207 protein-coding genes, 9 tRNA genes, 3 pseudogenes and 1 riboswitch (1 of these 220 cut by a window edge) are annotated in these 230,686 nt (G+C 54.7%); of the genes and pseudogenes, 115 read left to right on the forward strand and 104 right to left on the reverse strand.

The features are described from left to right. The 3 genes from EDC52_RS07360 to folD all read right to left on the reverse strand — a co-directional run. Nucleotides 1–299, reverse strand: a 299-nt coding sequence (locus EDC52_RS07360; RefSeq protein WP_165911676.1) for a transposase, incomplete at its 3' end; no start/stop codon positions are given. A gap of 66 nt (nucleotides 300–365) precedes the next feature. Next, entirely contained in the window at nucleotides 366–578 is a 213-nt protein-coding gene (gene ybcJ, locus EDC52_RS07365) for a ribosome-associated protein YbcJ (RefSeq protein ID WP_131864704.1), read from the reverse strand. 12 nt (nucleotides 579–590) lie between these two features. Further along, a complete protein-coding gene (gene folD, locus EDC52_RS07370) occupies nucleotides 591–1,454 on the reverse strand; it encodes a bifunctional methylenetetrahydrofolate dehydrogenase/methenyltetrahydrofolate cyclohydrolase FolD (RefSeq protein WP_131864705.1) in 864 nt (287 codons plus the stop codon). A 186-nt stretch (nucleotides 1,455–1,640) separates the two neighbouring features. Here folD and EDC52_RS07375 point away from each other — a divergent pair. Beyond that, a tRNA-Arg gene (locus tag EDC52_RS07375) sits at nucleotides 1,641–1,717 on the forward strand. A 15-nt stretch (nucleotides 1,718–1,732) separates the two neighbouring features. Here the strand turns inward: EDC52_RS07375 and EDC52_RS07380 are convergent. After that, nucleotides 1,733–2,395 (reverse strand): annotated as a pseudogene (locus tag EDC52_RS07380) (tyrosine-type recombinase/integrase). 203 nt (nucleotides 2,396–2,598) lie between these two features. On the opposite strand from EDC52_RS07380, the gene EDC52_RS07385 reads away from it, so the two are divergent. Together EDC52_RS07385 and EDC52_RS07390 are read left to right on the forward strand one after the other, a co-directional pair. Next, nucleotides 2,599–3,678 (forward strand): acyltransferase family protein, encoded by a 1,080-nt coding sequence (locus tag EDC52_RS07385; RefSeq protein WP_131864706.1) that lies wholly within the window; start codon nucleotides 2,599–2,601, stop codon nucleotides 3,676–3,678. A gap of 97 nt (nucleotides 3,679–3,775) precedes the next feature. Further along, nucleotides 3,776–4,165, forward strand: a complete 390-nt coding sequence (locus EDC52_RS07390; RefSeq protein ID WP_131864707.1) for a HumD family translesion DNA polymerase — start codon at nucleotides 3,776–3,778, stop codon at nucleotides 4,163–4,165. Between the two features lie 127 nt (nucleotides 4,166–4,292). Here the strand turns inward: EDC52_RS07390 and EDC52_RS07395 are convergent. Together EDC52_RS07395 and EDC52_RS07400 are read right to left on the reverse strand one after the other, a co-directional pair. Next, nucleotides 4,293–4,586 (reverse strand): annotated as a pseudogene (locus EDC52_RS07395) (tyrosine-type recombinase/integrase); the annotation flags it as partial. 243 nt (nucleotides 4,587–4,829) lie between these two features. After that, a complete protein-coding gene (locus EDC52_RS07400) occupies nucleotides 4,830–5,276 on the reverse strand; it encodes a hypothetical protein (protein WP_131864708.1) in 447 nt (148 codons plus the stop codon). A gap of 322 nt (nucleotides 5,277–5,598) precedes the next feature. Between EDC52_RS07400 and EDC52_RS07405 the strand changes: the two are divergent. Both EDC52_RS07405 and EDC52_RS07410 read left to right on the forward strand, forming a co-directional pair. Beyond that, nucleotides 5,599–6,189, forward strand: a pseudogene (locus tag EDC52_RS07405) (transposase); the annotation flags it as partial. 13 nt (nucleotides 6,190–6,202) lie between these two features. Continuing rightward, on the forward strand, nucleotides 6,203–6,625 hold the full coding sequence (locus EDC52_RS07410) for a hypothetical protein (RefSeq protein ID WP_230467978.1): 423 nt from the start codon (nucleotides 6,203–6,205) through the stop codon (nucleotides 6,623–6,625). Between the two features lie 405 nt (nucleotides 6,626–7,030). Here the strand turns inward: EDC52_RS07410 and EDC52_RS07415 are convergent, their stop codons facing one another. The 5 genes from EDC52_RS07415 to EDC52_RS07435 all read right to left on the reverse strand — a co-directional run bounded on the left by EDC52_RS07415 (nucleotide 7,031) and on the right by EDC52_RS07435 (nucleotide 12,987). Then, complete coding sequence (locus EDC52_RS07415) at nucleotides 7,031–7,327, reverse strand: hypothetical protein (protein ID WP_131864709.1); 297 nt, start codon at nucleotides 7,325–7,327, stop codon at nucleotides 7,031–7,033. 428 nt (nucleotides 7,328–7,755) lie between these two features. After that, entirely contained in the window at nucleotides 7,756–8,847 is a 1,092-nt protein-coding gene (locus EDC52_RS07420) for an ABC transporter ATP-binding protein (RefSeq protein WP_131865134.1), read from the reverse strand. Nucleotides 8,848–8,915: 68 nt separating this feature from the next. Further along, nucleotides 8,916–10,286 (reverse strand): Xaa-Pro aminopeptidase, encoded by a 1,371-nt coding sequence (locus EDC52_RS07425; RefSeq protein WP_131864710.1) that lies wholly within the window; start codon nucleotides 10,284–10,286, stop codon nucleotides 8,916–8,918. Next, a complete protein-coding gene (locus tag EDC52_RS07430; RefSeq protein ID WP_131864711.1) occupies nucleotides 10,279–11,790 on the reverse strand; it encodes a M81 family metallopeptidase in 1,512 nt (503 codons plus the stop codon). The genes EDC52_RS07425 and EDC52_RS07430 overlap by 8 nt, the downstream gene beginning before the upstream one ends. 33 nt (nucleotides 11,791–11,823) lie before the next feature. Next, complete coding sequence (locus tag EDC52_RS07435) at nucleotides 11,824–12,987, reverse strand: ROK family transcriptional regulator (RefSeq protein ID WP_131864712.1); 1,164 nt, start codon at nucleotides 12,985–12,987, stop codon at nucleotides 11,824–11,826. A gap of 342 nt (nucleotides 12,988–13,329) precedes the next feature. Here EDC52_RS07435 and EDC52_RS07440 point away from each other — a divergent pair, with 342 nt between their 5' ends. The 3 genes from EDC52_RS07440 to EDC52_RS07450 all read left to right on the forward strand — a co-directional run bounded on the left by EDC52_RS07440 (nucleotide 13,330) and on the right by EDC52_RS07450 (nucleotide 16,439). Further along, nucleotides 13,330–14,619, forward strand: coding sequence for an ABC transporter substrate-binding protein (locus tag EDC52_RS07440; protein ID WP_131864713.1), 1,290 nt, complete (start codon nucleotides 13,330–13,332; stop codon nucleotides 14,617–14,619). An 87-nt stretch (nucleotides 14,620–14,706) separates the two neighbouring features. After that, nucleotides 14,707–15,615 carry a carbohydrate ABC transporter permease gene (locus tag EDC52_RS07445; protein ID WP_131864714.1) on the forward strand — a complete coding sequence of 303 codons (909 nt, stop codon included), beginning with the start codon at nucleotides 14,707–14,709 and terminating at the stop codon, nucleotides 15,613–15,615. Next, nucleotides 15,612–16,439 (forward strand): carbohydrate ABC transporter permease, encoded by an 828-nt coding sequence (locus EDC52_RS07450; RefSeq protein ID WP_131864715.1) that lies wholly within the window; start codon nucleotides 15,612–15,614, stop codon nucleotides 16,437–16,439. Before EDC52_RS07445 ends, EDC52_RS07450 begins: the two co-directional genes overlap by 4 nt. Nucleotides 16,440–16,697: 258 nt before the next feature. On the opposite strand, the gene EDC52_RS07455 is transcribed toward EDC52_RS07450, so the two are convergent. Beyond that, complete coding sequence (locus tag EDC52_RS07455) at nucleotides 16,698–17,495, reverse strand: DeoR family transcriptional regulator (RefSeq protein ID WP_131864716.1); 798 nt, start codon at nucleotides 17,493–17,495, stop codon at nucleotides 16,698–16,700. A gap of 381 nt (nucleotides 17,496–17,876) precedes the next feature. Here EDC52_RS07455 and EDC52_RS07460 point away from each other — a divergent pair, with 381 nt between their 5' ends. From EDC52_RS07460 to tatE, 14 genes are all read left to right on the forward strand, one after another. Next, entirely contained in the window at nucleotides 17,877–19,154 is a 1,278-nt protein-coding gene (locus EDC52_RS07460) for a D-tagatose-bisphosphate aldolase, class II, non-catalytic subunit (protein WP_131864717.1), read from the forward strand. Nucleotides 19,155–19,177: 23 nt separating this feature from the next. Next, nucleotides 19,178–20,341: an SIS domain-containing protein gene (locus EDC52_RS07465; RefSeq protein ID WP_131864718.1), complete on the forward strand. Its 1,164-nt coding sequence runs from the start codon at nucleotides 19,178–19,180 to the stop codon at nucleotides 20,339–20,341. A 2-nt stretch (nucleotides 20,342–20,343) separates the two neighbouring features. Then, nucleotides 20,344–21,216: a tagatose bisphosphate family class II aldolase gene (locus EDC52_RS07470; RefSeq protein ID WP_131864719.1), complete on the forward strand. Its 873-nt coding sequence runs from the start codon at nucleotides 20,344–20,346 to the stop codon at nucleotides 21,214–21,216. After that, nucleotides 21,213–22,193, forward strand: a complete 981-nt coding sequence (locus EDC52_RS07475) for an N-acetylglucosamine kinase (RefSeq protein WP_131864720.1) — start codon at nucleotides 21,213–21,215, stop codon at nucleotides 22,191–22,193. The genes EDC52_RS07470 and EDC52_RS07475 overlap by 4 nt, the downstream gene beginning before the upstream one ends. Next, nucleotides 22,183–23,088 (forward strand): DMT family transporter, encoded by a 906-nt coding sequence (locus EDC52_RS07480; RefSeq protein ID WP_131864721.1) that lies wholly within the window; start codon nucleotides 22,183–22,185, stop codon nucleotides 23,086–23,088. Before EDC52_RS07475 ends, EDC52_RS07480 begins: the two co-directional genes overlap by 11 nt. An 87-nt stretch (nucleotides 23,089–23,175) precedes the next feature. Next, entirely contained in the window at nucleotides 23,176–24,444 is a 1,269-nt protein-coding gene (locus EDC52_RS07485; protein WP_131864722.1) for a glycoside hydrolase family 27 protein, read from the forward strand. Between the two features lie 240 nt (nucleotides 24,445–24,684). Continuing rightward, a complete protein-coding gene (locus EDC52_RS07490) occupies nucleotides 24,685–25,542 on the forward strand; it encodes an N-acetylmuramoyl-L-alanine amidase (protein ID WP_131864723.1) in 858 nt (285 codons plus the stop codon). 245 nt (nucleotides 25,543–25,787) lie between these two features. Further along, nucleotides 25,788–26,087 carry a hypothetical protein gene (locus EDC52_RS07495; RefSeq protein WP_131864724.1) on the forward strand — a complete coding sequence of 100 codons (300 nt, stop codon included), beginning with the start codon at nucleotides 25,788–25,790 and terminating at the stop codon, nucleotides 26,085–26,087. Between the two features lie 518 nt (nucleotides 26,088–26,605). Continuing rightward, the gene (cspE, locus tag EDC52_RS07500; protein WP_131864725.1) at nucleotides 26,606–26,818 is read left to right on the forward strand and encodes a transcription antiterminator/RNA stability regulator CspE; all 213 of its coding nucleotides are present in this window, start codon (nucleotides 26,606–26,608) and stop codon (nucleotides 26,816–26,818) included. 372 nt (nucleotides 26,819–27,190) lie between these two features. Next, nucleotides 27,191–27,670 carry a hypothetical protein gene (locus tag EDC52_RS07505; protein ID WP_131864726.1) on the forward strand — a complete coding sequence of 160 codons (480 nt, stop codon included), beginning with the start codon at nucleotides 27,191–27,193 and terminating at the stop codon, nucleotides 27,668–27,670. Nucleotides 27,671–28,320: 650 nt separating this feature from the next. Next, complete coding sequence (lpxP, locus tag EDC52_RS07510) at nucleotides 28,321–29,244, forward strand: kdo(2)-lipid IV(A) palmitoleoyltransferase (protein WP_131864727.1); 924 nt, start codon at nucleotides 28,321–28,323, stop codon at nucleotides 29,242–29,244. Between the two features lie 472 nt (nucleotides 29,245–29,716). Next, on the forward strand, nucleotides 29,717–30,481 hold the full coding sequence (locus EDC52_RS07515) for a DUF481 domain-containing protein (RefSeq protein WP_131864728.1): 765 nt from the start codon (nucleotides 29,717–29,719) through the stop codon (nucleotides 30,479–30,481). 341 nt (nucleotides 30,482–30,822) lie between these two features. Beyond that, a complete protein-coding gene (gene cspE, locus EDC52_RS07520) occupies nucleotides 30,823–31,032 on the forward strand; it encodes a transcription antiterminator/RNA stability regulator CspE (RefSeq protein WP_025244663.1) in 210 nt (69 codons plus the stop codon). Between the two features lie 258 nt (nucleotides 31,033–31,290). After that, nucleotides 31,291–31,497, forward strand: a complete 207-nt coding sequence (tatE, locus tag EDC52_RS07525) for a twin-arginine translocase subunit TatE (RefSeq protein ID WP_131864729.1) — start codon at nucleotides 31,291–31,293, stop codon at nucleotides 31,495–31,497. 186 nt (nucleotides 31,498–31,683) lie between these two features. Here the strand turns inward: tatE and lipA are convergent, their stop codons facing one another. From lipA to leuS, 13 genes are all read right to left on the reverse strand, one after another. Further along, entirely contained in the window at nucleotides 31,684–32,649 is a 966-nt protein-coding gene (lipA, locus tag EDC52_RS07530; RefSeq protein ID WP_131864730.1) for a lipoyl synthase, read from the reverse strand. A 165-nt stretch (nucleotides 32,650–32,814) separates the two neighbouring features. Next, nucleotides 32,815–33,411: a lipoyl(octanoyl) transferase LipB gene (lipB, locus tag EDC52_RS07535; protein ID WP_230467999.1), complete on the reverse strand. Its 597-nt coding sequence runs from the start codon at nucleotides 33,409–33,411 to the stop codon at nucleotides 32,815–32,817. Nucleotides 33,412–33,486: 75 nt separating this feature from the next. Next, complete coding sequence (gene ybeD, locus EDC52_RS07540) at nucleotides 33,487–33,750, reverse strand: DUF493 family protein YbeD (RefSeq protein ID WP_131864732.1); 264 nt, start codon at nucleotides 33,748–33,750, stop codon at nucleotides 33,487–33,489. 125 nt (nucleotides 33,751–33,875) lie between these two features. After that, nucleotides 33,876–35,087 (reverse strand): D-alanyl-D-alanine carboxypeptidase DacA, encoded by a 1,212-nt coding sequence (gene dacA, locus EDC52_RS07545; RefSeq protein WP_131864733.1) that lies wholly within the window; start codon nucleotides 35,085–35,087, stop codon nucleotides 33,876–33,878. Between the two features lie 225 nt (nucleotides 35,088–35,312). Then, complete coding sequence (gene rlpA, locus EDC52_RS07550; protein WP_131864734.1) at nucleotides 35,313–36,431, reverse strand: endolytic peptidoglycan transglycosylase RlpA; 1,119 nt, start codon at nucleotides 36,429–36,431, stop codon at nucleotides 35,313–35,315. 9 nt (nucleotides 36,432–36,440) lie between these two features. Beyond that, entirely contained in the window at nucleotides 36,441–37,562 is a 1,122-nt protein-coding gene (gene mrdB / locus EDC52_RS07555; RefSeq protein ID WP_131864735.1) for a peptidoglycan glycosyltransferase MrdB, read from the reverse strand. A gap of 6 nt (nucleotides 37,563–37,568) precedes the next feature. Continuing rightward, nucleotides 37,569–39,473 carry a peptidoglycan DD-transpeptidase MrdA gene (gene mrdA / locus EDC52_RS07560; RefSeq protein WP_131864736.1) on the reverse strand — a complete coding sequence of 635 codons (1,905 nt, stop codon included), beginning with the start codon at nucleotides 39,471–39,473 and terminating at the stop codon, nucleotides 37,569–37,571. A gap of 37 nt (nucleotides 39,474–39,510) precedes the next feature. Next, complete coding sequence (gene rlmH, locus EDC52_RS07565) at nucleotides 39,511–39,981, reverse strand: 23S rRNA (pseudouridine(1915)-N(3))-methyltransferase RlmH (RefSeq protein ID WP_131864737.1); 471 nt, start codon at nucleotides 39,979–39,981, stop codon at nucleotides 39,511–39,513. A 3-nt stretch (nucleotides 39,982–39,984) separates the two neighbouring features. Next, complete coding sequence (gene rsfS, locus EDC52_RS07570; RefSeq protein ID WP_131864738.1) at nucleotides 39,985–40,302, reverse strand: ribosome silencing factor; 318 nt, start codon at nucleotides 40,300–40,302, stop codon at nucleotides 39,985–39,987. A gap of 149 nt (nucleotides 40,303–40,451) precedes the next feature. Beyond that, the gene (gene nadD / locus EDC52_RS07575) at nucleotides 40,452–41,123 is read right to left on the reverse strand and encodes a nicotinate-nucleotide adenylyltransferase (protein WP_131864739.1); all 672 of its coding nucleotides are present in this window, start codon (nucleotides 41,121–41,123) and stop codon (nucleotides 40,452–40,454) included. Continuing rightward, nucleotides 41,116–42,147, reverse strand: coding sequence for a DNA polymerase III subunit delta (gene holA, locus EDC52_RS07580; RefSeq protein ID WP_131864740.1), 1,032 nt, complete (start codon nucleotides 42,145–42,147; stop codon nucleotides 41,116–41,118). Before holA ends, nadD begins: the two co-directional genes overlap by 8 nt. Further along, nucleotides 42,144–42,710 carry an LPS assembly lipoprotein LptE gene (gene lptE / locus EDC52_RS07585; RefSeq protein ID WP_131864741.1) on the reverse strand — a complete coding sequence of 189 codons (567 nt, stop codon included), beginning with the start codon at nucleotides 42,708–42,710 and terminating at the stop codon, nucleotides 42,144–42,146. The genes holA and lptE overlap by 4 nt, the downstream gene beginning before the upstream one ends. A 14-nt stretch (nucleotides 42,711–42,724) precedes the next feature. Further along, nucleotides 42,725–45,307, reverse strand: a complete 2,583-nt coding sequence (gene leuS, locus EDC52_RS07590) for a leucine--tRNA ligase (RefSeq protein ID WP_131864742.1) — start codon at nucleotides 45,305–45,307, stop codon at nucleotides 42,725–42,727. 286 nt (nucleotides 45,308–45,593) lie between these two features. Here leuS and EDC52_RS07595 point away from each other — a divergent pair, with 286 nt between their 5' ends. Further along, complete coding sequence (locus EDC52_RS07595; RefSeq protein ID WP_131864743.1) at nucleotides 45,594–46,076, forward strand: zinc ribbon-containing protein; 483 nt, start codon at nucleotides 45,594–45,596, stop codon at nucleotides 46,074–46,076. A gap of 295 nt (nucleotides 46,077–46,371) precedes the next feature. On the opposite strand, the gene EDC52_RS07600 is transcribed toward EDC52_RS07595, so the two are convergent. The 10 genes from EDC52_RS07600 to miaB form a co-directional block, all read right to left on the reverse strand. Then, complete coding sequence (locus tag EDC52_RS07600) at nucleotides 46,372–47,097, reverse strand: amino acid ABC transporter ATP-binding protein (protein WP_131864744.1); 726 nt, start codon at nucleotides 47,095–47,097, stop codon at nucleotides 46,372–46,374. Next, nucleotides 47,097–47,771: a glutamate/aspartate ABC transporter permease GltK gene (gltK, locus tag EDC52_RS07605; protein ID WP_131864745.1), complete on the reverse strand. Its 675-nt coding sequence runs from the start codon at nucleotides 47,769–47,771 to the stop codon at nucleotides 47,097–47,099. Before gltK ends, EDC52_RS07600 begins: the two co-directional genes overlap by 1 nt. Next, nucleotides 47,771–48,511 carry an amino acid ABC transporter permease gene (locus tag EDC52_RS07610; RefSeq protein WP_131864746.1) on the reverse strand — a complete coding sequence of 247 codons (741 nt, stop codon included), beginning with the start codon at nucleotides 48,509–48,511 and terminating at the stop codon, nucleotides 47,771–47,773. The genes gltK and EDC52_RS07610 overlap by 1 nt, the downstream gene beginning before the upstream one ends. A gap of 154 nt (nucleotides 48,512–48,665) precedes the next feature. Continuing rightward, on the reverse strand, nucleotides 48,666–49,562 hold the full coding sequence (locus EDC52_RS07615; RefSeq protein WP_131864747.1) for a glutamate/aspartate ABC transporter substrate-binding protein: 897 nt from the start codon (nucleotides 49,560–49,562) through the stop codon (nucleotides 48,666–48,668). A gap of 353 nt (nucleotides 49,563–49,915) precedes the next feature. Continuing rightward, nucleotides 49,916–50,506 (reverse strand): MSMEG_1061 family FMN-dependent PPOX-type flavoprotein, encoded by a 591-nt coding sequence (locus EDC52_RS07620; RefSeq protein ID WP_131864748.1) that lies wholly within the window; start codon nucleotides 50,504–50,506, stop codon nucleotides 49,916–49,918. A 36-nt stretch (nucleotides 50,507–50,542) separates the two neighbouring features. Further along, nucleotides 50,543–52,072 (reverse strand): apolipoprotein N-acyltransferase, encoded by a 1,530-nt coding sequence (gene lnt / locus EDC52_RS07625; protein WP_131864749.1) that lies wholly within the window; start codon nucleotides 52,070–52,072, stop codon nucleotides 50,543–50,545. 7 nt (nucleotides 52,073–52,079) lie between these two features. Further along, complete coding sequence (corC, locus tag EDC52_RS07630) at nucleotides 52,080–52,958, reverse strand: CNNM family magnesium/cobalt transport protein CorC (protein ID WP_131864750.1); 879 nt, start codon at nucleotides 52,956–52,958, stop codon at nucleotides 52,080–52,082. A gap of 69 nt (nucleotides 52,959–53,027) precedes the next feature. Next, nucleotides 53,028–53,498, reverse strand: a complete 471-nt coding sequence (gene ybeY, locus EDC52_RS07635) for an rRNA maturation RNase YbeY (protein WP_131864751.1) — start codon at nucleotides 53,496–53,498, stop codon at nucleotides 53,028–53,030. Beyond that, on the reverse strand, nucleotides 53,491–54,597 hold the full coding sequence (locus EDC52_RS07640) for a PhoH family protein (RefSeq protein WP_165911677.1): 1,107 nt from the start codon (nucleotides 54,595–54,597) through the stop codon (nucleotides 53,491–53,493). Before EDC52_RS07640 ends, ybeY begins: the two co-directional genes overlap by 8 nt. A 276-nt stretch (nucleotides 54,598–54,873) precedes the next feature. Continuing rightward, a complete protein-coding gene (gene miaB / locus EDC52_RS07645; protein WP_131864753.1) occupies nucleotides 54,874–56,298 on the reverse strand; it encodes a tRNA (N6-isopentenyl adenosine(37)-C2)-methylthiotransferase MiaB in 1,425 nt (474 codons plus the stop codon). Nucleotides 56,299–56,473: 175 nt separating this feature from the next. Here miaB and ubiF point away from each other — a divergent pair, with 175 nt between their 5' ends. Then, nucleotides 56,474–57,655, forward strand: coding sequence for a 3-demethoxyubiquinol 3-hydroxylase (gene ubiF / locus EDC52_RS07650; RefSeq protein WP_131864754.1), 1,182 nt, complete (start codon nucleotides 56,474–56,476; stop codon nucleotides 57,653–57,655). 154 nt (nucleotides 57,656–57,809) lie between these two features. Here ubiF and EDC52_RS07655 read toward each other — a convergent pair. The 10 genes from EDC52_RS07655 to nagB all read right to left on the reverse strand — a co-directional run bounded on the left by EDC52_RS07655 (nucleotide 57,810) and on the right by nagB (nucleotide 63,811). Next, nucleotides 57,810–57,883: transfer RNA gene (locus EDC52_RS07655), tRNA-Gln, on the reverse strand. Between the two features lie 6 nt (nucleotides 57,884–57,889). After that, nucleotides 57,890–57,966 (reverse strand) — tRNA-Met (locus EDC52_RS07660). Nucleotides 57,967–58,016: 50 nt separating this feature from the next. Continuing rightward, nucleotides 58,017–58,091 (reverse strand) — tRNA-Gln (locus tag EDC52_RS07665). A gap of 57 nt (nucleotides 58,092–58,148) precedes the next feature. Further along, nucleotides 58,149–58,223: transfer RNA gene (locus EDC52_RS07670), tRNA-Gln, on the reverse strand. Between the two features lie 18 nt (nucleotides 58,224–58,241). Beyond that, nucleotides 58,242–58,326: transfer RNA gene (locus EDC52_RS07675), tRNA-Leu, on the reverse strand. Between the two features lie 6 nt (nucleotides 58,327–58,332). Next, nucleotides 58,333–58,409, reverse strand: a tRNA-Met gene (locus EDC52_RS07680). A 220-nt stretch (nucleotides 58,410–58,629) separates the two neighbouring features. Beyond that, the gene (gene asnB / locus EDC52_RS07685) at nucleotides 58,630–60,291 is read right to left on the reverse strand and encodes an asparagine synthase B (RefSeq protein ID WP_131864755.1); all 1,662 of its coding nucleotides are present in this window, start codon (nucleotides 60,289–60,291) and stop codon (nucleotides 58,630–58,632) included. A gap of 311 nt (nucleotides 60,292–60,602) precedes the next feature. Beyond that, entirely contained in the window at nucleotides 60,603–61,826 is a 1,224-nt protein-coding gene (nagC, locus tag EDC52_RS07690) for a DNA-binding transcriptional regulator NagC (RefSeq protein WP_131864756.1), read from the reverse strand. 21 nt (nucleotides 61,827–61,847) lie between these two features. Beyond that, complete coding sequence (gene nagA / locus EDC52_RS07695) at nucleotides 61,848–62,993, reverse strand: N-acetylglucosamine-6-phosphate deacetylase (protein WP_131864757.1); 1,146 nt, start codon at nucleotides 62,991–62,993, stop codon at nucleotides 61,848–61,850. 17 nt (nucleotides 62,994–63,010) lie between these two features. Next, nucleotides 63,011–63,811, reverse strand: a complete 801-nt coding sequence (gene nagB / locus EDC52_RS07700) for a glucosamine-6-phosphate deaminase (protein ID WP_131864758.1) — start codon at nucleotides 63,809–63,811, stop codon at nucleotides 63,011–63,013. Nucleotides 63,812–64,145: 334 nt separating this feature from the next. On the opposite strand from nagB, the gene nagE reads away from it, so the two are divergent. Continuing rightward, nucleotides 64,146–66,194 (forward strand): N-acetylglucosamine-specific PTS transporter subunit IIBC, encoded by a 2,049-nt coding sequence (gene nagE, locus EDC52_RS07705; protein ID WP_131864759.1) that lies wholly within the window; start codon nucleotides 64,146–64,148, stop codon nucleotides 66,192–66,194. 189 nt (nucleotides 66,195–66,383) lie between these two features. Beyond that, nucleotides 66,384–68,057 (forward strand): glutamine--tRNA ligase, encoded by a 1,674-nt coding sequence (glnS, locus tag EDC52_RS07710; RefSeq protein ID WP_131864760.1) that lies wholly within the window; start codon nucleotides 66,384–66,386, stop codon nucleotides 68,055–68,057. A 108-nt stretch (nucleotides 68,058–68,165) separates the two neighbouring features. Here glnS and fur read toward each other — a convergent pair whose 3' ends face one another. From fur to EDC52_RS07730, 4 genes are all read right to left on the reverse strand, one after another. Continuing rightward, nucleotides 68,166–68,639, reverse strand: coding sequence for a ferric iron uptake transcriptional regulator (gene fur / locus EDC52_RS07715; protein ID WP_131864761.1), 474 nt, complete (start codon nucleotides 68,637–68,639; stop codon nucleotides 68,166–68,168). A gap of 321 nt (nucleotides 68,640–68,960) precedes the next feature. Then, nucleotides 68,961–69,488 carry a flavodoxin FldA gene (gene fldA / locus EDC52_RS07720; protein WP_131864762.1) on the reverse strand — a complete coding sequence of 176 codons (528 nt, stop codon included), beginning with the start codon at nucleotides 69,486–69,488 and terminating at the stop codon, nucleotides 68,961–68,963. A gap of 157 nt (nucleotides 69,489–69,645) precedes the next feature. Then, nucleotides 69,646–69,933, reverse strand: a complete 288-nt coding sequence (gene ybfE, locus EDC52_RS07725; protein ID WP_131864763.1) for a LexA regulated protein — start codon at nucleotides 69,931–69,933, stop codon at nucleotides 69,646–69,648. A 386-nt stretch (nucleotides 69,934–70,319) separates the two neighbouring features. After that, on the reverse strand, nucleotides 70,320–71,084 hold the full coding sequence (locus tag EDC52_RS07730) for an alpha/beta fold hydrolase (RefSeq protein ID WP_131865135.1): 765 nt from the start codon (nucleotides 71,082–71,084) through the stop codon (nucleotides 70,320–70,322). 204 nt (nucleotides 71,085–71,288) lie between these two features. Between EDC52_RS07730 and seqA the strand changes: the two genes are divergently transcribed. After that, nucleotides 71,289–71,822: a replication initiation negative regulator SeqA gene (gene seqA / locus EDC52_RS07735; protein ID WP_131864764.1), complete on the forward strand. Its 534-nt coding sequence runs from the start codon at nucleotides 71,289–71,291 to the stop codon at nucleotides 71,820–71,822. Nucleotides 71,823–71,846: 24 nt separating this feature from the next. Beyond that, the gene (gene pgm / locus EDC52_RS07740) at nucleotides 71,847–73,487 is read left to right on the forward strand and encodes a phosphoglucomutase (alpha-D-glucose-1,6-bisphosphate-dependent) (protein ID WP_131864765.1); all 1,641 of its coding nucleotides are present in this window, start codon (nucleotides 71,847–71,849) and stop codon (nucleotides 73,485–73,487) included. A gap of 139 nt (nucleotides 73,488–73,626) precedes the next feature. On the opposite strand, the gene kdpE is transcribed toward pgm, so the two are convergent. From kdpE to kdpF, 6 genes are all read right to left on the reverse strand, one after another. Then, complete coding sequence (gene kdpE, locus EDC52_RS07745; RefSeq protein ID WP_131864766.1) at nucleotides 73,627–74,316, reverse strand: two-component system response regulator KdpE; 690 nt, start codon at nucleotides 74,314–74,316, stop codon at nucleotides 73,627–73,629. After that, entirely contained in the window at nucleotides 74,313–77,000 is a 2,688-nt protein-coding gene (gene kdpD, locus EDC52_RS07750) for a two-component system sensor histidine kinase KdpD (protein ID WP_131864767.1), read from the reverse strand. The genes kdpE and kdpD overlap by 4 nt, the downstream gene beginning before the upstream one ends. 16 nt (nucleotides 77,001–77,016) lie before the next feature. Beyond that, nucleotides 77,017–77,592, reverse strand: coding sequence for a potassium-transporting ATPase subunit KdpC (kdpC, locus tag EDC52_RS07755; protein ID WP_131864768.1), 576 nt, complete (start codon nucleotides 77,590–77,592; stop codon nucleotides 77,017–77,019). A gap of 65 nt (nucleotides 77,593–77,657) precedes the next feature. Then, nucleotides 77,658–79,724, reverse strand: coding sequence for a potassium-transporting ATPase subunit KdpB (gene kdpB, locus EDC52_RS07760; RefSeq protein WP_131864769.1), 2,067 nt, complete (start codon nucleotides 79,722–79,724; stop codon nucleotides 77,658–77,660). A gap of 1 nt (nucleotide 79,725) precedes the next feature. Then, nucleotides 79,726–81,429, reverse strand: coding sequence for a potassium-transporting ATPase subunit KdpA (gene kdpA / locus EDC52_RS07765; protein ID WP_131864770.1), 1,704 nt, complete (start codon nucleotides 81,427–81,429; stop codon nucleotides 79,726–79,728). Further along, nucleotides 81,429–81,521: a K(+)-transporting ATPase subunit F gene (gene kdpF, locus EDC52_RS07770; protein WP_196237751.1), complete on the reverse strand. Its 93-nt coding sequence runs from the start codon at nucleotides 81,519–81,521 to the stop codon at nucleotides 81,429–81,431. The genes kdpA and kdpF overlap by 1 nt, the downstream gene beginning before the upstream one ends. A 200-nt stretch (nucleotides 81,522–81,721) precedes the next feature. On the opposite strand from kdpF, the gene EDC52_RS07775 reads away from it, so the two are divergent. The 7 genes from EDC52_RS07775 to pcp all read left to right on the forward strand — a co-directional run bounded on the left by EDC52_RS07775 (nucleotide 81,722) and on the right by pcp (nucleotide 88,129). Continuing rightward, nucleotides 81,722–82,675, forward strand: a complete 954-nt coding sequence (locus tag EDC52_RS07775) for a YbgA family protein (RefSeq protein ID WP_131864771.1) — start codon at nucleotides 81,722–81,724, stop codon at nucleotides 82,673–82,675. 15 nt (nucleotides 82,676–82,690) lie between these two features. Then, a complete protein-coding gene (gene phrB, locus EDC52_RS07780) occupies nucleotides 82,691–84,118 on the forward strand; it encodes a deoxyribodipyrimidine photo-lyase (protein WP_131864772.1) in 1,428 nt (475 codons plus the stop codon). Between the two features lie 13 nt (nucleotides 84,119–84,131). Then, complete coding sequence (locus EDC52_RS07785) at nucleotides 84,132–84,875, forward strand: type 2 GTP cyclohydrolase I (RefSeq protein ID WP_131864773.1); 744 nt, start codon at nucleotides 84,132–84,134, stop codon at nucleotides 84,873–84,875. Between the two features lie 105 nt (nucleotides 84,876–84,980). Beyond that, entirely contained in the window at nucleotides 84,981–85,637 is a 657-nt protein-coding gene (gene pxpB / locus EDC52_RS07790; RefSeq protein ID WP_131864774.1) for a 5-oxoprolinase subunit PxpB, read from the forward strand. Then, complete coding sequence (gene pxpC, locus EDC52_RS07795; RefSeq protein ID WP_131864775.1) at nucleotides 85,631–86,560, forward strand: 5-oxoprolinase subunit PxpC; 930 nt, start codon at nucleotides 85,631–85,633, stop codon at nucleotides 86,558–86,560. Before pxpB ends, pxpC begins: the two co-directional genes overlap by 7 nt. 54 nt (nucleotides 86,561–86,614) lie before the next feature. Beyond that, a complete protein-coding gene (gene pxpA, locus EDC52_RS07800) occupies nucleotides 86,615–87,352 on the forward strand; it encodes a 5-oxoprolinase subunit PxpA (RefSeq protein ID WP_131864776.1) in 738 nt (245 codons plus the stop codon). A 129-nt stretch (nucleotides 87,353–87,481) separates the two neighbouring features. Beyond that, nucleotides 87,482–88,129 (forward strand): pyroglutamyl-peptidase I, encoded by a 648-nt coding sequence (gene pcp / locus EDC52_RS07805; protein WP_131864777.1) that lies wholly within the window; start codon nucleotides 87,482–87,484, stop codon nucleotides 88,127–88,129. A gap of 73 nt (nucleotides 88,130–88,202) precedes the next feature. Here pcp and EDC52_RS07810 read toward each other — a convergent pair whose 3' ends face one another. Next, nucleotides 88,203–89,483 (reverse strand): citrate synthase, encoded by a 1,281-nt coding sequence (locus EDC52_RS07810; RefSeq protein ID WP_131864778.1) that lies wholly within the window; start codon nucleotides 89,481–89,483, stop codon nucleotides 88,203–88,205. A 631-nt stretch (nucleotides 89,484–90,114) separates the two neighbouring features. Between EDC52_RS07810 and sdhC the strand changes: the two genes are divergently transcribed. The 22 genes from sdhC to nadA all read left to right on the forward strand — a co-directional run bounded on the left by sdhC (nucleotide 90,115) and on the right by nadA (nucleotide 111,401). Then, nucleotides 90,115–90,504 (forward strand): succinate dehydrogenase cytochrome b556 subunit, encoded by a 390-nt coding sequence (gene sdhC, locus EDC52_RS07815; protein ID WP_131864779.1) that lies wholly within the window; start codon nucleotides 90,115–90,117, stop codon nucleotides 90,502–90,504. Beyond that, nucleotides 90,498–90,845: a succinate dehydrogenase membrane anchor subunit gene (gene sdhD / locus EDC52_RS07820; protein ID WP_131864780.1), complete on the forward strand. Its 348-nt coding sequence runs from the start codon at nucleotides 90,498–90,500 to the stop codon at nucleotides 90,843–90,845. Before sdhC ends, sdhD begins: the two co-directional genes overlap by 7 nt. Further along, on the forward strand, nucleotides 90,846–92,612 hold the full coding sequence (sdhA, locus tag EDC52_RS07825; RefSeq protein ID WP_131864781.1) for a succinate dehydrogenase flavoprotein subunit: 1,767 nt from the start codon (nucleotides 90,846–90,848) through the stop codon (nucleotides 92,610–92,612). Between the two features lie 20 nt (nucleotides 92,613–92,632). Next, nucleotides 92,633–93,349 carry a succinate dehydrogenase iron-sulfur subunit gene (locus tag EDC52_RS07830; protein WP_131864782.1) on the forward strand — a complete coding sequence of 239 codons (717 nt, stop codon included), beginning with the start codon at nucleotides 92,633–92,635 and terminating at the stop codon, nucleotides 93,347–93,349. Between the two features lie 226 nt (nucleotides 93,350–93,575). Further along, nucleotides 93,576–96,383, forward strand: coding sequence for a 2-oxoglutarate dehydrogenase E1 component (gene sucA / locus EDC52_RS07835; protein WP_131864783.1), 2,808 nt, complete (start codon nucleotides 93,576–93,578; stop codon nucleotides 96,381–96,383). Between the two features lie 15 nt (nucleotides 96,384–96,398). Further along, on the forward strand, nucleotides 96,399–97,628 hold the full coding sequence (gene odhB, locus EDC52_RS07840) for a 2-oxoglutarate dehydrogenase complex dihydrolipoyllysine-residue succinyltransferase (RefSeq protein WP_131865137.1): 1,230 nt from the start codon (nucleotides 96,399–96,401) through the stop codon (nucleotides 97,626–97,628). Nucleotides 97,629–97,745: 117 nt separating this feature from the next. Further along, a complete protein-coding gene (gene sucC, locus EDC52_RS07845) occupies nucleotides 97,746–98,912 on the forward strand; it encodes an ADP-forming succinate--CoA ligase subunit beta (RefSeq protein ID WP_131864784.1) in 1,167 nt (388 codons plus the stop codon). Beyond that, nucleotides 98,912–99,784 (forward strand): succinate--CoA ligase subunit alpha, encoded by an 873-nt coding sequence (gene sucD / locus EDC52_RS07850; RefSeq protein ID WP_131864785.1) that lies wholly within the window; start codon nucleotides 98,912–98,914, stop codon nucleotides 99,782–99,784. The genes sucC and sucD overlap by 1 nt, the downstream gene beginning before the upstream one ends. Nucleotides 99,785–100,576: 792 nt before the next feature. Next, complete coding sequence (gene cydA / locus EDC52_RS07855; protein WP_131864786.1) at nucleotides 100,577–102,145, forward strand: cytochrome ubiquinol oxidase subunit I; 1,569 nt, start codon at nucleotides 100,577–100,579, stop codon at nucleotides 102,143–102,145. A 15-nt stretch (nucleotides 102,146–102,160) separates the two neighbouring features. Then, the gene (gene cydB, locus EDC52_RS07860; RefSeq protein WP_131864787.1) at nucleotides 102,161–103,300 is read left to right on the forward strand and encodes a cytochrome d ubiquinol oxidase subunit II; all 1,140 of its coding nucleotides are present in this window, start codon (nucleotides 102,161–102,163) and stop codon (nucleotides 103,298–103,300) included. A gap of 16 nt (nucleotides 103,301–103,316) precedes the next feature. Then, nucleotides 103,317–103,430: a cytochrome bd-I oxidase subunit CydX gene (gene cydX / locus EDC52_RS07865; RefSeq protein ID WP_131864788.1), complete on the forward strand. Its 114-nt coding sequence runs from the start codon at nucleotides 103,317–103,319 to the stop codon at nucleotides 103,428–103,430. Continuing rightward, a complete protein-coding gene (gene ybgE, locus EDC52_RS07870; RefSeq protein ID WP_131864789.1) occupies nucleotides 103,430–103,723 on the forward strand; it encodes a cyd operon protein YbgE in 294 nt (97 codons plus the stop codon). The genes cydX and ybgE overlap by 1 nt, the downstream gene beginning before the upstream one ends. A gap of 168 nt (nucleotides 103,724–103,891) precedes the next feature. After that, nucleotides 103,892–104,296, forward strand: a complete 405-nt coding sequence (gene ybgC, locus EDC52_RS07875; protein ID WP_131864790.1) for a tol-pal system-associated acyl-CoA thioesterase — start codon at nucleotides 103,892–103,894, stop codon at nucleotides 104,294–104,296. Next, nucleotides 104,293–104,979, forward strand: coding sequence for a Tol-Pal system protein TolQ (gene tolQ / locus EDC52_RS07880; protein WP_131864791.1), 687 nt, complete (start codon nucleotides 104,293–104,295; stop codon nucleotides 104,977–104,979). The genes ybgC and tolQ overlap by 4 nt, the downstream gene beginning before the upstream one ends. A 15-nt stretch (nucleotides 104,980–104,994) precedes the next feature. Further along, nucleotides 104,995–105,417, forward strand: coding sequence for a colicin uptake protein TolR (gene tolR, locus EDC52_RS07885; protein ID WP_131864792.1), 423 nt, complete (start codon nucleotides 104,995–104,997; stop codon nucleotides 105,415–105,417). Nucleotides 105,418–105,471: 54 nt separating this feature from the next. Continuing rightward, nucleotides 105,472–106,755, forward strand: a complete 1,284-nt coding sequence (gene tolA / locus EDC52_RS07890; protein WP_131864793.1) for a cell envelope integrity protein TolA — start codon at nucleotides 105,472–105,474, stop codon at nucleotides 106,753–106,755. 156 nt (nucleotides 106,756–106,911) lie between these two features. Further along, nucleotides 106,912–108,204, forward strand: coding sequence for a Tol-Pal system beta propeller repeat protein TolB (gene tolB / locus EDC52_RS07895; protein WP_131864794.1), 1,293 nt, complete (start codon nucleotides 106,912–106,914; stop codon nucleotides 108,202–108,204). Between the two features lie 44 nt (nucleotides 108,205–108,248). Further along, nucleotides 108,249–108,767 carry a peptidoglycan-associated lipoprotein Pal gene (gene pal / locus EDC52_RS07900; protein WP_131864795.1) on the forward strand — a complete coding sequence of 173 codons (519 nt, stop codon included), beginning with the start codon at nucleotides 108,249–108,251 and terminating at the stop codon, nucleotides 108,765–108,767. Nucleotides 108,768–108,776: 9 nt separating this feature from the next. Next, on the forward strand, nucleotides 108,777–109,568 hold the full coding sequence (cpoB, locus tag EDC52_RS07905; RefSeq protein ID WP_131864796.1) for a cell division protein CpoB: 792 nt from the start codon (nucleotides 108,777–108,779) through the stop codon (nucleotides 109,566–109,568). A 181-nt stretch (nucleotides 109,569–109,749) separates the two neighbouring features. Then, a tRNA-Lys gene (locus tag EDC52_RS07910) sits at nucleotides 109,750–109,825 on the forward strand. A gap of 82 nt (nucleotides 109,826–109,907) precedes the next feature. Further along, a tRNA-Lys gene (locus EDC52_RS07915) sits at nucleotides 109,908–109,983 on the forward strand. 356 nt (nucleotides 109,984–110,339) lie between these two features. After that, complete coding sequence (nadA, locus tag EDC52_RS07920; protein ID WP_131864797.1) at nucleotides 110,340–111,401, forward strand: quinolinate synthase NadA; 1,062 nt, start codon at nucleotides 110,340–110,342, stop codon at nucleotides 111,399–111,401. 244 nt (nucleotides 111,402–111,645) lie between these two features. On the opposite strand, the gene zitB is transcribed toward nadA, so the two are convergent. Both zitB and EDC52_RS07930 read right to left on the reverse strand, forming a co-directional pair. Continuing rightward, nucleotides 111,646–112,635, reverse strand: a complete 990-nt coding sequence (zitB, locus tag EDC52_RS07925) for a CDF family zinc transporter ZitB (protein WP_131864798.1) — start codon at nucleotides 112,633–112,635, stop codon at nucleotides 111,646–111,648. Nucleotides 112,636–112,931: 296 nt separating this feature from the next. Then, nucleotides 112,932–113,276, reverse strand: coding sequence for a protein YbgS (locus EDC52_RS07930; protein WP_131864799.1), 345 nt, complete (start codon nucleotides 113,274–113,276; stop codon nucleotides 112,932–112,934). A gap of 294 nt (nucleotides 113,277–113,570) precedes the next feature. Here EDC52_RS07930 and aroG point away from each other — a divergent pair, with 294 nt between their 5' ends. Continuing rightward, the gene (gene aroG / locus EDC52_RS07935) at nucleotides 113,571–114,623 is read left to right on the forward strand and encodes a 3-deoxy-7-phosphoheptulonate synthase AroG (RefSeq protein WP_131864800.1); all 1,053 of its coding nucleotides are present in this window, start codon (nucleotides 113,571–113,573) and stop codon (nucleotides 114,621–114,623) included. Nucleotides 114,624–114,685: 62 nt separating this feature from the next. Here aroG and gpmA (EDC52_RS07940) read toward each other — a convergent pair whose 3' ends face one another. From gpmA (EDC52_RS07940) to modE, 6 genes are all read right to left on the reverse strand, one after another. Beyond that, on the reverse strand, nucleotides 114,686–115,438 hold the full coding sequence (gene gpmA / locus EDC52_RS07940; RefSeq protein ID WP_131864801.1) for a 2,3-diphosphoglycerate-dependent phosphoglycerate mutase: 753 nt from the start codon (nucleotides 115,436–115,438) through the stop codon (nucleotides 114,686–114,688). Nucleotides 115,439–115,558: 120 nt separating this feature from the next. Beyond that, on the reverse strand, nucleotides 115,559–116,605 hold the full coding sequence (galM, locus tag EDC52_RS07945; protein WP_131864802.1) for a galactose-1-epimerase: 1,047 nt from the start codon (nucleotides 116,603–116,605) through the stop codon (nucleotides 115,559–115,561). Further along, nucleotides 116,599–117,750, reverse strand: coding sequence for a galactokinase (galK, locus tag EDC52_RS07950; RefSeq protein WP_165911686.1), 1,152 nt, complete (start codon nucleotides 117,748–117,750; stop codon nucleotides 116,599–116,601). Before galK ends, galM begins: the two co-directional genes overlap by 7 nt. After that, entirely contained in the window at nucleotides 117,750–118,796 is a 1,047-nt protein-coding gene (gene galT / locus EDC52_RS07955; protein ID WP_131865138.1) for a galactose-1-phosphate uridylyltransferase, read from the reverse strand. The genes galK and galT overlap by 1 nt, the downstream gene beginning before the upstream one ends. 326 nt (nucleotides 118,797–119,122) lie before the next feature. Further along, nucleotides 119,123–120,601: a molybdate ABC transporter ATP-binding protein ModF gene (gene modF / locus EDC52_RS07960; RefSeq protein WP_131864804.1), complete on the reverse strand. Its 1,479-nt coding sequence runs from the start codon at nucleotides 120,599–120,601 to the stop codon at nucleotides 119,123–119,125. 74 nt (nucleotides 120,602–120,675) lie between these two features. Beyond that, nucleotides 120,676–121,467, reverse strand: coding sequence for a molybdenum-dependent transcriptional regulator (gene modE, locus EDC52_RS07965; protein WP_131864805.1), 792 nt, complete (start codon nucleotides 121,465–121,467; stop codon nucleotides 120,676–120,678). A 187-nt stretch (nucleotides 121,468–121,654) separates the two neighbouring features. Between modE and EDC52_RS07970 the strand changes: the two genes are divergently transcribed. From EDC52_RS07970 to modC, 5 genes are all read left to right on the forward strand, one after another. Next, on the forward strand, nucleotides 121,655–121,828 hold the full coding sequence (locus EDC52_RS07970) for an AcrZ family multidrug efflux pump-associated protein (protein ID WP_131864806.1): 174 nt from the start codon (nucleotides 121,655–121,657) through the stop codon (nucleotides 121,826–121,828). 177 nt (nucleotides 121,829–122,005) lie between these two features. After that, entirely contained in the window at nucleotides 122,006–123,115 is a 1,110-nt protein-coding gene (gene ddlA / locus EDC52_RS07975) for a D-alanine--D-alanine ligase (RefSeq protein WP_131864807.1), read from the forward strand. A gap of 110 nt (nucleotides 123,116–123,225) precedes the next feature. Next, the gene (gene modA / locus EDC52_RS07980) at nucleotides 123,226–123,999 is read left to right on the forward strand and encodes a molybdate ABC transporter substrate-binding protein (RefSeq protein WP_131864808.1); all 774 of its coding nucleotides are present in this window, start codon (nucleotides 123,226–123,228) and stop codon (nucleotides 123,997–123,999) included. Continuing rightward, a complete protein-coding gene (modB, locus tag EDC52_RS07985; RefSeq protein ID WP_131864809.1) occupies nucleotides 123,999–124,688 on the forward strand; it encodes a molybdate ABC transporter permease subunit in 690 nt (229 codons plus the stop codon). The genes modA and modB overlap by 1 nt, the downstream gene beginning before the upstream one ends. Further along, entirely contained in the window at nucleotides 124,688–125,746 is a 1,059-nt protein-coding gene (gene modC, locus EDC52_RS07990) for a molybdenum ABC transporter ATP-binding protein ModC (protein ID WP_131865139.1), read from the forward strand. The genes modB and modC overlap by 1 nt, the downstream gene beginning before the upstream one ends. 207 nt (nucleotides 125,747–125,953) lie before the next feature. Here modC and EDC52_RS07995 read toward each other — a convergent pair whose 3' ends face one another. Further along, a complete protein-coding gene (locus EDC52_RS07995) occupies nucleotides 125,954–126,775 on the reverse strand; it encodes a pyridoxal phosphatase (RefSeq protein WP_131864810.1) in 822 nt (273 codons plus the stop codon). Nucleotides 126,776–126,949: 174 nt separating this feature from the next. Here EDC52_RS07995 and pgl point away from each other — a divergent pair, with 174 nt between their 5' ends. Further along, a complete protein-coding gene (gene pgl / locus EDC52_RS08000) occupies nucleotides 126,950–127,945 on the forward strand; it encodes a 6-phosphogluconolactonase (RefSeq protein WP_131864811.1) in 996 nt (331 codons plus the stop codon). Nucleotides 127,946–128,104: 159 nt separating this feature from the next. Here the strand turns inward: pgl and EDC52_RS08005 are convergent, their stop codons facing one another. The 3 genes from EDC52_RS08005 to bioA all read right to left on the reverse strand — a co-directional run bounded on the left by EDC52_RS08005 (nucleotide 128,105) and on the right by bioA (nucleotide 131,149). After that, a complete protein-coding gene (locus EDC52_RS08005) occupies nucleotides 128,105–128,587 on the reverse strand; it encodes a kinase inhibitor (RefSeq protein ID WP_131864812.1) in 483 nt (160 codons plus the stop codon). 24 nt (nucleotides 128,588–128,611) lie between these two features. Beyond that, the gene (locus EDC52_RS08010) at nucleotides 128,612–129,655 is read right to left on the reverse strand and encodes an NADP-dependent oxidoreductase (RefSeq protein ID WP_131864813.1); all 1,044 of its coding nucleotides are present in this window, start codon (nucleotides 129,653–129,655) and stop codon (nucleotides 128,612–128,614) included. A gap of 201 nt (nucleotides 129,656–129,856) precedes the next feature. Beyond that, on the reverse strand, nucleotides 129,857–131,149 hold the full coding sequence (gene bioA, locus EDC52_RS08015) for an adenosylmethionine--8-amino-7-oxononanoate transaminase (RefSeq protein ID WP_131864814.1): 1,293 nt from the start codon (nucleotides 131,147–131,149) through the stop codon (nucleotides 129,857–129,859). Nucleotides 131,150–131,253: 104 nt separating this feature from the next. On the opposite strand from bioA, the gene bioB reads away from it, so the two are divergent. Genes bioB through bioD form a run of 4 tightly spaced genes read left to right on the forward strand, consistent with a single transcriptional unit; the run spans nucleotide 131,254 to nucleotide 134,860 of the window. Next, the gene (gene bioB / locus EDC52_RS08020; protein WP_131864815.1) at nucleotides 131,254–132,291 is read left to right on the forward strand and encodes a biotin synthase BioB; all 1,038 of its coding nucleotides are present in this window, start codon (nucleotides 131,254–131,256) and stop codon (nucleotides 132,289–132,291) included. Continuing rightward, entirely contained in the window at nucleotides 132,291–133,448 is a 1,158-nt protein-coding gene (gene bioF, locus EDC52_RS08025; RefSeq protein WP_131864816.1) for an 8-amino-7-oxononanoate synthase, read from the forward strand. Before bioB ends, bioF begins: the two co-directional genes overlap by 1 nt. Beyond that, a complete protein-coding gene (bioC, locus tag EDC52_RS08030) occupies nucleotides 133,426–134,190 on the forward strand; it encodes a malonyl-ACP O-methyltransferase BioC (protein ID WP_131864817.1) in 765 nt (254 codons plus the stop codon). Before bioF ends, bioC begins: the two co-directional genes overlap by 23 nt. After that, a complete protein-coding gene (gene bioD / locus EDC52_RS08035; RefSeq protein ID WP_131864818.1) occupies nucleotides 134,183–134,860 on the forward strand; it encodes a dethiobiotin synthase in 678 nt (225 codons plus the stop codon). The genes bioC and bioD overlap by 8 nt, the downstream gene beginning before the upstream one ends. A gap of 129 nt (nucleotides 134,861–134,989) precedes the next feature. On the opposite strand, the gene EDC52_RS08040 is transcribed toward bioD, so the two are convergent. Continuing rightward, complete coding sequence (locus EDC52_RS08040) at nucleotides 134,990–135,700, reverse strand: ABC transporter ATP-binding protein (protein ID WP_131864819.1); 711 nt, start codon at nucleotides 135,698–135,700, stop codon at nucleotides 134,990–134,992. 877 nt (nucleotides 135,701–136,577) lie between these two features. Between EDC52_RS08040 and uvrB the strand changes: the two genes are divergently transcribed. Beyond that, a complete protein-coding gene (gene uvrB / locus EDC52_RS08045; protein ID WP_131864820.1) occupies nucleotides 136,578–138,587 on the forward strand; it encodes an excinuclease ABC subunit UvrB in 2,010 nt (669 codons plus the stop codon). A 37-nt stretch (nucleotides 138,588–138,624) separates the two neighbouring features. Here the strand turns inward: uvrB and EDC52_RS08050 are convergent, their stop codons facing one another. Continuing rightward, on the reverse strand, nucleotides 138,625–139,536 hold the full coding sequence (locus tag EDC52_RS08050; protein WP_131864821.1) for a gluconeogenesis factor YvcK family protein: 912 nt from the start codon (nucleotides 139,534–139,536) through the stop codon (nucleotides 138,625–138,627). A 251-nt stretch (nucleotides 139,537–139,787) separates the two neighbouring features. Continuing rightward, nucleotides 139,788–139,930, forward strand: a riboswitch (molybdenum cofactor riboswitch). On the opposite strand from EDC52_RS08050, the gene moaA reads away from it, so the two are divergent. The 8 genes from moaA (at nucleotide 139,921) to dusC (ending at nucleotide 146,644) form a co-directional block, all read left to right on the forward strand. Next, the gene (gene moaA / locus EDC52_RS08055; protein WP_131864822.1) at nucleotides 139,921–140,907 is read left to right on the forward strand and encodes a GTP 3',8-cyclase MoaA; all 987 of its coding nucleotides are present in this window, start codon (nucleotides 139,921–139,923) and stop codon (nucleotides 140,905–140,907) included. Its footprint overlaps the riboswitch before it by 10 nt. A 20-nt stretch (nucleotides 140,908–140,927) precedes the next feature. Continuing rightward, nucleotides 140,928–141,410, forward strand: coding sequence for a cyclic pyranopterin monophosphate synthase MoaC (gene moaC, locus EDC52_RS08060; RefSeq protein WP_131864823.1), 483 nt, complete (start codon nucleotides 140,928–140,930; stop codon nucleotides 141,408–141,410). Continuing rightward, nucleotides 141,407–141,655 (forward strand): molybdopterin synthase sulfur carrier subunit, encoded by a 249-nt coding sequence (gene moaD / locus EDC52_RS08065; protein WP_131864824.1) that lies wholly within the window; start codon nucleotides 141,407–141,409, stop codon nucleotides 141,653–141,655. Before moaC ends, moaD begins: the two co-directional genes overlap by 4 nt. Continuing rightward, entirely contained in the window at nucleotides 141,652–142,137 is a 486-nt protein-coding gene (moaE, locus tag EDC52_RS08070) for a molybdopterin synthase catalytic subunit MoaE (protein WP_131864825.1), read from the forward strand. Before moaD ends, moaE begins: the two co-directional genes overlap by 4 nt. Nucleotides 142,138–142,293: 156 nt before the next feature. After that, a complete protein-coding gene (locus tag EDC52_RS08075; protein ID WP_131864826.1) occupies nucleotides 142,294–143,004 on the forward strand; it encodes a Bax inhibitor-1/YccA family protein in 711 nt (236 codons plus the stop codon). Nucleotides 143,005–143,017: 13 nt separating this feature from the next. Then, nucleotides 143,018–143,770, forward strand: coding sequence for an L-cystine ABC transporter ATP-binding protein TcyN (gene tcyN, locus EDC52_RS08080; protein ID WP_131864827.1), 753 nt, complete (start codon nucleotides 143,018–143,020; stop codon nucleotides 143,768–143,770). Nucleotides 143,771–144,006: 236 nt separating this feature from the next. Further along, nucleotides 144,007–145,410: an ATP-dependent RNA helicase RhlE gene (rhlE, locus tag EDC52_RS08085; RefSeq protein ID WP_131864828.1), complete on the forward strand. Its 1,404-nt coding sequence runs from the start codon at nucleotides 144,007–144,009 to the stop codon at nucleotides 145,408–145,410. 301 nt (nucleotides 145,411–145,711) lie between these two features. Further along, nucleotides 145,712–146,644 carry a tRNA dihydrouridine(16) synthase DusC gene (dusC, locus tag EDC52_RS08090; RefSeq protein ID WP_131864829.1) on the forward strand — a complete coding sequence of 311 codons (933 nt, stop codon included), beginning with the start codon at nucleotides 145,712–145,714 and terminating at the stop codon, nucleotides 146,642–146,644. On the opposite strand, the gene gpmA (EDC52_RS08095) is transcribed toward dusC, so the two are convergent. From gpmA (EDC52_RS08095) to EDC52_RS08110, 4 genes are all read right to left on the reverse strand, one after another. Next, entirely contained in the window at nucleotides 146,638–147,393 is a 756-nt protein-coding gene (gpmA, locus tag EDC52_RS08095; protein WP_131864830.1) for a 2,3-diphosphoglycerate-dependent phosphoglycerate mutase, read from the reverse strand. The genes dusC and gpmA (EDC52_RS08095) overlap by 7 nt on opposite strands. Before the next feature lie 478 nt (nucleotides 147,394–147,871). Further along, nucleotides 147,872–149,368 (reverse strand): efflux transporter outer membrane subunit, encoded by a 1,497-nt coding sequence (locus tag EDC52_RS08100; protein WP_230468000.1) that lies wholly within the window; start codon nucleotides 149,366–149,368, stop codon nucleotides 147,872–147,874. 76 nt (nucleotides 149,369–149,444) lie between these two features. Continuing rightward, complete coding sequence (locus tag EDC52_RS08105; protein WP_131864832.1) at nucleotides 149,445–151,013, reverse strand: DHA2 family efflux MFS transporter permease subunit; 1,569 nt, start codon at nucleotides 151,011–151,013, stop codon at nucleotides 149,445–149,447. After that, complete coding sequence (locus EDC52_RS08110) at nucleotides 151,010–152,203, reverse strand: HlyD family secretion protein (protein WP_230467979.1); 1,194 nt, start codon at nucleotides 152,201–152,203, stop codon at nucleotides 151,010–151,012. The genes EDC52_RS08105 and EDC52_RS08110 overlap by 4 nt, the downstream gene beginning before the upstream one ends. Nucleotides 152,204–152,543: 340 nt before the next feature. Between EDC52_RS08110 and pbpG the strand changes: the two genes are divergently transcribed. Further along, nucleotides 152,544–153,461, forward strand: a complete 918-nt coding sequence (gene pbpG, locus EDC52_RS08115) for a D-alanyl-D-alanine endopeptidase (protein ID WP_131864834.1) — start codon at nucleotides 152,544–152,546, stop codon at nucleotides 153,459–153,461. A 69-nt stretch (nucleotides 153,462–153,530) separates the two neighbouring features. Here pbpG and EDC52_RS08120 read toward each other — a convergent pair whose 3' ends face one another. From EDC52_RS08120 to dld, 3 genes are all read right to left on the reverse strand, one after another. Further along, a complete protein-coding gene (locus tag EDC52_RS08120) occupies nucleotides 153,531–154,217 on the reverse strand; it encodes a glutathione S-transferase family protein (RefSeq protein WP_131865140.1) in 687 nt (228 codons plus the stop codon). Between the two features lie 23 nt (nucleotides 154,218–154,240). Then, a complete protein-coding gene (locus EDC52_RS08125; protein WP_131864835.1) occupies nucleotides 154,241–154,711 on the reverse strand; it encodes a GNAT family N-acetyltransferase in 471 nt (156 codons plus the stop codon). 182 nt (nucleotides 154,712–154,893) lie between these two features. Continuing rightward, entirely contained in the window at nucleotides 154,894–156,630 is a 1,737-nt protein-coding gene (gene dld / locus EDC52_RS08130) for a D-lactate dehydrogenase (RefSeq protein WP_131864836.1), read from the reverse strand. Nucleotides 156,631–156,876: 246 nt separating this feature from the next. Between dld and bglX the strand changes: the two genes are divergently transcribed. From bglX to EDC52_RS08160, 6 genes are all read left to right on the forward strand, one after another. Beyond that, nucleotides 156,877–159,168 carry a beta-glucosidase BglX gene (gene bglX / locus EDC52_RS08135; RefSeq protein WP_131864837.1) on the forward strand — a complete coding sequence of 764 codons (2,292 nt, stop codon included), beginning with the start codon at nucleotides 156,877–156,879 and terminating at the stop codon, nucleotides 159,166–159,168. 187 nt (nucleotides 159,169–159,355) lie between these two features. Beyond that, nucleotides 159,356–159,898: an isopentenyl-diphosphate Delta-isomerase gene (gene idi / locus EDC52_RS08140; protein WP_131864838.1), complete on the forward strand. Its 543-nt coding sequence runs from the start codon at nucleotides 159,356–159,358 to the stop codon at nucleotides 159,896–159,898. Between the two features lie 264 nt (nucleotides 159,899–160,162). Continuing rightward, nucleotides 160,163–161,044: a glycine betaine ABC transporter substrate-binding protein OsmF gene (gene osmF / locus EDC52_RS08145; RefSeq protein ID WP_230468001.1), complete on the forward strand. Its 882-nt coding sequence runs from the start codon at nucleotides 160,163–160,165 to the stop codon at nucleotides 161,042–161,044. 99 nt (nucleotides 161,045–161,143) lie between these two features. Then, complete coding sequence (locus EDC52_RS08150) at nucleotides 161,144–162,298, forward strand: ABC transporter permease (RefSeq protein ID WP_131864840.1); 1,155 nt, start codon at nucleotides 161,144–161,146, stop codon at nucleotides 162,296–162,298. Next, nucleotides 162,295–163,236, forward strand: a complete 942-nt coding sequence (locus EDC52_RS08155) for an ABC transporter ATP-binding protein (protein ID WP_131864841.1) — start codon at nucleotides 162,295–162,297, stop codon at nucleotides 163,234–163,236. The genes EDC52_RS08150 and EDC52_RS08155 overlap by 4 nt, the downstream gene beginning before the upstream one ends. Continuing rightward, nucleotides 163,237–163,980, forward strand: a complete 744-nt coding sequence (locus tag EDC52_RS08160; RefSeq protein ID WP_131864842.1) for an ABC transporter permease — start codon at nucleotides 163,237–163,239, stop codon at nucleotides 163,978–163,980. Nucleotides 163,981–164,027: 47 nt separating this feature from the next. Here EDC52_RS08160 and EDC52_RS20040 read toward each other — a convergent pair whose 3' ends face one another. After that, on the reverse strand, nucleotides 164,028–164,132 hold the full coding sequence (locus tag EDC52_RS20040; protein WP_230467980.1) for a hypothetical protein: 105 nt from the start codon (nucleotides 164,130–164,132) through the stop codon (nucleotides 164,028–164,030). A 184-nt stretch (nucleotides 164,133–164,316) separates the two neighbouring features. On the opposite strand from EDC52_RS20040, the gene dinG reads away from it, so the two are divergent. The 3 genes from dinG (at nucleotide 164,317) to EDC52_RS08175 (ending at nucleotide 169,452) form a co-directional block, all read left to right on the forward strand. After that, nucleotides 164,317–166,413, forward strand: coding sequence for an ATP-dependent DNA helicase DinG (gene dinG, locus EDC52_RS08165; protein WP_131864843.1), 2,097 nt, complete (start codon nucleotides 164,317–164,319; stop codon nucleotides 166,411–166,413). A 141-nt stretch (nucleotides 166,414–166,554) separates the two neighbouring features. After that, complete coding sequence (gene ybiB, locus EDC52_RS08170) at nucleotides 166,555–167,535, forward strand: DNA-binding protein YbiB (RefSeq protein ID WP_131864844.1); 981 nt, start codon at nucleotides 166,555–166,557, stop codon at nucleotides 167,533–167,535. A gap of 60 nt (nucleotides 167,536–167,595) precedes the next feature. Continuing rightward, complete coding sequence (locus tag EDC52_RS08175; RefSeq protein WP_131864845.1) at nucleotides 167,596–169,452, forward strand: M3 family metallopeptidase; 1,857 nt, start codon at nucleotides 167,596–167,598, stop codon at nucleotides 169,450–169,452. Between the two features lie 184 nt (nucleotides 169,453–169,636). Here EDC52_RS08175 and EDC52_RS08180 read toward each other — a convergent pair whose 3' ends face one another. The 5 genes from EDC52_RS08180 to dps form a co-directional block, all read right to left on the reverse strand. Continuing rightward, complete coding sequence (locus tag EDC52_RS08180; protein ID WP_131864846.1) at nucleotides 169,637–169,858, reverse strand: hypothetical protein; 222 nt, start codon at nucleotides 169,856–169,858, stop codon at nucleotides 169,637–169,639. 129 nt (nucleotides 169,859–169,987) lie between these two features. Beyond that, nucleotides 169,988–170,617, reverse strand: coding sequence for a flavin reductase family protein (locus EDC52_RS08185; RefSeq protein ID WP_131864847.1), 630 nt, complete (start codon nucleotides 170,615–170,617; stop codon nucleotides 169,988–169,990). 22 nt (nucleotides 170,618–170,639) lie between these two features. Continuing rightward, nucleotides 170,640–172,916, reverse strand: coding sequence for a mechanosensitive channel protein (ybiO, locus tag EDC52_RS08190; RefSeq protein WP_131865141.1), 2,277 nt, complete (start codon nucleotides 172,914–172,916; stop codon nucleotides 170,640–170,642). 229 nt (nucleotides 172,917–173,145) lie between these two features. Continuing rightward, the gene (locus EDC52_RS08195) at nucleotides 173,146–173,412 is read right to left on the reverse strand and encodes a DksA/TraR family C4-type zinc finger protein (RefSeq protein ID WP_131864848.1); all 267 of its coding nucleotides are present in this window, start codon (nucleotides 173,410–173,412) and stop codon (nucleotides 173,146–173,148) included. Between the two features lie 159 nt (nucleotides 173,413–173,571). After that, a complete protein-coding gene (gene dps, locus EDC52_RS08200; protein ID WP_131864849.1) occupies nucleotides 173,572–174,075 on the reverse strand; it encodes a DNA starvation/stationary phase protection protein Dps in 504 nt (167 codons plus the stop codon). Between the two features lie 707 nt (nucleotides 174,076–174,782). Here dps and ompX point away from each other — a divergent pair. Beyond that, the gene (gene ompX, locus EDC52_RS08205; protein ID WP_131865142.1) at nucleotides 174,783–175,301 is read left to right on the forward strand and encodes an outer membrane protein OmpX; all 519 of its coding nucleotides are present in this window, start codon (nucleotides 174,783–174,785) and stop codon (nucleotides 175,299–175,301) included. Between the two features lie 292 nt (nucleotides 175,302–175,593). Continuing rightward, nucleotides 175,594–177,189, forward strand: coding sequence for an ABC-F family ATPase (locus EDC52_RS08210; protein ID WP_131864850.1), 1,596 nt, complete (start codon nucleotides 175,594–175,596; stop codon nucleotides 177,187–177,189). A 129-nt stretch (nucleotides 177,190–177,318) separates the two neighbouring features. On the opposite strand, the gene moeB is transcribed toward EDC52_RS08210, so the two are convergent. Continuing rightward, nucleotides 177,319–178,092 carry a molybdopterin-synthase adenylyltransferase MoeB gene (gene moeB, locus EDC52_RS08215; RefSeq protein WP_407924207.1) on the reverse strand — a complete coding sequence of 258 codons (774 nt, stop codon included), beginning with the start codon at nucleotides 178,090–178,092 and terminating at the stop codon, nucleotides 177,319–177,321. Next, nucleotides 178,092–179,324, reverse strand: a complete 1,233-nt coding sequence (moeA, locus tag EDC52_RS08220; protein ID WP_131864851.1) for a molybdopterin molybdotransferase MoeA — start codon at nucleotides 179,322–179,324, stop codon at nucleotides 178,092–178,094. The genes moeB and moeA overlap by 1 nt, the downstream gene beginning before the upstream one ends. Before the next feature lie 331 nt (nucleotides 179,325–179,655). On the opposite strand from moeA, the gene EDC52_RS08225 reads away from it, so the two are divergent. The 5 genes from EDC52_RS08225 to gsiD are packed head-to-tail and all read left to right on the forward strand — an operon-like array spanning nucleotide 179,656 to nucleotide 186,025. Continuing rightward, complete coding sequence (locus EDC52_RS08225; RefSeq protein WP_131864852.1) at nucleotides 179,656–180,612, forward strand: isoaspartyl peptidase/L-asparaginase family protein; 957 nt, start codon at nucleotides 179,656–179,658, stop codon at nucleotides 180,610–180,612. Continuing rightward, nucleotides 180,612–182,609 (forward strand): dipeptide ABC transporter ATP-binding protein, encoded by a 1,998-nt coding sequence (locus EDC52_RS08230; RefSeq protein WP_131864853.1) that lies wholly within the window; start codon nucleotides 180,612–180,614, stop codon nucleotides 182,607–182,609. The genes EDC52_RS08225 and EDC52_RS08230 overlap by 1 nt, the downstream gene beginning before the upstream one ends. 30 nt (nucleotides 182,610–182,639) lie before the next feature. Further along, nucleotides 182,640–184,178 (forward strand): glutathione ABC transporter substrate-binding protein GsiB, encoded by a 1,539-nt coding sequence (gene gsiB / locus EDC52_RS08235; protein ID WP_196237754.1) that lies wholly within the window; start codon nucleotides 182,640–182,642, stop codon nucleotides 184,176–184,178. A gap of 11 nt (nucleotides 184,179–184,189) precedes the next feature. Next, nucleotides 184,190–185,110 (forward strand): glutathione ABC transporter permease GsiC, encoded by a 921-nt coding sequence (gene gsiC / locus EDC52_RS08240; protein WP_131864855.1) that lies wholly within the window; start codon nucleotides 184,190–184,192, stop codon nucleotides 185,108–185,110. Between the two features lie 9 nt (nucleotides 185,111–185,119). Further along, nucleotides 185,120–186,025 (forward strand): glutathione ABC transporter permease GsiD, encoded by a 906-nt coding sequence (gsiD, locus tag EDC52_RS08245; protein ID WP_131864856.1) that lies wholly within the window; start codon nucleotides 185,120–185,122, stop codon nucleotides 186,023–186,025. A gap of 52 nt (nucleotides 186,026–186,077) precedes the next feature. On the opposite strand, the gene EDC52_RS08250 is transcribed toward gsiD, so the two are convergent. Then, nucleotides 186,078–186,905, reverse strand: a complete 828-nt coding sequence (locus EDC52_RS08250; protein ID WP_131864857.1) for a 5'-nucleotidase, lipoprotein e(P4) family — start codon at nucleotides 186,903–186,905, stop codon at nucleotides 186,078–186,080. Nucleotides 186,906–187,167: 262 nt separating this feature from the next. Between EDC52_RS08250 and EDC52_RS08255 the strand changes: the two genes are divergently transcribed. Beyond that, the gene (locus EDC52_RS08255; protein ID WP_230468002.1) at nucleotides 187,168–188,280 is read left to right on the forward strand and encodes a PQQ-dependent sugar dehydrogenase; all 1,113 of its coding nucleotides are present in this window, start codon (nucleotides 187,168–187,170) and stop codon (nucleotides 188,278–188,280) included. A 52-nt stretch (nucleotides 188,281–188,332) separates the two neighbouring features. Here the strand turns inward: EDC52_RS08255 and EDC52_RS08260 are convergent, their stop codons facing one another. Then, entirely contained in the window at nucleotides 188,333–188,959 is a 627-nt protein-coding gene (locus EDC52_RS08260; protein WP_131864859.1) for a glutathione S-transferase family protein, read from the reverse strand. A gap of 230 nt (nucleotides 188,960–189,189) precedes the next feature. On the opposite strand from EDC52_RS08260, the gene EDC52_RS08265 reads away from it, so the two are divergent. The 4 genes from EDC52_RS08265 (at nucleotide 189,190) to EDC52_RS08280 (ending at nucleotide 193,188) form a co-directional block, all read left to right on the forward strand. Further along, nucleotides 189,190–190,035, forward strand: coding sequence for a MetQ/NlpA family ABC transporter substrate-binding protein (locus EDC52_RS08265; protein WP_131864860.1), 846 nt, complete (start codon nucleotides 189,190–189,192; stop codon nucleotides 190,033–190,035). Between the two features lie 63 nt (nucleotides 190,036–190,098). Continuing rightward, nucleotides 190,099–191,115, forward strand: a complete 1,017-nt coding sequence (locus EDC52_RS08270) for a methionine ABC transporter ATP-binding protein (protein WP_131864861.1) — start codon at nucleotides 190,099–190,101, stop codon at nucleotides 191,113–191,115. Further along, nucleotides 191,108–191,767 carry a methionine ABC transporter permease gene (locus EDC52_RS08275; protein ID WP_131864862.1) on the forward strand — a complete coding sequence of 220 codons (660 nt, stop codon included), beginning with the start codon at nucleotides 191,108–191,110 and terminating at the stop codon, nucleotides 191,765–191,767. Before EDC52_RS08270 ends, EDC52_RS08275 begins: the two co-directional genes overlap by 8 nt. A 218-nt stretch (nucleotides 191,768–191,985) precedes the next feature. Next, complete coding sequence (locus EDC52_RS08280; protein WP_131864863.1) at nucleotides 191,986–193,188, forward strand: serine hydrolase; 1,203 nt, start codon at nucleotides 191,986–191,988, stop codon at nucleotides 193,186–193,188. A gap of 36 nt (nucleotides 193,189–193,224) precedes the next feature. Here the strand turns inward: EDC52_RS08280 and EDC52_RS08285 are convergent, their stop codons facing one another. Continuing rightward, a complete protein-coding gene (locus EDC52_RS08285) occupies nucleotides 193,225–194,517 on the reverse strand; it encodes a serine/threonine transporter (protein ID WP_131864864.1) in 1,293 nt (430 codons plus the stop codon). Between the two features lie 1,517 nt (nucleotides 194,518–196,034). On the opposite strand from EDC52_RS08285, the gene ybjM reads away from it, so the two are divergent. After that, entirely contained in the window at nucleotides 196,035–196,403 is a 369-nt protein-coding gene (ybjM, locus tag EDC52_RS08290) for an inner membrane protein YbjM (protein ID WP_131864865.1), read from the forward strand. Between the two features lie 198 nt (nucleotides 196,404–196,601). Here ybjM and EDC52_RS08295 read toward each other — a convergent pair whose 3' ends face one another. Beyond that, entirely contained in the window at nucleotides 196,602–196,868 is a 267-nt protein-coding gene (locus tag EDC52_RS08295) for a GrxA family glutaredoxin (protein ID WP_131864866.1), read from the reverse strand. Nucleotides 196,869–197,128: 260 nt separating this feature from the next. Here EDC52_RS08295 and rimK point away from each other — a divergent pair, with 260 nt between their 5' ends. The 8 genes from rimK to rlmC all read left to right on the forward strand — a co-directional run bounded on the left by rimK (nucleotide 197,129) and on the right by rlmC (nucleotide 205,219). Next, nucleotides 197,129–198,025 (forward strand): 30S ribosomal protein S6--L-glutamate ligase, encoded by an 897-nt coding sequence (gene rimK / locus EDC52_RS08300; RefSeq protein WP_131864867.1) that lies wholly within the window; start codon nucleotides 197,129–197,131, stop codon nucleotides 198,023–198,025. A 361-nt stretch (nucleotides 198,026–198,386) separates the two neighbouring features. Further along, nucleotides 198,387–198,866 carry a type III secretion system chaperone family protein gene (locus EDC52_RS08305; RefSeq protein ID WP_131864868.1) on the forward strand — a complete coding sequence of 160 codons (480 nt, stop codon included), beginning with the start codon at nucleotides 198,387–198,389 and terminating at the stop codon, nucleotides 198,864–198,866. A 384-nt stretch (nucleotides 198,867–199,250) separates the two neighbouring features. Then, on the forward strand, nucleotides 199,251–200,360 hold the full coding sequence (gene potF / locus EDC52_RS08310; RefSeq protein ID WP_131864869.1) for a spermidine/putrescine ABC transporter substrate-binding protein PotF: 1,110 nt from the start codon (nucleotides 199,251–199,253) through the stop codon (nucleotides 200,358–200,360). 120 nt (nucleotides 200,361–200,480) lie between these two features. Further along, a complete protein-coding gene (potG, locus tag EDC52_RS08315) occupies nucleotides 200,481–201,614 on the forward strand; it encodes a putrescine ABC transporter ATP-binding subunit PotG (RefSeq protein ID WP_131864870.1) in 1,134 nt (377 codons plus the stop codon). A gap of 17 nt (nucleotides 201,615–201,631) precedes the next feature. After that, on the forward strand, nucleotides 201,632–202,594 hold the full coding sequence (potH, locus tag EDC52_RS08320; protein WP_268990345.1) for a putrescine ABC transporter permease PotH: 963 nt from the start codon (nucleotides 201,632–201,634) through the stop codon (nucleotides 202,592–202,594). Then, nucleotides 202,591–203,436 carry a putrescine ABC transporter permease PotI gene (gene potI, locus EDC52_RS08325; protein ID WP_131864871.1) on the forward strand — a complete coding sequence of 282 codons (846 nt, stop codon included), beginning with the start codon at nucleotides 202,591–202,593 and terminating at the stop codon, nucleotides 203,434–203,436. The genes potH and potI overlap by 4 nt, the downstream gene beginning before the upstream one ends. A 70-nt stretch (nucleotides 203,437–203,506) precedes the next feature. Next, the gene (locus EDC52_RS08330) at nucleotides 203,507–204,022 is read left to right on the forward strand and encodes a YbjO family protein (protein WP_131864872.1); all 516 of its coding nucleotides are present in this window, start codon (nucleotides 203,507–203,509) and stop codon (nucleotides 204,020–204,022) included. A gap of 63 nt (nucleotides 204,023–204,085) precedes the next feature. Continuing rightward, a complete protein-coding gene (gene rlmC, locus EDC52_RS08335) occupies nucleotides 204,086–205,219 on the forward strand; it encodes a 23S rRNA (uracil(747)-C(5))-methyltransferase RlmC (protein WP_131864873.1) in 1,134 nt (377 codons plus the stop codon). 35 nt (nucleotides 205,220–205,254) lie between these two features. Here rlmC and artM read toward each other — a convergent pair whose 3' ends face one another. The 5 genes from artM to EDC52_RS08360 all read right to left on the reverse strand — a co-directional run bounded on the left by artM (nucleotide 205,255) and on the right by EDC52_RS08360 (nucleotide 208,940). Continuing rightward, a complete protein-coding gene (gene artM, locus EDC52_RS08340) occupies nucleotides 205,255–205,923 on the reverse strand; it encodes an arginine ABC transporter permease ArtM (protein ID WP_131864874.1) in 669 nt (222 codons plus the stop codon). Next, nucleotides 205,924–206,640, reverse strand: coding sequence for an arginine ABC transporter permease ArtQ (gene artQ / locus EDC52_RS08345; RefSeq protein ID WP_131864875.1), 717 nt, complete (start codon nucleotides 206,638–206,640; stop codon nucleotides 205,924–205,926). 9 nt (nucleotides 206,641–206,649) lie between these two features. Further along, entirely contained in the window at nucleotides 206,650–207,381 is a 732-nt protein-coding gene (gene artJ / locus EDC52_RS08350; protein WP_131864876.1) for an arginine ABC transporter substrate-binding protein, read from the reverse strand. 18 nt (nucleotides 207,382–207,399) lie between these two features. Beyond that, nucleotides 207,400–208,128 carry an arginine ABC transporter ATP-binding protein ArtP gene (gene artP, locus EDC52_RS08355; protein ID WP_131864877.1) on the reverse strand — a complete coding sequence of 243 codons (729 nt, stop codon included), beginning with the start codon at nucleotides 208,126–208,128 and terminating at the stop codon, nucleotides 207,400–207,402. Between the two features lie 263 nt (nucleotides 208,129–208,391). Continuing rightward, nucleotides 208,392–208,940: a lipoprotein gene (locus EDC52_RS08360; RefSeq protein ID WP_131864878.1), complete on the reverse strand. Its 549-nt coding sequence runs from the start codon at nucleotides 208,938–208,940 to the stop codon at nucleotides 208,392–208,394. A 175-nt stretch (nucleotides 208,941–209,115) separates the two neighbouring features. On the opposite strand from EDC52_RS08360, the gene EDC52_RS08365 reads away from it, so the two are divergent. Next, nucleotides 209,116–209,931: an N-acetylmuramoyl-L-alanine amidase gene (locus EDC52_RS08365; protein WP_131865145.1), complete on the forward strand. Its 816-nt coding sequence runs from the start codon at nucleotides 209,116–209,118 to the stop codon at nucleotides 209,929–209,931. Here the strand turns inward: EDC52_RS08365 and ltaE are convergent. The 5 genes from ltaE to cspD all read right to left on the reverse strand — a co-directional run bounded on the left by ltaE (nucleotide 209,893) and on the right by cspD (nucleotide 215,462). Further along, entirely contained in the window at nucleotides 209,893–210,945 is a 1,053-nt protein-coding gene (gene ltaE, locus EDC52_RS08370) for a low-specificity L-threonine aldolase (RefSeq protein ID WP_131864879.1), read from the reverse strand. The genes EDC52_RS08365 and ltaE overlap by 39 nt on opposite strands. An 84-nt stretch (nucleotides 210,946–211,029) precedes the next feature. Next, nucleotides 211,030–212,751, reverse strand: a complete 1,722-nt coding sequence (gene poxB / locus EDC52_RS08375; RefSeq protein WP_131864880.1) for a ubiquinone-dependent pyruvate dehydrogenase — start codon at nucleotides 212,749–212,751, stop codon at nucleotides 211,030–211,032. A 135-nt stretch (nucleotides 212,752–212,886) separates the two neighbouring features. Beyond that, the gene (locus tag EDC52_RS08380) at nucleotides 212,887–213,786 is read right to left on the reverse strand and encodes a lysine exporter LysO family protein (protein ID WP_131864881.1); all 900 of its coding nucleotides are present in this window, start codon (nucleotides 213,784–213,786) and stop codon (nucleotides 212,887–212,889) included. Between the two features lie 129 nt (nucleotides 213,787–213,915). After that, on the reverse strand, nucleotides 213,916–214,884 hold the full coding sequence (locus EDC52_RS08385; RefSeq protein WP_131864882.1) for a VirK/YbjX family protein: 969 nt from the start codon (nucleotides 214,882–214,884) through the stop codon (nucleotides 213,916–213,918). A gap of 353 nt (nucleotides 214,885–215,237) precedes the next feature. Then, complete coding sequence (gene cspD, locus EDC52_RS08390) at nucleotides 215,238–215,462, reverse strand: cold shock-like protein CspD (protein WP_131864883.1); 225 nt, start codon at nucleotides 215,460–215,462, stop codon at nucleotides 215,238–215,240. Between the two features lie 348 nt (nucleotides 215,463–215,810). Between cspD and clpS the strand changes: the two genes are divergently transcribed. Beyond that, entirely contained in the window at nucleotides 215,811–216,131 is a 321-nt protein-coding gene (gene clpS / locus EDC52_RS08395; protein WP_131864884.1) for an ATP-dependent Clp protease adapter ClpS, read from the forward strand. A 26-nt stretch (nucleotides 216,132–216,157) separates the two neighbouring features. Further along, the gene (clpA, locus tag EDC52_RS08400) at nucleotides 216,158–218,428 is read left to right on the forward strand and encodes an ATP-dependent Clp protease ATP-binding subunit ClpA (protein ID WP_131864885.1); all 2,271 of its coding nucleotides are present in this window, start codon (nucleotides 216,158–216,160) and stop codon (nucleotides 218,426–218,428) included. A 201-nt stretch (nucleotides 218,429–218,629) separates the two neighbouring features. Here clpA and infA read toward each other — a convergent pair whose 3' ends face one another. The 5 genes from infA to trxB form a co-directional block, all read right to left on the reverse strand. Next, nucleotides 218,630–218,848, reverse strand: coding sequence for a translation initiation factor IF-1 (infA, locus tag EDC52_RS08405; protein ID WP_002211347.1), 219 nt, complete (start codon nucleotides 218,846–218,848; stop codon nucleotides 218,630–218,632). Between the two features lie 105 nt (nucleotides 218,849–218,953). Then, nucleotides 218,954–219,670, reverse strand: coding sequence for a leucyl/phenylalanyl-tRNA--protein transferase (gene aat, locus EDC52_RS08410; RefSeq protein ID WP_131864886.1), 717 nt, complete (start codon nucleotides 219,668–219,670; stop codon nucleotides 218,954–218,956). A gap of 5 nt (nucleotides 219,671–219,675) precedes the next feature. Further along, entirely contained in the window at nucleotides 219,676–221,403 is a 1,728-nt protein-coding gene (gene cydC, locus EDC52_RS08415) for a heme ABC transporter ATP-binding protein/permease CydC (RefSeq protein ID WP_131864887.1), read from the reverse strand. Between the two features lie 2 nt (nucleotides 221,404–221,405). Continuing rightward, nucleotides 221,406–223,169, reverse strand: a complete 1,764-nt coding sequence (gene cydD / locus EDC52_RS08420) for a heme ABC transporter permease/ATP-binding protein CydD (protein WP_131864888.1) — start codon at nucleotides 223,167–223,169, stop codon at nucleotides 221,406–221,408. 192 nt (nucleotides 223,170–223,361) lie between these two features. Further along, nucleotides 223,362–224,330: a thioredoxin-disulfide reductase gene (gene trxB / locus EDC52_RS08425; protein ID WP_131864889.1), complete on the reverse strand. Its 969-nt coding sequence runs from the start codon at nucleotides 224,328–224,330 to the stop codon at nucleotides 223,362–223,364. A 536-nt stretch (nucleotides 224,331–224,866) separates the two neighbouring features. On the opposite strand from trxB, the gene lrp reads away from it, so the two are divergent. The 4 genes from lrp to EDC52_RS08445 form a co-directional block, all read left to right on the forward strand. Beyond that, the gene (lrp, locus tag EDC52_RS08430) at nucleotides 224,867–225,361 is read left to right on the forward strand and encodes a leucine-responsive transcriptional regulator Lrp (RefSeq protein WP_005287608.1); all 495 of its coding nucleotides are present in this window, start codon (nucleotides 224,867–224,869) and stop codon (nucleotides 225,359–225,361) included. A gap of 124 nt (nucleotides 225,362–225,485) precedes the next feature. Further along, nucleotides 225,486–229,031 carry a DNA translocase FtsK 4TM domain-containing protein gene (locus EDC52_RS08435; RefSeq protein ID WP_131864890.1) on the forward strand — a complete coding sequence of 1,182 codons (3,546 nt, stop codon included), beginning with the start codon at nucleotides 225,486–225,488 and terminating at the stop codon, nucleotides 229,029–229,031. A gap of 184 nt (nucleotides 229,032–229,215) precedes the next feature. Further along, nucleotides 229,216–229,827, forward strand: coding sequence for an outer membrane lipoprotein chaperone LolA (gene lolA, locus EDC52_RS08440; protein WP_131864891.1), 612 nt, complete (start codon nucleotides 229,216–229,218; stop codon nucleotides 229,825–229,827). A 7-nt stretch (nucleotides 229,828–229,834) separates the two neighbouring features. Further along, nucleotides 229,835–230,686, forward strand: partial view of a replication-associated recombination protein A gene (locus EDC52_RS08445; RefSeq protein ID WP_131864892.1) — the 5' portion only. The gene runs 492 nt beyond the window's last position; the window shows 852 of its 1,344 coding nt (coding positions 1–852); the start codon lies at nucleotides 229,835–229,837; the stop codon falls past the right edge of the window.

Here is a 230,686-nt window from a genome sequence, read left to right on the forward strand (position 1 = left end):
TTCCATTGGGTGATCTGCTCTGGATACAGACCTTTTTTACGGCAGTACGCCGCAATGTCGGTCTCACTGAGTGTGGCGGTCTCGATAATCACCGCTAAGCGGGCTTGCGCCGGCCACTGTTCGCTGTTTTTGTCTGCACCCGGCACCGGTTTCCCCTCTGCTTTAGCCTGACTACGCCAATTATACAAAGTAGCTTCCGATATCCCTTCCATTTGTGCAACTGCGCTGACCGTCATGTTATACGGAGGAAGGAGTTTAGCCAGTGTGGCCGCCTTTCGCTCCGGTGAAATGCGCTTCATAAAATGTCCCCATCGCCCCATTAGGATTTATGATGGGGGTGACAAGTATCCTGACACTAGGGGAGATTACTCGACGATATTGACCGTCTGGCCCTGATACTCTATCCGCTGCGCCGCCACGATTTTACAGCGCTTACGGGTTTCCATTTCACCATCGACCCTAACCAAACCTTCGGCGACCGCAATCTTTGCTGCCGCGCCGCTGTCACACCATCCCTGAAACTTCAGCAAATCACAAAGAGCGATATGCGGGTGACCTTCTAATGAGAATGTTTCCATGTTAATCCGCCTTCAGGATTGCTTGTCGTGATAATCTTCGCAGGCCTGCAGCGTATTCTGCAGCAACGTTGCAACTGTCATCGGCCCTACGCCGCCCGGTACCGGGGTAATCCAGGATGCCCGTTCAGCCGCGACGCTGAATTCAACATCACCGATCAACTTGCCATTGTCCAGCCGATTGATACCTACATCCAGCACTACCGCGCCTGGCTTTATCCACTCTCCGGGAATAAAACCGGGTTTACCGACCGCCACCACCAGGATATCGGCGTTTTCAATATGCCGCTGCAGATCTTTGGTAAAGCGGTGGGTCACTGTTACCGTACAACCGGCAAGCAGCAGCTCCAGGCTCATCGGCCGACCGACGATATTCGATGCGCCGACGACCACGGCATTCTGGCCAAAGGTATCAATGCCGCACCGCTCCAGCAGAGTAATAATGCCCCGTGGGGTACAGGGGCGCAGCAAGGGCGCACGCTGGCACAGGCGGCCGACATTGTATGGGTGAAAGCCGTCCACATCCTTATCAGGCGCAATGCGTTCCAATACGTTGATATTGTCAATGCCGGCAGGCAAGGGAAGCTGGACCAGTATACCATCGATGGTTTCATCGGCGTTCAGGGTGTCGATAAGCTCAAGCAGTGCTGATTCTGAAACGGTATCCGGCAGATCATATGAGCGTGAAATAAAGCCTACGTCTTCACAGGCTTTTCTTTTACTGCCAACATAGATTTGTGAGGCCGGATTTGCTCCGACCAGCACCACCGCTAAGCCCGGAGCGCGCTTGCCGATACTCAGGCGTTTTTGCACCAGACCAGCCACTTCATTCCTGACCTGCTGCGCAATCGTTTTCCCATCTATAATTTTTGCAACCATCTGAATTGATAATCCATAGTTCATTCATGCTGTGATAGGCGCTATTTTGTCAGAAGCGCGGCCTGCTGTCAGGCACTGAATGCGATACAATTGCTTAGCAGCTGAGCAGTAAGAAGAAAAGCCATTGACTAGGCCCGCTCGCTACGTATAATCCAATCCGCATTATGCAGCAGCACTTGCCCCTGTGCGCCCTTAGCTCAGTTGGATAGAGCAACGGCCTTCTAAGCCGTAGGTCACTGGTTCGAATCCAGTAGGGCGTACCATTTAAACTCAATGAGTTACATGTCATTTGTTCCGATCTGCTTTTCACTGTGGGACAGATTTGGGACACGTTCGTTAAAAATAACGTCAATTTGCCTCGCGTGTTCAGTCAAATGATTCGGTGCCAGATGGGCATATCTGCGCACCATTTCTATACTCTCCCAACCTCCCATTTCCTGCAGCGCCGACAGCGGCACCCCGGATTGAATTAACCAACTCGCCCAGGGGTGTCTCAGATCGTGAAAACGAAATCGGTGATGCCTGCCCGTTTAAGTCCTGTTTTCCACGCGCTATTATCATCCACCCTCATTTTTCTCACTGCATCCGTCATTGAGCCATCTGATCGATGCCATGCTTTCGTGTGCACAAACGCAAAACGTGAAGATTGTGGCAATATCCCGCCCAGAAAAGTGCTCTAAGAAGAAAGAGATCTTCGGTTTGTCATCGTCCGGGCTGCGCTTGGTGTCCTTTTCATCCAGCCATCTGATACAGCACTCTTCAAAACTACGGACGGGTAGGTCACCTAATTGATCAACCCGCCACGCTTCCGATTTCAATCGGTCGTGCAACTTTTGTGCTTGCCGCTTGTCCGTTGTGCCAAGCGATTTCCTAACTCTTTTGCCTGTCGGTGTAAATAAATGACAATGCCAGACACCTCCCCTGAGGGTGATCGACCTGATGCTGCTCCTTTCGGTATGCAATCATCCCCGCTCGCTTTGCGAGTTTGGGGCGGATTGGCCAGGTAATTAATACAGGATTATTTCAGGATGAGATATTTCTGTGATGGCCGGGATAGTCGAGCGGTTGAGTAGGTAAGTTAAAATGTCATAAATTCTCCCTCTGATGTATGATCACTGCAATTTAGCATCCTCCAGAGGGGTATATGAAAGGGAAGATCAGAGTAGAGGCGTTAGATGGGTTAAGGTTTTTTGCGTTTTTGATGGTGATAATGTACCACTACATGTTTGCCTCACCACTGTCTGGACTTTTACCTAAAGAACTTGCAGTGAGATCATTTTTCTATGGTGATTTTGGTGTTGATTTGTTCTTCATCATTAGCGGAATCGTAATATCACTCTCGTCAGATGGAAGAAAGCCTTTCGACTTCATCAAGTCCAGGATAAACAGGATTTTGCCAACATTTTTTATATTTAGTGTTGTGGCTCTCATATTTAGCATTTCTCTTCCTATGGTTGAGTTTAAAGAGAGAGCCGAATCTCTAATTTATAGTCTAACTTTTTTCCCGCAAGCATTCGGCCATTCATTTTTCAGTGATGTATATTGGACAATACAAAAAGAAGTAACTTTCTACATTATCGTTTCCATAATGATGGTTTTTGGTGTCTGGGAAAGTAACAAAAGGAATTTCTGTTTTGCTTGGTTATTATTAGCATTTGCAAACCAATATGTTATTTCATCTTCTTTAATTGAGTATCTATTTATAACAGAATATGCAGGTCACTTTATAGTTGGAATTGCAATTTATAACATAAGCAAGGATAGGGTAAATCCTTTAGATATTGCCATAATCGCACTTGGCTCAATTCTTATTTATAGTCGCATGGTAGGATTCAACCAGCATTCTCAATCAAGCTTCGGGTACTCTGTGACAAATGCCTCTCTGCTACTTTCTTGCCTTGTGTTGATAACACTATCCTGGTGTGCATTCAACATAAAAGAAGTAGGGAAACATTATTCTACTGTAAAATTCTTAGGTGCAATGACGTACCCGCTTTATCTAATACATGCCGACATAGGATTTTGGTCTCATGCTATATTCGAGAGGCTTATATGGAACAAATACCCAATAACTCAATCATTAGTGGGTTACAAAACAACCATAGTAATAGCTGTTTTCACATCATTTGCAGTATGCGCAATTTACATAAAGTTCTTTGATAAATTAGTTATCAGTAAATTCAATAAGATATGGCTAATACTGCAAAGATCTAACAGGAAATAAAATTGATATATATTGCCCGAGTGGAGTGGGATGCAATTGACAAGAGATGATAAGCGATTAATTATACTGTATGTCCAAACAGTATCGAGGGCTTATCATGGGTTTCCCATCTCCGGCAAACGACGACATTGAAGACAGAATTTCGCTCGATCAGCTGTGCATTTTGCGGCCTTCATCCACGTATTTCATGAAAGCTGTGGATGGTTCGCCGCAACACGGTATATTGCCGGACTCGCTGTTAGTGGTAGACAGGGCCAGAACGCCTGTTGATGGATCTGTCGTCGTGGCTGATGTTGGCGGTGAGCATATGCTGTGCATGCTGCAGCTATACCCATCGCCTGCGCTCAAAAAACTGGACATGCAGAAAGCTGTGAGGCGGCTAACAGAGGATTCTATCTCTGATGAAGCGGCGGTGATTTTTGGCGTTGTGTCGTATTCAGCCAACAGCACGCCATGTTTCGAGTTCGAAGACAGGCCGTGCATGTGATCGTTAGCGTGGGACACTTTTGGCACACACAAAGGGTTGTAGTGTTTTACAAGCCTTTGCATGTTTTTGCATCGTGGGACGTGTGAGCGCGTATTGATGCGGTAAGTTACTGTGTTAAAAGGTAAATCTAGGAACTTCTAAGCCGTAGGTCACTGGTTCGAATCCTGTAGGGGTTAAAAATCACATCGATTTGCCTCGCGTGTTCAGTCAAATGATTCGCTGCAAGGTGGGCATACCTCCGCACCATTTCGATTGACTCCCAGCTGCCCATTTCCTGCAATACAGATTTTGGCACCCCGGACTGTATTAACCAGCTTGCCCAGGTATGCCTCAAGTCATGAAAACGAAAGTCAGTGATGCCAGCTCGGCGAAGGCTAGTTCGCCAGGCTGTGTTATCATCAATCCGCATCTTCCTCACTGACTGCGTCCTACTGCCGTCAGTGAGGAAGATGCGCTGAGATGCACAAAGACATAACGCAAATTACTGTCTATCTGATCTTTTAACACCTTAAGCGCAGTATCTTTCAAAGCTACACCTATCGCTTTGCCGGCCTTGGCATTCTCTGGGTGTAAATAAAAGCCCGCCGAAGCGGGCCAGAACAGGGATTAATCAATCAAGCTTGTCTCATAAGGAATGACTAACTTCCTGACTTGCTTTTTTCCATCACTCTATCTTTTTTGTATCAACTATCTTAAGCCCCTTGAAATTTAAATCGTCGGGGTTTGTTATTTTATTAATAACGTAGTTCTTCAAGTATTCATCAATTTTATTATCTATTTTTATATTTTTAGCTGTCATTATTCGTTGCGGTAAAGCCTTCTGGTTTGTATTTTTCACACGCCAGACATCAACCATTCCAGGCTTCACTTCGTCCAAATAGCACATTACGCCAGTCCCTGGCTTGCGACTCCAGGCGCTTCTTGTGCCGCACTGGCTCCCGTCTGCGGCCTTAATTTCAGGACAAGGGCAGGGGCCGGTGTAGGTGATATGTCTTTTCAAATACTCCCTAATGATTTCCGTTTTAACCTCATTGTCAGATAACATTGGATTTGCAATGGAGAAAGAAGATATTGATGTCATTGAAATAAATAAAAATAGTATTTTTAACATATAATTCCTTTTATGTTCAGAAGAAAAGCCCGGCATGGGCAAGCTGAATGTAAAAGGTTTCACTTAATATGTGAAGCTGCTTCAGGTTTAAATTTTAACTGCAGCTAAAAACGTGTTTCATGTTTAAAAATTGTTGGGATTGGATTAATGTAAGCATTGAATCCATGTTCTTCCTCCTCAGGGATTCGCCAACCGATTTTGCAAGCGCTAAAATACCTCTAACGTCGTGGGTCCCTGCGATTACTGCCGCCGTGCTGGCGTTTCTCAGCCCAATATCCGGTGTTGAGGTGGATTTCTCCACCCGTGCGCTAATAGCCCCTCAGAAAGAGTGCTGGATATGTGGTTTGTCGAAAACGGAGGCGCGAAGTTCTGGCTCAGTGTGCTGACAGAGCTCAAACCGCGGGGGCCTGCACATCCCTGATTGCCTGCGTGGACAGCCTGAATGGCTTCACGGATGCGATAAACAGCGTTTAGCCACAGACACCTATCCAGCTGCGCATCATTCATAGGGTGCGCAACAGCCTGGAATACCTGTCATGGAAGGACTACAAGGCCGTCACCGGCGGGTTAAAACGGTATAGCAGGCTCCGACGGAAGCAGCCGCGCTGATGGTGCTGGATGCGCTCGGGGACGTATGGGATGACAAATATCCGCAAGGCAATTTACACTACGAATGCCACCGAGTCGCTGAACAGTGTTAACCGGGCAGCCATCAACAAGCCAGCGGGGTTCCCGACAGACGACTCGGCGCGAAAAGTTATTTATCTGACGATCAAGGATGCGTCAAACAAATGGAGTATGCCGATCCAGAAGGCGGTTTGCCATGAGCCGTTTTTTTATCGAGTTCGGTGACCGCTTGAACTATCACTTTCAATACGGTGACAATAATACAGAGTTATTTGCAGGGTCATGATCTCAAAAAATGCATGGCTTTAACATGGGGGTATTTACAGAATTATAAAGTTAGTGGTAATATTTTCATACATAATGATTCATCATGGTTAAATTCTCTCATGAAGTTAACTGCCGCTTTAATATTAGGATTCGCATTTTCATTATCGGCGCAAGCTGCAGTGTATAAGTTGCATATCCCAACTGATATAAAGGCAGAATATACTGTGCTTGAGAAGGGAGGCAAAGGGAACTTCAAGGCGATAGTAACTAAAAGAGTTGGGCCTTCAGGCACCTCATTTTCTAAACGGCTATACGATTGTTCAAACCATACCGTCAAATATCTTGGTGAGGGTGACACCTTTGAAGAAATGCAGTCATCTTCCCCACATTCTGATATGGCGCCTATATTTGATGAATCAATTGCTGATTATGTTGGTAGGGAAGCATGTAAATAGCGCTGAATATCAAATGAATCCGCTGCGCCAGTTGCAAAGCGACAATTAACCGCTTACAACAATTTAGGCCTTCATCGCCATGGAAATGGACCGCGACAAAAAGTCGCGGTGAAGCCGAAGAAGGCCATAAGTGACAGCGCAGGGATGATTCATGGCACGGGTTCAATTCATCGGACAAAATGTCAGGCAGCAATTGACAGACCAAGGTTTGACGCCGACAGTCGCGCAGGGATAAATGAGGCCGTATGATGGCTAGCGCTGCTGTTCTTAAGCCAGCCAATAGGAGCAATGTTTGATGATCTGAGCAGCTTCCCTTAAGTCATCGAGATAGTAGATAAGAGTCGTTCTTTTATGGAGATAGCCATAAAAAAAACCGCTATAGGCGGCTCGATTAAGTCGATAAATTCAGATATGGTTTTCGCAATTAGGCAGAGTCTTGTCAATAATCAGATTACCCTCAGCACGGTAGCCAAAGGTACCGAAGATAAAGGCATGATTCAGTTGTGTAACGACTACGTCACTCAGTCCAACTGCGCACTTATCTTTTTCGATAGCCCCGTCCATCGCTGTTTTCATATTCGGAATGCCCAATGGGAAAAGCACAACCGGATACTTATCTTCACCAGTAACACGCGGTCCTTTCAAGAATTTTGCAGCATTAATGTTATAGTTCTTGGTACTACCTACCGTCGCCTTCATCATGGCATCGTCAGGATGAATAATAATGCAATTGTCCAGGCAGGGGTTTTCCGGCGAAACAGGTCGCCCAAGACATATACAACTGGAATGACGGTAGGAGTACTCTCATAAATGGGAAAGCGCAGTTGTACTCATCCCGATCAACATCCCCCTCGATGTGACAAATCTATTTATAAATGTAGATAAAGAAAATAACGATAAAAGCGCGAAAGCTCTTTGCCGCCAAAGATCAGCGATATTATGGGTAATTTGGCCATCGATACGTGTGATGCGGCTCATTTTTAACGGTCGCTTGAGAAATAACCGGATGGCGCCCGATTCTCGCCTGGCCAGCAGGCAGGTAACTTACGCGAATTATGGGCTTGAGTCATTTCAACATGCTGTTCACATGCGGGTCCATGTGAACAGATTTCTCAAAGGGCGGTTCAGGGTCAATCGATCAATAAACGCAGGCCGCTCTCTAGGTCAAATAGATGGATTTTATCCCGGCAGGGGTAGAGCTTTAGCGTCTCTCCCGGTGCGCCGTCAAAACTGGCGTCAAGCCGCACGCAATAGTCCTCGCCGCCGTGGCGGAAATAGACCAGCGTTTCCTGGCCCAAGGGTTCCACCACATCCACCGTCACTTGCAGACAGGCATTATCATCGCCGCTCAGTGTCCAGTGTTCCGGGCGAATACCTACCGTCAACGGTTTTCCGACCTGCAAGTCCGCCGGGAAATGCGCCGTCAGCAGCGGTAACCGGATATCACCGGCCAGCATAATGGTGGGGGTCCCTTCAGTGAGGGTCAAGGTAGCCGGAAAAAAGTTCATTGCGGGCGAGCCGATAAAGCCCGCGACAAAACGGGTATCGGGAGAATGGTACAATTGCTGCGGCGGGCCGTATTGTTCAATACGGCCGCCGTTCATCACGACGACAATATCTGCAAGGGTCATCGCCTCGGTTTGATCGTGAGTGACATAAATGGTGGTGGTGGGTACGGCCTGATGCAATCGCTTAATCTCAGTACGCATCCTGACGCGCAGGCTGGCGTCAAGATTGGACAACGGCTCGTCAAATAGAAATACCGCCGGACTACGCACCATGGCACGGCCCATTGCCACCCGCTGCCGTTGACCGCCAGACATGTTGCGAGGTTTGCGATCCAACAGGGTTTCTATATTCAGCAGCTTGGCGATATTGTCGATACGCCGGGCAATTTCCGCTGCGGGCAGGCGGCGCTGCTTCAGGCCGAAAGCAATATTCTGCCGCACTGTCATATGAGGATAAAGCGCATAATTCTGGAATACCATGGCGATATCCCGCTCCGCCGGTGGCAGTTGGTTCACTACCCGATCACCGATGCGAATTTCCCCCCGGCTTATATCCTCCAATCCGGCAATCATTCTGAGCGTGGTAGACTTACCGCAACCGGACGGTCCGACCAACACGACAAAAGCATTATCAGGAATATCCAGACTGATATCCTGCACGGCGTGATAATTATCATAAAACTTGGCTACCTGGTGCAGCGACACTTTCGACATAAAAACCGTTTCCGCATAGTGGTTTCGTTTCATTACGCCGGCCCCTAGGCGGACCGGCAGCGACAGGCTTATTCACATACCAAAAGTTTATCAGCCGCCAGCCAGCAAGGTGGCAGGCACAGCGGCGTGTTGGATAAGGGCAGCACTGATGGTCGTAGGGCGACGCCCAGTTCCTGCTGCACAAAACGACGTCGTCCCTCAATACGCATCCATACATCTGGGTAGGCCTGGCTAAGCGCCAAACGCAGATCAGCGTCGGCAAAGGTGACTGCATCCTCGCAGTTAAGCGCCCAGCCCGCTGTCATCGGAGTCGGAATCACATCCACCTGAAATGGCATGCCGGAACGGATACATTCAGTCGATCCCGGCCGCACCGGTGTGCTGACCCATTCATCATGGCCCACCAGATGTCCGGGGTTAAGGGCTGAACTGAGCCCGCCCAGCGCGAGAGCGTCATTGACTCGTCCGAATAGTTCGCCGCCGCTTACGCCGATATCCGCTGTTTCATACCAGGTCAGCAAACCCTGGAAGTAGGCCTTGGCAATGGCCGTAAAGCGCTCATTTTCGGTTGCCAGCAGGCCGGCGCGAGCAGAAAGACCGCCCCAGTAGCTCACTGCCGTGGTGACCCCATCGCCCTCAAGTAGCCGCCGCCCTCCAGGGCTCGCCAACCCCACAACCGGCCCTTCGCCGGGACGGCTGGAAGAGAACATCATGTGGGTGTTCATGACTTCGCCGGCGTAGCCCATGCGTGCGGCGGCAGCCATTTCACTCTCACCCAGTCGCGTGCCGCAAACGATGCGCCACACTGCGGCCGATGCCCTGGCCGCTCCCCATTCCTGGGCGGCAATCTGGTGCACATCCACCACCGCCCGCAGTCCAGTTTCGGGGTGCATCAACACAGGTGTGGCGTCACTCAACGCCCGAGGATCCTCCAGCACCGCTCGCAGCGCGTCTACGACCAGCGCAGAAGCATGGAACGAGGGCAACGCGCCATGCCACTCTTCCTCCTGCAGGCATTTCCAGCCCACCAGTCCGGCGCTTTGGCTCGGGGCCATGCCGGCCTGGCGCAGCACCGCAACCAGGTCCGATTGCCGGGTGCGATCCTGTCCTGACAGGCTCATGGTCTGGCTCAAGAGGATGTCGATCCCAGCCAGCCCGGCGCGAGGAACATAACTTAGACCTTCATTACCCGTAATAACGATGCGCTGGCCTGCCGGGCCGAGCAATAACAGTGCTTCTTCAAAACGCGGTTCAAAGCCGGAAAGAAAGGCAATATTAGCCAGATGCTCACGATCGGCATACACCACCAGCCAGTCACAACCTGCCGCCTGCCAGGCTCGCTGGCATCGCGATTCATAAATCTCTGGCGGGATTGGGGGGGCAGTTTCCGGCACACCGAAGTCAGGCAGAGTAACGGAACGCAGATTAAGTTTACGCATAGTCGGGACCTCCTGGTAGCGGGGTAGTGTAGGTGTTATCAGCGGCGGACCATTGCCCTTCCGGGTCAAGCGGCCAGCACGGTCGCGGCACCTGACTGAAGGACAATCGGCGCACATCCAGGTTGGCGGCACCGTCGCTCATCAGTAAAATATGCCGGGCAACGATGTCCTCCAACTGTGGATGCAGGTAGCCGAGCTTAACAACACAGACCTTGTGAACCAGGGGGTCTATGCCCATCATCGTGAAATGCGCTGGCGTAGTAATGCCGATGGATGCCGCATGGAACGTTGCCAGCACGTGGCCGATGCGCACCCGCGCCCAGGCAGCGCTTTCCCGTAGATATGGCTGAAAACCATCGGGGCGCAGCTCGTCGTCTACGGCTTCCACTACCGCTGTGACGTGCCTGGCTGTTGCCGGGGCCGAGCGGTGCTCCGCTCCCAGAATCAGCTGTACGGTGGCACCGACTCCCGCCTGGTGGCATTGCCTGACGATACCGGGAGCCGTGATGCCCGCCACGACGACATCAGTCAGTGCGGGCTCATCAAGCACAGCCTGTAATACAGTCGTCAAATCGCCATAGGCTCCGGCTGTAGTATTGTCACCGGAATCAGATAAAAACAGGGGGAACTGAGGGGCGACGGCGGCGATCTTCAATCCTTCCTCTATATTGGCCGTTTCCATCCGCAGTATAAAATCTCGTCGGCGTTCCCAGATATCATCGGCCAGTTGCTGCGCCAGCCGGGTAGCCAGCGCCAGATCATCTTGCGCCGTTACCCAGACGGTCATGCCTACCCAAGGACGGTCGTTCCAGGCAAATCCCACCAGAATATTGGCATCCATAATGCCCGGCAGAGCGTTGATTTCCGGCAAACGGGCATAGAGTTCCTTGCCGGGGCTGGCGGTGGTAACCGACTGTTCACCCGGAATCAGCATCGGGATACGCACGGCGGCAATTTTAGGCCGCTGGCCACTGTGAAGGATGTGCAATAACTGATGGGCTGCGCGATATCCGGTTTCCTGATCGTCGCGATGAGGGGCGGTGCGCAGGGCGCTGATGGCATCGACCACCTTCAGCATTTGCGGTGTAATATGGCCGTGCAGGTCCAGCGCCACAGTGATAACGGCACTGGCGCCGACCACTTCCCGCACCGCAGCCGCAAAATCGGTATCGGCATGGCAATCCAGCCCCTGCACTTCCATGGCCCCGTGGTTCGCCAGCACCACGCCGTCCAATGCACCCGCTTTGCTTAGTCCCTGTAGACATTCTGCTTTTACCTGTTGATAAATCTCAGCGGTAAATCCGCCGCCCGGTAATGCGGTCGCCCACATAATGGGGATGATTTCCACATCCTTTTCTTCGCGCAGGCGCTGTTCAATGCCGCGTACCAGCCACAGGCCGGCATCAAGCATTTCCGACCCGCGTTTAATCTCCATGGTGTCGGTCAGCACAGGTGAGCGCAACAACGCTTCGTAAGAGATACCCAGAACAGCAATGCGTTTCATGAATCATTTTTCCTTTTGGTAGACGTGACAGTGTTAGCCAAACAGCGTTTCTGAGGCGTCCAGACTGGTGAAACCCTCCAGCGCCAGTGCAACCCCACCTGATGGCACCGAAGCGGTGCTAAGGCGGGAAATAATGATATTGACCTGAGAAAGCATTGCCGGCAGAGCATTCTCATTGAGTGAACGCCGGACCCCTGGCTCCAGCCATGGCCACAGCTGCGCCAGCGTGCCGCTCAATACCACGGCCGGAGGGTTAAGCGCATTGATGAGGTTTGACAGAACCAGCCCCACATAACCGCCGGACTCATCCAACAGCCCCTGAATTTCGCGGTCACCCGCGTCAGCGGCCGCCTGCACATCCGCTAGCGAGGCGATACCTGGTGCGCAATACCCGGCGCGTTCTACCAGAACCCCCGGCGATAAATAGGCTGATAGACACCCCATCGCACCGCAATTGCAGGGCCGGCCATTGGCTATCACTTTCTGATGTCCCAGTTCGCCGGCAAAACCGGATTTACCGCGATAGACCCGGCCATCCATAAACAGACCGCCACCAACGCCCGACCCGCCCTGGATCAGCAGGAAATCGTCGATGCCGGCGCAATCGCCAAACAAATGTTCGGCCAGGGTGGCAGCATTAGTATCGTTATCCGCCTGGACCGGCACGGACAGATGGGGAGCCAAGAGTTCGGCCATGTTTACATCGCGCCAGTCCAGGTTTGGGGAATAGACCAGTCCTCCGCCCATCTTTACCAAGCCGGGCAGGCAGACGCCCACGCTGCGGATCTCAGCGGCCGGCTGCGGCTGTCCCTGCATCAGTGCCGCTATGCCCTCAGTTAACAGTGGACTCAATGCCGCAGGCTCGACTGGTAAAGGGCCCTGCCAGCTGTCCAGCGGTTGCCCATCAAGCGTCGCCAGCACCAATACCAATTGCTCAAATTCAAGATGCACACCCAGCAGGAAGCCACTGCTCATGGAAATGCGCAGACTCTCCTGGGGACGGCCCCTTGTGCCGCGCGGCTGCCCTTGTGTGCGTTCGACCAGCCCCATAGTTTCGAAGCGCTTGATGATTACCGATACCGTTGATTTATCGCACCCCGTCAGGACACCTAACTCCCGCTGGGAGATATTAGGGTGGGCGCGTAAGGCGTGGAATATCTGGGAAGCATGTATCTGACGAAGATAAGTTGGATTCATAAATTTGACGGCACGGTAATTAAATTGAATTTCAAACAAAATATGAAACCCTTGTCAGCAAGTCAATATCTTCAACAGTCACCCAGAGTTGTTAAATGCAGTAAATACTGCGTTTGCGATGAATATTAGTATTTAAATCTGTTTAAGTTGACTCTTTGCCGTGTCTTACACCTAGGTTGAGCAATAAAAAATCCACCAGTCCTGTATTTCCGGATATAAGCAAAGGGTATGTCGCCCTCAATTGACTCTCCGCGCAATGTTCAGCTACGTTATGTTTGTACCTAAGAATTATTACTCGGCGGCCTTCTTTCGATTCATTTATTCATTCAGGAGATCCACACAATGAAGCCTGGTATCACTCTGGCCGCGGCCACCCTGATTACCGTCTGTGCGTCTGGCATTGCTCAGGCGCAATCCGCTCCCACCAGCGAGGTCTGGACCTATTGGGGATCGGGTTCTGAGCTGGCGGCAATCAACGGGCTGATGGCGGTATCTAACAAAATGTATCCGGAAACGCCTATAAAACAGCGGTCGATTTCAGGAAGTACCACTGAGATGCGTCAGGCGTTGCAGGTGGGTTTTTTGGGTGGCAATATTCCGGCCGTCTGGCAAAGCGCGCTGGGGCAGGAACTGAAAAACTTCGTCGACAGTGGCCGGTTGGCACCGGTGGACGATATCTGGCAACAGGTAAAGGGTGACAGCCTGTTTCCTAAAGGGCTGGCGCGGGTGGTCACCTTTAACGGCAAGCATTATGGCATTCCCCTTAATATGCATACGGTCAGCAATATTTTTTACAACAAACAGATTTTCGACAAACTTCATCTGACGCCGCCTAAAAGCTGGGAAGAATATAGCGCCGTGAGCAAGGCCCTGAAAAACGCGGGTTATGAAGTGCTGGCTAACGCGGGCGGCAACAACTGGACCGCCTATAACCTGTACGCGCCACTGGTCTCGACATTGGGCTCCGACGGTTATTACCGGTTGGCCAGCGGCGACATGCCGTTTAACAGCCCAGAAGTCCGCAAAGCCTTTGTGTTGTTCACCGAAATGTATGCCAAAAACTACATGAAAGACTGGAGTGGATACACTTGGTCCAGCGCCGCTGATCGCCTGGTCCAGGGTAAGGTTGCGATGTACCAGATGGGCGACTGGGTTGCCGCCTATCTAAAGGAAAAGGGTATGCAGCCGGGAATAGACTTCAACTTTTTCCCGGCGCCGGGTCTTTCCGGGGCTACCGTGGTACAGGTAGACGTATTAGCGCGCGCTGAAACCGGCAACGCGATCAAAAACCAGGCCGGGAAAAACTTCCTGCTGGCCGCCGCCAGCGCTGAAGGCCAACGGGCGTTTAATGGTCCCAAAGGCTCGGTTACCGCCAATATGACGGTTGATGACAGCATCTACGATACCATCGGCAAAAAAACCTGGGGAGAGCTTCAGCAATCTAACCAGCTGCAAAAGGTACTGCCCAACTTCAAATTTTTGCTGCCGGTCGAATTGAGTGAGGAACTGGGCAACCAAATTGCCGCCTATGCGCAAAACCCAAGCCCGGAGGGGCTCGACGCTATGCTGAATTCGCTTGAGCAGCAGCGGCAAACGCTTAAGAAAGATGAAGGCGTGTTCGTTAAATGGTAACTGGAAACATTCTGTAAGGTCCGCCGCGCGTCTTCAGGTAATCACCCGAAACGCGTCGGACTAATTTATGAGGAGTTGCGTAACATCATGCCACTTTTGCCCACCCTTTCTGCCCGCAGACAGCGCAACCTGACTTATGGCTTGTTTTTACTGCTGCCAGTTATATTGTTTGTCGCCTCTTATCTGTACCCCATTTTTTATACCTTCAATCTGTCGTTGCATGACTGGGATGGCCTTTCGCCACGGCAACGTTTCGTGGGGCTGGATAACTACACCAGCTTGCTCTCACAACCGCGGTTTCATCATGCCGTTCTCAATAATATTGCCTGGTTGGCTTTCTGCCTGGTCGTGCCAAGCCTGGCGGGACTGGGGCTGGCACTTTTGGTGGATGGTAAGTTGCGCGGTGAAAGCCTGTTTAAGCTGGCCTTCTTTGTGCCCTATATTTTTATGCCGGTAGCGGTAGCAGCCATTTGGCGCTGGCTGTACCTGCCGGATGGCGGGCTGTTCAATACGGTAATAGCCAAACTGGGTTTTCCCGAGCAAATGCAGAACTGGCTGGGCGATCCGGCCATTGTCAACCTGTCGGTGATGCTCGCCGCACTCTGGTCCGGGACGGGTTTTGCCTTCATTGTTTTTCTGGCTGGCCTGCGCAACCTGCCTTACGAATATCTGGAGGCGGCCAGGGTAGATGGGGCGTCACGCTGGAGTATCTTCTGGCACATCATCATCCCGCAACTATGGCCTTCGACCATTCTGGTGGTAGGCATTTTTGGCATCGACGCCATGCGCTTGTTTGATATCGTCTGGTCAATGACTGGGGGAGGCCCCTCGCGTGCCTCTGAGGTGCTGGCCACCCAACTGTACGATGTGGCTTTTGGTCAGTTTAAAATGGGGATGGCCAGCGCGATTGGCATATGCCAGCTGTTGCTGGCGGCGCTGTTGATCCTGCCTTACATCATCTATATCACCCGACGCGTAGAGGAGTTGAGCGAATGAGCACGGTGACCTTGGCTGTCAAACCACTACGACTGTTACGTTACAGCGCAGCAACATTGCTGGCGCTGCTGTTTGTGCTGCCGCTGCTGCTGGCGCTGAGCGCATCGCTGAAAACGCCCGCGGAGCTGGTAAATACCCTGACTCTGCCAACTTCATGGTACAGCGGTAATTTCTCCACCGGCTGGCAGCAAATTGGCGTCAGCCTGCTGAACAGCATAGAAATCACCGTGCCAGCAGTGATACTGTCAGTGCTGATTGGCTGCATCGCGGCCTTTCCCTTGTCAATGCTGCCGGTAAAAAGCAGTCGGTGGATTTACCTTTTTTTGTTGAGCGGCATGTTTGTACCTTATCAAATTGTACAAATTCCCGTCTTTTTTATAATGCATCAACTTGGCCTGTACAACCATATCTCCGGGCTTTGGTTGGTACATGTGGCCTATGGTGTGCCGGTCTGTACGTTTTTTATGCGCAACTTCTTCGCTACCGTGCCGCGCGCCATTTTTGAAGCGGCACAGCTGGATGGCTGTCGGCCAACCGGTTATTTTTTCAAGATCCTCCTGCCGGCTTCGCTGTCGGGAATTGCCGCGCTGACCATAGTGCAAAGCCGATCTATCTGGAATGACCTGCTATTCGCTATGACGTTGACCAACAGTGACAGCACCATGCCTGTGACTGCCAAGCTGAATGGTTTTATCAGCGCTGTTCAGGTGGACTATGGCGCATTGATGGCATCAACGTTGATTTCAGTGCTGCCCATGCTGCTGGTCTTTCTCTGCTTCCAGAAGGCGTTCGTAAGGGGGTTGTTGGGAGGTAGCTCTAAATAACAGTCGGATCTGCCGGCCGGGTGGCAAAAATAGGGCAGCTGCTGCCCTTTACACCGCTTCCGGGTTTAACTTGGGTAGGTTGCCTAAAGAAGTGCTCGGGTAACATTTTTAGCTTATCTGTTGAACTGAACGCCACTCACGGCAAGGTGATGCAGTTATTGTCATATAAGTGTCATTATTACAGAGCATGCTATCTTCGCAAACACAAAAACAGAATCTTGCCTGTCATGCTTATTGCCCGCTTATGGCGGGCATTTTTTATGTATGATCAACCAGCAGCAATTCGACCCCTAAATCTTCCAGTCCTTTACGCATTTCGTCACTGATAGCCGTGTCGGTGATAAGAACATCGATACGGGCAGTGTCAATGATCCGATGTAAACCTACCCGATTGAATTTACTTGAATCAGCCACTGCAATGATGCGTTTGGATACCTCACACATACGACGATTCATACGCGCTTCGTTCTCGTGATGGGTGGTAACGCCCTGGGTCAGACTCAGTCCATCAACACCGAGAAACAGCATATCAAAATGATAATTATCTAATGACAGTTCTGCCTGGGAGCCGTAGAACGATTGGGAGCTGCGCCGCAGATGGCCACCGGTAAGCAACAATTCGACGGCAGAGGCATTCAGTAGTGCGTTAGCCACATTCATCCCGTTGGTCATCACAATGATATCCTGCTTGTCACCCAGTTGCAGTGCAATTTCGTAAGTGGTCGTGCCTGAGTCGAGAATGATCGTACTGCCGGCAGTGATCATTGAAGCTGCTTGCTGCGCTATGCGCTGTTTGACCAGCAGATGCTCAGTCTGCTTGGCCTCGATACTGCGTTCGCTGGCCATGGTCGGGGGTTGGCAAATCAATGCGCCGCCATAGGCGCGGGTAGCCATTCCGCGTTTTTCCAGGAAAGTCAAATCGCCACGAATAGTCACAGTGGAAACCTGGAAGCGGGCTGCCAAATCACTGACCTGTACCGCCCCTTGGCTTTTCAACAGCGAAATGATTTTTTCTCGCCTTTCACTGGTACTGCGTACACTTTTTTTCTCGATCATAGTCTTCGTAGGACGTGGTTAACGTGTTTGGGAAGTTGAACCGGGATTGCGTATGCCGCTGTATAACCCGACACCCGGACATTTTCAGTTGCGCAGGCTGCCCAACCTATTCTTTGTTACGAAGGCTATCATACTTACTGCTTATGGGCGAAGAATCCATTGCCTTTCCTTTTCTTGTGTTTCCTTCACTGCCTAACCGAAAGTTATCAAAGATAAAAGCGGCTTTCTCCTGACCTGGGAAATAAAACGCAGATCACACTATTTCGTTATGTTTGCCTTGATCGCAATATTCTTTGTTGATATTTCCATTTCCTTTCATTATGGTCTTTATTACCGTAATTTGAAGGTTAAGTGAAATGAAACGAAAGTTAAAGAGGCTACATGGCAACATTGACTGAATTAATCGCCAGGCATAAGCAGGGTGAGCATGTGGGCATCACTTCAGTATGTTCTGCCCATCCCTGGGTGCTGGAAGCCGCCATTCTGTTTGCTCGTGAGCAAGGTACCGAATTACTGGTTGAAGCGACATCCAACCAGGTTGATCAGGACGGTGGCTACACCGGCATGACGCCGCAGGATTTCAGTGATCATCTTCGGTCGCTGGCGCAAGCGCTGGATTTCTCGCCAGACCAGTTGATTTTGGGAGGAGATCATCTTGGCCCGAATCGCTGGCAGCATATGCCGGCGGAACAGGCGATGGCACGTGCCGAGGTTTTGGTTGAGCAGTACGTGGCGGCTGGGTTTCAGAAGATCCATCTTGACTGCAGCATGCCGTGCGCCGGTGACCCGCAGCCTTTGACCGATGCTATTGTTGCTGAACGCGCGGCGCGTCTGGCCCGTGTCTGCGAGCAAACCAGCCAGAGAGAATTTGGCGCATGCCAGGTGGTGTATGTCATTGGTACTGAGGTACCTGTGCCGGGAGGGGCAGCACACTCTCTGGATTCTCTGGCTGTCACATGCGTGGATGCCGCAGCACTGACGCTGTCGACGCACCGTCAGGCGTTTGAGCGGCTAGACCTTGGTCACATCTGGCCGCGGGTGATTGGCTTGGTAGTTCAGCCAGGCGTGGAATATTCCCATGACGGTGTCGTCGACTTCGAAGCCGAAAAGGCAGCATCTCTTAGCGAATGCGTCAATCACTACCCGCACCTGGTATTTGAAGCGCACTCCACCGATTACCAGCAGCCTGAAGCTTATCGGGCTTTGGTTAAAGGCCATTTTGCCATCCTCAAAGTGGGACCCGCACTGACCTTTGCCCTGCGCGAAGCGCTTTATTCCCTGGAAAATATCGAGCGTGAATGGGTGCCCGAGGGGCAACGCAGCGGCCTACGGGCCTGCCTGGAGCAAACCATGTTGGCAGCGCCCAGTGCCTGGCAGAAATATTACCGCGGCACCGAACAGCAGCAGCATTTTGCTCGTCATTTCAGCTACTCGGATCGCTTGCGTTATTACTGGCCGGATAAGCAGGTTCAGGCAGCCGTAGACCTTCTTTTGGAAAACCTCAATCGGCAGCCACTGTCACAGCCATTATTGAGCCAGTATCTGCCGATACAGTATCGCCGCGTTCGCAGTAAGCAGTTGCGTCCGGAGGCCCGAACCCTGGTGCTGGACGCCATCACCGATGTACTCCGTGAGTACGCCGCGGCCTGCCGCTGTTAACGAAGCTTAAGGGAAACACATTCATGCGTGAACAAAACACGGTTTCTTGCTGGACCGAGCAGGAGATTCGCCATCAGCCACAAATGTGGCTGGAAACCGCCAGCGCCATTGTGGCGATAAGAAAGCAGATAGATGCTTTTCTCACCCCCCTTCTGTCGAAATCCGGAATGAGGGTAATCCTTACCGGGGCGGGCTCTTCTGCTTTTATTGGCGATAGCCTGGCACCGATCCTGGCCCGCTTGCTGAAAGTGCCGGTGAGCTCGGTTTCAACCACTGATATTGTCAGCGATCCAGCCGGTTTCTTGCCTTCCTACTGCCCTTTACTGCTGGTGTCTTTTGCCCGCTCAGGCTCGAGCCCTGAAAGCATAGCCGCGCTGACAGTGGCGGACCAGCGCAATCCGGACTGTCACCATCTGCTGGTGACCTGCAATCCCAAAGGCGAACTTTATCAAAGGTATCAGGGCCGTCAGAACGTGCTGGCGCTGCCGCTGCCTGACAAAACCTGTGATCGGGGTTTTGCCATGACCAGCAGCATGACCAGTATGCTACTGGCCTGTTTGTCGGCATTCGGTGGGGAAGGGGGAAGCCTGCCTGCCATCCAGGCATTGGCGCAAAGTGTTTTCTCTTTAATAGACACTCAGCAGGATCTTACCCGTTCTCCGTTGCAACTGGGCGGTGTTAACCGGGTTATCTGGCTGGGAAGCGGCAGCCTGCAGGGCATTGCCCATGAATGCGCCTTGAAACTGCTGGAACTTACTGCCGGCAAGACGGCGGCGTTCTATGAATCGCCGGTCGGTTTTCGCCATGGCCCCAAATCTCTGGTCGATAAAAATACCCAGGTAGTGGTGCTTATCTCTAATGATCCCTATACCCGCCGTTATGATTTGGATTTGCTGGCGGAACTGCGTAAGGACGGCGTGGCGGCCAGCATCGTCGCTTTGGCTGGCGCCGCAGCGCCGGAAATAGAGCAAGGGGATCACTGTTATCTGCCTGCGGCAACGGATTTTTCCGACGGTCAGCTGGCCGTTGGCTTTCTGGTCTATGCGCAGATTTATGCCCTTTCGCAATCCCTGCTGCTGGGCATGACGCCCGATAATCCTTCGCCGGAAGGGCGGGTAAACCGGGTGGTTGAAGGTGTGAATATCTACCCCTGGAACGAAAGCAATAGCCCAGTCAGTGAGGAATAATCATGGCAATCATTTCAACTAAATATTTGCTCGACCGCGCCCGTAAGCAGGCCTGGGCGGTACCGGCGTTTAATATACATAACGCAGAAACCATTCAGGCAGTTCTTGAGGCCTGTCAGGAGCGGCGCTCGCCGGCAATTCTCGCCGGCACACCGGGCACCTACAAGCATATCGCCTGCGAGGAAATGCTGGCGCTGGGGGCGGCTTACTCCAGCAGCTTTGATATGCCGGTAGTTCTGCACCTGGATCATCATGAGTCCTTTGATGATATTGCCGCCAAGGTTCGGGCCGGTGTCCGCAGCGCCATGGTGGACGGTAGCCATCTGCCGTATGAACAGAACGTCGTCCTGGTACGCCAGGTGGTTGAATATTGCCATCGACACGACTGTAGCGTAGAGGCCGAACTCGGCAGGCTGGGGGGAATTGAAGACGATCAGCATGTTGACGAGGCCCATGCATTTTTAACCGATCCCGAGCAGGCGGTCAGTTTTGTCAAGCATACTGGCATCGACAGTCTGGCGGTGGCGATAGGCACGGCTCATGGGCTTTATGCCCACCGTCCCAAAATTGACTTTAGCCGACTGGATCAGATTGGCAGGCTGCTGGATATTCCTCTGGTACTGCATGGCGGAAGCGGTGTGCCAGATGAAGACGTGAGGCAGGCAATTCAATTAGGCATTGCCAAGGTCAACGTGGGTACTGAATTGAAAATTGCCTTTGCCGATGCGGTAAAAGCCTATTTTGGCCAGCATCCTGACGCCAGCGACCCGCGCTTTTATATGCGTGAAGGGATGGATGCGATGAAAACGGTCATCCACGAAAAAATTACCATCTGTGGTTCTGAAGGGCGTCTTGCCGAAGGGGGTCTCAAGTGATCTATCTGGGCGTGGACGGCGGTGGAACCAAGACTGCTTTCGTATTGATAAATGATACCGGCGAGGTGCTGGCACGCCATGAGTCCGCAACCTGCTACTACCTGAGCGTGGGGATAGAAGCCGCACGCAACGTGGTATTGAATGGGATAAGCGAAACCTGTCATCGGGCGGGAATCACCCCCGATGATATCAGTTTTACTTTTCTCGGGCTGCCGGCATATGGCGAAGTCTCTGCAGATATTCCGCGACTGGATGCCCTGCCGCAGCCTCTACTCAGTGCCGAACATTACCGGTGTCATAACGATATGATTTGCGGATGGGCGGCAAGTCTGGGTTGTCGGGACGGTATCAATGTCGTCTCTGGCACCGGTTCTATCGCTTACGGTGAACATCATGGCCGCAGCGCGCGTTGCGGCGGCTGGGGGGAACTTTTCAGCGATGAAGGCAGCGCATACTGGATCGGTTGCCAGGCGCTGAATTTATTTTCGCGCATGTCGGACGGTCGATTACAAAAAGATCTGTTCTACGACCTTATTCACGAAAAATACCCCTGCAGTAGCGATCTTGATATCTGCGATCTGGTTTTCAATCAATGGAAAGGTGACCGGGGGAAAATAGCATCACTGGCGCCCATAGCCTGTGAAGCTGCTGTTGCTGGTGATCGGCAGACGCGCGCTATTTTTTTCCAGGCGGCAAAAGAACTGGCGCTGATGGTCGACACACTGCGCGGCTTATTGGAATACGGCGCTGATGAAAGCGTGCGTGTTTCCTACACCGGCGGCGTATTCAAATGTGGCGATGTCATTCTTGAGGCCTTTGCTTATGAGCTCTCCAGATTCAATGGCAATTACCATATATCCCTGCCCGAATATCATCCCAGTCTCGGTGCGGCAATTTATGCCGCCAAATTAAACGGTCACCCGCTCTCTGAGCAGGCATTAGCAAAATTATCATTTGGGGGTTGTAATGAGCAATAAATCCTGGATTGTTTATACCTTTATGGTGGTCATCACTTGGGGGGTGTGGGGGGCGTTCAGCGCTTGGCCGACAACCCATTATGGTTACCCCGATCAGTGGATTTACATTATATGGTCCCTGACAATGTTGATCCCCTGCTGGTTTTCACTGCGTGGGCAACGCTTTGACACGTCAGGAACGGCTATCCTCTATGGCTGCTTGATCGGTTTTACCGGCGCGGGCGGCCAACTGCTGCTGTTCAAAACGCTCGCCATGGGAGCGCCTGCCTACCTGGTTTTCCCGATTATTTCCATTTCACCGGCCATTACCGTAATGATGTCGCTGGTAATGCTGAAAGAACGAGTGAATAAACTGGGAGCTCTCGGTGTGGTATTGGCGTTATTATCCATTCTGATGTTCAGCATCAGCAGCGGCAATAGTGATAAGGGCGAAGGATTGTTATGGCTGTTCTATTCGGTGATTATCTGCATCGCCTGGGGCGTGCAGGCTTTTTTCATGAAGAGAGCATCCAATCTTGGCGTTAAAGACAGTTCGGTGTTCGGTTATATGACTCTGACCGGTATTGTACTGGCGCCGGTTGCCTGGCTGATGCTGGCAGACAAAGGGGCCAGTTATCCGCTGATGGCCACACTTGCCACTGCGTTTATTCAGTTATTAAATGCCGTAGGTGCCTTATGCCTGGTCATGGCGTTATCCCGCGGCAAGGCGACGATAATCGCGCCCTGCACCAATGCCTTGGCGCCCGTATTGACCGCGGTCATCTCGTTGATTGTTTATCAGTCAATGCCGGGGGCATGGGCATTAGCCGGTATTGTGCTGGCGATTTCAGGGTCGACGATGATGGTGTATTCTGAAGAGAAACAAAACGCGATAAAATTAAGTACTGCTCTGTAAATTATTTCCATTCGTCATCGCCCGTTTTTATTATGTGTGAAACACAGGGGATGCCTGCGCTTATGATTTTACCGGAGTAATAGATTTATGAAATTTCCTTTGGCAGTAATGTGTATGGCTTTATTTAGCGGCAACCTCTTTGCTGAGACTATCAATAATTCAACGGTGACTTTTGATCATCAACCCATATTGACGACCCAGCTTGCAGCAACGCCGCCAATGGGCTGGTCAAGCTGGAATTATTATGGTGATAGAATAAATGAAAAAGTGATAATTGATACTATAGATAAAATGGTTTCAACAGGTCTGCGCGATGCGGGTTATATTTATGTCAATATTGATGATGGCTGGCAAAAATACAAAGGATCCCGAGTCGATAATCCACTGGCAATTGATGAAAATAAATTCCCTAAGGGAATAAAATATCTGGCGGATTATGCGCACAAGAAGGGAATGAAATTGGGAATTTACAGCGGGCCCGGTAATATGACGTGTGCGGGCTATACCGGATCGGAAGGGCATGAAAAAGAAGATGCTGCCCTGTTCGCCTCATGGGGTGTAGACCACTTGAAATATGATTCATGCTGTAGCCATCAGCAAGCAAGTCAGGCTGTGCTGAAAACGGCCTTCGGCAATATGTCAGAGGCACTGAAGGCAACCGGACGGCCGGTGGTCTATCACGCCTGCCATTGCGGCTGGCAGAACATCTGGCAGTGGGGAGCAAAAGTCGGTGCCAATCAGTGGCGCATCGGCCAGGATATCAGCGATGATTTTAACTATCCCGGCCACCGGGAAGATTACTACTTTGATGTGCTGGATATGATAGATCGCGGTGTTGGTCTGGAACAATACAGCGGCAAAGGCCACTGGAATGATTACGATATGCTGATTATCGGGCTGCACGGGCACTCAAAGGAACTGGTGGGAACCGGCGCTTCGGATACTGAATACCGTACGCATTTTAGCATGTGGTCGATACTGAGTTCGCCGCTGTTGATTGGCGCGAATCTGGATAATCTGACGGCCGAAGATCTGGCGACGCTGACCAATAAAGAAATCATTGCTCTGAACCAGGACCCCCTAGGGCTACAGGCAAAAAGAGTGGTCAGTAACGGCGATTTGCAAATATTCGCCAAACCGCTGGCAGATGGATCCTGGGCGGTCGCTTTACTGAACCGTTCGAGCCAGACCGCCATCATGAGCCTTAATATCCAACAGGACCTGGACCTGCCCTGGAAGAAAATGCTGGTGCGTGATATAGGGGCAAAACGCGATATGGGTGCATTCGAACAGCGCTATTCCACCGAAGTCCAGTCTCATGAAGCCAAGATGCTGGTTATTCGCAGTGGCTGGTAGCTACGCCAAAATAGACTTAAAAAAACCGTCTCGGCCGTCCCTTGCCCGCCTAGGTGGATACCACGGCATCAGCAGGTAAAAGGTCGGCCGGGGACTACGGTAGCCATTTTAAGACTTCTTTCTTTTTGAATTAATGGAGATTAAATATAATTTAGCGCGTGATAATAATGTAAAAACTCTTTGTTTAATTACTGTTTCAAGTTATCGGCGCAGGATGAGTTTTCTATCAGGGAGGATGTAATGAAACGGATCACGATTCCACTGTTGGCGCTCATTCTGGCCGGATGTACTCATGAAAAAAATGCCCTCATTGAGCAGGGCAATTATAAAATAGATCGCGGCAATTATACGGTAGACACTCGCATTACTTCCGCTAACGCCAATGAGCGCATTCGCTTTTTGGTGATGCATTATACCGCTGTGGATGACAAGGAATCCCTTCGCCTGCTGACCCAGCCTGATGGTGGGGCCAGCGCCCATTATCTGATTCCTTCCGTGCCTGCGGTTGACGGGGGAAAGCCGGTGGTTCTGGGACTGGTGCCGGAGAGAAGGCGCGCTTGGCACGCGGGGGTGAGTCACTGGGCGCAGCGTGATAATCTCAATGATACGTCCATTGGCATTGAAATCGTCAATCTTGGTTTTACCGAGGGGTTGACGGGCAAACATTGGTATCCTTATACACCGGAGCAAATCGAACTGGTCGCGCGGATGGCGCAAGATATCGCAACACGATATGGTATTTCGCCTGATAATATCCTGGCCCACAGTGACATTGCTCCTCAGCGAAAACATGATCCAGGCCCGTTATTCCCGTGGGAAATGCTGGCTAAGCGTGGCATAGGCGCATGGCCTTCAAAAGAGGCGGTAGTCAAATACCTGGCTGGCCGAGACCCCGCAGCAACCGCGTCAGTCAAGGTTATACAGACCGCCCTGGCCAAATATGGCTATCAAATCCCGCAGAATGGTGAGCTGGATGAGGAGACCAGAAAGGTGTTGATTGCCTTCCAGATGCATTTCCGGCCATCGGATATCTCCGGCTCAGCTGATGCGCAGACCGAAGCCCTGGCCTTGGCGCTGGTAGAAAAATACCGTCAGTAAGCAAGGCGCTTGGTGCCGGCGTCAACCGGAGGCTGATAGGCTTTGGCCCTATCAGCCTCCCGGGCTCCAAACAGGCCTATTCTGTGACAGCGCTCGGGTAAATGGCGATTTACATGTCGCCTTGGGACAGAAGATCGTGCTGAAATGAGCGAAACTTACGCAATTGTTAACACAAAGCCCGTGTAATAAGGTAAAATAATTTATCGTTACAGGCATAAAGTTAACATTACGGAGGTATTCCTGTCATGAATTCCAGCAGTCAGCACTTGAATGAAGGTTCCGCACAACCCATTACCACCACGTTGTCCGGTGTCATTACCAAATCTCCCAGCCGTATTAAAAGCACTACCGGTCGTCCCATGGTCAAGGCCACAATTCTGGCTGAAAGCGAAAAGCGCAGCTCTTATCCGCTGACCGTTGTGGGGTTTGATATCATGGCGCTCGAATTAATGGCCCATTTGCGGGGCCAGCGCCTCAAGATTACCGGCCGTATGGAATGGAATGGTGGGTATTCCATCGTTGCCGATCAGATTGTCGCCGTCTGACCACTGCGCTTTGACCAACATCCCGCGAGTCCCCTTGAACTGATTCCTGCTTAATCGCTTTTTTTAATATGTCTGATGCACGACTTCAATCGTCCATTATTTAATCAGTTATATGCACTTTTTGGGCATGGTTCGTCAGTTGAAACAGGCCGTTGGATCGCTGCGTTGTCACCGATGCACGAACAACGGTTATTTTCTTTTTTAGCATTTTATCAGCGAGTTATGGGCCATCGCTTCGAATTTGCATAGACCATGCATCGTTGCTTGTGAAGTATGATGAGTGAATAAATAATAATAAAAAAAACCTTGCTATCAGAATCTGCCTGTGTGTAAATAGCGTCATCGGTTTGTAGAACAGACCTATTTATGAATGTCATTTTAGTAAAGTTGTTCCGGTTTAAACGATGTCAAAATCGCTTCTCCGAGGAATTTCCTTCTCTAGTGCTCCCATAAGTAATTCCTGACAAACAGACCACAATCGCCTTATGGCGGCCCAACTACTATGAAGGATATATCCTATGTCTAATAAAATGACTGGTTCAGTAAAATGGTTTGACGCTGGTAAAGGTTTTGGCTTCATCACTCCTGCTGACGGCAGCAAAGATGTGTTCGTTCACTTCTCTGCCATCCAGAGCAATGATTTCAAAACCCTGGACGAAGGCCAGCAGGTCGAGTTCAACATCGAACAAGGCCAGAAAGGCCCGTCAGCAACTAACGTTGTTGCGCTGTAATTTACAGCCTGGCTACTTAAGCGCCTGACCTTGAGTCTTCTGCAGCTCTGACTGTGAATGACAAAACAGCGCTTTCGGCCTGAAAATTTTAGAACCTCGGCTTCGCCGGGGTTTTTTTTGATCTCGATTCCGCTGCCTTGTTCTGAGGCTTATAGTCCTTTCTTCGTTATTGTCATCTCCGCCATTACCAGCTTAACATTCTTTTATATGCTTAAATCTATTAAACTGTGCTAACGGAGACCGGCGGTCCTTGCCATGATGGCGTGATTGCTTTCTCTAGGGACGGAGTCCGCAAGCGGTTGTTCGCTGAAATCTTCCGCTGGGAACGTCTTACCTGCTTCAGCCATTCAAGACTTATCAAGGACATCAAGCATGAAGAAGATTTTTGTTGCGTTACTGCTGGCAACATCTGTTTCCGGATGCGCGGGAGCGCCGGAATATGCTGAAGTGATAACCACGCCAGCCCCGCAAGGTGTTGCAGGCGTGTGGCAAAGCGCAGGTCCTCAGAAGGCGCTGGTCAGCCCAGATGCCATGGCCAGTTTCCTGGTCAGCCCACAGGGTAAAACGGTAGACTGTCGGCAATGGGAACGTACGATTGCCAATCCTGGCAAGCTGATTATCTGGAAGGGCGAGCTCTATAATATCAATGCCAAGAATGAGTTATTCCCGATAAGCATTACCCAAGGCACGATGCATTACGGTAACCTTAACCTTGTCAAAGTGAAGGAGGCGACAGAAGAGTGCAGCGTCCAGGCCAACCCCGTGCAGGCGGTCAATCCGAAGCCACAATCTGCCCATTTGACGGAACGCCATACTCATAAAAAAGGTATCGGCATGTCAGATAAAGACTGATAGCCACCGGCATCGAGAGCGGCGACTTGACTCAGGCGGTTGCCGTTTTTTGGCGGCCTGACGCTGGTGAGAAAACCATCCTGACAAACACCCATACCCGCCAGCTATGGCTATCCACTGAGATTCGACAGCAGCCAACGCATCGGTATGACCGTCACCATTATCCGCCAGCTATGGCTATCCACTCAGATTCGGCAGCAGCCAACGCATCGGTATAACAGCCATCATGCTGCAGAAATGCGAGACAAAATGAGTAGTCTGCGGTGTCCCGACATTTAGCATGCGCTGCCTGGTCGGGGAAGATCCTGGTCTGCTGATGCGAATGTTTAAATTTTCTGCACTAAGCGCTTGCAGCTGGCTTTTATGATATAATACAACCAGACGTTATAGGGCCCTACCCCCGAGACTTACCTACCAATTTTCACGCTTTTGCCCCCGAGATCCGCAAGGCATAGGCGTGACGACCGATAAACCCGATGGATAGGCTAGCAACAGCGCTGTTCAGAGTTTTCCTGATTTTGGTAAATAAATTGAAAATTCTCACTTTTTTTGCCGATTATATCAGATAAAGGGTGTCAAACCATTCACAGCATCGTCAAACAATACTCTGTCCACGCTGCTGATACTCCATCGACTAAAGAATGAAGCTTATGCCGCACACACAAAAAATGTCCATCGCGCTCCTGCATCCCCGTTACTGGTTTACCTGGTTCGGGTTAGGGGTGTTGTTTCTACTGGTCCAGCTCCCCTATCCGGTTTTACGCCGGTTAGGGGGGGTGCTTGGCAGAGCTTCACGGCCTTTCCTGAAACGTCGGGTTGCCATCGCCCGCCGAAATTTGGAATTGTGCTTTCCACTGATGGATAAAACCAAACTGGAACAGACCATCACTGATAATTTCAGTTCTCTGGGCATGGGGCTAATGGAAACCGGTATGGCCTGGTTCTGGTCTGATGCTCGCGTCAAACGCTGGTTTGATGTTTCAGGGCTGCACAATCTGCAGCGCGCTAATCAGCATAACCAGGGTGTGATGGTGATTGGGATTCATTTTATGTCATTGGAGCTGGGCGGTAGGGCTATGGGACTTTGTCAGCCGATGATGGCGATGTATCGTCCCCATAACAATAAAGCTATGGAATGCGTCCAAACCTGGGGACGGATGCGTTCCAATAAGGCAATGCTTGATCGTAAAGATTTACGCAGCATGGTCAATGCGATGAAACAGGGTGAAACGGTATGGTTTGCCCCAGATCAGGATTACGGCCCCAGGGGCAGTATTTTCGCCCCGTTTTTTGCTGTTGACCAGGCGGCCACTACCCGCGGCACTTTTACCCTGGCCCGTCTGGCTAAACCCAAACTGGTGCCGGTCGTGCTTATCCGTAAACAGGATGGCAGTGGGTATCAACTGCTGATCCAACCGCAACTGGATGACTACCCCCTGGATGATGAAATGGCGGCGACGGTTTACATGAATAAAGTCGTCGAAAAAGAAATCATGCGTGCTCCTGAGCAATATCTTTGGCTGCATCGTCGGTTCAAAACCCGTCCGAGCGGTGAATTATCGCTATACCTCTGATGCTGTTGAGCATGAAAACGCCCTTCAGAGCCCCTGCTCAAACAGGATAGATTAGTCATGCCCATTTCGTATTGAATACGCTTTGGCTAAACACGGCGGCCAGTGTGGGCTATTTCTTGTCATTTATGAGAAATATGTTGTCTGTTGGCCAAAATATTTATAAAATCTCGCCGCCGAAAACAGGAATAAGAATAGTCTGTAATTCACTTTAATAATATTCATTATATTCAAATTAAACGGAATTTGATTAATTAATTCGGCGGCTTAAAATATCGTTAATGTATCTTCTTGAAAAGAAAGGTCATTTTCAGGGCGATAACGTTGTTTCTATTTTGAAATGCAGAAGACGGCAGTAATATTAAGATTTGTTACTAATCTTACAAAAAATTACCGCTACACCTTTGCCTCTAATTCGCTACACTAGCACACATTCCAAACTCTGATTCATCACACATATTTCGATAGGTAGATTATGTTACGCACAGGTCGTCTTCGCGCTATTTCATTGCTGACTGTCATGGGTTTGTCCCTGGCGAGTGTTTCAAGCTTTGCTTCAACTGATATATTTACCGCTTTGGATGATCCTTCCACTGCTAAGAAAAGCTTCGATGGCAACATTCAGGCGGGATACAATGCCCAGAGCGGCAACTCGCGAAATTCCTCGCTGTCTGCCAACACGACCATGACCTGGTTCCAGCCCTCGAATGCCTACAGTATTTGGGGTGAAGCGCTGAATAATTCCTCTGACGATCAGCGCTCAACCGAAAAGTATCAGGCGGGAGCCCGTGCGCGTCATAACCTGGATGACGATAATTTCCTGTTTAGCCAAGGCAGCTGGTTAAGCGACCGTTTTAATGGTTACCGTTCACGTTCAACCTTTACCGCCGGCTACGGCCGTCAGGTACTGAATGGCCCGATTCATACCTTGCGCCTGGAAGCGGGTCCTGGCGTTCGCCATGACGAGTTTCAGGGCGGTGGCAACACCACCAAGGCACTGGCCTATGGCGCAGCGTCTTATTCTTATCAGTTGACTGATAATACCAAGTTTATCCAGGGCGTATCGGTATTGGCCAATGATGATACCACTCTCAACTCTGAAACCGGTTTGAGCGTAGGTATCAACGATCATTTCGCCTTGAAAGTGACTTACAACGTGACGTATAACAATAACCCGCCGGACAGTGCGCCTAAGCATACCGATACCCGTACTGCGGTATCGCTGGTTTACGGTCTGTAAAGCCCAGGAAAGGCTGATTACCGCCGGTCGGTCAGGCGGCGACAAAAGCGCCCACGGGCGCTTTTAGTCTGTTCAACCCTTGAGGCCAATTTCACCAACGCGGGGGGTGTAAAAGTTAATCACTCTTTCAAAAGGACATTATTGGCGCCTGAACATCCTTAAAGCTTCCCCCCTCTGTGTTAGTGTTTCATGCGAGGAGGCGGTATTTTTCCGGGTTAAAATGTTATTTTAGTCTCATTCCTCACCTTAAAGCGATCTTGTACTGGACAAATTGCTTGTCAATTGATGTACTAGCCCACGACACAGAATTTGTGTCTATCATTTATTTAAAGGTAAGTTTGATGTCTAAGATTAAAGGTAACGTTAAGTGGTTTAATGAGTCCAAAGGATTCGGTTTCATTACTCCTGAAGATGGTAGCAAAGACGTGTTCGTACATTTCTCTGCCATCCAGAGCAATGGTTTCAAAACCCTGGCTGAAGGCCAACGCGTAGAGTTTGAAATCACCAATGGCGCCAAAGGCCCTTCGGCTGCTGACGTTACTGCTATTTAATAGCCAGTTTCTGAAAAACCCGCTCTGTGCGGGTTTTTTTATGCCTGAAATCGGGTTGAATCCCCAGTGGGGAATGTAGCGGGTTATTCCTCCGCCTCTCCTTAGCTCTTGGTGCTGTAGTCTGGCTTGTTTCTTGAGTGGCCGGCATGACGTAAACTGTTACAGATAACGCTTGTGCTGCCATTTTATTAGCGGTAAAACGAGCGGAAGACGTATTCTGGCTTGAATTTCCTGCCCCCATTTATCAAGAAGGTTTTTATGGAAGGTATCAGCATTACCAAGCTGTTAGTTATAGGCGCTTTAATCGTTTTACTGTTCGGCACCAATAAGCTGCGCAGTCTGGGGGGCGATCTGGGTGCGGCCATCAAGGGCTTCAAGAAAGCCATGAGCGATGATGGCGCCGCTCAGAAGACCCAGGCTGATGACGCAGCCATTACGCCACAGGCCGTTGACCGGAAAGATTGAGCAAGACTGCCTCAGCTCTCATGTTGCAGATCCTGGCCGGGGGTAATGCGAAATTAACCCGGCATCAGCCTGCTGTAAAAAAGGATGGACTGAGTCCATCCTTTTTTGTTTTCTTGGCAAACACACCGGCTAAACGCGGTGCGGACCGGATTTACGCTGAGTCAAAGGGTAACAGGATATGTCCTGTTATTTGACTTCCATCCCCTTGGCCTGAAGATCGGCATGGTAAGAGGAGCGTACAAACGGTCCGCAGGCCGCATGGGTAAAGCCCATGGCCAGCGCTTCCTCTTTCATTTCATCGAACTCTTGGGGACTGACATAGCGTTTGACCGCCAGGTGATGGCGGCTGGGCTGAAGGTATTGACCCAGAGTCAGCATGGTTACACCATGACGACGTAGATCGCGCATGACATCGACGATTTCGGCGTTGGTTTCGCCCAGTCCAACCATCAGGCCTGACTTGGTCGGCAGGTCCGGGTTAGCTTCTTTGAAGCGTTCAAGCAGCTTAAGCGACCAGTTGTAATCAGCCCCGGGGCGAACCTGACGATACAGGCGCGGCACATTTTCCAGGTTATGGTTGAATACATCCGGCGGCGAGGCGTTGATAATATCGAGCGCTTTATCCATACGGCCACGGAAGTCCGGCACCAGCGTTTCAATTTTGATGGTCGGGCTCTTGCGGCGAATGGCACTGATGCAATCGGCAAAATGCTGGGCGCCACCGTCGCGCAGGTCGTCCCGGTCCACCGATGTAACCACGACATAGCGCAGTGCCATATCGGCAATGGTCTGGGCCAGCTTCTCTGGTTCATTGGCGTCAGGTGTCACCGGGCGACCGTGTGCCACATCGCAGAATGGACAGCGGCGGGTACAAATCGCGCCCAGGATCATAAAGGTTGCGGTACCGTGATTAAAACATTCAGCCAGATTCGGGCAGGACGCTTCTTCGCAAACTGAGTGCAGGCCGTTTTTACGCATGGCGGCCTTGATACCTTGGATGCGCGAAGAATCGGCAGGCAGTTTGATTTTCATCCATGCCGGCTTACGCAAGATCTCTTCACGCTCGACGGCGACGGTTTTTATCGGGATTAATGCCATTTTATCGGCATCGCGGTATTTAACGCCGCGTTCCATCTGAATCGGTTTGCTCATAATAATGGGGGTCCAGGCCCGAATTTGACGGTGAGAATACATGCTTTAGGGCATGTTATTCATTTGTTCAAATATATTTGAGAAATCTTTAAAAATTATAACATGGATTGCTGGTCACTTTGAATGCAAATCCACCGTGGGCGATAAAATGCAAGTTACTGACAATCAATAGATTACCTGTCGCCCGTTTTCCTGGAGGGTCACCGGTTGCTCCACCTTCAACAACGTCAGGCAGGACGCAATTAGCAATGGGGCGACATCCCGCGTCTGGATGCCCGCTACAAAGTGGCTTACCTGGGTCATCTCCAGCCCCGCATAGCCACAGGGGTTGATGCGCAGGAAGGGAGACAGGTCCATCGCAACATTCAGCGCCAGGCCATGAAATGAGCAGCCATGGCGGATGCGCAGACCCAGGGAGCAGATCTTTTTTTGATCGACGTAGACGCCCGGCGCATCTGCTCGGGCATAAGCATTGATATCCAGTTGAGCCAGGGTATCGACGACCGTCTGTTCCAGCACGGTGACTAACTGCCTGACGCCCACTTTGCGACGCTTGAGGTCAATCAGCACATACAGGATCTGCTGTCCAGGCCCATGAAAGGTTACCTGTCCACCGCGATCGCTCTGTATCACCGGAATATCCCCGGGCATCAGCAAGTGTTCCGCCTTGCCGGCCTGGCCCTGGGTAAACACCTGCGGGTGCTCAACCAGCCACAGTTCATCCGGAGTACGCGCATCGCGGCGGTCGGTAAAATCATGCATCGCCTGGGAAATAAGCTGATAGGGCTGCAAGCCAAGTTGGCGAACAATCAAGGATTCTGCCACGGGAACTCCTGGTTACAGCACCATGCGAACGATATCAATACTGCCCAGTTCTTCGTACAGCGTTTCGACCTGTTCGATATGCGTGGCGGTGATAGTAATAGAAACTGAGTGATAGTTGCCCTTGCTGCTGGGTTTCACCTGCGGACTGTAATCACCAGGCGCGTGACGCTGAACCACCTCAAGCACTTTACCCACCAGTTCAGGCTGGGCCGAGCCCATCACTTTGTAGGTAAAAGCGCAGGGGAATTCGAGCAGTTCATTTAATTTGGTTTTCATTGGTACTCCAGGTAACGATTATGGCCATTTTGCAGTAGCCATAATGAACACTCCCGCTGATGCGGGAGTGTAAAAGATAACCTATTATATGGGGACTTGTTTACCGATGACAAGGTGCGGCGTAATTAACCGAACCAGCGATGGAACATCAGTTTGATATAATCGATCATTTTGCCGAAGATATTCCCTTCTTTGACTTCGTTCAGCACCACTAACGGACGCTGTTCGATGGTCTTTCCATCCAGCTGGAAGTTGATGGTGCCCACCTGCTGGTTTTTGGCCAGCGGCGCGTGCAGCTCCTGGCTGTCGAGCACATAGCTGGCTTTGAGATCTTTCATCCGGCCGCGCGGAATAGTCAGGAAAGCATCCTTGTCGACGCCCAGATTGACGTTGTCCGTATCGCCAAACCATACCGGCTCAGAGGCAAACTCCTTGCCGGCTTTCAGCGGGGCTACGGTTTCAAAAAAGCGAAAGCCCCAGGTAAGCAGTTTGCGGGTTTCGTTTTCACGGCCCTTGGCGGAATGCCCGCCCATAACGGCGGAAATAAGCCGCATCTGGCCTTCGGTGGCCGATGCCACCAGATTGTAGCCGGCCGATTCGGTATGGCCGGTCTTGATGCCGTCCACCGCCAGATTGGTATCCCACAGCAGGCCATTACGGTTCATCTGACGGATATTGTTGAAGGTGAATTCTTTTTCTTTATAGGTGGCATACTCATCAGGCACATCGCGAATTAGCGCTTTACCGATCATGGCCATATCGCGGGCAGAACTGTACTGACCCCGCGCATCAAGGCCATGCACTGTCTCAAAATGGGTGTTGGGCAGACCCAGTGCTTTGACGTAGTTATTCATCAGTCCGACAAAGGCGTCCTGACTGCCTGCGACATAGTCAGCCATCGCGACGCAGGCATCATTACCCGACTGCAGGATAATGCCGCGGTTAAGCTCCGAGACCGGCACGCGATCGCCGGGCTTGAGAAACATCAGCGACGACCCCTTGAATACCGGATTGCCGGTTGCCCAGGCGTCCTTGCTGATCGACACCACGTCGTTAGGCGTAATTTTACCCGATTTGATCGACTGGCCGATAACATAGCTGGTCATCATTTTGGTCAGACTGGCAGGGTCACGTCGAGTATCGGCATTGAGTTCCGCCAATACCTTGCCGGAGTTGTAATCAATCAGGATATAGGTTTCGGCATCAATCTGCGGAACACCGGGGATCATGGTTTTCAGATTGATATCGTCTGCAAAACCAGGGGCGACAGCGCCAAAGGCGATAGCGGTACCCAGGGCCAGGCGCTTGAATATGTGGTGAGTTATTACGCTATTCATGTCAGGACAGCAGCATCCGTGGGAGTAAGTTAAAATCGTGCCACACTATAGCAGATGTAAAATACCCCGGCATCAGGCAATCTGCGGCCAGACCCGTCTTAACCTTTTAATAATGTTTCAGGCCCGGTGAGCCAGGCCATGTTAAGGCTGTAAATCAGGCCATGTTGAGACTGTACATAAAGGCGCAACCCCGGCGTGTGCCGGGGTCGAGATGATTGTCAGGCGTTAAAGACTGTCGGTGGTGATAAAAGAGGGCTGTTGGGCTTCGCTGGCCAGACGCTGGGAGAGCGCATTTGCCTGCTGGCGGCTGCTGAAGGGGCCCAGCTGAATGCGATAAAGATTGCCGTTCGGGGTGATTTTGCCGGGCACGCCAAATCGCTGGCTGAGGCTTTGCTGCAGGGAAATCGCCCGCTGACGATCGCCTACCGCGCCAACCTGGACCAGGTAGCCGCCCGAAGCAACCGCACTGGCGGCCGCAGTTGGAGCAGCGCTGGCGGACGCAGCTGGAGCAACCACGGCTGCAACCGCCGTTGCCGGAGTGGACTGGGGTGACTCAATGACGCCCGGCGGCAGGGGCTGCGGTGCGCCGAGGAACCCACCGCGGCTGGATTGCGGCGCTGAGTCCATCACCGGGCGGGCCTCAGGCTGGACGATATCGGTGGCGGAAGCGGCTGGCGATAGGTTATCCGTTCCGGTCATTACCGGAGCCGCAGTGCCACTCTCACCCGACATGGCCGGTGCGGCGCCACCGAGGTCAGGCCGATCGGGCAGGGCATAGCTTTGCTTGGCGACCACGGTGCCGATAGTACCCGGGCCGGACAAGGTGCCGTCTGGCGCCACCTGGATATAGTCCACCTTCACCCGGCTATTATTGGAGATATTCAGTCGATCGCCGGCGGCGCGGGTCAGATCAATGATCCTGCCCGGTTTGTAAGGGCCGCGGTCGTTTACCCGGACTACCAACTGCCGACCGTTACTGATGTTGGTGACCCGCACGTAGCTCGGCAGCGGCAGGGTAGGATGGGCTGCCGCCAGTGCATAGGCGTCAAAGGTTTCGCCGTTGGCGGTGCGGGTACCGTTGCTTTCGCTGTCATACCAGGATGCCAGGCCGGTTTCGCTGTAATTTTGTGGATTCTGGTTGATGCGGTAGGTTTTGCCATTGACCTGGTAATCCTGGCTGTTGGCTGGATTAACCGGTTCATAGCGCGGTTCAGCGCCGCTGATTTCGACGACCGGACCGTTATAGGTCTGTGCCGGGGCGGTGGGCGTCGAAGCCTGTTCATTAGTGGTACATGCCGAGAGCATGAGTCCTATCATGCCGATACAACACCATTGCTTACGCATTGCTCACCTCTAGAGATTTTTCGACAACATTTTTCGATGAGTATGTATCGACATGACGATACCAAACCCCGCCATCAGGACAATCAAAGCGGAACCGCCGTAACTCACCAGCGGCAGCGGGACGCCGACCACCGGTAAGATACCACTAACCATGCCTATATTCACGAAGACATAAACAAACAAAATCAACATCAGGCCGCCGGCCATGACACGGCCAAAGGTGGTCTGGGCGCGGGCGGCAATGATCAGTCCTCGCATGATGATACACAGATATAGCCCCAGCAGAACCAGCACGCCTATCAGGCCCAGTTCCTCGCCCAGCACGGCAAAGATAAAATCGGTGTGGCGTTCGGGCAGGAACTCCAGCTGAGATTGGGTGCCATGCAGCCAGCCTTTACCGCTCAGACCGCCTGACCCGATGGCGATTTTGGACTGGATGATGTGATAGCCGGCACCGAGCGGGTCGCTTTCCGGGTCAAGCAGCATCATTACCCGGTCGCGCTGGTAGTCATGCATCAGGAAGAACCAGAGTATAGGCACAAAAGCGGCCACCAGCACGGCGGCAACGGCGATAAGTTTCCAGCTCATACCGGACAAGAACAGCACAAACAATCCTGACGCGGCGATAAGGATACTGGTGCCCAGATCGGGCTGCGCCGCCACCAGCAGGGTAGGCAGGAATATAAGTACCAGAGCGATACCGGTATTTTTCAGCGACGGTGGGCAGCTGTCGCGATTGATGAATCGGGCGACCATCAGCGGCACGGCGATTTTAGCGATTTCAGAGGGCTGGAATCGCACGAATCCCAGATCCAGCCAGCGCTGCGCCCCTTTGCTGATTTGGCCGAAGGCGTCCACCAGTATCAGCAGGATCACGCAGACGATATAGAGATAAGGTGCCCAGGATTCATAGACCCGGGGCGGTACCTGGGCCATCACCAGCATCACCAGCAGCCCCATCAGGATCTGGCCGACTTTACGCTCCATCATGCCTAGGTCCTGCCCACTGGCGCTCCACATCACCAGCGCGCTATAAGCCAGCAGCAGTGTTATCAGGAACAGAAACATCACATCGATATGAAGCCGGGCCCATAATGCGCCCAGTACCCCTTTCTGCTGGTTATCGGTCATGGTTGTTTAATCACCTTCCACCCCCGGCGGAGCAGGCTGCTCGGCCGGAAGGTCAGTTGTATTGTCGCCGAGCATGATATGGTCCAGAATCTGGCGGGTAATGGTCCCCACCGCAGGCCCGATACCGCCGTTTTCCAGCACTACCACTACCGCAACTTCCGGTTTGTCGTAGGGCGCATATGCCGTCATCAATTTATGGTCGCGCAGCTTTTCTGCAATCTTGTGGGCATTATAGGTTTCATTGGCTTTCAGCCCGTAAACCTGGGCGGTACCCGATTTGGCCGCCGCCTTGTAGGGTGCGTCGGCAAAGCTCTTGCGCCCGGTCCCGTTCGATCGGTTGGCGACGCCGTACATCCCGTCCTTGGCGATTTCCCAGAAGCCGGAATGGGGTTCGCCGATATGCGTCTGCTCAGGCTGGCGGTAAGGCAGCAACTGACCGTTCTCCCGGGTGCTGTGCAGCAGATGCGGCACTCTGACCTGGCCGTCGTTAATCAACGTCATCAGCGCCTTGGACATCTGAACCGGCGTTGCGGTCCAGTATCCCTGGCCGATACCGACCGGAATGGTGTCCCCCTGGTACCACGGCTTCTTGAAACGCTTTTGCTTCCATTCACGGGTCGGCATGATGCCGGCGCGTTCCTCGGAAAGATCGATGCCGGTGTAGTCTCCATAGCCAAAGCGGGTCATCCAGGCGGACAGCTTATCGATGCCCATGTCATAAGCGACCTGATAGAAATAGGTATCGGCCGATTCTTCCAGGGCCTTGGTCACATTGAGGCGGCCATGGCCCCATTTTTTCCAGTCGCGATAACGTTTTTCCGACCCCGGCAGTTGCCACCAGCCCGGATCGAACAGTGAAAAATTCTTGGTGATCGTGCCCTCGGTCAGAGCCGAGACCGCGATAAAAGGTTTGACTGTCGACGCCGGCGGATAGACGCCCTGGGTAGCCCGGTTGATAAGCGGCCGATTATCATCCAGCAGCAGGCCCTGATAAGCCTTGCTGGAGATACCATCGACAAACAGGTTGGGATCATAACTCGGGTTGGACACCAGGGCCCGGATGCCACCATCGCGTGGGTCCGACACCACCACCGCCGCCCGGCTGCCGGCCAGCAGTTTTTCAATATAAGACTGCAGGTGCAGATCAATGGTCAAATAGATATCTTTGCCCGCCTGCGGCGGCTGTTCATGCAGTTGACGAATCACCCGGCCGCGGTTATTGACCTCAACCTCTTCATAGCCGGTCTTGCCATGCAGGGTGTTTTCGTAAAAGCGTTCGATCCCCAGCTTGCCGATATCATGGGTGGCGCTGTAGTTGGCGTAGATGCCTTCCTTGTTCAGGCGTTCGACATCTTTATCGTTAATTTTGGAGACATAGCCAATGACGTGGGTCAGGGCGGAACCATAGGGGTAATAGCGGCGCTGGTAGACTTTAATCTCAACCCCGGGAAAGCGGAACTGATTGACCGCAAATCGGGCCTGCTGTACATCGGTCATGCCGATTTTTAGCGGCAGCGAGGTAAATCGGCGCGAGCTTTTACGCTCCTTCTCGAAAGTGGCGATATCATCCGCGGTCAGATCGACTATCGGCGTCAGGGCGTTAATCGTCGCCGCCAGATTATCGACTTTCTCAGGCACCAGTTCCAACTGGTAGATACTTCTATTCAGAGCAAGAGGGATGCCGTTGCGGTCATAGATAATGCCGCGGCTGGGCGCGATAGGCACCAGCTTGATACGGTTGGCATTGGAGCGGGTCTGATAGTCATCATGACGCATGATCTGCAAATGATAAAGGTTGACTGTCAATACGCCACTCAGCAGCAGAATACCGGTAAATGCTACCAGCGCACGGCGGACAAACAGGGCCGATTCAGCTGAATAGTCGCGAAAGGGGTTGCGTTCTATTTTCATTCCGCGAAGTTATTTCACTGTGAAAATCGTCACCGCATTACTCGCGATGATAGGGATGATTGGTCGTAATGCTCCAGGCACGATACAGGCTCTCCGCGACTAATACCCGCACCAGCGGGTGTGGCAAGGTTAACGGCGACAGTGACCAGCTCTGCTCTGCAGAAGCCTTGCAGACCGGCGCCAGCCCTTCAGGGCCGCCGATAAGCAGGCTGATATCCCTGCCGTCAAGCTTCCAGCGCTCGAGTTGGCGAGCCAGTTCGGGGGTTTGCCAACGCGAACCGGGAATATCCAGCGTCACGATTCGGTTCCCTTTTCCTACCGCTGCCATCATCTGCTCGCCTTCCTTTTCAAGGATACGGCCAATATCGGCATTTTTACCGCGTTTTCCTGCCGGTATTTCGGTCAGTTCAAACGGCATATCCCTGGGAAAGCGCCGTAAATAGTCGGTGAATCCGGTTTGCACCCAGTCGGGCATTTTAGTGCCGACGGCGATCAACTGCAGCTTCACCCATCAGCTCCAGAGCTTTTCCAGCTCATAAAGGCGACGGCTTTCTTCCTGCATGACGTGAACGATGACATCGCCCAGGTCGACAACGATCCAGTCGGCGACGCTTTCACCTTCGACGCCAAGGGGCATCAATCCGGCAGCGCGGGACTCCTGAACGACGTGATCTGCAATTGACATCACGTGGCGGCTGGAGGTGCCGGTACAGATGATCATGCAATCGGTAATACTGGATTTACCCTTTACATCGACAGAAATTATATCCTGACCTTTAAGATCATCTATTTTGTCAATAACGAAGTCTTTGAGCGTGTTATCTTGCAAAGGTTCCCCCTTCGGTGTGCTTTGCCTGCGCGGTTCTGGATGAACAGCGCTGTGAGTAGAGTGATTGTCCGGAAAATGGCGTGAGCGTGTTGTGGCGCCACCGGCATAAACGGCAAATCAAGCCGCGGAGTATATCACGGGCGCGCAGACTAGCGATATAAACCCTGCGCGTCAATATAGCGCAGCACCGCAGGGGGCAGCATTTCATCGCAGGCCAGCCCCTGGTGACGCCGGTCGCGGATCTGGCTGGCTGAAATCGGCAGCAGCGGCGTTGATGCCAGGTAGATGCAGCCAGCCGGCTGGCGGTGGAGCTGGCCGATATCGTGGGTCACATGCGTTTCGAGCCAGGATTGCCATTCAGGCTCTGCCATATGGGTGGCATAGCCGGGTCTGGCACAGACCAGCAGATGGCACAGGGCAAGCAGTTCAGTACCCCGATGCCAGGTCGGCAGGGTCAGCAGCGAGTCCAGCCCGATAATGAACGCCAGCGGCTGGCAAGGCCCCCATTCGCTGCGCAGGTCGGTAAAGGTATCAAATGTCCAGGACGGTGTTTGCCGGCGCAACTCGCGGTCGTCCAGGCTGAACATACCTGAGGGCATTCCGGCCAGCGCCAGCTCAACCATATGCAGACGCTGGCCCGCACTGGCTTCGGGCTGCGCTCGATGGGGCGGCACATTGTTCGGCATCAGAATGACATTATCCAGTCCGACCATGGCGGCCAGGGACTGCACCGTATTGAGATGGCCGTAGTGGATCGGGTCAAATGTGCCGCCAAACAGCGCAATCAGTGGTTTGACGTCACAAGGTGGTGATTCAGGCATTCAGCATCAATCCGGGCAGGTTTTTTCCACACAACAGCAGGGATATCGCGTCGAAATCATCCCAGACAGGATAACCATAGTCCTGCTTGAGGCTGATTTCAACCCGCACCATGGCCGCCACCGCCTGCTGAATCTGTCGGGCTGACAGTCGCTGCAGAGCCTGGGTTAGCAGGGGGCGACGATTCTGCCAGACCTTGTGCTGGTCAAACAAGGCGCGCAACGGCGTCTGGCGCATCGTCCTTTGCAGCGTCAGCAGCAGCATCACCTCACGCTGCAGACTGCGCAGCAGGATAACCGGTTCACTGGCTTCACGGCGCAGCTGATTCAGGATATGGCCGGCGCGCTTGCTTTTGCCGGCAAGGATAGCGTCGACCCAGTGAAAAGGGGTGAAATGCGCGGCGTCATTGACCGCCGACTCAACGCGCAACAGCGTCAGTTTACCATCGGCATAAATCAGCGACAGTCGCTCCAGTGCCTGGGCCAGCGCCAGCAGATTGCCTTCATAGCAGTAGCAAAGCAGCTGGATAGCGGCATCGTCGGCGCTGAGTTTCATTGATTTGGCGCGTGCCGCCACCCAGCGCGGCAGTTGAGCCTGTTCAGGCGTCATGCAACTGATATAGACCGCATTCTGGCTGAGGGACTTGAACCAGGCACTGTTCTCCTGGGCGCGGGTAGGTTTGCTGCCGCGCAGGATCACTATCAGGTCGGGATGCTGCAGGGCCGACAGCTGCAGCAGCTTCTCACCCATCTGCGCGTTGGTCCCGCCATCGGGCAATACCAGCAGCAATGTCTGCCGGCTGGCAAACAGGCTCAGTGCCTGGCAAAGACTGTAAATGTTATCCCAGTCGGTATTTGCGTCGAGGGTAACGCTGAAGTGCTCAGTGAATTCAGCCTTCTGGGCTTCAGCCCGGATACTGTCCTGGCTTTCCTGGATCAGCAGCGGATCGTTGCCGAACAAAAAATAGCAGGGGCGCAATGATTCCTGCAATTGCGCCCCCAGCTGTTCCGGGTAAAGCCGGATCATTTAGCGGCCACACCCGCCGCGTCGGTTTTGGCGCTGGTGGGAGCAGCGTTGCCGGCTTCCTCGGCAGCATGGACTTCCAGCAGCCGGCGAACCAACTGCTGCGCCGCCTGCTGGCGCATTTCCTGGCGGATGATTTCGCCTTCCGCATCTTTGGCAAGCGCAGTCAGCGGGTTGTCGAAGAATGAACGGAACACCCTGATATCGATCGGGTAGAGATCTTTCCCGGGCGTCAATACCTGCGCCTGGACATTCAGGATCAACTGATATTCGGCGGTTTTACCATCCTGGAACACCGAAGCGGTTGACTGGCTTTCGGACGAACCGGTAATGCGCAGCGAAGGCAATGTCTTGCTTGCCGGGTCCGAGTCATCGGCGATGGTCACATCGCTGAGGCGCAGCTCGGCACGTACCGCCCGAGTCAACGGGCCGTACTGATCATAGCTATTCAGGGTCATGGTCTTCATTTCGCTTGGCACTTGAGTGGTGCCGCGCAGATGAAAACCACAGCCTGCAGTAGCCAGCACCACCAGTCCCAGTAAAAATGCTAAAGTACGATGTCGCACGATGCCTCCTTGACTCAACCCACCACCAGGTTAAGCAGTTTACCCGGAACGTAAATCACTTTACGTATCTGGGCCCCCTCCAGATATTTCGCAACCAGATGTTCTTTGGCCGCACGCTCACGTACCAGTGCTTCATCAGCATCCGCAGGCACGGTAATTTTTGCCCGCAGCTTGCCATTTACCTGTACCACAACCAGTTTGGCATCTTCAACCATTGCCGCGTCATCGGCAACCGGCCATGAGGCATTGTCGATATCGCCTTCACCGCCGAGCGCCTGCCACAACGCAAAGCTTGCATGCGGGGTGAACGGATACAACAAACGCACCACCGAGGTCAGGGCTTCCTGCAGCAGGGCTCTGTCCTGCTCGGTTTCCTGGGGGGCGCGAGCCAGTTTGTTCATCAGTTCCATAACCGCGGCGATCGCCGTATTAAAGGTCTGACGGCGACCGATATCGTCAGTCACCTTGGCGATGGTCTTGTGCAGATCGCGACGCAGATCTTTCTGGGCGCTGTTGAGCCCGGTGACGTCAAGCGCGCTTACCGCGCCACGGGAAGTATGGTCAAATACCAGCTTCCAGACGCGTTTGAGGAAGCGGTTCGCTCCCTCAACCCCGGACTCCTGCCATTCAAGGGTCATGTCCGCCGGCGAGGCGAACATCATAAACAGCCTGACGGTATCGGCACCGTATTTTTCTACCATCACCTGCGGGTCGATGCCGTTGTTTTTCGACTTGGACATTTTGCTCATGCCCGCGTAGATGACTTCTCGGCCTTCGTTGTCGGTGGATTTGGAAATGCGGCCTTTGTCATCGCGTTCGACGGTGACATCCACCGGCGATACCCAGATGCGCTCGCCGCCGCTGCCGATGCGATAGAAGGCATCAGCCAGCACCATGCCTTGACACAGCAGACGTTTTGCCGGTTCATCGGAATTCACCAGTCCGGCGTCGCGCAACAGCTTGTGAAAGAATCGGAAATACATCAGATGCATGATGGCGTGTTCGATGCCGCCGATATATTGATCGACCGGCAGCCAGTAATTAGCCGCCGCCGGATCAAGCATACCCTGGTCATAGTCCGGGCAGGTATAGCGCGCATAATACCAGGAAGATTCCATGAAGGTATCAAAGGTATCGGTTTCACGCAGCGCCGGCTGACCGTTTACCGTGGTCTGCGCCCAGGTCGGATCTTGTTTGATCGGGCTCGAAATACCGTCCATGACCACATCTTCAGGCAGCAGCACCGGCAATTGATCATCAGGTGCAGGCACCACGGTGCCGTCTTCCAGGGTCACCATCGGAATAGGTGCGCCCCAGTAGCGCTGACGGGAAACGCCCCAGTCGCGCAGCCGATAGTTGACCTTGCGCTCGCCCACACCTTGGGCAACCAGCTTGTCGGCGATAGCGTTAAAGCCTGCCAGGTGGTCAAGTCCGTTGAATTCACCCGAGTTGAACAGGGCGCCTTTTTCGGTCATCGCCTGCAAAGACAGATCGGGTTCGCTGCCGTCGGCGGTCAGAATGACCGGCGTTATCGGCAGATGGTATTTGGTGGCAAATTCCCAGTCGCGCTGATCGTGGCCGGGGACCGCCATCACTGCGCCGGTGCCGTATTCCATTAAAACGAAGTTGGCGACCCATACCGGGACTTTTTCACCGTTCAGCGGATGGACGGCATACAGGCCGGTTTCCATGCCTTTTTTTTCCATGGTGGCCATTTCTGCTTCGGCTACCTTGGTATTACGGCACTCGTTGATGAAATCCGCCAGGGCCGGGTTGGATGCCGCCGCCTGCAGTGACAGAGGATGGCCCGCCGCCACGGCAACATACGTCACGCCCATGAAGGTATCGGGGCGGGTAGTATAGACCGACAGCTTTTCTTCGCTGTTTTCCACATCAAAGGTGATCTCAACCCCTTCAGAACGGCCGATCCAGTTACGCTGCATGGTTTTGACCTGCTCAGGCCAGCTTTCCAGCGTATCCAGGTCATAGAGCAGTTCATCGGCATACGCGGTGATTTTAACAAACCACTGCGGAATCTCTTTACGCTCGACTTTGGTATCGCAGCGCCAACAGCAACCATCAATCACCTGTTCGTTGGCCAACACCGTCTGATCGTGCGGGCACCAGTTCACCGCCGAGGTTTTCTTGTAGACCAGGCCCTTTTCATAAAGGCGGGTGAAGAACCACTGTTCCCAGCGATAGTATTCCGGCCGGCAGGTGGTGACTTCTCGGCTCCAGTCATAGCCGAAACCCAGCAGTTTCAGCTGGTTTTTCATGTAGTCGATATTGTCGTAAGTCCAAGGCGCCGGAGCGGTGTTGTTCTTGACCGCCGCACCTTCGGCGGGCAGGCCGAACGCATCCCAGCCAATCGGCTGCAGGACGTTTTTGCCGAGCATACGCTGATACCGGGAAATCACATCACCAATACTGTAATTACGCACATGGCCCATGTGAAGTCGACCGGAGGGATAAGGCAGCATAGACAGGCAATAATATTTTTCTTTGCCTGCGTCTTCGGTCACTTTGAAAGTCTGATGTTCTTGCCAGTGAAGCTGAACGTGGGATTCTATCTCTTCCGGGCGATATTGCTCTTGCATGGCAGCCAGTGGTCCTATGGGTTAATACAGCCACGCCCCTGTGTTCGGGCGTCATAACGATTCAATGATCCGCCTAGCATAGCTGATAAGCAATAGCGGCAACAACACCCACAGCGTCAGGGAGCGGTATTTCAGCGGCAATCATTCAAATTCTGAAGAATTATTCCCTGCCATTCCATTTTAACCCGCGTGCTCCGTTTGTTTTGGACTAAAATTATCAGTGTGATAATCATAAGTGCCTGTTTTGTCGCTGCGGCGATCGCCTGCGGGATACAAGGAGATAACGATGGACAAGGTTGCTCAATACTACCATGAATTACTGAGTTCTCTCAGCCAACGTCTGGAAGATGGCGAAAGGGATATTGATACGCTGGTAGACGATGCCCGGCAGCGTTTGTCGGGCACCGGCGATCTTACGCCCACCGAAGTTGAACAGGTTTGTGGGGCCGTGCGCCGTGACCTGGAAGAATTCGCCCGCAGTTATGATGAAAGCCGGGAAGACGATGATGAGAGCGTCTTTCTGCGGGTTATCAAAGAAAGCCTTTGGCAGCGGTTGGCGGATATAACCGATAAAACCCAGCTTGAATGGAAAGAAGTATTTAAAGATGTCAGCCATCACGGGGTCTATCACAGCGGCGAAGTCGTCGGGCTGGGCAATCTGGTGTGCGAACGCTGTCATCATTATCTGGCGTTCTATACACCGGAAGTCCTGCCGGTTTGCCCTGCTTGCGGCCATGATCAGTTCAATCGTCAGCCGTTTAGAAACTGAACTGACCAGTGATTCGCCGCCGATGCACCCGGTTGCGTATTGAGATGGCATTATATTATCTGCTAGGCAGCTAGGCAGCTAGGCAGCTAGGGCAGCTAGGGCAGCTACGGCCGCCAAGGTTGCGGAGTAACAGAGACCGGTGTTGCGGCCGACTGTTCAGCCGCACCCTTTTTCGACAGCCGCCCCAGGAAATAGTGGCCAGACTATCCCACCGCCAGCTTGGGGTACCTTGGGTCACCCGCCTGAAAACCGAACGGCAGACCGGCGCATTACACGTTGCTGGCTGCCACCGGACTCAATGTAGGATCTTGGCCAGGAAATCGCGGGCCCGATCGGATTGAGGATGCTGGAAAAAGGCTTCCTTCGGTGAGTCCTCTATGATTTTCCCTTCATCCATGAAAATCACCCGGTGCGCGACCTTGCGGGCAAAGCCCATCTCATGGGTGACCACCATCATGGTCATGCCTTCCTGGGCCAGTTCCACCATGACATCCAGGACTTCATTGATCATTTCCGGATCAAGCGCCGAGGTCGGCTCATCAAACAGCATCGCGATAGGATCCATGCACAGCGCCCGGGCAATGGCCACACGCTGTTGTTGACCGCCGGACAGCTGGCCGGGAAACTTGTCTGCGTGGGCACTCAGGCCTACGCGCTCCAGTAGCTTGAGCCCTTTCTGACGCGCCTCGGCCTTATCGCGCTTAAGCACCTTCACCTGCGCCAGCGTCAGGTTCTCGATAATCGACAGATGGGGAAACAGTTCGAAATGCTGAAACACCATGCCGACACGTGAACGCAACTGCGCCAGATTGGTGCCTTTATCGTTCACCGCCGTTCCGTTGACCAGTATTTGCCCCTGCTGAATCGGCTCAAGGCCGTTGACGGTTTTAATCAATGTGGACTTGCCTGAGCCGGAGGGGCCACAAACGACCACCACTTCGCCTTTTTTGACTTCGGTGGTGCAGTCAGTCAGAACCTGAAAGTGACCATACCATTTTGAAACGTTTTTCAGGGAAATCATCAAACTGTCCTTTTCTTCAAATAATTCACCAGCAGGGAGGCACTCAGGCTTATGACAAAATACACCAGGCCGGCAAACAAAATCATTTCTACCTGGGTCCCATCACGCTCGCCCATCGAAGACGCGGAGCGGAAGAAATCAGCCAGACTTAATACATAAACCAATGAGGTATCCTGGAACAGGACAATCCCCTGGGTTAATAGCAGCGGCACCATGGCGCGAAATGCCTGGGGCAGGATGACCAGCTTCATCGACTGCCAGTGGGTCATGCCCAGCGCCAGCGCGGCCGAAGACTGGCCCCGAGAAATGCTGATAATCCCGGCACGGATGATTTCAGAATAATACGCTGCTTCAAACAGCGAAAAAGCCACCATCGCTGAAATAAGCCTGATGTCGGTCTGCGGCGAAATGCCCAGTACTTTGGTCAGCAGGCTTGGCACCACCAGATAAAACCACAACAGCACCATCAGCAGCGGCACTGAGCGGAACAGGTTGACATAAATTTTGGCGAACCAACTGACAGGTTTGATTGGCGATAGGCGCATGACCGCCAGTACCGTGCCCCAGATAATGCCGAAGAACACCGCGGTAAAGGTGATCTTCAAGGTAATTATCATGCCTTGCATCATATAGGGCAGGCCGGGAATGATCGAACTCCAGTCAAATTCGTACATTATTTGCCTCCCATATAGCCCGGCAGGCGAATTTTTCTTTCTACAAAATACATGCTCAACATGATCAGGGCGTTGATTATCAAATATCCCACGGTGATGGCGGTAAATGATTCATAGGCGTGGGCTGAATAATCCAGCAGTTTGCTGGCTTGGGCGGCCATTTCCACCAGCCCGATGGTGGAGGCTACCGATGAATTTTTCACCAGATTCAGCATTTCAGAGGTCATCGGCGGTACGATGACCCGATAGGCATTGGGCAGCAGCACATAGCGGTAGGTCTGGGACAGAGTCAGCCCCATCGCCAGGCCGGCGGCCTGCTGGCCTCGGGGCAGGGACTGGATACCTGAGCGCACCTGCTCGCAGATGCGGGCTGCGGTAAAGAGCCCAAGGCAGATCATCGATGAAACGAAAAACTGGATATTGGGATCCAGTTCCGCCTTGAACCACATGCCGATATCGGCCGGCAGCAGTTCCGGCACCACCAGATACCAGATAAAGAACTGCACAATCAGGGGGACGTTACGAAATAACTCGACATAGCCGGTACCCAGCGCCGAAAGGAAACGGTTGGGAACGGTACGCAGGATACCGAATATCGACCCGACGAAAAAGGCGATGATCCAAGCGCATAACGAGACCGCCACGGTGACTTTGAAGCCTGACCAAAGCCAGCCTAGATAGGTGGTGTTGCCAAACGGGGCCGCTTCGAAAAAGATACCCCAGTTCCAATCTATTGACATAAAAACTCCGGTAAAAAAGGGTAGCATGGCTACCCTGAAGATTGATGAACGGCTATATGAACCGCGCAGCGGGGAACGGCCGCCGCACGTCTGTCTGTCCTTGCCTTTTCCAGCAATCGATAGGGTGGGTTATAACCCACCCTTATTATCGTTATTAGTTTACGGCCTTGTCGTTAGGGGCGCTGAACAGCTGCTTGACGTCATCGGACATATCAAAATTCATGTTCAGATTCTTGGGTGGGATAGGCTGTTTGAACCAGGTGTCATACCATTTCGCAGCGGTGCCGGACGTCTGGATTGAAGCGATGGCGGTGTCGACCAGTTTCTTGAACTCCTGATCATCCTTGCGCAGCATACAGCCGTAGGCTTCTTTTGATTGAGGCGTACCCAAAATATCCCATTGATCGGGTTTCTTGGATTTGGCGCGTTCGCCGGCAAGCAGCGCATCATCCATCATGAAGGCCACCGCACGGCCGCTTTCCAGTGTACGGAAAGAGTCGCCATGATCTTTGGTGCTGATGATGCGCAGGTCCAGTTTCTTCTCATCATTCAGCTTATTCAGCAGCACTTCCGAGGTGGTGCCGGCGGTGACAACCACGGTTTTGCCTTTCAAATCGTCGAAATCTTTAATATCGCTGCCTTTCTTGACTGCCAGACGGGTGCCGATGATAAACACGGTATTGGAGAATGCGACCTGTTTTTGCCGTTCTGCGTTATTGGTGGTTGAACCACATTCGAAATCATAAGTGCCATTTTGCAGCAGCGGAATACGGTTTTGCGACGTGATCGGCAAGTATTTAACCTGCAGATTAGGCGCCTCAACTTTTTTCTTTACCGCATCGACAATGGCATCGGAGTAAGCCTGGGAATAACCGACCACTTTTTGTTGATTATCGTAATAGGAGAAGGGAACAGAGGATTCTCGGTGGCCGACAACGATAACGCCACTGTCTTTGATTTTCTTCAGCGTACCGGTCAGCTCTTCCGCATGGGCCATACTGCCGGCCATGCCGAGGATTAAAAACGATAAAGCCAATTTGCGCATTTGCATCTTCCAACTCCTTTGCTGTCAACATGCCGCCGGTAACGTGTTCGACGGCTGCAATCATGAGTATCACGTTAGCCCCGGTTGAGGTCTGACGCGTAAAGTCAAAGCGGGGTACGTTAAAAATAGATGAATGTAAATAATTTGAAATAGAAATGTTTACCTTTTGCGAGACAGAGCGCACCATTAAATTGCACGCTGACGCTTATGCACCAACATGGTGCGTATATTGCACCATTCAAGCAGCTCTGATGACGATAGCTATTGTTCGCGACCGGTAATTCTTCACATTCGATATAGTTAGCAGCAAAAATCATGCCATTTAGAACAATTGCCCCTGGGTGGGGCATGGGAGGAGGTTATTCTGCGTCGCTTCGAGCGGCCGAAATGGCGACATGGGCTTTGAATACTTCGAGGGCGGTCGGTAGCTGGCTGCGATCTGCCTGTTTTTCGCTGTTCCACAGATCGGCAAAAGTAATAGCCCGGCCGCAATGGATAAACACCTCATCGACATCAATGACGATAATGCTTTTCGCCGGGTGGCCGTTTTGAGCAAAGCGGCCGCACAGTTGTGGGTCGACCGAAATACGGGCGCGGCCATTGACTCTGAATCCCTCAGCCCAGCCAGGTATAAGAAACAGGATGCCGACGAAAGCATTCTGCAAAATATTGCTCAAACCATCAAGACGGTTGTTGCCTGACCGGTCAGGCAACAACAGGGTTTTGCTATCCTCTACATGGACAAAGCCCGGCTCGCCGCCTTTGGGGGAGCAATCGATACCGGACGCGCCGAGGGTGCCCAGCACGATAAACGGCGACAGGTTAATCAGGCGCCGAGCGTAGTCATCAATATGATCAATCTGCTTTTGCACCACAGCTGGATAGGGCTGGGCATAATGTTCGCGCAGCGAAGAAGGCTCGGTAAGCAAAAATTGAGGGTCGATATTCATACAGGGCTCATCGTTCAAAAGGTTATCATCAGGTTTTTAGCGCCGGCGGCGGCCAAAAACCACGCAGCCGAATGCCAGGATCAGGGTCGCGCCCCACAGCGGCCAGTTGCCAAAACGGGCATACGGCGTCAAACCCCGGGTTGGGGTAACTCGGGCATGGAGCACCTCACGGGTAAACTGGGGCAGCAGGCTGGCCGGATTACCGTCGGCGTTTATGACGGTGGTAATGCCGTTATTGGTGCTACGCAGCAGCGGCCGGCCCAGCTCCAGCGATCGCATCCGCGCCATCTGATAATGCTGCCAGGGACCGATGGAATGACCAAACCAGGCATCATTGGAAATGGTCAGCAGGAAATCTGAATCAGGACGGAAATTGTCCCTCACCTGTTCCCCCAGAATAATTTCGTAACAGATGGCGGCGGTCAGCTTCATGCCGGCCACGCTGAGCTGGGGCTGGACATAGTTTCCCCGGCTCAGTGATGACATCGGCAGGTTAAAGAAGGGCGCCAGAGGACGCAACAGTGATGCCAAGGGCACATATTCCCCAAAGGGGACCAGATGATGTTTGGCATAGCGGTCCGGGCTCGGGTAACGGTAAGGTGTATTCTCGCCCAGTACGACAATGCTGTTATAATAATCGTAGCCGTGTGGTGTAGGCCGGGCATCGATTATGCCGGTAATCAGGCTGGTGCGCTGTTCACGCAGCAGTTCATCCAGCTCGGTCAGGAAAGCATTCTGATCTATCTCGTTATCCGGAATGGCGGACTCAGGCCAGATGATCATCTGCGCTTTTCCCAGGGCTGGCCGACTGAGACTGAGATAGGTCTGGAGCGTAGGGCGTACCTGATCTGCCTGCCATTTCAGCGTCTGGGGAATATTTCCCTGCACCAGAGCCACGTCAACGGCGCGCTCAGGCTGTTCAGTGGTCCATTGTATCTGTCTGAGCGGCCAAGGCGCTATCAGCAGCAGTAGGGCAGCGATGGCCGCGCCTTTGCTGCGTTTGCGCCAGGCAAAAACCAACAACCCGCTGATGGCCATCAGCGCAAACGTGATGCTCTCGACGCCAAACAACGGGGCAAGCCCTTTCAGTGGACCGCTTATCTGACTATAGCCAAACTGCAGCCAGGGGAAGCCGCTCAGCACCCAGCCGCGCAGGAATTCGCTGACTTGCCAGAGCACCGGCGCCGCCAGTGCCAGACGCCACCAGGTGACATCGGGCCAGTAACGCGTCAGCATCCAGGCAAACAGCATTGGATACAGCGCCAGGTAGGCGGCCAGGAGTACCACCAGTCCCACATTGACCGGGCCGGGCATGCCGCCGAACTGCGCAATGCTGACATACACCCAGTTTACACCGGCACCGAACAGACCCATTCCCCAAGCGAAGCCGATCCAGGCGGCCTGGGATGGGCGACGGTTGAGGGTCAGTGCCTGCAGACCCGCCAGAGAAACCAACGCGGCCGGCCAGAGATCGTAAGGCGAAAAGGCCAGGGCGCCGCAGGCACCGGCCAGCAACGCCAGCAGCATGCGAATCTGCTGGCGTTCAATCAGCGAAACACGGTTCATTGAGACGTTATTCTTCCATGACGGGTTGGGGGGAGTCTTCAGGGATTTTTACATGAACCTGTATAATGCGCCGGCTATCGGCCATGGCGACTTTAAAGGCATAACCATCAATCTCGATAGTTTCGCCCCTGGCCGGCAGATGACCAAAGGCCTGCATCACCAGGCCACCAATGGTATCCACTTCTTCGTCGCTGAAATGGGTATTGAACACATCATTGAAATCTTCAATCGGGGTCAGTGCGCGAATGGTAAAGGTATGCCGATTCAGCTGGCGGATATCCCGATCTTCTTCGTCGTCGTATTCATCTTCTATTTCTCCGACGATAAGCTCAAGAATATCTTCGATAGTGACCAGGCCGGACACACCGCCAAATTCATCAATGACAATGGCCATGTGATAACGCTGGGAACGGAACTCCTTGAGCATCCGGTCGACGCGCTTGCTTTCGGGAACGACAACTGCCGGGCGTAACACTTTTTCCATACTGAAAGGTTCGGAATTGCTGAGCATGAACGGCAGCAAATCCTTGGCCATCAGGATCCCTTCGATATGATCCTTGTCCTCGCTAATAACCGGAAAGCGGGAGTGGGCGGATTCGATGATGACATCCAGGCACTCTTCCAGCGATTGGTTTTTCTTGAGCGTCACCATTTGTGAGCGGGGGATCATGATATCCCGGACGCGCTGTTCGGCGATATCCATTACGCCTTCAAGCATATCGCGGGTGTCGGGATCGATCAGTTCGTTTTGTTCGGAGTCGCGGATCAAATCCAGCAAATCATTACGATTTTTGGGCTCTCCGTGAAAAAGCTGATTCAGTATCAGGGTAAAAAAGCCCTTCTTGGGACTGGGGCTGTCACTGCTCTGCGAATGGTCGTCGCTCATGGCGTTCAGTTAATTTCACTTATAGTGGGGATAGTAAAAAGCACCAGGCATTACGCCCGGTGCCGCTATTTAAACATTCTTTTCAGCCAGGTAAGGATCCGGGAAACCCATCTGCTGCATGATTTCCATTTCCAGCGATTCCATTTCTTCGGCTTCATCGTCTTCGATATGATCATACCCTAGCAGATGAAGACAGCCGTGGACAACCATATGTGCCCAATGGGCATCCAGGTTTTTATCCTGTTCAGTGGCTTCCCTTTCCACTACCTGCCGGCATATCACCAAATCGCCCAGTAAGGGGAGTTCGATCCCCGGCGGTGCTTCAAAGGGGAATGACAGCACATTGGTGGGTTTATCCATGCCGCGGTAAGTCAGATTCAGCTCATGGCTTTCGGCCTCGTCCACCAGTCGGATCGTCAGTTCAGCCTGCTCGCAAAAACGGGGAAGCACACCCTGTAGCCAGCGGGTGAAATCGGCTTCAGCCGGCAGTCCCTGAGGCTGTTCACAGGCCAGTTGCAAATCGAGGATAACCTCACTCATCGGAAGGCTCCAGCGCATTTTCATCAGATGGTGAGCGGCCGGCAGCGGCCTGAGACTTGCTGCGCTCAGCCATGGCCTCGCGTTTGCGTTCGCGGGCGACGTCGTCACGATGGCGTTCGTCGGCCGATTCCCAGGCTTCATAGGCATTCACAATCAGCGCCACCACCGGATGACGCACCACGTCTTCACTGTTGAAGAAGTTAAAGCTTATTTCTTCGACCGACGACAGTACTTCGATAGCATGACGCAGGCCTGACTTCTGATGGCGTGGCAGGTCAATTTGCGTTACGTCGCCGGTAATGACCGCCCTGGAGTTAAAGCCGATACGGGTCAGGAACATTTTCATCTGCTCGATCGACGTATTCTGGCTCTCATCGAGGATGATAAAGGCATCATTGAGTGTACGGCCGCGCATGTAGGCGAGTGGGGCGACCTCAATGACATTACGTTCAATCAGTTTTTCAACCCGTTCGAAGCCCAGCATCTCAAACAGCGCATCGTACAGCGGCCTGAGGTAAGGATCGACTTTCTGGCTGAGATCGCCTGGCAGGAATCCCAGTTTTTCACCGGCTTCCACCGCCGGACGGGTCAGCAGGATACGCCGGATCTCCTGGCGCTCCAGTGCATCTACCGCCGCCGCTACCGCCAGGTAGGTTTTACCGGTACCCGCCGGGCCGACGCCAAAGGTGATGTCGTGATCAAGAATATTGGCGATATACTGAGCCTGGTTTGGCGTGCGGGGCTTGATAACGCCGCGCTTGGTCTGGATATGAATGGCTTTGCCGTAGTCCGGCACGCTGTCGGCCGCCTGTTCAAGCACCCGGCTTTCTTTAATCGCCAGATGGATCTGTTCAGGGTCGATATCGCTTGAAACCCCTCTGACCGGGGCGGTATCGACATACAGGCTGCGCAGGATAGTGGCGGCTGCATCTACGCACAGTAGTTTACCCACCAGTTTGAAGTGGTTATCCCGGCGGTTGATTTCTATGCCCAACCGGCGCTCAAGCTGTTTGATGTTGTCATCAAATGGTCCGCAGAGGCTCAACAGGCGTTTGTTGTCTGCTGGCTCCAGTACGATTTCTTTCGTGTCGACGTTCAAACTCTTCCTCTGGGCCTTAAAGGCCGCGTTAACGGATAACAGGATTATAATGACCGCATGCCCGGTCAGTAACGGCCTTTTGATGCTGATTTACACTCTCATGATTGTAGCACCGCCGGCCCGCTGTTCAGGTTTCGGGCATACAGATAATATTGGGGGCGCGACAGAAAATTGCAACCAGCGTGTGAAATGGTAGCTGAGTGCAAAATGCAACCGAGGTGTAAAGTAGGGCATGGGCGGCTTATGGCCGCCCGTCTGGGGATGTCGGAAAGGGAGTCAAGGCTGGTAAACACCCACGCCGATAGCATTTTCTTTACGGGTTCTCGCAATGACCTGTGCCGGCGTCTCGTTAACCCGCAGGCCCATCTCATCTTCAGTCCGCACCACAATGCCGCGCAGTGAGTTAGGGTTGACATCGACGATGTCGACATCGACGAACTTGCCGATAAGATCTGGCGTCCCTTCAAAATTAACTACGCGGTTGTTTTCAGTGCGCCCTGACAACTCCATGATGCTTTTACGGGAGGTGCCTTCGACCAGTATGCGCTGAACGGTGCCTTGCATACGGCGGCTGTACTGCATCGCCTGTTGGGTAATGCGCTCCTGCAGCAGATGCAGACGCTGTTTTTTCTCTTCCTCAGCAACATCATCGACCATATCGGCGGCGGGAGTGCCGGGACGGGCCGAATAAATAAAGCTGTAGCTCATATCAAAATTGACTTCGCCGATGAGCTTCATGGTCTGCTCAAAGTCAGCCTGGGTTTCGCCGGGGAAACCGACGATGAAATCGGAGCTTATCTGGATACCGGGACGCGCCTTGTGCAGTTTGCGGATGATCGCTTTGTATTCAAGTGCGGTATGGGCTCGCTTCATCATGGTCAGAATGCGGTCGGAACCGCTCTGTACCGGCAGATGGACAAAGCTGACCAGTTCAGGCGTGTCGCGATAAACCTCGATGATATCGTCGCCGAACTCAATCGGGTGGCTGGTGGTGAAGCGCACCCGGTCAATACCGTCTATCGCGGCGACCAGGCGCAGCAGTTCAGCGAAACTGCCTTGCTCGCCATCGTAAAAGCTGCCACGCCAGGCGTTGACATTCTGCCCCAGCAGATTAACTTCGCGAACGCCCTGCGCCGCTAACTGGGCTATCTCAAACAGGATATCATCGCAGGGCCGGCTGACTTCTTCGCCGCGGGTATAGGGCACCACACAGAAGGTGCAGTATTTGTTACAGCCTTCCATAATTGAAACGAACGCCGTCGGCCCGTCAGCGCGCGGTTCGGGCAAGCGGTCAAATTTTTCAATTTCCGGAAAGCTGATATCCACGACAGGACTGCGGTTGCCGCGCACCCGATTGATCATTTCCGGCAGGCGATGCAGGGTCTGCGGACCAAAAACAATGTCCACATAGTGAGCCCGCTGGCGAATATGCTCGCCTTCCTGAGACGCCACGCAGCCGCCCACCCCGATAATCAGGTCCGGGTTGGCCTCTTTCAGCATGCGCCAGCGGCCCAGTTGATGGAACACCTTTTCCTGTGCCTTTTCCCGTATCGAACAGGTATTAAGCAACAGGACGTCCGCTTCTTCAGCGATCTCCGTCAACTGATAGCCATGGGTGCTATCCAGTAAGTCAGCCATCTTGGATGAATCGTACTCATTCATCTGACAGCCCCAGGTCTTGATATACAGTTTTTTGGTCATCGGCTTGCCATTACTCGGGTGCGGGAAACATCATTAAGGCTTAATGCAGGGCGCATAGTGTAATCCTTTGGCGTTGTTGTGACCAGCGCGCCGGTCAAAGGGTTATCTTTAAGTCTGGAAAAATGCGGTACACTGAAGGCTATTCCGACCATATTACTCGAAAAGCATAGTCAAGATGAATACAGAAAACCCCTCTTTTGATGTGGTGGTGTCCGGCGGCGGCATGGTGGGTGCCACCGCCGCGCTGGCACTGGCGCAGAGTGGATTCAGCGTACTGGTGCTGGATCATGTGATGCCCGCCGCCCCTGGTGCGGGCGCGATACCTGACTTGCGGGTATCGGCCATCAGTTGCGCGTCGGTGGCGATGCTGCGTCAGGTCGGCGCCTGGCAGCGTGTCGACCGCCATTTTCAGGTGCCTTACCGGCGTCTGGAGACCTGGGAATGGCCTGAGTCGCTGGTCTCGTTTGACGCGTCGGCGCTGAAACTGCCTGAGCTGGGCTTTATGATAGAGAACAACCGTTTGCAGCAAGCGCTGTGGCAGGCTTTCGACAACTGCGACAATCTTGAGCTGCGCTGTCCGGCCACCCTTGAAACCATGCAGTATGATGGCGGGTGTTGGACCCTGGGTCTTGATAACGGCGATCGGGTCAGCAGCCGATTGCTGATAGGCGCTGACGGCGCCCGCTCAAAAGTGCGCCAGCAGGCCGGTATTGGCATCGATGGCTGGCAATATCGGCAGTCCTGCATGCTGATTACCGTCAGTACCCCGCTGGGTCAGCAGGACGTCACCTGGCAGCAGTTTACCCCTGAGGGGCCACGCGCCTTTTTGCCGCTTTATGATAACTGGGCCTCACTGGTGTGGTATGACAGCGTGGAAAAAATCAAGCGCCTGCAGGGGATGGCTCTGCCTGAGCTGGAGCGGGAAGTGGCCCGCACCTTTCCGCCACGGCTAGGCAGTATCAAGGCACAGGCTGCCGGCTCTTTCCCGTTGGTGCGCAGCCATGCCCAGCGCTATGTCGGCCCCGGGCTGGCACTTATCGGTGATGCCGCCCACACCATCAATCCGCTGGCGGGGCAGGGCGCCAATCTGGGGTTTCGCGATGCGGATGCGCTGGTGGAGGTGCTTATCAATGCCCGATCCCGGGGTGAAGCCTGGGATAGTGAGACGGTGCTCAAGCGCTACCAGCATCGCCGGCGGGCCGATAATCTGTTAATGCAAAGCGGGATGGACTTTTTTTACAACACTTTTAGCAACCGCGTTCCCCCGGTCAGGTTGGCACGAAATATCGGGCTGATGCTGGCCCAGCGTGCCGGGCGACTGAAAACGCAGGCATTGAAATACGCGCTCGGTCTTTGACTGGGCGTTAAGCGCCAGGCCTGATGGCTATTTAATGAGATGAGTGACTCCCTGCCCAGGAAAAATGCAGACGGGGTAGCGGGATATTGAAACGAAAAAGGGGCAATGCTTTTAAGCATTGCCCCTATTTCGTGCTGCTTGCGCAGTCTTTGTGTGGCTGGGGTACCAGGATTCGAACCTGGGGTGGCGGAATCAGAATCCGCTGCCTTACCGCTTGGCGATACCCCAAAAATGTGGTGGCTACGACGGGAATCGAACCTGTGACCCCAGCATTATGAGTGCTGTGCTCTAACCAGCTGAGCTACGTAGCCAAATTGTACTTAAATATTCGTAAGTTACAATACTTTTTTTCAAAAACTTTTGGCTGGGATACCAGGATTCGAACCTGGGGGTGGCGGGATCAAAACCCGCTGCCTTACCGCTTGGCTATATCCCAATACCACGATAACCATACTGCTAAAATTCTGTTGTCCATCCATTACTGCCGATGGAATGGCTGGGGTACCAGGATTCGAACCTGGGCGTGGCGGGATCAAAACCCGCTGCCTTACCGCTTGGCTATACCCCATCCGTTGCAATGCCGAAATGGTGCGGGAGGCGAGACTTGAACTCGCACACCTTGCGGCGCCAGAACCTAAATCTGGTGCGTCTACCAATTTCGCCACTCCCGCAAAGTATGGTGGCTACGACGGGATTCGAACCTGTGACCCCAGCATTATGAGTGCTGTGCTCTAACCAGCTGAGCTACGTAGCCATCCTTTCCGCGTGACCTTCATTCGGCCTTGCGGGGCGCATTATGCGTAGTTGGCGATATTCAGTCAACCCCTTTTTTTGCTAATCGGGATTGTAAGCGACCGTTTGTCTGGCTTATGACCAACATGATGATAAAAGCGGCTAAACCGGCTTTTTCCGGCGCAGCGGCACAATGAAAAACGGGCCCAGAGGCCCGTTTTTCAACATCTTTACGCGCGAGATCAATAAGCGGACTGATGTACGCCTACTGCACGTCCTGAGGGATCATCCATCTTTTTGAACGCTTCATCCCATTCGATCGCCGTGGAGGAGGAGCAGGCGACGGAGGGGCCGCCAGGCACGCATTCGGCTGCACTGGGCAGCGGGAACAGTTCTTCAAAAATCTGACGGTATAGGTAACCTTCCTTCGAGCCAGGGGTATTATAAGGGAAACGGAAATGCGCGTTTTCCAGTTGCTGGTCGGTAATCTGTTCGGCAGCCACCTGTTTGAGACTGTCGATCCAACTGTAGCCCACGCCATCGGAAAACTGCTCTTTCTGCCGCCAGGCGACGCTTTCCGGCAGATAGGAAGCAAAACACTCGCGCAAGATATGCTTCTCGATTTTGCCGTTGCCGCACATTTTATCCTGCGGGTTGACCCGCATCGCCACATCCAGGAAGTCCTTGTCCAGGAAGGGCACCCGAGCCTCGACGCCCCAGGCCGACATGGCTTTATTGGCGCGGGCGCAGTCATACATATGCAGGGCCTGGAGTTTTCGCACCAGTTCTTCATGGAATTCTTTGGCGTTAGGCGCTTTATGGAAGTATAGATAGCCGCCGAACACTTCGTCCGCGCCTTCGCCCGACAGCACCATTTTAATGCCCATCGCCTTGATCTTGCGGGACATCAGGTACATCGGCGTAGACGCGCGTATGGTGGTCACATCATAGGTTTCAATGTGATAGATAACATCCCGGATGGCATCCAGGCCTTCTTGCACGGTGAAATGGATTTCATGATGCACGGTACCCAGATGCTTGGCGACATCCTTGGCGGCGCGCAGGTCTGGTGAGCCTTCCAGGCCGACGGCAAAGGAATGCAGCTGAGGCCACCAGGCTTCACTGCGGGCTTCATCTTCCACCCGTCGAGCGGCATATTTTTTGGTAATCGCCGAAATAATGGACGAGTCAAGACCGCCGGAGAGCAGCACGCCATAGGGCACGTCTGACATCAGATGGCTTTTGACCGATTCTTCCAGCGCATCACGCAATGCAATCTTGTCCGTGACATTGTGTTTTACGTTTTCATAATCAAACCAGTCACGGGCATAATATTCACGGATCTGACCGTCTTTGCTCCACAGATAGCTTCCTGGAGGGAATTCCTTGATGCTGCGGCAGACCGGCACCAGCGATTTCATTTCCGAGGCGACATACAGGGTGCCGTTTTCGTCATGGCCCATATACAGCGGGATAATGCCCATATGGTCACGGCCGATGAGATATGCATCCTGCTCGGTATCATAAAGAATAAAGGCGAACATACCGCGCAGTTCATCCAGGAACTGCGGGCCTTTTTCCTTATATAGCGCCAGGATCACTTCGCAATCGGAACCGGTCTGGAACGCATAGCGATCGCCATATTCCTGACGCAGGCTCTGGTGATTGTAAATTTCGCCGTTGACCGCCAGAACATGGGTCTGCTCGGCATTGTATAGCGGCTGGGCGCCGGTGTTGACGTCGACAATAGACAGGCGTTCATGAGCAAGAACTGCCTTGTCGCTGGCGTAAACGCCGGACCAGTCGGGACCGCGATGACGCATCAGGCGTGACAGTTCAAGCGCTTTACTGCGCAATTCAACCGGGTCGGACTTCAGATCCAGAACACCGAAAATAGAACACATACTCTTCTCCCTAACTGCTTACCCCGGAGGACATGATGGTCGGCCGGATGAAATAGTGCATCAGCCGGAGCGGGCCCCGGACGGTGATGCAGTCAATGCGTTGCGGTATCGCTGTGACTCAATGCCGTTTCGATACCAACGATTTAGCATCAAAACCACCCTCAAGTTCAATATCATTCAATAAAAAAAGCCATACAGCTGATAATTATTTAATAAATTGGGGTTTTTAATGAGAGATGAATAATAAAACCTGCATTGAAGCCTGGAATTTTAGCCGATCGCTAATTCGCTGAAAGAGTAAAAGCGGCAATTCACTCATTTTCAAGCAGATGCTGGATAAGTACACCGTTGAGCATTGCCCGCTTGACCAGCGCAAAAGCACCAATGGCTGAGCTGTGGTCGAGGGCCGAGACCACCACCGGTAGATTTTGCCGGAATTCCTTGAGCACCTGTTTGTCGATACAGCGTTGAATGGCCGGCAGGATCACTTTATGGGCTTCGGTAATTTCGCCGGCCAGTACCACCTTTTGCGGATTGAACAGGTTAATGGTCAGGGCAATCACTTTACCCAGGTAGTGGCCGACTTGCTCGATCACTTCACAAGCCAGCGGATCGCCGCGATTAGCTGCTTTACAGATGGCGCTGACGCCACAGTCGTCCAGCGTCAGCTTGCTGGGATAGCCCTGGCGCAGCAAATGGCTGACCCTTTGCTCGATGGCGCCATTAGCGGCAATGGTTTCCAGGCAGCCAAAATTGCCGCAGTGGCAGCGCTCACCAAGCGGGTCAACCTGGATATGGCCGATTTCGCCGGCGTTCCCCAGCGTGCCGAGGAAAATTTGGCCATGTACCAAGATCCCGGCGCCGGTACCGCGATGTACGCGCACCAAAATGGAGTCGGCACAATGGCGAGTTGCCCCGAAATAGTGCTCCGCCAGCGCCAGGCTGCGGATATTATGGCCGACGAAGGCATTAAGGCCGAAACGGCGATGGAGGTTTTCGGCCAGCGTCCAGTGACTGACGCTGATATGGGGCATATAACGCACCACGCCGTTATAGGGGTCTACCAGTCCCGGCAAAATCACCGAGATGGCAATCAGCTCGCGGATTTTGCGCTGACACTGATCCAGAAAACGGCTTATCGCGCCGAACAGCGCATGCTCCAGCGACTCCTGGGTTCGCTCAGGCAAGGCAAAGTTTTCTTCCGACAGCGATTTGCCGCTCAGGTCATACAGCGCAATGGTGGCGTCGTGCCGCCCGAGACGGATGCTGACCGCTTGAAAAGATCGGGTTTCGGTGACGATTGAGATGGCCCGTCGGCCACCGGTCGAGGCTTGCTGGTCAACTTCGCGGATAAGGCCCCTTTCCAGCAGTTGACGGGTGATTTTGGTGATACTGGCGGGCGCCAGCTGACTCTGTTCGGCTATCTGAATTCGCGATATCGGCCCTGACTGGTCAATAAGGCGGTAAACCGCTGCGCTATTCAACTGTTTGACGAGGTCAACATTTCCTATCGGGGTTTGTCCGCCTGGGCTCATGAATAAATTACTCGCTAATCGCTAGACGACATTACCGTTGACGATGGTTTTAGTGATGTTGTAATCGCGGTCAAAAGCCGTCAAATTGGCGGTTTTTCCCACGGAAAGGCTGCCCAACTGCGTGTCCACGGCGATTGCCTGCGCCGGATAGAGTGTCGCCATGCGCAGTGCTTCATCCAGCGGAATGCCGATGAATTCTACGCTGTTACGCACCGCCTCGATCATGGTCAGTGAAGAACCGCTAAGGGTGCCGGCCTCGTCTACGCACAGTCCGTCGCGATAGTATATGGTCTTGCCGGCGAAAATGAACTGATCTATCGCATTATCCGCCCCGGCAGGCGCGGTAGCGTCAGTGACCAGCACCAGCTTGTCGCCCTTTAGACGCTTGGCATTGCGTACATTGGCCCAGTTAACGTGCAGACCGTCGGCGATGATGCCGCAGTAAACCTCTGGCGCGTCAAAGATGGCGCCCATCAGGCCGGGTTCGCGCCCGGTCAGCGGCGGCATGGCGTTAAAAAGATGGGTGGCGAAGCGAATACCGGCGGCAAATCCGGCCTTGGCCTGATCATAAGTCGCAAATGAATGACCCGCGGAGACGACAATGCCGGCCTGGGCCAGGCGCCGTATGGTTTCGGCATCAACCTGTTCCGGCGCCAGCGTTATCTTGGTGATGACATCCGCGTTAGCGCACAGGAAATCCATTATCTCCGGTTCAGGCCGACGCATCAGATGCTCATCATGGGTGCCTTTCTTAACCGGGTTCAGCCAGGGACCTTCCAGATGCAGTCCCAGAGCCTGATGGCTGTTCTGCGCCAGGTAGGCGCGCATGACTTCAACCGCGCGGCACATGAATTCGTCGGTACTGGTAATCAGCGTCGGCAGAAAACTGGTGCAGCCGGATTTCTGGTTGGCGCGCTGCATGACTTCCAGCGTATGGACCGACAGCGCCTGCAGGCTGTCGTTGAACTGTACACCGCCGCAGCCGTTCAGCTGCAGGTCGATAAAGCCGGGCGCCAGTACCGCACCCGCCAGATCATGCTGCTCGATGCCGGCCGGCAGGGAAGCTTCTGGACACACCGCTTTGATTTTGCCGTCATCCAGGACAACCGCATGACCGGACAATACCTGGTAGCCGGTATGAACCCGGCCATTAACTAATGCGAACATTTTATGCTCCCGGTTTATTACTGTTTCTCTACGCTTTCCATTTCCAGTTCGCGGAAATACCTGACAGTTTTCACTTTCAGTTCCGAAGTTGAAGGTTCATCGCATACCATAATGGCCTTGGCATGGAGCTGCAGGCAACTGATGGTCCACATATGATTGACATTACCTTCTACAGCGGCCTGTAAGGCAAGCGCTTTATTGTGACCGATAACCAGAATCATCACTTCTTCAGCGTCTAGCAGCGTGCCGACGCCCACGGTCAGGGCATAGCGCGGAACCTGCTCGATATCATTATCGAAGAAACGCGAGTTCGCCCGCCGGGTTTCCTGGGTAAGGGTTTTGATACGGGTGCGGGAGGCAAGTGAAGAGCCCGGTTCATTGAAGGCAATATGCCCATCGTTACCTACACCGCCCATAAACAAATTGATTTTACCGTAGGATTTGATTTTTTCTTCGTAACGACGGCATTCAGCATCGATGTCCGGCGCATTGCCGTTCAGCAGATTTATATTTTCAGGCGGGATATCCACATGGTTGAAAAAGTTACTATACATAAAGGTGTAGTAGCTTTCGGGATGTTCAGTCGGCAGGCCGACATATTCGTCCATATTGAAGGTGACGACATGTTTAAAGCTGACCTGGCCTGATTTGTGCATCTCAATAAGCGCCTTGTAGGCTTCAAGCGGGGTGCTGCCGGTAGGCAGGCCCAGGATAAACGGCTTATCGGCAGTGGGATGGAAAGCATTAATGCGATCGACGATGTGGCGTGCTGCCCACTGGCCGACATTGGCCGCAGTGTTTAAAGGTATGAGTCTCATGGCTAGCCTCTTTGGTAGATGGGGCGCAGATCCCTGCAAATCAGTATAACGCTCAACGTTATTCCACTCCATCAGTGGGTAGATAGCGCATGGACCGTTAGGGATTGCTGTAAAAAGATTATTTGCTTTGAAAAATAAGTTTGACTTAAAAGCTAGAATAAGTCACAAATTCACCGGATTCAAGTTTAAATTATGGTCAGGAAGTGCTAATTAATTCGCGTTGAGAATTAAAGGTCCGGCAAAAGGATCAGCAGGTGGATAGACATGTTTACTGGCAAGGGGTTGAGCAGCCCTCAACACCCGATCATTCGAGAGTTCGATAGGGGGATTTACCGTGAGTGTACTCAGTTATCTGCAAAAGATCGGGCGCGCGCTGATGGTGCCGGTGGCAACGCTGCCCGCCGCCGCGATCCTGATGGGTATAGGTTATGCAATTGATCCGAGCGGCTGGGGAAGCGAAAATGCCCTGGCGGCGTTCTTGATCAAATCGGGTTCGGCGATTATAGAAAACATGTCGGTGCTGTTCGCCATCGGCGTGGCATACGGCATGTCCAGGGATAAAGACGGTGCCGCGGCGCTGTCGGGATTTGTCGGCTTCTTGGTAGTGACGACGTTATGCGCCCCTGCTGCAGTCGCCATGATCCAGCGTATTCCGCTGGAACAGGTGCCGGCGGCATTCGGCAAAATCAATACACAGTTTGTCGGTATCCTGGTCGGTATTATCTCCGCTGAGATTTATAACCGATACAGCCAGGTTGAACTGCCCCGGGCGCTGGCGTTTTTCAGCGGCCGCCGGCTGGTGCCGATCCTGGTGTCTTTCGTGATGATCGTGGTGTCGTTCATCCTGATGTACATCTGGCCGGCCATCTACAACGCCCTGGTGACCTTCGGCGAATATATTCAGCAAATGGGGTCGGTAGGCGCGGGTATCTATGCCTTCTTTAACCGCCTGCTGATTCCGGTGGGTCTGCATCATGCACTTAACTCGGTATTCTGGTTTAACGTCGCCGGCATCAACGACATTCCGAATTTCCTCGGCGGTCAGCAGTCGATTAATGCCGGCACCGCCATCGCCGGCATTACCGGGCGCTATCAGGCAGGCTTTTTCCCGGTGATGATGTTCGGCCTGCCCGGTGCAGCGCTGGCTATTTACCATTGCGCCCGGGTGGAAAACAAGGCCAAAATCGCCAGTTTGATGATCGCGGCCGGTTTTGCCTCCTTCTTTACCGGCATTACTGAACCGCTTGAATTTTCGTTTATGTTCGTCGCGCCAGTGCTGTATTTACTGCATGCCATTCTGACCGGTATATCGGTATTTATTTCAGCCCAGATGCACTGGATTGCCGGATTCGGCTTCAGCGCCGGACTGGTGGATATGTTGCTGTCGGTGCGCAACCCGCTGGCGACGCAGTGGTATATGCTTATCCCCCAGGGGGTGGTGTTCTTTATCCTTTATTACCTGGTATTCCGTTTCACCATCAAACGCTTCAATCTGCTGACGCCGGGCAGAGAACTGCAGGTGGTGGGCGACGAGGCTGACGGTTACGACACTGATGTGGATACCGTTTTACTGAGCAAAGGCGATGAGACCCAAGCCCTGGCGCGGCGATATATCAGCGCGATCGGCGGCTCGGACAATCTCACCGGCATTGATGCCTGCATTACCCGCCTGCGCCTGAACGTCAAGGATTCTGCCCAGGTCAATGAATCCCTGGCCCGCAATCTGGGCGCTCAGGGGGTTATCCGTCTGAATAAAGAAAGTGTGCAGATAATCGTCGGCACGCGGGCCGAGATTATTGCCAGCGCGATGCGCAACGTACTGGCCGCCGGTCCGGTCAGTGCCGCCCGGTCGGTATCACAGATTGCAGCGCCCGAAACCGCGCCGCTAGCAGTCGCGCCATCAGCGGCGGCGGCACGTCCGGTCGTGGTCAGCCTGATGTCGCCGATTACCGGTGATATTGTCACGCTGGAACAGGTGCCGGACGAAGCCTTCGCCAGTAAAGCGGTGGGCGAGGGGGTAGCAATACGGCCAACCGCGCCAGAGGTGTTGTCGCCGGCCAATGGCACACTGGTCAAGGTGTTCGGCACCCATCATGCTTTCTGTCTGGAAACCGACACGGGAGCGGAGGTGATTGTACATATCGGCATTGATACCGTGATGCTCAATGGCCAGGGCTTTACCTGTCTGGTTGAGGAGGGCAGCAAGGTTACCCAGGGACAGCCGATACTGATGCTGGATCTGGAGTACCTCACTGCCCACGCTCAATCGCTGATAAGCCCGGTGGTGATTGCCAACATGGAGGCGTTCGGCACCATCAGTGCGGTGGCGACCGGCAAGGTGATCGCTGGCCAGACCCGTCTGTTGGACATCACGGCTAAATAGTTCTGCTGATGTAACGCCAGGCGCCGTCATTTGCGCCTGGCTCTGCTCATAACGTCCTCTTATCCCCCGGTGTTGTTACCCTCAAATCGCCGGCAGGCAGAATTTCTGCAACTAACGGTTGTGTCCTGCTCTGGCATGTTGGAACATAAGCGCTATAAATAGAGTGGTTTCGTATAGAGGAATATCAACATGAGTGAGGCTGAAGCCCGCCCAACCAATTTTATTCGTCAGATTATTGACGAAGATCTGGCGTCGGGTAAGCACGCGTCGGTGCATACCCGTTTCCCGCCTGAACCCAATGGCTACTTGCATATTGGTCATGCCAAATCGATCTGCCTGAATTTTGGTATTGCGCAAGATTATCAGGGGCAATGTAACCTGCGCTTTGACGATACCAATCCGGTTAAAGAAGATATCGAGTTCGTTGAATCGATTAAAGAAGACGTCCAGTGGCTGGGTTTCAACTGGAGCGGCGATATCCACTATTCGTCTGATTATTTTGACCAACTGCACCAGTATGCGCTTGAGCTTATCAACAAGGGCCTGGCCTATGTGGATGAGCTGTCGGCGGAGCAAATTCGTGAATACCGCGGTACGCTGACCCGGCCTGGCACCAACAGTCCGTATCGCGACCGTTCGGTAGAAGAAAACCTGGCGCTGTTTGAAAAAATGCGCACCGGTGGTTTTGCCGAGGGCACTGCCTGTCTGCGTGCCAAAATCGATATGGCCTCGCCCTTTATGGTGATGCGTGACCCGGTGCTGTATCGGATCAAGTTTGCTACCCATCACCAGACCGGTGATAAATGGTGCATCTACCCGATGTACGATTTCACCCACTGCATTTCCGATGCGCTGGAAGCCATTACCCACTCCCTCTGTACCCTGGAGTTTCAGGATAACCGCCGTCTGTACGATTGGGTGCTGGACAATATCACTATCCCCTGCCATCCGCGGCAGTATGAGTTCTCTCGCCTCAATCTTGAATACGCCATCATGTCCAAGCGCAAGCTCAACCAACTGGTGACGGAAAATATCGTTGAGGGCTGGGATGATCCCCGCATGCCAACGGTATCCGGCCTGCGCCGGCGGGGCTACACCGCTGCATCCATTCGTGAATTCTGCCGCCGCATCGGCGTGACCAAACAGGATAACAATGTGGAAATGGCCGCCTTGGAAGCCTGCATTCGCGAAGACTTGAATGAATCCGCCCCACGCGCCATGGCGGTCATCGATCCGGTCAAGGTGGTTATCGAGAATCTGCCGGCAGGCTATGAAGAAGCCATCACCATGCCGCAGCATCCTAATAAACCTGAAATGGGCAGCCGCCAGGTGGCTTTCAGCCGTGAGATTTTTATCGACCGGGCCGATTTCAGGGAAGAAGCCAACAAACAATACAAACGGCTGGTGCTGGGTAAAGAGGTCAGATTACGTAATGCCTATGTGATCAAAGCCGAGCATATCGATAAAAATGTTGAAGGTGAAATTACCACCATCTACTGCAGCTATGATCCTGAAACCCTGAGTAAGGACCCGGCTGATGGCCGCAAGGTCAAGGGTGTTATTCACTGGGTATCGGCGGTACATGGCGTGAAGGTCGAGTTCCGTCTGTACGACCGTCTGTTCAGTGTGGCCAATCCTGGCAGCGCGGAAGACTTCCTCAGCACCATCAACCCGGAGTCGCTGGTGGTCAAGCAGGGTTACGCCGAGGCCGGGGTGCGGGATGCTCAGCCGGGGCAGCCTTATCAGTTTGAGCGTGAAGGGTATTTCTGTGCCGACAGTCAGTACTCAAGCGCCGCCAAGCCGGTGTTTAACCGCACCGTCGGGCTCAGGGATACCTGGACCAAGACTGCCGCTCAGGGATAATCGGACGAGCGGATGTAGCTATAAAAACGGTCGCCTGCGGGTGGCCTTTTTTTGGCCAGAAAAAAACCGCACGGATGCGGCTCTTGGTGCAGACAGGCGTTACGAAGATTACTGTTTTACCTCGGCATGCAGGGGGGCGGCCATGTCGTGCAGGGTCTCGTCTTCCCGGCAGTCGCCCTCTTCACAGTGACCGTACAGATACAGGCTGTGGTTGGTCAGCTTGATATTGTGCCGCTTGGCGATATCACGCTGGCGGGCTTCGATAAATTCGTCACGAAATTCGATAACCTTGCCGCAGTCCAGACAGATAAGATGATCATGATGATGCTGCTGGGTCAGTTCAAAAACGGATTTGCCGCCTTCGAAGTTGTGGCGGGTGACGATACCGGCATCGTCGAACTGGTTAAGCACACGGTACACCGTGGCCAGTCCGATTTCTTCGCTCATATCAATGAGTTTTTTGTAGAGATCTTCCGCGCTGACGTGATGACATTCCGGATCTTGCAACACTTCCAGGATTTTCAGCCTGGGAAGGGTAACTTTAAGGCCGGCCTTTTTTAGCGCGATATTGTTGTCAGTCATGCGGGTTTAATCCTGTTACTTTAATAATCTGATTGAAGGCACTCTTGGCCCAAACGAGAGTCGGCCTGAAAATGTATCGCTGTCTCATCATAGAACGGTAAAATGCAAATGAAAACAGGTTTGATTACGAGTATAGCCTGCCTGAAGGCACTTAACCATGCAACTTTTCAGGGATTAGGGTGGTAGTACCGGGCTATTGTACTGGTTTGCGGGAAAAAATTAAAAATTTGTGACTATCGCTGTAAAAGGAATTATTTATCAACGGCTAGAGCCGGACCGTTAGCAGCGTAACGGCCCAGTAAAATAACATCTACGCAACATTTAGCCGATAACTTCGCTCAGGTTCAGTTCATTGCTGATTTGCTTGACCCAGCCATCAACGCGTTCAGCGGTCAGTTCAGGCTGGCGGTCTTCATCAATGGCAAGGCCCACAAAGTGGTCGTCGTCGGCCAGGCCTTTGGATGCTTCGAAATGATAGCCGGCAGTCGGCCATTGGCCAATAAGGGTGGCACCGTTGGGTTCAATGATATCGCGGATAGTGCCCATGGCATCGCAGAAATATTCCGCGTAATCTTCCTGATCGCCGCAGCCGAACAGGCCGACGATTTTACCATTGAAATCCACTCCTTCAAGCGTCGGGAAGAAATCGTCCCAGTCGCATTGGGCTTCACCGTAATACCAGGTAGGGATACCGAGCAGCAGCAAGTCGAATTTTTCAAGGTCCTCTTTACTGCTTTTGGCAATGTCATGAACTTCAGCAACATCAGGCCCAAGCTGCTTTTGAATCATTTTGGCAATGTTTTCGGTATTGCCGGTATCACTGCCAAAAAAAATGCCTACGATCGCCATGTAATTAAAAACCTCATGAATATTATGGATATGGTCGGTGGTGCAACCATCCGGTCATAGCCGCAATGATAGCAGACCCTAACTTAAGGAGAAACTCGCCGCCAGCGGTTTTTATCACTCAGGCCAGATTTGCGGTAAGCGGCCATGATGCCGTATGTCAATTGCCCTGCTGCTGACGTTCCAGCTCCGCCAGTAAAATCAACTCGATCAATTCGCTGCGCGACATGTTGCGCTGCTCGGCCAGGTGATTGAGCACATCTACCGCATCAGCATTGATTTTCAACTCTACCCGCCGCAGCCCCCGCACCTTATCTCGACGCAGTTGATTACGTTTGTTGATGCGTAACTGCTCATCACGGGATAAAGGACTGGTCTTCGGGCGCCCTGGACGGCGTTCGTCAACGAATAAATCCAGCGTAGTGCGATCCGTTTGTTCTTTTGCCATAGGTCATGAAGGGGTTTTGCATCAGAAAGCAGGTTTAGGTAAGGCCCGGATGGCGACAATATTCACCGTTCGGCGGTTCCACCCGGAAAAAGAGCCTGGCATATTACCTCACGTCGGCATTAAACGACAATGGTTTACTATCCTCACGTTGGCGCCGGACAAATAAGGGGGCGCCATTCTACCGCCAGTACCGGGCAGAGTTGCTGTACGCGGTCTACTCTTTCGAGCCCGTACCGGGCAGAGTTGCTGCACTCAGTCTATTCTTTCGAGCCCGTACCAGGCAGAGTTGCTGTACGCGGTCTACTCTTTCGAGGCCAGTACCAGGCCGGAGAGTCGTACTCCCCTCCGCATGGGCTAAGGCTGACAGCGGCGGTTTGGCGCGGCGGTCACGCCGTCAGGAAACGGCCAATCGCGCGCATCACCGCATCTGGCTTTTCGGCATGCACCCAGTGGCCGGCGCCTGCAATGACATGAGCCCGGGCATGGGGAAACTGACGCTGTATCGACGGGCGATAGTCATCAGAGAGATAAGGTGAATTGCCGCCGCGTATAAAAAGGACCGGGCCATGCCACGGCGCAGACTCCTGCCAGCCTATAATGTCATCGTAGTGTGCCCACAGCGCATCTACATTGAAGCGCCAGGTGCCCTTGATAAAGGATTTAAGCAAAAAGGGGATGGTGCCGCTGTCGCTGATATCCTGTTTCATCAGGCTGGCTGCCTCATGTCGTTCACGGACTGTAGACTGGCTGACATGGCGCAACGCAGCAAACACATCGTCATGATGCCGGGTAGGGTAGGCCACCGGCGCCATGTCTATGACCACCAGTCTGTCGATACGCTCAGGCTGAAGGGCGCTTAACGTCATGGCGACTTTACCGCCCATGGAATGGCCTATCAGGATGCATTTTGCTATGTTCAGTTTATCCAGCAGTGTAATCACATCGCCGGCCATCAGATCGTAGTTGATATCATCACTGTGCGGCGACAGACCATGATTGCGTAAATCGACCTGCAGGGTCGGGTAATTTTCGCCAAGGGGCCGCGCCAGGACACCGAGATTATCCAGGCTACCGAAAAGACCGTGTATCAACACGATAGGCAGTCTGTCGTTCGGCGTGGTTGCCAATGCATAGCGATAATTCAAATCCATCATTTCCTCGTCGGAAGGGGGGAAAAAGATAGCCTATCATGACCTGAGGAGGGTGTGACCAGCAAAAACGCAACTGCACCACCGATAGGCGGGTGGGTGATAATCCGAGTTTTAGGCATCAATGCTGTCTAAAGCTATTGGTGAGTAGGGTTAAACTTGTATAATCCTGTCGATTGATTTTTGAGAAAAAAGCCCCGGACAAAAATGAAAACGATTGAAGTCGATGAAGACCTTTACCGCTATATCGCCAGCCACACTCAGCATATAGGCGAAAGTGCGTCGGATATTTTACGCCGGATGCTGAAATTTAATGGGAAAGTGAGCAGTGCCGTCAAGCCGGTGGCTGCGTCCCCCGTGGCCGAAAAATCGGAAAATGCGGTACCGGCCCGCGATCGGGTACGTGCGATGCGAGAATTATTGCTGTCTGACGACTATGCTGAGCAACGCAAGGCAGTGGATCGGTTTATGCTGATACTGACCACCCTTCACGGTATCGCGCCTAAGGAGTTTGCCGAGGCCGCCGAGACCCTGCACGGGCGTACCAGAACCTACTTTGCGGATAATGAGCTTACGTTATTACAGAACGGCAGTCACACCAAGCCAAAACAGGTGCCTGAAACGCCGTTCTGGGTCATTACCAATACCAATACTGGCCGCAAGCGTGGCATGGTCGAACATATTATGCTTTCCATGCAGTTTCCTGTGGAACTCACAGACAAAGTTTGCGGCACTTTATAAATAACTTTCAAGGGAGTAGCGCCGATGGCTAATCACCCCCGCGCCGGGCAAGCCGCCCGTCAAAGTGATTTGATTAATGTGGCACAGTTGACCTCGCAGTATTATGTACTGCAGCCTGATCCGGCCGATGCGGCCCAAAGCGTAAAGTTCGGCACTTCCGGGCATCGCGGCAGCGCTGGGCGCGGCAGCTTCAATGAAGCGCATATTCTGGCCATCAGCCAGGCCATCGCCGAACAACGCAGCAAACAGGGCATTACCGGTCCCTGTTATGTGGGCAAGGATACCCATGCGTTGTCAGAACCGGCTTTTATTTCCGTCCTGGAAGTGCTTAGCGCCAATGGCGTAGAGATTATCGTGCAGCAGGATAACGGCTATACGCCGACGCCGGCAGTGTCTAACGCGATCCTGGTGCATAACAGCGCCGGCGGAGCACAAGCCGACGGTATCGTCATCACGCCGTCCCACAATCCACCTGAGGATGGCGGCATCAAATATAATCCGCCCAATGGCGGACCCGCCGACACCAATGTCACCAAAGTGATAGAACAGCGCGCCAATGAATTGCTGGCCGGCGGCCTGAAAGATGTCAAGCGTCTGACCCTTGATGCCGCCTGGCAAAGTGGCCGCATCCATCAGCAGGATCTGGTGCAGGCCTACGTGGAAGGACTGGCCTCGGTAGTCGATATGGCTGCTATTCAGCGCGCCGGCCTAAAGCTCGGCGTCGATCCGCTGGGAGGCTCAGGTATTGCCTACTGGCAGCGCATCGCGGAGCATTATCAGCTGGATTTGACGCTGGTTAATGAAGAAATCGATCAGACTTTCCGCTTTATGCATCTGGATCATGACGGCATTATCCGCATGGATTGCTCCTCCAATTGGGCAATGGCTGGTCTGCTGGCACTGCGGGATAAATTCAGCCTGGCTTTCGCCAACGACCCGGATTATGACCGTCACGGTATCGTCACGCCGGCCGGACTGATGAACCCCAACCATTTCCTCGCGGTGGCTATCAACTATCTGTTCCAGCATCGTCCCCAGTGGGGCAAGGATGTGGCGGTCGGCAAGACGCTGGTGTCCAGCGCGATGATCGACCGGGTGGTGGCGGATCTGGGCCGCAAGCTGGTAGAAGTGCCGGTCGGCTTCAAGTGGTTTGTCGATGGCCTCTATGACGGCAGCCTGGGCTTTGGCGGCGAAGAAAGCGCCGGTGCCTCTTTCCTGCGCTTTGACGGCCAGCCTTGGTCTACCGACAAGGATGGAATCATCATGTGCCTGCTGGCGGCCGAAATTACCGCCGTGACCGGCAAGAATCCGCAGCAGCACTATGACGAACTGGCCGAACGCTTCGGCGCCCCCAGCTACAATCGTATCCAGGCGTCAGCGACCCACGCGCAAAAAGCCGTGTTGTCCAGGCTGTCTCCTGATCAAGTGAAGGCCGATACGCTGGCCGGCGACCCAATCACTGCCCGTCTGACAGAAGCGCCGGGCAATGGCGCCTCTATCGGCGGCCTGAAGGTCATGACCGAGAACGGCTGGTTTGCGGCACGTCCATCCGGCACTGAAGAAGCCTACAAAATTTATTGTGAAAGCTTCCTGGGCGCTGAGCATCGCGCCAGGATTGAAAAAGAAGCGGTAGAGATTGTCAATCAGGTGCTGGCCGGGGCCTGATAATGGCCGGTACCGGGCAGAATAGCGGTTGTTAACCCGCGAGTACCCAATGACGCCGGACCTGTTCCGGCGTTTTTTTTTGCCTGGCCGTCCTGGATGAGTCGCTGCGTGTCGCCACTGACTGGGGCAAAGCGACAGTTCAGGGCATAAAGCGATAGCCAATCCCGGTTTCGGTTAATAGATGAGCGGGTTGGGCCGGATCTGGCTCCAGTTTCTGGCGCAGATGGGCCATATAAATCCGCAGATAGTGATTGTGCTCTACCGCATTTGGCCCCCAGACCTCACGCAGCAGGTGGCGCTGGGTCAGCACTTTTCCCTGATGGGCCAGCAACGCCGCCAGCAGCCTAAATTCAATCGGCGTCAGATGCAGCAGTTGACCATCGCGCAGCACCTGTCGATTGATAAGACAAACGCTGATATTGCCGAAAGTGACTTGGGGTGAACATGTGGCGTCATGCTGCGGATGGCGCAGGGCAACCCGTACCCGCGCCAAGAGCTCGCCTACGCCGAACGGCTTGGTCAGATAATCGTCAGCGCCGATATCCAGGGCGTCTATTTTATCTTGCTCGTCGCTTCTGGCCGACAGCACCAATACCTTGACCTGACTCCATTGCCGCAAATCGCGAATAAAATCCATGCCATCGCCATCGGGCAGGCCAAGATCCAGGATGATAAGATCCGGCTTACGGCTGGCGGCTTCTATCAGCCCGCGAGCCATATCGGCGGCGTCGAACACTCGGTATCCTTCGCGCTCCAGGGCTTGGCGAACAAAACGCCTGATGGCGTCTTCATCTTCAACGATCACAATCTGGGTCGGCAGCTGGCTCATTCTTCCTCCTGGAGCAATAGCTGGGGCGGTTCGCCCAGCGGCAGGGAGAGGGTAAATATCGCTCCGCCGCCAGACCGGTTCCGTACCCCAAGATGACCCTGGTGAAGGTCAGCAATAGCCTGACAGATGGCTAAACCCAGGCCAACACCGGGTATGGCGGATTCAGGGTGACCGCGAGTGAATTTATCGAATATCTGTTTTTCAGCCCCGGGCGGGATGCCGGGACCGTCATCTTCAACGCTGATTTCAAGCCAGCCCGGGGATGTTCTGGCCCGTAGAGTAATCTGCGCCGCCGTGCCGGCATACTTTATCGCATTTTCCAGCAGATTGATAAATACGCGCTCCAGCAGGGTGCTGTCGCAATTCACCAATTGCAGATGATCGGGCAGGTCGAGAATGACGGTATTATCCGCCAACTGATTTTTCATCATTCTCAGGGCGCTGCCGATCATTTCTTCCAGGGACTGCCAACTGCTGTTGATGCTGAACCCGCCCGACTGCAGCCGCGCCATATCCAGCAGATTGTGCACCAGCCGAGTGGTGCCCAATACCTGGCTGCGTATTTCATTCGCTTGGGCAGCAAAAGGAGAACCTGCGCTGGCCAGATCAAGCGTGAGTATTTCAGCCTGGCCGAACAATACCGTCAACGGGGTGCGCAGATCGTGTGAGAGCGCCGCCAGTAATGCGTTACGCAATTGCTCCCGTTCGGCGGCAAGCCGGGCTTGCTCGGCCCTGTCGGCCAGGCTGAAACGCTCCAGGGCGCCGGCAATCAGCACAATACAGGTTTGCAGCAGCCGCTGCTGTTCGGGGATCAGCAATTGCCTGGGGGACTTGGGTTCAATGACCAGAACGCCGAAACGGTCCTTATCGGTACTGACTGGCCACAGTTGATAACTCAGGCCGGGCAGGGTATCGGTACCGACCCCGGAAGGCATGCCGCGATCAAAGCTCCAGCGGACGATGGCCGGGTCAACCGACAGCGCGACGCCTTTCACCGGCGCGGTCTTGTCAATCAGTTGATTATTTTCCGCCAGATAAAGCCGTAGCCGAGCCTGAAAGGTATTGCCGACAAAATGCAGGGCGGTACGGGCGATGTCATCCGGCGTAAGGGCCTGGCTGAGCGCCTTGGACATTTCATATAGCTGCCGGGCACGCTGCTCGCGATAGCGGGCAATCCTCGCCTGATAGCGCACCCCGGCGGTAAGATTGCCGACAATAATACCCACCGCCAGCATCACGGCAAAGGTCAGCAGGTACTGGATATTACTCACTCCCAGCGAGCCGCGGGGTTGGACAAAAAACAGATCAAAGCTGGCCACATTGATAACCGCGGAAAATACCGATGGCCAGCGGCCATACAACAGGGCAACGATCACCACCGCCAGCAAATACACCATCACCAGATTGGACAATTCTATCGACGGCAGCAGCCACTGGGCCGGCAGGGTAATCAACGCGCACAGCGCCAGCGCCACGCCGGCACCGCGCAGGGACATGCGCCAGCGATCGAGCAACGGGCGGCTTTCACTTTCCCGGACCGGCTCTTCAGCGTTCTCCGGCTGTCCGATAATGAAAATATCCAGCTCAGGCGCCAGGCTGCCCAGCCGACGAGCGAAATCGGCCCTGGGCAGCCTGGGCAAGCGGCCGCGCCGACCGATCACTATCTTGCCCAGATTATGCTGGCGCGCATAGCGTACCAGGGCCGGTTCGGGGCGCTTATCTGAGAGCGTCGCGGTTTCAGCCCCCAGATCCTGGGCCATTTTGAGATCGCGCAGGATAGCGCGCCGCCGTGATTCCGGCAGACCACGTAAGCGCTGGGTTTCAACATAGACCGCGTGCCACTCGCTGCCCAGTCTGGCGGCAAGTCGAGCAGCCGTCCTGACCAGTTTCTGGTTACCCCGTTCCGGACCGAGGCATAACAGTACGGCATCCCGCGTATGCCACACCGGCTCGTCATCCCTGCTCTGGCGAAAGGCCCTGACTTCATCATCCACGCGGTCGGCCATGCGTCTCAAGGCCAGCTCACGCAGCGCAATCAGGTTACCTTTACGAAAGAAGTGTTCAATGGCGCGCTCGGCCTGCCCATTAAGGTAAATTTTGCCCTCCCTTAACCGTTGACGTAAATCTTCGGGCGGCAGGTCAACCAGCACCACATCATCGGCGGCATCGAAAATCGGGTCCGGGACCGTCTCACGGACCTGGATACCGGTGATGCCGCCGACCACATCATTAAGGCTTTCCAGATGCTGGACGTTGAGGGTGGTGAGCACATCGATACCGGCGTCGAGCAACTCCTCCATATCCTGCCAACGCTTGCGATGACGCGATCCGGGGGCATTGCTGTGCGCCAATTCATCCAGCAGGATAACGGTGGGTTTGCGCAACAGGGCGGCATCCAGATCGAATTCGGCAAAGGTTCGCCGCTGATGGCCCGGTGTTCTGCGCGCCAGGATCTTCAGCGGCGAAATCAAGGCTTCGGTGTCCTGCCGGCCATGCGTTTCCACGATACCCACCAGAACGTCTTCACCTAAAAGCCGTCGACGATGCGCATCCTGCAGCATCGCATAGGTTTTTCCCACGCCGGCATTGGCGCCAAAGAATATTTTGAGTTTGCCTCGCCCGCTGCGGCTGATGCTATCAAGCAACTGGTCGGGGTCCGGCCTTGGCGGTTCGGGGTACGGCATTTGTGCTCCTGTTGGTCTAGCGTTGGGCCAAGGCATCCAATGCCAGGTTAAGCTGCAGCACGTTGATGGCCGGCGGGGCGATAAACGACGGCATCCCCCGCCGCTGCGCCAGTTGCTTGTCAATCAGCGCCAGCACCTGCTGTTCAGACAGACCCCGTTTGCCGGCGATGGCGGCCGCCTGGTAGCGCGCCGACTCGGGAGATATGTCTGGATCCAGTCCGCTGCCTGAAGCGGCAACCAAATCCAACGGTACTGGCGCGGCGCCGTTTGACCGCCGCCAGAAGGCAATCCGATCATCCACCTGTATTCCCAGTTCGGGATTACTGCCCGCCAGATTGCTGCCGCCGGAGGCCTCGGTATTATACGCGCTGCCGGCGGTCGCCGAGGGCCGGCCATGAAAATAATCATCCCGGGTAAAAGACTGGCCTATCAGCAATGAACCGATATAACGATCCTCTGCCATTAATCGGGAGCCCTGGGCCTGGAAGGGAAACAACTGTCCGGCGATAAGCGTGGTCAGCAGGGGATAAATCCCACCGGTCACCAACGTCAGGAGAATCAATATAATAAAGGCACTGCTTAAGGTTCGCATTTATTTTTCCAATCGTTGTTCAGCAGGCGAAATACCGTCACCCGGCAAGCGTGGGACGGCATCCGTCAGGCGATGGTTGTCCATTGAAGCAGCATGTCGATTAATTTGATGCCGATGAACGGCACCATCAATCCGCCGCCGCCATAGCGCCACAGATTACGTCGCAACAGAGCGGCAGCCGGCATCGGCCGGTAGCTTATGCCTTTTAACGCCAGCGGAATCAGCGCGACGATAATCAATGCATTGAAGATGACCGCCGATAAAATAGCGCTGGCCGGGGAGTGCAGCTGCATAATATTCAGCACATCTAACTGAGGATAAACCGGGGCAAACGCCGCCGGAATAATGGCGAAATATTTGGCCACATCGTTAGCGATACTGAAGGTGGTAAGCGAGCCGCGGGTCATCAGCATTTGTTTGCCGATATGCACAATTTCCAGCAATTTGGTCGGATTGGAGTCCAAATCCACCATATTGCCGGCCTCCTTGGCGGCCTGGGTGCCGGAGTTCATCGCTACCGCCACATCAGCCTGAGCCAGCGCCGGGGCATCGTTGGTGCCATCGCCGGTCATCGCTACCAGCCGGCCTTCGGACTGATACTGGCGAATCAGCGCCAGCTTGGCTTCAGGCGTGGCTTCTGACAGAAAATCATCCACGCCGGCCTCGGCGGCGATGGCGGCAGCGGTTAGGGGGTTATCGCCGGTGACCATGACGGTTTTGATCCCCATGCGCCGGAGTTCGGCGAAACGCTCACGCAGCCCGCCTTTAACGATATCGCTCAGTGCGACCACGCCCAGCACGCCGTCTCCTTCGGCAACCACCAGCGGGGTGCCGCCACGGCGTGCCACATCTTCGACCATCACATTGACCGCCGAGGAATAAACGCCGCCGGTGGACTCAATATAACGGCGAAGTGCGTCAGCGGATCCTTTGCGAATGATCCGTCCGGGCATATTGACGCCGCTCATGCGGGTTTTGGCTGAGAATGGCACGAATTCCGCCGACAGTTGCTGCAGACTGCGTTCGCGCAGGCTGAAGCGCTGCTTGGCCAGGATCACGATACTGCGGCCTTCGGGAGTTTCATCCGCCAGCGATGCCAATTGTGCGACATCCGCCAATTGCCGCTCACTGACGCCCGGTGCGGGCAGAAAGGCCGTTGCCTGGCGGTTGCCCAGTGTGATAGTGCCGGTTTTATCCAGCAACAGAACGTTAACGTCACCGGCTGCCTCTACCGCCCGGCCGCTGGTGGCAATAACATTTGCCGCCAGCAAACGGCTCATGCCCGCCACACCGATAGCCGACAGCAGACCGCCAATGGTGGTTGGTATCAGGCAGACCAGCAGGGCAACCAGCACCGTGATGCTTACCGGCTCTCCGGCCTGATTGACCGCAACGCTGTAAAGCGATATCGGCAATAATGTCGCTGTGACCATCAGGAAAATAAGCGTCAGGGCGATAAGCAGGATGGTCAGCGCAATTTCATTGGGTGTTTTCCGCCGCTTGGCGCCTTCGACCATGGCGATCATCCGGTCGAGGAAGGTTTCCCCCGGATTGACGCGGCATGCCACCAGAATCCAGTCGGACAGCAGCCGGGTGCCGCCGGTGACCGACGAAAAGTCGCCGCCGGCTTCGCGGATAACCGGTGCCGACTCACCGGTGATGGCGCTTTCATCCACCGAGGCACCTCCCACCAGGATCTCGCCGTCGCACGGAATGATCTCACCGGCCCTGACCCGCACCAGGTCACCTTTACGCAGGCTGTCTACCGGCACTTTTTCGCTTTCGGCATCGGCATCCGGCGTGCTGATTTTATCGGCCCACTGGGTTTTGCGTACCCCTCTAAGGCTGGCTGACTGGGCTTTGCTGCGACCCTCCGCCAGCGCTTCAGCCAGATTGGCGAACAGGACGGTGAACCACAGCCACAGGGTAATGATGCCGGTAAAAAGCGCGTTGCCCGGCCACTGCCCGCTCACCATGCCGAACCATAGCAGGGTAGTGAGCAGACTACCGATATAGACGATAAACATCACCGGATTACGCCATTGGCTGCGAGGATCCAGTTTTTTGAACGCCTCCCCCACGGCGTTTCGCACCAGTTGCGTGCTGAATAAAGCCTGACTGATTTCTGCCATGTTATTTCTCCAGCCCGGCCAGGTTCACACTGCCGTGCAAATGCTCTGCAATCGGGCCAAGGGCCAATGCGGGGATAAAGGTTAATGCGCCCACCAGCAGCACGGTACCGGTCAGCAGCGCGATAAACAGCGGACCGTTGGTCGGCAAGGTTCCCGAACCTGCAGGCTGCCGCGGTTTGCTGACCAGTGCGCCGGCAATGGCCAGTACCGGAAGGATGATACCGAAACGGCCGACCAGCATGGCGATGCCCAGGGCAAGGTTATAGAAAGGGGTATTAACGCTCAGGCCGGCAAAGGCACTGCCGTTATTGTTGGCCGCCGAAGAAAAGGCATAGAGGATTTCGCTAAAGCTATGGGCGCCGGGATTAAGCACCCCATCGCGACCGGCGGGCAGGGTCACCGCCACGGCGGCACCGGCAAGAACCAGAGTGGGACTGATAAGGATCGCCAGAGCGGTCATTTTCATTTCAAACGTACCGATTTTTTTGCCCAGATATTCCGGCGTGCGACCGATCATCAGGCCGGCGATAAATACCGTCAGGATGACAAACAGCAGCATGCTGTACAGGCCCGAACCGACGCCGCCAAATACGACTTCGCCTATCTGCATCAGCCACATCGGGATAAGGCCGCCCAGCGCGGTAAAAGAATCATGCATTGCATTGACCGCGCCGCTAGAGGTGGCGGTGGTGATTACCGCATAGAAGGCGGACAGCAGGATACCAAAACGGGTTTCCTTGCCTTCCATATTGGCGCTGGCGGTCGCGCCCGAAGACAGCAGGTGCGGATTGCCCTGATACTCGGCGAATACCACCACGGCCAGCGCAATGACCAAGATGACCGACATGGACCACAGCAGGGCCCGACCCTGACTGCTGTCACCGACGGCGCGACCGAAGGTCATACATAGCGCCGCAGGGATCAGCAGCATCGCCACCATCTGCACCAGATTGGCCAGGCCGGTAGGGTTTTCGAACGGATGCGCCGAGTTGGCGCCGTAAAAGCCCCCTCCGTTGGTGCCAAGCAACTTTATCGCCTCTTGGGAGGCGACCGGGCCGAGCGCGATTTGCCGATGGATCCCTTCAAGCGTCTGGTAAGCAAACGCGCCGTCAAAGCTCTGTACCACGCCCTGGCTAACGAAAAACAGCGCCAGCAGCAGGGACACAGGCAGCAGTATATACAGCGTGATTCCCCACAGATCCTGCCAGGCATTGCCCAGGGTACTGGCCGAGCGGCGCGCAAAGCTGCGAATAAACGCCAGCGCCACGGCAATACCGCTGGCCGCCGACAGGAAGTTCTGCACTGCCAGACCGGTCATCTGGCTCAGGGTGCTGAGGGTATTTTCGCCGCTGAAGGCTTGCCAGTTGGTATTGGTGACAAAGCTGATGGCGGTATTTAGCGCCAGATGCCAGGAAAGACCGGGCAATTGCAGCGGATTGAGCGGCAGCCCGCCCTGCAGCATCAATATGGCAAACAGCAGCACCGCACCCAGGCCATTGAACGCCACAATCGCCAAGGCATAGGCGCCCCAGCTCATTTCCCGGGCGGGTACGGTCAGCATTGACAGCAGGCGGCTGCGGCCGGGCAACGGCCAGGCCGTAGGGGAGGTATCGACCATGGCGCTGAACAGCCGGCTCAGCGGCATCGCCAACAGCAGCACCGTTGACAGCAATACGCCGGTCAGTAACAGGAAGCTGATGGCCATCAGAAGTCCTCAGCCCGTAGCAGGGCATAGACCAGATAGCCGATCAGCACGAAAACCATCAGTAATAGACCGACGTTCAACAAAGGGGTCATGTTGATATTCCAATAGGGACAAGTGATATGAAGCCTATCTGGTCGGGTGCAAAGAACGCGCAAAGATTGCCGGGCGGGATATAAAAATAATATAAAAAACAGGAAATCCTTTGTCTTCAGCAAATTATTAATTAGCTGCCGGTGGTATAGGGCAAATTCGTCTACGCTTTGCTTAAGCAATCACGCAGCAGGAGCAATGGATGAGCACTAAAATCCCCGTGGGTATCAGCGCCTGCCTGATGGGAGAGCATGTCCGTTTTGACGGCGGGCATAAACGCTTGATATTTGCTTTAGAAGATTTGGCGCCGTATGTGGCATTTGAACACTTGTGTCCTGAAATGGCCATCGGTTTACCGACGCCACGCCCGGCGCTGCGTCTGGTCAAGGATCCACAGGGCGAAATCACCCTGCGCGCAAGCAATGACAAGCATCAACTTGACGTTACCGATGCCATGGAGGCGTTTTCCCGCGAGAGCGTGGCTTCCCTGGCGCATCTGTGTGGCTATATCGTCTGCGCTAAATCACCCAGCTGCGGCATGGAGCGCGTCAGGATTTATGATAAGGATGGATCGCGTAAAAATGGCACCGGTATTTTCACCCGCACGCTGCAGGCGCGATTGCCCTGGCTGCCTGTCGAGGAAGACGGCCGGTTGCAGGATCCGGCACTGCGTGAAAATTTCGTCGCCCGCATTTATGCGCTGTATGAGTTTAACCAGTTGCTCAAAGGCGGGGTCACTCGTGGAGCGCTGATGGCGTTTCACCGGCGCTACAAGCTGTTGCTGTTGGCCCACTCCCAGCCACAGTATCGTCAGATTGGGCCCTTTGTCGCCACCATTGCCGAGTGGGATTCGGTGGAAAAATTCGCTTTGGAATATCGACTGCGATTAATGAAGCTGCTGTCCAATGTTGCCACTCGACGCAATCACACCAATGTCCTGATGCATGTGCAGGGTTATTTCAGACCCAATCTGACACCCGCCCAGCGCCAGGAACTGACCCAGTTGATAGACAGTTATCGCCGGGGACTACAGCCATTACTGGCCCCTCTCACCCTGATTAAGCACTACATGGCGGAATATCCCGATAGCTGGCTGGCCCAGCAGCGTTACTTCGAACCTTACCCGGAAGCCCTACGGCTGCGATACGGGCATTAACTTCAAGGACGATTTATGGCAACCCATCTGCTCTGGCTGCGCAATGACCTGCGTATTCACGATAACCCGGCGTTGAATGCAGCATGCCGCAATCCTGATGCCCAGGTGCTGGCACTCTATATCGCTACCCCCGGCCAATGGCGGGATCATGGCATGTCGGCGCGTCAGGCCGCTTTCCTGCTGCAAAATCTTCATGAACTCAGCCCGGCGTTGGCTAGGCGGGGTATTCCACTGCACTACCATCAATGTGATGATTTTGACCAGGCAGTGGATTGGGTCGACGAATTTTGCCGCCGTCAGCAGGTCAGCCATCTTTTTTATAACTATCAGTATGAGTACAACGAACAGCTGCGCGATCGCCGGCTGGAACAACAGCTTGGCGATCGGCTGGTCTGTCAGGGCCTGGACGACGGCGTACTGCTGCCGCCGGGAGCGGTGCTGACCGGCGGCGGTGAGATGTATAAAGTCTATACTCCGTTTCGCAACGCCTTCCTGAAAGCGCTGTCCACCGCGGAGATGGAATGCGTGCCTGCGCCCGCCCAGCGTCTAGAGGGGATAGAAACTGTGTCGGATGATCCGATGCCGTTCAGCTATCCGCAGCAGGATCCGGGTGCTGACTGGCCCGCCGGGGAGGATGCCGCCCTGTCGCGGCTGCGCACTTTCTGTCATCAGCAGGTGGCGGACTATCCGCAAGCGCGTGATATCCCGGCGTTGGACGCCACCAGCCGACTTTCGCCTTATCTGGCGCTGGGCGTGTTATCGCCGCGCCAGTGCTATAACCGGTTGCTGAAAGCGTATCCGGACCTGTTGATCCGGCCTGAGTCCGGCGCTTTTTGCTGGCTGAACGAGCTTATCTGGCGTGATTTTTACCGCCATTTGATGGTGGCTTATCCACGGCTGGCCAAGCACCAGCCGTTTATCCAGTGGACCGGTCGGGTAGCCTGGCGGCAAGATGATCGATTGTTTGATGCCTGGTGTGCCGGTCTGACCGGTTTTCCGATCGTCGATGCGGCGATGCGCCAGATGAACCAGACCGGTTGGATGCATAATCGCTTACGGATGATTACCGCCAGTTTCCTGGTCAAAGATTTGCTGATCGACTGGCGGCGGGGCGAGCAGTTTTTCATGAGCCGGCTGATAGACGGTGATTTTTGCGCCAATAATGGCGGCTGGCAATGGGCTGCCTCTACCGGTACCGATGCGGCTCCCTATTTTCGTATTTTCAATCCGACCACCCAAGGCCGCCGTTTTGATGAAAAGGGCGAATTTATTCGCCGCTGGGTGCCGGAACTGGCGAAGGTGCCGGATAGATATCTGCATGATCCTTATAGCTGGCAGCAGGCTGAAACCGGGGGACTGGATTATCCCCGGCCGATCGTAGATCATGCCAAAGCGCGTATACGTGCCCTGGCAGCCTACGAGGCGGCAAAGAACCCGCGATAAGAGAACAGTGAAGATGCGTAATCGACAACTTGAGCAATTAATTAATCAACTGCTGGACAGCACCCGCTTCCAGGACTATGCCCCGAATGGCCTGCAGGTTGAAGGGCGAGAAAATATAGAACGGATCGTCACCGGCGTCACCGCTTGTCAGGCCCTGCTTGATGCGGCAGTCGCTCACAAAGCCGATGCGGTGCTGGTGCATCATGGTTATTTCTGGAAAAACGAATCGCCGGTGATTGACGGCATGAAACGCCGTCGTTTACAAACTCTGCTCAGCAATGATATCAACCTGTTTGCCTGGCATTTGCCGCTGGATGCCCACCCGGTGCTGGGCAACAATGCCCAATTAGCTCAGTTGCTCGGCATTACCGTTACCGGCATGGTTGAGCCGCTGGTGCCGACCGGTGCCTTTGCCCAAGCGCTATCACCGGAGGAGTTGATGCTGCGTCTGGAGAATGGACTTGATCGAAAGGTGCTGCACAGCGGCGACAATGGACCGGCCGTCATTCGTCGGGTTGCCTGGTGCACCGGTGGCGGCCAGGACTTTATCGAACAGGCGGCCCGCGCCGGGGCAGAGGCCTTTATTACCGGCGAAGTGTCGGAGAAAACCATCCACATCGCACGGGAATATGGACTGCATTTTTTTGCCGCCGGCCATCATGCCACTGAATGCGGCGGGATCCGGGCGCTGGGCGACTGGTTGGCCCGGGAACATCAGTTGGATGTCACCTTTATCGATATTCCCAATCCTGCCTGAACCGTACCTGCAGCAATCAGTCATTGACAGGGAGGCTCCGGTTCCGGATAACTGTTAATCCTATAGAAATCAATTGATGATCTGACAGGATTACAGGAGGAGCCGTTGCAGCGTGCGCGATGTTATCTGCTGGGAGAGAGTGCGGTAGTGCTCGAACTTGAGCCACCGATGACGCTAGCAAGCCAGCGCCGTATCAGCGGTCTGGCTTTACGCCTAAAGCACCATGATGCTGTGCGTGAGGTGATCCCGGGGATGAACAATCTCACGGTATGGCTGAGTTATCCCCAGCATGCTGCGTTGGATGCCATTGAGCAGCTTCAAGCCTGGTGGGAAGAGAGCGAGTCCATACCGACTGAACCGCGGGAAGTGGCGATACCGGTAGTGTATGGCGGTGAGGACGGCCCGGACCTGCAGTGGGTCGCTGATAAGGTCGGCATGACTCCCCGCCAAGTGGTCGAGCATCATTCAGCCGCCGTCTATACGGTCTATTTTCTCGGCTTCCAGCCTGGCTTTCCTTACCTTGGCGGCCTGCCTGAAACACTCCACGTACCGCGACTGGATAAACCACGCCTGCAGGTAGCGGCGGGCTCGGTGGGCATCGGCGGTAGCCAGACCGGCATCTACCCGCTGGCAACGCCGGGTGGCTGGCAACTGATAGGCCGCACCGTTTTATCGCTGTTTGATGCGGCTGCGTCTGTTCCTGCCCTGTTGCAGCCCGGCGATACCCTGAGATTTGTACCCCGGCCGGAGGGCGTATGCTGAAAATCATACGGGCCGGCATCATGAGCTCCATACAGGATGACGGCCGTGCCGGTTATGCCAGCCTGGGCGTAAGCCTCGGCGGAGCAATGGATAAACCGGCAATGAAAATGGCCAATCTGCTGGTGGGTAATCCGGCTACGGCGGCGGTAATTGAAATCACCCTGGGACAATTCAGTGCTGAAATCGACTTTGATGGCTGGCTGGCCCTGACCGGTGCTGATTGCCGGGCGCAGCTGGACGATCAGCCGTTGTGGACCGGCTGGCGTTTCCAGGTCTGTCGGGGCCAGCTACTTAGACTGACCATGCCCCGGCACGGTATGCGCAGTTACCTGGCGGTATCCGGCGGGTTTGAGGTAGCTGAAGTGCTGAGGTCGCGCAGTACCGATGTAAAGGCCGGCTTTGGCGGCCATCAAGGCCGTCTGCTGGCTGACGGCGATCTGCTGGCGACCGGTCAGCCGGATTTCATCCCCGCCAGGCAGTGCGGTATACGGCAACTGCTGTTCGGCAACCGCGTCCGCGCTTTGCCTGGGCCCGAGTATCTGGAGTTTGATGCCGACGCTCGGGATGCATTCTGGCGCAGCTCATGGCAAATCAGTCCGCAAAGCAATCGCATGGGTTATCGGCTGCAGGGACCGGTGCTGGGCAGGGCCACCCCGCGGGAATTACCTTCCCACGGCCTACTGCCCGGCGTTGTCCAGGTGCCGCATAACGGCCAGCCGATCGTACTGATGGCCGATGCCCAAACCACCGGCGGCTATCCGCGTATTGCCTGCGTGATCGAAGCCGATCTTTATCATCTGGCGCAGATTCGCCTGGGCGAGCCGGTGCATTTTGTCGAATGCAGCCTTGACGAGGCTCATCGCGCCTGGCTGGAACAGGCACGCTATCTGGATCAGATCGGCTGGCGATTAAGGGAAAATTGAGTCTTTTCGGGATGACCCCCACCGCAGCGATGGCTGAACAACAAGCGAGGCGTGATGCATATTGATTTGAATGCGGATTTGGGCGAGGGCGGTCCTCACGACGAGGCGCTGCTGCAGTGGGTCAGTTCAGCCAATATCGCCTGCGGTTTCCACGCCGGTGATGCTGCTATGATGCGTCAGTCGGTAAAATGGGCGCTACGCCATGGCGTAGCCGTCGGCGCCCATCCAGGCTATCCGGATCGGGAACACTTCGGCCGCCTGGCGATGTCGCTGGCGCCTGACACAGTGTATGCCCAGATGATCTATCAACTCGGCGCCCTGGCTGCCATCGCCCGCGCTGAAGGGGCGGTGATGGCCCACGTCAAACCCCATGGCATGCTGTACAACCAGGCGGCGTGCGATGCTGGTCTGGCTGATGCAGTCGCACGGGCGGTGAAAGCGGTTGACCCGGCGCTAAGGCTGTTCGGCCTGGCCGGTAGTGAACTGATTACCGCAGGTCGGCAACACGGGCTGGAGGTTCGTCAGGAAGTGTTCGTCGACCGGGGCTATCGGGCTGATGGCAGTCTGGTGCCGAGGAGCGAAGCCGGCGCATTGATAGTGGATGAGCAGCAGGCGCTGGAGAGGACCCTAGAGATGGTCATGCACCGGCGAGTCAGAAGCTGCGATGGGCGATGGTTAGCCATACAGGCTGATACCGTCTGTCTGCATGGTGATGGGCCGCATGCGCTGGCCTTTGCCCGGCGCCTGAGTCGCGCCTTTGCCGAGCAGGGCATCGCCGTAACTGCCGCCTGAATACCGGCCGGGTGACCGACGGACGTGTCATCTGCTATCGCGATGATACCGGAGGTATTCTGGTCTGTCCGGCTGACCAAGCCAACCCGGACCTGATGGACAGATGAGACAAGAAAAGGAGCCTGCATCATGAAGACTATTTTGATTACCGGCATCGAACCGTTTGACAATCAAGCGGTAAACCCTTCCTGGGAGATCGCCAGGCAGTTACAGCGCCGTCAATTCGGTGATGCCCAGGTGGCCACCTGTCGGTTGCCTTGTGTTTTCGGCCTGGCGGCCGAACGGCTTATCGAAGCGGTGGTGGTACATCGCCCTTTGCTGGTACTGGCGCTGGGCCAGGCCGGCGGTCGCAGCAAGGTTTCGCTGGAACGGGTGGCCATCAATATTGATGATGCCAGAATACCGGATAACCACGGCGAACAGCCGATAGATCGGCCGATCATCAGCGGCGGTCCCGCCGCCTATTTCTCCACTCTACCGCTTAAGGCAATGGTGCAGGCGATGGTTAAGGCCGGGGTACCGGCGGAGGTCTCGCAGACCGCCGGCACCTTCGTCTGCAACCACATCATGTATGGCCTGCTGCATTTTCTGGCACGCGCAGACTGGCCGGTGCGCGGCGGTTTTATCCATGTGCCTTATCTGCCTTCCCAAGCGGCGGCCCATCCCGGTGCGCCCAGCATGGCGACAGCGACAGTGCTTGCCGGGCTTGAAGCTGCCATCATGGCGGCATTAAACACTGAGCGTGATATCGCTGTCACCGGAGGTGCTGTTTCCTGAGGATCTGCGGCGGGCAGACAAAAAAACGCCGCATATACGCGGCGTGGTTGCTACCGGGACTGGCTGTCGGTAATTACTTGATATCTGAGTTAAAATCGCGTTTTTGATATCCGGTGTAGAGCTGACGCGGACGGGCAATCTTGACGCCGTCATCGTGCATTTCTTTCCAATGGGCAATCCAGCCGACAGTACGGGCCATAGCAAAAATCACGGTAAACATGGTGGAAGGTATTCCCATTGCTTTCAGTATAATGCCAGAATAGAAATCGACATTCGGATACAGTTTTTTCTCAATGAAGTACGGGTCATGCAGCGCGATGTGTTCAAGCTCCATCGCCACGGCCAGCAGGTCGTCGGAGAGATTCAGTTCTTTAAGCACTTCATGGCAGGTTTCACGCATCACGGTGGCGCGCGGGTCATAATTCTTATAGACCCGATGCCCGAATCCCATCAGCCGGAAGGAGTCATTCTTGTCCTTGGCGCGCTTGATAAACGCCGGGATGTGCTCGACGCTGTTGATCTCCTCCAGCATCCGCAGGCAGGCTTCATTGGCGCCGCCATGGGCCGGTCCCCACAGAGAGGCAATGCCGGCCGCGATACAGGCAAACGGATTGGCGCCTGATGAACCGGCGGTACGCACCGTAGAGGTCGATGCGTTCTGCTCGTGATCAGCATGCAGGATAAGAATCCGGTCCATGGCGCGTTCCAGCACCGGGTTGACCACGTATTCCTCGCAGGGCGTAGAGAACATCATGTGCAGGAAGTTACCTGCATAGGAAAGAGTGTTGCGCGGGTAGACAAACGGCTGACCCAGGGAATATTTGTAACACATCGCTGCCACGGTCGGCATTTTGGACAGCAGACGGAAGGCGGCTATTTCACGATGGCGCTCGACGTTGACGTCCAGGGAATCGTGATAGAAGGCTGCCAGCGCGCCGGTCACGCCGCACAGCACCGCCATGGGATGAGAATCGCGGCGAAAACCATGGAATAGGCGGGTTATCTGCTCGTGGACCATGGTATGGCGCGTGACGATGGTGGTGAATTTATCGTACTCTTCCTGGCTGGGTTTTTCGCCATACAGCAGGATATAGCAGACTTCCAGGAAGTTGGAATTCAAGGCAAGCTGATCAATGGGATACCCACGATGAAGCAGGATGCCTTCATCACCGTCGATAAAGGTAATTTTGGACTCACATGAAGCGGTAGAAGTGAAACCGGGATCGAACGTAAAGTACCCTTTAGAACCCAGACTGCGAATATCAATTTCCTTTTCACCCATGGTACCGGTCAGTACATCCAGCTCGATGGGCGATTCGCCGTCAAGGTTTAGCATCGCTTTATTGTCAGCCATTATAATCTCCTTAGCGCTTATTTATTAAATCTCTACCTGAGGATGCCGGCATGCCTGCGGTGCTTGCGCGTTTTTTTGTCAGCCCTGACTCTGGCTAGGGACCTATGCAGGGTACAGAGCACAAGGGGTGATGCAAGTTATTCCGTTACAGGATGAACGAACGGGTATCCCAGGTTGTTAAAGATTTACTGATGACAGTTTTTGCTTTTAATGGATATCTTTACCTGTGAGTAAAGACATAGCGCACACTGTTGCATAAACTTTCTCATGGAGGAAGTATATATGCCATCACTTGCTGTGGTTATAGCATATTTAAAATTTCATTTGTAATAGAATTGTTGCTTTTTTGTCAAAGCAGCTAAGTGCCTAATGACTATTTATAAAATACGTGATGGCAGTCACTAAACGGCTCAAATGTTAACAAACAATTTGTATGGTAATTGTAATCATAATGTGAAAGCCATATACTTTCACAAGGTCTCCGGAACTCCCTGTAGTAGGAGCACCCAGCGTGATTTTACGCGTCATTTATGCACAAGGAATTGTGTTAAAAGCACATGACGTGTCGTGGTTTAGACCAAGCGCTGTCTGATCCATCCAGGACCGGAGGAAAGAATATAATAATAGCTGTGTGGGCAAAACCGTGAAAAAACAAAGGCCTGTCAACTTGGATCTGCAAACGATCCGGTTTCCCGTTACTGCAATAGCTTCCATTCTCCATCGCGTGACCGGCGTCATTATGTTTGTGGCTATCGGTATACTGCTGTGGATTCTTGGATTGTCTCTTTCCTCGGCTGAAGGCTTTCTGCAGGCTGCCGATGTGATGGACAGCTTCATCGTCAAATTCATAATGTGGGGAATTCTGACTGCACTTGCCTATCATACGGTAGGTGGAATTCGTCATATGCTAATGGATTTCGGCTACCTGGATGAGACATTCGCTATGGGCAAATTAACGGCAAATGTTACATTTTTGATCACTGTCGTGCTTTCATTATTGGCTGGAGTCCTCGTATGGTAAGTAACGCTTCGGCACTTGGACGTAACGGAGTTCATGAGTGGCTATTGGTTCGTGCCTCCGCCATCGTTATCTGCCTGTACATCATCTATATGCTCGGTTTCATTATTCTCAGCGATACCCAGACCTATGAAACCTGGCGCGGCTTTTTTGCCTTACCCATGACCAAAGTCTTTACCCTGCTGGCCCTGTTGTCGATCCTGATTCATACCTGGATCGGCATGTGGCAGGTATTAACGGATTACATCAAATATCTGCCGCTGCGCCTATTATTGCAACTGGCCATCGTGATTACGTTATTGGTGTATTTACTTTATGGAACTGTCGTGGTGTGGGGGGCGTAAATGAGTTTGCCGGTAAGAGAGTTTGACGCCGTAGTGATAGGCGCAGGTGGTGCGGGAATGCGCGCCGCGCTACAGATTTCACAAATGGGTCTTTCATGTGCCCTGATATCCAAGGTTTTCCCAACCCGATCCCATACCGTATCCGCGCAGGGCGGTATCACCGTTGCGCTGGGCAATACCCATGAGGATGACTGGCAGTGGCATATGTATGACACCGTCAAGGGATCGGATTATATCGGCGATCAGGATGCCATAGAATATATGTGCAAGACCGGCCCTGAGGCAGTGCTTGAGCTTGAGCATATGGGCCTGCCGTTTTCCCGTCTTGACGATGGGCGCATATATCAGCGCCCGTTCGGCGGCCAGTCGCGCAACTTCGGCGGCGAACAGGCGGCGCGTACCGCAGCGGCGGCCGACCGGACCGGTCATGCGCTGCTGCATACGCTGTATCAGCAGAACCTGAAAAACCACACCACGATTTTTTCTGAATGGTACGCGCTGGATCTGGTCAAAAACCAGGACGGAGCGATGGTTGGCTGTACCGCGCTCTGTATCGAGACCGGTGAGGTTGTCTATTTCAAGGCGCGCGCCACTATCCTGGCGACCGGCGGTGCCGGGCGCATTTACCAGTCCACCACCAACGCCCACATCAATACCGGTGACGGTATCGGCATGGCGCTGCGCGCTGGGGTGCCGGTGCAGGACATGGAAATGTGGCAGTTCCATCCTACCGGCATAGCCGGCGCCGGCGTACTGGTCACCGAAGGCTGCCGCGGCGAGGGTGGCTACCTGCTGAACAAGCATGGCGAGCGCTTTATGGAACGTTATGCGCCCAATGCCAAAGATTTGGCCGGGCGTGACGTGGTTGCTCGTTCAATCATGATTGAAATCCGCGAAGGTCGCGGCTGTGAGGGCCCATGGGGTCCCCATGCCAAACTCAAGCTGGACCATCTGGGTAAAGACGTGCTGGAATCGCGTCTGCCGGGCATTCTGGAGCTGTCCCGCACCTTTGCCCATGTGGATCCGGTCAAAGAACCGATTCCGGTTATCCCTACCTGTCACTATATGATGGGCGGCATTCCCACCAAGGTCAGCGGACAGGCGATTACCGTTAATGCCCAAGGCGAAGATGTGGTTATCCCCGGCCTGTTTGCGGTTGGTGAAATTGCCTGCGTGTCGGTCCACGGCGCCAACCGTCTCGGCGGCAATTCGCTGCTCGACCTGGTGGTGTTCGGCCGGGCAGCCGGTATGCACCTGCGCGAATCGCTGCAGGAGCAGGGGGCATTTCGCGAAGCGGGCGATTCAGACATCGAGGCCTCGCTTGCCCGCTACAACCGCTGGAACGGCAACCGCAGCGGCGAAGATCCGGTTGAGATCCGCAAGGCCCTCCAGGCCTGCATGCAGAATAACTTCTCAGTATTCCGCGAGGGTGATGCGATGGCCAAGGGGCTGGCTGAGCTCAAGGAAATCCGCGAGCGTCTGCACCATGCCCGCCTCGACGATACCTCCAGTGAATTCAATACCCAGCGTGTAGAGTGCCTGGAGCTGGACAATCTGATGGAAACCGCCTATTCCACTGCAGTGGCCGCCAACTATCGTACCGAAAGCCGGGGAGCGCACAGCCGTTTCGATTATCCGGATCGCGATGATGAGAACTGGCTGTGCCATAGCCTGTATCTTCCCGAGAGCGACAGTATGACCCGTCGGGAAGTGAATATGCAACCTACGCTACGCCCGGCATTCCCGCCAAAAGTGCGTACATATTAAGCAGGGCGGAGGATAAAGCAATGAAAGTTGAATTTTCTATATACCGTTATAATCCTGATGTCGACGATAAGCCGCGCATGCAGGACTACCAGCTTGAGACCGAGGAAGGGCGGGACATGATGGTGCTGGATGCCCTCATCCAGCTTAAGGAACAGGATCCGACGCTGGCGTTCCGCCGCTCCTGCCGTGAAGGCGTATGCGGTTCGGACGGCATCAATATGAACGGCAAAAACGGCCTTGCCTGCATTACCCCACTGTCGGCGCTGCGTAAAGGCAGCAATAAAGTCGTCATCCGCCCGTTGCCCGGTCTGCCGGTGGTACGGGACCTGGTGGTCGACATGGGGCAGTTCTATGCCCAGTATGAAAAAATCAAGCCTTTCCTGCTGAATGACGGCAGGAATCCTCCTGCGCGCGAGCATTTGCAATCGCCTGAGGAGCGGGCCAAACTGGATGGACTGTATGAATGTATCCTGTGCGCCTGCTGTTCCACCTCCTGTCCGTCGTTCTGGTGGAATCCGGATAAATTCATCGGCCCGGCGGGCCTGCTGGCGTCTTATCGTTTCCTTATCGATAGCCGTGATACCGAGCGACAGGAGCGACTTGACGATTTGAACGATGCTTTCAGCGTTTTCCGCTGCCACAGCATCATGAATTGCGTCAGCGTATGCCCCAAAGGACTGAATCCAACCAAGGCCATCGGCCATATAAAGAGTATGCTTCTTCAGCAAAGCGCCTGATACCCCACTGGCTGCGTCCAGCGATAAGCCGGACGCAGCGCAGCAGAAGCCTTTGAAAGACGGTTCGCCCCCGGGCATGCGTGACCAGCCGCTTTTCAAAGGTTCCTTCGGACTGAACACCTGTACCGCTGCGCGCAGGTTTGAGGCCGTTTGAACCCTTATATGTTATCCGACATACAGGTTAACCACGGCGAAAACTGAAGCTATAGAAGCTTAAGGGATCAAGATGCAGAACGGCGCAATGAAGGCCTGGCTGGATTCCTCCTATCTGGCGGGCGCGAACCAGTCCTACATAGAGCAGCTCTATGAAGATTTTTTAACGGATCCTGACTCTGTGGACGATAGCTGGAGTTCGATATTCAAACAGCTACCGACCGCAGGCGTCACTCCCGATCAACTCCACTCCAAAACGCGGGATTATTTCCGGCGCCTGGCCAAGGATGCCAAACGCTACACCTCTTCGGTCAACGATCCAGACAGCGATTCCAAACAGGTCAAAGTCCTCCAATTAATAAATGCTTTCCGTTTCCGCGGTCATCAGCATGCCAACCTTGATCCGCTAGGCCTGTGGAAACAGGAAACGGTTCCCGATCTGAACCCTGAATTCCATAACCTCACTGAGGCTGATTTCCAGGAAACGTTTAATGTCGGCTCCTTTGCCATCGGCAAAGACACCATGAAGCTTGCTGACCTGTATGAAGCGCTAAAGCAGACCTATTGCGGTTCAATCGGTGCTGAGTATATGCACATTACCAATACCGAAGAAAAGCGCTGGATCCAGCAGCATATCGAGTCGGTGGTCGGCCAGCCGAGTTTCAGCAGCGATGAGAAAAAACGCTTTTTAAGCGAGCTAACCGCTGCGGAAGGTATTGAGCGTTATCTCGGCGCCAAATTTCCGGGAGCCAAACGCTTCTCGCTGGAAGGCGGCGATGCGCTGATTCCGATGCTCAAGGAAATGATCCGCTATGCGGGCGCCAACGGCACCCGTGAAGTGGTGCTGGGCATGGCCCACCGCGGTCGTCTGAATGTGCTTATCAATGTGCTGGGCAAAAAACCGCAGGACTTGTTCGACGAGTTTTCCGGCAAGCATAAAGAACACTTGGGCACCGGCGACGTGAAATACCACCAGGGGTTTTCATCCGATGTGGAAACCGAAGGCGGCCTGGTGCATCTGGCGCTGGCTTTCAACCCTTCCCATCTGGAAATCGTCAGTCCGGTAGTCATGGGGTCGGTCAGGGCACGAATTGATCGCCTGGATCAGCAGAGCAGCCGCATGGTATTGCCGATTACCCTGCATGGCGATGCCGCCATCAGCGGCCAGGGGGTGGTTCAGGAAACGTTGAACATGTCCAAGGCGCGCGGATACGACGTAGGCGGCACGGTGCGGATCGTTATCAACAACCAGGTGGGCTTCACCACCTCCAATCCCCATGATGCCCGCTCGACCCAGTACTGTACCGATATCGCCAAAATGGTACAGGCGCCGATTTTCCACGTTAATGCCGATGATCCTGAAGCGGTGGCATTCGTCACCCGCGTTGCGCTGGATTTCCGTAATACCTTCAAGCGCGATGTGATGATCGATTTGGTCTGCTACCGTCGTCACGGCCATAACGAAGCCGATGAGCCAAGCGCCACCCAGCCGCTGATGTACCAGAAAATCAAGAAACATCCGACGCCGCGCAAACTGTATGCCGACCGGCTGGAGAAAAACCAGCTTGCCAGTCTCGAGGATGCCACCGAAATGGTCAACCTCTACCGGGATGCGCTCGACCACGGCGAATGCGTGGTGAAAGAATGGCGGCCGATGAACCTGCATTCCTTTACCTGGCAGCCTTATCTCGGCCATGAATGGGATGAAGCGTATCCGAGCACGGTGGATATCAAGCGGCTGAAGGAGCTGGCGCATCGTATCAGCGAAGTGCCTGATGGGGTGGAAATGCAGCCCCGGGTCGCCAAAATCTACGCCGACCGGGCAGCGATGGCCGACGGCACCAAGCCCTTTGACTGGGGCGGCGCTGAAAATCTGGCCTATGCCACCCTGGTGGATGAGGGCATCCCGATCCGCCTCTCTGGTGAAGATACCGCCCGCGGTACCTTTTTCCACCGTCACGCGGTGGTGCATAACCAGAAGAACGGTTCTTCCTATACTCCGCTTGCCCATGTGCATAACGCCCAGGGAACCTTCCGGGTGTGGGATTCGGTGCTGTCCGAGGAAGCGGTGCTGGCATTCGAATACGGCTATGCCACTGCCGAGCCCCGCACGCTGGTTATTTGGGAAGCGCAGTTCGGTGATTTCGCCAACGGCGCTCAGGTGGTTATCGATCAGTTCATCAGCTCCGGCGAGCAGAAATGGGGCCGGATGTGCGGCCTGGTGATGCTGTTGCCGCACGGCTATGAAGGGCAGGGTCCGGAACATTCATCAGCGCGACTGGAGCGTTATCTCCAACTGTGCGCCGAGCAGAACATGCAGGTCTGCGTTCCTTCCACCCCGGCGCAGGTCTATCACATGCTGCGACGCCAGGCGCTGCGGAGCATGCGCCGTCCGCTTATCGTCATGTCGCCGAAATCACTGCTTCGCCACCCGCTGGCCATCTCGTCGATGGAAGAACTGGCCCACGGCACTTTCCTGCCGGCTATCGGCGAAGTTGATTCCCTGGATCCGCAGGGCGTGAAGCGAGTCGTGATGTGTTCCGGTAAAGTTTACTATGATTTGCTTGATCAGCGGCGTAAGAACGGACAGCAGGATGTGGCCATTGTGCGCATTGAACAGCTGTATCCCTTCCCTCACCAGTCGGTCCAGCAGGCGTTGCAACCCTTCAAGCATGTGAAGGATTTTATCTGGTGTCAGGAAGAGCCTCTTAATCAAGGTGCCTGGTATTGCAGCCAGCACCATTTCCAGGAAGTGATTTCGCCTGGAGCATCATTACGTTACGCGGGACGCCCGGCTTCAGCCTCTCCGGCGGTAGGGTATTTGTCCGTGCACCAGACCCAGCAGAAAGATCTGGTCAATGACGCGCTGAACGTTAATTAACTATAAGGATAGATGATGAGTAGCGTAGATATTCTGGTTCCTGACCTCCCTGAATCGGTTGCCGATGCGACCGTCGCCACCTGGCATAAAAAACCCGGTGACCGCGTAGAGCGTGACGAAGTGTTGGTGGAAATCGAAACCGATAAAGTGGTGCTTGAAGTGCCTGCTCCGCAAGCCGGCGTGCTTGAAGCCCTGCTGGAAGATGAAGGCGCTACGGTAACGTCGCGCCAGATTCTGGGCCGACTGCGTCAGGGCGACAGCAGCGGTCAGGAGACGTCCGAGAAGTCTGAAGCCAAAGAGTCAACGCCCGCCAAGCGCCACACCGCCGGCCTGGAAGAAGAGAACAGTGAAGCGCTCAGCCCGGCGATCCGTCGCTTAATCGCCGAGCATGATCTGGATGCCCAGGCGATCAAAGGCAGCGGCGTCGGCGGACGTATCACCCGTGAAGATGTGGAAAAACACATCAGCAGCACGTCGGCCACAGCGCCGGCGTCAGCCACTGCCGCACCGACCGCCGGTCACAGCGCCCCGGCCGCACTGGGTAACCGCAGCGAAAAACGCGTTCCGATGACCCGCCTGCGTAAGCGCGTGGCCGAGCGTCTGCTGGAAGCGAAAAACAGCACTGCCATGCTGACCACCTTTAATGAAGTCAACATGAAGCCAATCATGGAACTGCGCAAGCAGTATGGCGACGCTTTTGAAAAGCGCCACGGTATTCGGCTGGGGTTCATGTCCTTCTATATCAAGGCGGTAGTGGAAGCATTGAAACGTTTCCCGGAAGTGAATGCCTCTATTGATGGCGATGATGTGGTCTACCACAACTACTTTGATGTCAGCATCGCGGTTTCCACCCCGCGCGGTCTGGTGACCCCGGTACTGCGTGATGTCGACGCGCTAGGCATGGCCGATATCGAAAAAACCATCAAGGAACTGGCGGTCAAGGGCCGTGACGGCAAGCTTAAAGTCGAAGAACTGACCGGCGGCAACTTTACCATCACCAATGGCGGCGTATTCGGCTCCCTGATGTCGACCCCGATCATCAACCCGCCGCAGAGCGCAATCCTGGGCATGCATGCCATCAAGGATCGCCCGATGGCGGTCGATGGCCAGGTGGTGATTTTGCCGATGATGTATCTGGCCCTGTCATACGATCATCGCCTGATCGACGGCAAAGAGTCAGTGAGTTTCCTGGTGGCGGTCAAAGACATGCTCGAAGACCCGACCCGCCTGCTGCTCGACGTATAGCCATGACCCGGTTGCGGACCGGTTCCGCATCCGGGGCGTTTTCAACGGCGCAGCCGTTTTACGGTGGCCCTGCCTGTCGGGCCGCTGACACTCTCCAGACGACGATGGATAGAACACATGAACTTACATGAATATCAGGCAAAACAGCTTTTTGCTCGGTATGGCCTGCCTGCCCCTACGGGTTATGCCTGCTCCACACCACGCGAAGCGGAAGAGTCAGCTTCAAAAATTGGTGCCGGTCCCTGGGTAGTCAAATGCCAGGTACATGCGGGCGGCCGCGGCAAGTCAGGCGGCGTCAAAGTGGTCAAAAGCAAGGAAGAGATCCGCGCTTTCGCCGAAAACTGGCTGGGCAAGCGCCTGGTCACCTATCAGACAGATGCCCAAGGCCAGCCGGTCAATCAGATTTTGGTTGAAGCCGCGACCGACATTGCCCAGGAACTTTATCTGGGCGCGGTCGTTGATCGCAGCACTCGCCGGGTGGTTTTCATGGCGTCGACTGAAGGCGGCGTAGAAATCGAAAAAGTGGCGGAAGAAACGCCGCATCTGATTCATAAAATGGCGCTGGATCCGCTGACCGGTCCACAGCCTTACCAGGGGCGCGAGCTGGCCTTCAAACTGGGCCTGTCCGGCAAGCAGATTAATCAGTTTGCCAAAATTTATATGGGACTGGCAAGGCTGTTCCTGGAGCGTGATTTGGCGCTGGTGGAAATCAACCCGCTGGTGGTGACTCGCGATGGCGATTTGATCTGCCTGGATGGCAAGTTGGGCGCTGACGGTAATGCGCTTTTCCGTCAACCGGAATTGCGTGAAATGCGTGATCCTTCCCAGGAGGATGAACGCGAAGCCCATGCTGCCCAGTGGGAACTGAACTATGTCGCGCTGGATGGCAACATCGGCTGCATGGTCAACGGCGCCGGACTGGCGATGGGAACCATGGATATCGTCCAACTGCACGGCGGTACCCCGGCCAACTTCCTTGATGTCGGCGGCGGCGCCACCAAGGAACGAGTGACGGAAGCATTTAAAATCATCCTTTCAGACGATAAAGTCAAAGCCGTACTGGTCAACATTTTCGGTGGCATCGTGCGTTGCGATCTTATCGCTGAAGGCATAATCGGCGCGGTTGAAGAAGTCGGCGTCAGCGTGCCGGTCGTGGTCAGGCTGGAAGGGAACAATGCCGAGCTGGGCGCCAAAACGCTTGCCGACAGCGGCCTTAACATCATTGCTGCCACCAGTCTGACTGATGCGGCCCAACAAGTCGTCGCCGCGGTGGAGGGAAAATAATGTCCATTTTAATTAATAAAGACACCAAAGTTATCTGCCAGGGATTTACCGGAAGCCAGGGTACTTTTCACTCGGAACAGGCGTTGGCCTATGGTACGCAGATGGTCGGCGGCGTCACGCCGGGCAAGGGCGGTACCGAGCATCTTGGTTTACCGGTGTTCAATACCGTGCGCGAAGCGGTAGAGAAGACCGGCGCCACCGCGACCGTCATCTATGTCCCGGCGCCGTTTTGCAAAGACTCTATCCTGGAGGCTATCGATGCCGGGATTGAGTTGATTATTTGTATTACCGAAGGCATCCCTACGCTGGATATGCTGGTGGTCAAGGCCAAGCTTGAACAAAGCACAGCCCGGATGATCGGACCTAACTGTCCGGGGGTGATTACCCCGGGTGAATGCAAGATAGGCATCATGCCCGGCCACATCCACCAACCTGGCCGTGTCGGCATCGTCTCCCGATCAGGCACCCTGACCTATGAAGCGGTAAAACAAACGACTGATACCGGTCTGGGCCAGTCCAGCTGCGTGGGCATCGGCGGCGACCCGATCCCGGGTTCCAATTTTATCGATATTCTTAAGCTGTTCGAGCAGGATCCCCAGACCGAAGCAATCGTGATGATAGGCGAGATAGGCGGTAGTGCGGAAGAAGAAGCCGCAGCCTATATCAAGGATCATGTCACCAAACCGGTAGTAGGCTACATTGCCGGGGTGACCGCTCCCAAAGGTAAACGTATGGGCCATGCAGGGGCCATTATCGCGGGCGGTAAGGGAACGGCAGACGAAAAATTCGCCGCACTCGAAGCTGCAGGCGTCAAAACGGTGCGCAGCCTGGCCGATATCGGCGAAGCGCTGAAATCAATCATGCCGGCCTGATAATTTCAGCTATTACTGCAGCCACCCTGGTGATCCGGCGCTGTAAAGCGGAGACGTCCGCTTCACAGCGCCAGATCGTTGGGGTGGCTTTTTTGTGTCCGCTACCGGGTCATCCGAGTCAACAGCAGGCGGAAACCGGGCCTGAAGATAACCCTGGTTAATGAAATGTTATTAATAAACGGATTATTTTCAGATTACGCAACATATATAGTCTGTTTGTTACTGGTTTATATGCCGATATAGATAATTGAATGGCGTTAATAAAACCCGGAGTGGATAAATAAAATAATTCATGTTCTGTTTGATGCATTATTTAATTTAAAAGTTCGTATATTAATTACACTTTATTAACATTAAGCTTAAGCGCGTTATTCCCGCCACGAATATTTAACATATCCCGCAAAAGATTGCGCTAAATCAATGATTGTAGAACGCTAATCTACTAGTGCGGGCATGAATTTGCGCTGGCGCAAGTTTCCCGGGTCAGGCAGTGTCGGCTAATTTGATCAATATGTCGTTTTACATACCATCTTAGGAAAAAATATATTTATCCTGAGTAAATTGAGGGGTACTATACCCTCCAATCCGGCCCGGATACGGATGCGTAATTAAAACCTTCCCGTCACGTTTCTGTAATAACGTACCGGACGTTATTGTCATGCAGTGATTGACGGTAAGTCACAATTATAAACTCTTCAAAAATCACCGCGGTTTATGCTGCGGCCTTTCAGCATTTTTAAGGCTGCGTACTACCGCATGTGGGAGCCTTCCTGCGAGGAGCAAGGAGTCATCATGTTTGATGTCGTCGAACTATCACGATTACAATTCGCCCTAACCGCGATGTATCATTTCCTGTTTGTGCCGCTGACGCTGGGCATGGCGTTCCTGTTAGCCATAATGGAAACCGTCTATGTCCTGTCCGGTAAACAGATTTACAAGGACATGACCAAATTCTGGGGCAAGCTGTTTGCTATCAACTTTGCACTGGGTGTGGCAACCGGCCTGACTATGGAGTTCCAGTTCGGGACCAACTGGTCTTATTTCTCCCATTACGTAGGCGATATCTTCGGCGCCCCGCTGGCCATCGAAGGCTTGATGGCGTTCTTCCTGGAGTCCACTTTCGTCGGCCTGTTCTTCTTCGGCTGGGACCGGCTGGGCAAAGTTCAGCATATGGCGGTCACCTGGCTGGTGGCGCTGGGTTCCAATCTGTCGGCACTGTGGATCCTGGTGGCCAACGGCTGGATGCAGAATCCTATCGCCGCGGATTTCAACTTTGAAACCATGCGCATGGAAATGCTGAGCTTTACCGATCTGGTGCTGAATCCTGTCGCTCAAGTCAAGTTCGTCCATACCGTGGCGGCGGGGTACTGTACCGGTGCGATGTTCGTGCTCGGTATCAGTTCGTATTACCTGCTCAAAGGGCGAGATATCGGCTTTGCCAAACGATCTTTCGCCATCGCTGCTGCATTCGGCATGGCATCAGTGCTGTCGGTTATCGTGCTGGGCGACGAGTCCGGCTATGAAATGGGCGATGTGCAGAAAACCAAGCTGGCGGCCATTGAAGCTGAGTGGGAAACCCAGCCGGCGCCTGCAGCCTTTACGCTGATAGGCCTGCCTAACCAAAAGGATCAGGAAAACCATTTTGCCATCCAGATTCCCTATGCGCTGGGTATTATCGCCACCCGTTCCACAGACCGCCAGGTTACCGGCCTCAAGGACCTGATGGTGCAGCATGAAGTGCGTATCCGCAACGGCATGAAAGCCTATGATTTGCTGCAGCAATTGCGTGGAGGCAACAGCGACCCTGAAGTGCGGGCCGCGTTTAATCGCGCCAAGCAGGATCTGGGCTACGGTCTGCTGCTCAAGCGCTACACCGAAAACGTCTCCGACGCGACGGAACAGCAAATCCAGCAGGCGACCAACGACTCTATTCCTCGTGTAGCGCCGCTGTACTTCTCGTTCCGCATCATGGTCGGTTGCGGCATTATCATGCTGTTTATCATCTCTATGTGCTTCTGGACCGTACTGCGCAATCGTATCGGTCAGAAACGTTGGCTGCACCGAGCCGCACTTTACGGCATCCCGTTGCCGTGGATTGCCATTGAAGCCGGCTGGTTTGTAGCTGAATATGGTCGGCAGCCTTGGGCCATTGGTGAAGTACTGCCCACCGCGGTCGCCAACTCAAGCCTGACGGCGGGCGATATCCTGTTCTCGATGGGACTGATATGCGGTTTGTATACGCTGTTCCTGGTGGCAGAGATGTATCTGATGTTCAAATTTGCCCGCCTGGGGCCAAGCAGCCTCAAAACCGGCAATTATCATTTTGAACAGTCAACCCCCACCTTGCAGAAAGCACGGTAAACAGGAGCCCTGACCATGTTTGATTATGAAGTTTTACGCTTAATCTGGTGGGTACTGATTGGTGTCCTGCTGATAGGTTTCGCCGTCACTGACGGTTTTGATATGGGTGTCGGCATGCTGGTGCGCTTCCTCGGGCGCAGCGATGTCGAGCGCCGGGTAATGATCAATACCATTGCTCCGCACTGGGACGGTAACCAGGTTTGGCTGATTACCGCCGGCGGTGCGCTGTTTGCCGCCTGGCCGATGGTCTATGCCGCTGCGTTCTCCGGCTTCTATATTGCAATGATCCTGGTGCTGGCATCGCTGTTCTTCCGACCGGTAGGTTTTGACTACCGCTCGAAAATCGAAGATCCGCGCTGGCGCAATATGTGGGACTGGGGCATTTTTATCGGCAGCTTCGTGCCGCCGCTGGTTATCGGCGTCGCCTTCGGTAATCTGCTGCAGGGCGTTCCATTCCATGTCGATGAATACCTGCGCCTGTTCTACACCGGTAACTTCTTCCAGTTGCTGAACCCGTTCGGCCTGCTGGCCGGTATCGTCAGCCTGTCGATGTTCCTGAGCCATGGCGGCACCTACCTGCAGATGCGTACTTCCGGCGATATGCTGGTACGCGTTCGCAAGGTGACCCAGGTGTCGGCCCTGGTCACTATGGTGACCTTCCTGCTGGCGGGCATCTGGGTGGTCAACGGCATTGACGGCTATACCATTACTTCCGCCATCAATACCCTGGCAGAGTCTAATCCGCTGCGCAAAGAAGTCGCCCATCAGGCCGGTGCATGGATGGCAAACTATCATCGCTATCCGCTGCTGTGGGCGATACCCGCTCTGGGCGTGCTGCTTCCGCTGCTGACCGTGCTTTTCTCGCGCCTGGGCAGGGGAGCATGGGCGTTCCTGTGTTCTTCCCTGACCTCGGCTTGCGTCATTCTCACCGCCGGCATCACCATGTTCCCGTTTATCATGCCTTCCAGTACCATGCCAGGGGCGAGCCTGACCGTCTGGGATGCAACGTCCAGCCTGCTGACGCTTAAAGTGATGACTATCGTTGCCGCGATATTTGTACCCATAGTGCTTATATACACAATTTGGTGTTACTGGAAAATGTTCGGCCGTATTACCAAAGAGCATATCGAACAGAACACTCACAGTCTGTACTGAGTAAGGAGCTGAAATTATGTGGTATTTTGCCTGGATCCTGGGAACGCTTCTTGCCTGTGCCTTTGGGATTATCACCGCCCTGGCGCTTGAGCATCATGAAGACACCAAAGGCGAAAAGACGGCCAAGTGATGACGTCATTAGCCCAAAGACTGTATGCACTGACGGATAAGAGCCCTGTGAGGGCTCTTTCTCTGATACTGGCGCTGGCGCTTGCCTTGAGCGTCTTCTGGCTGCCGTCGCGTTTCGCCGCGAAAACCAGCCCGCTTGAAGTCTGGCATGCTTTCGTCCTTATCTGGGCGGTTTGCGCCGGTATTATTCATGGGGTAGGGTTCCGTCCCCGTCATTTACGCTGGCGAATCATTTTCATGCCTCTGCCGGCATTAATTATTCTGCTGATCGCACTTATTTATACTTTCAGTTGAAATATTGATTTTTCAATGTTAAGTATAGTTGGGTAAAGTTTTAACCCCTATTCTCCATGGGCCGGTCCGCGGCCCATAATTATTTTCATTCGTCTTAATGAATCCATTCCCAACGCCCCAGCTCTTGAGTATAGTAAGCACCGTTGTTTTGCGTTGCTGGGATCTACAGTGAGTCATTCGTTATTTCGATGGCCGGTACGCGTCTATTACGAAGATACGGACGCCGGCGGTGTTGTCTATCATGCGCGATACGTTGCTTTCTTCGAACGGGCACGTACTGAAATGCTGCGCCAGCATAATTTCCATCAGCAGGCCCTGCTGCATGAAAATATCGCGTTCGTGGTCAGACGCATGACGCTGGACTATCTCGCTTCGGCGCACCTGGACGATTTACTGGTGGTTGAATCTGAAATCGTTTCCCTGCGTGGTGCCTCTTTGACCTTTGCGCAACGCATCCTGAATGCAGAGGGGGCATTACTCTGCCAGGCGGATGTTTTGATTGCATGTATTGATCCACACCTAATGAAGCCGATCGCGCTTCCCAAGTCTATTGTCGCGGAGTTCAAGCAGTGACTGAAATGAACATTTTTGATCTGTTCCTGAAAGCAGGCTTTCTGGTTAAACTGATCATGCTGGTTCTGATATGCTTTTCAATTGCATCCTGGGCGATCATTATCCAGCGTACGCGTATCCTGAATTCGGCCAACCGTGATGCTGAAGCATTCGAAGACAAATTCTGGTCCGGCATTGAGCTGTCGCGCCTGTATCAGGAAAGCCAGACCCGCCGGGATGAGCTGAGCGGCTCAGAGCAGATTTTTTATTCCGGGTTTAAAGAATTCGCCCGCCTGCATCGCGCCAACAGCCATGCCCCTGAAGCCGTGGTTGAGGGGGCGTCACGCGCCATGCGCATATCCATGAATCGTGAACTTGAAGCCTTGGAAACCCACATTCCTTTTCTGGGCACCGTCGGCTCCATCAGTCCCTACATCGGCCTGTTCGGCACCGTATGGGGCATCATGCACGCCTTTATCGGCCTGGGCGCCGTCAAGCAGGCTACCCTGCAGATGGTTGCGCCGGGGATTGCTGAGGCGCTTATCGCCACTGCGATCGGCCTGTTTGCCGCCATTCCGGCGGTGATGGCGTATAACCGTCTCAGCCAGCGGGTAAACAAGCTGGAGCAGAACTACGACAACTTTACCGAAGAGTTTATCGCCATCCTGCATCGTCAGGCCTTCGCCAGCGACAGCGCCAAGTAGGAAGGAGGGTAGAGCATGGCCCGTAAACGCGGTCGTAGAGAAATTAAGTCAGAGATTAACATCGTCCCGCTGCTGGATGTGCTGTTGGTGCTGGTACTGATTTTCATGGCAACTGCGCCGATAATCACCCAGAGCGTAGAGGTGGACTTGCCGGACGCGACGGACTCCAAGACCGTCAGCACTGACGATAATCCACCGGTTATCGTCGAAGTGTCGGGTATTGGCCAGTACAGTCTGGTGGTTGATCATGATCGCCTGGAACAGCTTCCTTCCGAACAGGTCGTCAGCGAGGCCCGCGCCCGGATGAGTGCCAATCCAAAGACGGTGTTCCTGATTGGTGGCGCACGCGATGTGCCGTATGATGAAATCATCAAAGCTCTGAATCTGCTGCATCAGGCCGGCGTCAAGTCGGTTGGCCTCATGACGCAGCCCATCTGACGGTCTGATGATGATGCAAGCTTTATCCGGCAACGCTGTTTTTGGGAATCGATTGTGTTAAAAACAACCGAACAGAGCGACAAGCTTAAACGCGCCATTATTATTTCCATCGGCCTGCATATTGTCCTGATAGCGGTGCTGATCTGGAGTTCCTGGCAACAGAATGTTGAGGCCAGCGGTGGTGGTGGTGGCGGTTCTTCGATCGATGCGGTCATGGTCGATCCGGGCGCTGTGGTGCAACAGTATAATCGGCAGCAACAGCAGCAGACGGATGCTCAGCGGGCGGCGCAACTGCGTGAAAAACGCGCTCAGCAGCAGGCCGAAGAACTGCAGCAGAAACAGGCCGCTGAACAGCAACGGTTGAAAGAGTTGGAAAAGGAGCGCCTGGAAGCCCAGGAAACGGCTCAGCAGCAGAAAGCCGAGCAGGCCAAGCAGGCAGCGGAAGCGGCCCAGCAGGCCGAGCAGCAAAAACAGCAGGCTGAAGCCGCGACCAAGCAGGCGCAGGAGCAGCAGAAGCAGGCCGAAGCGGCAGCGGCCAAGGCCCGAGCCGATGCCGCAGCCGAACAGGCCAAAGCGGCTGCCGAGGCCAAGAAACAGGCTGAGGCCGAGGCCAGCAAGCAGGCCGCCGCCACTGCAGCTAAGAAGCAGGCTGAAGCGGAGGCGAAAGCCCAGCAGGCAGCAAAGGCCAAAGCCGCTGCCGAGGCCAAGGCTGTAGCTGATGCCAAAGCGGCGGCTGACGCCAACGCCAAGGCAGAGAAGGCCGCCGCCGATAAAGCAGAAAAAGCCGCCGCGGAAAAAGCCACACAAGCCGCCGCTGAGAAGGCTGCTGCTGAAAAAGCGGCTAAAGAACTTTCCGAAAAGGCCGCTAAAGATAAAGCAGCCGCTGCAAAAAAAGCGGCGGATGCCAAGAAGAAAGCCGCTGCCGCCGCGGCCGCCAAGCAGTCCAGTGAAGTCAACGATTTATTGGGCGGGCTGACCGATTCGAAGAACGCGCCTAAAGCTGGCGGGGGACCGCAATCGGGGGGGGGTGCCCCTGGTGCCGGAAGCGGCAAGAAGAGTGGCGCTAATGGGGCTGATGTTAATGCATACCTAGGGCAGATTACCTCGGCGATTTCCAATAAATTTTATGATGGTGGCAGCTACAGTGGGAAAGTCTGCGATTTGCGTATCAAACTCGCACCCGACGGTCTATTGATATCCATTACCGCCGAAGGGGGCGACCCGGCGCTTTGCCAGGCAGCGGTGTCCGCCGCTAAATTGGCAAAAATACCTAAGCCGCCAAGTCCTGAAGTTTATGAGCAATTTAAAAACGCGCCGATAAGGTTCAAACCTCAGTAAAGGCGCGGTGCAGTAATCTTAGCGGTGGGTAAAATAAACCGATGGTGGTTTAGGATTTGTACTATGTTGTCAGTCGGGGTTCTGTAGTTTTGTGTACGCGGATTAGTTAAAATTCTGCTAATTTATCGGGGCTGACGTCCTGGTATGGGAGATGAAATGAAGCAGGCATTTCGAGTAGCGCTAGGTTTTTTCGTGTTATGGGCATCCGTGCTGCATGCGGAAGTACGCATTGAAATAACACAAGGGGTGGATTCGGCCAGACCGATTGCCGTCGTTCCTTTTAAATGGGCCGGCTCAGGCGCCGCGCCTGAGGATATCGGTTCGATTGTCGGTGCCGACTTGCGCAATAGCGGCAAGTTCAATCCGCTTGAACCGTCACGTATGCCTCAGCAACCGGCCTCTGCCGCCGAAGTGACGCCGGCAGCCTGGACCGCGCTGGGTATCGACTCGATCATCATCGGCCAGGTTCAGCCCAGCGCTGACGGCAGCTATGTCGTGTCTTATCAACTGGTGGATACCTCCGGCAACCCGGGGGCGATATTGGCGCAAAACCAGTTCAAGGTGACCAAGCAGTGGCTACGCTATGCCGCGCATACCGCCAGTGACGAAACCTTTGAAAAACTGACCGGCATCAAGGGCGCTTTCCGTACCCGTATCGCCTACGTGGTGCAGGGCAATGGCGGGCAGTTCGCCTATGAGCTGCGGGTTGCCGACTATGATGGGCATAACCAGTTCACTGTCCACCGTTCACCGCAGCCGCTGATGTCGCCGGCCTGGTCTCCTGACGGCAGCAAAGTGGCCTACGTCACCTTTGAAAGCGGCCGTTCAGCGCTGGTCGTGCAGACGCTGGCCAACGGCAGCATTCGCCAGATTGCCAGCTTCCCGCAGCATAACGGCGCCCCGGCATTCTCGCCGGACGGTTCCAAACTGGCTTTCGCGCTGTCCAAGTCAGGCAGCCTGAATCTTTATGTCATGAACCTCGGCTCCGGCCAGATTAGCCAAGTGACCGATGGGCGCAGCAACAATACCGAACCTACCTGGTTCCCGGATAGCCAGACCTTGGCTTACACCTCGGATCAGGGGGGTCGTCCACAAGTGTATAAAATTGGTATCAACGGCGGTACTCCGCAGCGTCTGACCTGGGAAGGCTCCCAGAATCAGGACGCGGATGTGAGCGCAGACGGCAAGTTCCTGACGATGGTCAGTTCGAACGGCGGCGCTCAGCATATCGCCAAACAGGATCTGGTAACGGGAGCCGTCCAAGTGTTGACGGACACGTTCCTGGATGAGACGCCTAGCGTCGCTCCCAACGGCACAATGGTAATCTACAGCGCTTCGCAAGGGCTGGGGTCCGTGTTACAGCTGGTCTCGACTGATGGGCGTTTCAAAGCGCGTCTTCCGGCAACTGATGGACAGGTAAAATTTCCTGCCTGGTCGCCGTATCTGTGATGCATGTGTAAATATGTATGGCAAACTATAAAAGGAAATATGAGATGCAACTGAACAAAGTGCTAAAAGGGCTGATGTTGGCTGTGCCTTTAGTGGCAATCGCCGCGTGTAGTTCTCACAAAAGCGCAAACAATGGTGATGAATCTGCCATGGGCGCTGGCGGCAATGGCACTGGTATGGACACTAGCGGCAATATGTCCTCTGAAGAGCAGGCGCGTCTGCAGATGCAAGAACTGCAACGCAACAATATCGTCTACTTCGATCTGGACAAATACGATATCCGTTCTGACTTCGCTCAAATGCTGGATTCTCACGCACAGTTCCTGCGTGACAACCCTTCATACAAAGTGACCGTAGAAGGTCATGCGGATGAGCGCGGTACACCGGAATACAACATCGCCCTGGGCGAACGTCGTGCCAATGCCGTGAAAATGTACCTTCAAGGTAAAGGCGTCTCCGCCGACCAGGTTTCTATCGTATCTTACGGTAAAGAGAAACCGGCTGTACTGGGACATGACGAATCTGCTTACTCCAAAAACCGTCGTGCCGTACTGGTTTACTAAGAGAATTGCATGAGCAGTAACTTCAGGCCTCACCTATTGAGTCTGTCGTTGCTGATTGGCGTAGCGGCCCCCTGGGCCGCTACTGCCCAAGCGCCAATCAGTAATGCCGGCTCCGGCTCGGTCGAAGACCGGGTCATCCAGCTTGAGCGTATATCCAACGCTCACGGCCAACTATTAACCCAACTCCAGCAACAGCTCTCTGAAAGCCAGCGTGATATTGATTCATTACGCGGTCAGATCCAGGAAAGCCAGTATCAGCTTACTCAGGTCGTTGAGCGCCAGAAACAGATATATCAGCAGATGGATACCCTCAGCCAGAGCTCGTCTGCTGGCCAGAATTCCGCAGCGGGCGCTGCAGCAGGGGCCGTTACAGCGAATACTGACAGTGCACCGGCGCAGTCCGGCGCGGCGGCGCCTGCCGGCTCAGGAGACGCTAATACCGATTACAACAGTGCGGTTGCACTGGTACTGGAAAAGAAACAGTACGATCAGGCTATCAGTGCTTTCCAGGCTTTTGTTAAACGTTACCCGGATTCTACTTACCAGCCGAATGCAAACTATTGGCTTGGTCAGCTGAATTACAATAAGGGTAAAAAGGACGATGCGGCTTATTATTTTGCGTTAGTGGTAAAAAACTACCCAAAATCGCCGAAAAGTGCTGAAGCGTTATTCAAGGTCGGGGTGATCATGCAGGAAAAAGGCCAGACGGATAAAGCCAAAGCGGTTTACCAGCAGGTCATCAAGCTTTACCCCAGCTCGACGTCAGCCAAGCAAGCGCAGTCAAAATTGAACGCACTTTAAGCTATCCTGGCCCGAAAACAGGGCCTGGATGGACAAAAATAGTTCTGAATGCGCGAAGAACAAGCAGTTGAACGCCAGGACGGGAAATTTAGGTTGCTTCAAAAAATTAACTCAGTAATATATGCCGCCGTTGCCAAGGGAAAGCATTAAGCCACTGGCAAGGGTAAGAAAACGGATGATTGGGTCGTTAGCTCAGTTGGTAGAGCAGTTGACTTTTAATCAATTGGTCGCAGGTTCGAATCCTGCACGACCCACCATTATCCGATTGAGCGTTGCAATACGTTCAGATGAGTTATCGCAACCTGCGGTGTTCATCATGCAGTATCTACGCTACACAGTGGGTCGTTAGCTCAGTTGGTAGAGCAGTTGACTTTTAATCAATTGGTCGCAGGTTCGAATCCTGCACGACCCACCACTTTCAAATATATGTTCGCAACGACATCTAACCTCTCTTTAAACATATCGCACTGTCGCACGGGATGAGAGCCTGCGTTTATTTACTTCCCGCATTTACCCACCCTCTTGTCGAATATGTCGCACTGATCGGCGGAATGAGCAGCTGTGGTGAGGCGCCATCTCGCATTCACATCCAAACTCCCCTTCACGTAGTCGCTAGACACTAAACAAATTTGCTTTTCAAGGCAAATTAAGCGCGACATTTGGTGAAAATACCGCTATTTTGTTTAGTATATAAAACAGCCGCTGACTATAGCCCCGCTTGCCGCCTTACCGGGTCCATTCAGCTCACGCGGCAGGCACTGAGAACCGCATATGATCGAATTATCGGATGTGAATGCTGCCATCTATCCTTTTCCGCCCAAGCCGCCTGCGCTGAAGCAGGATGAACAGCAATACTTTGTCGGCGAAATCAAACGCCTGCTAAAACAACGTAATGGGGTTATTGTCGCTCACTACTATACCGATCCGGTTATCCAGGCGCTGGCTGAAGAGACCGGTGGCTGCGTGGCTGATTCCCTGGAAATGGCGCGTTTCGGCAGCAGCCATCCGGCGACCACCCTGCTGGTAGCCGGGGTACGCTTTATGGGGGAAACCGCTAAAATCCTCAGCCCCGGCAAACGGGTGCTGATGCCCACCCTCAAGGCTGAATGTTCGCTGGATCTGGGATGCCCAATCGATGAGTTCAGCGCCTTCTGCGATGCGCATCCTGACCGCACGGTGGTGGTGTATGCCAATACTTCCGCTGCGGTAAAAGCCCGTGCCGATTATGTGGTGACGTCCAGCATTGCCGTTGAACTGATTGAGCATTTGGACAGCCTGGGAAAAAAAATCATCTGGGCACCGGACCGCCATCTGGGCCGCTATGTCCAACAGCAGACCGGTGCCGACATGATTTGCTGGCAAAGCGCCTGTATCGTTCATGATGAATTTAAAACCCAGGCCCTGATGCGAATGAAGACCCTGTATCCCGAGGCTGCGGTACTGGTACATCCTGAATCACCCCAGGCGATAGTCGACCTGGCAGACGCTGTCGGCTCGACCAGCCAACTTATTCATGCAGCGCAAAGCCTGCCTCAGCAGCAGATGATTGTCGCCACCGATCGGGGCATTTTCTATAAGATGCAGCAGGCCTGTCCGGATAAAATCTTGCTGGAAGCGCCGACGGCGGGAGAGGGCGCGACGTGCCGCAGCTGCGCTCACTGCCCGTGGATGGCGATGAACGGCCTGCAGGCTATCGCGTTGGGTCTTAGCGAGGGTGGGGCGGCGCATGAGGTGCATGTTTCTGAGGCGTTACGCCAGCAGGCGCTGGTGCCGCTTAATCGCATGCTGGACTTTGCCAGCCAGCTGAAGATTAAACTGGCCGGCAATGCCTAACACTTGATAAGAGCCGTTTTTAGTGGCTTGACAAACCCGGCTCTTAGCTGCTGGTAAGGCTGGTCCACAATTGATGCCCGGCATCCAGCGCGGGCAGCCTGGTTTCAACGCTGATGCCCGGCATTCAGCGCGGGCAGCCTGGTTTCAACGCTGATGCCCGGCATTCAGCGCGGGCAGCCTGGTTTCAACGCTGATGCCCGGCATCCAGCGCGGGTAGCCTGGTTTCAACGCTGATGCCCGCCGTTTAGTGCTGATGCCCGCTAGGGTGATGCAAGCTCTCATGGTGCTGGGCGGCATGGGAATGGCTGGCCGACCCCTGCTCAAGGGTAGTGATAGCGCAATCGCCCTGAGAGCATGACTGGTATTCCATCTGGATAGTGGCATGAGAGATGCGGTAGTGCTCCAGCAGGTAATGCTGGATGCGGTGCAGCAGGCCGTCATGATCATACGGCGGGACGACCTGTACATGCATGGTCATGATGGGCTTCTCGCCGACCTGCCAGATATGCACATGATGAATATTGCGCACCTCGGCAATATTCATCGTCATTTCACGCTTGAGTTTGTCAATATCGAACTGGGCCGGCGTGCCCTCCAGCAGTTCATGCAGGCTTTCGCGCAGCAGTCTCCAGCCACTGCGCAGGACCAGTCCCGAAACCAGAATCGACAGAATCGGGTCTATTGGCATCCAGCCGGTGACCAAAATAATGATTGCCGCAACAATGGCACCTACCGAGCCGAGCAAATCTCCCAGGACATGCAGCGCCGCGCCGCGCATATTCATGTTTTTTTCACTACTGCCGCTGTGCAGCAGCCAGAATGAAAGCAGATTGGCCAGCAGGCCGGCAATGGCAATCACCATCATCGTCCAACCGGCTATCGGCCGGGGCTGATAGAAACGCTCAATGGCTTCCCAGACGATGACCAGAGTAATAACCAGCAGGGCCAGCGCATTAATGAAGGCAGCAAGCGTTGTCAGGCGTAGATAGCCGAAGGTATGTCGGCCATTAGGCTTATGATTGGCAAAATGCACCGCGGTCAGCGCCATCAGCAATGCCGCCGCGTCGGTAAGCATATGTCCGGCATCAGCCAACAGCGCCAGCGATCCGGAGACCAGCCCGCCGATCACTTCGATGACCATAAAAGCGGCGGTTACGATGAAAGCCGCCAGCAGGCGTTTATTGTTTTCCTTACCCTCGCCAGACGACTGACCGTGATTATGTATATGCGCCATTAAATAACCTGTTCATCTCAATCGTAGAGCGGGTAATTTATCGCAAACCAGGCTCGTTTACTTCAACAGCCGCTCGGAAGCGACGTTTTAGTTGCTCTGTGCCGTACACCCGGCTTTCGGAAGTTGGCCATATTTATCCTGCGATGTGATTATCATTTATTCTGCGATGTGATTATCAAGATAAAAAAAATCAGGCTTTAAGCCTGATTCCGTATAATTATCGTTATCCCAAGCCCGATTGCGCCCTCAATAACAATACGATGCTGTATTCAGCGCTGCCATTACAGACAGAGCTGTTAGTGGGTCGTACCATCCGTTTTGGTGGCTTCAGTCTGACCCTTTTCGCCGGTTTCTACCTTGGAGTTGGTATCCGGGCAACGGCCATCTTTACAGACCGTATTTTTATGTGCTTCATCGGCAGTCAGCCCAGAGGCGCTGGTGGTGCCGGTATTATTGGTGGTACCGGAATTGATGTCCTTATTATTGACGTCATTCGGCGCTGAGGTTTCTTTCTGCGCGCCGCCATCGCTGCCGCCCGCATTAGAGCCGCTGCCCGGGGCTGCAAATACCGCGCCGCTGCCAATAGTCATTACCGCTGTCAGAAAAACCATAGCCATTTTTTTGGTGGTGTTCGTTTGCATAGTCTTTTCCCTCTTTTATACCAGAGTGGGTGTAAAGTCCGCCTATCAAACAATGCGGAGAGAAACTTCAGCGAAGTATACCCGGAGTCTCCGTGAAGAAATGTTAAACCGCGTTTATGACATTACTGTTCGCATATCCGTGGCTTACCATGCATTAAGCATAGTCAAGATTTGCCGGTGATCAAATTTGTTGCTGAATTAACCCGCAATCTGGATTTACAGACTGTTGCATGGAGGATAGATTAAGCGTTGAATTATCCTTGGCAGTCTAAAAATGAGAAAACAGATAGTCTTATGAATTACCTTAATGATGATTTGAGAATTAAAGAAATTAAAGAACTGCTACCGCCGGTTGCGTTGTTAGAAAAATTTCCCGCTAGCGAAAAGGCGGCTTCAACGGTAGCATCAGCACGCAGTGCCATCCACAAAATCCTGAAGGGTACCGAGGACCGCCTGCTGGTGGTGATTGGTCCTTGTTCAATTCACGACACTAAAGCGGCCAGGGAATATGCCGGCCGTTTGCTGGCGCTGCGCAATGAACTGAGCGATTCCCTGGAAATAGTGATGCGGGTTTACTTCGAAAAGCCGCGGACCACCGTGGGTTGGAAGGGGCTGATTAACGACCCCCATATGGACAACAGTTTTGATATCAACGACGGTCTGCGCATTGCCCGCAAACTGCTGCTGGAAATCAATGATACCGGTCTGCCGGCCGCAGGTGAATTCCTCGATATGATTACCCCGCAGTATGTGGCGGATCTGATGAGTTGGGGTGCCATCGGTGCTCGCACCACGGAATCTCAGGTCCATCGGGAGCTGGCCTCTGGGCTGTCTTGTCCGGTCGGCTTCAAAAATGGCACTGACGGCACCATCAAGGTGGCGATAGATGCAATCAATGCCGCCGGTGCAGCCCATTGCTTCTTGTCGGTGACCAAGTGGGGACATTCGGCAATTGTTAATACCAGTGGTAACAGCGACTGCCATATTATTCTGCGCGGCGGCCGTGAGCCGAATTACAGCGCTCATCATGTCAAAGCGGTCAAGGATGGACTGGCCAAGGCCTCCTTGCCGGCCCAGATCATGATCGATTGCAGCCATGCGAACAGCAGCAAGCAATTCAAGAAGCAGATGGAGGTCGGGGCAGACGTATGCGGGCAAATCAGCGCCGGCGAAAACAGCATCATGGGTGTAATGATCGAAAGCCATCTGGTGGAAGGCAACCAGAATCTGGAAAGCGGGGTGGAACTGGTGTATGGGCAGAGCGTCACTGATGCCTGCATCGGCTGGGAAGATACTGAAACGCTGCTCAGACAGCTGGCGAACGCGGTACAGGACCGTCGCCGCTAAAGGCGTGAAATTGACCGTTCAGCGCCGTAGCCGGATCACCGGGCGCGGAACGGTCAGAAAAATTACTTCGCTTTGCCTTGATTGGCTACCGCCGCCGCTTTGGCCGCGATTTCATCCGCATTGCCGAGGTAGTAGTGCTTGATAGGCTTCATGTTGTCGTCAAATTCATAGACTAGCGGTACGCCGGTCGGAATATTCAGCTCAAGAATTTCTTCTTCGCTCAGATTATCCAGGAATTTAACCAGTGCACGGATAGAGTTACCGTGCGCAGCAATGATCACGCGTTCACCGCTCTTGATGCGCGGTAAAATGCTTTCATCCCAAAAAGGGATAACGCGATCAATGGTCAGTGCCAGGCTTTCGGTGGTTGGCAGCTCATCAGCGCTGAGGTTAGCGTAGCGGGCATCGTGGCCAGGGAAACGTTCGTCATCACGGGTCAGTTCCGGCGGAGTGACGGCAAAACCGCGACGCCACTGTTTGACCTGCTCGTCACCGTATTTTTCAGCGGTTTCGGCTTTGTTCAGCCCTTGCAGAGCTCCGTAATGACGCTCATTCAGACGCCATGATTTCTCGACCGGCAGCCATGCCTGATCCAGTTCGTCAAGCACGTTCCATAAAGTATGGATAGCGCGTTTTAATACAGAGGTATAAGCAAAATCAAATACAAAGCCTTCAGCTTTCAATTGCTTACCGGCTTGTTTGGCTTCGGTGCGACCTTTGTCGGAAAGCTCTACGTCCGTCCAGCCGGTGAAACGGTTTTCATTGTTCCACTGACTTTCGCCGTGTCGTACCAGAACCAATTTAGTTACAGCCATCGCTAGACTCCTTTAAGTCCCAATAATTTACTAAAACTGAATCCATTATATTGCCTGCACCACTGTGCCAGCAACCGCATAGATCAACCATAGCGAAATAATAGCTTCAGTGTAAAGGCGTTACAGTGCGACGAATTGATAACGGGTCTGTGAACGGTAGGTTTCTCCAGGCTCCAGCCAGCAGGCTTCCTGAGGCCACTCCGGGTGATTGGGGCTATCGGGCAGAAACTCGCTTTCAAGCGCCACGCCGCTGTAGCTCAGGTACTGGCCGCCGTGGCGCGCCGGTGTTCCGGCCAGGTAATTGCCGCTATAGAACTGCACCGCCGGCGCTGTGGTGTACAGCTGCAGCAGCAGTTTGCCATCGGCAGACCAGAGTTTGGCAGCCGGTTCGTCGCCGTTACGGCAGCCCGCATTGAGAAGATAGCCGTGATCATAGCCTTTCATCCGTTGCTGATCCCGGTCACGCAGGAAATCCTGCGCAATGGTTTTGGGTTGACGAAAGTCCATGCCGGTATCCGTCACATCAGCAGGATCGGCGCAGGGGATCCCCTCGCTGTCTACCGGCAGAAATTTATCGGCAGCGATCTGCAAGGTCTGGGGACGAATATCGCTATTGGGCCCATCCAGATGGAAATAGGCATGGTTAGTCAGATTAATCGGGCAGGGCTTGTCTACCGTGGCCTGGTAGTCAATGGTGACAGAATTATCCTCGGTAACGGTATAGCGTACTTCAGCGGTCAGATTACCGGGAAATCCCTGATCGCCATCGGCCGATTCAAGCCGGAACAGCGCTGAATCGGTACTGTGTTCGGCCAGTTGCCAGCGCCGGGCGTGAAAACCTTGCGCACCGCCGTGAAGCTGATGCGTGTCCTGATTGGCGCTGAGATGCCACTGCCGGCCCGCCCTGGCCAACGTGGCGTTGGCGATACGATTGGCATAACGGCCAACCGTCGCGCCGAGGTAGGCATTTTGCTGGGGATATTCCTCCGGCGTCTGGCAGCCCAGCAGCACCTCGCGGCGTGAGCCGTCGGCAAGCTTCAACTGGCAGGAAAGCCAGGTGGCGCCCCAATCCATCAGGCTGATTTCTGTCCCATGGACGTTACTGAGTGTAAGGCATTGAAACGGCTGGCCATCGGGAGCGGTGCCCGAGTCATACATTTTTAACATAGACCTGTTCCTTCGGATGCATGGCACACATAGAACGTCTCTTTGAGGCCGGTTTTTTCAGGATACTGCCGGGCGACGGCGTCGCGCACGGCATCCACTTTACTGGCAGGAATAAGCGCAACCACACAACCGCCAAACCCGCCGCCAGTCATGCGCACACCGCCTTCATCGCCGATGACCTGTTTAACAATCTCGACCAGGGTATCGATGGCAGGCACCGTGATTTCAAAATCATCACGCATCGAGTCATGGGATTGGGCCATCAGTTTGCCCATCAGCGTCAAATCTCCCGCCGCCAGCGCATCGGCCGCAGCGAGGGTGCGGGCATTCTCGCTCAGCACATGGCGCACCCGCTTGGCCACCACCGGATCCAGCTCATGTTCCACCGCTGCGAACTGGCTGAGTTCAACATCGCGCAGTTTATCGGCGGTAAAGAAGCGGGCGCCGGTTTCGCACTGCACGCGGCGGGCGTTGTATTCACTGTCCACCAGGCCACGTTTTACATTGGAGTTGATAATGACCACCGCCACATTATCAGGCATCGGTACCGCGCGGGTGCCCAGTGTCCTACAGTCAATCAGCAACGCGTGGTTGTCCTTGCCCAGGGCGGAAATCAACTGATCCATGATGCCGCAGTTACAGCCGACAAACTGGTTTTCGGCTTCCTGACCGTTAAGCGCCAGCTCGACGTCGTCCACCGACAGGTGATAAAGCGACTGGAAGACCTTGCCTACCGCCACTTCGAGCGACGCCGATGAACTCAGTCCGGCTCCCTGGGGGACATTGCCGCTTATCACCAGGTCCGCGCCGCCGAAATCACCGTTGCGTTTCGCCAGGTGTTTGACCACGCCACGGACGTAGTTTGACCACTGCTGGCTATCGTGGCTTAAAATTGACTCATCCAGAGAAAAAATGTCTTGCTGGCTGTCACAATCCACAGCAATAACCCGGACCTGCCGGTCGTCACGCTTGGCAGCGCTTATCACCGTATGGTAATCGATGGCACAGGGCAGGACGAAACCATCATTGTAGTCAGTATGTTCGCCAATAAGATTAACCCGGCCAGGGGCCTGTACGGTTAATGCGGGTTCATAGCCGAACACCTGGCGGAATGTGGTTTCAGTGATATTTTTTAACGTCATGATTAAACTCCGGATTCCCGAAAATGGATGTCGCTGACCGCACGCAAACGTTCGGCCGCCTGTTCTGCGGTCAGGTCTCGCTGGGCTTCCGCCAGCATTTCATAACCCACCATAAATTTGCGCACTGTCGCGGAACGTAGCAGTGGCGGATAAAAATGCGCATGGAGCTGCCAGTGACGTTGGGAATCTTCGGTGAACGGCGCGCCATGCCAGCCCATTGAGTAGGGGAAAGAACAGCTAAACAGGTTGTCATAGCGGCTGGTGAGTTTCTTCAGCGCAACGGCCAAATCCCGTCGCTGGTCATCGTTCAGCTCCCCCAGCCGCTGCACCGGGAACTTGGGCAGCAGCAGGGTTTCGAACGGCCAGGCCGCCCAGTAGGGCACCACCGCCAGCCAGTGCGTCGTCTCGACAACGGTGCGGGAGCCATCACGCTGTTCCCGTTCAGCATAATCCATCAATAAAGCGGATCCTTCACGCTTGAAGTATTCAAGCTGCAGCCGATCTTCACGCTCTGCTTCATTAGGCAGGAAACTGTTGGCCCAGATTTGCCCATGTGGATGGGGATTCGAGCAGCCCATCGCCGCACCTTTGTTTTCAAATACCTGCACCCAAGGGTAGGTTTTACCCAGATCTTCACTTTGCTCTTGCCAGGTCTTCACAATCGCCTCAAGCGCAGGCAGGCTGAGTTCAGGCAGGGTTTTGCTGTGGTCGGGCGAGAAACAGATCACCCGGCTGGTACCGCGGGCGCTGCCGATACGGAACAGCGGATCGCCGCTGTCTGTAGCATCAGGCGTATCGGGCATTAACGCGGCAAAGTCATTGGTAAAGACATAGGTGGTCTGGTAATCGGGGTTAATATCGCCGGTGACACGCGTATTGCCGGCACACAGGAAGCAGTCGGGATCATGCGACGGCAAGGTGTCCTGCGAAGGGGTTTCCTGCTGCCCCTGCCAGGGGCGCTTGGCCCGGTGAGGTGAAACCAGGATCCACTGTCCGCTGAGCGGATTGAGACGTCGATGCGGGTGATCGATGGGGTTGAATGGGGTCATCATTGCTCCTTATGAGTGTAACCGCTTCCACTTAGCCGTTACGCGATGCCTTAAACAATACGTGATTTTAATAAAAATAAAAATAGCATGAACCGGGGGCGGAAAGGGTGATCAAGTCGATAAAAATGCAATCGGTTACATACACGGTGGTAGTGTGTAATGCCTTGTTCACGTGGCGCAAAAGAGGTAGTTTGCGAAATCGATAGTGAAATTCAAGAAAATTCCGCAAGCAAATGGTATCGATTACACCACAAATGATCCCAGACACTATCTGCCAATCACTTTGCCGATAGTGTCTGAACTGCGCAACGCGCTCAACCACTCACTTAACGGGCTGAAGGCAAGCGGTGCTGCTGATAACGATACATGTCACCGTCCGCGATGAAGGTAAGCCGGTGAGTAATGCATTGGGGGGCATCTTCGGCATGATGGGAGACAAACAGCAACTGAGTATCTCCTTCGGCGATAAGCACATCTATCCAGCGTCGCACTAATTGACGGTTCAGCGGATCGAGTCCCTGCAGGGGTTCATCAAGTATCAGCAGTGCCGGATGCTTGACCAGCGCCCTGGCAATCAGCGCCAGTCGCTGCTGGCCCCAGGAAAGGCTGTGGAACGGGGCATCAGCGGCGCTGTCCAGCCCGAGCAGCAGCAGCCACTGTCGGGTCAGTTGCTGCTGTTTCTCAGAGACCGACTGGTAGACGCCGATGGAGTCGAAGAAACCGGACAGGATAACGCTGCGGGCGCTGGCGCTGACCCGGTAGTCAAGATGCAGGCTACTGCTGACATAGCCGATATGACGCTTGATGTCCCAAATGGTTTCGCCGCTGCCGCGCCGGCGGCCAAACAGCGTCAGGTCATTACTGTACCCCTGGGGATGATCGCCGGTAACCAGGCTGAGCAGAGTGGATTTGCCGGCGCCGTTGGGACCGACGATTTGCCAATGCTGGCCTGGCAACACTTCCCAGTCGAGATGATGCAGGATCGGCCGGTCCTGATAGGAAACCACGCCCTGGCGCAAGGTAATAAGCGGCTGGTCTCTGGACAGCGCAATGCGGTTTGCCGGATCTTCCACCGCCGGCAAGGTCAGGCCGGCAAGGTTTTCCGCATGGGCCAACTGGGCGACCAATGCCTGTGACAGCAATGCATCACGCGTACCGGTGCAGGTCAGGCTGCAATCGGCCAGAATACCGACATGGTCAATGGCGGTGGGAATATCCTCGAAACGATTAAGCACCAGTACCAGGCTCATCTCTGGGCCGGCAAGTCCGGTCAGCAGTGAACTCAATTGCGCGCGCGAGGCGACATCCAGGCCATCAAAAGGCTCGTCCAGAATCAGCAGGTCTGGCCTGGACATCAGCGCTTGGCACAGTAGGGCTTTGCGGGTTTCGCCGGTCGAAAGATACTTGAAGCGCCTGCCGAGCAACGCGCTGATGCCGAACTGTTCAGCCAACTGGCGGCACAATACAGCATCCTCCACATCCTGCCGGATAATCTGTTCGGTGGTACGGCCGGTATCGTCTTCACCTTCACTCAGCAAATCGGTATTGTTGCGCTGCCATTCCTCCGTCATCAGCTTTTGCAATTGCTCAAAGGAGAGTCGGGCGATGCGGGTGTAAGCGTTGTGATAGTGTCCTGAAAGCAGCCTCAGCTCGCCTGACAAGGCGCGGGCCAGTGCCGATTTACCGCTGCCGTTGGCACCGACAAAAGCCCAGCGCTGACCCGTTTCAATCTCTATTTGCTCAAGGGAAAGAGTGCGGGTGTCGCTGAGTCTGAATATACCTTGCGAAATATGCAACGATGTCATCAATCATTCCTTATAATGCAACTTCAACTTAGCATCGGTAATAATTTACTTGATGTCAATCAGCATTGACGCCTTCAGCACAGCGTGGCGATGATAACCTGGTCGGCGTTGAAATATGCTGTAACCGGCAGATTGACGCGAAGATTTTGCGTATCCGTGATGATTTTCGGCAGGGTAGCGCACAGCGTTTCGCCCCCCTCAAGGGTAATCAGCGCTTCATCGCTGTCTTCGCCGATCTCAAGTCCGGCTATCACACCGCTCAGGACATTATCAGCCTGGGGCGCGGGGGCGATGGCAGCCTGGACCGACACCCAGGGCGCCTTGATAAGCACCAGCACTTCCTTGCCGGTGACCAGCTGCAGGCGGTCTGCGCTTTGGCGAGTCAGTGCGGCGGTGATGCAGGTTCGGCTGTTGGCAATCTGCACTTTTACCTGCTGCTGTACCTGCTGCTGGCTTCGTGCAAGCAAGGTACCGAAAAATTGATTGCGGGCGCTGGTCTGCAGTGAAAAACGTGAAATCGCCGCCAGCAGGCTGTCCAAGGGCAGGTCGTCTTTTTGCAGCACATCGAAGGCTTTCTGCTGTATCTGTTCGAGTAAGTCATAAAGTTGCAGCAGGCGGTTAGCGTAATGGGTAAGGGTAGCGCCGCCGCCGCCTTTGCCACCGGTGACGCGTTCCACCAGCGGATGTTCACTGAGGGCGTTCATGCCATTGATCGCATCCCAGGCGCTTTTGTAACTGATGCCGGCAAGTTTTGCCCCTTGGCTGATAGAGCCGGTGTGGCCGACATGGCGCAGCAGGGCTATCCGCCTGGGATCGGCGAACAGTTGCTGTCTGAGTCTAAGGGTCAGTTGTATTTCAGCCTGCATGGTTCGGCTCTCGACTGGGGAAACACCAAATAGGACTATTCTACCCTTAGCGGCCATGGATGGCAGCCCCCATTGTCTTTTCGCCGGCCAATGACATAAAAAGCCTACAGCGTCTGGCTGCTAAACTGGTATAAAGAGCAGAGTTAACGCTTATATCCCTGTAGTAACCGCGTTTGAAGAGGTCTCAATGTTAGAATTACTGAAAAGTCTGGTGATGGTGGTGCTGCTGGTGCCAGTGGTCATGGTCGTTATCCTGGGCCTGATCTGGGCTTTTGGAACGTTTTTCAATGTTATTTCCAAATTTGGCCATCCGAAACAGCGCCGGCAGGACAAGTCCGCTGAAGCGAATCGCCTAAATTAACTGTCCCCCTGTCGTCATCCCTGACGGCAGGCCGGTTTTGATCTCCGGCTGCCTGCCCTGATATTTCCCGCTTTCCTTCAGCTGTTCACTTCCTCCAGCAACCGTCACTTTACATGATCCCCAGCGGCTAATACTCTGTTAGCGTCTGAATGACCTTTCGGTGACAAAGAGGATGTAATGGAACAACCGGTAAATGGAAAACGGCGACTGGCGGTGCTGTTCGGCGGACAGTCTACTGAGCATGAAGTCTCGCTGCGCTCGTCAATCAATGTTATCAAAGCCATTGATCGCCAGCGCTATGATTTGGCGTTAATAGGTGTGGATAAAGAGGGGCGCTGGTTGGTCTATGATGAGGCCGACTACCTGGTAAATGCCGACTCACCGGCAGATATCGCCCTTGCTCCCTCAACTCGCTATCTCTCGGTGGTGCCCGGGCACCATCACGTCCAGCTGATTGAAATCAGCACTGGCATGCCCTTGCCCAACATCGATGTCGCTTTTTCGGTCATGCATGGCGCCGCGGGGGAAGATGGCTCTATTCAGGGTCTGTTGCGGGTACTGAACGTGCCTTTTGTCGGCCCTGCAGTGATGGGCTCTGCGGTGTGCATGGATAAAGACATGACCAAGCGAGTGCTGCGCGATGCCGGATTACCGGTGACGCCTTCAGTGACGCTGCACCGGGGAGAACGCCAGCAGGTCGATTTCAACCAGATAACGGCCAGCCTGGGGCTGCCGTTATTTATCAAACCGGCATCGCAGGGATCTTCTGTTGGCGTCAGTAAAGTGGGTGACCTGCAAAGCTTTATGCAGGCGCTTGATCTGGCTTTCAGCTACGACCACAAGGTATTGGTGGAGACCGCCATCGTCGGTCGCGAAATAGAAACTGCGGTGCTGGGAAATGATCAGCCCGAGGTCAGCGTATGCGGTGAGATCCTGGCCAATGATGAATTTTATGCCTATGACACCAAATACTTGAAAGGCAGTCAGGCCGGGCTGGTTATTCCTGCCGCCCTGGACCCACAGGTGAGTGACCAGATTCGTCTTATTGCCCGTGAAGCCTATTTGGCGGCGGGCTGTGCGGTGATGTCGCGCGTTGATTTCTTTCTGACCAACGAGGGTCAGGTAATTATAAACGAAATTAATACCCTTCCAGGGTTTACCTCCATCAGCATGTACCCCAAGCTTTGGCAGGCCAGTGGGCTGGATTATCGCTCGTTGGTGGATAAGCTTATCGGACTGGCTTTGGCGCGTGCGACCGATGAGAGTGATATCAAGACCCGGCGTTAACCGCTTCCCGGGGATGCTGCGCCTGGGGATCGTCGGCGTAAATTCGGATGACAACGTGTGATTATCGTTATATTATTTTTTATACAACGAAAAACACGGGCAAAATCTAAATGAAGAAGTATCTCGTTGCCTGGTCAGTCGGGCTCTGCCTGACGGCCGGGCTGAACGTCCAGGCCGCCGCTGCAGCCGACAAGGTCACCGTATTCGCCGCCGCCTCACTGACCAATGCCCTTCAGGACATTGCCAAGCAGTATCAGCAAGACCACCAGGTGGAAATCGTTTCATCCTTTGCTTCCTCATCGACGCTGGCGCGCCAGATAGAGCAGGGGGCGCCGGCCAATCTCTTTATCTCCGCCGACCAGCAGTGGATGGACTATGTCCAGGATAAAAAGCACATCGTCGAGGAAACGCGCTATACCCTGCTGGGTAATAACCTGGTGCTGGTGGCGCCTAACAACAGCCAGCAGAACCACGTCGACATTAACCCACAGACCCCATGGACCTCACTGCTCCAGGGTCAGAAGCTGGCGGTGGGTGATCCTGACCATGTGCCCGCGGGTATTTACGCCAAAGAAGCGCTGGAACAGCTGGGCGCCTGGGACACTCTGTCGCCGGTGATGGCGCGGGCTAACAGCGTCCGTGCGGCGTTGGCGCTGGTCGAACGTCAAGAGGCGCCGCTGGGTATCGTCTACGGCTCCGATGTTGTGGCAACCCAGGGCGTCAAAGTTATCGGCACTTTCCCGACCGACAGCCATAAAACCATCGAGTATCCGATGGCGCTGGTAAAAGACAATAACAGTGCTGCAGCCCAGGCGTTTTACGATTATTTGAAAACCCCTGCGGCCGCCGGCGTTTTTAAACACTATGGTTTTACCACCCGTTAATGTTTTTGACCGACTATGAATGGCAGGCGGTGGTTCTCAGCCTGCGGGTTTCTCTGCTGGCGGTTGTCTGCAGTTTGCCGCTGGGAATTATGGTGGCCTGGATCCTGGTGCGTTGCCGCTTTCCCGGTAAGGCGCTGGTAGACGGCATTATCCATTTGCCGCTGGTGCTGCCGCCGGTGGTCATTGGCTATCTGTTGCTGATAGGCCTCGGTCGGCGTGGTGTTATCGGTTCATGGCTCTATGACCTGACCGGTTTCAGTTTCAGTTTCAGCTGGCGAGGCGCGGCGCTGGCTTCGGCAGTGGTCGCCTTTCCGCTGATGGTGCGCGCCATACGCCTGGCGCTAGAGGCGATCGATCTGCGGTTTGAGCAAGCGGCCAGGACGCTGGGGGCCGGTCCGTGGCGGGTGTTTTTTACCATTACGCTGCCGTTGGCCTTTCCGGGGATAGTGGTCGGCACCGTGCTGGCGTTTGCCCGTTCCCTGGGCGAATTCGGCGCCACCATAACCTTTGTATCCAATATCCCCGGCGAAACCCGCACTATTCCCCTCGCGATGTATACCCTGATTGAAACGCCGGGAGCAGAGTCGGCCGCGGCGCGCCTGTGCGTGCTGGCCATTATGCTTTCCCTGGCGTCGCTACTGGCGGCAGAATGGCTGGCCAACTGGGGCCGCCGAAGAATGGGGGGCTGATGCTGCAACTGGCTATCTGGCAACGTCTGGGTGATCTGCAGCTTGAGGTGCAGGCAGATATTCCGGTCAGCGGTATTACCGCCGTGTTCGGCGTTTCGGGTGCCGGCAAGACCTCGCTTATCAATGCCATCGGCGGCCTGACCCGTCCTCAGCGGGGGACGATTGCACTGAACGGCAGGCTATTGTTTGATGCCGATCGGCGCATCTGCCTGCCGCCGGAGAAACGGCGGGTGGGTTATGTCTTTCAGGATGCGCGGCTGTTTCCCCATTACCGGGTACGGGGCAATCTTCAGTACGGCATGGCGGCCTCAATGCGTCCTGAATTCGATGCCATTGTGACCCTTTTGGGGATCAGCCATTTGCTGAGCCGTGCGCCGGCGACGCTTTCAGGCGGTGAAAAACAACGGGTCGCTATCGGTCGAGCGCTACTCAGCGCGCCGGAAATCCTGTTAATGGATGAGCCGCTGGCGTCTCTCGATCTGCCGCGCAAACGAGAACTGATGCCTTACCTGGAGAAGCTGGCCGCGCAAGTGCGGATTCCGGTGCTGTATGTCAGCCATAGCCTGGAAGAAATTACCCAACTGGCGGAGCAGGTGCTGATCCTGGATAACGGTAAGGTCAAGGCCTTTGGCGCCCTTGAAGCAGTGTGGGCCAGCAGCGTGCTTCGCCCCTGGCTGGCACGGGAAGAACAAAGTACCGTGCTGCGGGTCAGCATCGCCGGGCAGCATCCTCGTTATGCCATGACCGCCCTGGCGTTGGGCAGCGAACGGTTATGGGTCAGCCGGGTGGATTTGCCCATCGGCATGCCGCTGCGCATTCGCATCGCCGCCAGTGATATCTCTCTGGTCACCGCCCCCCCGGCGCAGAGCAGTATCCGTAATATCCTGCCGGCAGTGGTCCGGGAATGGCTGGAGGTGAATAATCAGGTGGAAGTCAGGCTTGATATACAAGGCCATACACTGTGGGCCAGGATATCTCCGTGGGCCCTGGACGAGATGGGCTTGACGGATGGAATGAAGCTGTATGCCCAGATAAAGAGTGTGTCGATCACTACCTGAGCCTATTGAGGGCTAGACCGTCATCAGACCCGGGCATCATCGGGCCTTGACGTTATCACAGCTGAATAAACAGGCCGGCGGCGTCTGGCCGCTGCAGCTGGCGGCCAGAAATCGGACTGCCGCAACTGGCAGACAGGATCCGGCCGCTGTATTTGACGGTCAGAAATCGGACATCTGCAGCTGGCGGCCATAATCAGGCCCGACCGATCAGCCCAGGATCCGCTGGCGGATAACGTCGGCAATTACCGGCGATTCGTTATCGCCAATGACCAGATCCGCGCGGGCCTTGATAGCATCATCGCTGTTGCCCATCGCCACCCCAAGACCTGCTGCTTCTATCATGCTCAAGTCGTTGTAGTTATCACCAAAAGCGACCACCTGGGACATTGACAGTCCTTCCGACTCGACCCACTGCTGCAGCAGTTTGCCTTTGCTGTTGCCTGCCTGGGCGATATCGACCTGGTCATGCCAGGACCACTCGCATGCCAGCCCCAGATCCTGCTCAATGGTCTTGGCAAACGCTTGGAGCTTGGGAATATCTGGGTATGAGGTGGCGAATTTCCAGATGGCTTCGGCATCTGCCACCGCCTGAGCCAAGCTGTCTACCTGCAACAGATTGGGCCGCTGGGCCAGGGGCAGGGTGTCGGACCAAGCCAGGGAGCGGACGACATGATCGCTCGGTTTTTCATAAAGCATGGCATCATCCACATACACCAGGCCATGGATATTATAGTGCTGCAGGCGATCAAGCACGCTTTGAGCCTGGCCCTTTTCCAGCGGGTTGGCGGTGATGACGTTCTTATCCTGATAGTTGTACAGGTAGGTACCGTTACAGCAGATGGCGGGCGTATCGAGGTTTAACGCCTGATAAAAAGGGTGGATAGCGACATGGTGGCGTCCGGTGACCACGACCACGCGCACGCCGGCAGCCTGCGCTTCGGCCAGGGCCTTGAGGGATTCGGGCAGAATTTGCTTTTGCTTATTCAGTAAGGTTCCGTCCAGATCAAGGGCGATCACGCGATAAGTCATAGTTGTCCTAATAAGTTAATTATAAAACATGAAATAGTTGATATTACACCTTAGCGAGCAACACGAAAACCGCGAAAATTGTCATGGATAACCCGCATCATCAGTGACATGCTTAAAAGCCCGATTTATTTAGGGCATAATTAACCGCTCGCGTGCTCATCATCAGGAGAAACCATGAAGCAGATCGTCTATGTTGCCAGCCCGGAAAGCCAGCAGATACATGTGTGGCAAATGGATAACGAAGGAAGCTTGACCCTGCTGCAGGCGGTAGATACCCCGGGACAGGGACAGCCGATGACGATTAATCCGGCCAAGACCCATCTTTATATCGGTGTGCGCCCGGCATTCGGCGTGGTCAGCTACCATATCGATGAGCAGGGCATGCTGTCCGAGGCTGGCGTAGCGCCATTGCCCGGCAGCCCGACCCATATATCCACCGATCGCCTGGGACGTTTTCTGTTCAGCGCTTCGTACAGTTTCAGCTGTACCAGCGTCAGTCCGATTGACGAAAGCGGCATTGTCGGCGCGCCACTACAGAATGTGGAAGGCCTGACAAATTGCCATTCCGCCAATGCCGACCCGGCCAACCGACAGGTGTGGATCCCTTGCCTGAAAGAGGACCGCATCCGGCTGTATGACCTGGCCAATGACGGTCAACTGACCGCCGCATCCCCGGCCGCCGTCGCTACTGTGACCGGTGCCGGGCCGCGCCATTTGGTGTTCCATCCGCAAAAGCCTTTCGCCTTTGGCGTCAATGAGCTGGACAGCACGGTGAATGTCTATGCCATGGACGGCAGTGCCGGCGGCCCTCGCATCATTCAGACATTGGACATCATGCCGGCCGACTTCAGCGATACCCGCTGGGCGGCGGACATCCACATAACGCCGGATGGACGCTTCCTGTACGCCTGTGATCGCACCGCCAGCGTGATTGCCTGTTTTGCGGTCAGCGAAGATGGCAGCAGCCTGACGCTCTCGGGCCATCAGCCGACCGAAGCCCAGCCACGCGGCTTTGACATCGACGGCAGCGGTCGCTTCCTGGTGGCGGCAGGGCAAAAGTCCCACCATATCGAAGTCTATCGGATTGGTGTCGAACGGGGCTCGCTGAGCCCGCTGGCGCGCTATGCGGTAGGGCAGGGCCCGATGTGGGTAAGCATTCTGCAACGCTAAAGAGCGGTGAGCGCTGACAGGAGCGATAGCAGAGGGGGGCCGCTGTCGCTTATTAAGCGTTACCCAGCCTGCATCCGGCCATGATGGCCGAGGGTGGCAGCGACAGCTCAGAGGGTGACAGCGGCAGCAGAAAGGAAAGGATCACTGCCGCTAAACCGATCAGCTATAGCTTACTTCGAGCGTTGCCTTGCCCAGGGAATGAAAATGGAGGTTAAAGCCAACTATGGCGCCGCTGGCGTTTTCATCCACGGCTATCGACTCGACGTCCAGCGCATGGACGGTAAACTGATATCGATGGCTCTCGCCCTGCGGCGGCGCTGCACCGCCATAACCGGCTGAGCCAAAATCGGTGCGACCCTGCACCGCACCGGCGGGCAGGGACGCCTTGCCCGAACCGGCGCCCTGGGGCAGGGAGCGGGTGCCTGCCGGCAGGTTGGCGACCGTCCAATGCCACCAGCCTGAACCGGTGGGCGCATCAGGATCAAAAACCGTTATCACGAAACTTTTGGTGCCGGCCGGCACATGGTCCCATGCAAGGTGGGGCGACAGGTTTTCACCGTTGTAACCCATGCCATTGAATACATGGCGTTCAGGCAGCTTGCCGCCCGGTGTCAGATCATTACTGGTCAAGGTAAATGTCATTGCCTTCTCCTCTGCTGCAAATATTCAGGCGTTGTCTTCGCCGACGCGGATAACCAGCTTACCGAAGTTTTTGCCTTGCAGCATATCGATAAATGCCTGGGGTGCGCTTTCCAGTTCATCAACAATATCTTCGCGCATAATGACTTTACCCGCACTGGCCCAGGGACCGACCTCATCGACGAACTCCTGATAGCGGTCACCGTAATCCTGGAAAATGATGAAACCCTGCATACGGATACGCTTGCGCAGCAGCAGCGCCTGCAGGAAGGGCAGACGATCTTTACCGTCCGGCAGATCCCGGCTGTTATAGTTGGCTATCACGCCACAAAGCGGAATACGCGCTTTAGTATTAAGCAGCGGGATAACGGCATCGAAAACTGCGCCGCCAACGCTTTCGAAATAGATGTCTATGCCATCGGGGCAGGCATCGGCCAGTTGCCTGGCGAAATCGTCGGCACGACGATCGACACAAGCGTCAAAGCCCAGTGTGTCGACCGCATAGCGGCATTTTTCTGCGCCGCTGGCAACGCCCACCGCCCGGCAGCCCTTCAATTTCGCTACCTGGCCGACGACTGAACCGACTGCGCCGGTAGCCGCGCCAACCACCACCGTTTCGCCGGCCTGAGGCTGGCCGATATCCTTAAGGCCCATATAACCGGTAAAGCCAGGCATACCCAGTACGCCCAGCGCCCAGGACGGATGCTGCAGGCTGTCGCCCGCCAGCTTCTCCAGACCCTCGCCATGTGAAACACTGTAATCCTGCCAGCCGGCATAACTGAGCACCCAGTCGCCTGGCCGGTAATCCTTATTATTGCTGCTTACCACTCTTGAGACAGTGCCCGCGGTCATCACGCCATCAATCGGTACCGGATCGGCATACGACGGCGCATCGCTCATCCGACCCCGCATGTAGGGATCCAGTGACATATACACGGTGCGGAGCAGCAACTCACCCGGACCGGGGGCAGGAATGTCAGCGGTTTCAAGACGGAAGTTTTCGGCGGTGGGCGCGCCATCGGGGCGGGAGGCCAGTACGACTTTACGGTTAACTTTATCGTTCTGATTCATGATGATGATACTCCTCAGTGTAGCTCAGGTAGCTCTAAGCATAGACGGCCCCGAAGGCAGCTGCTTACCTATGCGTGCCTGGGCGTCCCTTGCCCGCGAGATTGGCCTGCCTGCCATTGTCCAGCCTGGCGCTTCCTACTGGGTCGATTGGATGCACAGCACTGCCAGCGGTTTAGCGGGTATGGACATCGGCAGCCAGCATCAGCCTTGCATAAAGTGGTGCGGGTGGTCCAGCGCATCACTCATGGCGTTAATCAGTTTTGACAGTTGATCCGCCTGGATTATATAAGGCGGCATCAGATATATCAGCCGGCCGAACGGGCGGATCCAGACGCCTTGAGCGACAAAAAATCGCTGCAGCGCCGCCATATTGACTGCTTGACGGGTTTCAATCACGCCAATGGCGCCCAGCACTCGTACATCCGATACCCGAGGGTGAAGTCTGAGATGCTGCAGGCCCTGGCGCAGCTGTCTTTCGATAGCCGCCACCTGTCCAGGCCAGTTGCCTTGCTCCAGCAGCGACAGGCTGGCATTGGCGGCGGCGCAGGCCAACGGGTTGCCCATAAAGGTCGGGCCGTGCATAAAACAGCCCGCCTCGCCGTTGCTGATAGTGTCAGCCACCGGGCGAGTGGTCATTGTGGCTGAAAGGGTCATGTAGCCCCCGGTCAATGCTTTGCCCAGACACATGATGTCAGGTGTAATATCGGCATGCTCGCAGGCGAACAGTTTGCCGGTGCGGCCAAAGCCGGTGGCTATTTCATCGGCTATCAGCAACAGACCGGCCTGGTCGCATAATTCACGCACTCGCTGCAGATAACGGCGATGGTAAAATCGCATGCCGCCGGCACCCTGCACTATAGGCTCCAGGATCACCGCTGCCAGCGTATCGCCATCGGCCAGAATCGCCTTCTCCAGGGCGTCGACATCCCGCTCATCCCAGTCACCGTCGAAAGCGCACTGCGGGCTGTCGATGAAGCGATGGGCCGGCAGGTAGCCCTGATACAGGCTGTGCATCGAATTATCTGGATCGCATACCGACATCGCGCCGAAGGTATCGCCGTGATAACCGTGACGCAGGCTGAGCAATTGCCGGCGTGGCTCGCCCCGCGCCTGCCAATACTGCAACGCCATCTTTATCGCCACTTCCACCGCCACCGATCCGGAGTCAGCGAGAAACACGCACTCCAGCGGCAGCGGCGTCATCGCCACCAAACGTCGGCACAGGCTGACCGCCTGGGGATGGGTAATACCGCCGAACATCACATGAGACATCTGCGCTAGTTGCTCGGCTACCGCCTGATTGATGTGCGGATGGTTGTAGCCATGGATCGCTGCCCACCAGGAGGACATGCCATCCACTAATCGGCAACCCTCTGCCAACTCCAGTTCGCAGCCGCTGGCGGATATCACCGGATAACAGGGCAGCGGCCGGGTCATTGACGTATAGGGGTGCCAGATATGACGGCGGTCAAAGTCAAGATCAGTGGGCTGCATTATAATTCCTGTAAACTAAAATTAACAATATTTGGTTGACAGTATAGCGACCTGAATTAAACTGGCGACATATTTTCGCACAAACACTATGGGTTTTCATAACGATGCATACCTCTCCCCCCTGGACGCTGGCCAGCGCCCGTACCCTGTTTGATAAGCCTTTTATGGACCTGATGTTCGACGCTCAGCAAGTGCACAGACAACATTTTGATCCCAGCCAGGTACAGGTCAGTACCCTGCTGTCGATCAAAACCGGTGCCTGTCCCGAAGACTGCAAATATTGCCCGCAGAGCGCGCGCTACCATACCGGTCTTGAAACCGAGCGGCTGATGCAGGTTGAGCAGGTCCTGAGCTCAGCCCAGCAAGCCAAGGCGGCCGGCTCTACCCGATTCTGCATGGGTGCTGCCTGGAAAAACCCCCATGAGCGGGATATGCCCTACCTGGAACGGATGGTTCAGGGCGTAAAAGCGCTGGGCATGGAAACCTGCATGACCCTGGGCATGCTCAGCACTGTTCAGGCTGAACGGCTGGCGCGCGCCGGTCTGGATTTTTATAACCATAACCTGGACACCTCGCCGGAATTTTACGGCAGTATTGTCACCACCCGAAGCTACCAGGATCGTCTGGATACCTTAAGCAAAGTGCGCGAGGCCGGCATTAAAGTCTGTTCAGGCGGAATTGTCGGTCTGGGAGAAAGCCTGAATGACCGTGCCGGACTGCTGGTACAACTGGCCAATCTGCCTGAGCCGCCGGAAAGCGTTCCGATCAATATGCTGGTCAAGGTCAAAGGAACGCCGCTGGCCGACAATGAAGATGTGGACCCGTTTGATTTTATCCGCACCATCGCGGTGGCGCGAATCATGATGCCGCGATCTTATGTGCGCCTGTCGGCCGGACGTGAGCAAATGAATGAACAGACCCAGGCGATGTGCTTTATGGCCGGGGCCAATTCGATATTCTATGGCTGTAAATTACTGACCACCCCGAATCCGCAGGAAGACTCGGATATGCAGCTGTTCCGTAAGCTTGGCCTGAATACTGAGCCGGTGGCGACTGAACAGGGCGATGAAGGCCAGCAGTGGGAACTGGCCGGCCAACTGATCAATGCCGATACCCCTCAATATTATAATGCCGCACGCTGATGGACTGGACTTCACGGCTGCAATCAGCGCTGGATGAGCGACAGCAGGCAGGCGCCTATCGCCGCCGGTTGCCCCTGCAGGGGGGCAATGATCGGCTTATCACGCTAAACCATCGCCGCTACCTCAATTTTTCCGCCAATGATTATCTTGGCCTGGCCCGACACCCAGACATCATCGCCGCCTGGCAACAGGGGGCCGAACGCTATGGCATCGGCTCGGGCGGATCCGGCCATGTCACCGGCTACAGTAGCGTACATCAGGCATTTGAAGCCCGCCTTGCCGACTGGCTCGGTTATCCGCGGGCCTTACTGTTTACCTCGGGCTATGCCGCTAATCAGGCGGTGATCGCCGCCCTGACCGGCGGCCAGGATCAGATCCTGGCGGACAAGCTGAGCCATGCTTCATTGCTCGAAGCTGCCCTGCAGTCGCCTGCTCAATTGCGGCGGTTCGCCCATAATGATCCCGCTGCGCTGCAGCGTTTGACCGCCACCTGCTGCCAGGGGCTGCGCCTGGCGATAACCGAAGGGGTTTTCAGCATGGACGGTGACAGCGCCCCTCTTAATGAGCTACAGCGGGTGATAAGGCCGGCGGGCGGCTGGCTGATGGTTGATGACGCCCACGGTTTTGGCTGCGTGGGTGAACAGGGCAGAGGCAGTGCCTGGCAGCAGCGCTGCCGGCCGGACCTACTGGTGGTCACCTTCGGCAAAGCCGCCGGGGTCAGTGGGGCAGCGGTAGTGTGTGATGAGACCACGGCTGAGTATTTGACCCAGTTTGCCCGGCACCTGATTTACAGCACCGCGCTGCCGCCGGCCCAGGTCTGCGCCCTGGACGCGGCGCTGACCGAAATCAGTCATGGTGACGCCAGGCGTCAGCGGCTGGCGGCCAATATTCAGCGTTTTCGGCAAGGCGCTGTCGGCATCGGCTATCGGCTGGCGGTATCTGAAAGCGCGATACAACCTCTGCTGGTCGGTGGTAATCAGCAGGCCATGGATTTGAGCGCCCGCTTGCGTGAGCGGGGCTGCTGGGTAACGGCGATTCGCCCGCCAACCGTTCCGCCGGGCAGTGCCCGACTGCGCATTACCCTTACCGCCACTCATCGGGACGAAGATATCGACGGTTTACTGGAGGCGTTGGATGCGTGCAGTCACCCAGCATAAACGCGGCATAGCACGCAGCTTTGACCGCGCTGCGGCGCACTATGATTCCCATGCCGCTTTCCAGCGCCACTGTGGCGAACGGCTCATGCAGTTAGCGGGTCCCCAGCAGAATAAAACCATACTGGATGCCGGTTGCGGCACCGGTTGGTTCAGTCGGCAATGGCAGCAGCGCGGCAATCGGCTCATTGGCCTGGATCTGTCGGCCGATATGCTGGCGGTGGCACGCCGACATGGCGATAGCCAAATGCTGTATGTCAATGGCGATATGGAGCATTTGCCGTTGTCCAGCGGATCGGTGGACATGGTGTTTTCCAACCTGGCAGTCCAGTGGTGTGACGATTTACCGGCGGTGCTGGCGGAATTTTTTCGAGTGGTCCGGCCTGGCGGACTGATTGCGCTGTCAACGTTGTCCAGCGGTTCACTACTTGAACTTGATCTGGCCTGGAGCCGGGTAGATGACGCCGTTCATCGTAACACTTTTCTTTCATCAGCATGCCTGGCCGATATTTTTGCTGCTTATCGGCATCAGCTGCACCATCAACGGCAACGGCTGCATTACCCTTGCCTGCGCAGTCTGTTAATGGGACTGAAGGGAGTCGGGGCCGGCTATCTGCGCGCCGGTCGTTCCGCTGGACTGGGAGGTAAAGCAGCGCTAACCGCCCTGGAAGCAGCCTGGCCCCGGGATCAACAGGGACTGCTGCTCAGTTATCATCTAACCTATGGCATTATTTATCGTGACTGATCGCTATTTTATCACCGGTACCGACACTGACGCGGGTAAAACGGTTGCCACCTGCGCCTTGCTGCAAAGCGCAAGAAGGCAAGGGGGGATGACCGTGGGCTATAAACCGGTAGCCTCGGGCTGTATCGCAACCCCGCAGGGATGGCGCAACAGCGATGCGCTGGCCCTGGCCGCCAACAGCAGTCTGACGCTGCCTTATGACCAGATCAATCCACTGGCGTTTGGCGAGCCGACATCACCGCATATCGCCAGCCGTGATGAAAACCGCCCCATCCACGCCAGCATGCTTTCCGCTGGGCTGCGCCGGCTGGAATCAAAGGCAGATTGGGTGTTTGTCGAAGGAGCCGGCGGCTGGTTTACGCCGTTGAGCGACAGTCTGAGCTTTGCCCAATGGGTCACCCAGGAGCAGTTGCCGGTGATACTGGTGGTTGGACTGAAGCTTGGCTGTATCAATCATGCGTTGCTTACCGCCCTGGCGGTAAAACAGGCGGGACTGCCGCTGGCCGGCTGGATTGCCAATAATTTGTCTGAAAAGGTTCATCGGCCGACTGAGTACCTGGACACCTTGCGCCAACGGCTGGAAGCGCCGCTACTGGGCGTTATTCCCTGGTTACAAGATCCCGGTAATGACACCCTGGCTGAGTATCTGGATGTGTCGCTACTGAAATGAAAATAAGAATGGCGGAATAAAAGGGGCGTTACTACCGCGCTAGACGCCCGCTGGATCTGACTGTTGTGAAAAGGCCGGTGTGGTGAATAACGATTTCATGGGCGGTTACTTATAATGGGTTGGGGCGTACTACCCCGCAAGATAGGTCTGGATCAAATTGTCATCAAGTTGATCAAGCGATCCTTGGGCGACATTACGTCCGGCCTCCAGCAGGCAGAATCTGTCTCCGCTTTTCGGTACCAGCGACAACTGCTGTTCTACCAACAGCAGCGTCAGGCCGAAATCATGCTGCATCTGGCGAATATTACGGCTCAGTTCCTGTACTGCGCCGGGTTGAAAGCCGCTTAGCGGTTCATCCAGAATAAGCAGTTCGGGTTTTAGCACCAGGGCGCGGGCAATGGCCAGCTGCTGCTGCTGACTTTCGGTAAGGTTACCGGCTCGCTCCTGACGCATGCTGTACATCTGCGGAAACAATTCGTAGACCATTGGCGGCACCTGATGGGTTTTATTGCGGCCGGCCATTAACGCCACGCGTAGGTTTTCATCGACGCTCAGTTGTGAAAATATCTGCCGCCCCTTGGGCACATAGCCGATGCCTAATGCTGCCCGTCGCTCTACCGGGTGCGACAGCAGGTTCTCCTGCAGTCCTCCGTCCAACTGCCATGTCATGGAGCCGCTGGTTACCGGAACATGGCCCATAATGCAGTTGATAAGGGTGGTTTTACCGACGCCGTTGCGACCCAGCAGGCAGGTGCATTCCCCGCGCGGCAGCGTCAAGCTGATATCGCGCAATGTATGCTTTGGCCCGTAAAACTGATTTACCGATTGCAAACGCAACATATTGAGTTCTTCCCCCATTTTGGCGTGTTTTTCAAAAAAATAACGGATAATGGTGCAGGTGATTTACCCGGAGACAAGATAAAGCAACTATCAGGCCAACCCTTTCCCTCCCGCTGCTTATGGCGGCTTGCACTGCCGACCCCGGCTACTCATAGCATAATCATGATTGGATTAATCCCTACGACAAAACATACTGCCAAACATTGCACTTTGCCGGTGCCCATCGCCAATATGATGGTGCAAGGTCATTTTCAAGCACTGCGAAAGTGCAATTCGCTTTGAGACCTGCGTATAGCCGCTATCGACAGGCCGCCTTCTTTAGTCCTTTAATGAATAACAACGCGGTAGCAATCGGCAAAAAATAGCTAAAAAAGATCCTTTTCGTCATCGGATCTTCATAAAAGGGCCGTTTGGCAAACTCAAGCGGGCAGCGGGGCGGTAAGACTTATCCACTATTCCTGTGGATAACCATGTGCATTAGGTTTAGAAAAACCTGCCGAAACGAGAGCGGACGCGGGTTGCTGGCGAGTTGTCTGTATTCTCCACGCTTTTTTTATTCAATGAAAAAACAAACCTTTAGTTAAAATCAAGCGAATTTAATGGCCGGCGATATTCGATGTTTATAATTTTCCCTAAAGTTTTCAAGTCAAGGAGTTTTCGGCGCTTGATGCTACAAAATATCTTGACCAGACAGAATTGTGCGCAGTGGCATTATGTCCGTTATTTTCCATTATGTAGGAGTGTCATCAAGCCCATTGCTGCGTATGTTAATACTGTGGTTGTATCCAGTGACGGTTAGCTGGTAAAATAACCACGTTGATCCATAATTAAGGGTCGCATCCCGCCACACTTTCTTCTCCAGCAGGTAGCCTGTTACATGAGCAAAGAATTCAAACTGCATTCGGACTTCAAACCCTCAGGGGACCAGCCGGAAGCCATTCGCCTCCTTGAAGAGGGGTTGAATGACGGCCTGGCGCACCAGACTTTGCTGGGCGTGACCGGTTCCGGTAAAACCTTCACCGTGGCCAACGTGATTGCCGATCTGAATCGGCCGACCATGGTGCTGGCCCCCAATAAAACGCTGGCGGCACAGTTATATGGCGAGATGAAGGCTTTTTTTCCTGACAACGCGGTTGAGTATTTTGTCTCTTATTACGATTATTATCAGCCGGAAGCCTATGTGCCCAGCTCCGACACGTTTATTGAAAAGGACGCATCGGTAAATGAACATATCGAGCAAATGCGTCTGTCGGCAACCAAAGCGTTGCTTGAACGACGCGACGTTATCGTGGTGGCGTCGGTCTCGGCGATTTACGGCCTGGGCGATCCTGATGCCTACCTGAAGATGATGCTGCATCTGACCCGCGGCATGATTGTCGACCAGCGCTCAATCGTCCACCGTCTGTCGGAACTGCAATATACCCGCAATGATCAGGCGTTCCAGCGCGGCACTTTCCGGGTTCGTGGCGAGGTCATCGACATTTTCCCGGCGGAGTCCGATGAAGTGGCTTTACGCGTAGAGCTGTTTGACCAGGAAGTCGAGCGACTGTCGCTGTTTGATCCGCTTACCGGCCAGGTGGAGCAAGTGATCCCGCGCTATACCATCTATCCTAAAACCCATTACGTTACGCCGCGGGAACGCCTGCTGCAGGCCATGGAAGACATCAAGGTCGAATTAGCCGACCGCCGCAAGAACCTGCTGGAAAACAACAAACTGGTGGAGGAGCAGCGCCTGTCCCAGCGTACCCAGTTCGATCTGGAAATGATGAATGAACTGGGCTATTGCTCGGGCATAGAAAACTACTCACGCTATCTGTCCGGGCGCGGACCGGGTGAAGCACCGCCGACGTTGTTCGACTATCTGCCGGCTGACGGTCTGCTGGTGGTCGATGAATCCCATGTCACTATTCCGCAGATCGGCGGCATGTACAAAGGCGACCGCGCACGTAAGGAAACGCTGGTGGAATATGGATTCCGTTTGCCGTCGGCACTGGATAACCGGCCAATGAAATTCGAAGAATTTGCCGCGCTGGCGCCGCAGACCATTTATGTTTCCGCGACTCCCGGTAAATACGAGCTTGAAATGTCCGGCGGTGAGGTTATTGACCAACTGGTGCGGCCGACCGGGTTGCTTGATCCCTTAATCGAGGTTCGCCCGGTCACGACACAGGTGGATGATTTGCTGTCTGAAATCCGCAAGCGGGTGCTTATCAACGAGCGGGTGCTGGTGACCACGCTGACTAAACGCATGGCGGAAGATCTGACCGAATATCTGGAAGAGCATGGCGAGCGGGTACGTTACCTCCATTCAGATATCGAGACGGTAGAGCGGGTCGAGATTATCCGCGATCTCCGGTTGGGTGAATTCGACGTGCTGGTCGGCATAAACCTGCTGCGTGAGGGACTGGATATGCCTGAGGTCTCACTGGTGGCTATCCTTGATGCCGACAAGGAAGGTTTCCTGCGTTCAGAGCGCTCGCTTATCCAGACTATCGGCCGGGCGGCACGTAATCTTAACGGCAAGGCCATTCTGTACGGCGATAAAATCACCCCCTCCATGGCGCGCGCCATTGATGAAACGGAGCGCCGTCGTATCAAACAGCAGGCTTATAACGAAGAGCATGGCATCACGCCGCAAGCGCTGAACAAGCAGATTGCCGACATTATGGAAATGGGGCAAACCCCGGCCCATGCCAAGCAGAAAAAGCGCAAGGCGATGGAGGCGGCTGCCCAATATGGCAATTTGACGCCAAAACTGGTTGAACAGAAGATCCGCGAGCTGGAGGCAAAAATGCAGCAGCATGCGCAAAACCTGGAATTTGAGGAGGCGGCGCGGATGCGTGATGAAATCCATGCGATGCGTGAGCATTTCATCCTGGTTTCCTGACCGCTGGCGGCGACAATCCCTGTCGCCGCCAGATTGCTCAGCCCAGTGACTGCAAGGCACTGTCCAGCGCTTTCCTCAATCGCTGACGGTCATGGTGGTGTGCTTCGCCGTCAGCGCTGAGCGGCTGCTGGATGACTATCCGCCCTTCGGCACCCGCGGTATCGCAGTTGGGCGCTACCACTACCGCATCAATGACCCCGCTGCGGCCAATATACTGTTCCATCATCTGCAGTTTCTGAGACAGGCTCATATTGGCAGCCGCCACGCTCAATTCACGTCCCAGGTTATCAATATAGACCATCGGTGCTTTGGTGCGTCGTAAGGCCTGGGTCAATTCGCCCAGCAGCAGCAGCGGCATCAAACTGGTCAGGAAGCTGCCGGGGCCGATAAGAATCAGGTCGGCGTCATTTAGCGCCTGTATCGCTTCGCGGGTAGCTGCTACCCGTGGAGACAGCTGGAGGTGTCGTGGTACTTCAGTCAGGGTATCAATATTCACTTCGCCATAAACGGTTGTCCCTGCCTGGGTTAATGCCTGCAGATCCACCGCCTGTTCAGACATGGGAATCAGCAGCGCATTGACTTTCAGCAGATCGCGAACAAGATTAATCGCCTCCAGCGGTCTGACGCTGAGATTATCCAGCGCCTTGAGCATCAGATTGCCGAGGTTATGGCCGGCCAGTTCGCCCTGACCGGCGAACCGATATTCGAACATCGCCGCCGCGATACCGGGCTCGGTAATCAGCTGATTAAGACAGTTGCGGGTATCGCCCCAGGCGATACCGCCTTCTGACTGGCGAATACGCCCAGATGAACCGCCGTTATCGGTGGTGGTGACGATCCCGGTAAGTCGGGATCCGAGCGCTGAAAGCGAAGACATGACTCGGCCAAGCCCGTGTCCGCCCCCAAGTGCTACCACCTGGTCTAAATCCGCTAACGTACGATTTCGCATAATTTTCCTTATTAACCCGCCGTGGGCTGAGAATCAGCCATAAAATAGCGGATTTGCGGCGAAAAGCGAAACGATGATAGGTGTTTGACGGCGCATTTTCATCAGGGTTTAAGCGGGGGCATAATGAACATCGTTACGCTATATAACTGTTTATATAGCGTTAATTTTCCGAGCAAAAATGGCAGTAAGGATTTATTGGGAGTAGAATGATCTGACAAAACCAGGGTTTCAACCGGTCGTTAATGGGCCTGGTTAAAATCGAACTCCTAGCCTTTACGCCTAAGTGGTTCATTGTTGAACGATATGGCGCACTGGCCGTGGCGATTGCCACCAGGGTGCAGGGTAGAAATGCCGGCATCTCCCGTATTTGGAAAGGTGTTAACGGTGCCACAACTTATCGATGCGTTTGCGCGCAAATTTTACTATTTGCGGCTGTCCATCACGGACGTCTGCAATTTCCGCTGTACCTATTGCCTGCCCGATGGCTATCGTCCTAATGGGGTAAGCAATAAAAGTTTCCTGTCGCTGGATGAAATTCGCCGAGTGACCCATGCTTTCGCCGATCTGGGTACCGAGAAGGTCCGCTTGACCGGCGGAGAGCCCTCCCTGCGTCGCGACTTTTGCGATGTCATCGCCACGGTAAAAAGCCATTCAGCAATCAAAACGCTGGCGGTGACCACTAACGGTTATCGGCTGGCTCGCGATGTGGCCGCCTGGCGCGCAGCCGGCCTTACCGGCCTCAATGTGAGCGTCGACAGCCTGGATGCACGTCAGTTTCATGCGATAACCGGTCAGGACAAGTTCCGTGAAGTCATGGCGGGAATCGATGCAGCCTTTGACGCGGGTTTCAGCAAGGTCAAAGTCAACACGGTGCTGATGCGTAATGTCAACGATATCCATTTGAACACGTTTCTTGAATGGATCAAAACCCGGCCAATACAGCTGCGTTTCATCGAATTAATGGAAACCGGCGATGGATCGCAGCTGTTCCAGAATCGCCACGTTTCCGGCGAGACCATTCGCCGAAAATTGATCGATATGGGCTGGACGCTGCAGGCTCGTGGGCGCAGCGACGGTCCGGCGCTGGTTTTCCACCATCAGGATTACCTGGGGGAAATCGGACTTATCATGCCGTACGCCAAAGATTTCTGTGCCAGCTGTAACCGGCTGCGCGTTTCGGCAATCGGCAATCTGCACCTCTGCCTGTTTGGCGAGGATGGCATCCCACTGCGTGATTTGCTGGCTGAAGATCATCAACTGGACGCGCTGAAGACGCGTATTTCCGGCGGCCTGCAGTTGAAGAAAAAAACGCATTTTCTCCATCAGGGAGAAACGGGCATCACCCGCAATCTGTCGTATATCGGCGGTTGATGCCGGTTAAGGAAATCACTATGTCCCAACTTACTCATCTCAATGCCAGCGGCGAAGCCCATATGGTGGACGTGTCCGCCAAAGCGGAAACCGTTCGTGAAGCACGCGCAGAAGCCTACGTGCTGATGCTGCCTGCCACCCTTGCCATGATAGTCGACGGCAGTCATCACAAAGGCGATGTGTTCGCAACCGCCCGCATTGCCGGCATCCAGGCGGCGAAAAAAACCTGGGAGCTTATTCCCCTCTGCCATCCGCTGATGCTGAGCAAGGTAGAAGTGCATCTCGAAGCGCAGCCTGACGCCAGTCGGGTGAGGATCGAAACGCTGTGCCGGCTGACCGGTAAAACCGGTGTGGAAATGGAAGCGCTGACCGCAGCCTCGATCGCCGCGTTGACGATTTACGACATGTGCAAGGCGGTGCAGAAGGACATGGTTATCGGTCCGGTCAGGCTACTGGCAAAAACCGGCGGTAAATCCGGTGAATTCAAGGCGGAAAAATCATGATTACAGTCTTATTTTTTGCCCAGGTGCGTGAGCTGACCGGCCTTGACCGCCTGGAGCTGGAGGCCGCAGATTTTTCAACCGTCGAGCAACTGCGGGCATCGCTGTGCCAACGCGGCGAAAAGTGGGCGCTGGCGCTGGCGTCCGGCAATCTCTTGGCCGCAGTCAATCAGTCGCTGGTCGAGCAGGACCATCCGCTGACCAACGGCGATGAGATCGCTTTTTTCCCGCCGGTGACCGGCGGATGAGTGCCAACGACAACACCCGCATCCGGGTAGCACACCATGATTTCAGCCTGGGCGCTGAACACGACTGGCTCTCGGCCAGCGCGGACGACGGCGCGGTAGTGACGTTCACCGGCAAAGTACGCAACCACAACCTGGACGATGAAGTCAGCGTGCTGACCCTCGAACATTATCCGGGCATGACCGAGCAAGCTCTGGCCGATATTGCCAGTGAAGCCCGCGGTCGCTGGCCGGTGCGGCGTATCAGCATTTGGCACCGCATCGGTGAACTGCATGCCGGCGAACAGATTGTGTTTGTCGGCGTCAGCGGAGCTCATCGCGGTGCGGCTTTCAGCGCAGCCGAATTCATCATGGATATCCTGAAGACCCGGGCGCCATTCTGGAAACGCGAGTCCACGCCCCAGGGAAACCGCTGGGTCGATGCCAGAGTCAGCGACAAGCAGGCGGCCGAGCGCTGGCATCACCGGCCGGACCCGCTGGACTGACCGGCACAGACAGCCGCATTCTCTGAATCGCCATCGCGTATTTCACCGCAGGGTTCCCTCATGCCGCCGGGATTTATGGTATGCTTTTGATTGGCAGGCCACTCACTGAGGCCTTAATCATTTATCTTCTCTAGGCAACGTAGAAAGGTGACATCCATGGACAGATTCCCTCGCTCGCAGGGTTCAATTGTTGAACGCGCCAATACCGCCATACAGCCGTTCATGGCGCAGGTTTATGGCTGGATGACCTGCGGATTGTTACTGACGGCTTTTGTCGCCTGGTTCGCGGCGCGCACCCCGGCGGTACTGGAGTTGGTATTCTCCAGCCAGATCACTTTCTTCGGGCTTATCATTGCCCAACTGGCCCTGGTGTTTGTTATTTCAGGCATGGTCAACCGTCTCAGCGGCGCGGTGGCCACGGCACTGTTCATGCTGTATTCCGCCTTGACCGGCCTCACCTTGTCGAGCATCTTCATTCTTTATACCTCCTCGTCGATAGCCGCGACATTCGTGGTGGCCGGAGGGATGTTCGGCGCCATGAGCGTCTGGGGTTATACCACCAAGCGCGATTTGAGCAGCATGGGTAACCTGCTGTTTATGGGGCTTATCGGCATTGTGCTGGCCTCGGTGGTCAACATCTGGCTCAAGAGCACGGCGCTGATGTGGGCGGTGACCTATATCGGCGTGGTGGTGTTTGTCGGCCTGACGGCTTACGACACCCAGAAGCTGAAAAACCTCGGCGCTGGCCTGTCGGTTGATGACAAAGAGCAGTTCCGTAAATATTCAATAGTCGGAGCACTCAGCCTCTATCTGGACTTTATCAACCTGTTCATGATGCTGCTGCGTATATTCGGCAACCGTCGCTGACATTGGAGCATCAATGAGCGTTATAGAACTCAGGCAACTGGTCAAGAGCTTCGGTGATAACCGGGTTCTCAATGGCGTAAATCTCAGCGTCGAAGGTGGTGAAGTGCTGGCTATCGTTGGGCCCAGTGGCTCAGGAAAAACCACTTTGCTGCGCAGTATCAATCTGCTGGAAGAGCCCGATAGTGGTTCCATCAAGGTCGGAAACATCCAGATTGATGCCAACCGGCCGCTCGGCGATCAGAAACGCCAGGTCAGGGAACTGCGCCAGCAGGTGGGCTTTGTGTTCCAGAACTTCAATTTATTCCCGCATCGGTCGGTGCTGGAAAATATCATTGAAGGCCCGATTATCGTCAAGGGGGAGCCCCGGGCCGAAGCGGTTGAACGGGCGCGTGCCCTGCTGGCCAAGGTCGGGTTGAGCGGCAAGGAAGATGCGTATCCCAAACGGCTTTCCGGCGGCCAGCAGCAGCGGGTCGCCATTGCACGGGCCCTGGCCATGCGGCCGGAGGTGATTCTTTTTGATGAACCGACCTCGGCGCTGGACCCTGAACTGGTGGGCGAAGTGCTCAGTACTATCCGCGCCCTGGCCGAAGAACGGCGCACCATGATCATCGTCACCCATGAAATGAGCTTCGCCCGCGACGTGGCTGACCGGGCGATCTTCATGGATGACGGCAATATCGTCGAGCAGGGGCAGGCGAAATCGCTTTTTGCCCAGCCCGAGCATGAGCGCACGCGTCTTTTTCTTAATAAATTCCTTAACGGGTAATGGTGACTGGCCAAATTACCCATGATTGTCCCGCCCCGGTGCGGGACGATCATGGACCAGAAGCGGCAGATTGAGTTATTTACCCGATTCTCATCCCCTTTGGTCAGTTAATTTGCTACACTGTGCCCAATGTGTTGTCCGTTCACCATGGTAAGGCGATTGCCTCCCATCTGATTATCCCCCTGAGCGCAGCATGTCGAGGCGACATCGGGGCGGATCTGGAGTTTTTCATAATTATGTCATTTGATTCACTTGGCTTGAGTGCCGAGATTTTGCGTGCATTGTCCGAGAAGGGCTATACCGAGCCTACCCCGGTGCAGCAACAGGCTATTCCTTACGTTCTGCAGGGCCGAGATATCATGGCCAGCGCGCAGACCGGCACCGGCAAAACCGCCGCGTTCACTCTGCCTATCTTGCAACTGTTGGGCCAAAATCCTGCTCCGTCGGTCAAAGGCCGCCGTCCGGTAAGGGCGCTTATCCTGACCCCGACCCGTGAGTTGGCTGCGCAGATTGGCGAAAACGTTACTGAATACAGTACCCATATCAGTCTGCGTTCGCTGGTGGTGTTTGGCGGCGTCAGCATCAACCCGCAAATGCTGAAGCTTCGCGGCGGCGTCGACGTGCTGATAGCCACTCCGGGCCGCCTGCTTGACCTGGCTCAGCAGCGTGCAGTAGACCTGTCCGCCGTTGAAATCCTGGTATTGGACGAAGCTGACCGCATGCTGGACATGGGCTTTATTCACGATATCCGCCGCGTGATGAAATTGCTGCCGGCCAAACGTCAGAGCCTGATGTTCTCAGCCACCTTCTCCGATGAGATTAAGGCCCTGGCTAACGGCCTGCTGGATAACCCGGCATCGGTAGAAGTCGCCCGTCGCAACACGGCTTCTGAACAGATTACTCAGTTTGCGCATTTGGTTGATAAAAAGCGCAAACGTGAACTGCTGTCTTACATGATTGGCCACCATGACTGGCAACAGGTGCTGGTATTTACCCGTACCAAGCATGGCGCCAATCATTTGGCTGAGCTGCTGAATAAAGACGGCATTACCTCGGCGGCCATTCATGGCAACAAGAGCCAGGGCGCCCGTACTCGCGCCCTGGCTGATTTCAAACAGGGCAAGATCCGGGTGCTGGTCGCAACCGATATCGCCGCCCGCGGCCTTGATATCGATCTGCTGCCTCATGTAGTGAACTATGAACTGCCGCAAGTGGCGGAAGATTATGTTCACCGTATCGGCCGAACCGGCCGTGCGGCAGCCACTGGTGAAGCGCTTTCCCTGGTGTGTGTCGATGAACTGGGTCTGCTGCGCGATATTGAACGCCTGCTGAAAAAACCGATTCCGCGCATTGCGCTGCCAGGCTATGAGCCTGATCCTACCATCAAGGCTGAGCCTATCCAGCAGGGCCGTGGTTCCCGCTCAGGCGGTCCTTCACGAGGTGGTGCGCCTCGTGGCGCTGCGCCTCGCGGCGGAGCTGGTTATTCCCGTGATGCCAATAGCGGCGGTCGTGATGGCCGTGCCCCTGAACGCCGCCGTGACAATGACGGCAGCTCGCGTCCGGCGCGCAGCGGTGCTCCGCGTCGCGCTGCAGGCAGCAGCTCGTCTTCCTACGCGGGCAATCGCAGCGGCAATAAATAAGTTCATCCGACACCGTCTGGTGACGGCGTCTGTTGAAAGATAGCAGTTGGCCTCTGCGGTACTGCTGATTTCAATTTTTTAGAAACACTTCGCCGGCCTCAGGTCCGTGAAGTGTTTTTTTTTGCCCGCCGGGCGCTATGCTCGGGGATTGATACGTTTCACTATACGGCAGGGCCGCGGCTCCAGACGGGGAAAAGGTCAACAGGTACGGCGTCGCCAGGGTCAGCGGCGCAGTATACAGTTGATCCGACAACGGTAAATCCCCTACTATTGCGCGTCTTTATAGAGTGGTTATCGGGTTATGCGCGTGTTACTGGCTCCCATGGAGGGCGTTCTGGATTCTCTGGTCCGGCGTTTACTCTGTGAAGTAAATGATTACGATCTCTGCATCACCGAGTTTGTTCGTGTGGTGGACAGCCGGTTGCCGGTAAAATCCTTCCTGCGCCTTTGCCCTGAGTTAGCTCACCAGAGCCTGACGCCCGATGGCACGCCGGTGCGAGTCCAACTGTTGGGACAGCATCCCGAGTGGCTGGCCGAGAATGCATTCAGGGCAGTTGAACTGGGCTCCCGAGGGGTGGATCTGAATTGTGGTTGCCCGTCTAAAACGGTGAACGGCAGCGGCGGCGGCGCGTCGCTGCTCAAGGATCCCGATCTCATTTTCAGCGGGGCCAGGGCGATGCGCGACGCGGTGCCTGCCCACCTGCCGGTGACGGTAAAAGTGCGGCTAGGGTGGGATTCACCTTCCCACAGCCTGGAAATTGCCGATGCGGTGCAGCAGGCGGGCGCCACTGAGCTCACGGTCCATGGCCGCACCAAAGAAGATGGCTACCGGGCCGAAAGGATCAACTGGCAGGCTATTGGCGAAATCCGCCGTCGGCTGACTATTCCGGTGATTGCCAATGGTGAAATCTGGGATCATCAGAGCGCCCACGCCTGTATGGCAATGACTGGCTGTGATGCGGTAATGATCGGTCGCGGAGCGCTGAATGTGCCTAACCTCAGCCGGGTGATAAAATATAACGAACCCCCTATGCCATGGCCTGAGGTGGTCAAGCTGCTGCAAAAATATGTCCAGCTCGAAAAGCAGGGCGACACCGGGCTGTATCATGTCGCCAGAGTCAAGCAATGGCTGGGCTATCTGCGTAAGGAATATGGCGAAGCGGGGGCGTTATTCAGCGAGATCAGGGCGCTGAACACCTCATTGGCCATAGCGCAGGCGATTGGACGCTATTGACGGTTGAAAGCCTGCGCTTTGACCTTGCTGATGCGGGCGGCAATATCGTCTCGGTCACCCAGATAATAATGATTTATCGGCTTAAGCTGGTCATCGAACTCATATATCAGCGGCACCCCGGTTGGGATATAAAGTTCCGACAAATGGTCGTTGCTGATAGCGTCAAAATATGTCATCAGCGCTCTGATGGCGTTGGCATGGGAAACCAACAGGATCCGCTGATGCGAGAGCAGACGCTGGGTGATTTCCTGATGCCAGAAGGCAATCACCCGCTGCACCGTCGCTTCCAGGCTTTCGGTCAGCGGCAATTCACTGGCCGAGAGGGCTCGGTAGCGCCGGTCATGGCCGGGGTAGCGCTGATCTTCTATCGCCAGGGCCGGCGGATAAGTCCGGTAGCTGCGCCGCCATTGTTTAACGATTTGCGGGCCGAAGCGCTCGGCGGTTTCCGCTTTGTTCAGTCCTTCCAGTGCACCATAATGGCGCTCGTTTAATCTCCAGTCGGCTTGAGTCGGCAGCCAGCAGAGATCCAGCTCATCCAGCACCTGCCACAGAGTGTGAATAGAACGCTTGAGGACCGAGGTACAGGCGAAATCAAAATGGAATCCGCTGGCAGCCAGGAGCTTTGCTGCCTGGATGGCTTCCTGTCGGCCTTTGGCGGTCAAATCAACATCAGTCCACCCAGTGAATCGATTTTGTTTATTCCATTCACTTTCCCCATGTCGGAGAATCACTACCCGGTGTATTGTCACCCTGGTTTCCTCAGTGTTTGCCGTTCAGACCTATAACAGTGGAATATCAGCCCGGCTGCCACAGGCAGCCTGCGGATGAACGCTATGGTAAACCGGGACAGGGCCAATTGAAACGGGGCAGCGGTGCGCAGGATCAGGTCAATTGCCAATCAGCCGGCGACTGAGAGAGGATAAGCAACAGCGCATTTTTGCACTCATGCCATAAGGCCTGCGCTGCAATCCCCCATGGGGCCGACTAACCCTATCCTATAGGAAACAGACTGACCCTAAGAGGGCCAGTAACCCTGAAGGGCCCTGAGTGGACCAGTAACCTGATAGGGCCCGAATGGCTCTGGGTGGACCAGCAACCTGATAGAGCCTGAATGGCCTGAGTGGACCAGCAACCTGATAGAGCCTGAATGGCCTGAGTGGGCCAGTAACCTGATAGGGGCTGCATGGCCCTGGGTGGGCCAGTAACCCTGAGTAGGTCATCATGCTCCTATGGATTTCGCGTTAGCGTTTCTGCCGGGCCGAATAGCGGATAGTCCGGCATGGCCGGCTGATGCCAGACTTCCCAGCCGCCGCCAAGGGCTTTGTACAACGAGACCAGATCGGTAGCGGTCTTCACGCGGGCTGAGGCTGCCTGCTGGCGCGCCTGGGCCAGCTGACGCTGGGCGTCAAGCACATTGATAAAAGTGCTGAGCCCTTGCCGATATCCCTCATTTGCCAGCATAAAAGCCGTTTCAAGAGAGTCTGCGGTGTTCTCCAGCGCCTTGACCTGTTGTTTATCCGTACGGTAACTGACCAATGCATTCTCAACGTCCTGCAGCGCATTCAGCACTACCTGGCGATAAGCCAGCACCGCATTAGCCTGTTCAACCCGCGCCAGACGAACATTAGACACCAGTCGACCGCCCTGAAATATCGGCAGTGAGATCTGCGGCCCAAACGCATAGAAATGGCTGCTCCAGTGGGTAAGGTAATCTGTTTCGGTATTGCGCAGGCCGAACTGCCCGGTTAGCGAGAGATCGGGAAACAGCTGTGCCACCGATACGCCGATGTTGGCGGTAGCTGCGTGCAGTTCCGCCTCCGCGCGACGAATATCCGGGCGACGTCGCGCCAGAGTGGATGGGATGCCAACCGGTATAACCGCAGGCATCGCCGGCATCGGCTTCGGCGTGGTCAGTTCCGAGTCAAGCTGGCCAGGGGGCTGGCCAATCAATACCGCCAGCGCATTCATCGCCTGGCGCGCGCCGGCCTGGTATTGCGGTAATTGTGCCTGTAGAGAACTGAGCTGTGCCCCGGCATTCTCAACGTCCATCTGGGGTGAAAGGCCATTTTGCTGCCGGCTGAGCGTCAGCGTCCGGGATTGTTCGGCTACGGCTATCTGGGTTTCAAGCGTGCTGATAATGCTTTGATTACCGCGCAACTGCAGGTAGGTTCGGGCCACTTCCGCCTCCAGCGAAACCAGGGCGTCATTGCGGCCTTCGATGGCCGACTGGGCCTTGGCATCCGCCAGTTCAACTGAACGTCTGACCCGTCCCCATAAATCAATTTCCCAGGATGCGTCAAAGCTGCCCTGATATAAATGGATAGGCTCCGTCAGGCTGCCCAGTCCCGATGCCAGCTCTGTATTAGTCTGTTCGGCCTGAGCGCGGGCGCCACTGGCGTCGAGTATCCCCTCCAGCCCAAGCTGCTGGCGACGGGCGCTGGCGTTCGCTTCAACCGCAGGCAGTCCGGCGGCTCCGGCCTGGATTTGCTGCTGGCGGGCGCCGGCGATGCGCAGCACCGACTGACGAATCGTCAGATTACCTGCTATCGCCCGGGCAATCAGGCTGTCAAGCTGGGGATCGTTGAAACTGCGCCACCAGGCCGGATCGGGCCGGGTGCTTTGCACGCGCGATCCCGAAGCTTCATCACTGTCATGCCAATGGGCCGGCACAGTGGCTTGAGGGGACTGATAATCCGGGCCGACGGCGCAGCCGCCGCTGATCATTGCCACCAGCGTAAAACAGGCTTTGACGGGCAGGGCACATCGGCGGGGAGTGGAACAGGCAGAACGGGCAGACATATCAGTGAGCTCCCGCATTGCCTTCGCTTTTCACCGGCGAAAGCAACAGACAAAATGGAATGAGGATAAACGACACCAGGGCACAGAGGGTAAATACATCCACATAGGCCAGGATCCGAGACTGTACTATCATTTCCTGGTACAGCCTGGCGGTGGCTAGCTGTACCGGGTCGGCTAACTGATGGGCAAAGTCGCGGATCGCCGCGGCCCCTCGGCGTATCGCCTCTTGAAACGGCTCGCTGAACTCAGACATGTTATGCACCATGCCGGCGCTGTGCACTTGGGAACGCTCGGTAATGGCCGCGGTGGACAGAGAGATACCCACCGACCCCGCCACATTTCTGAACATGGTAAACAGCGCGGTCGCATCGGCATTAAGCTTGGGGGCGAGCGTCACATAGGCGATAGTGGTCAGCGGAACAAACAGAAAACCAAGCCCAATCGACTGGGCGCTGCGCATCAGCACCAGGGTGTTGAAATCAACGTCAGGCACTAACTGGCGTGAATAGATAAAAGACAGCGCCAGCAGCAGGAAACCAAATGCAATCAGCCAGCGCGTCTGTACCAGCGGCATCAGTTTAAGCACCAACGGAATCGACAGCACGATAAGGATAGCGCCCGGTGAGAGCACCAGCCCTGACAGCGTGGCGGTATAGCCCAACTCTTGCTGAGCCAACTGGGGCATCACTACTGAGCTGCCATACAGGATCATTGCCATGCCGGCCATCAGCAGGCTGGCGACGGCGAAATTGCGATCTTTCAGACAGCGCAGGTCGACCACGGGTTTTTTGGTGTAGAGCAGCCAATATACCGCTCCCACCAGTCCGATAGCGGTCAACACCGCGAACAGGCGAATAAAATCGGAATTGAACCAGTCGTCGTCTTCGCCCCGGTCAAGCATCACCTGCAGGCAGCCCAGGCCGAGGGCAATGAAGCCGATACCCATATAATCGATATTCAGTTTTCTGCCGCTGACTTTTTTCTCCCAGGGGGGATCTTCCAATAGCTGATATATAGCCAGCAGCGTGATGATACCCACTGGAATATTAATAAGGAACACCCAGCGCCAGCTGTAATTATCGGTGATCCATCCACCCAGGGTTGGACCGACCACCGGAGCGACAATGATGGCAATGGATGATAGGCCAAAGGCCTTACCGCGATCTTCAGGTTTGAAGTAATCCAGCAATACCGACTGCTGAACCGGCTGCAGGCCTCCGCCGAAAAATCCCTGCAGAATGCGAAACAGGATCATTTGCCACAGTTCGGTCGCTATACCACACAGCAGGGAACAGACGGTGAACATGGCCACACAAATCATGAAGTACTGCTTGCGTCCCAGCGCACGACTGAGAAAAGCAGAGATCGGCAGCACGATGCCATTAGCCACCAGATAGGAGGTCAGCACCCAGGTCGATTCATCATAACTGGATGACAACGACCCGGCGACATGGGGCAGGGCAACATTGACGATAGTGGTATCCAGGATTTCCATAAATACCGCCAGGGTCACGACGACCGCCACCGTCCAGGGATTGCCGGAGGGCTGCCAGCTGCGTTCGCCGCTCATTCAATGATCACCTTGGGTGCAACAGACAGCCCCAGCGGCAGTGGTTGATCAGCATCCAGGCCGCGGTCAATGACAATTTTGACCGGTACTCGCTGAACGATTTTCACAAAATTTCCAGTGGCGTTTTCCGCCGGAAAGGCTGAGAAACGGGATCCGGTACCCTGCTGGATGCTGTCGATATGGCCATGGAGTTCACGATCCGGCCAGGCGTCGACGGTAATATTCACCTTCTGGCCTGGCCGCATCCGTTCCAACTGAGTTTCTTTAAAGTTGGCGGTCACCCAGATAGCCGGCGAAACCACTGAAAAAAGTGAGCTGCCGGCCTGTACCAGGGTACCGGGCTGTACATTTCGGCGGGTAACATAGCCATCAAACGGCGCGCGGACATCGGTCCAGGCCAGGTTAAGCCGGGCGGTTTCCAGTTGCGCTTTCGCCTGTCCGACCTGCTGCCTGCGCGCTTCAACCATCGAGGCGGCCAGGCGAATTTGCAAATCGACCTGGGCGGCTACCTCAACCTGGGCGCGGGCATTGGCAACGTCAGCCCGGGCTGAACGCACCTGTGCACTGGCATTATCGACTCGCTGCTGGGAAGTGGCGCGCGGGTCAACATTACGCTGTCGGCGATAATCTGATTCGGCATTTTGCAGATTGGCCTCGGCCCTTACCTGCTGGGACCTGGCCTGGGTCAGTTGGGCTGGATATTGCACTTTTGCCAGGGAAAGCTGTACTTCAGCCTGGTGCAGTTGCGCTTCTGCCAGTCCCAGTTGCGCCTGAGCCCTGTCGCGTTCGGCCATGGCATCACGCGGATCAATCTGCGCCAGCAGATCGCCTTTGCGTACCCGCTGATTATCGCCGACCGCCAGGTTGACCACATACCCCCCTATCCTGGGGGCAATTGTCACCGCATCTCCTTCGATAAAAGCGTCATCGGTGGTTTCCTGATTACGGGTGGTCAGCCAGAAATAAAGTCCGACCACGATCATTACCAGCACCACCACCGCCAGCATAATCAGCGGTTTTTTCCCCGGCCGATCGCGTTTTTCCGGTTGTTCACTATCCTGCCCACTCTGGGCGCTCTGCGAGGAAGTTGCCGTTTTTTCCAGCCGCTCGGCCTTCACCGCGCGGTCGTTTTCATCAGGATCGGCAGCAGGTGATCTGGCTTTAGCGTCAGAACCGTGATTATTTTCCATATCGCTCATCGAGTTGTCGGGTGCAGCGCAGTTTGAAAAGATTTGTATTTAAAGAGTAAATGTTATTTTTACAATTTCCAGGGTTGCGGTTAAAAAACGTCAAAGGGACATCAATTAAAACTGACAATACACCGTTATGTCAGCCAGTCCTATGAAGGGTAAAAGCATCAACTTAGGTCTTTTCGGGCTAAACAGGACGGCAGGCGATGTATATCCGGCGGGTTAAAGATATTTAGTGACAAAAAATACCCGGCATCAGGCAATTTGAGTCGGATAATGTTCGGATATACTATGGCGTACTACACCGCAGATGCGCGGTATCTCTTCGGGTAACAGATAAATGGGCTCTCTTGTACGTATCGGATGTCTAAGCTTTTCTCTTTTAGCCGCCAGCACACTGTGTATACCCATTGCCGGTGCTGCGGTGAGCGCGTCGTCATCTACGCTGGTATCACCGTTAAAAATCGCTTCGGGCAGCGCCATCGTTCTGGACATGGCGGATAATCATCTGCTTTATTCCACTTCGCCGGACAAAGTTGTACCCATTGCATCGCTGTCTAAGCTGATGACCGCCATGGTGGTGCTGGATGCCCACCAGTCCATGGATGAAATCATCTCAGTGGATATTCGGCATACCGCCGAGCTTAAAGGCGTATTCTCCCGGGTCCGCGTGGGCAGTGAAATCAGCCGTCGCAATATGCTGCTACTGGCGCTGATGTCGTCGGAAAACCGGGCGGCGGCAAGCCTGGCCCATCATTATCCGGGTGGCTATCCGGCGTTTATCGCCGCCATGAACAGCAAGGCCCGCGCATTGGGTATGACCCATACCCGCTATGTAGAGCCCACAGGACTGTCTTATCGCAATGTTTCTACGGCGCGCGACTTGTCAAAACTGCTTATCGCCACCAAGAAATATCCGTTACTCAGCGACTTGAGCACCACCCATGAAACCATGGCTACTTTTGCCAACCCGGTATATACGCTGCCCTTTCGCAATACCAATCATCTGGTTTATCGACCTGACTGGACCATCCAATTGACCAAAACCGGGTTTACTAATGAAGCTGGCCATTGCCTGGTCATGAGAACCGTGATCAACCATCGTCCGGTAGCACTGGTCGTGCTCGATGCCTACGGTAAATATACCCACTTCGCCGATGCTAACCGAATACGCAGCTGGCTTGAAACGGGGAAAGCAACGCCGGTCCCGCCTGCGGCCATGAGTTATCGCAAGCAGAAAGCGCGGGAAGAGGGCTGAGCGTCGGCCGGAACCGCAATAGGCCCTGATCTGTGACATAGTGCGGCTGACCTGCAGCGAGGAGGGCGGTCAGGCCGGCGTGCGAAAATCGTCGGTTATCACCCCTACCGCGATGACATCGGCTTCATGACCCGCTTCACGCCAGGGCTCAGCCAGCGCCGCCTGATACCAGCTATCGAGCGAAGGCAGCTCACGCATACGGCGACACCACGCCAGAGAAGCTGACGATAGTGCCAGGCCATAGGTTTGCTGACGGAACACGACCGGAGCAAAGAAAGCATCGACCGCGCTGAAGGCATCGCCCGCCAGGAAAGGGCCTCCAAACGTTGCCAAACCTTGCTGCCATAGCGCATCCAGCCTGGCAACATCACTGGCGAGGGCTGTCGCGCTGGCGCTGTTAAGCCGCACGCGGACGCCGCAACTCATCGGGCAGAGGTTGCGGATAGCGTTAAAACCCGAATGCATTTCAGCGGCGGCGGAACGCGCCCAGGCGCGAGCCTCAACGGCCTTTGGCCATATGTTTGAGTGTTTCTCGGCCAGATATTCAATGATGGCCAGTGAATCCCAAACCAGCAGGCTATCGTCGTACAGGGCCGGCACCTTACCTGCGGCGGAAAACCGTTTGAATTGTTCTGCCGGAGCAGCGGTGAAGGGCGAGAGTTGCTCGTTAAACGGGATTTCAAGCTGGGTCATCAGTGCCCAGGGACGCAACGACCAGGAGGAATAATTTTTGTTGGCAATATAAAGCTGATACACATCTCGCTCCATAATGGTGACCGTTAGGGTGAATGATGACAGGATAAGTGGACTTTGAAACGGGGAATACGCTGACCTGGAACAGTGCCTGAGTCCACAATGCCTGCTTCGCGGGCGCCCATGCGGAGATAGAATCCGGCAGCCAGCGGATCAGCGTCAATCAGCAGACATTCGACGCCGGCGCGATGAGCCGCCTTCAGCGACCAGCCAAATAACGCTTTGCCGATACCATTTTTGATATTGGTGGGTGAAACAAACAGACGCTCTAGAAAGGCAACGTCTTTATTAAACTGTAACTGGGCGCATCCCAGCAAGGTATTATTTTTTTGCGCGACGCAAATCAGGGAATTTTCACTGTCCGCAGGATGGAAAGTCAGCGCCTCCCGGCAGCGCAACATGAACACTTCATCATAGCCCCACAATGCTTTTGACTGCAGACAGAGCTCAGTGAGTTCAGCTAACTCATTCATGCGGGCTTCTCTGAGCTGATGCATTACTCTTTCCTCTCATGCTGTCGGCAAATGACGCCACAAGCTTCGGCCTGCCGCGTCAATGGCTGTCTAGGCAGGTTATGCTTTGTTACATGGCATGGCAGTATTGCAAAGGTATGACGGCTTGCCAAGCACTCGGGACAATACCAGGGGAATTGGTTTTAAAAATCTCGAACGGCAGCATTTCATAGTGGTTTCTGGTCATGATGCCCATCACAACACCAGTTTCTGTTTTTGCTGGTTTTACCAATGCCGGGATTAAACGTGTTAGTCGGGTCGGTTTGCTGATAAAAATTGGCCAGGTCAGGCTTGGCGGCATACAAATGGCCGACGTTGTGCTCAGCGGGATATTCGGCGCCTCGCTTATCCAGCAGGTCCAGCATCTGCAGTTTCAGCGCATGGCTGTCGACGCCTTTGCGCACGATATAATCCTGATGGAACACGTGGCACATGAAATGGCCATAATAGAGTTTGGCGACTAACTGCCGGTCAATCTCCTCAGGCAGCGTTTCAAACCACTGGAGGTCATTACGGGCCAGGGCGATATCCAGAGCCAGGATCTCTTCGACCTTATCACTGTGTACCGCATGGTAACGCACCGCAGCGCCGGCAGCAGCGAACCGGTGCAGAAACGCTTTGCTGCCCTCATCGGGCGTACAGGTAAAATATGCCCCTTCTTCCTGACTGAAAAAGCGGTTCAGGTAAGCGGCAGCTTCTTCAATGCCTTCGCCTGACATCTTCAGCATCAGATGATGTTCGAATCGGTCGCGATAATCCTTCATACGCGCCGGCAAATGGCCAGGCCACAGCCTGGAGAGGCGCTGCAGAATGCGATCGCTCAATGGCGTCGATTTACCGGTCCAGGCGTTAAGCGTGCCGTCAAACAGCCCCTTGAGACGGAAAAACAGCGGCATCCGGTCGGTTCCCAGCCGATTTATCATCACGAAGGTATCTTTACCGTAGACTTCGCTGATGTCGTAGCAATCTCGATGCATATATTCACCAGCCACCGGCAGGTGGGTGAAATCAGTCAGAATATCCCGGCGCAGGCGAGTCAGTACCTGGGGATCATTGGTGCCGATATAAAACACCTGCTGTCGGGGTTCGGCGGGGAAGGTATCGAGCCTAACGGCAAATACCGCCAGTTTACCGGCGCTGCCGGAGGCTTCATACAGGCGCCTTTTATCGGCATTGAATCGCGACGGCGTTTGCTGATCGACCTCTCGCACCCGGCTGGCATAGTCGCCATCGGAGCAAGGGCGATCGGCTGAATGGATATCCGCTGGTCGGTACTGCTGATGCTCCAGCCGGTGGAGGATCTGTTCCGGCGTCGTGCCCAGGTCAATACCCAGGTGGTTGACCAGCTTGAGTTTGCCGTCCTCGCCACGTTTGGCATACAGCGCCATTTCGGTATAGGCCGGGCCGCGCTTCACCAGTGAGCCGCCTGAGTTATTACAGATACCACCGATGACCGATGCGCCCAGGCAGGATGAACCGATAACCGAGTGAGGTTCGCGTTTAAGCGGTTTGAGGTTTTTCTCCAGGGTGTAGAGCGTGCTGCCGGGCAGTGCGATCACCTGGCGCCCTTCATCCAGCAACTGAACGCCGTCAAGACGACGGGTACTCACCACCACCACCTCGCGATCATAATCCTCGCCGCTCGGGGTAGACCCCTCGGTCAGGCCAGTATTGGCCGCCTGCATAATGATTATCTTGTCCGCGTCCACGCAGGCGTTGAGTACGCACCACAGTTGCCAGAGTGATCCCGGGATGACCACCGCCAGGGCGCTGCCACCACCGGAACGGAAACCACGGCAGTAATGACGGGTTTTCCTGGCTTCGGTCAGTAGATGCTTCTTCCCGACAATATCGGCAAGCTGTTGGATAAAGGGGGCATGAGATGGTGCGTGCGGTTGTGGCATGATAATCCCTTCTGATAAGTGGACCACGCAGGGCCTGTCAGTCCCGCTGCTCAGCGGGTAGCGGTGATAACGCTTGGCTACTTTACGCCTTTTGCTGAAATAAAAGCGTGCACATATTTAATGATATCCCGTTTTTGCTGTGATCGGCTACACTGCGCGATGTAGGGTTATTGTGGAAGAGTAAACCAAACATCCCATGACCGGCACCCCAGGCCGGTTCGCCTTTGAGAGTGTGAGAACAATAATATGAAATGGCTGTGCTCATTAAGCCTGCTAATTGGATTCGCCCTGAATCCCGCTTTAGCGCAAACCACCGACCTGCCTGATCCCGCTTTGCCCCGCGATGATTATGTCACCGCATTGCTGCAAAAAATGACGCTGCCGGAGAAAATCGGCCAGCTGAGGCTGATAAGCGTCGGCCCGGACAATCCAAAAGAAAACATTCGCGACATGATTGAAAAAGGCCAGGTGGGGGCGATTTTCAATACCGTTACCCGGCCTGATATCCGCCAGATGCAGGATCAGGCGATGCAGCTACCGCGCCTGAAGGTGCCGCTGTTCTTCGCCTACGATATCGTCCATGGTCAGCGCACCATATTTCCCATAAGCCTGGGGCTGGCGTCCAGCTGGAATCTGGATGCCGTGGCCACCAGCGGCAGGATATCCGCCATTGAAGGCAGTGAAGATGGCCTGAACATGACCTGGGCGCCAATGGTCGATATCAGCCGCGACCCGCGCTGGGGAAGGGTGTCTGAAGGGCTGGGGGAAGATACTTTCCTCACCGCTGAAATCGGCCGCGTGCTGGTGCAGTCCATTCAGGGCAAAAACCCTGCCGATCGCCATGCGCTGATGACCAGCGTCAAGCATTTTGCCGCCTACGGCGCTGTAGAGGGCGGGCGGGATTACAACACGGTTGATATGAGCCCGCAAAAGCTGTTCCAGGATTATTTGCCGCCTTATAAAGCGGCGCTGGATGCCGGCAGCGGCGGGGTGATGGTGGCCCTCAACTCGCTTAATGGAACGCCTGCGACGGCAGACAGCTGGTTGCTTAAAGACGTGCTGCGCACGCAATGGGGTTTTACCGGCATCACTGTCAGTGATCATGGGGCAATCAAGGAACTGATCCGTCATGGCGTGGCCGGTTCGCCGCGTGAGGCGGTGAAAGTCGCCATCAAGTCAGGCATTAATATGAGCATGAGCGACGAATACTATATTCGCTATCTGCCGGGCCTGGTTGAAAGCGGCGAGGTGACGGTTGATGAAATCGACGACGCGGTACGCCATGTACTGAACGTCAAATATGATATGGGCCTGTTCCGCGATGCCTATGCCCATCTTGGCCCGGTGGGCAGCGATCCGGCTGATACGAATGCCGAAAGCCGCTTGCACCGCGCTGAAGCCCGGGCAGTGGCGCGCCAGAGCCTGGTGCTGCTGAAAAACCGCCTGCAGGTGCTACCGTTAAAGAAACAGGGCAGCATTGCGGTTATCGGTCCGCTGGCCGACAGCAAGCGGGATATCATGGGCAGTTGGTCGGCTGCCGGCCGTGCCGCGCAGTCGGTCACCCTGCTTGAAGGCATCCGTAACGCCGTCGGCAGCCAGGTGACGGTAAATTATGCCAAAGGGGCCAACGTCACCGATCATCAGGGACTGCTGGCTTACCTTAACCAGTATGAACAAACGATTCAGAGCGACCCGCGCACGCCGGAGCAGATGCTGGCTGAGGCGGTCGCGGCGGCCAATAAATCGGATGTTATCATCGCCGCCGTCGGGGAAGCGCAGGGCATGGCCCATGAAGCCTCCAGCCGTTCGGATATTACCATCCCCGCCATCCAGCGTCAGATGATCGCCGCACTGAAAGCGACCGGCAAGCCGCTTATTCTGGTGGTGATGAACGGACGTCCGCTGTCGCTGGTGCATGAGGATCAACAGGCTGATGCGATGATTGAAGCCTGGTTCCCGGGTACTGAGGGCGGTAACGCCATCGCCGATGTCCTGTTCGGTGATTATAATCCTTCCGCTAAACTGCCGATGTCGTTCCCCCGATCGGTGGGGCAGATACCGATATATTACAACCACCTGCCCAGCGGTAGGCCTTACCGGTTCGATAACCCCGAGAAGTACACCTCTCATTACTATGATGAGGCCAATGGTCCGCTCTATCCGTTCGGCTATGGCCTGAGCTACACGACCTTTACCCTGTCCGAGGTGAAATTATCGGCAACGACCATGGCCCGTGATGGCAGTATCACCGCAAGCGTGACCCTGACCAATAGCGGCAGTCGGGACGGAAGGACGGTAGCCCAGCTCTACCTGCATGATCGCGTGTCGTCCATCAGTCGGCCGGTGAAAGAACTGAAGGGCTTTCAGTCGGTGTTCCTCAAAGCCGGGGAAAGCCAGACCCTGACGTTCACGCTAAGCCCTGACATGCTGAAGTTCTATAACCAGCAAATGCAGCTTATCGCTGAGCCGGGTAAATTCGACGTAATGATCGGGCTGGATTCAGCCAGAGTCAACAGCGCCAGTTTTACGCTGTTGTAATCGACCAGAAGGGTTGCCCGGATCCGGTCCCGGCAACCCCGCCCGCTCCCCCATCGCCCCTTCTTCATACCTTCACTGTTTATTGCAAAAATAGGCGATCACTTGCACTATTCCACACCGGCGACACAGACTTTTAGCGGCGTGGGAATTACACTTACTGCCAGAGAAATGTCTGGGGTAAGGTGAGATGGTGTCAACGCAGGTACTGCTGGTGGATGAATATGACCGCCCGACAGGTCAGATGGAAAAACTCAGGGCACATCGGGAAGGGCGATTACACCGAGCAGTAACGGTTTATATTTTTAATCCCCATGGCGAACTGCTGCTGCAGCGGCGAGCCGAGGATAAGTACCATTGCGGCGGGTTGTGGAGTAATACCTGCTGCAGTCATCCCCTGCCACACGAACAGACATCAGCTGCGGCGCATCGACGTCTGTTTGAAGAAATGGGCATGGATGCAACCCTTACAGCGGTGTTCAATCTACAGTACCGGTTGCCGATGCCCAATCAGCTTATCGAGCATGAATATGGCCATGTTTTTTTTGGCGTCAGCCGCCGAATGCCGGTGATAAATCCCCTGGAAGCGATGGGCTGGCGCTACGCTTCGCTGACCGATATTGCCGATGAAGCAGTCCGCACGCCTGAAAATTTCACTCCCTGGTTCAGGCTGACCATGTCGGTAATCCCCCGCTATTACCTGGCGTACCGCCAACTGCGCCAGGCTGGCTAAACGGCGTCTCAGCCGCCGTTAAGGTTGCAGTTATCACCGCCAGATGCTTTATTGAGGTGGTGTGGGTTCAGCCAGGGGCAGCGGTCAGGTGCTCTTCCTCTGCCCCTCTTCGGCTGATGTGAATATCAATAGCGTTATTTAGTCTATTCTTTTGAAAAACCCAGGGCGCTGCTCGGGGCCGTTTCCATCTCATCTTCTGGATAAGGAATCAAATTCATGGCTACAATTTTTCACCATGGACGTCTGCTTTGCGTGGCGGCGGCGATGCTTGGCTCTGCCGGCTCTTTTGCCGCCACTGCGCCAGTGCAGGTGGGCTCTAAAATCGATACCGAAGGCTCGCTGCTGGGCAATATTATCCTCCAGGTGCTGGAGTCGCATGGGGTAAAAACCATCAATAAGCTGCAGTTGGGCGCGACCCAAGTCCTTCGCGGCGCCATCGTCGCCAATGAAATTGATATCTATCCCGAATATACCGGCAATGGCGCCTTCTTCTTTGCAGATGAAAAGGATCCGGCCTGGAAAGATGCCAATGCCGGCTATCAGAAAGTGAAGACGCTGGATTACGAGAAAAACCATATTGTCTGGCTGGATCCGGCCCCGGCCAATAATACCTGGACGATTGCAGTACGTGAAGATGTCGCCGCCAAGGGCCAGCTGGCCTCGCTGGCCGATCTCAGCCGCTATCTGAAAGAGGGTGGGGTATTCAAGCTGGCCGCGTCGGCAGAGTTCATTGAGCGTGCCGATGCCTTGCCCGCCTTCCAGAAAGCGTATGATTTTACCCTGTCGCAGGACCAACTGCTGTCATTGGCCGGCGGTGACACGGCGGTGACGCTTAAAACGGCCGCGGAGCATACTTCCGGCGTCAATGCCGCCATGGCTTATGGCACCGATGGGCCCGTCGCTGCGCTGGGAATGCGGACGCTTGCCGACCCGAAAGGCGTCCAGCCGGTTTATGCGCCAACCCCGGTCATTCGCGACGAGGTGCTTAAGCAGCATCCTGAGATAACCCAGTGGCTCAAGCCGGTATTCGCTTCCCTGGATGCCGCCACCCTGCAGCGACTGAATGCCAGTATCGCCGTTGAGGGACAGAATGCCAGTAAAGTCGCCGCCGATTATCTGAAGCAAAAAGGGTTTATCAAATCTTGATGCCGACCTCCGGAATGGCGGCGCGGTTACATCCCCGGTTTTGCCACGCCTTGGCGGCCAAAGAACAACTGTACATACTGTGTCAAGGAGGGCAGGTGGGTGAGGATTAACAGTCCGGTGCTGCTGGTGCTTACGCTGGGTATCGGACTGGCAGGCCTGTTGCTGCCCTTAGTCAACTACGCACCCAATCGACTGATATCCGGTCAGGGTATCGGTCTTGCCACATTGATTTGGGGCGGCTGGATTGGGCTGGCGATACCGCTGGCGGCATGGCTGGCGTTAAGCCTGATTCCGCTCCGGCGCGCCGGACTGGTTGTCACTCTCCTGCTGGCTGAACTGCTGTTCTTTGCATTGGCCTGGCTCGCCGGGATCACCGCCAGCGACCTCGCTGCCCAGGGCGGTGCCCTGGTGAGAACGTCTTTCGGCAGCGGCTATTATTCGATCGCGGCGCTGTGTCTATTGATGGCCGCCGATGCCATCGGTCGATTAACCCGTCGGCCTTTACTGCGCGTGCTGCTCAATCTGCAAATCTGGTTGCCGCTAGTGTGGCTGCTGATGTCGGGTCGACTGGATCAATTATCTCTCCTTAAGGAATACGCAAACCGTTCCGACGTATTTCAGCAGGCTTTTAGCGGCCATTTGATCCTGCTGTTCGGTACGCTGGTGCCGGCCACGCTTATCGGTATACCGCTCGGGCTGTTTTGCCATCATTCTGCCCGCTGGCGACCGCTGATCTTTTCGGTCCTGAATGTGATCCAGACGGTACCGGCCATCGCCCTGTTTGGTCTGCTGATCGCCCCGTTAAGCGGGCTGGCAACCAGTCTGCCCTGGCTGCGGCATTGGGGCATCAGCGGCATCGGCCTTGCGCCGGCGCTGATTGCCCTGGTGCTGTATGCCTTGCTGCCGCTGGTGCGTAGCGTAACAGCGGCGCTGGAATATGTGCCCGCCAGCGTTATCGAAAGCGCACGAGGGATGGGCATGACCGGAAGCCAGATTTTCAGGCGGGTGCAGATTCCGCTGGGGCTGCCGGTGATTTTATCCGGCCTGAGGGTCATCGCGGTGCAGACCGTCGGTATGGGAATGATTGCCGCACTTATCGGTGCCGGCGGTTTTGGCTCACTGATGTTCCAGGGATTACTCAGCAGTGCGCTGGAACTGGTGCTGTTAGGCGTAGTGCCGGCTATCGGCCTGGCGGTGCTGGTAGACACGCTGTTCAAATTGCTTATTTCTTTTATGGAAACCAAACGGCCATGATCGAATTCAAACAGGTGGGAAAATACTTTAACGGTAAACCGGCGATTGAACACCTCGATCTTAATATCGCCAAGGGCGAATTTACCGTGCTGATTGGCACCTCTGGTTCGGGCAAGTCCACTACGCTCAAAATGATCAATCGACTGATTGAGCATGATCAGGGCAAAATCCTGTTTGCCGGCGAGGAGATCCATAACTTCAAGCCAGAAGAACTGCGGCGCAGGATGGGTTATGCCATTCAGTCGATTGGCCTTTTTCCCCACTGGACCGTGGAAAAAAATATCGCCACGGTGCCGCAACTGCTGAAATGGCCGCGAGCAAAAATCCGCGATCGGGTTACCGAACTGCTCGAGCTGCTGCATCTGGATGCCGAGCAGTTCCGTCATCGCTTTCCCCATCAGCTGTCCGGCGGTCAGCAACAACGGGTCGGTGTCGCCCGTGCGCTGGCGGCCAATCCCGATGTGTTGCTGATGGATGAACCCTTTGGAGCGCTCGATCCGGTGACCCGTGCCTCCATGCAGGCGGAAATCGTCCGCATCCATCGCCTTTCCGGCCGAACGCTGGTGCTGGTAACTCATGATATCGACGAAGCGCTGACCCTGGCCGACCGGATCATCCTGCTGGACAACGGCAAAGTGGTCCAGCAGGGCACACCGCAGCAGATGCTGCTGCAGCCTGCCACCCCTTTCGTGCGTGCGTTTTTTGGTCAGGATGATATCGGCATCAGATTGCTGGGACTCGGTACGGCAGGCAGCCATGCCCGGCCAGGCGAACAACTGCCCGGCATAGCGGTTGCTGCCAGCTTGTCTCTGCGCGAAGCACTATCGATATTTATTGCGCGGCAGGCTGAGCAATTGCCGGTTGCCGGCGAGGATGGCAAGGTGGTCGGCGTGCTGCATTTCAGAGACCTGATAAAGCCGGTGAAGGGGGAGGGGTAGATGAGGCGCCGTGTTCTGACCGATCCACTTTGGTGGTGCCTGGCCCTGCTGCTGCTGCTGATGTTCGGCATGCCCTGGTTCAAGGGGCTGTTCAGTTTTCTATTCCCGTCGCTTGCCAGACCGGTCTATCTGCAGGACAGCTTTGCGGTACTCGCCTGGGCCCATATGAAACTGGTGGTGATATCGAGCGTTATCGCCGTTTTGCTCGGGGTAGGTGCGGGGGTCGCGGTGACGCGTCGGGCCGGGCGAGAATTTCGTTCCCTGACAGAAACCCTGGTCGCCGTAGGCCAGACTTTTCCACCGGTGGCGGTGCTGGCGGTAGCGGTACCGGTTATGGGATTTGGCGAGCAACCGGCCATTATCGCCCTGGTGCTTTATGGCCTGCTGCCTATTGTGCAGGGAACGCTAACCGGCATTGATACCGTCCCGGGCGCTATCCGCGAGACGGCGGCCGGTGCCGGCATGACCCGCTGGCAAATTCTGACCCGCGTTGAACTGCCTCTCGCCGCCCCAGTGATTATCGCCGGTATCCGAACATCGATCATGATCAATATCGGCACCGCCGCCATTGCGGCGACGGTCGGCACCAAAACCCTGGGTTCGCCGATTATCATCGGACTGAGCGGTTTCAATACTGCCTACATACTGCAGGGGGCCGTGCTGGTCGCTTTGCTGGCCATTGTCACCGATCTGGTGTTCGAGCGCTGGTTATCCCGTCTGGATCGGCGTGCCGGCCGGGCGTGAATGGATCTCATCGACCGCAGTCAGCGACGCAGCGGTTTTTACTTAGGTCAACTGTGGACGATGACGATATAGCCTGCGAGCATTACGCCGCCTATTGCGCCAAGCGCGCAGAGCGAAATCAGGCCGAATACGCCGGCGCGAACAAGATTCATTGTTTTCATTCCTTATCAGGGCATGGGGCATTATAAGTGCTCGGCGGCAGGAAACAAGCCGTCAGGGCAACTGCTGTACGGTGACTTTTTTTGCGACGCCCCTGCAGATATGTACAGTATCAGGCTGACGCCGTCGCCGGTCTGTGTGACAATACCGGTCCTGTTGATTACATTATGAAGGCTCATGTCGCTGTCCGTTGCTACCAAAGCGCAAATCCACGACTGGTATAAAGCGCTGCAGAAACATATCCCGGATTTCATTTCGCGCGCTCCTCAGCGTCAAATGATTGCCGAGGTCGCACGCACGCTTGGCGGCGAAAGCGAACGGCATCTGGCGATTGAAGCGCCCACCGGGGTCGGCAAAACCCTGTCGTACCTGATTCCGGGTATCGCCATCAGCCGCGCCGAAGAAAAACCGCTGGTCGTTAGTACCGCCAACGTAGCCCTGCAGGATCAAATCTTCAGTAAAGATCTGCCGCTGCTGCGAAAAATCATTCCGGATCTGAAATTCACCGGCGCCTTCGGTCGTCGGCGCTATGTCTGTCCGCGCAATCTGGCCATCCTCGCGGCGGATACCGCCTTTCAGGGCGACCTGATGCTGTTTCTGGATGAAGAGATGGCGCCGGCCACCGGCGCTGAGCAGGCACTCTGCGTTTCGCTGCAAAAAGCGCTGGCAAGCTTTGCCTGGGACGGCCTGCGCGATCATTATACGCAAACCGTCAATGATCCGCTGTGGTCCAGGCTCAGTACCGACAAAGCCAACTGCCTCGGGCGTAATTGCCATTATTTTCGTGAGTGCCCGTTTTTTCTGGCGCGCAAGGAAATTGAAAACGCCGATGTGGTGGTCGCCAATCATGCGCTGGTGATGGCGGCAATGGAGAGCGAATCGGTGCTGCCGGAGGCAAAAAACATGCTGTTGGTGCTTGATGAAGGGCACCACCTGCCTGACGTCGCTCGTGATGCTCTGGAGATGGAGGGGGAAATCACCCTGACGTTCGTCTCACATCAGCTGGATCAGTTTATGCGTCAGACGGAACAGGTACTGGCGCAATTCCGCCCGGCCAAACCTCCCCGACTCAGCGAAGCCGGCCGGCTGAAAAACCACTGCGACGAGATACTGGCGCTGGTGCTGGCATTTGGCCAGCAGGCCGCCGGTTTTTTGCCCAGGGACAGTGTGCAGGCGGAACACCGGTTTGAGATGGGACAGCTGCCGCCTGAAATGACCGAAATCGCCGCCAGGCTGCACAAGCTTGCGGAAGAGCTGCGGATGCTGGCGGAATTCATTCTTGACGATCTGAGCGAGAAAACCGCCAAGCATGACATCGTCAAACTCCACCAGGCGCTGCTGCAGCAGAGCCGCAGCCTGGGATACTGGGAATCGACCGCCCGGCTATGGAAACTTGCCGCGCTGCAGGAGGCTTCCAATGCGCCGATTTCCAAATGGCTGACGCGTGAAATGGGCGAGAATGGCGCCCACTTGTATCTGCACTGCGTCGGCATCCGCGTCAGCAGCCAGTTGGAAAAACTGCTGTGGTCCCGGGTGCCCCACGTGGTGGTCACTTCGGCGACGCTGCGTTCGCTACAAAGCTTTAAGCGCATGCAGGAGCTTTCCGGGCTAAAGGAGCGCGCCGGGGATCGCTTTATCGCGCTTGACTCCCCCTTTGATCACCGCCATCAGGGCAAACTGGTTATCCCGCTGATGGACAATGAACCGGTAATGGCCCGTGAAGCCGAGCACATCGAGGAGATGGCGCGTTTCTTCCAGGCCGAGCTTGCCGCCGGTCTTCATCATGGCATGCTGGTGCTGTTTGCCAGTCATCGGGCGATGCAGCTATTCCTGACCCACCTTGCCAGCCAGAGGCTCTGCCTGCTGGTGCAAGGAGACCAGCCACGCTATCGGCTGGTTGAAGCACACCGCCGCCGGGTGGAGGCAGGCAAGACCAGCGTGCTGGTGGGTCTGCAGTCGTTTGCCGAAGGGCTGGATCTGAAAGGCGAATTGCTGACCCAGGTCCATATCCACAAAATTGCCTTCCCCCCTATTGACAGCCCGGTAGTACTGACCGAAGGTGAATGGCTCAAAAGCCAGCAACGGCACCCGTTTGAGGTGCAGAGCCTGCCTGTCGCCTCATTCAACTTGATACAGCAAGTGGGGCGTCTTATCCGCAGCCATGCATGCACTGGCGAAATCGTGATTTATGATCGTCGGTTGCTGAGTAAAGCGTACGGGGCCAGGCTGCTGGCGGCGCTGCCGGTATTTCCGATCGAGCAGCGCGCGGTCTGAACCCAGCCGGTGCGTGGAGGCGTTCGCCCGCTGCAGCACCGAGTGACGGGGTGTTGCCGGCCGGCCCGCCAGTGTAACGGCAGGCCAGCCGATTGACGGCGATATATCATGGGCGGCAGAGACAACACAAAGGGATGGCCTATGGATTACACTAAGATCATTAAAGAGATAGGCCGCGGCAAGCATCACGCGCGCAGTCTCGACCAGCCGACAGCCCTGGCGCTTTATCGGGCGATGCTGGCCGGTGAAGTGCCTGACCTTGAACTGGGCGGCATCCTCATTGCATTCCGCATCAAGGCTGAGGCCGAAGAGGAAATGCTCGGCTTCTATCAGGCGATGCAGGAGCGGGTGATGCCGCTGCAGGCGCCGGCGGATATGCCGCCGCCCATCGTTATACCCAGCTATAACGGTGCCCGCAAACAGGCCAACCTCACCCCCTTGCTGGCCATGGCGCTATCCACGCTCGGTTTCCCGGTAGTGGTGCATGGCGTCAGCCATGATCCCGCCCGGGTAACCAGCGCGGAGATCTTCCGGGCGCTTGGCATTCATCCGCCGACCCGCCGTGAAGATGCGCAAAGTGCGTTGATAATGCAAAGAAAACCGCTATTCCTGCCGATTAAGCTGATGTCGCCGGAAATGGATTCACAGCTTAATCTGCGCTGGCGTATGGGCGTCAGGAACAGCGCCCACACCCTGGCCAAGCTGGCGACGCCGTTTCATCATCATCTGCACTGGCGGCTGGCCAGCGTTTCGCATCCAGAATATGTGCCCCGGGTAGCGGCGTTTTTCACCGCCATCAATGCCAGCGGCCTGCTGATGAACGGCACCGAAGGCGAGACCTATGCCAATCCTCAGCGCATGGCCAGGATTATCGGACTTCACCGAGGTGAACAGGAACTGTTGCTGGATCCGCAACAGTACCCACTGCCGCCGCTGTCTTCCCAGCCGGAGGGGCGAGATGCGCTCAGTACCGCCCGCTGGACCGAAGCCTGCCTGCGAGGAGAGCTTGCCTTGCCGGATGCTATCCGGCTGCAGCTCGCCTGCTGCCTGAAAGCCACCGGACAGGCGGACGGGATTGCCAGCGCGCTTGACACTATCGACCGGGCATTCAGTCCCGGCTGACTCAACCTATCGGCCGGACATCAAAGGGACGGCGTTTTCAGCAAGGGGTAATGACTCGCTATGCAACAGGCACTTGAGTATTTTAATCGTCTCAATCAGGACTATCTGGCGGTCCACCAGGCGAAAGAAGATCTGTTTTGGCAGAATTATATGGCTATCGGCGCTGCAGATGTCCCTGAGCGCTTCGCTGAGGCCGAAACGGCCTATAAACGCTTTATTTCATCACCGTCCAGGCCGGCCGAGCTGCGTGAATATATCGCCGGGCTGCATGGCCTTCCCGCAGGTCAGGAACGGGACGCGCTGTTGCATGGCCTCAATGGCTGGGCGCGATTCTTTGACTGTAATGTCATCGAGGATGCTGAGGCTCAAGCGCTGATGGACCAGATCATCGCCGCTGAAAACAGCCTGTATATCCGCCGCAAAACGCAGGTGCTCAGGCATCAGGACGGCAGCGACGAGCCGGTGCCGGCGACGCTTGGTGAGCTCCTGACCAATCAGGCCAATAACGACGATGAAGCCTGTCGGCGGAGTTCTCATCTGGCACTTAATCAGCTGGAGCTATGGCTGGTGAATAACGGTTTCCCCGAACTGGTCCGGTTGCGCAATCAGTTCGCCCGCCGAATGGGATACCGGAATTTTTTTGATTACAAGGTTAACAAGACAGAACAGATGACCCCAGAGCAGCTGTTCGCCATTCTTGAAAGCTTTGAATCCCAGACCCGCGATGCCAACGTGAATAGCCTCAGGGTCCTGGCGCAGGCGAAAGGGCAAAGCGCTTTGGAGCCCTGGAATATACGCTATGCCAGCGCCGGAGACGTCACCCGCCAGCTGGACCCCTATCTGCCGTTCTCGCAATCGTTGCGCCGTTGGGTAGACAGTTTTAAACGGCTGCATATCGGTTTTCGCGGTGCCGCCATGCAGCTGGATCTGCTGGTGCGCAAGGACAAGTATGAAAACGGGTTTATGCATGGCCCGGTCCCACCGTTCTGGCATAACGGCGGTTGGGTGCCGGCCAGACTGAATTTTACCAGCCTGGCCCGGCCGGATCAGATCGGCAGCGGCATCAGCGGCATCAATACCCTGTTCCACGAAGGAGGGCATGCGGCGCATTTTTCCAATATCACCCAGAACGCACCGTGTTTTTCCCAGGAGTTTCCGCCGACCTCAATGGCCTATGCCGAAACCCAGTCGATGTTCTGCGACAGCCTGCTTGACGATGCCGACTGGCTGAAGCGCTATGCGCTCAATGCTGATAATGAACCGATTCCTGACGCGCTGATCCATCAGTCGATTGCTGCACGCCAGCCGATGCGCGCTTTCAATGAACGGCATATTCTGCTGGTGCCTTACTTTGAATGGGCGCTGTATCAGTGGGAGGATGAAAAGCTGACGCCGGAGAATATTATTGCTCTGGCGCGCCAGACCGAGCTGAAGATCCTGGGGGTGAGCGGCAGCCCGCGGCCCACCATGGCCATACCTCACCTGCTGTCACAGGAATCAGCCTGTTCCTATCAGGGCTACCTGCTGGCGCTGATGGCGGTTGAACAGACCCGGCATTTCTTCCTTGAGCGCGACGGCTATCTGACGGACAATCCGGCTATCGGACCCGATCTGGCCCGGCATTATTGGGCCCCAGGCAACAGCGTCAGCCATAACGATACGCTACTGAGGCTGACCGGCGAGGGTTTTAATCCGGCCTATCTGGCTGAGGTCTGCAATCAGACGGTAGACCAGGCCTGGCAACTGGCCCGTGCAACCATGGATAAAGCCGCGCTGCGGCCGCAGCCGGCGGCTGATTTCGACCTGCAGGCGTCAATACGGATTATCGATGGCGAACTGACACTGGCATCTAATCAGCAAGGCGATGAAGACATGTGCTGGGCGTTTGAGCAGGCGATAACCAAAAGATATGGCTGAGGTGATTATGCCTCGCCCCTGAGGGCGGCGAGGCCACCAGAACGCGGTTTACCGCATGCGGTGCTGATTAACCTGAGCGTTAGATATCATTATGTTCACTGGCTGGGGCTGTAATGAACTGTCGGGTGAAGGATCTTTTGCCTGAGGCAACAAGAGGGACCTGCTACCAGGTTTGTAGCAGGTATCAATCCTGATGATAAACCGGGCTGTAGCCTTTCACTGCCTGACTATTGCTGGTAAGGACCTGTCGTGGGCAACTGCCGGCGGTTTCGGCGGTGGTCTTGTCAATGCAGGCGCTGTCAGTTCTGATGTTCCTGGGCATATCGGGAACGCTTGAGGCCCAGGCGGTGCAGGTTGCCAGGCTTGCTGCCAGCAGCAGTGAATGAGAATAAATTGATAGTTTCATAATAATAACTGAGTAAATAATATCATATTAGATGCTTATGATACTCTTATTTATCAGTAATAACACAGGTGATTATTGAAAAAGTTATTCATCTTTTTTGATGCAGCTGTTCGGTGATAGTCTCAGCTCTCAGTCACCCGGACGAAACAGGTCAAAACGCAACTCATCACTGATGCCGTAGTATGCGCTAGGCCCACCTGCGCGCAGTATCGGCTGGGCGGCTGCGGTCTGGTAAATCCCTTCAGCATCCAGCAGCGACCTTTCAATATGCACACCAATCACTTCTCCCAGCACCAGCCAGGTATCAAGTTGCCGGGCGTCAGCAGCCCGCAGTTGGATGCACTGGGTCAGCCGGCATTCGAAATTGACCGGGCTTTCGGCAACTCGGTGGGCAGACACCTGTTCTCCTTTCACCGCCGTCAGGCCGGCCAGTTCAAATTCGTCTTCACCGGCCGGCAGGGGCGCTGAACAACGATTCATCGCTTCGGCCAAAGGACGGGTCGCCAGGTTCCAGACAAATTCCCCGGTGGCGACAATGTTGGCGACGCTGTCTTTCCAGCCCACGCTGCTGAAGCCGATAATGGGCGGATGATAATTGAAACAGTTAAAAAAACTGTAGGGCGCCAGGTTACGCTGCCCATGTTCGCTGACCGAGGCTATCCAGCCGATAGGCCTTGGCCCGATAATGGCATTAAGCGGATCATGGGGCAGACCATGGCCGTTACGGGGTTCATAATAATGTCTGGATTGACTATTCACATTTGCTCCGTTATGCGCATCGTCAGGACGAGGGTAAAATATGGCTGCCTGCTGCCGAACTGGGGTCGGCATCAGGCGCATCGCTGTTATTGATGACCTGTACCGCCTGATAGGGTGGCTTGATGCCTGCCGCTTCAAAATGATTTTTGACCAGACCATCAAGCGCAAATCGCACTGTCCACTGTTTCAGGGCCTGGGTGGTAAAAGAAACCCGAACGGTAAAGGCTTGATTGGTCAGACCGACCACACCGCCGAAATTGGGCTCGCCGATGACCAGTGGGCCAATATCCGGCTTTTGCATCAGTTCACTGACCGCTTCTCGCAGAATGGTGTTCACTTTATCGATATTTTCATTGCGACTGACGTCATAGTTGGCCACAAACGAGCCGATACCGCGAACAAAGTTAGCAAAAGTGGTAATAGAAGAGTAGGGAATTATGTGATAGGCACCGGTATCCTGGCGCACGCCGACCGATCGGATAGTCATTCGCTCAACCACGCCGGTGACATCACCAATAGTCACCAAATCGCCGGTATTCATCCCATTTTCAAATTGAATAAATACCCCGGTTATTACGTCTTTTACCAAGGTTTGCGAGCCAAAACTGACTGCCAGGCCCAAGGCTCCGGCACCTGCCAACAGCGGCGCGATATTAACCCCTATCTCAGACAAAATGATCATGATAGTGATGGTACTGATAATGACGGAAAGCGCATTACGAAACAGCGTCAGCAGAGTACGAGTACGGGCACTGGGCTGCGGGCGGCCATGGGCATCGGTGGCCAACCGATTTTCGATAAGGCTCGCCAGCAGCGTCCAGCCTAGCACCGAGAAAAACATGATGATCGCAATGCGCAGCAACGCATCCACCATCCGGGCACCGACATCATCGGTCAACCAGTGGCCCAAATCGAACAGATGCCAGGCATCCAGCAGCATCAATATCACGCTGCACACCACCAGAATGCGGCAGATCTTCAGGCCGCCGGAAACATAGACATTTATTCTCTGCTGCAGTTGGGGATAATTACGCCGCATATCGGCAGACAAACTGATATGCCGCGATATCCAACGGGTTAACAGGCCGGAGAGCAGGGCACCGATGCTTATCATCATCAGACTTTTGACGGTGGCGGTGACCATGAATTTCAGGCTGTTGCCGGGATCGAACTGAGTGAGGAAAAAGAGCACCACAAAATAAGTGATTGCCAGCCAGTGCCACACCAGGCTGAAGGCCCTGATAAACACGCTGAAAAATGCCAGCGAACGGTTGGCGAGTCTTTCAAGCTCCTGCTGAAGTACACGCTTGTTGCGCACAATCAATAGCAGTATGTAAAGCGTGGTGCCGAGCATCAGCATAAAGTTGACCACCGCGGCAATCTGCAGACTGGTTTGATTGGCGATTATCGGTACTACCACCATTGAGCTATAGCCAATAAATCCGCTGACCAGGCTGAGTCGGTTATTCCAATAGCGTGCGCCCTGATCCCCTATCGGGAAACGGCGAATCTCCGGATAACCAGGGCAGAAGATCATCCTCAGCAACAGTTTGAAAAATTCCATCAAGGCAAAAGCATTCAGGAACAGCGCCTGCTGGCGGGCCAGAACCCGGCTGCCATCGCTTAGATACTGGCCGAGTAACTGCCCCACCATCACCGCCGCCAATAATAAGCCCAATTCAGCAGCAAATGCACCCAGCAGGACTAGCACCGCTTTGACGCCACTTTTGTAGCGCTCATGGGTCTTGCGTCCCCAGTGGCCCACTCGACGCAGCAGGGGAGCAATCACCAGACGGGCGGCAAAATAAAAGGCAAATGTGGCGCCGGACAGCAGAGCGAATCGGCTTAAGGCCTGAAGAAATACCCCCTGGTTAAAACGATGCTGAGGAGCATGGGTAAGGGTGTTGTGCAATACGGCGAGCTTATTGCTCACCACGCCGCTGTAATGACGGGTTACACCGGTGATGCTGTCAAGCAACGTCGGCGGATCGTCCTGACTGTCGCTGCCCGGGGCGAGTTGCGGCGTGACATCGCTCTGTTTGCCATCGGCAGCGGCGCGCAACTGCTGGATCAAATCTGCCCGTGAATTCTCGTCATCCAGAATATTGGCCAAGGCCGCATAGGAAGCCTGTTGTTCGGCCTCTTCGCCGGGTTTTTCCTGTTCTTCCTGCTTGCCCTGGGTGTGTGCTGAGGCTACCGCCTGCGATGGATTTACCCCTGCCGGATCAGAGGCTGCCATGGCGCGGGGGAGTAAAACGAACGGGATGAGTAATAGCAGGACGATGTTCCGCAGATGCATCAGGTGCAAACGCGTCACCGATAGACCGGAATACAGCGGCATTAACCTTTCCTCATGGCGGAGGTTGAAAACAAAGCAAAATAAAATCAATGAGGTTAAGTATAGATACCTTCAGCGATTATGCCGCCCTAGCGAAAAAGCATGTTACCGCGCTGGTCTCAGCGCAGTTGACTGCCTTTACTGTCGCGCCGGTCTCAGCGCCGCTGAGTGTCTTATTGCCGCGCCGGTTTCAGCGCAGTTGACTGTCTTTGCTCCCGCGGCGGTTATAGCCAGCATGAGACGCGGCTTTTCTATCCCGCGCCGACTGGCAACTAATACACAATTGGACGCCGGGTACAGCTTCGCGCCTCGCTGGTGGAATCGGTTCGTCGCATTCCTGGCAGCAGGCGGCGCTGGGCCCTTTCAACCGGTTCATGCGGGCGCGGTCTACCGCGTCATTGATGGTAGAATCGATTTGATCCTGTACGGCACCGTCTGGCGCCCAACCACTGGCCATAAGATAAGCTCCTGTTATTCAAGGAATGAAAGAATGCCAACCTTGGCAAATAAAAAAGGCTGGCCGCTTGCGCCGCCAACCTTATTATTTACTGGCCCGAGTACAGCATTATCGGGTAAATGACTCTCCGCTAATGCCGGACCAGAAGCTGTGCCTGGGTTATTCGATATTGGACTCGATAAACCACAGGTATTTATCCAGATCACGTGAAGCGGCGGTGAAGATGTCTGCGGTGTCTTCATCTTCAACTTCAGTGATCGCCTTACGAGTGTCATTAGCGACGACACCATAGCGATCGGCCAACGCCTTCAAATGATCCTGAACGCTGTGAATATTGGTCGGATAGCTCTTCAGCGGCGTCCGGTCATTCGTCACCTGTACGGTTCCAAGCGCAACGCCACCCAGCTGTACCACACGTTCTGCGATGGTGTCTTGATGTTCGAGAAGAGTGGCTCGGAACTCATCCAGCATTTCATGCACGCCAATAAAGTTGCTGCCGCGCATATTCCAATGCGCCTGTTTGGTGATGAGCGCCAAATCGACAAATTCCACTACCAGACGGTTAAGTACTTCGATAGTGGCCGTCTTGACCTCTTCTTCAACATCATTGCGTGTATAAATAAGGTCTGAAGATTTCGTTTTAACCAGTTTAGCGGTGCTCATATTTAAACGTCCTCTTATGTCTAATTGATTTAATAGTTTTTAATTTCGTTCAGGCTTTCAGTATAGCAGCAGTTTCACTTTTTGCTTCCTATTACTGATATTGGCCATATCTTTGCTTGATCAATATAGTTACACTTTATTAACAGCCCGCTCCCGCTGGGGACGGGGGAATAACCTGCAGTTCCCTTTTGCCGTCTGGCGCGTCATCCTACAAGAAATTAATTTTACCAATTATTATCTAAATATTAATACAAATACTTTTCATTTGAATTAACCTGGCGGAAATAACTGAATTGCTGACTATTGGCCGGTGGCGCCCGGAATCCGCTGTGGTCGATAGCGGATAAAAATAGCACAACGCCAGCGCGGTGTTAAACGTAAATAAGCCGTCAATGACGGTAAACTTGACGGGCTAATGTGTAAGTTCTGCCAGGCCAGTGATTTTTTTACGAAAAAACTTACGCAAAATTCTCAGGCTGGACTATTTTTTGATCGTTCGGTTAAGAATTATCTGGATATCAGCAATGGGGTAAGAAAAATATAGCAAACGGCTTTGCGCAAAACATAAGTAAAATGAATGGGATAGATGAAGCTGAAAACTTATGTTACACGATACCATTGCTTGGACAATAAATATGAAGCAGAGTTTCGTGCTGCTTTTTGTTATATTTCCATTGTTAGGACGTAAATTCACATTTGAGGTGGTTATGAAAAAAATTGCATGTCTTTCAGCGTTAGCATGTGTTCTGGCCGTTGCCGCAGGTTCTGCGTCTGCTGGTCAAAGCACCGTATCAGCAGGTTATGCCCAGGGCGACGCACAAGGCGTAGTCAACAAGGCTAACGGTTTTAACCTGAAGTACCGTTACGAATTCGATAATGATGAGCCTTTAGGCTTCATTACGTCCTTCACTCACATCGAAGACGACAGTTCTTCCGACGGTTACTATTCCAAAGGCCAATACTACGGCTTTACCGCTGGTCCTGCTTACCGCCTCAACGACTGGGCAAGCATTTACGGTGTAGTGGGCTTTGGCCATGGCCGCTTCCAGAACAATGCTTCCAACGGTTCTGAAAATAACAGCAATAGCGACTACGGCGTAGCGTACGGCGCTGGTCTGCAGTTCAACCCGATGGAAAACGTGGCAATTGACGTGTCTTATGAACAAAGCCGCATCCGTTCTACCGATATCGGTACCTGGATTGCCGGTGTAGGTTACCGCTTCTAAGACCTTTTCAGGGCCGTGCGCTGCGATAATATCGCCGCCTACGGCCTTGTTATTGTTGATTCCCTGGCTTATTCGTTTTACCTCCCAAGTCTGGCCGCTGACCAGCGTACGCCGCAAGTATGGCTTTGCTCGCGTCTCTAAGCGCCTCCATAGCCTGACTGCCCGCCGTTTTATCCCCATCATTGTCGGCATGACCGGATTATATTCACTGATACCACGCTAGAAGGCACATTTAATCGCCGATATATGGCATAATGTGGCTAATGTCACGTTTTAACCAAGAGTACCTCTTTTGCTAATCAGTAATAACATCACCATGCAATTCGGCAGCAAGCCGCTGTTCGAAAATATTTCCGTGAAGTTCGGCGGTGGCAACCGCTATGGCCTTATCGGCGCCAACGGCTGCGGTAAATCAACCCTGATGAAAATACTCGGCGGCGATCTGGTGCCGAGCGGCGGTCATGTCAACCTGGATCCTAATGAACGGTTGGGTAAACTGCGTCAGGATCAATTTGCCTTTGAGCATTACACGGTGCTGGATACGGTCATCATGGGCCACGGCGAGCTGTGGGCCGTCAAGGAAGAGCGTGATGCCATCTACGCCATGGCGGAGATGAGCGAAGCCCAAGGCTATCGCGTAGCCGATCTGGAAGTCCTGTATGGCGAAATGGACGGTTATACCGCCGAAGCGCGCGCCGGTGAACTGCTGCTTGGCGTCGGTATCCCGGTCGAACAGCATTATGGCCTGATGAGCGAAGTCGCCCCGGGCTGGAAACTGCGTGTGCTGCTGGCTCAGGCGCTGTTCGCTAATCCTGATATCCTGCTGCTGGATGAACCTACCAACAACCTGGACATCAATACCATCCGTTGGCTGGAGCAGGTGCTGAACGAACGTAACAGCACAATGATTATCATTTCCCATGACCGCCACTTTCTGAACATGGTATGCACCCATATGGCTGATCTGGATTACGGTGAGCTGCGTATTTATCCGGGCAACTATGATGATTATATGACCGCGTCTACCCAGGCCCGTGAGCGCCTGATGTCGGACAACGCCAAGAAAAAAGCGCAGATCGCCGAGCTGCAGTCATTCGTCAGCCGCTTTAGCGCCAACGCATCCAAATCTCGCCAGGCAACATCCCGTGCCCGCCAGATTGATAAGATCAAGCTGGATGAAGTTAAAGCATCCAGCCGGCAGAATCCGTTTATCCGCTTTGAGCAGGACAGGAAACTGTTCCGTAACGCGCTTGAAGTACAGCAACTGAGTCAGGGTTATCAGGATTTGCCGCCGCTGTTCAGCAAAGTGAACATGATGGTGGAAGTCGGCGAAAAAGTGGCGATTCTTGGCGCTAACGGTATCGGTAAAACCACGCTGTTGAAAACCCTGTTCGGTGAATTACCGCCGCTGTCAGGGGAGCTCAAATGGTCCGAGAACGCCAGTATCGGCTATTACGCTCAGGATCACGCCGGTGACTTTACCGAAAACCTCTCGGTATTCGACTGGATGAGCCAGTGGAAGCAGCCAAGCGACGACGAACAGGCGGTGCGCAGCATTCTTGGCCGGCTGCTGTTTAGCCAGGATGATATCGTCAAGCCGGTCAGCGTGCTGTCCGGGGGCGAAAAAGGCCGTATGCTGTTTGGTAAATTGATGATGTCCAAGCCTAATATCCTGCTGATGGACGAACCAACCAACCATCTGGATATGGAGTCCATCGAATCGCTTAACATGGCGCTTGAGGTCTACCAGGGTACGCTGATCTTCGTTTCCCATGACCGCGAGTTCGTCAGTTCACTGGCGACCCGCATCATCGAGATGACGCCTGAAAAAGTTATCGATTTCAGCGGTAACTACGAAGATTACCTGCGCAGCCAGGGCCTGAACTAATTTCTGCAGAGCGGACCGGCCGACATAATACAGGCCGGCCAGCTCTGTAGTCCTTACCTCACAGAGCTGCTATACCGTCCCGCATATCATTCAGGCCGGCCTGCTCCGTAGTCCTTACCCAAAGACCTGCTAGACCGTCCCGCACACGTCGCAGTGAGGATTACGCGGCAGCTTCAATTGCCTGAATTCCATCGTCATCGCATCATAGATTATCAGTTTGCCCCGGGCAGGCTCGCCAAAGCCAGTGACGACCTTAATGCATTCCATGGCCTGTAGTGAGCCGATAACGCCGACTAAGGGCGCCATCACGCCGGACTCTGCGCAGGTCAGGCTCTGGTCGCCAAATAGCCTGCTGAGGCAGCGGTAACAGGGTTCCCCGGGTTGCCAGGTAAAAACGCTGACCTGACCCTCCATGCGGATGGCTGCGCCGGATATCAGCGGCACGCCGGTGGCGAAGCACAGCTTATTAAGCTGCTCGCGGGTAGTCACGTTATCGGTGCAGTCCAGCACCGCATCACATTCGGTTATCAGATTTGCCAGGCGGGCGTCATCGGCGGTTTCGGCTAACGGCGTCAATCGCACATTGGGATTGATGGCGGCGAGCGCCTGGCGCGCAGAGTCGACTTTTGGCAGGCCGACACGCGCATCGGTATGCAGAACCTGGCGCTGCAGATTGGACAGCGCCACCGTATCGAAATCCAGCAGCAATAAATGGCCTATGCCCGCCGCGGCAAGATATTGCGCCGCCGCCGAGCCCAGACCGCCGAGTCCGACCACCAGCACGCTGGATTGTTTAAGCTTCTCCTGGCCGTCGAAATCAAAACCGCGCAGCATAATCTGCCGGTTATAGCGCAGCATTTCATCATTAGTCAGCTCTGGGATCACTGCCGGCTCCTTTTCCATTACTGTTGCAATAGCGGATTAAAAGGCTCTATTTCGACCCAGTCGCCGGCCTTGACCGGGCCCTGTTCCGCCGCCAGTACGATAAAACAGTTGGCTGCGCTGAACGAACTGAAGACATGAGAGCCCTGATGGCCGGTGCTGGCGACCACCATCTCATCCCGCTCATTGCGATGGAAAATCCCGCGCTGGAAATCCATGCGACCGGGTTGCTTTTTTAATGGCGTCAGCGCCCTGGCACGTAGGCGGGTCGGTAAATGCCAACCCTGGCGGCCGGAAAGACGGGCGATAAGCGGCTGAACCAATTGATAAAACGTCACTGCCGCCGATACCGGGTTTCCAGGCAGCCCACAAAACCAGGCGGATCCCATGCGGCCAAAGGCAAACGGCTTACCGGGTTTGATGGCCAGTTTCCAAAAATTTATCTCGCCCCGTTCTTCAAGGATCGATTTGGTGTAGTCAGCCTCACCGACCGAAACCCCACCGCTGGTAATGATGAGATCGGCCGCCGCAGCCTGACTAAAGGCTTGGCGCAGAGCATCGGCATCATCAGGGATGATGCCCAGATCCAGTACTTCGCAACCCAGCTGTTCGAGCATCAGTCTGACGGCAAAACGGTTGGTATCGTGAATCTGTCCTTCGGCAAGGGCCGCGCCTATCGGCTGTAGTTCATCGCCGGTTGAGAACAGGGCCACTTTTAGCCGCCGCGTCACCTCGACCTCGGCGATACCCAGTGAAGCCAGCATCGGCAGTTCGGCAATCCCCAGTAATCTGCCAGCCTCAAACACCTTATCGCCCAGGTGAATATCATCGCCGATCCGACGAATATTCTGGCCAATGGCTACCGGTGCGACGAAGCGGACGCCTTGGTCAGTCGTTTCGGCCTGTTCCTGCATGATAACGGCTGCGGCGGAGGTCGGTACCGGCGCGCCGGTCATGATGCGCAGGGCCGTGCCTGACGGCCATTCACCGCTGTAAGGTCGGCCTGCAAAAGCCGTGCCGATCACCGGCAAGGTCCCATTGGAAGGTATGTCAACCGCCTGCAGCGCATAGCCATCCATCGCGGAATTATCAAAGGGCGGCACATTAACCGGCGAGACAATCGCTGTTGCGCTTATCCGGCCCATTGCCTGAGTGAGGCTTATCGTCTGATTATGTTCATTGGACAGGGGGCTGACGTGAGACAGCATTTTTTCCAGAGCCTGCTCCAGGGTGAGCAGCGGGGAGGATGACATAGGCGCTCCTTAAAAACCGGCAGTGAAAACTGAGCGGTAGGGTAGGCAACTTGGCTTTATTATGTCAGATAAAGCCAACGACGAAAAATCCCCTGCGCAGTTAGCCATTCATGTGCCTGTATTTTCATCAATAAAGCCCCGATGGCGTGAGTAATTTATCATCAGTTATTTCTGCTTTACAGTGGCGGTCGCGGCCCATATAGTCAAAATAGATAGCATGTTAATTTTATTACTACTTTTTTAACTATCTATATTGATTATTGGTATTAACGCTTTCGCTGAATGATCAGTAAAGCTGTTTTAGGGCCACGGTGAGAGGGTACTGACGCGGATGAGTAAACCAGTAATAGTTATCCATGGTGGCGCGGGCGCATTAACCCGATCGGCGATGAGTGCCGGTAAAGAACAGCGCTACTTGCAAGCCTTGAATGTGATAGTTACCCATGGACAGCACATCCTGGCCGACGGCGGCAGCGCGCTGGACGCGGTGACCGAAGCCGTGCGGCAGTTGGAAGAATGCCCGCTGTTCAATGCCGGCATCGGCTCGGTGTTTACCCACCAGGGCAGCCATGAACTGGATGCCAGCATCATGGATGGCGCTACCCTCGAGGCGGGTGCGGTATGCGGTGTGACGCGAGTGCGCAATCCTGTCCTGGCGGCCCGCGCGGTGATGCAACACAGTGAACATGTGATGTTCACCGGCCAGGGGGCGGAGGCATTCGCGCTTTCTCAGGGGCTGGAAGCGGTATCGCCTGCATTTTTTTCAACCGATGAACGCTACCGGCAATTACAACGGCTGCTGGCGGAACGGCAGGGCGCGATGCTTGACCACGACTCGGCAACGCTGGCTGTCGATCCGATAGATCCTGACCGTAAATTCGGCACGGTCGGCGCGGTAGCATGTGATGGCTTGGGAAATCTGGCCGCCGCTACATCGACCGGCGGGATGGTCAACAAGCAGGCCGGGCGGGTAGGGGATTCCCCGATCATCGGCGCTGGCTGCTACGCCGATAATGCGACCGCGGCAGTGTCCTGCACCGGCAGTGGTGAAGTTTTTATGCGTCGGGTCGCCGCTTATGACGTCGCGGCCATGATGGCCTATGGCGGACTTTCTCTCGCCGATGCCGCCCGGCGGGTTATTTTCGACAAAATTCCGTTGCTCGGTGGCTCCGGCGGACTGATCGCGGTAGATGCCCAGGGAAATGTTGCGCTGCCTTTTAACAGTGAAGGCATGTACCGGGGCGTCGGCTATGTCGGCTCAGTACCCGATATAGGGATTTACCGCTGATGGCATCGTCGGCCCCGGCCAGGGGGGAGGTGTCCGGCGGGCTGCTGTTGCCGACGGAACGGGTGTTGGACGTGCGATCCCTGAGCGTGGGTTTTAACCAGGAAGGCCAGCGGATTGAAGCGGTCAGGAATCTCTCATTTCATGTGGACCAAGGCGAAACCCTGGCCATCGTGGGTGAGTCCGGTTCCGGCAAATCAGTGACGTCGCTGGCACTGATGCGACTGGTTGAACAGGGGGGAGGCGACATCAGCGGCGGGGCGATGCTGTTCCGACCTCGCACTGGCAACGTCATTGATTTGGCCAGTGCCTCACCAGCGCGTTTACGCGCGCTGCGCGGCGCTGATATGGCGATGATATTCCAGGAACCGATGACCTCGCTCAACCCGGTCTTCCCAGTGGGCGAACAGATAGCTGAGTCCATACGGTTGCATCAGGGAAAAGATCACCGCAGCGCCCGCCGGGAAGCGCTGAGGATGCTGGATTTAGTACGTATTCCCGAGGCCCGCAATATACTGGATCGCTATCCTCATCAGCTCTCAGGCGGTATGCGACAGCGTGTCATGATCGCCATGGCATTATCCTGCCGCCCACAACTGCTGATTGCCGATGAGCCAACCACCGCGCTGGATGTGACTATCCAGGCACAGATTTTACAGCTTATTACCCTGCTGCAGCAGGAAATGCGGATGGCGGTCATTTTCATTACCCACGATATGGGCGTAGTGGCTGAAATGGCCGACCGGGTGCTGGTGATGTACCGAGGAGATAATGTCGAGTCCGCAGCGGTGGAAACCCTGTTTGCCGCTCCCCGCGAGCCCTATACCCGCGCTTTGCTGGCGGCGGTGCCGCGCCTGGGGTCTATGGCGAATACTGATTATCCGGCCAAGTTTCCCCAGGTCAATGTCGCAGCCGTTGGGACCCTTGAGGTCCCTGCCCTGGGGCAGGTCAGAGACGGACATATGGGCACGCCTGCCGCTCTGGCTTTGGGGCAAGATACCGTTGCCCCGGTGGGCACGCCTGCCGCCCCGGCTTTGGGGCAAGATACCGTTGCGCCCTTGGGCTCGGCGCCCATCCTGGAAGTGCGGGATTTGGTGACTCGATTCGATATCCGCAGCGGTATCTTGAATCGAGTCACTCGCCGCGTGCATGCGGTTGAAAAAGTCAGTTTCTCGCTTTATCCCGGAGAGACGCTGGCCCTGGTGGGCGAGTCCGGCTGCGGCAAGTCCACGACCGGCCGCTCATTGCTGAGGCTGGTGGACAGCCAGGGTGGCGAAATAATTTTCAACGGCAAACTGATCAATGGCTTGGCAGGAGCCGACCTGCAGCACCTACGGCGCGATATCCAGTTTATATTCCAGGATCCCTATGCATCGCTTGATCCGCGTATCACCGTTGGTTATTCGATCATGGAACCGCTGCTGATTCATCGGGTGATGTCAGGAAAAGAGGCTGAACAGCGCGTGTCTGATCTGCTGAAGCGCGTCGGCCTGCTGCCAGAGCATGCCCAACGCTATCCCCATGAATTTTCCGGCGGCCAGCGTCAGCGTATCTGCATCGCCAGGGCCCTGGCGCTGAATCCCAAAGTGGTGATTGCCGACGAGTCGGTATCGGCGCTGGATGTGTCTATCCAGGCGCAAATTATTAACCTGATGCTCGATCTGCAGCGCGAGTTGGGCATTGCTTTTCTATTTATTTCTCATGATATGGCGGTGGTGGAGCGTATCAGCCATCGAGTCGCGGTGATGTATCTGGGCCAGATTGTAGAAATCGGCCCGCGCCGCCAGCTGTTTGATAACCCCCAACATCCCTATACCCGAAAACTGATGTCTGCCGTGCCGGTCGCTGACCCGCTGCGGCGGCATCGCGAAATGGCATTACAGCTAGATGAAATACCCAGCCCCGTCCGGGCGCTGGGCAATGAGCCCATTGTCGCGCCGCTCGTTCAGGTCGGGGAGGGGCACTATGTCGCCCGTCATCCGGTCGGCGGCGCCTATTGAACGGTTATTCATGGAGAGTGTAGCGATATGATGCAGAAGAATAGTAAGCGTAACTGGTTAATTGCCACCGCAGTAGTGACCTCATTTGCCGCTGTGCCGGCCTGGGCCGCCAAGGATGCGGTTATCGCCGTCAATTCAAACTTCACCAGCCTCGACCCTTATGATGCCAATGATACCTTGTCGCAGGCGGTGGCTAAATCCTTCTACCAAGGATTGTTCGGCTTTGATAAGGATATGAAGCAAATCAATGTGCTGGCTGAAAGCTATGAGGCCAGCCCGGACGGGCTAACCTATACCATCAAGGTTCATCAGGGCGTTAAGTTCCAGGACGGCACCGATTTCAATGCCGAAGCGGTAAAGGTCAACCTGGATCGGGCCAGCAACCCGGATAACCGGCTGAAACGATATAACCTGTTCAAAATGATCGATAAAACCGAGGTCGTCGATCCCTATACGGTTAAAATAACCCTCAAACAGCCATTCTCCGCCTTCCTTAACAACCTGGCTCATCCGGCGGCGGCGATCATTTCACCGGCAGCGTTGAAAAAATATGGTAAGGAAATCGGCTTCCATCCGGTCGGTACCGGCCCTTATGAACTTGAAACCTGGAATCAGACCGATTTCGTCAAGGTAAAACGTTTTGATGGCTACTGGCAGCAAGACGCAGCCAAGCTCGACAGCATCACCTGGCGACCCGTGGTAGACAACAATACCCGCGCCGCTATGCTGCAGACCGGCGAGGCGAATGCCGCCTATCCGATCCCCTACGAGCAGGCCAAAGTGCTGGAGAAAAACAGTAAAATCGATCTGGTCGCGGCCCCATCGATTCTCCAACGGTATATCAGCTTTAACGTGACGCAAAAACCGTTCGATAATCTTAAAGTGCGCCAGGCGATTAACTATGCCATCAATAAAGAAGCGCTGGTCAAGGTCGCCTTTGCCGGCTATGCCGAACCAGCTCAGGGCCCGGTGCCGCAGGGTATCGACTATGCGGTGAAATACCAGCCCTGGCCTTATGATCCGGCCAAGGCGCGTGAGCTGTTGAAAGAAGCCGGCTACCCGAACGGTTTCACCACCACGCTATGGTCTTCCCATAATCACAGTACCGCGCAGAAAGTGCTGCAGTTCACCCAGCAACAGTTGGCCCAGGTCGGTATCAAGGTCACGGTTCTGGCGATGGATGCCGGTCAGCGCGCCGCCGAAGTTGAAGCCAAGGGGGTAAAAGAGACCGGAGTTAGACTGTTCTATACCGGCTGGTCAGCCTCCACCGGGGAGGCCGATTGGGCGCTGACGCCGCTGTTTGCCAGCCAGTCAGCACCGCCGGCGCTGTTTAACACCGCTTTTTACAGCAATCCACAGGTCGATAAAGATCTGGCCGATGCGCTGAAAACCACTGACCGGGCCGAAAAAACCCGTCTGTATAAAGATGCGCAGGACAAAATCTGGGCAGATGCCCCTTGGGCGTTCCTGGCTACCGAGAAATTACTGTATGCCCATGGTAAGAGCCTGACCGGCTTCTATGTGATGCCGGATACGTCGTTTGAATTCTCGCAGATTGACCTTAAATAACTCAGACCACGATGCTGAATTATTTTATCAAACGGCTGTTGGGGCTTGTTCCGACGCTGCTGATCGTCGCGGTACTGGTGTTTATGTTTGTACACCTGTTGCCCGGCGATCCGGCCCGCCTGGCGGCGGGACCGGAGGCGGATGCGTCAGTTATAGCGCTTATACGCCAGGATTTGGGGCTGGACCGGCCCCTGCCTGAGCAATTTGTTCATTTTATCGTTAATGCGCTACAGGGGGATTTCGGAAATTCATTGATTTCCAAGCGGCCGGTCAGCAGTGAAATCGCTTCCCGCTTCATGCCTACCCTGTGGCTTACCCTGTCCAGCATGATCTGGTCGGTGATTTTTGGCATGGCGCTGGGGATTATCTCGGCGGTATGGCGTAATCGCTGGCCCGATCGACTGGGAATGACGCTTGCCGTTTCGGGGATTTCCTTTCCGGCCTTTGCCCTGGGGATCCTGCTGATGCAGGTTTTCTCGGTTCAGCTTGGTTGGCTGCCGACAGTTGGAGCGGACACCCCCAGTCACTATCTACTGCCCTCTATAACCTTGGGAGCTGCGGTGGCGGCCATCATGGCGCGCTTTACCCGGGCCTCCTTTATCGAGGTTATGCAGGAAGATTATATGCGCACCGCTCGCGCCAAGGGCGTGCAGGAAAGCCGGGTCATCATCAAGCATGGCCTGCGCAACGCCATGATCCCGGTGATTACCATGATGGGACTGCAGTTTGGCTTTCTGCTGGGCGGGTCTATTGTGGTTGAGGTGGTGTTCAACTGGCCTGGCCTCGGCCGGTTGCTGGTGGACTCGGTCACCATGCGTGATTACCCGGTGATTCAGGCGGAAGTATTGCTGTTTTCACTGGAGTTTATCGTCATCAATTTGCTGGTGGATATGCTTTATGCCGCCATCAATCCTTCAATTCGATACAAGTAAGGAAGCGTGATGAAATTCTGGCGCAGAGAGGCGGCGATGGCGGCGATGCCGGTAATTGATCCGCATCGCGTGCGTACGCCCTGGCGTGAATTCTGGCGGCGATTCAAGCGGCAGCCGCTAGGCATGGCGGCAGGGGCATTTGTTATTCTGCTGATCGCGGCGGCTTTGCTGGCACCTTGGCTGGTGCCGTTCGATGCTGAAAACTATTTTGACTATGATCGGCTGAATGAAGGCCCGTCGCTGGTTCACTGGCTGGGTGTTGACTCGCTGGGGCGGGATATTTTCAGCCGTATCCTGATGGGCACCCGCATTTCCCTCGCCGCCGGCGTCTTTTCGGTCATACTCGGGATGGCGGTCGGCATCGTGCTGGGTCTGGTGGCGGGGTACTATGAAGGCTGGTGGGATCGTATCATCATGCGTATCTGCGACGTACTGTTCGCTTTCCCCGGTATCCTGCTGGCCATTGCGGTGGTGGCGATCATGGGGTCAGGCATGTCGAATGTGATTATTGCGGTGGCCATTTTCAGTATTCCGGCTTTCGCCAGGCTGGTGCGCGGCAATACCCTGGTACTTAAACACCAGACCTATATCGAATCGGCCAAAAGCATTGGCGCGCCTGACCGGACGATTATCTTCCGACATATCCTGCCCGGTACCCTGTCATCGATCGTGGTGTATTTTACCCTGCGTATCGGTACATCGATTATCACCGCTGCCAGTCTGTCATTTCTCGGATTGGGCGCACAGCCGCCAACGCCGGAATGGGGCGCTATGCTGAATGAAGCGCGCGCCGATATGGTCATTGCTCCGCATGTGGCCATTATGCCCAGCCTGGCGATATTTTTAACGGTGCTTGCTTTCAACCTGTTGGGCGACGGTCTGCGCGACGCCCTGGATCCGAAACTGAAGCATTAAGCCTTCAAAGTGGCATCACAGTGTTATCGGCTGCGATGCCTGCCCACCCCGACTACTTACCGTCCCAGGCATCAATAAGCGAAGCCCGTATTTTCAGTTTCCCCTGATTATCGGTCTTGAAGTACTGTTTGGACATCCCTCCTTCCCAATCACCATAGGAGGGATTAGGCAATACGATATATTTACGTCCGAATTCACGCTGATGGCGATTGACGAAATCGCGACGCTGCGTGTTCAGCTTATGATAATTTTCGCTGCTGAAATCATTCAGGTTATCGCCGACAAACACCACGATGTCATATCCCTGTTGTTCTACCGCGTTAAAACGCTGTTGTTTATCAGAGTTGCCGTTAATCGGTTTAAGCAGCAGAGTTTTACTGCTGACATCGGCGAATCCCAGGGCCTGCAGATTATCCAGCGTCGCGGTATAATCCTGCTGAGATCGATTGGAAACATAAAATATTTGCCCGCCATGATCTTTGATGAAATGAGAGAAGGAGACTGCTCCAGGCAGTGCCTTGGCTTCCCTGGCCTGGGTCCACTGGCTCCAGGTATCATCGGCAAACGGCTGGTTGCGCACGATTTGCCAGCCAGCATAAGCGCTGTTGTCTATCATCGTTTCATCCAGATCGACCACCACCGCTTTTTTCAGTCCGGGGCGTGCGTTGGCTGAAATAAACGCCGATTCTGCGGCGTTAAACGCCTGATATGCCAAGGCGCTAATCTCACCTGATTGCTGCATCCAGTTAACCGCTAGCACGGCTTGTTGGGAGAGTTTTGCCTGGCTGTTATCAGGGGAAACCGTCTGGTAATGCGGGGCGCAGGCGCCCAGCAGCAGGCTGAGGGCGATAACGGACAGGCGGCCGGAATACTTTTGCATATTGACTCCTTAGGGGAAACCACCGTGAACCGAAAATCGGTTCAAAGTTGCCATATTAAATAATAAATATGTTAATCAATTAATAACATGCAATTAATTAATAACAAAAGTTTAATATCTGCTGGCATCAAATCCGCTTTGTCAGAAAATGTAAAAGCCGTCTCGGCCGTTCGCATATCTGCTTATCCATTCCTACGCTTAGAAGGGTCTTTAAGGAGGGATACAGATGCGCTGGATCACACCCCTGATTTTTACGCTCGGCATGACCATCGCCGCAGCCCCGTCCGTCGCCGCTGAACCGGCGGCCGATGCCCGGAAAGTCCAGGTTGCGGTGTTGGTGGAAGGATTGGAAAATCCTTGGTCGCTGGCTTTCTTGCCCGGTACGCCGGCCATGCTTATTACCGAACGTCCAGGCAAACTGCGTCTGTGGCAGCCGGGGCAGAAGGTATCTGAACCGATCGAGGGGACGCCGGAAGTTTATCATCATGGTCAGGGCGGGTTATTTGATGTGGTGCTCGCGCCCGACTTTGAGCAGTCCCGCCGGATTTATCTTAGCTATGCCGAAAAAGGCGAAGGAGAAGAGGGGGCGGGTACCGCGGTAGGGTTCGGCAGGTTATCCGAAGACCACCGGCGGCTGAGTGATTTCAAGGTTATTTTTCGCCAGCGGCCTAAGCTATCATCGGGTGAGCATTTTGGCGGACGGCTGGCCTTTGATCGCCAGGGTATGCTGTATATTGCCCTGGGTGAAAATAACCGTCGGCCGACTGCGCAACAGCTGAACAAACATCAGGGCAAAATTGTGCGCCTTACCGCGGCAGGTGAAGTGCCGCCTGATAATCCGTTCGTCAACGATGAGAATGCCCGGCCTGAGATCTGGTCATACGGTATCCGTAATCCGCAGGGTTTGGCGGTCAACCCCTGGACCGGCGATATCTGGGAGAATGAGCATGGTCCGCGCGGCGGTGATGAGATAAATATCATTGCCCGCGGCGCTAACTATGGCTGGCCGATTGCCACTTATGGTATCAATTATTCCGGGCTCAAAATTCCCGAAGCCAAGGGCGAAATTGTTGAAGGCACCCGGCAGCCGGCCTGGTTCTGGCAACGCTCGCCCGCGGTCAGCGGGATGGCATTTTACGATGCCGATCGTTTTGGCGAATGGCGGCATTCGGTGTTTATCGGTGCGCTGAAGCAGAAAGTGTTGCTGCGTATGACCCTGGACGGCGATAAGGTGACTGGGGAACAGCGGCTGCTGGCCGATCGGAATGAGCGTATTCGAGATGTCCGAGTCGGCCCGGATGGTTACGTTTATGTACTGACGGATGAAAGCGACGGCAAATTATTAAAAGTGGGCCTGGCTACTCCCGGGGCGTAGAAACCGTTGGCAGCGCGCGGGGCAAGCCGTGCCCCCGCGCCTGACAAGATAATTACGACAAGGGCAGCATCACCCGGGTTTTAAATGCGGTTCGGCTGCTGACGCCGTCGTACCATTCCTGGAACCGGCCGCGTGGCTTGCGTTCGATAGCCAAGCTAAACCAGTTATAGGCCAGGCAGCCCATCGATATATCGCCGATGCCGAAATCGTTGCCGGAAAACCAGCTTTTTTTCTCCAGCGCGGTTTCAGCGATATCAAGCAGCCGTTCACATGCTTCGATGCCGGCGGCTACCGCTGCGCTATCGCGAAGCTTGGCCGGGGTCCTGACCAGATTGATAAAAACCGGCGTCAGGGCTGGCGCCAGTGAGGAGAGCGTCCAATCCATCCATTTCTCTGACTGGGCGCGGGTAGCGGCATCGTTCAACAGCCAGGTATCCTGGCCAAATCGGGCGGCGATATAGCGCACGATGGTATTGGACTCCCACAGCACCAGATCATTTTCATCATCTTGCATGCAAGGCACCAGTCCATTCGGATTCAATGATAAAAATAACGGTTCTTTAATTTTGCCGTACTGCCCACCGGCCTGTATTAAATTAAAGGCTAAATCCAGTTCGGCCGCGCACCATAATACTTTTTTTACATTAGTTGAGTTTTCACGACCCCAAATAGTTAACATTCACGCCTCATTCGATAAAAAAACCGCTAAAAATTAGCTATAGCTGGATTATACGCTTTTATATAGGCTAAAAGCGTATTAATCGCTTTTTGCAACGCGATTAAACAGATTTTTATTTCAAAAAAAATACATTATCAAATATTCACCATTATCCTGATGATAAGTATGATTTAATCATTAGGTTATGTTGCAGTGTGAAACTGCCTTTTGCCTACAGGAAAGTGTAAATCATGATATTAACTCATACGGCCCGTGGACTGCTGGCTGCCGGTCTTATTGCCTTCGGTTTGCAAATAGCTCAGGCTCAGGACGATGCCAAAACAATCGTGTTCGGCGTAGCGCCCGGCCCTTATGGCGATATGGTCAATCAGGCTATCAAGCCTGAACTGACCAAGAAAGGCTATAAAGTGGTGGTCAGGGAATTCAGTGATTATGTACAGCCGAATATGGCGCTGGCCAATGGCAGCATTGACGCCAATCTGTTCCAGCACACGCTGTATCTTGAGAAGTTCGCTGCGGATAAAAACCTCAAAGTCAGCGGCTTGATTATTGTGCCAACCGCAAGCATGGGTTTTTATTCCCGCAAATTAACCGCCATTAATCAGTTGAAAAAAGGCGATGTCGTCACTCTTTCCAATGATCCTACCAATCTGGCGCGCGGTCTGCGCTTTCTGGCAACGCTTGGGCTGATAAGCATCAAGCCCGATATCGACCCGACCAAAGCGTCCGAGCGCGACATTGCCGAGAATCCTCGCGGGATCGTGTTTAAACCGCTGGAAGCCGCCCAATTGCCGCGCACCCTTGACAGCGCTAGCGGCGCACTGGTCAACGGTAATTTTGCTTTTGCCGCCGGGCTAAAACTGTCTTCTGCACTGGCGCTGGAAACGCTTGATGAAAACCTGAAGAACGTTATTGCCGTGCGCACCGCAGACCTGAACCAACCCTTTGTCAAAGATATCAAGGCTGCCGTTGAATCGCCGGCGTATGCGGCGGTGATAAATGAGCCTAGCTCCGTATTCAGCCAATTCCAAAAACCCGCCTGGATGCAGGAAGCGGCCGCACCGGCCAAGCCTTAGTATCAGCCAGCCGCCCGCCAGGGCGGCAGTATGTAAATGACGTTTTCCAGGAGTTTGTGGGTCATGATTGAGTTACAAAAGATCTGTGTTGCTTTTCACCAAGGAAAGCAGCAGGGCTCTCTCGCGGTTGATGATGTCAGCCTTGCTATCAGCCAGGGTGAAGTTTACGGCATCGTCGGCGCCAGCGGCGCAGGCAAAAGCACCTTGTTGCGCACCATCAATCTACTGCAGCGGCCGACCGCGGGTACCGTAAAAGTCAATGGCGTTGCGGTAAGCGGCCTCACCGGTCGGGCGCTGCGTCAACAGCGACAGAAAATCGGTATGATTTTCCAGCATTTCAATCTGATGCATACCCGCACCGTTGCTGCCAATGTGGCTTTCAGCCTGCGCGCTGCCGGTAAATCAACCGCTGATATCGCCAGGAGAGTGCCGGAAATCCTGGCGCTGGTGGGACTGGCTGACAAAGCTGATGCCTATCCGGCTCAGCTCAGCGGCGGTCAGAAACAGCGTGTCGGTATCGCCCGCGCCATTGCCAATCAACCCGAGGTACTGCTGTGCGATGAGCCGACATCCGCGCTGGACCTTGATACATCCAGCGCCATTCTGCAGTTGCTTAAAGAGATTAACGCCCGTCTGGGAATAACCATCGTGCTTATTTCGCATGAGATGGCAGTGATAAAGTCCATTTGCGATCGGGTGGCGGTCATGAGCCGAGGCAGGGTGGTTGAAGAGGGCGATGTGTTCGATATTTTTGCCAACCCACGGCATGAATTTACCCGCCAACTGGTATCCCACACCTTGAACCTGGAGTTGCCTGCACGCCTGATGCAGGATTTGCAGGGAACCTTGCTGAAAATACTGTTTATCGGCCCCTCCGCCGAACAGCCGGTGCTGTCTGATGTCGCCACCCGCTTTGGCGTCTCGGTCAACATTCTTCATGGCAAAATTGAATATATCGGGTCGCGCGCACTCGGCTTATTGGTGGCCTTACTCACTCATCCGGATACCCCGGAGCGTATCACTGAAGCAGTGAACTATATCCGGGACAACACCGCTCGTGTGGAGGTACTGCATGGCTGATTTATGGCTTGATCTGGTGGCTGCCTTTGGCGAAACTTTTCAAATGGTAGGCATCGCCACGCTGTTTTCCATCATCGGCGGTCTGCCGCTGGGGTTCCTGATTTACGTTACCAGCCGTCACCTGTTCTGGCAAAACCGGTTTATTTACCTCACTGGCAGTATTTTGGTTAATATCATCCGCTCAATCCCCTTCGTTATCCTGTTGGTGATGCTGCTGCCGCTGACGCAATATCTGCTGGGCAACACCATTGGACCGATTGCCGCATCCGTACCGCTTTCGGTAGCGGCGATTGCTTTTTATGCCCGGCTGGTGGACGGCGCGCTGCGTGAAGTCGACCCCGGGATTATCGAAGCGGCAAAAGCCTTTGGCGCCAGTCCGCTGCGGATCATCTGTACCGTATTGCTGCCGGAAGCCATGGCCGGGCTGCTGCGCGGCCTGACTATTACCTTGGTGAGCTTGATTGGCTATTCCGCCATGGCAGGTATTGTCGGCGGCGGCGGGGTAGGCGATCTGGCGATTCGCTTTGGCTATTACCGCTATGAAACCAATGTCATGATCATCACCGTGGTGGCGCTTATTATTCTGGTACAGATCGTTCAGGTACTGGGCGATTGGCTGGCACAGCGTGCCGACCGGCGTGGACGTGGTTGACGATTCTGGAGGCGGGTTTCAGGCCTGCCTCAAGTGATAAAACCGAAAAAAGTGGAAAAATGCGTGTAATCCGGCAAAGTTGATTTGTGTCTAAAACAGATAAATCGTTAAGATATGAAACAAACCTGCTGACTTCAGATTTGAATCAGGTCGTTACACTCAATCCGCTACCGTGAGTAACGCGGTAACCATCACCGAATGGATACTCTGGCCACGTCATGAAGAAAACTCTGTCTTATACCAAGAACATCGTGCTCTCCGCTGGCACCCTAATCATCTTCACCACTCTGGGCGCAAGGGCTGACACACCGCCGGCCGCTCCACAGATTGATGCAAAAGCATTTATCCTGATCGACTATCAGAGCGGCAAGGTCCTGGCCGAGTCGAATGCCGACCAGCGTCTTGATCCGGCCAGCCTGACCAAGATCATGTCCAGCTATGTCATCGGTCAGGCGCTTAAAGTCGGCAAAATACACTCAGAGGATCAGGTCACTATCGGCAAAGATGCCTGGGCGACCGGCAATCCGGTGCTGCGCGGGTCGTCGTTGATGTTCCTCAAGCCAGGCGAGCAGGTCGTTTTGTCCCAGTTGAATAAAGGCATGGTCATCCAGTCCGGTAATGATGCCAGTATTGCACTGGCCGACTATGTCGCCGGCAGCCAGGATGCCTTTGTTAGCCTGATGAACCAATATGCCAAAGCGCTCGGGTTGGCCAATACCCATTTCCTCACGGTGCACGGCCTGGATGCCGAAGGCCAATACAGTACTGCTCGTGATATGGCCCTGCTTAGTCAGGCGCTGATCCGTGACGTGCCGGATGAATACGCTATTCATAAGGAAAAAGAGTTTACCTATAACCGCATCAAGCAGCCGAACCGCAATCGCCTGCTGTGGAACGGTAATCTGCAGGTCGACGGTGTTAAAACCGGCTATACCGACGGTGCGGGCCATAACCTGGTGGCTTCGGCGACCGACAACGGCATGCGGTTGATATCAGTGGTGCTCGGCGCGCCCACTGACGGCGTACGCTTTCGTGAAAGCGAAAAACTGCTGACCTGGGGTTTTCGTTTTTATGAGACGGTAACGCCAATCACCACCGATCGTGCTTTTACCCGTCAGAAAGTTTGGTTTGGCGATGCCGGCGAGGTCAATCTTGGGGTTGCCAAGAATGCGGCCGTCACACTGCCCAAAGGGCAACTGAAGAATTTGAAGGCCACCTTCACCCTGACTTCACCCCAGCTTGAGGCGCCACTGGCCTTGCATCAACAGGTGGGAACCATCGATTTTATGCTGGATGGCAAAGTGATTGAACAACGCCCGCTGGTGGTAATGGAAGCGGTAGAGAAAGGGAATTTTATCGGCAACATCTGGGATTGGATTGTATTAAAGGTAAAAGGACTGTTTGCTTCCGTTTGGGGTTAAACCAGAGCACCGGCGGATGCCGGTGCTTCAGTATATTCAACCCAGCAGCTTATACACAATGGCGCTCATCGCAACCAGGCCCATCAGCCAGACAAAGTAGTTACTGGCGACACCACGGTATTTCGCCATGGCCGGTACTTTGCTAATGGCATACATCGGCATCAGGAACAGCAGCATGGCGATGATTGGCCCGCCCAGGGTCTCTATCATGCCGAGAATGCTGGGATTAAGCGTAGCCACCGCCCATGAGGTTACCAACATGAACAGGGCCGTCAGTTTGTTGAGCAAACCGGCGCTCGGTTTCTTGCCATTTCTCTCCAGCGCGCTGGATATCAAGCCGGTAAAGCCTTCACTGGCGCCCAGATAATGGCCCAGAAACGATTTTGTGATGGCGACGAAAGCGATTATCGGCGCCAGCAGGGCGATGTACGGGTTGTCAAAATGGTTGGCCAGGTAGGAAAGAATAGAGATATTCTGTGCTTTGGCCTCAGCCAGGCTCGCAGGGGACAGACTCAGTACACAGCTGAACACGAAGAACATCACGGTCAGCACCATCATCAGATGGCTCACTGCCAGGATAGCGGAACATTTCTTCTCGGCCTGCGGGCCGTATTCATCACGTTTAGACATGGCGAAAGAGGAAATGATCGGCGAATGGTTGAATGAGAACACCATTACCGGCACCGCCAGCCACAGGACGCTGATAAGGCTGTTGCCCTCGTCTGCACCGGCAACCAGCGGGGCATCAAAAATCGCCGTCGTCCAGTAAGGCACCAGATAGAGCGCCAGGAATACCAGTACGGCGACAAAGGGGAACACCAGCATGCTCATGACTTTGACGATGACATCCCGGCCAAGGCTGATGATTGCCATCAGGCCGACAATCAGCACCAGCGCCAGCAGCGCGCGCGGCGGTGCCTGGCTACCCAATTGATGCGTTATGAAACTTTCAACGGTATTGGTGATGGCGACGCTGTAGACCAGCAGAATCGGATAAATTGCCATGAAGTAAAGAAAGGTGATCGCTTTACCTATTTTTTTGCCGAAATGCTCGCTGACCACATCGGTGATATCTTTACTTTCCAGGCTGCCTGATAATACAAACCGCGTCATGCCCCGGTGTGAATAATAGGTCATCGGAAAAGCCAGCACCGCCATTATCAGCAGCGGCAGCAACCCGCCGATGCCGGCATTGATTGGCAAAAACAACACGCCTGCGCCGATCGCCGTTCCGTAAAGCCCCAGCATCCAGACCATATCCGAATTGAGCCAGGTTCGCCCTGTTGCCGCTTTGGTTGCGGGGCAGGTGTTTGAATGAGCGTTATCCATTAAATCTCCGAAGCACATAGGTGTTTGCAGGCTTTAGCCATGAACATTGTTTATCTTTTCACCGCTTTTGATCTACAAGCGCGAGTTATGGCAGTTATGATTATTTTATGACCTTATTCAGTTCCAAGATAAGATCGACTGCAATCATAAAGATTTTACAGACAAGATTCATGTTTAAATTTGATTTTTTTGACAGAGATAACTTAATTATGAATTATCGCTTCAAGTAATAAAAGTGCCAATTAATAAGGGTAACGTGATTCACTCATCAGTTGAGTTAAATTTATGCAGAAGATCAGGCAAGGTAAATAAGAAGATAACTCATTAAATTTAAACAATAAAATTAATATCATATCGGTTGATAAAAATACTGAATGTTTGGCGTCGGGTAATGTCGCCGCTTTAGAATATTCAGTAAACATTTTGATAGGTGATCTATATACCTTACTGGGTGAAATAACATGCGTTACTGTGTATGAAGTTGTAATACCACGCCATGTGGTATTAAACCTAACACGTGTATATTAACTGAAAATTAATGCAATTTTGACGGGCTGATAATCATATGTTCGATGGCCTGGGCTAATAGGTAATACTATCAGCAATAATTGACAGCACGTTTAGCGCATAAAAAATGCAAACACCCAAGGCTGCAAGGAAGGAGCAATCATGCGGTGAGTGATGAAGCCAGCAGTATACTGCGGTGAACGTGGGGGCAGCGGATCAACCGATCATGGCGGGCGTAAGGACAGTGAGACAATAAAAAACCCGAACGTCTTGAACCTAAAAGGCGGGACGGTCGGGCTCCTCAATATGGGGACTTCAAAGAAAAGCAGTGGCGTAAATTCAGACTCTCACCCACAAAAAAAGTTCTGAGGGTGTTAAAAAAAATGTGTTTTTTTATGCTGTTGTTTGAGCAGACGCGCCAGGTAAACCGAACTGGATGAATTTATCGCTGAGTAATGGCTGCTTTTAATGCAATGATTAAAAATATTATTGGAAAAGATTTAACAAATAACACCGTCATCAGGCATGCCAGTGTAAGCCGGGCGCGGTCTGCAGCCAGAAGGGGATGATTAAAAAACTGCTGATGAATGACTGGCTTGTAAGATTAAATATAAGGCAGCTCAATGATTAATTTTTAGCTGGCCGCCGTGTGTATCATGAAATGTCATGGCTAATTAACAATTCAGCGACTTTTGCACTGCGGTCTCATAACCTATCTGTTACCAGCAACGTCTTGATATAAATAACTTTATAAAGTAACTTTACCCTCATGGGTATCTTGTCGCCTGTTGCTGGAGCTTAACCGGCAGTGGCCTATTTGCTGTGGGCAATGGTTTGTTCTGGCTAATCGGGCATAACGTCACCGCTTATTTGCCTGCTTTTTTTCATCGTCATATGTCAGAAGCAGGGACCAGCGATATTTATTTATTCTCATTTTTATTCTTTACATCATGTTACGACGAACTGCAGGCCAATGTAAGTATCGGTAATAATGAGGGGCGCTTATCACCATGATTAAACGACGTAATGCAGGCATCATCAGTTCTGCTGTACTTTTTGTGCTGGTATTCATCAGCCAGAAGAGTGGCCTCGCCCAATGGGATAACGCTGCTGCCACCGGTGCCGAATTAGGCTTGCTGCTGTTTATTCTGCCGGGCATGGCTGGAAGCATGCTGTCGGCGGAGCAGGGCGTCATCGGACCGATGTTGGGCGCCCTTTGCGCTACCCCCCTGTGCCTGTTGATGTTTTATCTGGCTCAGAGCGTGAACTATACGCTGTGGCATCAGTTGGCCTACCTGCTGAGCGCGGTATTTTGGTGCGGTTTTGGTGCCTTAAGCAGCTATTTTATCGTCAGGGTATTTAAACGTCCACTGCATTAGTTTGGCCCAGCGACCACAGACCAGCACTTGTTGGGAAGTGAACATCCGCACTAGAGGGTAAAAGTGGATGAGGAAAAGCGCAACGCCTTTGAAAAAAAGCGCAATGCCTTTGAAAAAAAGCGCAGCGCCTTGAGGAAAAGCGCAACGCCCTTTAAGGACACACCGGCCCTGAAAAGAGCGCTGCGGGCAGTAGCCATTTTATGCCTGATACAGGCTTAGATTTTCACGGGCGTAGGCTTCAAAGTCGGTATAACCACCTACATGTACCTGATCGAGAAAAATTTGCGGAACCGTCTCTACCGGCTTTCCTACCGTTTTGGACAGGTCGGCTTTGGAAATGCCTTCAGCATGGATATCAACGTAGCGGAAGGTAAAGTCATCCCGTTCAACAGTCAGTTTTTCAGCCAGCTCTTTAGCGCGCACACAATAAGGACAGCCCGGACGCCCGAAAATGACAGCAAACATAGTTACTCCTTTACACATGAATGTGAACCAATGAAACGACATGCAACTTATTATTCGTCTCTTGTTTAGCCTCACTATGCCTGCTGATAAGCAGAAAAAAAAGCAGATTATCCCTTTCGCTGTCATTCCCTGGGGCTATCAGCCTGCTGAACCGGTAGGGTAATCGCGGATACTGACCCCTTGGGCAGCAAAATACTCGACCGAACCGCACCTGCGGATTATTATAACTGTCCCTCAGTATGAGCATGCTCGAGCTACCCGTGAAAATTGCCCTGTTATCCCGTGACGGTTCGCTGTATTCCTGCCGCAAATTGCGCGAAGCCGCAGAGCTTCGTCATCATAGGGTGGATATTATTGATCCGCTTTCCTGCTATATGAATGTCAACTGCGACGCACCTTCTATCCATTATCGTGGTCAGCAGTTAGCCCATTATGATGCCGTCATTCCACGTATTGGTTCAGCCATCACTTTTTTTGGTACCGCCGTGCTGAGGCAATTTGAAATTCAGGGCAGTTTTGTTCTGAACGATTCCGCCGCGATTGCCCGTGCCCGCGACAAACTGCATTCCCTCCAGTTAATGGCACGCCAGGGGATCGGTCTGCCGGTGACCGGGTTTGCTGATTCACCGGATGATACCCGCGATTTGATTGATATGGTCGGTGGAGCGCCTCTGGTGGTCAAGCTGGTAGAAGGCACCCAGGGCATTGGGGTGGTGCTGGCGGAAACCCGCCAGGCGGCCGAGAGCGTCATTGATGCATTCCGGGGCCTCAAGGCCCAGTTCCTGGTCCAGGAATACATTCGCGAAGCCAGGGGCAAAGACATACGTTGTCTGGTTATCGGCGACCGGGTAGTGGCGACCATTGAGCGTCAGGCCAAAGAAGGCGATTTTCGCTCCAATCTTCACCGAGGCGGTACCGCGCGTCACGTAGCCATCACAGTCAAAGAGCGCGATGTGGCCATCAGGGCAGCAAAAACTCTGGGCCTGCAGGTGGCGGGGGTAGATATTTTGCGCGCCGAACGGGGGCCGTTGGTGATGGAGGTCAATGCATCACCTGGACTAGAGGGTATTGAAACCACCACCGGGATTGATATTGCCGGCATGATGATTGCTTATATCGAACAGCAGCAATCCGTCAACAGTCCCGCAACGGCATAGTGAGCCAGCCAGGTAGCGCCGGTGAGGCGCTGAGGACCTGGCCTGCAGTCCCTGTCTCGGTTGCCAGTCCGTGCCTGGCTCGCCAGCGGCCGACAAGCATCTTCATGCCCTATCAATCCATTTTCGGATTATCCTCTGGACCAGCGGCTAAAACCTTTTTAGCGGATAGCAGATGCCCAGCTTCGGTTAAAAATCAATATGATGTCATCAGGACATCGCCCGCTTAGGCGACCGAAGTCAGAAAGGCAGCGAGATAATCACGCTTTCGGTCGAATTTTGCCATTTTTGGACGTAGCGCTGGCTTTTAATATTCCGTAAGCTATGGCCCGTTTGCTGGATTATTACTTAAAGGTTGGTGGTTATGGATTCACTGGTAGTCCCGGATCTGGATATCCTCCGGCGTTGGCTGGAAAAGTTGAGTCTGTCGTTTTTCGAGTGCGATTCCTGTCAGGCATTGCATCTGCCGCATATGCAGAATTTCGACGGCATTTTCGATGCCAAAATTGATTTGATCGATAATGTCATCCTGTTTTCGGCATTGGCTGAAGTGCGGCCTACCGCGCTTATCGGCCTGGTGGGCGACTTGAGTCAGATCAATGCCAGTTCGCTGACTGTCAAGGCATTCATCGATATCCAGGATGATAACCTGCCAAAACTGGTTGCCTGTCAGGCATTAAGCATTGAAGTCGGCGTGACTTTCAGCCAGTTCCGCCATTTTATGACGCAGGCAGAAGAGCAGATTTCAATGCTGATTGTCGAGGCCCGGGCCAATGATTTGTTATTCCTCGGGGATGAAGAAGAGCCGACCACCGCTAAAATGTCGGTCCCGGTCATCCATTAACGGCTTACCGGCGGTTTCAAATCTGGTTGAATGTCCGGCGTGAGGCATTGCCGCGTCATATGCTGTCTTATGGCCAAACTCACCCTATATCCTCCGCTCCTATCGCTCCCGTTGCCGGAATTATTCCGCTATAAATGAATTATTAGTCAATTAAGACCGTTTTGACGCTTGCCGCTGGCGTCGCCAGCCGGCTGCGGTTATGCTTCTGTTTCTGCACAGAGCACGGGAAATGAACGTCGTCAATCGACCCCATTTTCAAGCTGAACCCAGTGAATAATATTTCAGGGTGCCGCCATCGGCTGCTGCGCTTGTTAAAGCGTCGTGTATCGGTTGAGGATACACAATTACCGCTAATTGATAACCGTGTTCTGGAGGAATGAACGGATGTTCACCCAACGTAAAAAATGGCTTTCGGCTGTTGTCAGTGGCTTATTGATGGCCGCGTCCGTCAACGCTTTGGCGGCAGATAAGACACTGCATGTGTATAACTGGTCAGATTATATTGCACCTAATACCGTTCCTGATTTTGAAAAGCAGACCGGTATTAAAGTGGTCTATGACGTTTTCGATTCCAACGAAGTGCTGGAAGGGAAACTGATGGCCGGCAGTACCGGTTTCGATATTGTGGTCCCTTCTGCCAGTTTCCTGGAGCGCCAATTAAGCGCCGGTGTCTTCCAGCCGCTGGATAAAGCCAAATTGCCTAACTATAAAAATCTCGATCCGGAATTGCTCAAGCTTATCAGCCAGCATGATCCTGATAACAAATATGCTATTCCTTATATGTGGGCCACCACCGGCATCGGCTACAACGTGGAGAAAGTCAAAGCTGCGTTAGGCACCGATGCCCCGGTCAATAGCTGGGATTTGGTGCTGAAGCCGGAAAACCTCGAAAAGCTGAAAAGCTGCGGCGTCTCTTTCCTCGATGCACCTACCGAGATTTACGCTACGGTGCTGAATTATCTGGGTAAAGATCCCAATAGCAGTAACGCCGAAGACTACAGCGGCGCCGCCAATGATTTACTGCTTAAGCTGCGGCCAAGTATCCGTTATTTCCATTCGTCCCAGTACATCAATGATCTGGCTAATGGGGATACCTGCGTCGCGATCGGCTGGGCCGGCGATATCATGCAGGCGGCCAATCGCGCCAAAGAAGCTAAAAACGGCGTCAACATTGCCTACTCTATTCCCAAAGAGGGCGCACTGGCCTTTTTTGATGTGCTGGCCATTCCTGCCGATGCCAAAAATACCGAAGAAGCCTATCAGTTCATCAACTATCTGATGGAACCCAAGGTGATTGCGCAGGCCAGCGACCTGATTTATTACGCTAACGGCAATAAAGCCGCTACGCCTCTGGTCAGCGAAGAAGTGCGTAACAATCCAGGTATTTATCCTCCTGCCGATGTGCGCGCCAAACTGTTCACCCTCAAAGTGCAGCCGCCTAAAATTGACCGGGTGATTACCCGCTCCTGGACGAAGGTTAAAAGCGGTAAGTAATAGCAAACGGCGACGCCACAATCTACCCACAGGCGGCTGACAACCGCCTGTTATGCTTTTTCCAACTGCAGATTAACCCGGTTTGCGGGTAACTGATTAACGTTCCGGAGAGTGATGTCAGTGAACGATGCAATTTCCCGCCCCCCAGCCAAAAGCCAGAAAATGGTCACGCCATTACTGGAAATTCGCAACCTGACCAAAACTTTTGATGGCCAGTCAGCGGTCGATGATGTCAGCCTGACTATCTATAAAGGTGAAATGTTTGCGCTGTTGGGCGCTTCCGGTTGCGGAAAATCTACCCTGTTGAGAATGCTGGCGGGGTTTGAACCACCGACCCATGGACAGATTGTGCTGGATGGGCAGGACCTGTCGCATACTCCGCCTTATCAGCGTCCGATCAATATGATGTTTCAATCTTATGCGTTATTTCCCCACATGACCGTTGAGCAGAATATCGCCTTTGGTCTCAAGCAGGACAAACTGCCGCGGGCAGAGATAAAGCAAAGGGTCGAGGAAATGCTGGCCATGGTGCATATGCAGGAATATGCCGCCCGCAAGCCGCACCAGCTTTCAGGCGGGCAGCGTCAGCGCGTGGCATTGGCCAGAAGCCTGGCCAAACGTCCGAAACTGCTGCTGTTGGACGAACCCATGGGCGCGCTGGATAAGAAACTGCGCGACCGGATGCAGTTGGAAGTGGTCGACATCCTGGAGCGTGTCGGCGTAACCTGCGTCATGGTGACCCATGATCAGGAAGAGGCCATGACCATGGCCGGCAGGATTGCCATTATGAACCGGGGGAAATTCATTCAGATAGGCGAGCCTGAAGAGATTTACGAGCATCCCAACAGCCGCTTCAGCGCCGAGTTTATCGGCTCGGTCAATATGTTCGAGGGGCTGCTGGTGGAGCGCCATGACGATACGCTGGTGATCCAGAGCCCCGGCCTGCGACATCCTTTGCAGGTGAATTCCGATGTATCGGTGGTCGATGGCGTGCCGGTGCATGTCGCCCTGCGGCCGGAAAAAATCATGCTGTGCGAAGACATTCCCGAGGATGGCTATAACTTCGCCGTCGGCGAGGTTATCAATATTGCCTATCTGGGCGATCTTTCCATTTATCACGTGCGTCTGCACAGTGGACAAATGATAAGTGCTCAATTGCAGAATGCCCATCGTTTTCGCAAGGGCTCGCCGACCTGGGGAGATGAAGTGCGTCTTTGTTGGGATGCGGACAGCTGCGTGGTGTTGACGGTCTGATGCAAGGGGAAAAACCGATGTCTCTGCCTGCTGATGTAAAAGCGCCAACCGCTGCGGCGCCGGTGAAACAGATCCCGGGCTGGCTTACCCGGCTGCAGATGGCCCATGGACGCAAAGGCGTTATATTCCTGCCTTATGTGTGGTTGTTGCTGCTGTTTATGCTGCCCTTCCTGATTGTATTTAAAATAAGCCTGGCTGAAATGGCCCGGGCGATACCGCCCTATACCGATCTGGTCAGTTGGCTGGACGGTACACTGACTATTTCACTGAATCTGGGCAACTTTACCCAGTTGCTGGATGATCCTCTTTATGTCCAGGCTTATCTGCAATCGCTGCAGGTGGCGGCGGTCTCGACTTTTTTCTGCCTGCTTATCGGTTATCCGATGGCCTGGGCGGTGGCACACAGCAAGGCCTCAACGCGCAATATCCTGCTGCTGCTGGTTATCCTGCCCTCATGGACCTCTTTTCTTATCCGCGTCTATGCCTGGATGGGAATATTGAAGAATAATGGCGTACTGAACAATTTCCTGATGTGGCTCGGGGTCATTGATCAACCGCTGGTTATCCTGCACACCAACGTGGCGGTGTATATCGGCGTAGTCTATGCCTATCTGCCGTTCATGATCCTGCCGATTTATACCGCGCTTACCCGGCTGGACTACTCATTGGTGGAAGCCTCGCTTGATCTGGGCGCCAAGCCGGTCAAAACCTTTTTCCAGGTTATCGTGCCGCTGACCAAAGGCGGCATTATCGCCGGATCGATGCTGGTTTTCATCCCTGCGGTAGGCGAGTATGTTATCCCTGAGCTGCTCGGTGGGCCGGACAGTATCATGATAGGGCGGATCCTGTGGCAGGAGTTCTTTAACAACCGTGACTGGCCAGTAGCGTCAGCGGTGGCCATTATCATGCTGCTGCTGTTGGTTATCCCCATCATGTGGTTCCACAAGCATCAGAACAAAACCATCGGAGGTCATGCATGAACAATCTGCCGGTGGTTCGCTCTCCCTGGCGTCTGGTTATTCTGGCCCTGGGCTTCACCTTTTTATACGCGCCAATGCTGATGCTGGTGATTTATTCCTTTAACAGCTCCAAATTGGTGACCGTCTGGGCCGGTTGGTCCACGCGCTGGTATGGCGTCTTGTTCAACGACGACACCATGATCCGCGCAGTCACTCTCAGCCTGACGCTGGCGGCGGCTACCGCCACCATGGCGGTGATACTCGGTACCCTTGCTGCGGTAGTGGTGGTGCGCTTCGGCAAGTTTCGTGGCGCCAATGGTTTCGCCTTTATGCTGACCGCGCCGTTGGTGATGCCTGATGTGATCACCGGCCTGTCGCTGCTGCTGCTGTTTGTCGCCTTGGGACATGCGATTGGCTGGCCTGCGGAACGAGGCATGTTTACCATCTGGCTTGCCCATGTGACGTTCTGCACGGCCTATGTCGCCGTGGTGGTTAACTCGCGGCTGCGCGAACTGGATAAATCTCTTGAGGAAGCGGCGATGGATTTGGGCGCTACGCCGGTAAAGGTGTTCTTTATCATCACCCTACCGATGATCGCGCCGGCCATTATTTCCGGCTGGCTGCTGGCGTTTACCCTGTCGCTGGATGACCTGGTCATCGCCAGTTTTGTCGCCGGACCCGGGTCGACCACCTTACCGATGCTGGTGTTTTCAAGCGTAAGACTCGGCGTTAATCCGGAAATCAATGCCTTGGCCACTATCATACTCGGCATGGTCGGTTTGATCGGTCTTATCGCTTGGTGGCTGATGGCGAGGGCAGAAAAACAGCGACTGCGCGACCGACAGCGTGCTGCACGTGGCTGAATCTGATAAAGACTGCTAATCTTTAGCCTTAGGCCGCCGTTAGGTGGCTCCTTGGCAGGAGAGAGGCGCAATGTCGGAGATTTTCAGGGGTGTCGGCACCGGGATGGCGGGTCGTCAGGCCAGGACGCTGGACAAGGCGCGTCCACGAAAAGATGCGCCGGTTGCCGTGCTTATCAGCGGTATTGCCATCGTTGCCACCTGTTTTATCGATATTACACTGCTTATCACCACCCTTGGCGCTGACGGGCTGCGTGACTTCATCAATACCAGCAGCCGTTCATGGGACCTGACCTGCCTGTTTCTGGCCAGTCTGTCAGTGGTTTACTTTGAACTGCGTTCAGGCTTCGGCGTGATGAAAGGGTTTAACTGGTCGCGCTGGTGCTTTCTGGGTTGCCAGATAGCTTCCGCTGGTTACCTGTTTGTCGCCAGCTGGGGCGGATTCTACCCAGAGATGTATATGCTGGCGGGTAACAATACCGTTGAGATTTTCTATCAGCTGCTTTTGCATAAGCTACCTGATGTGGTGATCTTGGGTCTGCTGTTCATACCCTTATCCAGCCGACGTTTTTTTGAGATTCACCGGTGACCCTGGCTCAGGCCCGGTGCTATACTGTCCCTCCTTCATGCCGAGCAAAGCTATCCTTAACTGATGCACTGTGATTTATTCAACGCCGGCCGCTGCCGATCCTGTCAATGGCTAGACATCCCCTATGAGCAACAATTGCTGGATAAGCAACGCCATCTGTCCGGCCTGCTGGCTTTTTCCCCGGTAGACCAGTGGCTTGAACCGGTACATTCCGCCAGGCAGTCTTTCCGCAATAAAGCCAAGATGGTGGTGAGCGGCAGTGTCGAACGCCCGATATTTGGTATAGTCTCGCCTGATGGGACGCCGGCCGACCTCAGCAACTGTCCGCTTTATCCGGCAAGTTTTGCTGCTGTTTTTGCCATCCTGCGGCAATTGGTCGCGCGTGCCGGGTTGGTGCCTTATAACGTTGCCCGCAAACGCGGCGAGCTGAAATTCCTGCTGTTGACCGGCAGTGAATATACTGGGGCGCTGATGCTGCGTTTTGTGCTGAGATCCGAGAGCAAACTGGCATCCCTCAAGGCCCAACTGCCATGGCTGCAGCAGCAATTACCGCTGCTTAGCGTGATTTCGGTCAACCTGCAGCCGATTCACATGGCTATTCTTGAGGGTGAGACCGAAATCATTCTGACCAAACAGCAGACGCTGCTCGAGCGGTTGAATCACGTGCCGCTGCATATCCGGCCGCGTGGCTTTTTCCAGACCAATCCGGCGGTCGCTGCGCGGCTCTATGCCGCCGCGGCCAGCTGGGTCGCCGAATTGAAAGTGCGGCATCTGTGGGATTTATTTTGCGGAGTAGGCGGGTTTGGACTGCATTGCGCCGGGCCGGATGTGCGGCTTACCGGCATCGAAATAAGCCCTGAGGCGATCGCCAGCGCCAGGCTGTCAGCTGATGAAATGGGGCTCGAACAGATAGACTTCCAGGCGCTGGATTCAACCGGATTTGCGGTTTCCAATGCGTCAGTGCCCGATCTGGTGCTGGTGAACCCGCCACGGCGGGGGATTGGCGACAGTCTGTGCGACTATCTATCCCGGATGTCGCCGCGTTGGATACTTTATTCCAGCTGCCAGGCGACTACGCTTGCCAGAGATCTGCAGGCACTCGCTGCTTATCGGATCCGTAAAGCGCAGCTGTTCGACCTGTTTCCCCATACCGCTCATTATGAAACCCTGGTGCTGCTGGAGCATACACCGGATTGAACTTAGCCTGAGCCTTTAGCCGCCGGTGCAGCGTCTCAGTTGCGCCGTTCAAAGCGCAGCGCTCGGTGCTCGACGCGACGCATCGCCAGCGTCAGGATTCCGTTCACGCACAGATAAATCAGCCCGGCGGCGCCGAATACCATCACATCATAGGTGCGACCGTACATCAACTGGCTGTGCCCCATCACATCCAGCAGGGTAATGGTGTAGGCCAGAGAGGTACTTTTAAATACCAGCACCACTTCATTGGAATAGGATGACAGCGCACGTTTAATGGCATAGGGCATCAGCAGGCGCAGCGAGTCCAGCCGCGACATGCCCAGCGCCTGGCAAGACTGCCACTGACCCGCGGGTATGGCGCGCATGGCGCCGGTGAACAGTTGGGTGCTGTAGGCGGCGCTGTTAAGAGCCAACGCCACCATGGCGCAAAGCCATGGCTGTGAAAGCATCGACCACAGCCAGGGGATGTCGCGCAGGGCAGTAAACTGTCCCGGTCCGTAATAGATAAGGAAAATCTGCACCAGCAACGGGGTGCCGGTAAATACTGTAATGTAAACCTTGATCAGTTGAACCAGTACCGGTGTTTTCAGACTGATGATCATGGTGAATATCAGCGACAGCAGCAGTGAAATCAAAACGGCGCATAAGGTCAGTGAAAGGCTGACGGGCAGGCCTTTTATCAGAGAAGGCAGATAGGCCAACATTCAGGACGCCCTCGTTTCAAAGCGGGTGGAACGCCGTTCAAAGGCACGCAGCACCAGCTGGCTTAGCAGCGTGATGACCAGATAAATGGCCGCCGCTATCAAATACCAGGTAAAAGGCTCGCGGGTAAAGCTGACGATGCTCTTGGTCTGCAGCATCAAATCGTTAACGCTGATTAACGAGACCAGCGCAGTATCCTTAAGCAAAACCAGCCACTGGTTGCCCAGGCCCGGCAGAGCGTGTCGCCACATTTGCGGCATTACCAGGCGGAAGAATATTTCTCCCTTGCCGAGACCCAGCGCCATACCTGATTCCCACTGACCGTAAGGAATGGCTTTCAGCGCCCCGCGCAGCGTTTGCGAAGCATAGGCTGAATAGAGCAGCGACAGCGCAATGACGCCGCAGAGAAACGGACTGACATCAAAGTTTTCAATCGGCAGGCTGAAGGTGAAACTGAAGAAGTACAGATTGACAGGGATACCGTCGGCCAGCACCATCAGCAACTGGGATGCGCCGAAATAAACTGACAGCACCACCAGTATTTCCGGCAGGCCGCGCAGCAGCGTAACCAACGCGGTGCCGGTCAGCGCCAGCCATTTCCAGCGGCAGGATTCCCAGCCGGCAAAGCACATCGCCAGGATAAGGCCGAAAACCAGCGCGCATAGCGCCAGGCCGACGGTTGTCCCGGCGGCGCTGGCGAGAGTGTGTAGTAGTTCCATGTAATAGATTTACTGCTTAAACCATTTTTGATACAGCGTCTGGTAGGTGCCGTCCTGCTTCACTTTTTCCAGGGCAGCGTTGAGTTTCTGCAGCAGCTCGGCATTATTCTGGCGCACCGCAATACCCAGTCCGGTGCCGAAATAGCCTTTATCGGTGATTTTATCCCCCACCACGCCGAGGGTGGCATCTTTGGTCAGCCATTCATTCACTACGGCGGTATCACCGAACACACTGTCCAGACGGCCGTTTTTCAAATCCAGAATAGCATTCTGATAGCTATCGTAAGGGACTGACGTAATTTCAGGATGCTTGTCCATCAGGAATTTCTGATGGGTTGACCCGTTCTGCATGCCTACGCGTTTGCCTTTGAGCGCAACCAGATCGCTGAACTTATCCTTTTCGGCAACAAAGACTGCAGAGTTTTCATAATAAGGGGTGGTAAAGGCGACTTGTTTCTGGCGCTCTGGCGTTATATCCATTCCGGAAATGATCGCGTCGAAACGGCGAAATTTCAGGCTGGGGATCAGGCTGTCAAAGGACTGGTTAGTAAAGGTACAGTCTGCTTTGATTTCCTTGCAAAGGGCGTTGGCCAGGTCGATATCGAATCCCTGGATCTTATTGTCGCCGTCGACGAATTCAAAAGGCGCATAGGAGGCTTCGGTAGCAAAACGGATGGTTTCAGCCCACGCGGCGGAGGTACTGAGGCTGGTCAGCAGGGCAGCAATGATCATCTTTTTCATGTTCAGACTCCTGAATTATTAATGAGACAAATAACTAGCGAAAGCCTCAGTATGTGGCGTTGCAAAGTGCGACGCATCGCCTTGCTCCACAATATGGCCATTTTCCATATATACCACCCGACTGGCTGTTTTGCGGGCCACTTCAACTTCATGGGTGACGATCACCTGGGTAATGCCTGTTTCAGAAAGTTCACGAATGATGCCGACCACCTGAGCGGTAATCTCCGGGTCGAGTGCAGCGGTGGGTTCATCGAACAGCAGCACCTGCGGCTCCATCATCAACGCGCGGGCAATAGCGACTCGCTGCTGCTGTCCGCCGGAGAGGTGTAGCGGAAAGCGATCGCTGAAGTCGGTCAGCCGCAGGCGCCCAAGCAGTTTATCGGCGCGCGCATTCGCCGCTTCGCGGGACAATCCGAGTACCCGGCACGGGGCTTCAATCAAATTCTGACGAACCGTCAGGTGTGGCCAGAGATTATATTGCTGGAAAACCATGCCGACGTTACGACGCAGGTCCCGGATAGCCTTCTGATCGGGTGTGCGGCTGAAGTCAAAATGGTTGCCGGCGATATCAAGTTCACCGCTGCCGGGAGTTTCCAACAGGTTGAGCACGCGCAGCAACGAGCTTTTCCCGGCACCACTTGGCCCGAGCAGGACCAGTGTTTCTCCCGCCGGACAGGTCAGGTTGATATCAAACAGCGCCTGATAAGCGCCGTAAAAGCAGTTAATGCGGTTTAGTTGAATACTCATGCGATAAAAATGAATAGCCATTAGGGGCGCAGATGTTAACGCTCACGCCAGAGCGATGCAATCATAAGCGCTGATTATTTTGAATTAGTGTCCTAATAGTAACACATTCGGCGTAACTTCACAGGGAACGGAGGGAACGGCATGACCGCGTAATCAACGCTGCGGTATCGGTAATATCGCCGGCCGGCCGCCGTCGGGTAGGCGGTCAGTCAGCGCGGATGCGCCGCTCAAACGGCGATGCACCGGGCATCCGCAGTGGCCGGTTAGCGTATTTCAAGCACCTGACGCAGCGTGCCGGCAGAGGCATGAGATGACGCGCCGAGGTAACGCACATCGTCGATGACCCAGCAGGTGCCTTCTCTTACCATCAATACTTCATCCTGCCACTTGACCTTATCGCCATTAGCCATGTCGCGGGCAAAGTTGACGCGCAGCGGGATATTCTTGGCATCGGTGTTGGGAATGGTCGAGGCACTGTGAACTGATGCCGTATCCGCTCCCTGAGACAGGCTACTGAAAATATCCGCCGCCGGCAATCGAGCCAGTTTTTCACGGGCATCATGTTCTACCGTCAGGGCGTGCCACAGAGCGGCGCTGAGATAGGGACGGTATGCCGTCAGTTGGCCGGCGTCGGGTTTGGTTTGCACCCCCTGCTCGATACGCAGATCGTAGAACCGTTGGGCTACTTCATCCGGACCGCCTTCAACGCAGGGTCCACTGCGTGAACCGATGTCTTTAAATGCCGGCTCGACTGTGGTGCAGGCGGTCAGCAACAGCGCACAGGGAATCAGGACAAACAGCTTCTTGTTCATGTTATACCTTGTTTAAGCAGAAGGAGGTTAAAAGGTGCAGCCATGAGTATAATTGAAAAATCAGGCGCTTGTGCATTGGGGGCACAATTCGCCAAAAGCACTGTCTGACGTAATGATGATACGTTCAATACCTTTGCCGATAATGGCTTCAGCATCCCCGGACGGACTGACCGATATGAATGTGAGAGGGATAGGGCTTGCCTTGCTGTTTACTGCCCTGTTGGCGGGCTGCCAGTCCGGCGGTGTCAACATTCGTGACGCCGACAAACCGGGCGGATCCGATGAGCGCATCCAGTTCCTGGTGATCCATTATACCGCCGGTGATTTTGACAGTTCTTTGGCAACGTTAAGCAACAATGTCGTCAGTGCCCATTACCTGGTGCCATCGGCTGAAAACAACGACACCGTCATCAGATTGGTGGATGAATCTCGGCGGGCCTGGCATGCCGGAGCAAGTTACTGGCGTGGACGCACTCACCTGAATGATACGTCTATCGGTATCGAAGCGGTGAACGGCGGCTATCGCCGCACCGCGAAAGGCATTGTCTGGTCACGCTGGCCGCCCGGCCAGATCGAGCTGGTCATCAACCTCAGTCGGCAGATTATCGAACGATACCGGATTGAGCCGGCCAATGTGGTCGGCCACAGCGATATCGCCTGGCGTCGCAAGCAGGATCCGGGGCCGCTGTTTCCTTGGCGGCAACTGGCTGAGGCAGGTATTGGCCTGTGGCCTCAGCAGGCGCGGGTAGAGCATTACCTGAAAAACCGTCCGGCTGACGCGCCGGTCGGAATGGACGGCATAATCAAGCGACTGTCACGCTACGGCTACGATGTTACACCTGATATGCCGACCGCGCTGCAGCGCAAGGCGATTTCGGCGTTCCAAATGCATTTCCGTCAGCGCGATTTCCGCGGTCTGCCTGATGCGGAAACCGAAGCTATCCTGGACAGCTTACTTGAAATAAACGCCGGTGACCGGAGCGCTGGCTAGTTCTTCATGATGCTCGAGAAAGGCTTTCCAGCAGTCCACTACCTTTTCCAGGTCGGTACTGCTGATATTGAGATGAGTGACCAGGCGTGTTACCTGCCCGGATGACAGGCGAATGCCGTTCTGCAGCATCCACGGCCCAAGCTTGGCGGCAAGTTCAGCCGGTTGGCGAATAAACAGCATATTGGTTTGCGCGCCCGGGGCGATGATCTCCACCCCCAGGGCGGCGAGCTGTTGCTCTAGCCATTGGGCATTATCATGGTCCTCCCGCAGGCGGTCGACATTATGCTGCAGCGCATAACGGCCCGCTGCCGCCAGGATACCGGCTTGGCGCATGCCGCCCCCCACCATTTTTCGCCAGCGCTTGGCCTGATGAATATAGGCTTCGCTGCCGCACAGCAGGGAGCCGACCGGCGCGCCCAATCCTTTGGAAAGACAAATCGTCAGCGTATCGCAATAACGAGTGATATCGCTCAGGGCCAGATTCTGGGCTACCACCGCATTGAAAATCCGTGCGCCATCTATATGCAACCCCAGCTTTTTCTGCCGGGTGAACTCCCAGGCCTGGCGCAGATAGGCCTGAGGGACGACTTTACCGTTGTGGGTATTCTCAAGACTCAACAGCCGCGTGCGTGCAAAATGGAAGTCATCAGGTTTGATGGCGGCTTCCACCTCTGCCAGCGGCAGGGTCGCATCCGCTGCAGCGTCCAGCGGCTGTGGCTGGATACTGCCAAGTACTGCTGCACCGCCTGCTTCAAACAGATAATTATGGGCTTTCTGGCCAACGATATACTCTTCGCCGCGCTGACAATGTGTCAGCAGGGCAACCAGGTTGGCCTGGGTGCCGCTGGGAAAAAACAGCGATGCCTCTTTAGCGCTTAATCTGGCGCCGTCCGCTTCCAGGGCGGCAACCGTTGGATCATCGCCGTAGACATCATCGCCCACTTCCGCCTCGGCCATCAGACGGCGCATATCAGCGCTCGGTAGCGTAACGGTATCACTACGTAAATCGATCATATTAACCCTATACGTTGAAGTTCATTGCTGCACGACAGGGCGGGACAGGACTCCCTCCCTGTACGGGAGGGGCGATGTCGGGCCTTAACGCAGCCAGTTGGTTTTTGCTAATTCAATCACTTCGTCGCCACGACCATTGATAATAGCCCGCAGCATATACAGGCTGAAACCTTTGGCCTGTTCCAACTTGATTTGTGGCGGCATCGCCAATTCTTCTTTGGCGGTGATGACATCTATCAGGACCGGGCCGTCATGAGCAAAGGCCGCGGTCAGCGCGCCATCCAGTTCAGCTGATTTCTCGACCCGGATGCCCTTGATGCCCGCAGCGGCGGCAATGGCGGCAAAATCAGGGTTTTTAAGGTCGGTACCGTCGGTCAGATAACCGCCTGATTTCATCTCCATGGCGACAAAACCCAATACGCTATTGTTAAAGATAATGATTTTGACCGGCAATTTCATCTGTGCCATAGATAAAAAATCACCCATCAGCATGGTAAAACCGCCATCGCCGCATAAGGCGACAACTTGCCTGCCCGGCCAGGCAGCCTGCGCCCCCAGCGCCTGAGGCATGGCGTTGGCCATTGACCCATGGTTAAACGAGCCTATAAGGCGGCGCTGACCATTCATCTCCAGATAACGGGCTGCCCAGACGGTAGGGGTACCGACATCGCAGGTGAAAATGGCATCAGCATCCGCCAGGCGGCTTATCTGCTGGGCAACATATTGGGGATGCAGAGGCTTATCGCCGCTTTCAGTCGCCAGGTCATCAAGCCCTTTGCGACTGTCAATGTAGTGTTCCAACGCCTTATCCAGAAAGCGGCGATCGGTTTTTTCCACCAGCCGCGGCAGCAGCACTGCCAACGTGGACTTGATATCGCCTATCAATGCCATGTTTATCGCACAATGGGCACCCAGGCTGCCGGGATCAATATCAATCTGGATGATGTTGGCATCCGCGGGATAAAATGCCCGATACGGGAAGCGAGTGCCCAGCAGCACCAGGGTATCGGCGTTCATCATGGCATGATAGCCGGACGAAAAACCGATAAGACCGGTCATGCCGACGTCGAACGGATTATCCCATTCAATATGTTCTTTACCCCTTAGCGCATGGACTACCGGCGCTTTAAGCATGCCGGCCAGCTGGACCACTTCATCATGAGCGCCGGCGCAGCCGCTGCCGCACATCAGGGTCACATTTTTAGCCTGATTCAGGATGTCGGCCAGTTTTTCCAGTTCACCGATCGGCGGCACCGCCAGCGGGGCGTGAGGGGTATACCATACCGGTTTGAAATCCTCCGGCGCGGGTTTGAGAGCGATATCGCCAGGCAACACGACCACTGACACCCCGCGGTTTAAAATGGCTTTGCGCATGGCGATGCCCAACACCTGCTGCAATTGTTCGGGATTGGAGACCAGTTCACAGTAGTGACTGCATTCGCGAAACAGCTCTTCCGGATGGGTTTCCTGAAAATAGCCGCTGCCGATTTCGCTTGAGGGAATATGGGCAGCGATTGCCAGCACCGGCATACCGCTGCGATGGCAGTCAAACAAGCCATTGATCAAATGCAGGTTACCGGGGCCGCAGGACCCGGCACACACCGCCAGTTCGCCGGTGACATGGGCCTCGGCTCCCGCGGCAAAAGCGGCCACTTCTTCATGTCGGGTACCCATCCATTCGATGGTGCCCATACGATTGAGGCTGTCGCTCAAGCCGTTAAGTGAATCACCGGTCACGCCCCAGATGCGTTTGACTCCGGCCAGTTCAAGTGTTTTGGCGACCATGGCCGCAACGCTTTGCTTCATAGAGTGTCCCTCGCTATCAATATCATCTTTGCATCTTGACGACACAACATAGTGATAAAGCGTAGACCCAAACCTCAACGCCCGGGAAAAATCCCTGTCAATCGGCTGGTGGCTTCAGGCTGAAAGCCGGTGGCTTCAGACTGAAAAGAGCGCAATCAGTATCGGCGCCAGCAGACTGAGCAGAAAACCGTGAACGATAGCGGTAGGCACCACATCAATGCCGCCACTGCGCTGCAGTACCGGCAGGGTAAAATCCATGGAAGTGGCGCCGCATAGCCCAAGGCCGGTGCTGCGCTGCCTGCGCATCAGTGCCGGGATGAGCACGATCGCCGCCAGTTCACGCAGCAGATCGTTAAAAAAAGCAGTGCTGCCGATAACCGGGCCAAACGCGTCGGTCATCAGTATCGCCGACAGGGAATACCAACCAAAGGCCGAAGCCATGGCCAGGCCGGTGTTGACCGGCAGTCCCAGTATCAGCGCCGCCGCCGCACCGCCAGCCAGGGAACTGACCGCCACCACCGCGGCGATAAACACGCCGCGTCGATTGAGGATAATCTGCCACAGTGTCATGCCGCTGTTTCGCAACTGAATGCCGACCAGCAACAGCAGCAGGATAAGACAAATTTCGCTGGCGCGGGAAGCTTCGCCGAGCCAGTGCCAACCGGTCAGACCCAGCCCGAATCCAACCGCCACCACCATACAGAGCCGGAACGAGTCCAGCGCCATGCGCCAGCGCGATGTGGGAGGCTGGGCATGGCCTGAGCTCGGCCAGGGCAGTCGTTTATCCAGCCACAACAGAGCCAGGTAATTCATGCAAAGAATACACAGGCTGAACACCAGTACGTAACCGGCTATTAGCATCAGATTAGTGGAGAGATCGTCAAGAAATGCCAGGCTTATACCCATAAAGAACAGGATGACATATACCATGGCGCTTAACAGACGATTTACCACCTTCAGGGTGCGCAATCCCTGGCGCGGCAGGACATAGCCAATACATAACGGGATAAGGATAATCAGCAGGCCGGAATACATATAAAGAGAACCATTAGTTGTTGCGGTCGATATCTTAGGCGTACACGCTAGTCAAAAGCCCTGACGCTGTAAAGCAGCGGCAGGGCTAAATGTGCAAATTTATGCGTCGCTCTAAAATTAAGAATTACTTTATCGCAAAACGGACCTGTTCGGGTAGGCCAGACTCTGAGCTAACTGCTGGCTGAGGTCGTCAAGCAAACCATAGCGCCGACGGTATTCCGCGCGCTTCTTGCTGGCCAACGATTCAATCGGTTTTCGGCTGATTGACAACGGCAGTGAATAATAGCCGCTATCCTGCAGGGTGCCGTTCAGCGAAGCCCAGAAGCCGTCGTAATCGGCGTGAAAAAGGTGCTTCTTTTTATAAAAGTAGCGCCAGCAGCGATACATATGATGGCGATTGCTGACGCACAGGATCTGCCTGACCCCCAAATGCCGGCCAAGCTCGGTAAGTGCCTCGACCACCAGTCTTTTCGGGAACAGGCCATGGCAGGCTTTGGTCGCTTCATGGATAGCCTCGTGCGGAACACCACTGGGTGCGCCCTGAAGACCGCCGATAAACAGCGTACCGCCGGCCTGCGGAGTCATGATGAAGGTAATCTGCGCCAGCATGATATTTTCATCGTTCATCAACCGCAGAGTGACTTCACCCTCCCGGTTGAATTTATCCATTGAGATGAGGTTTATAGCGTAACGCTTATTATTCTTGCCTTCCAGTTCCAGTAGCCTGGCGCCGGCGTGATGCAGATGCGCATTGATCACGGCAGGCGGCAGACCTCTGATAAAATTATCGTAGTGATAAACCAGGGCGCTTAACTGATCTTCTCGGGCCATGCTGACCGCAAGATAAGGGCGATGCATTTTACAGGGCAGACCTGGCTGGGCTGCCAGAATGCTGGGAAGCATCGGATGTCTGGCCAGATGATCCAGCCACGCCCCTGAATAGCGCAGGGTGAGAAAATGGCGGATAAAAAAACGCCAGCGGTAAAGTCTGCCTTGCCAGGCAATGCCGGGCGAACATTTACCCTTTGCCAGCGCCAGCGCCAATTGCCAGCCATTGATGGCCGGGGCAGGAACCAGGCTGGAGATGATATGCGACATAACACGGAGCTCTGAAATCGGGAAAGGAGTACTTCAACAAACTAAGCCTAAACAAAAGATAAATGTCCTAACCTTTATCGATCAAGTTGGCTTTTTGTTTATTTGCCGTTTATGGTGTGATTGATTTATCGCCCTTATTAGCCGTGGCGTGAAAGCCAGTTACCGCCGCAGTAATATCAGCTGTGCAGGCACTGACCATCGGCAGTTATCGGCATAATAATTATACTTGCGTCAAAAAAGAAAAGTGTTATACCTTGATGGTAAGCGGTAAAAATCCGCTGACCCGGACAAAAAAATGCCAGTAAGGCACTGGCATTTAATGGTCGTATCGGTGAGCGTAGCCTAGGGACGCGTTATCCGGCCAGAGCCTCGGCTTGAACCGGCAGGATCAGACTGGCGTGATTACCCTTGGGTCCTTGATGGACCTCGAATTTCACCATCTGGCCTGCTTTTAACGTCCGGTATCCGTCCATCTGGATTGTTGAGTAATGCGCAAATATATCCTCGCCGCCGTTCTCCGGGCAGATAAACCCAAAACCTTTGGCGTTATTGAACCATTTAACTTTACCCGTCTCCATGTTTATACATCCCTCGCAACCGAATCTACTGTGTGATGAGGATTGTTGACGTCGTAAGCTCTTATTGATCATATCGCAAGTGCTTACGCATTTACACTCTAGAGGATAGAAGTCGCAGGTCAAGATGTTGGCGAAGAGATGCCAAATGACTTTTTCAAAGTTTGAACCAGGTAACGCTTATTGCGCGTTATTTACTCTTGCACCTGTGATCGGAACAGGATTTATCGTGGCAGGGAGCGCAATGCGTGTTCAGATGATAAACTCATTAGACATCAGCGGTGCTGGGGCCAGACGCATCTTTTCAGGGCCCCAGTGTTTGATAAAAGGCGGAATTGAAGCGGATTAGCGATGGGCAATACCAGTAACAGGCCAGAAGTGCAGCACGTGGTCGAAGATAAGTTGAAAGAGGCGCTGCAGCCCCCATCAATGTATAACGTGATACTAATCAATGATGACTACACTCCGATGGAATTTGTTATTGACGTATTACAAAAGTTCTTTTCTTATGATGTGGAACGTGCAACGCAACTCATGCTCACGGTGCATTATAAAGGTAAGGCTATCTGCGGCGTCTATACTGCCGAAGTAGCCGAAACGAAAGTGGCTCATGTCAACCGATACGCAAAGGAAAATGAGCATCCGTTGCTTTGTACGCTGGAAAAAGCCTGAACGGGCGATCAATTTGGGAGGTGCCAATGCTCAATCAAGAACTGGAACTCAGTTTAAACATGGCTTTCGCCAGGGCGCGTGAGCACCGGCATGAGTTTATGACCGTGGAACATCTCTTGCTGGCATTACTCAGCAATCCATCCGCACGTGAAGCCCTTGAAGCCTGCACGGTTGATCTGGCGGCCCTTCGCCAGGAACTTGAAGCGTTCATCAAGCAGACGACTCCCACACTGCCTGCTAGCGAGGAAGAGCGCGATACTCAGCCTACGCTGAGTTTCCAGCGCGTACTGCAGCGCGCGGTGTTCCATGTCCAGTCATCCGGACGCAGCGAAGTGAACGGCGCGAATGTACTAGTGGCGATCTTCAGTGAACAGGAGTCGCAGGCCGCCTATCTGCTGCGCAAGCATGACGTCAGCCGACTGGACGTGGTCAACTTCATCTCCCACGGCACCCGTAAAGATGAGACCCAGGCGCCCGGTCCCGAAGCACCGGTCAATGAAGAGCAGGCTGGCGGGGAGGAGCGTATGGAAAACTTCACTACAAATCTCAACCAACTTGCTCGTGTCGGCGGTATCGACCCGCTGATTGGCCGCGATCGCGAACTTGAGCGCGCTATTCAGGTGCTGTGCCGCCGCCGTAAAAACAACCCGCTGCTGGTAGGCGAGTCTGGCGTCGGCAAAACCGCCATTGCCGAAGGGCTGGCCTGGCGAATTGTCCGGGGCGAAGTTCCCGAGGTGATTGCCGAGTGCACCATCTATTCCCTCGATATCGGTTCGCTGCTGGCAGGGACCAAATATCGCGGTGATTTTGAAAAACGCTTCAAGGCGTTGCTAAAACAGCTTGAGCAGGATCAGAACAGCATCCTGTTTATTGATGAAATTCACACCATCATCGGTGCCGGTGCGGCTTCCGGTGGGCAGGTCGATGCAGCCAACCTGATCAAACCGCTGCTGTCCAGCGGCAAGATAAGGGTGATGGGCTCCACGACCTATCAGGAATTCAGCAATATTTTCGAGAAAGACCGCGCTCTGGCCCGTCGTTTCCAGAAAATCGATATCACCGAACCATCGGTTGAAGAAACTGTGCAGATTCTTACCGGTCTGAAGTCGAAATACGAAGCCCATCATGACGTTCGTTACACTGCCAAAGCAGTACGGGCGGCGGTGGAATTGGCGGTCAAATACATTAATGACCGTCATCTACCGGACAAAGCGATTGATGTTATTGATGAAGCCGGCGCACGCAGCCGCCTGCTGCCGGTAAGCAAGCGCAAGAAAACCGTCAACGTGGCCGATATCGAGTCTGTGGTTGCCCGTATTGCGCGCATCCCGGAGAAAACCGTGTCTGCCAGCGACCGGGATGTGCTCAGGAGCCTTGGCGATCGTCTGAAAATGCTGGTGTTCGGACAGGATGACGCCATCCTTGCCCTGACTGAAGCTATCAAGATGAGCCGCGCCGGGCTTGGTCAGGATCATAAGCCCGTCGGTTCTTTCCTGTTCGCCGGACCGACCGGGGTCGGCAAAACCGAAGTAACGGTCCAACTGGCCAAGGCGCTGGATATCGAGCTGCTGAGATTCGATATGTCCGAATATATGGAACGCCATACGGTAAGCCGACTGATCGGTGCCCCTCCGGGCTATGTCGGCTACGATCAGGGGGGGCTGCTGACTGATGCGGTGTTAAAGCATCCTCACGCGGTCCTGCTGCTGGATGAAATCGAAAAGGCTCACCCGGATGTCTTCAACCTGTTGCTGCAAGTCATGGATAACGGTACGCTGACCGATAATAATGGTCGCAAGGCGGATTTCCGCAATGTGATTCTGGTGATGACCACCAATGCCGGCGTCCAGGAAACACAGCGCCAGTCTATTGGCCTGATTCAACAGGACAACAGCACTGATGCGATGGGCGAGATCAAAAAAATGTTCTCCCCAGAGTTCCGTAACCGTCTGGATAACATCATCTGGTTCAACCACCTTTCGCCGGAAATTATCCAGCAGGTGGTGGACAAGTTTATTGTTGAACTTCAGGCCCAGCTGGACGCCAAAGGTGTATCCCTCGAAGTCAGCGACGAGGCGCGCAACTGGCTTTCCGACAAGGGCTATGACCGTTCAATGGGGGCCCGTCCCATGGCGCGCGTCATGCAGGAAAACTTGAAAAAACCGTTGGCCAATGAACTGCTGTTCGGCAGCCTGGTTGATGGCGGCTCGGTTTCGGTAGCGCTGGATAAAGACAAAAAGCAGCTTAAGTACGAATTCCTCAGCGCCCAGAAGCGTAAAGCGGAAGGCGTGCATTGATGGCGTGGATGAAACAATAAAAATAAAAGGCGATGCTCTGCATCGCCTTTTTTATTAGTGAACTTATTATGTCACAACAGGGTTTCGCTGATTGTGGTCAGGTTTTCCCCGAGAAGCGTCGGCCGAAGGTCGCCATTTGCAAAGCTGTCATGACCGGCCGACGGTGTCCGCAGAGAAGGGCATCAGCGAAATAAAAGCGTATCAGCGGCTACGGAAGACAATGCGGCCTTTGCTCAGGTCGTACGGGGTAAGCTCAACAGTGACTTTGTCGCCCGTCAGGATGCGGATATAGTTTTTACGCATTTTACCGGAGATGTGAGCGGTAACCACATGCCCGTTTTCCAATTCTACGCGGAACATGGTGTTAGGCAGTGTATCCAGTACCGTGCCTTGCATTTCAATATTGTCTTCTTTGGCCATCGAATCCTCTAGGTTTAAATACCATAGTTTTTAACCGGCAAGATAATGCCGAAAAACCCTCATTATGTAAAGAAGTGATGAACAAAGCCGCACTCTGCGCAGGGATCAGTGATCGCTGTTCAGATTGTCGACAGAGAGGGTTTGCGATTGCCAGCAGTCAGCTGCCAGCGTAATCCGTTGTAATTGACTCAGCAGGGCGAGATAGTCGCGTCGCGGGATTTCCCGTGCGCCTAAGGAGGCCGTATGTGAATTCAATACCTGACAGTCTATCATTTTTCCACCCTGATGCATAAAGAAACGGCAAAATGTCAGCAATGCCACTTTAGACGCATTGTCCCGGCGACTGAACATCGATTCGCCGCAAAACATAGCGCCCTGGGAAATACCATACATGCCGCCCACCAGTTCTTCTCCCAGCCATGCCTCTATCGAATGCGCCCGTCCCCGGTGATGCAGTCGGATAAATGCCGCCTGGACCTCGGGCCCGATCCAGGTTCCTTCCTGTCCGCGTTCAGCGCAGGCGGCGATAACCTCGGCAAACTGTTGATTAACTGTGACGCGATAAGGGTTGTGTCGTATAAAGCGCGCCAGGCTGCGGCTGACATGGAATTCACCGGCATACAACACTGCGCGCGGGTCAGGCGACCACCATAGAATGGGGTCTCCCGCAGAATACCAGGGGAAAATGCCGTTCCGGTAGGCGTTCAGCAGACGCTGTTCACTGAGATCGCCGCCAAACGCCAACAGGCCGTTAGGTTCGTCCAGCGCCCTCTCCGGTGGGGGGAAATGCGGTCTATCCTCTGACAATCGATGCAGTTGCATGGCGCTTAACCAACCCATGGCCGATGATAGCGGTAATAGCGACCTCGGGCGGCAATCAACTGCTGATGAGTGCCTTGTTCGATAAATTGCCCCTGATCCATGACATAAATTCTGTCCATCAAATCCAGTCCCTGCAGACGATGGGTGACGCTGATGAGCGTTTTGCCCGCGCCATGCTGGCGCAGCAACAGCAGAATCTGTTGCTCGGTGCCGGCATCCAATCCTTCGGTAGGTTCATCAAGCAGCATCAGCGGCCCGTTATGCAACAGTGCCCGGGCGATGCCGATACGCCTTTGCTCACCGCCGGAAAGCTGCCTGCCGCCTTCGCCCAGCCAGGCATTCAGTCCATCACCCTCCAGCAGTTTTTCCAGACCGGTTTTATGCAGCATCCCGACCAACTGGTGATCATCGGCGCCGGGCGCGGCCAGGGTAAGGTTATCCCTCAATGTGGCACTGAACAGGTGAATCCGCTGGGGAACCACGCTTATCATCGAACGGAGCGCCGCTTCGCTCCAGTGGCTGATAGGTTTATCGTTCAAGCTGATGGTGCCCTGCTGCGGATCCCAGGCTCGGGTCAGTAACTGCAGCAGCGTCGACTTGCCGCTGCCGGTATGGCCTAGAATCGCCACATGAAGGCCCGCCGGCACCGCCAGCGACAGCTGATTGACCGCGGCGGCTGCCTGACCGGGATAGCTGAACACCAGATCGGTAATCATCACTTGGGCGCTATCGGCAGTTTCAGGCCCGGCGGCAGGAAAGGTCACGGTTGGCCGCTGGTCAATGATGCCGCTCAGACGCGCTGCAGAGGCCATTACCTGGCCGAGATGCTGGAAAGCACCTGCAACCGGCCCCAGGGCTTCAAACGCCGCCAGGGCGGCGAATACGAACAGTGCAATCATTGCCCCGGGTGCCGGATAGTTTTCCATTTCCCCGGCCGCCAGCCAGAATACCAGCGTTACCGTCAGCCCGGTGACCAGCATCAGCAGCGCCTGAGCCAACGCCGACAGGTTGGATTGCCCTTGCTGGCGCGATTGCCACACAGCTTCGGTCTGGTCGAGCTGTCGGCGATAGTGCGCCAGTCCGCCATAAACCGTCAGCTCGGCATTGCCCTGCAGCCATCCCGACAACTGCTGGCGGTATTGGCCCCTGAGACGGGTCAAATCCTGGCCCAATGGCCTGCCGGCGCGATAAAACAGCGGCGGAAACAGCAGCAGTACCGCCAGCATCGCCGCGCCAAGCGTCAGGGCAAGGGCGTTGTCCAGAAAGCTTAGGCCGAATACCGTCACCACAATGACTACCAGAGCGCTGAGCAGCGGTGACAGCACGCGCAGGTAAAGGTGGTCCAGGGTATCGACATCGGCCACCAGCCGATTAAGCAGTTCTGCCTGGCGATAGCGGGCGATGATGCCGGGAGTCAACGGCAATAGCCGGGTAAAGGTATGGATGCGCAAGTGCTGCAATACCCGGAAGGTGGCGTCATGGCTTACCACGCGTTCAGCCCAGCGCCCGGCGGTGCGGGTAATAGCCGCACCGCGCACGCCTGCGGCGGGCAGCATGTAGTTGAAACCGAACAGTCCGGCGGCGCCGGCCAGCGCTGAGCCTGCCAGGAACCAGCCGGATAGCGTCAGCAAGCCGATGCTGGCGAGCAGGGTCAGGATGGCCAGCAGGATCCCCAAGGCGATGCGTCCGCTGTGACGGCGATAAAGCGCCAGAAACGGGTAAAGAGTACGCATAATTACAGTTCTCCGCTGCGGATGGCAATCAGGTCTGCCAGCAGGCCCGGTTGACCGGCAAGCTGGTGGTAGCGTCCGCGCTGGACGATGTGTCCGTTGCTTAACACCCATATCTGGTCAAAATCACTAATATCACTGAGCTGATGGGTGACCATCAGGGTGGTCTGGCGCACAGAGGCGGCATCTAGGGCCCGCATGACCAGTCGTTCACTATGGGCATCAAGGCCGGCGGTAGGCTCGTCCAGCAGCAACAGGCCGGGTGATTTAATCAGCGCCCGGGCCAGCGCGATGCGCTGCGCCTGGCCAACCGAAAGCGTAACGGCGTTCTCGCCGACATCGCTATCGAGACCCTCAGGCAGCAGCGGGAGAAATTCATCTACATAGGCTTCGCCTATGGCTTGGGCAACGGCCGGTTCACCGGCGTCAGGCTGGCCCAGCATAATATTTTGCCGCACGCTGGCGGCCGGCAAGCGGATATTCTGGCCTACCCAACTGAGCTGTCGGCGCCAATGCGACATCTTCAACTGGCGCAGTTCATGACCATTGACCAGCAACTGGCCTTCATAGGGCAGAAAGCCCAGTAGCACATTGAGCAAGGAGCTTTTACCGGCTCCGCTCGGTCCTACCAGCGCCACTCGGTTGCCCGCCGGCAGATCAAATGAGAGCGGGCCGGCAAGCCTGCTGCCGTCGGGGGACAGGATCACCAGTTGCCTGGCGCTGAGGGAAATCGCAGTCAGTTCAGGTTCTTGTTCCCCTTGCGCCTGATGCCGGGCATCGATTTCAAGGAAGGTGACCAGCGATTCGGCGGCGCCAACTGCCTGCGCCTTGGCATGATAGAACGTACCGAGATCGCGCAGTGGTTGGAAGAACTCAGGCGCCAGTATCAGTACCAGGAAACCGGCGAACAGCGAAACGCCGGTGCCGTAGCTGCCGAAATTAAGCTCACCCAGATAGCTGAAGCCAAAATAGACCGCCACTACGGCAATCGAGATAGACGCAAAAAACTCCAATACGCCGGAGGATAGAAAGGCCAATCGCAAGACTTCCATGGTGCGTTGGCGGAAATCTTCAGTCGAATGTCGTATATGCTCGGTTTCCGCCTGGGCTCGATGAAACAGTCGCAGGGTATCCAGCCCACGCAGGCGATCGAGAAAATACCCGCTGAGGCGTTCAAGCGCCAGGAAGTTACGACGATTGGCATCGGCGGCGCCCATGCCGACCAATGCCATAAATAACGGAATAAGCGGCGCAGTGATAAAAAGAATCAGTCCTGCTGCCCAGTTGATGGGAAAAATCGCCGCCAGAATCAGCAGCGGCACCATCCCGGCCAGGTACATCTGGGGAAGATAGCGTGCATAATAATCCTGCATATCTTCGATCTGCTCCAGCAGCAGGCTGCTCCAACTGCCGGCGGGGCGTCCCTCTATCCATGCCGGGCCGAGGCTTTCGAGCCGGTCGAGCACCTGGCGGCGGATCTGACGCCTCAGCAGGCTACCGGCGATGAAACCGACCCGCTCGCGCAGCAGACTGATACCGGCGCGCAGGACGAACAGCCCCGCCAGCGCCACGAACCAGGGGACTAAATCCGCCCTGGCGGCCTGGTCCATAATCAGGGACTGGAGCAGATGGGCCATGACCCAGGCCTGGGCGACCAGCACTATGCCGCCCAGCATGCCGAGCAGCAGCGACAGCCTGAGCCAGCGTTTGACCAGCGTACTTTGAGACTTTAGCCAGCGAACCAGCACCTGTTGTCGATTTTTATTCATGGAATGAACATTTCAGCCGGAATAATGACAGTAAAAAAGATATCCCATCGGGGGATGCGAAGGATCGGGGCGCGCCGATAACCCGGAATGGGGTCATATTACCCCGTCATACCTGCGGAGAAAATAACAATAACCGGCCAGCAGGGCTGACCGGAGGGTATCAGAACAGCAGCGATTTCAACAGTCGGGCGTTCAGCGATCGTTAGCCTGCACCAGTCCATCCAGGTAACGCTCGGCATCCAGCGCCGCCATACAGCCGGTACCTGCCGAGGTGATCGCTTGGCGGTAATGGTTGTCCATCACATCGCCGGCGGCGAATACGCCCGGAATAGAGGTCTGAGTCGCATTGCCGTGAATACCGGACTGTACTTTGATATAGCCGTTTTCCAGCGCCAACTGACCGCCGAAAATCGCGGTATTTGGGCTATGACCGATAGCGATAAACACCCCGGCCAGATCCAGTTGCTCGACGTCGCCGGCGACCACATCCCTGATGCGTACCCCAGTCACGCCCATTTCGTCGCCGACGACTTCATCCAGCGTACGATCGGTATGCAGGCGGATATTGCCGTTATGCACTTTGTCCATTAGGCGATCTATCAGGATTTTTTCTGAACGGAAGGTATCCCGGCGATGAATGAGATGCACTTCGGCCGCTATGTTGGACAGATACAGCGCCTCTTCAACTGCGGTGTTGCCGCCGCCGACCACGGCGACTTTTTGGTTGCGATAAAAGAAACCATCGCAGGTTGCGCAGGCGGAAACGCCTTTGCCTTTGAAGGCTTCTTCAGAAGACAAGCCCAGGTAGCGGGCTGAAGCGCCGGTGGCGATGATCAGCGCGTCACAGGTATAGTCGCCGTTGTCGCCGGTCAGCACGAATGGGCGGGTCTGCAAATCGACGCTGTGAATATGATCGAATATGATTTCGGTATTGAACTTGGCGGCGTGGGCGTACATCCGCTCCATCAGCAACGGACCGGTCAGGCCTTCAGGGTCGCCGGGCCAGTTTTCCACTTCAGTGGTGGTGGTCAGTTGTCCGCCCTGTTCCATACCGGTTATCAGTACCGGGTTCAGGTTGGCGCGTGCGGCATAGACCGCTGCAGTGTAGCCGGCAGGGCCCGAACCCAATATGAGTAATTTACTGTGTTTGCGCGTGGACATATCTTCCTCGTTAACATCACCTGAATTGGCTTTTCGCGATTGTAAGAAAATTATCATATTAAAAAAAGCACGCAAAAAGTTGTTGGCGATTTTTATCATCGACCTGGCCTATGAATAGGCCTTTTTTAACAGGAAAGCGATAGGAAAACGAAGCAGATAAGAACATTCGCGGCCGTCAGTCGGCCATTCAGGGGATTGAATTGGTAGGTTGTTCTGATTTTTGTTGTTTTGCTTTGACAATCGGCTGCGCTTTTGCGAAAACATCTGGGGTAGGTGTAACAATCCGGCGCTTTAGCTGACGGTTTGCCGGTGCCTCTTGTCATTCGTGATGACCGGTATAGGACGTTATCGCCCCGAGGGTTTATTCATACCACAGTTGTCTTCTGATGTTTTACGGTCTGGACAGACAGCGTAAGACGGTTGAAGAAACGTACGACCTTAAAATAAAACAGAAAAAAGGTCTTTAAAAACCCTGGTACATTGAAGTTGGTGAGGGTATGGCAAGCACAAGGAAGGACTTAAGAGAGACAACAATGATGGTAGACAATAAAAAACGCCCGGGTAAAGATCTTGATCGTATTGATCGTAACATCCTGAATGAATTGCAGAAGGATGGACGAATTTCCAATGTTGAACTGTCGAAAAGGGTAGGCTTATCGCCAACTCCTTGTCTGGAACGCGTCAGACGCCTGGAACGCCAGGGTTTCATTCAGGGATACACCGCATTGCTCAATCCACACTATTTGGATGCTTCTTTATTGGTTTTCGTTGAGATTACCCTCAATCGCGGCGCGCCTGATGTGTTCGAGCAGTTTAATACCGCGGTGCAGAAGCTGGAAGAAATTCAGGAATGCCATCTGGTATCCGGCGATTTCGATTATCTGCTGAAGACCCGGGTGCCTGATATGTCCGCATACCGTAAACTGCTGGGAGAAACGCTTCTGCGCCTCCCTGGCGTCAATGATACCCGGACCTATGTGGTGATGGAAGAAGTCAAGCAGAGCAATCGTCTGGTCATTAAGACGCGTTAAGGATTATCACAGGTGCAAAAGTCACTCGTTTTGGTTACACTCCTGTGAATACATACAGTTTCAGCGCCGTACTTCCTGTCGGCGCTGATTTCATGGCGGTTCGCGGGAACCTGGAGAGCCTTTCTTGAGCCAGGAATACACAGAAGACAAAGACGTTTCATTAAAAAAACTGAGCAGTGGCCGCCGTTTACTGGAGGCTATACTGGTGGTCGTGGGTATTTTCGCCCTCTATCTAATGGTGGCGCTGGTCAGTTTCAGCCCGTCGGATCCCAGTTGGTCGCAGACGGCCTGGCATGGACCCATCCACAACCTTGGCGGCGGCATCGGCGCCTGGTTTGCCGATACGCTGTTTTTCACTTTCGGCGTGCTGGCCTACGCCCTTCCGCCCATCATGCTTATATTCTGCTGGAACTCATTCCGTCAGCGAGATGAGCGCGACTACGTCGATTATTTTGCCCTGTCGCTTCGGCTTATCGGTAGTCTGGCGCTGTTGCTGACTTCCTGTGGTCTGGCGGCGCTGAACATTGACGACCTGTACTATTTTGCCTCCGGCGGCGTCATCGGTAGCCTGTTAAGCAATGCGGTACTGCCCTGGTTCAATGGTATCGGCGCCACTCTGGCGCTGTTGTGCGTCTGGGCATCGGGACTGACGCTGTTTACCGGCTGGTCCTGGCTGACCATCGCCGAGAAGATCGGCGGCGTGGTCATGGGTTGTCTGACGTTCATGAGTAATCGCTCCCGGCACGATGAAGACGATGAATACGAGGATGAGCGGTACCATGATGAGCAGGAACAGTCACTGGCTGTAATCCATGACGAGGCTGATCCGCTGCTGAGCGCGCCCGGCGTCAACCGGGGTCCGGCTGACGCCGGCGCCACGGCAGGGGATAACCCGCTGCCGTCTGTGCCTTCATCTGCTGCTGCTTTGAACAGCCAGGTCCCGGCGGCCGAAATGGGTACGGTTACCGGTCCATCTGCTGCGGCGCTGGATCCGGCCAACGCCTCGCAATCGGCCGGGGCTTTGGCCGCTTCCCTGGCGGCCGGCAGCGCCGCCTCTGCCACGCCGCCAGCGGCGGCCATCGCGGGAGATGCGATATATGCCGAGCATTCCGCCGCCAGTGAAGATCTTTCTTCGTCGACCGATGTGCCGCGCTATCGTTTTGAACTGCCCGACACCCCGGCAGCGGCCCCGGCGGCTGATTATCCGCTCGACGAAGACCAAGGCCCGAAAATGGGCAATTGGCAACTGACCGGCGATGACAGTCGTACTCCTTATGATTTCAGCGTTGCCCAGCGCAGCAGCGGCTCGCTTGACCAGGCTCAGGCGGCGGCAGATACGGCAGCGGCATTAACCTTCATGCCGGCATTCAGCGCCACCGGCGATTACAACCCGCAGGTCAAGCAGGGCATAGGGCCCGAATTGCCGCGCCCTAATCCGGTCAGGATCCCAACGCGTCGTGAACTGGCCTCTTACGGCATCAAAGTTCCATCCCAGCAGCGTCCGGCCACCGCCGAAGTCGATCACTCGCTGGCGGTCAGCGACGCTCAACGTTCGGCGCCGATGACTGACGAGGCGCAGCAGGAAGCAGTGGATGCGCTGCACATGGCGGCCCTCCAGCGGGAATTTGCCACCCGCGAGCAGCAGCGTTATGGCCAAGCCGCAGAGCCGCAGGATGAAGACGACCTGCTTGCACAGCGGTTGGCCGAGGAGTTCCGTCAGCAGCAGTCCTCGCGCTATGTTGCCGAAGATGCCGCGCCTGGCGTTGTCGCCGCCGAACCGTCCTCACCGCTGTCGCCGATGGCGGGCATCGATACTCGCAAGATGTTTGATTTCTCGCCATTGGCCGATCTGGTGGATAATGCGCCCAGTGAACCTCTGTTCACCCCGCAGCCTGCTGCCGATGCTGAAGCGGCCTACCAGCGCGCCGGCCCAATCCGCCTCGACAGTGATTATCAACATGCTGACGAAGTCAGACGGGATGCCGATGCCGATGCCAATGCCGATGGCCGTCATGGCGATGAACCTCCACTGTCCAGCAATTATGCCACAGCGCGCCAGCCGCCGCGGTCTGCCCCGGCCGCGGCAACAGAACGCCCCGAGCCGCCGCAGCCGGTTTCTCAGGCTCTGGACAGCCTGATTCATCCATTTCTGATGCGCAATGAACAACCGCTGCAAAAACCGACTACGCCGCTGCCGACCCTGGATCTGCTGACTTCGCCACCGCTGGAGGAAGAACCGGCCGACATGTTTGCTCTTGAGCAGACGGCCCGCCTGGTAGAAGCCCGTCTCGGAGATTATCGAGTCAAGGCGGAAGTGGTGGGCATTTCTCCCGGGCCGGTCATTACCCGCTTTGAGCTGGATTTGGCGCCGGGGGTGAAAGCGGCGCGAATTTCCAACCTGTCGCGCGATCTGGCCCGTTCACTGTCGGCGGTCGCGGTGCGCGTGGTGGAAGTTATTCCCGGCAAGCCTTATGTGGGACTGGAATTGCCTAACAAACGCCGACAGACAGTTTATCTGCGCGAAGTGCTGGACTGCGAGAAATTCCGCGATACCGTCTCCCCGCTGGCTATCGTGCTCGGTAAAGATATCGCCGGTCAGCCGGTCATAGCCGATCTGGCCAAAATGCCCCATTTGCTGGTTGCCGGTACTACCGGCTCTGGTAAGTCGGTCGGCGTCAATGCGATGATCCTCAGCATGCTGTATAAAGCCACCCCCGAAGAGGTGCGCTTTATCATGATCGATCCGAAAATGCTGGAACTGTCGGTCTATGAGGGCATTCCGCATCTGCTGACCGAAGTGGTCACCGATATGAAAGATGCCGCGAATGCCCTGCGCTGGTGCGTCGGCGAAATGGAACGTCGCTATAAATTGATGTCGGCGCTGGGGGTGCGTAACCTGGCCGGCTACAACGAGCGTATCGAACAGGCCGAGCGCATGGGCCGCCCGGTACCGGATCCGTTCTGGAAGCCGGGCGACGGTATGGCAGATTCACCGCCGATGCTGGAAAAGCTGCCTTACATCGTGGTGCTGGTGGATGAATTCGCCGATCTGATGATGGCGGTGGGCAAAAAGGTTGAAGAGCTGATTGCCCGTCTGGCGCAAAAAGCCCGTGCCGCCGGCATCCACCTGGTGCTGGCAACCCAGCGTCCTTCGGTAGATGTCATCACTGGCCTTATCAAGGCCAATATACCGACGCGTATCGCCTTCACCGTCTCGAGCAAGATTGACTCACGTACCATTCTGGACCAGGCCGGCGCAGAATCGCTGCTGGGTATGGGCGATATGCTCTACCTGGCGCCCAACTCATCGATTCCGGTCCGGGTGCACGGGGCATTTGTGCGCGACGAAGAAGTCCATGCAGTGGTCAGCGACTGGAAAGCACGTGGCCGTCCTCAATATATCGACAGTATCACCAGCGCCGGCGAAGAAGGAGAAGGCGGCGGTGGTGCCGGTATGGATGGCGATGAAGAGTTGGATCCGCTGTTCGACCAGGCGGTGCAGTTTGTGGTTGATAAACGCCGGGCCTCGATATCCGGCGTTCAGCGACAGTTCCGCATCGGTTATAACCGGGCAGCCCGCATTATCGAGCAAATGGAACTGCAGGGCATCGTCAGCTCGCCGGGCCATAACGGCAATCGTGAGGTTCTGGCCCCGCCTTCAGCAGAGTAAATCCGGCGCAAAGGTGGCTGCCCCCTGGGCGGCCACATTGCAAAGATGCGTAAACCGGTCTACTTTCAGAGGATTATCCTATACCTGCGGTTTCATCTTCCGATACCATTAATTTGTCAGGGCGGGATGACCGGAGATGTCCGTTCCGGCGTCCCACCTTCTTTTCTCTAAGGGATGCCATTACATGAAGATAAGATTATTGGCCGTAGGCCTGTGTTCCGCTTTGGTCAGCCTTTCAGCCTGGGCAGACGGTGCCGGCGCATTGCAAAGCCGTCTTAATCTGGTCAATAGTTTCCATGCCAGCTTTACCCAGACGGTGACCAGCGCCGATGGCGGCGCCGTCCAGGAAGGTGAAGGGGAGCTGTGGGTCAAGCGTCCAAACCTGTTTAACTGGCATATGACCGCGCCGGACGAGAGCGTATTGATTTCAGACGGATCAACGCTCTGGTTCTACAACCCGTTTGTCGAGCAGGCGACCGCTACCTGGCTCAAGAATGCCACCGGCAATACCCCGTTTATGCTGATAACCCGCAACAGTCCTTCAGACTGGAAACAGTACCATGTGAAGCAGAGCGGCGATGAATTCGCGCTGACGCCGAAGAAGGCCGACGGCAATCTCAGGCAGTTCACCATCAAGGTCAGTTCCAGCGGCACCATCCAGAACTTTACAGCGGTGGAACAGGATGGACAGCGCAGCAGCTACCAACTGAAAAGCCAGAACAACGGCACCGTGGATGCTTCCCGCTTCACTTTTACTCCGCCCAAGGGCGTGACGCTGGACGACCAGCGCCAGTGAGGTAGACATGAGCAATATGTCCCTTGATTTCTCACACGATGCGTTCCAGCCGCTGGCCGCCAGAATGCGGCCGGCTACCCTGGAAGAGTATGTGGGCCAGCAGCATCTTTTTGCGCCGGGCAAGCCTCTGCCCAGGGCCATCAAGAGCGGTCAGCTGCACTCGATGATCCTTTGGGGCCCGCCGGGTACCGGCAAAACCACGCTGGCAGAATTGATTGCTCATTATGGCAATGCCGATGTGGAGCGGATTTCCGCTGTGACCTCGGGCATCAAAGAGATACGGGAAGCCATTGAGCGCGCCCGCCGCAATCGTGATGCCGGACGTCGCACTATCCTGTTCGTCGATGAGGTCCATCGCTTCAATAAGAGCCAGCAGGATGCCTTTCTGCCGCACATTGAAGAGGGTACCATCACCTTTATCGGCGCCACCACCGAAAATCCGTCGTTTGAACTTAATTCGGCATTGCTGTCCAGGGCTCGGGTCTACCTGCTCAAGGCCCTCACCCGTGAAGATATCGAGCTGCTGCTCGACCAGGCGATGAAGGATGCGGTGCGTGGCTTCGGCGGGCAGAACATCGTGCTGCCTGACGAGACGCGCCGGATGCTGGCCGAGTGGGTCAGCGGCGATGGACGCCGTGCGCTGAACAGTCTGGAAATGATGGCCGACATGGCCGAGACCGATGCACAAGGCAAGCGAGTACTGACGCCGGCTTTATTGAACGAAGTCGCCGGAGAGCGCAGTGCTCGCTTTGATAACAAAGGCGACCGCTTTTATGACCTCATTTCAGCGCTGCATAAATCGGTACGCGGTTCCGCGCCTGATGCGGCGCTGTACTGGTATGCGCGTATCATTACTGCC

The sequence above is a fragment of the Biostraticola tofi genome (assembly GCF_004343195.1).
GTDB lineage: Bacteria > Pseudomonadota > Gammaproteobacteria > Enterobacterales > Enterobacteriaceae > Biostraticola > Biostraticola tofi.

What these genes read in the sequence shown, in the direction of transcription:
- pcp (WP_131864777.1), top strand. Translation starts at nt 87,482, where the DNA reads ATGAAGACTATTTTGATTACCGGCATCGAACCGTTTGACAATCAAGCG.
- lipB (WP_230467999.1), bottom strand. Translation starts at nt 33,411, where the DNA reads ATGCATGATTTTACCGACCGCCGCGATGCGCGTACTCCGGATGAACTG.
- EDC52_RS08175 (WP_131864845.1), top strand. Translation starts at nt 167,596, where the DNA reads ATGCAACAGGCACTTGAGTATTTTAATCGTCTCAATCAGGACTATCTG.
- kdpA (WP_131864770.1), bottom strand. Translation starts at nt 81,429, where the DNA reads ATGGCCATCAGCTTCCTGTTACTGACCGGCGTATTGCTGTCAACGGTG.
- tolR (WP_131864792.1), top strand. Translation starts at nt 104,995, where the DNA reads ATGGCCCGTAAACGCGGTCGTAGAGAAATTAAGTCAGAGATTAACATC.
- EDC52_RS08105 (WP_131864832.1), bottom strand. Translation starts at nt 151,013, where the DNA reads ATGAGCGGCGAACGCAGCTGGCAGCCCTCCGGCAATCCCTGGACGGTG.
- rhlE (WP_131864828.1), top strand. Translation starts at nt 144,007, where the DNA reads ATGTCATTTGATTCACTTGGCTTGAGTGCCGAGATTTTGCGTGCATTG.
- EDC52_RS07485 (WP_131864722.1), top strand. Translation starts at nt 23,176, where the DNA reads ATGAAATTTCCTTTGGCAGTAATGTGTATGGCTTTATTTAGCGGCAAC.
- nagA (WP_131864757.1), bottom strand. Translation starts at nt 62,993, where the DNA reads ATGTTCGCATTAGTTAATGGCCGGGTTCATACCGGCTACCAGGTATTG.
- EDC52_RS07415 (WP_131864709.1), bottom strand. Translation starts at nt 7,327, where the DNA reads ATGATGAAGGCGACGGTAGGTAGTACCAAGAACTATAACATTAATGCT.
- ybcJ (WP_131864704.1), bottom strand. Translation starts at nt 578, where the DNA reads ATGGAAACATTCTCATTAGAAGGTCACCCGCATATCGCTCTTTGTGAT.
- EDC52_RS08075 (WP_131864826.1), top strand. Translation starts at nt 142,294, where the DNA reads ATGGACAGATTCCCTCGCTCGCAGGGTTCAATTGTTGAACGCGCCAAT.
- dps (WP_131864849.1), bottom strand. Translation starts at nt 174,075, where the DNA reads ATGAGCACCGCTAAACTGGTTAAAACGAAATCTTCAGACCTTATTTAT.
- modC (WP_131865139.1), top strand. Translation starts at nt 124,688, where the DNA reads ATGCTGCAACTGGCTATCTGGCAACGTCTGGGTGATCTGCAGCTTGAG.
- modE (WP_131864805.1), bottom strand. Translation starts at nt 121,467, where the DNA reads ATGCAGGCTGAAATACAACTGACCCTTAGACTCAGACAGCAACTGTTC.
- EDC52_RS07775 (WP_131864771.1), top strand. Translation starts at nt 81,722, where the DNA reads ATGAGCACTAAAATCCCCGTGGGTATCAGCGCCTGCCTGATGGGAGAG.
- seqA (WP_131864764.1), top strand. Translation starts at nt 71,289, where the DNA reads ATGAAAACGATTGAAGTCGATGAAGACCTTTACCGCTATATCGCCAGC.
- dld (WP_131864836.1), bottom strand. Translation starts at nt 156,630, where the DNA reads ATGCCACAACCGCACGCACCATCTCATGCCCCCTTTATCCAACAGCTT.
- kdpB (WP_131864769.1), bottom strand. Translation starts at nt 79,724, where the DNA reads ATGGCAGAAATCAGTCAGGCTTTATTCAGCACGCAACTGGTGCGAAAC.
- EDC52_RS08160 (WP_131864842.1), top strand. Translation starts at nt 163,237, where the DNA reads ATGAGGCGCCGTGTTCTGACCGATCCACTTTGGTGGTGCCTGGCCCTG.
- EDC52_RS08305 (WP_131864868.1), top strand. Translation starts at nt 198,387, where the DNA reads ATGGATTCACTGGTAGTCCCGGATCTGGATATCCTCCGGCGTTGGCTG.
- EDC52_RS07785 (WP_131864773.1), top strand. Translation starts at nt 84,132, where the DNA reads ATGCGTAATCGACAACTTGAGCAATTAATTAATCAACTGCTGGACAGC.
- ybeD (WP_131864732.1), bottom strand. Translation starts at nt 33,750, where the DNA reads ATGAAAACCAAATTAAATGAACTGCTCGAATTCCCCTGCGCTTTTACC.
- tatE (WP_131864729.1), top strand. Translation starts at nt 31,291, where the DNA reads ATGGAAGGTATCAGCATTACCAAGCTGTTAGTTATAGGCGCTTTAATC.
- kdpD (WP_131864767.1), bottom strand. Translation starts at nt 77,000, where the DNA reads ATGCCGTACCCCGAACCGCCAAGGCCGGACCCCGACCAGTTGCTTGAT.
- EDC52_RS08385 (WP_131864882.1), bottom strand. Translation starts at nt 214,884, where the DNA reads ATGTCGCATATCATCTCCAGCCTGGTTCCTGCCCCGGCCATCAATGGC.
- cspD (WP_131864883.1), bottom strand. Translation starts at nt 215,462, where the DNA reads ATGGAGACGGGTAAAGTTAAATGGTTCAATAACGCCAAAGGTTTTGGG.
- poxB (WP_131864880.1), bottom strand. Translation starts at nt 212,751, where the DNA reads ATGAAGCAAAGCGTTGCGGCCATGGTCGCCAAAACACTTGAACTGGCC.
- EDC52_RS08155 (WP_131864841.1), top strand. Translation starts at nt 162,295, where the DNA reads ATGATCGAATTCAAACAGGTGGGAAAATACTTTAACGGTAAACCGGCG.
- ybfE (WP_131864763.1), bottom strand. Translation starts at nt 69,933, where the DNA reads ATGGCAAAAGAACAAACGGATCGCACTACGCTGGATTTATTCGTTGAC.
- kdpC (WP_131864768.1), bottom strand. Translation starts at nt 77,592, where the DNA reads ATGCGAACCTTAAGCAGTGCCTTTATTATATTGATTCTCCTGACGTTG.
- modF (WP_131864804.1), bottom strand. Translation starts at nt 120,601, where the DNA reads ATGACATCGTTGCATATTTCGCAAGGTATATTCAGACTCAGCGACACC.
- EDC52_RS07970 (WP_131864806.1), top strand. Translation starts at nt 121,655, where the DNA reads ATGTTAGAATTACTGAAAAGTCTGGTGATGGTGGTGCTGCTGGTGCCA.
- EDC52_RS08285 (WP_131864864.1), bottom strand. Translation starts at nt 194,517, where the DNA reads ATGGATAACGCTCATTCAAACACCTGCCCCGCAACCAAAGCGGCAACA.
- holA (WP_131864740.1), bottom strand. Translation starts at nt 42,147, where the DNA reads ATGATCCGGCTTTACCCGGAACAGCTGGGGGCGCAATTGCAGGAATCA.
- EDC52_RS08195 (WP_131864848.1), bottom strand. Translation starts at nt 173,412, where the DNA reads ATGGCCAGTGGTTGGGCGCCAGACGGTGCCGTACAGGATCAAATCGAT.
- phrB (WP_131864772.1), top strand. Translation starts at nt 82,691, where the DNA reads ATGGCAACCCATCTGCTCTGGCTGCGCAATGACCTGCGTATTCACGAT.
- moeA (WP_131864851.1), bottom strand. Translation starts at nt 179,324, where the DNA reads ATGTCATCCTCCCCGCTGCTCACCCTGGAGCAGGCTCTGGAAAAAATG.
- fur (WP_131864761.1), bottom strand. Translation starts at nt 68,639, where the DNA reads ATGACTGACAACAATATCGCGCTAAAAAAGGCCGGCCTTAAAGTTACC.
- EDC52_RS07400 (WP_131864708.1), bottom strand. Translation starts at nt 5,276, where the DNA reads ATGTTAAAAATACTATTTTTATTTATTTCAATGACATCAATATCTTCT.
- tolB (WP_131864794.1), top strand. Translation starts at nt 106,912, where the DNA reads ATGAAGCAGGCATTTCGAGTAGCGCTAGGTTTTTTCGTGTTATGGGCA.
- leuS (WP_131864742.1), bottom strand. Translation starts at nt 45,307, where the DNA reads ATGCAAGAGCAATATCGCCCGGAAGAGATAGAATCCCACGTTCAGCTT.
- gsiC (WP_131864855.1), top strand. Translation starts at nt 184,190, where the DNA reads ATGCTGAATTATTTTATCAAACGGCTGTTGGGGCTTGTTCCGACGCTG.
- EDC52_RS08280 (WP_131864863.1), top strand. Translation starts at nt 191,986, where the DNA reads ATGAAGAAAACTCTGTCTTATACCAAGAACATCGTGCTCTCCGCTGGC.
- moaE (WP_131864825.1), top strand. Translation starts at nt 141,652, where the DNA reads ATGAGTGCCAACGACAACACCCGCATCCGGGTAGCACACCATGATTTC.
- lpxP (WP_131864727.1), top strand. Translation starts at nt 28,321, where the DNA reads ATGCCGCACACACAAAAAATGTCCATCGCGCTCCTGCATCCCCGTTAC.
- EDC52_RS08265 (WP_131864860.1), top strand. Translation starts at nt 189,190, where the DNA reads ATGATATTAACTCATACGGCCCGTGGACTGCTGGCTGCCGGTCTTATT.
- odhB (WP_131865137.1), top strand. Translation starts at nt 96,399, where the DNA reads ATGAGTAGCGTAGATATTCTGGTTCCTGACCTCCCTGAATCGGTTGCC.
- mrdA (WP_131864736.1), bottom strand. Translation starts at nt 39,473, where the DNA reads ATGAAAATAGAACGCAACCCCTTTCGCGACTATTCAGCTGAATCGGCC.
- nadA (WP_131864797.1), top strand. Translation starts at nt 110,340, where the DNA reads ATGATCGAATTATCGGATGTGAATGCTGCCATCTATCCTTTTCCGCCC.
- ybjM (WP_131864865.1), top strand. Translation starts at nt 196,035, where the DNA reads ATGATTAAACGACGTAATGCAGGCATCATCAGTTCTGCTGTACTTTTT.
- corC (WP_131864750.1), bottom strand. Translation starts at nt 52,958, where the DNA reads ATGAGCGACGACCATTCGCAGAGCAGTGACAGCCCCAGTCCCAAGAAG.
- lnt (WP_131864749.1), bottom strand. Translation starts at nt 52,072, where the DNA reads ATGAACCGTGTTTCGCTGATTGAACGCCAGCAGATTCGCATGCTGCTG.
- EDC52_RS08110 (WP_230467979.1), bottom strand. Translation starts at nt 152,203, where the DNA reads ATGGAAAATAATCACGGTTCTGACGCTAAAGCCAGATCACCTGCTGCC.
- glnS (WP_131864760.1), top strand. Translation starts at nt 66,384, where the DNA reads ATGAGTGAGGCTGAAGCCCGCCCAACCAATTTTATTCGTCAGATTATT.
- dusC (WP_131864829.1), top strand. Translation starts at nt 145,712, where the DNA reads ATGCGCGTGTTACTGGCTCCCATGGAGGGCGTTCTGGATTCTCTGGTC.
- cspE (WP_131864725.1), top strand. Translation starts at nt 26,606, where the DNA reads ATGTCTAATAAAATGACTGGTTCAGTAAAATGGTTTGACGCTGGTAAA.
- EDC52_RS08260 (WP_131864859.1), bottom strand. Translation starts at nt 188,959, where the DNA reads ATGTTAACTATTTGGGGTCGTGAAAACTCAACTAATGTAAAAAAAGTA.
- nadD (WP_131864739.1), bottom strand. Translation starts at nt 41,123, where the DNA reads ATGCCTGAATCACCACCTTGTGACGTCAAACCACTGATTGCGCTGTTT.
- EDC52_RS07390 (WP_131864707.1), top strand. Translation starts at nt 3,776, where the DNA reads ATGGGTTTCCCATCTCCGGCAAACGACGACATTGAAGACAGAATTTCG.
- ybgE (WP_131864789.1), top strand. Translation starts at nt 103,430, where the DNA reads ATGACGTCATTAGCCCAAAGACTGTATGCACTGACGGATAAGAGCCCT.
- EDC52_RS07495 (WP_131864724.1), top strand. Translation starts at nt 25,788, where the DNA reads ATGAATTCCAGCAGTCAGCACTTGAATGAAGGTTCCGCACAACCCATT.
- EDC52_RS08100 (WP_230468000.1), bottom strand. Translation starts at nt 149,368, where the DNA reads ATGATCAGCGGCGGCTGCGCCGTCGGCCCGGATTATCAGTCCCCTCAA.
- kdpE (WP_131864766.1), bottom strand. Translation starts at nt 74,316, where the DNA reads ATGAGCCAGCTGCCGACCCAGATTGTGATCGTTGAAGATGAAGACGCC.
- EDC52_RS07425 (WP_131864710.1), bottom strand. Translation starts at nt 10,286, where the DNA reads ATGCGTAAACTTAATCTGCGTTCCGTTACTCTGCCTGACTTCGGTGTG.
- EDC52_RS07460 (WP_131864717.1), top strand. Translation starts at nt 17,877, where the DNA reads ATGGCAACATTGACTGAATTAATCGCCAGGCATAAGCAGGGTGAGCAT.
- potF (WP_131864869.1), top strand. Translation starts at nt 199,251, where the DNA reads ATGTTCACCCAACGTAAAAAATGGCTTTCGGCTGTTGTCAGTGGCTTA.
- bglX (WP_131864837.1), top strand. Translation starts at nt 156,877, where the DNA reads ATGAAATGGCTGTGCTCATTAAGCCTGCTAATTGGATTCGCCCTGAAT.
- EDC52_RS20040 (WP_230467980.1), bottom strand. Translation starts at nt 164,132, where the DNA reads ATGAATCTTGTTCGCGCCGGCGTATTCGGCCTGATTTCGCTCTGCGCG.
- aat (WP_131864886.1), bottom strand. Translation starts at nt 219,670, where the DNA reads ATGCAACTGCATCGATTGTCAGAGGATAGACCGCATTTCCCCCCACCG.
- rlpA (WP_131864734.1), bottom strand. Translation starts at nt 36,431, where the DNA reads ATGCGTAAGCAATGGTGTTGTATCGGCATGATAGGACTCATGCTCTCG.
- sucC (WP_131864784.1), top strand. Translation starts at nt 97,746, where the DNA reads ATGAACTTACATGAATATCAGGCAAAACAGCTTTTTGCTCGGTATGGC.
- cydX (WP_131864788.1), top strand. Translation starts at nt 103,317, where the DNA reads ATGTGGTATTTTGCCTGGATCCTGGGAACGCTTCTTGCCTGTGCCTTT.
- EDC52_RS07455 (WP_131864716.1), bottom strand. Translation starts at nt 17,495, where the DNA reads ATGATCGAGAAAAAAAGTGTACGCAGTACCAGTGAAAGGCGAGAAAAA.
- artJ (WP_131864876.1), bottom strand. Translation starts at nt 207,381, where the DNA reads ATGAAAAAGATGATCATTGCTGCCCTGCTGACCAGCCTCAGTACCTCC.
- gsiD (WP_131864856.1), top strand. Translation starts at nt 185,120, where the DNA reads ATGAAATTCTGGCGCAGAGAGGCGGCGATGGCGGCGATGCCGGTAATT.
- moaD (WP_131864824.1), top strand. Translation starts at nt 141,407, where the DNA reads ATGATTACAGTCTTATTTTTTGCCCAGGTGCGTGAGCTGACCGGCCTT.
- clpA (WP_131864885.1), top strand. Translation starts at nt 216,158, where the DNA reads ATGCTCAATCAAGAACTGGAACTCAGTTTAAACATGGCTTTCGCCAGG.
- sdhA (WP_131864781.1), top strand. Translation starts at nt 90,846, where the DNA reads ATGAGTTTGCCGGTAAGAGAGTTTGACGCCGTAGTGATAGGCGCAGGT.
- folD (WP_131864705.1), bottom strand. Translation starts at nt 1,454, where the DNA reads ATGGTTGCAAAAATTATAGATGGGAAAACGATTGCGCAGCAGGTCAGG.
- ompX (WP_131865142.1), top strand. Translation starts at nt 174,783, where the DNA reads ATGAAAAAAATTGCATGTCTTTCAGCGTTAGCATGTGTTCTGGCCGTT.
- EDC52_RS08005 (WP_131864812.1), bottom strand. Translation starts at nt 128,587, where the DNA reads ATGACATTTACCTTGACCAGTAATGATCTGACACCGGGCGGCAAGCTG.
- EDC52_RS07515 (WP_131864728.1), top strand. Translation starts at nt 29,717, where the DNA reads ATGTTACGCACAGGTCGTCTTCGCGCTATTTCATTGCTGACTGTCATG.
- fldA (WP_131864762.1), bottom strand. Translation starts at nt 69,488, where the DNA reads ATGGCGATCGTAGGCATTTTTTTTGGCAGTGATACCGGCAATACCGAA.
- cpoB (WP_131864796.1), top strand. Translation starts at nt 108,777, where the DNA reads ATGAGCAGTAACTTCAGGCCTCACCTATTGAGTCTGTCGTTGCTGATT.
- EDC52_RS07610 (WP_131864746.1), bottom strand. Translation starts at nt 48,511, where the DNA reads ATGTCAATAGATTGGAACTGGGGTATCTTTTTCGAAGCGGCCCCGTTT.
- moeB (WP_407924207.1), bottom strand. Translation starts at nt 178,092, where the DNA reads ATGGAAAAGGAGCCGGCAGTGATCCCAGAGCTGACTAATGATGAAATG.
- EDC52_RS08330 (WP_131864872.1), top strand. Translation starts at nt 203,507, where the DNA reads ATGTCGGAGATTTTCAGGGGTGTCGGCACCGGGATGGCGGGTCGTCAG.
- bioA (WP_131864814.1), bottom strand. Translation starts at nt 131,149, where the DNA reads ATGCAGCCCACTGATCTTGACTTTGACCGCCGTCATATCTGGCACCCC.
- dinG (WP_131864843.1), top strand. Translation starts at nt 164,317, where the DNA reads ATGTCGCTGTCCGTTGCTACCAAAGCGCAAATCCACGACTGGTATAAA.
- ddlA (WP_131864807.1), top strand. Translation starts at nt 122,006, where the DNA reads ATGGAACAACCGGTAAATGGAAAACGGCGACTGGCGGTGCTGTTCGGC.
- EDC52_RS08360 (WP_131864878.1), bottom strand. Translation starts at nt 208,940, where the DNA reads ATGAACAAGAAGCTGTTTGTCCTGATTCCCTGTGCGCTGTTGCTGACC.
- cydD (WP_131864888.1), bottom strand. Translation starts at nt 223,169, where the DNA reads ATGAATAAAAATCGACAACAGGTGCTGGTTCGCTGGCTAAAGTCTCAA.
- cydC (WP_131864887.1), bottom strand. Translation starts at nt 221,403, where the DNA reads ATGCGTACTCTTTACCCGTTTCTGGCGCTTTATCGCCGTCACAGCGGA.
- EDC52_RS07830 (WP_131864782.1), top strand. Translation starts at nt 92,633, where the DNA reads ATGAAAGTTGAATTTTCTATATACCGTTATAATCCTGATGTCGACGAT.
- gltK (WP_131864745.1), bottom strand. Translation starts at nt 47,771, where the DNA reads ATGTACGAATTTGACTGGAGTTCGATCATTCCCGGCCTGCCCTATATG.
- EDC52_RS08275 (WP_131864862.1), top strand. Translation starts at nt 191,108, where the DNA reads ATGGCTGATTTATGGCTTGATCTGGTGGCTGCCTTTGGCGAAACTTTT.
- lipA (WP_131864730.1), bottom strand. Translation starts at nt 32,649, where the DNA reads ATGAGCAAACCGATTCAGATGGAACGCGGCGTTAAATACCGCGATGCC.
- zitB (WP_131864798.1), bottom strand. Translation starts at nt 112,635, where the DNA reads ATGGCGCATATACATAATCACGGTCAGTCGTCTGGCGAGGGTAAGGAA.
- bioB (WP_131864815.1), top strand. Translation starts at nt 131,254, where the DNA reads ATGCATACCTCTCCCCCCTGGACGCTGGCCAGCGCCCGTACCCTGTTT.
- EDC52_RS07930 (WP_131864799.1), bottom strand. Translation starts at nt 113,276, where the DNA reads ATGCAAACGAACACCACCAAAAAAATGGCTATGGTTTTTCTGACAGCG.
- trxB (WP_131864889.1), bottom strand. Translation starts at nt 224,330, where the DNA reads ATGTCCACGCGCAAACACAGTAAATTACTCATATTGGGTTCGGGCCCT.
- EDC52_RS07480 (WP_131864721.1), top strand. Translation starts at nt 22,183, where the DNA reads ATGAGCAATAAATCCTGGATTGTTTATACCTTTATGGTGGTCATCACT.
- bioF (WP_131864816.1), top strand. Translation starts at nt 132,291, where the DNA reads ATGGACTGGACTTCACGGCTGCAATCAGCGCTGGATGAGCGACAGCAG.
- sucA (WP_131864783.1), top strand. Translation starts at nt 93,576, where the DNA reads ATGCAGAACGGCGCAATGAAGGCCTGGCTGGATTCCTCCTATCTGGCG.
- EDC52_RS07465 (WP_131864718.1), top strand. Translation starts at nt 19,178, where the DNA reads ATGCGTGAACAAAACACGGTTTCTTGCTGGACCGAGCAGGAGATTCGC.
- EDC52_RS08250 (WP_131864857.1), bottom strand. Translation starts at nt 186,905, where the DNA reads ATGCAAAAGTATTCCGGCCGCCTGTCCGTTATCGCCCTCAGCCTGCTG.
- pgm (WP_131864765.1), top strand. Translation starts at nt 71,847, where the DNA reads ATGGCTAATCACCCCCGCGCCGGGCAAGCCGCCCGTCAAAGTGATTTG.
- EDC52_RS07810 (WP_131864778.1), bottom strand. Translation starts at nt 89,483, where the DNA reads ATGGCTGACAATAAAGCGATGCTAAACCTTGACGGCGAATCGCCCATC.
- ubiF (WP_131864754.1), top strand. Translation starts at nt 56,474, where the DNA reads ATGAATACAGAAAACCCCTCTTTTGATGTGGTGGTGTCCGGCGGCGGC.
- EDC52_RS08365 (WP_131865145.1), top strand. Translation starts at nt 209,116, where the DNA reads ATGAATGTGAGAGGGATAGGGCTTGCCTTGCTGTTTACTGCCCTGTTG.
- galM (WP_131864802.1), bottom strand. Translation starts at nt 116,605, where the DNA reads ATGTTAAAAATGTATGACTCGGGCACCGCTCCCGATGGCCAGCCGTTT.
- moaC (WP_131864823.1), top strand. Translation starts at nt 140,928, where the DNA reads ATGTCCCAACTTACTCATCTCAATGCCAGCGGCGAAGCCCATATGGTG.
- dacA (WP_131864733.1), bottom strand. Translation starts at nt 35,087, where the DNA reads ATGAATAGCGTAATAACTCACCACATATTCAAGCGCCTGGCCCTGGGT.
- EDC52_RS07420 (WP_131865134.1), bottom strand. Translation starts at nt 8,847, where the DNA reads ATGTCGAAAGTGTCGCTGCACCAGGTAGCCAAGTTTTATGATAATTAT.
- EDC52_RS07470 (WP_131864719.1), top strand. Translation starts at nt 20,344, where the DNA reads ATGGCAATCATTTCAACTAAATATTTGCTCGACCGCGCCCGTAAGCAG.
- EDC52_RS07385 (WP_131864706.1), top strand. Translation starts at nt 2,599, where the DNA reads ATGAAAGGGAAGATCAGAGTAGAGGCGTTAGATGGGTTAAGGTTTTTT.
- sdhD (WP_131864780.1), top strand. Translation starts at nt 90,498, where the DNA reads ATGGTAAGTAACGCTTCGGCACTTGGACGTAACGGAGTTCATGAGTGG.
- idi (WP_131864838.1), top strand. Translation starts at nt 159,356, where the DNA reads ATGGTGTCAACGCAGGTACTGCTGGTGGATGAATATGACCGCCCGACA.
- EDC52_RS07595 (WP_131864743.1), top strand. Translation starts at nt 45,594, where the DNA reads ATGGACAAGGTTGCTCAATACTACCATGAATTACTGAGTTCTCTCAGC.
- bioC (WP_131864817.1), top strand. Translation starts at nt 133,426, where the DNA reads ATGCGTGCAGTCACCCAGCATAAACGCGGCATAGCACGCAGCTTTGAC.
- EDC52_RS08270 (WP_131864861.1), top strand. Translation starts at nt 190,099, where the DNA reads ATGATTGAGTTACAAAAGATCTGTGTTGCTTTTCACCAAGGAAAGCAG.
- cydA (WP_131864786.1), top strand. Translation starts at nt 100,577, where the DNA reads ATGTTTGATGTCGTCGAACTATCACGATTACAATTCGCCCTAACCGCG.
- EDC52_RS08040 (WP_131864819.1), bottom strand. Translation starts at nt 135,700, where the DNA reads ATGTTGCGTTTGCAATCGGTAAATCAGTTTTACGGGCCAAAGCATACA.
- EDC52_RS08230 (WP_131864853.1), top strand. Translation starts at nt 180,612, where the DNA reads ATGGCATCGTCGGCCCCGGCCAGGGGGGAGGTGTCCGGCGGGCTGCTG.
- infA (WP_002211347.1), bottom strand. Translation starts at nt 218,848, where the DNA reads ATGGCCAAAGAAGACAATATTGAAATGCAAGGCACGGTACTGGATACA.
- ltaE (WP_131864879.1), bottom strand. Translation starts at nt 210,945, where the DNA reads ATGATCGATTTACGTAGTGATACCGTTACGCTACCGAGCGCTGATATG.
- uvrB (WP_131864820.1), top strand. Translation starts at nt 136,578, where the DNA reads ATGAGCAAAGAATTCAAACTGCATTCGGACTTCAAACCCTCAGGGGAC.
- nagC (WP_131864756.1), bottom strand. Translation starts at nt 61,826, where the DNA reads ATGAGCCCAGGCGGACAAACCCCGATAGGAAATGTTGACCTCGTCAAA.
- cspE (WP_025244663.1), top strand. Translation starts at nt 30,823, where the DNA reads ATGTCTAAGATTAAAGGTAACGTTAAGTGGTTTAATGAGTCCAAAGGA.
- EDC52_RS08010 (WP_131864813.1), bottom strand. Translation starts at nt 129,655, where the DNA reads ATGAATCAGAACGATAAAGTTAACCGTAAAGTCGTACTGGCCTCCCGC.
- EDC52_RS07445 (WP_131864714.1), top strand. Translation starts at nt 14,707, where the DNA reads ATGCCACTTTTGCCCACCCTTTCTGCCCGCAGACAGCGCAACCTGACT.
- pxpC (WP_131864775.1), top strand. Translation starts at nt 85,631, where the DNA reads ATGCTGAAAATCATACGGGCCGGCATCATGAGCTCCATACAGGATGAC.
- modB (WP_131864809.1), top strand. Translation starts at nt 123,999, where the DNA reads ATGTTTTTGACCGACTATGAATGGCAGGCGGTGGTTCTCAGCCTGCGG.
- EDC52_RS07615 (WP_131864747.1), bottom strand. Translation starts at nt 49,562, where the DNA reads ATGCAAATGCGCAAATTGGCTTTATCGTTTTTAATCCTCGGCATGGCC.
- gpmA (WP_131864801.1), bottom strand. Translation starts at nt 115,438, where the DNA reads ATGGCTGTAACTAAATTGGTTCTGGTACGACACGGCGAAAGTCAGTGG.
- gsiB (WP_196237754.1), top strand. Translation starts at nt 182,640, where the DNA reads ATGCAGAAGAATAGTAAGCGTAACTGGTTAATTGCCACCGCAGTAGTG.
- pal (WP_131864795.1), top strand. Translation starts at nt 108,249, where the DNA reads ATGCAACTGAACAAAGTGCTAAAAGGGCTGATGTTGGCTGTGCCTTTA.
- nagB (WP_131864758.1), bottom strand. Translation starts at nt 63,811, where the DNA reads ATGAGACTCATACCTTTAAACACTGCGGCCAATGTCGGCCAGTGGGCA.
- EDC52_RS08380 (WP_131864881.1), bottom strand. Translation starts at nt 213,786, where the DNA reads ATGTATTCCGGCCTGCTGATTATCCTTATCCCGTTATGTATTGGCTAT.
- EDC52_RS08050 (WP_131864821.1), bottom strand. Translation starts at nt 139,536, where the DNA reads ATGCGAAATCGTACGTTAGCGGATTTAGACCAGGTGGTAGCACTTGGG.
- lrp (WP_005287608.1), top strand. Translation starts at nt 224,867, where the DNA reads ATGGTAGACAATAAAAAACGCCCGGGTAAAGATCTTGATCGTATTGAT.
- artP (WP_131864877.1), bottom strand. Translation starts at nt 208,128, where the DNA reads ATGAGTATTCAACTAAACCGCATTAACTGCTTTTACGGCGCTTATCAG.
- potI (WP_131864871.1), top strand. Translation starts at nt 202,591, where the DNA reads ATGAACAATCTGCCGGTGGTTCGCTCTCCCTGGCGTCTGGTTATTCTG.
- ybeY (WP_131864751.1), bottom strand. Translation starts at nt 53,498, where the DNA reads ATGAGTGAGGTTATCCTCGATTTGCAACTGGCCTGTGAACAGCCTCAG.
- EDC52_RS07505 (WP_131864726.1), top strand. Translation starts at nt 27,191, where the DNA reads ATGAAGAAGATTTTTGTTGCGTTACTGCTGGCAACATCTGTTTCCGGA.
- miaB (WP_131864753.1), bottom strand. Translation starts at nt 56,298, where the DNA reads ATGACCAAAAAACTGTATATCAAGACCTGGGGCTGTCAGATGAATGAG.
- pbpG (WP_131864834.1), top strand. Translation starts at nt 152,544, where the DNA reads ATGGGCTCTCTTGTACGTATCGGATGTCTAAGCTTTTCTCTTTTAGCC.
- tcyN (WP_131864827.1), top strand. Translation starts at nt 143,018, where the DNA reads ATGAGCGTTATAGAACTCAGGCAACTGGTCAAGAGCTTCGGTGATAAC.
- EDC52_RS07620 (WP_131864748.1), bottom strand. Translation starts at nt 50,506, where the DNA reads ATGAATATCGACCCTCAATTTTTGCTTACCGAGCCTTCTTCGCTGCGC.
- EDC52_RS07410 (WP_230467978.1), top strand. Translation starts at nt 6,203, where the DNA reads ATGGCTTTAACATGGGGGTATTTACAGAATTATAAAGTTAGTGGTAAT.
- EDC52_RS07490 (WP_131864723.1), top strand. Translation starts at nt 24,685, where the DNA reads ATGAAACGGATCACGATTCCACTGTTGGCGCTCATTCTGGCCGGATGT.
- EDC52_RS08255 (WP_230468002.1), top strand. Translation starts at nt 187,168, where the DNA reads ATGACCATCGCCGCAGCCCCGTCCGTCGCCGCTGAACCGGCGGCCGAT.
- galT (WP_131865138.1), bottom strand. Translation starts at nt 118,796, where the DNA reads ATGACCCCATTCAACCCCATCGATCACCCGCATCGACGTCTCAATCCG.
- modA (WP_131864808.1), top strand. Translation starts at nt 123,226, where the DNA reads ATGAAGAAGTATCTCGTTGCCTGGTCAGTCGGGCTCTGCCTGACGGCC.
- sucD (WP_131864785.1), top strand. Translation starts at nt 98,912, where the DNA reads ATGTCCATTTTAATTAATAAAGACACCAAAGTTATCTGCCAGGGATTT.
- EDC52_RS07995 (WP_131864810.1), bottom strand. Translation starts at nt 126,775, where the DNA reads ATGACTTATCGCGTGATCGCCCTTGATCTGGACGGAACCTTACTGAAT.
- EDC52_RS08225 (WP_131864852.1), top strand. Translation starts at nt 179,656, where the DNA reads ATGAGTAAACCAGTAATAGTTATCCATGGTGGCGCGGGCGCATTAACC.
- ybiB (WP_131864844.1), top strand. Translation starts at nt 166,555, where the DNA reads ATGGATTACACTAAGATCATTAAAGAGATAGGCCGCGGCAAGCATCAC.
- pgl (WP_131864811.1), top strand. Translation starts at nt 126,950, where the DNA reads ATGAAGCAGATCGTCTATGTTGCCAGCCCGGAAAGCCAGCAGATACAT.
- kdpF (WP_196237751.1), bottom strand. Translation starts at nt 81,521, where the DNA reads ATGACCCCTTTGTTGAACGTCGGTCTATTACTGATGGTTTTCGTGCTG.
- artM (WP_131864874.1), bottom strand. Translation starts at nt 205,923, where the DNA reads ATGTTGGCCTATCTGCCTTCTCTGATAAAAGGCCTGCCCGTCAGCCTT.
- mrdB (WP_131864735.1), bottom strand. Translation starts at nt 37,562, where the DNA reads ATGACCGATAACCAGCAGAAAGGGGTACTGGGCGCATTATGGGCCCGG.
- EDC52_RS08295 (WP_131864866.1), bottom strand. Translation starts at nt 196,868, where the DNA reads ATGTTTGCTGTCATTTTCGGGCGTCCGGGCTGTCCTTATTGTGTGCGC.
- potH (WP_268990345.1), top strand. Translation starts at nt 201,632, where the DNA reads ATGTCTCTGCCTGCTGATGTAAAAGCGCCAACCGCTGCGGCGCCGGTG.
- rlmC (WP_131864873.1), top strand. Translation starts at nt 204,086, where the DNA reads ATGCACTGTGATTTATTCAACGCCGGCCGCTGCCGATCCTGTCAATGG.
- EDC52_RS07435 (WP_131864712.1), bottom strand. Translation starts at nt 12,987, where the DNA reads ATGAATCCAACTTATCTTCGTCAGATACATGCTTCCCAGATATTCCAC.
- EDC52_RS07600 (WP_131864744.1), bottom strand. Translation starts at nt 47,097, where the DNA reads ATGATTTCCCTGAAAAACGTTTCAAAATGGTATGGTCACTTTCAGGTT.
- lolA (WP_131864891.1), top strand. Translation starts at nt 229,216, where the DNA reads ATGAAGATAAGATTATTGGCCGTAGGCCTGTGTTCCGCTTTGGTCAGC.
- cydB (WP_131864787.1), top strand. Translation starts at nt 102,161, where the DNA reads ATGTTTGATTATGAAGTTTTACGCTTAATCTGGTGGGTACTGATTGGT.
- artQ (WP_131864875.1), bottom strand. Translation starts at nt 206,640, where the DNA reads ATGGAACTACTACACACTCTCGCCAGCGCCGCCGGGACAACCGTCGGC.
- pxpA (WP_131864776.1), top strand. Translation starts at nt 86,615, where the DNA reads ATGCATATTGATTTGAATGCGGATTTGGGCGAGGGCGGTCCTCACGAC.
- clpS (WP_131864884.1), top strand. Translation starts at nt 215,811, where the DNA reads ATGGGCAATACCAGTAACAGGCCAGAAGTGCAGCACGTGGTCGAAGAT.
- EDC52_RS07450 (WP_131864715.1), top strand. Translation starts at nt 15,612, where the DNA reads ATGAGCACGGTGACCTTGGCTGTCAAACCACTACGACTGTTACGTTAC.
- EDC52_RS07730 (WP_131865135.1), bottom strand. Translation starts at nt 71,084, where the DNA reads ATGGATTTGAATTATCGCTATGCATTGGCAACCACGCCGAACGACAGA.
- asnB (WP_131864755.1), bottom strand. Translation starts at nt 60,291, where the DNA reads ATGTGTTCTATTTTCGGTGTTCTGGATCTGAAGTCCGACCCGGTTGAA.
- aroG (WP_131864800.1), top strand. Translation starts at nt 113,571, where the DNA reads ATGAATTACCTTAATGATGATTTGAGAATTAAAGAAATTAAAGAACTG.
- osmF (WP_230468001.1), top strand. Translation starts at nt 160,163, where the DNA reads ATGCTTGGCTCTGCCGGCTCTTTTGCCGCCACTGCGCCAGTGCAGGTG.
- ybiO (WP_131865141.1), bottom strand. Translation starts at nt 172,916, where the DNA reads ATGCATCTGCGGAACATCGTCCTGCTATTACTCATCCCGTTCGTTTTA.
- EDC52_RS08125 (WP_131864835.1), bottom strand. Translation starts at nt 154,711, where the DNA reads ATGCATCAGCTCAGAGAAGCCCGCATGAATGAGTTAGCTGAACTCACT.
- EDC52_RS07440 (WP_131864713.1), top strand. Translation starts at nt 13,330, where the DNA reads ATGAAGCCTGGTATCACTCTGGCCGCGGCCACCCTGATTACCGTCTGT.
- EDC52_RS07430 (WP_131864711.1), bottom strand. Translation starts at nt 11,790, where the DNA reads ATGAAACGCATTGCTGTTCTGGGTATCTCTTACGAAGCGTTGTTGCGC.
- EDC52_RS08180 (WP_131864846.1), bottom strand. Translation starts at nt 169,858, where the DNA reads ATGAAACTATCAATTTATTCTCATTCACTGCTGCTGGCAGCAAGCCTG.